Origin of the sequence: Adlercreutzia sp. DFI.6.23 (assembly GCF_024462535.1) — a bacterium.
Classification (GTDB): Bacteria; Actinomycetota; Coriobacteriia; order Coriobacteriales; family Eggerthellaceae; genus Adlercreutzia; species Adlercreutzia rubneri.
In genome coordinates, this window is record NZ_JANGBP010000002.1 from 115,344 (window position 1) to 332,999 (window position 217,656).

Annotated in this window: 184 protein-coding genes and 3 tRNA genes (1 of these 187 cut by a window edge); 133 read left to right on the forward strand and 54 right to left on the reverse strand. The window is 64.8% G+C overall.

The genetic code is table 11. From position 1 onward, the window contains the following. Positions 1–557: the 5' portion of a methionine adenosyltransferase gene (metK, locus tag NE591_RS02280; RefSeq protein WP_114540531.1), read on the reverse strand. It extends 712 nt beyond the left edge of the window; only the first 557 of its 1,269 coding nucleotides appear in the window; the start codon lies at positions 555–557; the stop codon falls past the left edge of the window. Between the two features lie 190 nt (positions 558–747). Next, positions 748–2,349, reverse strand: a complete 1,602-nt coding sequence (locus NE591_RS02285; RefSeq protein WP_173112758.1) for a radical SAM protein — start codon at positions 2,347–2,349, stop codon at positions 748–750. Positions 2,350–2,637: 288 nt separating this feature from the next. On the opposite strand from NE591_RS02285, the gene NE591_RS02290 reads away from it, so the two are divergent. The 7 genes from NE591_RS02290 to NE591_RS02320 all read left to right on the forward strand — a co-directional run bounded on the left by NE591_RS02290 (position 2,638) and on the right by NE591_RS02320 (position 11,931). Then, positions 2,638–4,029 carry a circularly permuted type 2 ATP-grasp protein gene (locus NE591_RS02290; RefSeq protein WP_173112761.1) on the forward strand — a complete coding sequence of 464 codons (1,392 nt, stop codon included), beginning with the start codon at positions 2,638–2,640 and terminating at the stop codon, positions 4,027–4,029. Beyond that, entirely contained in the window at positions 4,030–4,917 is an 888-nt protein-coding gene (locus NE591_RS02295) for a DUF1461 domain-containing protein (protein ID WP_256156271.1), read from the forward strand. Next, complete coding sequence (ybaK, locus tag NE591_RS02300; RefSeq protein ID WP_256156272.1) at positions 4,917–5,402, forward strand: Cys-tRNA(Pro) deacylase; 486 nt, start codon at positions 4,917–4,919, stop codon at positions 5,400–5,402. Before NE591_RS02295 ends, ybaK begins: the two co-directional genes overlap by 1 nt. Positions 5,403–5,423: 21 nt before the next feature. Further along, positions 5,424–7,790, forward strand: a complete 2,367-nt coding sequence (gene priA, locus NE591_RS02305; RefSeq protein ID WP_173112770.1) for a primosomal protein N' — start codon at positions 5,424–5,426, stop codon at positions 7,788–7,790. 123 nt (positions 7,791–7,913) lie between these two features. Next, entirely contained in the window at positions 7,914–9,101 is a 1,188-nt protein-coding gene (locus NE591_RS02310; protein ID WP_173112773.1) for a hypothetical protein, read from the forward strand. Further along, positions 9,098–10,954 carry an AarF/UbiB family protein gene (locus tag NE591_RS02315; protein ID WP_256156273.1) on the forward strand — a complete coding sequence of 619 codons (1,857 nt, stop codon included), beginning with the start codon at positions 9,098–9,100 and terminating at the stop codon, positions 10,952–10,954. Before NE591_RS02310 ends, NE591_RS02315 begins: the two co-directional genes overlap by 4 nt. Next, entirely contained in the window at positions 10,951–11,931 is a 981-nt protein-coding gene (locus NE591_RS02320; RefSeq protein WP_256156274.1) for an FHA domain-containing protein, read from the forward strand. The genes NE591_RS02315 and NE591_RS02320 overlap by 4 nt, the downstream gene beginning before the upstream one ends. A gap of 28 nt (positions 11,932–11,959) precedes the next feature. On the opposite strand, the gene NE591_RS02325 is transcribed toward NE591_RS02320, so the two are convergent. Both NE591_RS02325 and NE591_RS02330 read right to left on the reverse strand, forming a co-directional pair. Then, positions 11,960–13,183, reverse strand: coding sequence for a hypothetical protein (locus NE591_RS02325; RefSeq protein WP_173112782.1), 1,224 nt, complete (start codon positions 13,181–13,183; stop codon positions 11,960–11,962). A 19-nt stretch (positions 13,184–13,202) separates the two neighbouring features. Continuing rightward, complete coding sequence (locus NE591_RS02330) at positions 13,203–13,463, reverse strand: hypothetical protein (protein WP_114540523.1); 261 nt, start codon at positions 13,461–13,463, stop codon at positions 13,203–13,205. Between the two features lie 769 nt (positions 13,464–14,232). Between NE591_RS02330 and NE591_RS16185 the strand changes: the two genes are divergently transcribed. The 14 genes from NE591_RS16185 to sstT all read left to right on the forward strand — a co-directional run bounded on the left by NE591_RS16185 (position 14,233) and on the right by sstT (position 30,149). Then, complete coding sequence (locus tag NE591_RS16185) at positions 14,233–14,556, forward strand: leucine-rich repeat domain-containing protein (RefSeq protein WP_367995872.1); 324 nt, start codon at positions 14,233–14,235, stop codon at positions 14,554–14,556. Continuing rightward, the gene (locus NE591_RS02335; RefSeq protein ID WP_256156319.1) at positions 14,511–16,583 is read left to right on the forward strand and encodes a leucine-rich repeat protein; all 2,073 of its coding nucleotides are present in this window, start codon (positions 14,511–14,513) and stop codon (positions 16,581–16,583) included. The genes NE591_RS16185 and NE591_RS02335 overlap by 46 nt, the downstream gene beginning before the upstream one ends. A 96-nt stretch (positions 16,584–16,679) precedes the next feature. After that, entirely contained in the window at positions 16,680–17,414 is a 735-nt protein-coding gene (locus NE591_RS02340) for a hypothetical protein (protein WP_147272723.1), read from the forward strand. A 58-nt stretch (positions 17,415–17,472) separates the two neighbouring features. Beyond that, complete coding sequence (locus tag NE591_RS02345) at positions 17,473–17,946, forward strand: DUF3990 domain-containing protein (protein WP_114540518.1); 474 nt, start codon at positions 17,473–17,475, stop codon at positions 17,944–17,946. Next, positions 17,933–18,388, forward strand: coding sequence for a hypothetical protein (locus tag NE591_RS02350; protein ID WP_173112786.1), 456 nt, complete (start codon positions 17,933–17,935; stop codon positions 18,386–18,388). Before NE591_RS02345 ends, NE591_RS02350 begins: the two co-directional genes overlap by 14 nt. Positions 18,389–18,555: 167 nt before the next feature. Next, a complete protein-coding gene (locus NE591_RS02355) occupies positions 18,556–21,183 on the forward strand; it encodes a DMSO/selenate family reductase complex A subunit (RefSeq protein WP_173112788.1) in 2,628 nt (875 codons plus the stop codon). 11 nt (positions 21,184–21,194) lie between these two features. Beyond that, the gene (locus tag NE591_RS02360) at positions 21,195–21,812 is read left to right on the forward strand and encodes a 4Fe-4S dicluster domain-containing protein (protein ID WP_173112790.1); all 618 of its coding nucleotides are present in this window, start codon (positions 21,195–21,197) and stop codon (positions 21,810–21,812) included. A gap of 144 nt (positions 21,813–21,956) precedes the next feature. Next, positions 21,957–23,765, forward strand: a complete 1,809-nt coding sequence (locus NE591_RS02365) for a DUF3365 domain-containing protein (RefSeq protein WP_256156275.1) — start codon at positions 21,957–21,959, stop codon at positions 23,763–23,765. Continuing rightward, positions 23,758–24,468 carry a response regulator transcription factor gene (locus NE591_RS02370; protein WP_173112793.1) on the forward strand — a complete coding sequence of 237 codons (711 nt, stop codon included), beginning with the start codon at positions 23,758–23,760 and terminating at the stop codon, positions 24,466–24,468. Before NE591_RS02365 ends, NE591_RS02370 begins: the two co-directional genes overlap by 8 nt. Positions 24,469–24,779: 311 nt before the next feature. Next, complete coding sequence (gene rpoD / locus NE591_RS02375) at positions 24,780–25,934, forward strand: RNA polymerase sigma factor RpoD (protein ID WP_227069709.1); 1,155 nt, start codon at positions 24,780–24,782, stop codon at positions 25,932–25,934. Between the two features lie 273 nt (positions 25,935–26,207). Continuing rightward, the gene (locus tag NE591_RS02380) at positions 26,208–28,379 is read left to right on the forward strand and encodes a class I SAM-dependent methyltransferase (RefSeq protein WP_173112795.1); all 2,172 of its coding nucleotides are present in this window, start codon (positions 26,208–26,210) and stop codon (positions 28,377–28,379) included. Between the two features lie 94 nt (positions 28,380–28,473). After that, positions 28,474–28,548 (forward strand) — tRNA-Asn (locus NE591_RS02385). 163 nt (positions 28,549–28,711) lie between these two features. Further along, positions 28,712–28,797 (forward strand) — tRNA-Leu (locus NE591_RS02390). An 80-nt stretch (positions 28,798–28,877) separates the two neighbouring features. After that, entirely contained in the window at positions 28,878–30,149 is a 1,272-nt protein-coding gene (gene sstT / locus NE591_RS02395) for a serine/threonine transporter SstT (protein ID WP_256156276.1), read from the forward strand. A gap of 170 nt (positions 30,150–30,319) precedes the next feature. Here sstT and NE591_RS02400 read toward each other — a convergent pair whose 3' ends face one another. After that, positions 30,320–31,975: an MFS transporter gene (locus tag NE591_RS02400; protein ID WP_173112799.1), complete on the reverse strand. Its 1,656-nt coding sequence runs from the start codon at positions 31,973–31,975 to the stop codon at positions 30,320–30,322. Between the two features lie 221 nt (positions 31,976–32,196). Here NE591_RS02400 and NE591_RS02405 point away from each other — a divergent pair, with 221 nt between their 5' ends. After that, positions 32,197–34,077, forward strand: coding sequence for an HTH domain-containing protein (locus NE591_RS02405; protein WP_161127845.1), 1,881 nt, complete (start codon positions 32,197–32,199; stop codon positions 34,075–34,077). Positions 34,078–34,245: 168 nt separating this feature from the next. Here NE591_RS02405 and NE591_RS02410 read toward each other — a convergent pair whose 3' ends face one another. Together NE591_RS02410 and NE591_RS02415 are read right to left on the reverse strand one after the other, a co-directional pair. After that, on the reverse strand, positions 34,246–35,874 hold the full coding sequence (locus NE591_RS02410; protein ID WP_256156277.1) for an amidohydrolase: 1,629 nt from the start codon (positions 35,872–35,874) through the stop codon (positions 34,246–34,248). A gap of 25 nt (positions 35,875–35,899) precedes the next feature. Beyond that, positions 35,900–37,585 carry an MFS transporter gene (locus tag NE591_RS02415; RefSeq protein ID WP_173112801.1) on the reverse strand — a complete coding sequence of 562 codons (1,686 nt, stop codon included), beginning with the start codon at positions 37,583–37,585 and terminating at the stop codon, positions 35,900–35,902. A gap of 287 nt (positions 37,586–37,872) precedes the next feature. Here NE591_RS02415 and NE591_RS02420 point away from each other — a divergent pair, with 287 nt between their 5' ends. The 10 genes from NE591_RS02420 (at position 37,873) to panF (ending at position 50,753) form a co-directional block, all read left to right on the forward strand. Continuing rightward, on the forward strand, positions 37,873–38,433 hold the full coding sequence (locus NE591_RS02420) for a hypothetical protein (RefSeq protein ID WP_256156278.1): 561 nt from the start codon (positions 37,873–37,875) through the stop codon (positions 38,431–38,433). A gap of 294 nt (positions 38,434–38,727) precedes the next feature. Continuing rightward, the gene (locus NE591_RS02425) at positions 38,728–39,264 is read left to right on the forward strand and encodes a hypothetical protein (RefSeq protein WP_022740012.1); all 537 of its coding nucleotides are present in this window, start codon (positions 38,728–38,730) and stop codon (positions 39,262–39,264) included. A gap of 264 nt (positions 39,265–39,528) precedes the next feature. Then, the gene (tig, locus tag NE591_RS02430) at positions 39,529–40,929 is read left to right on the forward strand and encodes a trigger factor (protein WP_256156279.1); all 1,401 of its coding nucleotides are present in this window, start codon (positions 39,529–39,531) and stop codon (positions 40,927–40,929) included. A gap of 379 nt (positions 40,930–41,308) precedes the next feature. Then, positions 41,309–41,947, forward strand: a complete 639-nt coding sequence (gene clpP / locus NE591_RS02435; RefSeq protein WP_114540283.1) for an ATP-dependent Clp endopeptidase proteolytic subunit ClpP — start codon at positions 41,309–41,311, stop codon at positions 41,945–41,947. A 6-nt stretch (positions 41,948–41,953) separates the two neighbouring features. Then, a complete protein-coding gene (clpX, locus tag NE591_RS02440; RefSeq protein ID WP_161127849.1) occupies positions 41,954–43,351 on the forward strand; it encodes an ATP-dependent Clp protease ATP-binding subunit ClpX in 1,398 nt (465 codons plus the stop codon). Positions 43,352–43,463: 112 nt separating this feature from the next. Next, on the forward strand, positions 43,464–46,139 hold the full coding sequence (locus tag NE591_RS02445) for a valine--tRNA ligase (protein ID WP_173112805.1): 2,676 nt from the start codon (positions 43,464–43,466) through the stop codon (positions 46,137–46,139). A gap of 67 nt (positions 46,140–46,206) precedes the next feature. Beyond that, positions 46,207–46,710, forward strand: coding sequence for a zinc ribbon domain-containing protein (locus tag NE591_RS02450; RefSeq protein WP_117284824.1), 504 nt, complete (start codon positions 46,207–46,209; stop codon positions 46,708–46,710). Positions 46,711–46,875: 165 nt separating this feature from the next. Next, positions 46,876–48,795 (forward strand): threonine--tRNA ligase, encoded by a 1,920-nt coding sequence (gene thrS / locus NE591_RS02455; RefSeq protein ID WP_173112807.1) that lies wholly within the window; start codon positions 46,876–46,878, stop codon positions 48,793–48,795. Positions 48,796–48,949: 154 nt separating this feature from the next. Further along, positions 48,950–49,276: a DUF997 family protein gene (locus tag NE591_RS02460; RefSeq protein WP_173112809.1), complete on the forward strand. Its 327-nt coding sequence runs from the start codon at positions 48,950–48,952 to the stop codon at positions 49,274–49,276. After that, entirely contained in the window at positions 49,269–50,753 is a 1,485-nt protein-coding gene (gene panF / locus NE591_RS02465) for a sodium/pantothenate symporter (RefSeq protein WP_173112810.1), read from the forward strand. The genes NE591_RS02460 and panF overlap by 8 nt, the downstream gene beginning before the upstream one ends. A gap of 6 nt (positions 50,754–50,759) precedes the next feature. Here the strand turns inward: panF and trxB are convergent, their stop codons facing one another. Both trxB and trxA read right to left on the reverse strand, forming a co-directional pair. Beyond that, positions 50,760–51,770, reverse strand: coding sequence for a thioredoxin-disulfide reductase (gene trxB / locus NE591_RS02470; protein WP_197746000.1), 1,011 nt, complete (start codon positions 51,768–51,770; stop codon positions 50,760–50,762). A 156-nt stretch (positions 51,771–51,926) separates the two neighbouring features. After that, positions 51,927–52,235: a thioredoxin gene (trxA, locus tag NE591_RS02475; protein ID WP_173112812.1), complete on the reverse strand. Its 309-nt coding sequence runs from the start codon at positions 52,233–52,235 to the stop codon at positions 51,927–51,929. Between the two features lie 293 nt (positions 52,236–52,528). Between trxA and NE591_RS02480 the strand changes: the two genes are divergently transcribed. From NE591_RS02480 to NE591_RS02495, 4 genes are all read left to right on the forward strand, one after another. Continuing rightward, positions 52,529–53,917 (forward strand): cation:proton antiporter, encoded by a 1,389-nt coding sequence (locus NE591_RS02480; protein ID WP_173112815.1) that lies wholly within the window; start codon positions 52,529–52,531, stop codon positions 53,915–53,917. A gap of 99 nt (positions 53,918–54,016) precedes the next feature. Further along, positions 54,017–55,090 (forward strand): peptide chain release factor 1, encoded by a 1,074-nt coding sequence (gene prfA, locus NE591_RS02485; protein ID WP_256156280.1) that lies wholly within the window; start codon positions 54,017–54,019, stop codon positions 55,088–55,090. Next, positions 55,090–56,148: a HemK/PrmC family methyltransferase gene (locus tag NE591_RS02490; protein WP_173112818.1), complete on the forward strand. Its 1,059-nt coding sequence runs from the start codon at positions 55,090–55,092 to the stop codon at positions 56,146–56,148. The genes prfA and NE591_RS02490 overlap by 1 nt, the downstream gene beginning before the upstream one ends. Positions 56,149–56,162: 14 nt before the next feature. After that, a complete protein-coding gene (locus tag NE591_RS02495; RefSeq protein ID WP_173112821.1) occupies positions 56,163–56,993 on the forward strand; it encodes a purine-nucleoside phosphorylase in 831 nt (276 codons plus the stop codon). Positions 56,994–57,250: 257 nt separating this feature from the next. Here the strand turns inward: NE591_RS02495 and NE591_RS02500 are convergent, their stop codons facing one another. Then, a complete protein-coding gene (locus NE591_RS02500) occupies positions 57,251–57,811 on the reverse strand; it encodes a gamma carbonic anhydrase family protein (protein ID WP_173112824.1) in 561 nt (186 codons plus the stop codon). A gap of 117 nt (positions 57,812–57,928) precedes the next feature. After that, entirely contained in the window at positions 57,929–58,948 is a 1,020-nt protein-coding gene (locus NE591_RS02505) for a hypothetical protein (RefSeq protein WP_173112827.1), read from the reverse strand. Between the two features lie 508 nt (positions 58,949–59,456). Here NE591_RS02505 and ilvD point away from each other — a divergent pair. The 7 genes from ilvD to rnhA all read left to right on the forward strand — a co-directional run bounded on the left by ilvD (position 59,457) and on the right by rnhA (position 67,526). Then, a complete protein-coding gene (gene ilvD / locus NE591_RS02510; RefSeq protein WP_173112830.1) occupies positions 59,457–61,127 on the forward strand; it encodes a dihydroxy-acid dehydratase in 1,671 nt (556 codons plus the stop codon). Further along, positions 61,124–63,238 (forward strand): biosynthetic-type acetolactate synthase large subunit, encoded by a 2,115-nt coding sequence (gene ilvB / locus NE591_RS02515; protein ID WP_231699463.1) that lies wholly within the window; start codon positions 61,124–61,126, stop codon positions 63,236–63,238. Before ilvD ends, ilvB begins: the two co-directional genes overlap by 4 nt. Further along, positions 63,235–63,717, forward strand: coding sequence for an acetolactate synthase small subunit (ilvN, locus tag NE591_RS02520; protein WP_173112833.1), 483 nt, complete (start codon positions 63,235–63,237; stop codon positions 63,715–63,717). The genes ilvB and ilvN overlap by 4 nt, the downstream gene beginning before the upstream one ends. 37 nt (positions 63,718–63,754) lie before the next feature. Then, complete coding sequence (gene ilvC, locus NE591_RS02525; RefSeq protein WP_173112836.1) at positions 63,755–64,750, forward strand: ketol-acid reductoisomerase; 996 nt, start codon at positions 63,755–63,757, stop codon at positions 64,748–64,750. A gap of 261 nt (positions 64,751–65,011) precedes the next feature. Further along, positions 65,012–65,284, forward strand: coding sequence for a twin-arginine translocase TatA/TatE family subunit (tatA, locus tag NE591_RS02530; protein ID WP_173112839.1), 273 nt, complete (start codon positions 65,012–65,014; stop codon positions 65,282–65,284). 210 nt (positions 65,285–65,494) lie between these two features. Further along, positions 65,495–66,958, forward strand: coding sequence for a helix-turn-helix transcriptional regulator (locus NE591_RS02535; RefSeq protein ID WP_173112843.1), 1,464 nt, complete (start codon positions 65,495–65,497; stop codon positions 66,956–66,958). Between the two features lie 88 nt (positions 66,959–67,046). Beyond that, a complete protein-coding gene (gene rnhA / locus NE591_RS02540) occupies positions 67,047–67,526 on the forward strand; it encodes a ribonuclease HI (protein WP_173112845.1) in 480 nt (159 codons plus the stop codon). Between the two features lie 214 nt (positions 67,527–67,740). Here rnhA and NE591_RS02545 read toward each other — a convergent pair whose 3' ends face one another. Beyond that, on the reverse strand, positions 67,741–68,475 hold the full coding sequence (locus NE591_RS02545) for a hypothetical protein (protein WP_256156281.1): 735 nt from the start codon (positions 68,473–68,475) through the stop codon (positions 67,741–67,743). A 23-nt stretch (positions 68,476–68,498) separates the two neighbouring features. Between NE591_RS02545 and NE591_RS02550 the strand changes: the two genes are divergently transcribed. Continuing rightward, a complete protein-coding gene (locus NE591_RS02550) occupies positions 68,499–68,783 on the forward strand; it encodes a hypothetical protein (protein ID WP_173112851.1) in 285 nt (94 codons plus the stop codon). A gap of 76 nt (positions 68,784–68,859) precedes the next feature. Here NE591_RS02550 and NE591_RS02555 read toward each other — a convergent pair whose 3' ends face one another. Continuing rightward, the gene (locus NE591_RS02555) at positions 68,860–70,083 is read right to left on the reverse strand and encodes a deoxyguanosinetriphosphate triphosphohydrolase family protein (protein WP_173112854.1); all 1,224 of its coding nucleotides are present in this window, start codon (positions 70,081–70,083) and stop codon (positions 68,860–68,862) included. 114 nt (positions 70,084–70,197) lie between these two features. Between NE591_RS02555 and dnaG the strand changes: the two genes are divergently transcribed. From dnaG to NE591_RS02665, 22 genes are all read left to right on the forward strand, one after another. Next, positions 70,198–72,063, forward strand: coding sequence for a DNA primase (gene dnaG / locus NE591_RS02560; RefSeq protein WP_173112857.1), 1,866 nt, complete (start codon positions 70,198–70,200; stop codon positions 72,061–72,063). A gap of 162 nt (positions 72,064–72,225) precedes the next feature. After that, positions 72,226–72,768 carry a peptide deformylase gene (gene def / locus NE591_RS02565; RefSeq protein WP_114540643.1) on the forward strand — a complete coding sequence of 181 codons (543 nt, stop codon included), beginning with the start codon at positions 72,226–72,228 and terminating at the stop codon, positions 72,766–72,768. Between the two features lies 1 nt (position 72,769). Continuing rightward, complete coding sequence (gene fmt / locus NE591_RS02570) at positions 72,770–73,708, forward strand: methionyl-tRNA formyltransferase (RefSeq protein WP_173112860.1); 939 nt, start codon at positions 72,770–72,772, stop codon at positions 73,706–73,708. After that, complete coding sequence (locus NE591_RS02575; protein ID WP_173112863.1) at positions 73,701–75,716, forward strand: transcription antitermination factor NusB; 2,016 nt, start codon at positions 73,701–73,703, stop codon at positions 75,714–75,716. Before fmt ends, NE591_RS02575 begins: the two co-directional genes overlap by 8 nt. A gap of 191 nt (positions 75,717–75,907) precedes the next feature. Next, complete coding sequence (locus tag NE591_RS16190) at positions 75,908–76,492, forward strand: helix-turn-helix domain-containing protein (RefSeq protein ID WP_173112866.1); 585 nt, start codon at positions 75,908–75,910, stop codon at positions 76,490–76,492. A 119-nt stretch (positions 76,493–76,611) separates the two neighbouring features. Further along, a complete protein-coding gene (locus tag NE591_RS02585) occupies positions 76,612–78,402 on the forward strand; it encodes an AMP-binding protein (protein WP_173112869.1) in 1,791 nt (596 codons plus the stop codon). Then, positions 78,402–79,139 carry a ParA family protein gene (locus tag NE591_RS02590; protein WP_173112872.1) on the forward strand — a complete coding sequence of 246 codons (738 nt, stop codon included), beginning with the start codon at positions 78,402–78,404 and terminating at the stop codon, positions 79,137–79,139. Before NE591_RS02585 ends, NE591_RS02590 begins: the two co-directional genes overlap by 1 nt. Positions 79,140–79,212: 73 nt before the next feature. After that, the gene (locus NE591_RS02595; RefSeq protein ID WP_022739974.1) at positions 79,213–79,419 is read left to right on the forward strand and encodes a 4Fe-4S binding protein; all 207 of its coding nucleotides are present in this window, start codon (positions 79,213–79,215) and stop codon (positions 79,417–79,419) included. A 4-nt stretch (positions 79,420–79,423) separates the two neighbouring features. Continuing rightward, positions 79,424–80,494 carry a 3-methyl-2-oxobutanoate dehydrogenase subunit VorB gene (locus NE591_RS02600; protein ID WP_173112875.1) on the forward strand — a complete coding sequence of 357 codons (1,071 nt, stop codon included), beginning with the start codon at positions 79,424–79,426 and terminating at the stop codon, positions 80,492–80,494. 1 nt (position 80,495) lies between these two features. Further along, positions 80,496–81,350, forward strand: coding sequence for a thiamine pyrophosphate-dependent enzyme (locus NE591_RS02605; protein ID WP_114539013.1), 855 nt, complete (start codon positions 80,496–80,498; stop codon positions 81,348–81,350). Next, entirely contained in the window at positions 81,350–81,883 is a 534-nt protein-coding gene (locus NE591_RS02610) for a 2-oxoacid:acceptor oxidoreductase family protein (RefSeq protein ID WP_114539014.1), read from the forward strand. The genes NE591_RS02605 and NE591_RS02610 overlap by 1 nt, the downstream gene beginning before the upstream one ends. Positions 81,884–82,120: 237 nt before the next feature. Beyond that, entirely contained in the window at positions 82,121–82,675 is a 555-nt protein-coding gene (locus NE591_RS02615) for a helix-turn-helix domain-containing protein (RefSeq protein ID WP_022739970.1), read from the forward strand. A gap of 180 nt (positions 82,676–82,855) precedes the next feature. Then, complete coding sequence (locus NE591_RS02620) at positions 82,856–84,529, forward strand: AMP-binding protein (protein ID WP_114539016.1); 1,674 nt, start codon at positions 82,856–82,858, stop codon at positions 84,527–84,529. Positions 84,530–84,951: 422 nt separating this feature from the next. Next, a complete protein-coding gene (locus NE591_RS02625; protein WP_114539017.1) occupies positions 84,952–85,665 on the forward strand; it encodes a cytochrome c3 family protein in 714 nt (237 codons plus the stop codon). A gap of 196 nt (positions 85,666–85,861) precedes the next feature. After that, entirely contained in the window at positions 85,862–86,398 is a 537-nt protein-coding gene (locus NE591_RS02630; protein ID WP_157011661.1) for a rubrerythrin family protein, read from the forward strand. A 457-nt stretch (positions 86,399–86,855) separates the two neighbouring features. Continuing rightward, on the forward strand, positions 86,856–87,452 hold the full coding sequence (gene pyrR, locus NE591_RS02635) for a bifunctional pyr operon transcriptional regulator/uracil phosphoribosyltransferase PyrR (RefSeq protein WP_157011658.1): 597 nt from the start codon (positions 86,856–86,858) through the stop codon (positions 87,450–87,452). A gap of 4 nt (positions 87,453–87,456) precedes the next feature. Beyond that, complete coding sequence (locus NE591_RS02640) at positions 87,457–88,401, forward strand: aspartate carbamoyltransferase catalytic subunit (RefSeq protein WP_114539020.1); 945 nt, start codon at positions 87,457–87,459, stop codon at positions 88,399–88,401. After that, positions 88,385–89,677, forward strand: a complete 1,293-nt coding sequence (locus tag NE591_RS02645) for a dihydroorotase (protein ID WP_157011656.1) — start codon at positions 88,385–88,387, stop codon at positions 89,675–89,677. The genes NE591_RS02640 and NE591_RS02645 overlap by 17 nt, the downstream gene beginning before the upstream one ends. Positions 89,678–89,950: 273 nt before the next feature. Then, positions 89,951–90,952, forward strand: coding sequence for an ABC transporter substrate-binding protein (locus NE591_RS02650; RefSeq protein WP_114539022.1), 1,002 nt, complete (start codon positions 89,951–89,953; stop codon positions 90,950–90,952). Positions 90,953–90,964: 12 nt separating this feature from the next. Then, positions 90,965–91,963: an iron ABC transporter permease gene (locus tag NE591_RS02655; protein ID WP_114539023.1), complete on the forward strand. Its 999-nt coding sequence runs from the start codon at positions 90,965–90,967 to the stop codon at positions 91,961–91,963. Next, positions 91,956–92,960: an iron ABC transporter permease gene (locus NE591_RS02660; RefSeq protein WP_114539024.1), complete on the forward strand. Its 1,005-nt coding sequence runs from the start codon at positions 91,956–91,958 to the stop codon at positions 92,958–92,960. The genes NE591_RS02655 and NE591_RS02660 overlap by 8 nt, the downstream gene beginning before the upstream one ends. A gap of 15 nt (positions 92,961–92,975) precedes the next feature. Continuing rightward, positions 92,976–93,890 (forward strand): ABC transporter ATP-binding protein, encoded by a 915-nt coding sequence (locus NE591_RS02665; RefSeq protein ID WP_227069537.1) that lies wholly within the window; start codon positions 92,976–92,978, stop codon positions 93,888–93,890. Between the two features lie 46 nt (positions 93,891–93,936). On the opposite strand, the gene NE591_RS02670 is transcribed toward NE591_RS02665, so the two are convergent. After that, positions 93,937–94,362: a type II toxin-antitoxin system PemK/MazF family toxin gene (locus NE591_RS02670; protein WP_114539025.1), complete on the reverse strand. Its 426-nt coding sequence runs from the start codon at positions 94,360–94,362 to the stop codon at positions 93,937–93,939. After that, on the reverse strand, positions 94,349–94,639 hold the full coding sequence (locus NE591_RS02675) for a type II toxin-antitoxin system RelB/DinJ family antitoxin (RefSeq protein WP_114539026.1): 291 nt from the start codon (positions 94,637–94,639) through the stop codon (positions 94,349–94,351). The genes NE591_RS02670 and NE591_RS02675 overlap by 14 nt, the downstream gene beginning before the upstream one ends. Before the next feature lie 420 nt (positions 94,640–95,059). Here NE591_RS02675 and NE591_RS02680 point away from each other — a divergent pair, with 420 nt between their 5' ends. From NE591_RS02680 to NE591_RS02710, 7 genes are all read left to right on the forward strand, one after another. After that, positions 95,060–96,568: a zinc-ribbon domain-containing protein gene (locus NE591_RS02680; RefSeq protein WP_114539027.1), complete on the forward strand. Its 1,509-nt coding sequence runs from the start codon at positions 95,060–95,062 to the stop codon at positions 96,566–96,568. Between the two features lie 2 nt (positions 96,569–96,570). After that, complete coding sequence (locus tag NE591_RS15930) at positions 96,571–98,211, forward strand: zinc ribbon domain-containing protein (protein WP_114539028.1); 1,641 nt, start codon at positions 96,571–96,573, stop codon at positions 98,209–98,211. Positions 98,212–98,310: 99 nt separating this feature from the next. Beyond that, positions 98,311–100,098, forward strand: coding sequence for an AAA family ATPase (locus tag NE591_RS02690; protein ID WP_181869651.1), 1,788 nt, complete (start codon positions 98,311–98,313; stop codon positions 100,096–100,098). A 318-nt stretch (positions 100,099–100,416) separates the two neighbouring features. Beyond that, complete coding sequence (carA, locus tag NE591_RS02695; protein WP_256156282.1) at positions 100,417–101,769, forward strand: glutamine-hydrolyzing carbamoyl-phosphate synthase small subunit; 1,353 nt, start codon at positions 100,417–100,419, stop codon at positions 101,767–101,769. Next, positions 101,770–104,985 carry a carbamoyl-phosphate synthase large subunit gene (gene carB, locus NE591_RS02700; protein ID WP_256156283.1) on the forward strand — a complete coding sequence of 1,072 codons (3,216 nt, stop codon included), beginning with the start codon at positions 101,770–101,772 and terminating at the stop codon, positions 104,983–104,985. Positions 104,986–105,181: 196 nt separating this feature from the next. Next, the gene (locus NE591_RS02705; protein ID WP_256156284.1) at positions 105,182–106,282 is read left to right on the forward strand and encodes an RtcB family protein; all 1,101 of its coding nucleotides are present in this window, start codon (positions 105,182–105,184) and stop codon (positions 106,280–106,282) included. A 169-nt stretch (positions 106,283–106,451) separates the two neighbouring features. Then, a complete protein-coding gene (locus NE591_RS02710; protein ID WP_256156285.1) occupies positions 106,452–107,210 on the forward strand; it encodes a hypothetical protein in 759 nt (252 codons plus the stop codon). A gap of 43 nt (positions 107,211–107,253) precedes the next feature. On the opposite strand, the gene NE591_RS02715 is transcribed toward NE591_RS02710, so the two are convergent. Both NE591_RS02715 and NE591_RS02720 read right to left on the reverse strand, forming a co-directional pair. After that, the gene (locus tag NE591_RS02715) at positions 107,254–107,709 is read right to left on the reverse strand and encodes a PIN domain-containing protein (RefSeq protein WP_256156286.1); all 456 of its coding nucleotides are present in this window, start codon (positions 107,707–107,709) and stop codon (positions 107,254–107,256) included. Continuing rightward, on the reverse strand, positions 107,709–108,032 hold the full coding sequence (locus NE591_RS02720; protein WP_161127262.1) for a hypothetical protein: 324 nt from the start codon (positions 108,030–108,032) through the stop codon (positions 107,709–107,711). The genes NE591_RS02715 and NE591_RS02720 overlap by 1 nt, the downstream gene beginning before the upstream one ends. Before the next feature lie 284 nt (positions 108,033–108,316). Here NE591_RS02720 and NE591_RS02725 point away from each other — a divergent pair, with 284 nt between their 5' ends. The 11 genes from NE591_RS02725 (at position 108,317) to holA (ending at position 118,478) form a co-directional block, all read left to right on the forward strand. Then, a complete protein-coding gene (locus NE591_RS02725) occupies positions 108,317–108,892 on the forward strand; it encodes a macro domain-containing protein (protein WP_256156287.1) in 576 nt (191 codons plus the stop codon). A gap of 205 nt (positions 108,893–109,097) precedes the next feature. Next, the gene (locus NE591_RS02730) at positions 109,098–109,892 is read left to right on the forward strand and encodes a dihydroorotate dehydrogenase electron transfer subunit (RefSeq protein ID WP_022739957.1); all 795 of its coding nucleotides are present in this window, start codon (positions 109,098–109,100) and stop codon (positions 109,890–109,892) included. Next, entirely contained in the window at positions 109,892–110,824 is a 933-nt protein-coding gene (locus NE591_RS02735) for a dihydroorotate dehydrogenase (protein ID WP_256156288.1), read from the forward strand. Before NE591_RS02730 ends, NE591_RS02735 begins: the two co-directional genes overlap by 1 nt. Continuing rightward, the gene (gene pyrF, locus NE591_RS02740) at positions 110,818–111,546 is read left to right on the forward strand and encodes an orotidine-5'-phosphate decarboxylase (protein WP_114548318.1); all 729 of its coding nucleotides are present in this window, start codon (positions 110,818–110,820) and stop codon (positions 111,544–111,546) included. The genes NE591_RS02735 and pyrF overlap by 7 nt, the downstream gene beginning before the upstream one ends. Positions 111,547–111,695: 149 nt before the next feature. Beyond that, positions 111,696–112,007 (forward strand): integration host factor, actinobacterial type, encoded by a 312-nt coding sequence (gene mihF / locus NE591_RS02745; protein WP_022739954.1) that lies wholly within the window; start codon positions 111,696–111,698, stop codon positions 112,005–112,007. A gap of 24 nt (positions 112,008–112,031) precedes the next feature. Beyond that, a complete protein-coding gene (gene gmk, locus NE591_RS02750; RefSeq protein ID WP_256156289.1) occupies positions 112,032–112,598 on the forward strand; it encodes a guanylate kinase in 567 nt (188 codons plus the stop codon). Between the two features lie 15 nt (positions 112,599–112,613). Next, positions 112,614–112,874, forward strand: a complete 261-nt coding sequence (locus NE591_RS02755) for a DNA-directed RNA polymerase subunit omega (protein WP_022739952.1) — start codon at positions 112,614–112,616, stop codon at positions 112,872–112,874. Then, positions 112,875–114,092: a tRNA uracil 4-sulfurtransferase ThiI gene (thiI, locus tag NE591_RS02760; RefSeq protein WP_256156290.1), complete on the forward strand. Its 1,218-nt coding sequence runs from the start codon at positions 112,875–112,877 to the stop codon at positions 114,090–114,092. It abuts the gene before it with no gap. A 257-nt stretch (positions 114,093–114,349) separates the two neighbouring features. Next, the gene (locus NE591_RS02765; protein ID WP_256156291.1) at positions 114,350–115,126 is read left to right on the forward strand and encodes a ComEA family DNA-binding protein; all 777 of its coding nucleotides are present in this window, start codon (positions 114,350–114,352) and stop codon (positions 115,124–115,126) included. Continuing rightward, complete coding sequence (locus NE591_RS02770; protein ID WP_256156292.1) at positions 115,123–117,477, forward strand: DNA internalization-related competence protein ComEC/Rec2; 2,355 nt, start codon at positions 115,123–115,125, stop codon at positions 117,475–117,477. Before NE591_RS02765 ends, NE591_RS02770 begins: the two co-directional genes overlap by 4 nt. Before the next feature lie 32 nt (positions 117,478–117,509). Next, positions 117,510–118,478 carry a DNA polymerase III subunit delta gene (gene holA, locus NE591_RS02775; RefSeq protein WP_256156293.1) on the forward strand — a complete coding sequence of 323 codons (969 nt, stop codon included), beginning with the start codon at positions 117,510–117,512 and terminating at the stop codon, positions 118,476–118,478. On the opposite strand, the gene NE591_RS02780 is transcribed toward holA, so the two are convergent. Next, positions 118,475–119,602: an MBL fold metallo-hydrolase gene (locus NE591_RS02780; protein WP_256156294.1), complete on the reverse strand. Its 1,128-nt coding sequence runs from the start codon at positions 119,600–119,602 to the stop codon at positions 118,475–118,477. The genes holA and NE591_RS02780 overlap by 4 nt on opposite strands. Before the next feature lie 178 nt (positions 119,603–119,780). Continuing rightward, on the reverse strand, positions 119,781–120,305 hold the full coding sequence (gene rpsT / locus NE591_RS02785) for a 30S ribosomal protein S20 (RefSeq protein ID WP_157011640.1): 525 nt from the start codon (positions 120,303–120,305) through the stop codon (positions 119,781–119,783). 389 nt (positions 120,306–120,694) lie between these two features. On the opposite strand from rpsT, the gene lepA reads away from it, so the two are divergent. Beyond that, the gene (gene lepA / locus NE591_RS02790; protein ID WP_173112944.1) at positions 120,695–122,500 is read left to right on the forward strand and encodes a translation elongation factor 4; all 1,806 of its coding nucleotides are present in this window, start codon (positions 120,695–120,697) and stop codon (positions 122,498–122,500) included. A gap of 9 nt (positions 122,501–122,509) precedes the next feature. Here the strand turns inward: lepA and NE591_RS02795 are convergent, their stop codons facing one another. After that, the gene (locus tag NE591_RS02795; RefSeq protein ID WP_173112947.1) at positions 122,510–123,157 is read right to left on the reverse strand and encodes a flavodoxin family protein; all 648 of its coding nucleotides are present in this window, start codon (positions 123,155–123,157) and stop codon (positions 122,510–122,512) included. A gap of 100 nt (positions 123,158–123,257) precedes the next feature. Between NE591_RS02795 and NE591_RS02800 the strand changes: the two genes are divergently transcribed. The 32 genes from NE591_RS02800 to hflX all read left to right on the forward strand — a co-directional run bounded on the left by NE591_RS02800 (position 123,258) and on the right by hflX (position 161,069). Then, positions 123,258–123,440 (forward strand): hypothetical protein, encoded by a 183-nt coding sequence (locus NE591_RS02800; protein WP_114539043.1) that lies wholly within the window; start codon positions 123,258–123,260, stop codon positions 123,438–123,440. A 2-nt stretch (positions 123,441–123,442) separates the two neighbouring features. After that, entirely contained in the window at positions 123,443–124,414 is a 972-nt protein-coding gene (dusB, locus tag NE591_RS02805) for a tRNA dihydrouridine synthase DusB (RefSeq protein WP_256156295.1), read from the forward strand. A gap of 231 nt (positions 124,415–124,645) precedes the next feature. Then, a complete protein-coding gene (gene hemW / locus NE591_RS02810; protein WP_173112949.1) occupies positions 124,646–125,818 on the forward strand; it encodes a radical SAM family heme chaperone HemW in 1,173 nt (390 codons plus the stop codon). 333 nt (positions 125,819–126,151) lie between these two features. Continuing rightward, positions 126,152–127,162 (forward strand): heat-inducible transcriptional repressor HrcA, encoded by a 1,011-nt coding sequence (gene hrcA / locus NE591_RS02815; RefSeq protein ID WP_114539045.1) that lies wholly within the window; start codon positions 126,152–126,154, stop codon positions 127,160–127,162. 57 nt (positions 127,163–127,219) lie between these two features. Beyond that, positions 127,220–128,368 carry a molecular chaperone DnaJ gene (gene dnaJ / locus NE591_RS02820; protein ID WP_114539046.1) on the forward strand — a complete coding sequence of 383 codons (1,149 nt, stop codon included), beginning with the start codon at positions 127,220–127,222 and terminating at the stop codon, positions 128,366–128,368. An 11-nt stretch (positions 128,369–128,379) separates the two neighbouring features. Further along, the gene (locus NE591_RS02825) at positions 128,380–129,201 is read left to right on the forward strand and encodes a 16S rRNA (uracil(1498)-N(3))-methyltransferase (protein ID WP_173112952.1); all 822 of its coding nucleotides are present in this window, start codon (positions 128,380–128,382) and stop codon (positions 129,199–129,201) included. Beyond that, positions 129,194–130,432: a MiaB/RimO family radical SAM methylthiotransferase gene (locus tag NE591_RS02830; protein WP_256156296.1), complete on the forward strand. Its 1,239-nt coding sequence runs from the start codon at positions 129,194–129,196 to the stop codon at positions 130,430–130,432. Before NE591_RS02825 ends, NE591_RS02830 begins: the two co-directional genes overlap by 8 nt. A gap of 424 nt (positions 130,433–130,856) precedes the next feature. Then, positions 130,857–131,816 (forward strand): PhoH family protein, encoded by a 960-nt coding sequence (locus tag NE591_RS02835; RefSeq protein WP_256156297.1) that lies wholly within the window; start codon positions 130,857–130,859, stop codon positions 131,814–131,816. 3 nt (positions 131,817–131,819) lie between these two features. Next, positions 131,820–132,308 (forward strand): rRNA maturation RNase YbeY, encoded by a 489-nt coding sequence (gene ybeY, locus NE591_RS02840; RefSeq protein ID WP_022739934.1) that lies wholly within the window; start codon positions 131,820–131,822, stop codon positions 132,306–132,308. Between the two features lie 19 nt (positions 132,309–132,327). Further along, a complete protein-coding gene (locus tag NE591_RS02845; RefSeq protein WP_231699466.1) occupies positions 132,328–132,753 on the forward strand; it encodes a diacylglycerol kinase family protein in 426 nt (141 codons plus the stop codon). Positions 132,754–132,819: 66 nt separating this feature from the next. Beyond that, a complete protein-coding gene (gene era / locus NE591_RS02850; protein WP_173115248.1) occupies positions 132,820–133,740 on the forward strand; it encodes a GTPase Era in 921 nt (306 codons plus the stop codon). A 259-nt stretch (positions 133,741–133,999) separates the two neighbouring features. Then, the gene (locus NE591_RS02855; RefSeq protein WP_173112965.1) at positions 134,000–136,267 is read left to right on the forward strand and encodes a PASTA domain-containing protein; all 2,268 of its coding nucleotides are present in this window, start codon (positions 134,000–134,002) and stop codon (positions 136,265–136,267) included. A 15-nt stretch (positions 136,268–136,282) separates the two neighbouring features. Beyond that, on the forward strand, positions 136,283–137,050 hold the full coding sequence (gene recO, locus NE591_RS02860) for a DNA repair protein RecO (protein ID WP_256156298.1): 768 nt from the start codon (positions 136,283–136,285) through the stop codon (positions 137,048–137,050). A 243-nt stretch (positions 137,051–137,293) separates the two neighbouring features. Then, positions 137,294–137,581 (forward strand): 30S ribosomal protein S15, encoded by a 288-nt coding sequence (gene rpsO / locus NE591_RS02865; protein WP_022739929.1) that lies wholly within the window; start codon positions 137,294–137,296, stop codon positions 137,579–137,581. A gap of 160 nt (positions 137,582–137,741) precedes the next feature. Then, on the forward strand, positions 137,742–139,961 hold the full coding sequence (locus NE591_RS02870; protein WP_173112971.1) for a polyribonucleotide nucleotidyltransferase: 2,220 nt from the start codon (positions 137,742–137,744) through the stop codon (positions 139,959–139,961). A 245-nt stretch (positions 139,962–140,206) separates the two neighbouring features. Beyond that, complete coding sequence (dapB, locus tag NE591_RS02875; RefSeq protein WP_256156299.1) at positions 140,207–140,974, forward strand: 4-hydroxy-tetrahydrodipicolinate reductase; 768 nt, start codon at positions 140,207–140,209, stop codon at positions 140,972–140,974. A gap of 278 nt (positions 140,975–141,252) precedes the next feature. Further along, positions 141,253–142,155 (forward strand): 4-hydroxy-tetrahydrodipicolinate synthase, encoded by a 903-nt coding sequence (gene dapA, locus NE591_RS02880; protein WP_256156300.1) that lies wholly within the window; start codon positions 141,253–141,255, stop codon positions 142,153–142,155. Positions 142,156–142,242: 87 nt separating this feature from the next. After that, positions 142,243–144,120 (forward strand): ribonuclease J, encoded by a 1,878-nt coding sequence (locus NE591_RS02885; RefSeq protein WP_114539055.1) that lies wholly within the window; start codon positions 142,243–142,245, stop codon positions 144,118–144,120. A gap of 7 nt (positions 144,121–144,127) precedes the next feature. Then, positions 144,128–146,704, forward strand: coding sequence for a DNA translocase FtsK (locus NE591_RS02890; protein ID WP_256156301.1), 2,577 nt, complete (start codon positions 144,128–144,130; stop codon positions 146,702–146,704). A gap of 53 nt (positions 146,705–146,757) precedes the next feature. Further along, entirely contained in the window at positions 146,758–147,921 is a 1,164-nt protein-coding gene (locus NE591_RS02895; RefSeq protein WP_256156302.1) for a helix-turn-helix transcriptional regulator, read from the forward strand. A 28-nt stretch (positions 147,922–147,949) separates the two neighbouring features. Beyond that, positions 147,950–148,447, forward strand: a complete 498-nt coding sequence (locus NE591_RS02900; RefSeq protein WP_022739922.1) for a YajQ family cyclic di-GMP-binding protein — start codon at positions 147,950–147,952, stop codon at positions 148,445–148,447. 13 nt (positions 148,448–148,460) lie between these two features. Continuing rightward, the gene (gene rimO / locus NE591_RS02905; RefSeq protein ID WP_371130564.1) at positions 148,461–149,771 is read left to right on the forward strand and encodes a 30S ribosomal protein S12 methylthiotransferase RimO; all 1,311 of its coding nucleotides are present in this window, start codon (positions 148,461–148,463) and stop codon (positions 149,769–149,771) included. A gap of 3 nt (positions 149,772–149,774) precedes the next feature. Next, positions 149,775–150,953 carry a CDP-diacylglycerol--glycerol-3-phosphate 3-phosphatidyltransferase gene (gene pgsA, locus NE591_RS02910; RefSeq protein ID WP_256156304.1) on the forward strand — a complete coding sequence of 393 codons (1,179 nt, stop codon included), beginning with the start codon at positions 149,775–149,777 and terminating at the stop codon, positions 150,951–150,953. A gap of 240 nt (positions 150,954–151,193) precedes the next feature. Beyond that, positions 151,194–152,249 (forward strand): recombinase RecA, encoded by a 1,056-nt coding sequence (recA, locus tag NE591_RS02915; RefSeq protein ID WP_022739919.1) that lies wholly within the window; start codon positions 151,194–151,196, stop codon positions 152,247–152,249. A gap of 6 nt (positions 152,250–152,255) precedes the next feature. Continuing rightward, on the forward strand, positions 152,256–152,963 hold the full coding sequence (locus tag NE591_RS16195; protein ID WP_256156305.1) for a RecX family transcriptional regulator: 708 nt from the start codon (positions 152,256–152,258) through the stop codon (positions 152,961–152,963). A 205-nt stretch (positions 152,964–153,168) separates the two neighbouring features. Then, positions 153,169–154,740: a ribonuclease Y gene (gene rny / locus NE591_RS02925; RefSeq protein WP_114539060.1), complete on the forward strand. Its 1,572-nt coding sequence runs from the start codon at positions 153,169–153,171 to the stop codon at positions 154,738–154,740. A 3-nt stretch (positions 154,741–154,743) separates the two neighbouring features. Next, positions 154,744–155,829 (forward strand): ATP-binding protein, encoded by a 1,086-nt coding sequence (locus NE591_RS02930; RefSeq protein ID WP_256156306.1) that lies wholly within the window; start codon positions 154,744–154,746, stop codon positions 155,827–155,829. Between the two features lie 152 nt (positions 155,830–155,981). After that, complete coding sequence (locus NE591_RS02935; RefSeq protein WP_173400369.1) at positions 155,982–156,287, forward strand: stage V sporulation protein S; 306 nt, start codon at positions 155,982–155,984, stop codon at positions 156,285–156,287. A gap of 11 nt (positions 156,288–156,298) precedes the next feature. Beyond that, positions 156,299–157,657, forward strand: a complete 1,359-nt coding sequence (gene miaB / locus NE591_RS02940; RefSeq protein WP_256156307.1) for a tRNA (N6-isopentenyl adenosine(37)-C2)-methylthiotransferase MiaB — start codon at positions 156,299–156,301, stop codon at positions 157,655–157,657. Then, positions 157,650–158,600 carry a tRNA (adenosine(37)-N6)-dimethylallyltransferase MiaA gene (gene miaA / locus NE591_RS02945; protein WP_256156308.1) on the forward strand — a complete coding sequence of 317 codons (951 nt, stop codon included), beginning with the start codon at positions 157,650–157,652 and terminating at the stop codon, positions 158,598–158,600. Before miaB ends, miaA begins: the two co-directional genes overlap by 8 nt. A 66-nt stretch (positions 158,601–158,666) precedes the next feature. Then, the gene (dapF, locus tag NE591_RS02950; RefSeq protein WP_022739912.1) at positions 158,667–159,590 is read left to right on the forward strand and encodes a diaminopimelate epimerase; all 924 of its coding nucleotides are present in this window, start codon (positions 158,667–158,669) and stop codon (positions 159,588–159,590) included. A gap of 156 nt (positions 159,591–159,746) precedes the next feature. After that, positions 159,747–161,069 carry a GTPase HflX gene (hflX, locus tag NE591_RS02955; protein WP_256156309.1) on the forward strand — a complete coding sequence of 441 codons (1,323 nt, stop codon included), beginning with the start codon at positions 159,747–159,749 and terminating at the stop codon, positions 161,067–161,069. A gap of 119 nt (positions 161,070–161,188) precedes the next feature. Here the strand turns inward: hflX and lexA are convergent, their stop codons facing one another. Beyond that, the gene (lexA, locus tag NE591_RS02960) at positions 161,189–161,827 is read right to left on the reverse strand and encodes a transcriptional repressor LexA (protein WP_022739910.1); all 639 of its coding nucleotides are present in this window, start codon (positions 161,825–161,827) and stop codon (positions 161,189–161,191) included. A gap of 295 nt (positions 161,828–162,122) precedes the next feature. Here lexA and nrdR point away from each other — a divergent pair, with 295 nt between their 5' ends. From nrdR to NE591_RS02985, 5 genes are all read left to right on the forward strand, one after another. After that, the gene (gene nrdR, locus NE591_RS02965) at positions 162,123–162,569 is read left to right on the forward strand and encodes a transcriptional regulator NrdR (protein WP_114539067.1); all 447 of its coding nucleotides are present in this window, start codon (positions 162,123–162,125) and stop codon (positions 162,567–162,569) included. Positions 162,570–162,572: 3 nt separating this feature from the next. Next, positions 162,573–163,007, forward strand: a complete 435-nt coding sequence (gene dut / locus NE591_RS02970) for a dUTP diphosphatase (protein WP_157011607.1) — start codon at positions 162,573–162,575, stop codon at positions 163,005–163,007. A 14-nt stretch (positions 163,008–163,021) separates the two neighbouring features. After that, on the forward strand, positions 163,022–163,531 hold the full coding sequence (locus tag NE591_RS02975) for a hypothetical protein (RefSeq protein WP_114548354.1): 510 nt from the start codon (positions 163,022–163,024) through the stop codon (positions 163,529–163,531). Positions 163,532–163,651: 120 nt separating this feature from the next. Further along, entirely contained in the window at positions 163,652–164,203 is a 552-nt protein-coding gene (locus NE591_RS02980; protein WP_147270627.1) for a hypothetical protein, read from the forward strand. A 108-nt stretch (positions 164,204–164,311) separates the two neighbouring features. Beyond that, entirely contained in the window at positions 164,312–165,241 is a 930-nt protein-coding gene (locus NE591_RS02985) for a prenyltransferase (RefSeq protein ID WP_157011605.1), read from the forward strand. Here NE591_RS02985 and gluQRS read toward each other — a convergent pair. The 19 genes from gluQRS to NE591_RS03080 all read right to left on the reverse strand — a co-directional run bounded on the left by gluQRS (position 165,238) and on the right by NE591_RS03080 (position 184,846). Continuing rightward, positions 165,238–166,191 carry a tRNA glutamyl-Q(34) synthetase GluQRS gene (gene gluQRS / locus NE591_RS02990; RefSeq protein ID WP_227069522.1) on the reverse strand — a complete coding sequence of 318 codons (954 nt, stop codon included), beginning with the start codon at positions 166,189–166,191 and terminating at the stop codon, positions 165,238–165,240. The two genes, NE591_RS02985 and gluQRS, sit on opposite strands and share 4 nt — an antisense overlap. Before the next feature lie 38 nt (positions 166,192–166,229). Then, positions 166,230–167,615 (reverse strand): phenylacetate--CoA ligase family protein, encoded by a 1,386-nt coding sequence (locus tag NE591_RS02995; RefSeq protein ID WP_227069521.1) that lies wholly within the window; start codon positions 167,613–167,615, stop codon positions 166,230–166,232. A gap of 6 nt (positions 167,616–167,621) precedes the next feature. Beyond that, a complete protein-coding gene (locus tag NE591_RS03000; protein ID WP_114548358.1) occupies positions 167,622–168,065 on the reverse strand; it encodes an amino acid-binding protein in 444 nt (147 codons plus the stop codon). A 1-nt stretch (position 168,066) separates the two neighbouring features. After that, positions 168,067–168,660, reverse strand: coding sequence for an indolepyruvate oxidoreductase subunit beta (locus tag NE591_RS03005; RefSeq protein ID WP_157011601.1), 594 nt, complete (start codon positions 168,658–168,660; stop codon positions 168,067–168,069). A gap of 10 nt (positions 168,661–168,670) precedes the next feature. Further along, a complete protein-coding gene (locus NE591_RS03010; protein ID WP_256156310.1) occupies positions 168,671–170,395 on the reverse strand; it encodes a thiamine pyrophosphate-dependent enzyme in 1,725 nt (574 codons plus the stop codon). A 45-nt stretch (positions 170,396–170,440) separates the two neighbouring features. Continuing rightward, positions 170,441–170,884 (reverse strand): FHA domain-containing protein, encoded by a 444-nt coding sequence (locus NE591_RS03015; RefSeq protein WP_117283997.1) that lies wholly within the window; start codon positions 170,882–170,884, stop codon positions 170,441–170,443. Between the two features lie 11 nt (positions 170,885–170,895). After that, entirely contained in the window at positions 170,896–172,410 is a 1,515-nt protein-coding gene (locus NE591_RS03020; protein ID WP_256156311.1) for a D-alanyl-D-alanine carboxypeptidase family protein, read from the reverse strand. Beyond that, complete coding sequence (locus tag NE591_RS03025; RefSeq protein ID WP_022739888.1) at positions 172,397–172,828, reverse strand: hypothetical protein; 432 nt, start codon at positions 172,826–172,828, stop codon at positions 172,397–172,399. Before NE591_RS03025 ends, NE591_RS03020 begins: the two co-directional genes overlap by 14 nt. Beyond that, positions 172,828–174,135, reverse strand: a complete 1,308-nt coding sequence (locus NE591_RS03030) for a phenylacetate--CoA ligase family protein (protein ID WP_227069518.1) — start codon at positions 174,133–174,135, stop codon at positions 172,828–172,830. Before NE591_RS03030 ends, NE591_RS03025 begins: the two co-directional genes overlap by 1 nt. Next, positions 174,113–176,467, reverse strand: coding sequence for a VanW family protein (locus tag NE591_RS03035; protein ID WP_157011590.1), 2,355 nt, complete (start codon positions 176,465–176,467; stop codon positions 174,113–174,115). Before NE591_RS03035 ends, NE591_RS03030 begins: the two co-directional genes overlap by 23 nt. After that, positions 176,454–177,140: a CDP-alcohol phosphatidyltransferase family protein gene (locus tag NE591_RS03040; protein ID WP_157011588.1), complete on the reverse strand. Its 687-nt coding sequence runs from the start codon at positions 177,138–177,140 to the stop codon at positions 176,454–176,456. The genes NE591_RS03035 and NE591_RS03040 overlap by 14 nt, the downstream gene beginning before the upstream one ends. Before the next feature lie 132 nt (positions 177,141–177,272). Beyond that, positions 177,273–177,638: a 4Fe-4S binding protein gene (locus NE591_RS03045; RefSeq protein WP_022739884.1), complete on the reverse strand. Its 366-nt coding sequence runs from the start codon at positions 177,636–177,638 to the stop codon at positions 177,273–177,275. A gap of 6 nt (positions 177,639–177,644) precedes the next feature. Continuing rightward, positions 177,645–178,733 carry a nickel-dependent hydrogenase large subunit gene (locus NE591_RS03050; RefSeq protein WP_114539079.1) on the reverse strand — a complete coding sequence of 363 codons (1,089 nt, stop codon included), beginning with the start codon at positions 178,731–178,733 and terminating at the stop codon, positions 177,645–177,647. A gap of 1 nt (position 178,734) precedes the next feature. Beyond that, positions 178,735–179,424, reverse strand: coding sequence for an NADH-quinone oxidoreductase subunit C (locus NE591_RS03055; RefSeq protein WP_157011586.1), 690 nt, complete (start codon positions 179,422–179,424; stop codon positions 178,735–178,737). Between the two features lie 3 nt (positions 179,425–179,427). Continuing rightward, complete coding sequence (locus NE591_RS03060; protein WP_022739881.1) at positions 179,428–179,871, reverse strand: NADH-quinone oxidoreductase subunit B family protein; 444 nt, start codon at positions 179,869–179,871, stop codon at positions 179,428–179,430. 12 nt (positions 179,872–179,883) lie between these two features. Then, on the reverse strand, positions 179,884–180,753 hold the full coding sequence (locus tag NE591_RS03065; RefSeq protein WP_157011584.1) for a complex I subunit 1 family protein: 870 nt from the start codon (positions 180,751–180,753) through the stop codon (positions 179,884–179,886). Positions 180,754–180,768: 15 nt separating this feature from the next. Next, entirely contained in the window at positions 180,769–182,703 is a 1,935-nt protein-coding gene (locus tag NE591_RS03070; RefSeq protein ID WP_157011582.1) for an NADH-quinone oxidoreductase subunit L, read from the reverse strand. 194 nt (positions 182,704–182,897) lie between these two features. Beyond that, positions 182,898–184,181 carry a branched-chain amino acid transport system II carrier protein gene (gene brnQ / locus NE591_RS03075; RefSeq protein WP_256156313.1) on the reverse strand — a complete coding sequence of 428 codons (1,284 nt, stop codon included), beginning with the start codon at positions 184,179–184,181 and terminating at the stop codon, positions 182,898–182,900. A gap of 224 nt (positions 184,182–184,405) precedes the next feature. Then, complete coding sequence (locus tag NE591_RS03080; RefSeq protein WP_173113058.1) at positions 184,406–184,846, reverse strand: hypothetical protein; 441 nt, start codon at positions 184,844–184,846, stop codon at positions 184,406–184,408. 380 nt (positions 184,847–185,226) lie between these two features. Between NE591_RS03080 and NE591_RS03085 the strand changes: the two genes are divergently transcribed. From NE591_RS03085 to NE591_RS03095, 3 genes are all read left to right on the forward strand, one after another. Next, positions 185,227–185,303, forward strand: a tRNA-Pro gene (locus tag NE591_RS03085). 523 nt (positions 185,304–185,826) lie between these two features. Continuing rightward, positions 185,827–187,449, forward strand: a complete 1,623-nt coding sequence (locus NE591_RS03090) for an FAD-dependent oxidoreductase (RefSeq protein ID WP_256156314.1) — start codon at positions 185,827–185,829, stop codon at positions 187,447–187,449. Positions 187,450–187,730: 281 nt separating this feature from the next. Next, positions 187,731–188,762: a LuxR family transcriptional regulator gene (locus NE591_RS03095; protein WP_256156315.1), complete on the forward strand. Its 1,032-nt coding sequence runs from the start codon at positions 187,731–187,733 to the stop codon at positions 188,760–188,762. 218 nt (positions 188,763–188,980) lie between these two features. Here the strand turns inward: NE591_RS03095 and NE591_RS03100 are convergent, their stop codons facing one another. Continuing rightward, entirely contained in the window at positions 188,981–190,306 is a 1,326-nt protein-coding gene (locus tag NE591_RS03100) for a coproporphyrinogen III oxidase family protein (RefSeq protein ID WP_173113064.1), read from the reverse strand. 217 nt (positions 190,307–190,523) lie between these two features. On the opposite strand from NE591_RS03100, the gene NE591_RS03105 reads away from it, so the two are divergent. Then, on the forward strand, positions 190,524–190,820 hold the full coding sequence (locus tag NE591_RS03105) for an FAD-binding protein (protein WP_231699470.1): 297 nt from the start codon (positions 190,524–190,526) through the stop codon (positions 190,818–190,820). 123 nt (positions 190,821–190,943) lie between these two features. On the opposite strand, the gene NE591_RS03110 is transcribed toward NE591_RS03105, so the two are convergent. Next, a complete protein-coding gene (locus NE591_RS03110; protein ID WP_256156316.1) occupies positions 190,944–192,452 on the reverse strand; it encodes a helix-turn-helix transcriptional regulator in 1,509 nt (502 codons plus the stop codon). Positions 192,453–192,734: 282 nt separating this feature from the next. On the opposite strand from NE591_RS03110, the gene NE591_RS03115 reads away from it, so the two are divergent. After that, positions 192,735–194,618: an FAD-binding protein gene (locus tag NE591_RS03115; RefSeq protein ID WP_173113068.1), complete on the forward strand. Its 1,884-nt coding sequence runs from the start codon at positions 192,735–192,737 to the stop codon at positions 194,616–194,618. Positions 194,619–194,696: 78 nt separating this feature from the next. Here NE591_RS03115 and hemH read toward each other — a convergent pair whose 3' ends face one another. The 4 genes from hemH to ileS are packed head-to-tail and all read right to left on the reverse strand — an operon-like array spanning position 194,697 to position 200,394. Further along, positions 194,697–195,872, reverse strand: coding sequence for a ferrochelatase (gene hemH / locus NE591_RS03120; protein WP_173113070.1), 1,176 nt, complete (start codon positions 195,870–195,872; stop codon positions 194,697–194,699). Further along, on the reverse strand, positions 195,865–196,923 hold the full coding sequence (locus NE591_RS03125; protein ID WP_173115260.1) for an RluA family pseudouridine synthase: 1,059 nt from the start codon (positions 196,921–196,923) through the stop codon (positions 195,865–195,867). Before NE591_RS03125 ends, hemH begins: the two co-directional genes overlap by 8 nt. 48 nt (positions 196,924–196,971) lie before the next feature. Then, positions 196,972–197,493: a signal peptidase II gene (gene lspA, locus NE591_RS03130; protein WP_173113072.1), complete on the reverse strand. Its 522-nt coding sequence runs from the start codon at positions 197,491–197,493 to the stop codon at positions 196,972–196,974. 54 nt (positions 197,494–197,547) lie between these two features. Further along, the gene (gene ileS / locus NE591_RS03135) at positions 197,548–200,394 is read right to left on the reverse strand and encodes an isoleucine--tRNA ligase (RefSeq protein ID WP_114539177.1); all 2,847 of its coding nucleotides are present in this window, start codon (positions 200,392–200,394) and stop codon (positions 197,548–197,550) included. Positions 200,395–200,641: 247 nt separating this feature from the next. Between ileS and NE591_RS03140 the strand changes: the two genes are divergently transcribed. Genes NE591_RS03140 through NE591_RS03150 form a run of 3 tightly spaced genes read left to right on the forward strand, consistent with a single transcriptional unit; the run spans position 200,642 to position 203,675 of the window. Beyond that, positions 200,642–201,514, forward strand: coding sequence for a DegV family protein (locus tag NE591_RS03140; protein WP_173113076.1), 873 nt, complete (start codon positions 200,642–200,644; stop codon positions 201,512–201,514). Between the two features lie 43 nt (positions 201,515–201,557). Next, a complete protein-coding gene (dinB, locus tag NE591_RS03145) occupies positions 201,558–202,802 on the forward strand; it encodes a DNA polymerase IV (protein WP_331458044.1) in 1,245 nt (414 codons plus the stop codon). 45 nt (positions 202,803–202,847) lie between these two features. Further along, on the forward strand, positions 202,848–203,675 hold the full coding sequence (locus NE591_RS03150) for a type III pantothenate kinase (protein WP_173113079.1): 828 nt from the start codon (positions 202,848–202,850) through the stop codon (positions 203,673–203,675). Here NE591_RS03150 and NE591_RS03155 read toward each other — a convergent pair. Continuing rightward, a complete protein-coding gene (locus tag NE591_RS03155) occupies positions 203,672–204,733 on the reverse strand; it encodes a glycosyltransferase family A protein (protein ID WP_256156317.1) in 1,062 nt (353 codons plus the stop codon). The two genes, NE591_RS03150 and NE591_RS03155, sit on opposite strands and share 4 nt — an antisense overlap. A 13-nt stretch (positions 204,734–204,746) precedes the next feature. Further along, a complete protein-coding gene (gene glf / locus NE591_RS03160; RefSeq protein ID WP_114539098.1) occupies positions 204,747–205,976 on the reverse strand; it encodes a UDP-galactopyranose mutase in 1,230 nt (409 codons plus the stop codon). Between the two features lie 209 nt (positions 205,977–206,185). On the opposite strand from glf, the gene pta reads away from it, so the two are divergent. Beyond that, a complete protein-coding gene (gene pta / locus NE591_RS03165) occupies positions 206,186–207,178 on the forward strand; it encodes a phosphate acetyltransferase (protein WP_197746015.1) in 993 nt (330 codons plus the stop codon). A 187-nt stretch (positions 207,179–207,365) separates the two neighbouring features. On the opposite strand, the gene NE591_RS03170 is transcribed toward pta, so the two are convergent. After that, positions 207,366–208,823: a response regulator transcription factor gene (locus NE591_RS03170; protein ID WP_227069504.1), complete on the reverse strand. Its 1,458-nt coding sequence runs from the start codon at positions 208,821–208,823 to the stop codon at positions 207,366–207,368. Positions 208,824–209,120: 297 nt separating this feature from the next. Here NE591_RS03170 and NE591_RS03175 point away from each other — a divergent pair, with 297 nt between their 5' ends. Continuing rightward, positions 209,121–211,079: an FAD-binding protein gene (locus NE591_RS03175; RefSeq protein ID WP_157011559.1), complete on the forward strand. Its 1,959-nt coding sequence runs from the start codon at positions 209,121–209,123 to the stop codon at positions 211,077–211,079. Between the two features lie 241 nt (positions 211,080–211,320). Here NE591_RS03175 and NE591_RS03180 read toward each other — a convergent pair whose 3' ends face one another. The 5 genes from NE591_RS03180 to rnd form a co-directional block, all read right to left on the reverse strand. After that, positions 211,321–212,544: an acetate/propionate family kinase gene (locus tag NE591_RS03180; protein WP_114548381.1), complete on the reverse strand. Its 1,224-nt coding sequence runs from the start codon at positions 212,542–212,544 to the stop codon at positions 211,321–211,323. A 250-nt stretch (positions 212,545–212,794) separates the two neighbouring features. After that, positions 212,795–213,061 carry an exodeoxyribonuclease VII small subunit gene (xseB, locus tag NE591_RS03185; RefSeq protein ID WP_022739854.1) on the reverse strand — a complete coding sequence of 89 codons (267 nt, stop codon included), beginning with the start codon at positions 213,059–213,061 and terminating at the stop codon, positions 212,795–212,797. 50 nt (positions 213,062–213,111) lie between these two features. Next, positions 213,112–214,563, reverse strand: coding sequence for an exodeoxyribonuclease VII large subunit (gene xseA / locus NE591_RS03190; RefSeq protein WP_231699471.1), 1,452 nt, complete (start codon positions 214,561–214,563; stop codon positions 213,112–213,114). A gap of 12 nt (positions 214,564–214,575) precedes the next feature. Then, positions 214,576–215,241, reverse strand: a complete 666-nt coding sequence (locus NE591_RS03195; RefSeq protein WP_114548382.1) for a zinc metallopeptidase — start codon at positions 215,239–215,241, stop codon at positions 214,576–214,578. A 105-nt stretch (positions 215,242–215,346) separates the two neighbouring features. Continuing rightward, positions 215,347–216,495 carry a ribonuclease D gene (gene rnd / locus NE591_RS03200; RefSeq protein ID WP_022739851.1) on the reverse strand — a complete coding sequence of 383 codons (1,149 nt, stop codon included), beginning with the start codon at positions 216,493–216,495 and terminating at the stop codon, positions 215,347–215,349. A 66-nt stretch (positions 216,496–216,561) separates the two neighbouring features. Between rnd and NE591_RS03205 the strand changes: the two genes are divergently transcribed. Then, positions 216,562–217,500, forward strand: coding sequence for a diacylglycerol kinase family protein (locus NE591_RS03205; RefSeq protein ID WP_114548383.1), 939 nt, complete (start codon positions 216,562–216,564; stop codon positions 217,498–217,500). The last annotated feature ends 156 nt before the right edge of the window (positions 217,501–217,656 follow it).

Consider the following 217,656-nt stretch of genomic DNA (forward strand, 5'->3'; position numbering starts at 1 on the left):
ACCTCGGTCAGGCGCTCGGAGAGGCGATGGGCCAGGTAAATGGGCATGGGCATGAGCGTGCTCGTCTCGTTGCAGGCATAGCCGAACATCATGCCCTGGTCGCCCGCGCCAATCGTCTCGTAGGGGTCGGCCGCGGCCGCCTCGTCGCGCTGGGCCTCGAAGGATGAGTCCACGCCCTGGGCGATGTCGGAGGACTGCTCGTGGATGGAGCTCATGACGGCGCAGGTGTTGCCGTCGAAGCCGTACTTCGCGCGGTCGTAGCCGATGGAGCACACCACGTCGCGCGCGATGGACTGCACGTCCACGTAGGCCTGGGTGCGAATCTCGCCGGTGACGAAGACGGTGCCCGTGGTGACGAGCGTCTCGCAGGCGCAGCGCATCTTCGCCGGGTCGGCCGGGTTGCCGTCGGGCGCGATGTAGCCCTCTGCAGCCAGGGCGATCTCCTTGGCGAGAATGGCGTCCAGAATGGCGTCGGAAATCTGGTCGCAGATCTTGTCCGGATGTCCCTCCGTGACGGATTCGGACGTGAACAGGTACGATGAGTGCTTTTCAGCCATAAGAGTCCTCTCTTATCGGTGTTGGCCGGACCACCTTGGCGCTCAGGTGAGGGACGCGTCAGGTTGGTGTCGGGATCATCGAGCCAACTCTCTACCCCGACTCTGGATAATGCAGATCGCGCGTCCGATGCGGGCGCGCGATCAAATATGCTAACGGTTCGAAGGAGCGGGCGCAAGGGGAGGAGTCGGCCTACGCGGTAACTTCATCGGCGGCCTTCTCGGCCCTCTCGGCGGCGCCACCTGCGGCCTGCTCCGTCACGGCGGCGTCGGCCTGAGAGAGCAGGGCTCCCTCGTCTAGGGCACATCTCAGCTCATCGGCCAGCGCCGGCTCCAGTGCCATCTCGTCCACGGGGCGGTCCGGATCAAAGGCCCCGTGCATGGTGCGGCCGAGCCGCGCAAACTTCGCCTTGTCGGTTTCGGCCATGCCGCAGAACTGGCGTGCTCGGTAGGGTGCGCGCTTGTCGGCGCCGTTCGTCCACAGGCGCTCGGCCTCGGGCGCCCATGCCCGGGCCGCCGGGCGGCATTTCTCGGCCAGATCGTGGGCGCTTTCCGTTTCTACGAGGTCGGTGCCGCGGGCGCCGCTCTTCTCGACCATCTCCTCCAGGCGGTCGGGATTCTCGAGCATCGGACAGGGCCGCAGCAAGTTGTCGTTGAAGGGCTGCCCCTCGTAGTAGGCCATGAACAGCGGGCTCTTCAGGCATTCCAGCAGCGGTTGCTCGCGGATGTTGGCATTGGAGTAGTGGATGAACACGCAGGGCTCCACATCGCCTGCCGCGTTGATGTGCAGATAGCGGCGGCCTCCGGCGATGCAGCCGCCGACGAACTCGCCGTCGTGTTGGAAGTCGAGCGTCAGGATGGGCTTCTCCGCCCGCACGCGGCGGTTGAAATGGTAGAGCAGTTTGCGGTCGTCCGGCGTGGGCATGAGCTCGGTCGGCGCGCCCTTGCCCACGGGCATGTAGGTGAAGATCCAGGCGAAGAGCGCCCCTTTGTCGATGAGCCAGTCGAAGTACGCGTCGGAGGCCACGGAGTGCGCGTTGTCGTGGGTGTAGCAGATGGACACGCCGAAGGGCAGCCCGTGGCTCGCGAGAAGATCCATGGCCGCGTCCACCTTGGCGTAGGTGCCCGCGCCGCGCCGCCCGTCGGTGGCCGCTTCGTCGCCCTCGGCGGAGATGGCCGGCACGAAGTTCTTCACGCGGATCATCTCCTGGCAGAACTCCTCGTCGATGAGCGTGGAGTTCGTGAAGCACAGAAACGCGCAGTCCGGATGGGCCTCGCACAGCCGAATGAGATCGCGCTTGCGCACGAGGGGCTCGCCGCCAGTATAGATGTACACGTGCACGCCGAGTTCCTTGCCCTGGCGGATGATGGAGTCGATCTCGTCGTAGGCGAGGTTCAGGGCGTGCCCGTACTCGGCGGCCCAGCAGCCGGTGCAGTGGAGGTTGCAGGCGCTCGTCGGATCCAGCAGGATGGCCCAGGGGATGTTGCACTGATGGCGCTCGCGCATCTTCTCTTGCTTGCCCCAGGCGAGGAAGTTCGCGTCCATGACGAAGGTCTTCAGCAGATCGGCCCGCACCTCGGGGTTCAAGTCCATGACGCGCATGATGAGCTGGTACATATTCGTCTTGTTCTTGATGGCGTCCGAGAAGGCGGCGCGCTGCTCGGCGAACAGGCTGGCCGGAGCGAGGGCGTCGATTTTGCCCATGATGTTCGCCATGTTGTTCTCGGGGTCGTCGCACAGATAATCGACGAGCTTGTAGGCCAGCGCTTGCTTCGCTCTCTCGGTGGGTTTCATGGGCTTCTCCTTTGCACGGGCTTCCTTTGGCATAGCGTCATTGTGGCAAAATTGCATTCCGTGAGCGTTCGAGTCATGATTGCTGTCACGGCCTTGATCGCTTGCCGTTTCTAAGTTGTCGCTTGCATGTCATCTAACGCTGTGGCTTCAAGCTTCGAGGTCACGCGGGCCCATCCTGTGCGGGCGTTGCGCGCTGCCAGCCAACGGCTTTACAACGCGTTGCCCGCGCTTCGCGGCGGTCGTGCTACACTTATCCAAATGCACAAAAGCCCAAGGGACGGAGCCCTCATGCCAAGCAATGCCGATTACACCCGCGAGTACTTCCAGATCATCGACGAGCTGGACGGCGACATCGAGAGTCGCCGCGCCGCGTTCAACTACATGCAGGACTCCACGGCCATCGTGCACCACCAGGTGGTGGCCTCCTCCTTCGTGCCGCGCCTGTTCAACCGCAAAACCTACGAGGTCATGAAGCGCACGGCCGAGACGAGCCACCGCATCCTCTGCAAGGTGATCGAGCGCTACCGGGCCGACGAGGAGTACCGCAAGCTGTTCGATTTCGACGAGCGCCTCGTGGAGCTCATACTGCTGCCCCGCGATTACGATTCGGTGCTGCCCTTCGCCCGCGTGGACACCTTCCTCAACGAGGACGACTACCGCATCCACTTCTGCGAGTTCAACGGCGACGGCAGTGCGGGCATGAACGAGAACCGCGAGATCACGAACTCCATCGTGGGCTCCGACACCTTCCGCACCTTCGCCGAGAACCACGCCGTCCAGGGCTGCGACTTGTTCATGCCCTGGGTGCGCGCCTTCATGGACATCTACGGCACCTATCGCTTCAAAGTGGAGAACCCCCGGGTGGCCATCTGCGATTACTTGGAGAACGGCGTGGTGGACGAGTTCCACATCTTCGCCGAGAAGTTCCGCGAGGCCGGCGTGGAATGCGTCGTGGCCGACGTGCGCGAGCTAACCTTTAACGGCGAGGTGCTGACGACGCCCGACGGGCTGCCCGTGAACGCCATCTGGCGGCGCTCGGTCACCAACGACGTGCTTGAGTTCTGGGACGACTCGCAAGACCTCATCAACGCCGTGCGGGCGCGGAAGGTGGCGCTCATCGGGGCGTTCTCTGGGCACATCGTCCATGACAAGCAGCTGTTCGAGGTGCTCTTTGCGCCGGAGACCCAGGCCTTCCTCACCGAAGAGGAGATCGCGTTTGTGGAGGAGACCGTGCCCATGACGGCCTTCCTCAACGACGATCAGGTGAACATCGACCAGATCCGCGCCAACCGCGAGGAGTGGATCATCAAGCCCACCGACCACTACGGCGCCGACAACGTGTACGCCGGCTGCGAGGTGAGTCAGGAGGAGTGGGAGCGCGTCATCGACGAGTTCGCCAACGAGCGCGCCGGCTACCCCTTCATTGCGCAGCGCTACATCCGCCCCTTCAAGACCGACACGCTGCCGCCGGACCGCGGCATCAACGAGGCGCCCGACGGTGCCGTGGAAAGCGAGCCGGTACCTTACAACAATCTGAACGGGCTGTACCTGTACAACGGCCACTTCCAGGGCGTCTTCAGCCGGCTGGGGCCGCACCCCACGATTTCGAAGACCAACGACGGCATGACCGCAGCCACTATCTGGGTCGATTGCGACGTGCCCGATGGGCTGGAGCTGTAAATGGGATCCGATAGCATTCTCGCCGGCATCGGCGCCACGGTGCTCGCTGTCACCCTGCTCGTGTGCGGGTTCGCCGCATGCTGCTTGCCGGTGACCACCGCCTCGCTTGCCGGCGCCGTGAGCACGGGGGCGGATTCGCCCTACACCCACGAGCAGCTGGTCGAGCTGGCGCAGGAGACCCGCGCGTTCACCGTGGACGCCCACTCGAGCATGGAAGAGGCCCGCGAGTCTTTGGCCGCCGACGTGGTGGCGGCGGCGCGGGAGGCCTCGGCCGAGGGGGCTCCCAAGTACTCCCAGTGGACGCAGAAGGCCAAGCAAGTTCTCGGCGATGTGGAAGGGGAGGGCGGCACGGCGGTTGCGACCATGGACGCGCTGGCGAAGGTGTCCGACCGCTACGCCCTGGACGCCGCCGCGGTGAGCCACTTGGAGGACTGCAACGGACTCATCACGGGCTTGAGCTCCTATCTGGGCATGATCGGCGTGGCAGCGCTCATCATCGCGCTGGTGCTCGGTTTCCGCAAGCAGTTCGCAGCTTTGACCTTCATGCTGCGCATGGGTCCGGCGCTGCTTCTGGCGGTGCTCGTCATCCTGGGACTGTGGGGCGTCATCGACTTCAACGGCCTGTTCGCCGCCTTCCACTCGCTGTTCTTCTTGGAAGGCACCTGGACGTTCAATTACGACTCGCTGCTCATCTCCATGTACCCGATCGACTTCTGGATGGGCATGGGGGCGGTCTGGGTCGGCTCGGCCATCGGCGTCGGGCTGCTCTGCTTCGCCGCCGGCTGCCTGTTCGCGTGGAAGGCCCAGGTGCAGCACCGCGAGCTGGAGGAGGCCGCCGCAGCCGAGGCCGCCCGCTCCAAGAAGCGCCGCAAGAAGGGGCGCCGCTGATGGCGCGCCCCCCCAAGGACTACAAGACCAACGCCCTGCGCGAGCTGGACGCGGCGGCCATTCCCCACGAGGAGCTGTTCTTCGACGCCGTGGCCACCATGACCGGCGAGGAGATCGCCCGGGCCCAGGGGGAGGATCCCGACGCCGTCTTCAAGACGCTCGTGACCCAGGGCAAGTCCGGCGGCTACTACGTGTTCCTCGTGCCCGTGGCCGCCGAGCTCGACCTGAAGAAGGCCGCCGCGGCGGCCGGCGAGAAGGCCATCGCCATGATCAAGGCCCGCGAGCTTCTGCCGCTCACCGGCTACGTGCACGGCGGCTGCTCGCCCATCGGCATGAAGAAGCGCTTTCCCACCTTCGTGGACGAGACGGCCCAGCTCTTCGATACGATCCATTTCTCCGGCGGCAAGGTGGGCTGCCAAATCCGCATGAACCCCGACGACCTCGCCCGTCTCGTTCCCTTCCAATACGCCGACCTCACGGTGTAGGCTTGCGGTATACTGGCGGGCATGAATATTGCCTCGGTCATAGTCGACATTCCTACCCAAGCTCTCGACACCCCCTATTCCTACGCGGTTCCCGACGAGATGCTCGTCGGGGAAGGGGGGCGTCCGGCCGCGGTGGGCTGCGCCGTGCTCGTGACGCTCGGCGGCCGCAAGGCCGTGGGCTACATCGTGGGCCTGGAAGAGGTCGTTCCCTCCCCGGATGAGGGCACCGACCTGTGGGGGACGCCCCAGTCGGCGGCCGACCTCAAGCAGGTGGAAGCGGTGCTCTCGGCGCCGTTTTTCGACGAGGAGGGGGCGGCCTGCGCGCTCTGGCTCGCTGACCGCTACGCCGCGCCGCTGGCTGAGTGCGTGCGTCTGTTCACGCCGCCGCGGGCCGTGCCGCGCATCGTGCGGGGCCGCGACGGGCGCTGGCGCATCGAGGAGCCGGCCATCGGCGAGGTCGACGATCGCTGGGTCACGCGCGGGCCGGCCTTCGACGCGTTCGTCCCCCGCAAGAACGCCGTGAAGCAGCAGGAGGTGCTGGCCGCGGTGGACGCCGGCGACGTGCGCGTGGCCGAGCTGTCGCGGGAGTTCGGCGCCGTGGGTTCCACGTTGAAGGCGCTGGCCGCCAAGGGGGCTGTGGTGGTGGAACGCCGACGGCGCATGCGGGGCATGGAAGACGGGGCCTCGCGCGCGGGCGCGCCGGCCGGCGGGGCAGCTGCTCCGGCCCCCTCTGCGGCCCCGCAGCTCACCGAGGGCCAAAAGGCTGCCGTCGCCGCCATCGAGGCCGCCCGGGCCGCGAGCGACGGGCGTGTGGTGCTCGTGGACGGCGTCACCGGTTCCGGCAAGACCGAGGTGTACCTGCAGGCCATCGAGCGCACGCTCGCCGAGGGGCGCCGCGCCATCGTGCTCGTGCCGGAAATCTCGCTTACCCCTCAGACCGTCGCTCGTTTCCGCGGCCGCTTCGGCGACGCCGTGGCCGTCATGCACTCCCGTATGAGCGACGGCGAGCGCTACGACCAGTGGGACTTCATCAAAAGCGGCGCGGCCAAAGTCGTCGTGGGCGCACGCAGCGCGCTGTTCACGCCCGCGGCCAACGTGGGACTCATCGTCATCGACGAGGAGCACGAGGGCTCCTACAAGCAGGATTCCTCGCCGCGCTACCACGCGCGCGACGTGGCCGAATGGATGATGGCCCGGGCCGGCGGTGCGCTGGTGCTCGGCTCGGCCACCCCTTCCATCGAGTCCCTCTACCAAGTGAACAAGAACCCGCGCTGGACGACGGCGGCGCTGCCCGAGCGCGCCAACGGGCGACCCATGCCCGCCATCGAGGTGGTGGACATGGCCGCCGAGTTCGCCTCCGGTTCCCGGGCCATGTTCTCCGGACGCCTCGCCCGGGCGCTGGGCGAGGAGCTCGCACAGGGCCGCAAGGCGGTGCTTCTGCTGAACCAGCGCGGCTTCGCGAAGTTCCTTCTGTGTCGCGACTGCGGTTTCGTGCCCGAGTGTCCGCACTGCTCCACCTCGCTCACCTACCACGAGCAGGGCGCCAAGCTCATCTGCCACCACTGCGGCTACACCGTGGGCGCCCCTCCCGTGTGTCCGGAATGCGGCAGCCCCTACCTGAAGAAGTTCGGCGCCGGCACCCAGCGGGTGGAAACCGAGCTGCGCCAGCTCTTGGACGGGCTGCCTGGCGTGGGGCCAACCGTTCCCATCATCCGCATGGACGCCGACACCACCCAGGCCAAGGGTGCGCATCAGGCCCTTCTCGAGGAATTCGCCGCCGCCGATGCCGCGGTGCTGCTCGGCACCCAGATGATCGCCAAGGGACTCGATTTCGACGACGTCACGCTGGTGGGCGTCATCAACGCCGACACCCAGCTGCATCTGCCCGACTACCGCGCCGGCGAGCGCACCTTCCAGCTCATCGAGCAGGTGGCGGGCCGCGCCGGCCGCGCCGAGCTGGACGGGCGCGTCATGGTGCAGACCTACGAGGCCGACGACGTGGCCATCCGCGCCGCCGCCACCTACAACCGCGGGATGTTCCTGCGCGCCGAGCTGCCCAAGCGCAAGCTTTTGGGCTACCCGCCCTACGTGCGAATGGCCAACGTGCTTCTGTGGGGCGCCGACGAGCACGCCGTGGCCACCGAGGCCGAGCTCCTGCACGCCCAGCTGGCCGAGCTTGTCCGCAACGAGGTGGGGGAGCGCTGGCAGGTGCTGCCGGCAGTGCCCTGCGTGCTGGCGAAGCTGCGCAACACCTACCGCTACCACATCGTGGTGAAGGCGCCTTTGGACGACGATATCTCGGCGCCGCTGGTGCGCCTGTTCCGCACGCGTAAGGTAACCCCCGCCGTCAACGCCGCCGTCGACATCGACCCTGTGGACTTGCTGTAGGGCCGAACCCGACAGTGCTGAAGCCTCCTTCAATGACGCGTGCTATACTGAGCTTCACCACACTGTGTCATCGTCCTGGTTCTTCATATAAGACCAGGTCTTAGGCGAAAAGGAGCGCGAACGGTGGAACTGTCCCTTCATCGCTGGCCCTATGCGGGGCGCGCTTTCCGGCGCGCGTCCGCTCCTCCTCTGCTGGGCGGCCTCCTCACTTTCTCCCTCGCCCTTATGACGGTGGGCGTCGTCGTGTATGCCGGTGCCGTTCCATCTCTGGCGGAACAGAGTCCTCTTGTGCGACAGTGGGCGGCCTCCGATCACGCGCGGGCGCTCGGTCCCGATGCGCCGCTTATGAGCGCGCATGGCCTTTCCGGCACCGGCGGCGGCTCTTCTGGAGCCGGAGGCGCGAATGGCCCGGGGGCAACGAGCGCCACATCGAACGGTACGGCTCCGGCAACTGATGCGGGCGCGCTGTCCGACCCTGCGGATCTTCTGCTGTTGGGAGGGCGGAGCGCGTCGGTGCTTGGCGGTTCCGGCTTCGTTGCTCCGACGGATAGGGGCGCGAGCGCTGAGCGCGGATCCTCGAACTCGGCACGCGTCGAGGCGCCGGCGTCCTCGGGTAATCCGAATACTTCAGGCTCGAACGCGACCGGCTCTGGTTCCGCGAACGGAGGCGGCGGCGCTTTTTCGGGGAATTCCTCGGGCGGCGGTTCGGCCTCCGGTGAACCTTCGGGTGGCGGCTCGTCTTCAGGCGGCTCGTCGGGCGGCAATGCTGTTGCGCCGACACCGAGCGAACCGGAACCCGACCCGGAGCCGACTATCCCCGTTGAGGCCGGAGGCCCGGTTCCCGAGGATATGGAGCGGCGCATATGCAGCACCTTGCGCAGCGAACACGACGTGCTCAAGGCGGAGGCCGCGAAGGTGTACCAATGCGCCGACGATTACGAGCGCCTTTGCATGACGCGCCCGCAGCAGCCGCGCATCGAAGCGGCCCGGACGGTTTCGAGCCTGCTGCGAGAAGTGCAGTTGGCAGATTCCAACATGATGATGGAAGTGAGCTACGCGTGCAATCGCGACGACGGAACCATGTACGGCGCCTCGCGCTATAGCGGAAACTTCTCGCAGATGCATCAGTCTTACGGCGACCTGATCAACTTACTGTACGAGTTGGACAATGCCTGGTCGGGGAATTGCTATTTCGAAGATCCCGCCGCGAATGCCGATTATTGGTCGGGCCGTGTGACAAGAAGCGCAGCGACGGGGCGCATGGCGTATCTGGAGGCCTACGAGGCCCATGTGGGCGGAGCGCGTCCGTGACGGCGGTGCTAGAGGCGCGCCCCGTTGGCGGTGCGCTGGCCGATGACGCCTGCGGCGGTTCCGTGCGACTTGTTCGGGTCGAGGCGTTCGAGCCTGCGGTCTATGTCGCCCCCGAGCATCGCGACGCCTACGAGCGACGCTTCGTCACGCTGCTGGTGGACGAGGCCTCGCGCCGCCGAGGCGGTGTAGGGGAGGTGCTTCATGCCCGCAATCCCCGTGGCGAGCGGTTCGCGCTCAAGCGTTTGCGGCGGTCCGATGGCGAAGGAGGGGACGATGAACTCGCCGAGGCCCGTCGAGCCGCATTCGATGCCGAATACGACGCCCATCGCGCCTTGTCCCCGTTGCGCGGCTTCCCCCGCCTCTACGGACGCGGCCGCGTCGGTGAGGATTCGGTCATCGTGATGGAATGGGTGGAGGGGGTCACGCTCGAAGAGGCGGCTCGCGCTCTGGCCGTGGACGACGAGGGGCGGCTCTCGCCGCTTACGGTGGCCCGCATCGGACGCGACCTGTTCGATCTTCTGGCTCGTATGGCCTATGTTGAGGGCGGCCTGGCCCATCGTGATGTGGCCCCGCGCAATATCATGATCGATACGGGACAGCTTTCCGCGGCCGATCAGGTGGAGGAGGGCGCCTTCCAGCTCGTTCTCATCGATTTCGGATCGGCTGTTCCGCTGGAAAGCGCGGATTCCTCGCTGACGGCGCGATGGGGGGCGCCCTTGGGAGCGACGGCCGATTTCGCCGCCCCCGAGATGCTGACCGACGACGTATCGGGTGCGGTAGCTCGGCGCCGATCGCCCGCCGTCGATGTGTACGCGGCCGCCGGCGTGCTGTATCAGTTGATGGAGGGGCATCCGCCCTATGACCTCAGCTTTGCCGGCCGCAGCCAGCGCGAAGGCCGGTCTGCCTACCGCATCAAGACGGAGTTCTCGCCCGAGACGCCCGCCGGTGCCCATGGGAGCGCCGCGGACGTTCGCGCAGTGCTTGCTTCGGAGCCTGAGGTAGCCGTAGCAGTGGGGCGCGCCGCGGCAGAGTTGGATGGCGCGCCGGCGCCGCATCGCGTTCGAGCGGCCTTGTCTGCGGTGGACGACCAGCTCGCAGAAGTGCTCGTGGCCTGCCTCGTTCCTGAGCAGAGTCGGCGCCCCCGGGCGAGGGAGGTGCGGGAGGCGCTCGCCCTGTTCTGCTCCCAGTACGCCGACAATGTGGCCCGCTCTCTGCGCGGCGAGCCCTTGGCAGCGTGCCCCTTGGGCGAGGCGGCGGCAACGGCGGTCCGGCGTCGTCGGCGTTTGCGTCGGGCAGCCCGCGTGGCCGCCGACGCACTCTCAGCGGCCGTTGCCGTCGGCGGAGCCGTGGCCGTAGGGCTTCTCACTCAGGACATGGCGGTGGCTTTTCCAGCGGGCCATGCAGTGTGGTCGGGGTTGATGCCGGGATCTGCGGTCTCTGCAGCGCTTCTGCTGCCCCTTGCGGGCGCCCTTATCGCCCGCGGCCGCGAGAGAGACACCGGCTTCGGTTTCGCGCGAGGGCTTCTCGGGTCGCTTCTGGGCGGCACGGTGGCGGGTCTTCTGGCCTCGCTCACGGCATGGCCGAGCGAGTCGGTCTCGGACGCTCTCTATGCGGTGCTGTTCCTCGCCGTCGTCGCTCCTTTACCGGGATTGGTCGCCGATTGGGCCTTGGCGCTGCCTCCGTTGTCGTCTGCGTCCTCCACCGCCCCGTTGGCGCGGCCCGTCTTGCCCTGGGGTGCGGTGCCTTCCGAGGATCGTGCCATCTCGACTGCGAGCCGCGAGGCCTTGGCGTTAGAGACAACGTCCGAGGCAATTTACGAATTGGCTGATGAGACCAATGAGGAGGGCGTATGACCCCCATCGATGCCACACCCACTTCCGTGCTGTTCGATTTGGCGAAGCGCCATTGCGGCGTGAGCCACAAGGAGCTGGCGGGCTTGCTGCTGTCGGGCCGCCCGCTCTCCGACGGGCGCAGCCCCCAGAGCCGCCTGGGCGATCGTACCTGGGTGTCGCGGTTCATCGTGCACGCGCCGGCTGGAACGCTCTCAGATAGCTACTTCTGCGACTACGCCGTCGGCGCGCTCCGGTTCGCGGCGCGCATGAAATCGCTCAGCAAGCGCGCGCTCACGGGTGAGGCCATTCTCGATATCGTCTGCGGAGAGGCCGGCCGGGCCATGGACGACGCCCTGAAGGCATGCGGCCAGAGTCCCACGCTGTACCGCAACATGATGGAACGCATCGCCTGCGAGGGATCGCTGACGGCCGACGAGCGCGCCGAGGTGGCCCTGGTGCTGTTGGTGACCGCCGCTTGCACGGCCGATGTGCGACGCGCCGTGGCCGAGGCGCGCACTTTCTCCGAGAAGATGCACGGAGGCGGTCTTGCTACACCGCCCTTGGTGCCGATGCCTCAGGGCGCTGGGCGCACGGCGGCCCTAACCGGCGCCGACGATCGCCCGCGCTGGTTGGGGCTTCTGCGCATCGTCGACGGCGTCGTTGCCGGCGCGCCCCAGTGGGTGGAACCCACAGCGACGGGTGCCGAGGTGGGGGCGCTCGCGCTAACGGAAGGGGCCGTAAGCGAAGTCGGCCCCGATGTGTCCGCCCGCCATGCGCGCCTCTGGCGCGACGATGCGGGCGCGTGGTGGGTAGAAGGATGCGATTCCCGTCACGGCACGATGCTCGTGAACGGTCTTACCGGCGAGGAGACGGTGGTGGAGCCGCCCCGCGGCCAGCGCGATGGCTGGCAAGCCTCTCCCGTGCCCGTGGCACCGGGAGACCAGCTCTGCCTCGCCGCCTCCACCACCTTCCTCCTCATAGAAGGCTACCCGGGGTAAGTAACGAGTGCGATCGCACCGTATTGATTCACTCCGCTATATCAGGATATTCACTCTTCCATCTTTCGATATAGCTATTTCTCAAGTCTCTGGAGTCCTCGTAATTATTCTGAGCTAACTGTCCGAGGAACTTGACCACAAATTCGTTGTAATCGCCGTCGTAGTTGTTCTTGACGTACTGGTAGAGTGTTTGGTTCTCGGCTTCCTCATCGCCTATGATCTGATAAAGCCCCGCAGCTGAGCCAAGCTTGTTTTCTGAGCTGAGCTGGCTGGCTTTTTCACGGATGGAGCCATCGATCTCATTCTTGCAGTTTATTCTAGAATACCAGCGTTCCAGTGTTGCGAACTCTTCAGAGTCAAGAGCGCTTTGCGCTGCCTGCGACGCACATTCTTGTGCTGCCTGGTCGGAGTCTCGATAAGTTCCGAGTTTGAGGAAGGCGGAATACGCGCTGTCGTAGTTTTTCTCGCTCAAGAGACGGGCTGCGGCATTATAAGAGGCGTTTGGAACGATGATATCCGTTGTGAAGAACAAAATGGCTAAAGCAGCAACTACGGCAATGATGAAAGAGGCGCTCGCGATCAATGTCTTTCTCTTTCGTTTGGCAGTACGGATCCTGCGTTCTTCGCATCGCGCGATAAGGGACTGTTCGTCCTCGAGGGCGACAAGATAATCTTTGGAGAGATCGCATCTGCAGCACCGATCCCGATCGACATTGGGCATGCCGCAGGAACATACCCACCATGTATTGCCAAGTGTTACCGCATGGCGGTATTTGGAAGAGTCTTTGTAAAGTTCTCCCAGTGATTTAGTGCGTTCTGTGGCTGCTTTTTTGTCAAGCACAAGCTCAGTTCCCACAGGAATGGGCCCGGGCTCGGATCCAGCCTCAGCGTGCCACTCTATTTCGGGTTGAGAGACAGAGAGAACGCGGACGATAACGTTGGTGATTTGCGATCCAGTAAGTAAAACTGGCTCGGGGCGATACGTCTTGGCTGGCTGGATGTCGGCGTCGAGGGGGTTGAGCTCCACGGTTTCGGAAGCGCCGTCGACATAGCTCACATCGGCTTGCAGCTTGAAACTGTCTACTGTAGCTCCGGAGATGTTCGACAGCTTCAGCTGCAGATAGCACTGGCCCGTATCGGTGTTGCGCGATACTTGTACCGCATTTACAAGCAGCGGACAGCCTGGCTCCCAGCCTGGAGAGGCGTCTGCGCCCTGATTGTCGCTGCGAAATACGACCTTGAAGTTTGCCACATCCGTCTCCTCGTACTACTTAAATGGCCGGCAGATCATCAGTTAGGTTTTGTTTAGGGGCTTCGGGAAGTATTCTGCGATCAGGCAGTCCGGCGACATATAACCCCACAGTAAAAGGAGTGAAAAAGGCAGCAATGACGTATAAGTACGCAGTGCTCTTGTTTTGGTAGTATCCCTTCTCGCGGGCGGCTTCGACATAGAGGCTTGTGGGTGCTATGAGCAGAATGAAGTAAATCAGGAGTACAACTAAGATAAGCGGCAGTGTGTTTGGTGTAAACATGGTAAATCCTCTCGTTCCAAAATGTTCTGAATTGATGGGGTGTGGATATAGTATTCGACAGTAATCGAAATATGTTGCGCAACAAATTGCATAAATGACCTGCGATAATGATAGATGCTATGGGGGTAATCGCCTGGGTTTCTCATGGAAGGGGGGGGGCGACGCAGAACATGGCCCCCTCGACAATGGTCATCCGATCTAAAATTGTTGCGGGAATGCGGCGTTCCGGCGAGGCAAGGGCGCGTCCTTCCGACGACGGTTGCGTGCAACCGCGGCGACGGCCCCATACAGAGGTAAGGAGGGTATCCACCGCAGTTACCACACTGTGTCGGGGCGCTCGTAACACGGCGAACCACCAGACAGGCAGATACCCTCCTTATCAATGGTTCAACCGCAAAGAGCAAGACGCGCATACCGACAGCGAGCGCTAAAGCTCGCCTGCCGCATATTCTGTTGTAAGCGCCTTGCCCTCAAGGACAACGACACAGTGTGGTACCCGGCATTGTACCATCAACGTCCTAACTCTCGAAGAGGACGAAGGCGGCTGGGCGACATCCATGGCCACGAAGCGAAGTCGTATCTGGTGATTGGACATTTGCGCGGGGAGGGATCTAGCCGATGCCGTTAGGTTTGTTGCGCAACAAACCTTCCGAATAACACGTTACCCTTTGATACGTCAGCATCAGCGAAAGAGAGACGTCACGAAGCGAGCGACGGCTTTCGTCTCTGCAGTTAAAAGAGCGTCTACGGGAAAGGTTGGTTTGAGGCGATGACTTTGTACAAACCGTCCTTCGGTGCCGAGAGGCCTAAGGTTATTACAATTCCGCGAGAATTCACGGGTATTGCCGATAGAGCGTTTGAGGGATGGACCTCTCTTCAGAAAGTTATCTTACCCAAAGGTATTGAGTACATCGGACATAATGCCTTCAATGGTTGCTCGTCGCTTCAATCTGTTGACATTCCGAAGAGTGTAAAGGAAATAGGGGATTGGGCGTTTAAAGAATGCTGCTCTCTAAGGTCAGTGGTTATTCCTGAAGGCGTTAAAAAATATCCTGGTTTACGTTCAAGGGGTGCATCAACCTTCGATCGGTAAGGATTCCCAGCAGTGTTGTCTCCATTGGCCGCGAAGCGTTTAAGGGATGTAAGGCTCTCGAATCTGTGATCGTCCCCAAAGGTGTTGAAGAGATACAGCAAGGCGCTTTTCAAGGCTGTTCGGCGTTGCGGTCTCTCACCCTCACCGAGGGACTCAAATATATAAGCGACAGCGCATTTGAGGGGTGCTCTTCGCTCGAATCGCTGGTAGTGCCCGAAAGCGTGAGTGGTATTGATGGCAATGCCTTTGCGTATTGTTCATCGTTGGAGGCAATTCTTTTCCTCGGTAAAGGTAAAGCGTCATCAACCCTCTGGCTCAGTGACGACCCTTTCCATTCATGTGGCGCACTTCGCACCGTCACTTTTTTGAAAGATGCGTGTACGCGCGATTCGCGTGTATTTCGTGGTTGCGCCAATCTCGAATCCATATTGGCTTTTGCGGAGGTGGTTCGAGTGGGGGGCTGCGGCCGTTTTAAGGCGCTTCGCGAAGGAAAGTTGGGGGGAGTGGGCCAGGGCACATTATTCGGAGCTGTGGAAAAGCGCGATATTGTGATTAACGCTTCGCTTGAATCGGTTCGGACAGCGCTCAGCAAGGGGGAGACGCCCGAATTGCTGTACGAGATACTGCCCTTTGCGGATTCGTCTCCAGATTCAACCCCTCCCGTCTTCGACTCCTCTATTCCCGGCTGGCGAGCTAACGGAACGACAGTGTGGCTCGTTCCCTTCGAGTCGGAGAGCGCCAGTGAGCTGGCGAGCATCTTCCCTCTATCAGATCTGCCGAATCCCGACGTCGAAATAGAGAAATTTGAGCCAGAGACGCGAGATAGTTCCCCGCAAGTTGATGCGGATCGTACAACCTCGCTGGTGAATTATTTGCGAACGGTGCTTGATTGCGAGACGCAAGTTTACTTGGCTGCAAGGGTAGTATGCCAGTTTGAAGAAGCGCGATTAAGATACAACCAAGTGGCAAGATCGGTGACGCCTCAATCTCAATCGGTTCGCCAGATGGTCGAAACGCCCTTCTTGGAAATGGCAATGGCCCTTCAGGGCAGAGTTGACGCCCTCAAGGCGGGGGCGAAACCTGTTATCACCTTGGAGCATGCGGCCGAGGTGCCCCCGGTTCCGGATAAGCCAGAGGCGTTTTCCATGAAAGCCTTTGCGGATAGCCTCCCTCCAATCGAGCAACCTAACTATTTTAAGGTGGGTTTTTTCAACAAGAAAAAAGCTGAGCAAGCTAATGGGATATTGCGCGCGAAATATGAGCAAGAGGTTGAAGAGCGAGCGAAGGAAATAGCCTTAGCAAAAAAGAAGTCGGAAAAAGCTTTCGATGAATACGAACGTGCGTGCAAGCTTCGCGAGGCCGCTCTCGACAAACTCAGAAACTTGGAGATTAATAAGCTCAACGAAAAGATAGAACGGCTCATTGCAGATGATAATCCGCTTCAAAGGACAAGAGAAGAAGCTGAGGAGCTGGAAAAGGTTTATGCGGAAGAGGAGCGAATAGCTCGAAAAGAGCTGGAACGGGCTCTTCAGATACGCAGCGATTTGTACTCTTGCAATGTCATCTTCTCAAAATATAGGACGTTGCCCGCGATTGCATCTATTCTCGAGTATCTTGAATCAGGACGCTGCGAAGCTCTTTCGGGGCCTGATGGGGCATACAATCTCTACGAATCGGAGCGCCGCGCCGATTTGATTATCACTAAACTTGATGATGTTTTGGGGTCTCTCGAGAAAATCAAAGAGGGACAGCATCTTCTCTACAGCGAACTTAAGAAGGCGAACGCTACCCTCGAGAAAGTATCCGAGCAGATAAAGTTGCTGGAAACTAATGCGCTGAACGCAATGTGGGGCATTGCGAAAAACACGGCATCTATTGCTGAGAGGGTCGAGGAGATTGCGATAGACTCCGCAGCAACCGCCGAAGCGACTCAATCGACGGCTGAAGCATCGAGGGCCTCTGTTGCTCTTGCGGCTAAAAATAACGAACTGCTTAACTCCCTCGGGTACTTGATAGCGTTCTCGTAGGTTTGCTGTCGGGTACCTCCTGGGAAGGATCGGTGGAGGCGAGATGGGTGAGAAAAGCGCCGAGCAGGATGTTCAGCGCTATAGGAGACTGAAGTTTTGGGCTTGAGTAGCACGAATAGAAAACGAACCATTGCTTGTACGGCAATCATTACATCTGTCGTTGTAGTTGTGGCGACGATCCTCGCTTTTATCGCCTTTAATTGCGCGTTCAAACAGGAGGCTCCTTCAGAATGGATGAGGGCAAATTGCGACTTCGGTGAATTTCTCGGCTATCTCGGATCATGCGTTGCTGCCGTTGCTACCGTCGCATTGGCAACGGTGTCCTACGTTCAGACGAAATGGGCTTACGAAGATCAAGAAAGGCGCGAACAGGAGAATACTAAACGTCCATTTTTTGTTATTGCGTCTGTTAAATGTGGAGACGAAAAAGCAGAAGCGTTCAATGCAAACGGTGCTTTCGAGTGCTCCGCTTCGAAAGCCGTCCATAGTATTGAGATAGTATTGCAAAATGTCGGCGATGGCCCCGCAAATAATTACCATTGGGAGTTGGATGGTTTTGGCGTATCTCCCGATGCCGAGTTGGAACTTAGTTGCGTTCCGTCAGCCTGCTCGAAGTCCCAGATGGTCCGTGTGCCTCAGGGCAACGATGTTGTAGTGAATGTAGTGAAAAGTCTGGAATACGAGAACATACTGGGATGCAAGTACCGGCAACAATTCAGAATGACCTGCCGACTTAGTGTGGTTAGGGATATGGTCGATTCACACGCTCTCGGGGCCGAGCGACAAATATTCGTTCAACCGCTTGGGCCTCAGAAGGTGCTGAAAGACTAACCGTTCCTTTGTATGGTTGGCGGTATAATGGCCTCGACCAAAGAAAGGAGCGCGGGCTATGGCACTTATGACGGTGTACCACGGTAGCGGAGACGTCGTTGCCGCGCCCGAGATTCGAGTCGGGCGCTACACGAAAGACTTCGGACCGGGGTTTTACTGCACCGTCATCCGTGAGCAGGCCGAGCGCTGGGCGCAGCGCATGCCGGTGCCGCGCGTGAACACCTACGTGGTCCGCTTCGCCCAAGGCCTCGACATCCTGGAGTTTCCGGAGATGAGTGAGGAGTGGCTCGACTTCATCGTCGCGTGCCGCCACGGCGAGTCCCATTCCCACGACGTGGTCATAGGCGCCATGGCGGACGACCAGATATACAACTACGTTTCCGAGTACATCGAGGGTGCCATCACGCGCGAGCAGTTCTGGGCTTTGGCGAAGTTCAAGTATCCAACGCACCAGATCGCCTTCTGCACCGACAGGGCACTTGAATCACTGGAGTTCGTCAATTGCGAGGAGGTCGGAGATGGAAGGGCGTGAGAGCCGCCGTGCGAACGATATATTCTTCGTTTGCAGCCTGGTCGATTATATCGCGCGCAAGACGAAGAACCGCCGGTCGGATGTTGTGGAAGCGCTCGGGCCGCAGCGCCTGGGGCGCATCGTGGAGTTGGCCGATGTGTACCATTGCGACAACATCGATGCGGTGAGCGATCACTTCATCGAAGAGGCCGATATCGGCGAAGGCGTTTTCGACAACGTCGCTGCCGCTCGCTACGCCGTTCCCTCCCACTGGGACATAGGCAAGGTGTACAAGCGACTCGTCCTTGCCATCGCCGACCGTGAGGGGACGACCGATGTCGAAGCAATTCTGCGCGCCTACTGCTCTCCGGTCAGCGCTCTCATCGACGACTACAACGGCAGCTTCTACTACGATTCCCCCGAGGCCATCTACGACGCTTACGCCACGGGGGAGTTGGAGTAGCGATTTTTGTGACTCTGACCTGGGATGCAATAATTCGATAAGAAATCCCTAAGGAAAAATGAACCAAATACCCATGGAGGTTCCATGCTCGTGCGCGTAGACTTACTTTCCGAGGGAGGGCCCGGCTTCCATTTCGGGCCCCGAACAAGAAGAGGAAAGGGGAGTCTATGGGAAAGACTGCGCAAACCTTCGGCAAGATCAGCCGCCGGTCGTTCCTCGGCCTGGCCGGGGCGACGGGGGTCGGCGTGGCGCTGACCGGCTGCGCGCCGGCCTCCAAGCAGGAGGAGCCGGCCGCAGACAGCCTGCCCGTTACCGGCGGGGATCCGCTTGACTACGACACCGTTAGCTGGTCGTCGTGCCACGTGAACTGCGGTAGCCGCTGCCCGCTGAAGGCCTATGTGAAGGACGGCCAGGTCGTGCGCATCGACATCGATTCCGACGGCGATGACGAGTTCGGCCCTGGCAAGATCTACCAGATGCGCTCCTGCGTGCGCGGCCGCACCAACCGCCAGCGCATCTACAGCCCCGACCGCATTCAGAAGCCGCTCAAGCGCGTCGAGGGCACTAAGCGCGGCGAGGGCAAGTACGAGGAGATCACCTGGGACGAGGCCATCGATCTCATCGCCACCACCATGAAGGAGATCAAGGAGGAGTACGGCAACGACGCCTTCTATATCCAGTACGGCACCGGCGTGCTGGGCGGCACGGTGTCGAAGTCGTGGCATCCCGATCAGACCATGTTCGCACGCCTCATGAATTTGTGGGGCGGCTACCTGCGCCAGTACGCCGACTACTCCACCGGACAGATCACCTGGGAGATGCCGCTCTTTAACGGCGACGCCTGGTCGAACAACGAGGTGACCGACCTCGTGAACTCCAAGAACATCGTGCTGTTCGGCAACAACCCGGCCAACACCCGCATGTCCGGCTCGGCCATGCAGTACCTGCTTACCCAGGTGCGCCTGCAGAACCCCGAGGCCACCATCGTGGTGGTGGATCCGCACCTGTCGGATACCGCCGTGGGCGTGGCCAACCGCTGGATCCCCATCCGCCCCGGTACCGACATGGCGCTCGTGGCCGGCATGATCCAGTACCTGTTCAGCGCCGGCAAGCTGGACGAGCAGCTCATCCGCGACAAGTTCGTCGGCTTCTTCTCCGACAGCTTCGCCGACGACGTGAAAGCCGCCGAGCCCACGAGCACCGCCTTCATGGGGCTCGACAAGTCCGGCAAGCTCACCATCAAGGAGGACATGTCCTACGAGGCCTACCTCGCCGGCACCGGCGCCTACAAGGGCACCGGCGAGAAGACCCCCGAGTGGGCCGCCGGCATTACCGGAATCCCGGCCGACACTATCCGCGAGTTGGCCGACCTGTACATGGACGGTCCGACGGCCACCATTCAGGGCTGGGGCCCGCAACGTCACTCCAACGGCGGCAACAACTCCCGCGCCATCGCGATGATCGCCGCCATCACCGGCAACGTGGGTATTTCCGGCGGCGGCACCGGCGCCCGTGAGGGCGTGGGCGGCGTTCCGTTCGCTACCCCCACGGCCATCCCGTGCTTCCCCGAGAAGAACACGGTGGACGTGTGCGTGTCGTTCTTCGACTGGTACCAGGCCATCGAGGACTACACGGTCATGAACGACGCCACCTGGGGCATCCGCGCCATCGACGAGACCGGTGTCACCAGCTACGCCGAGGAGCCCGGCACCCTGAAGCTGAAGGCCCCCATCAAGTTCATCTGGAACTACGGCTCCAACGTCATGATGGGCCAGCACGCCGACATCAACGACTCGTTGCGCATCTACAATCTTCCAGACGAGAAAGATTCCGGCGTGCGCATGATCGTCACGGTTGATCCGTGGATGACGCCGACGGCCATGGCCTCCGACATCATCCTGCCCGGCACCACGCCCTTCGAGGAGGACGACCTCACCACCGGCGGCACCGCCTGGACCGGCTTCATCTGCTGCGAGTCGAAGGCCATCGAGCCTCTGTTCGAGGCCAAGCCCGTCTACGAGATCTGCACCCTTCTGGCCGATGCGCTCGGCATCAAGGACGAGTTCACCGAGGGCAAGACCCAGCTCGACTGGATCGAGTGGTGCTACAACGAGGGGAAGGCGGCCGGCGACGACTTGCCCGACACCTTCGAGGAGTTCCGCGCCGCAGGCCTCATCAAGCAGACCGACGACCATGAGCCGGCCATCGCCGCGCCGGAAGGCCCGCTCGCCACGCCCTCGGGCAAGTACGAGGTGTTCTCGAAGCAGGCTTACAACCTGTCGCGCCAGTGGGACCTCACCGGCGGCGGGTACGTGCCCGACGACGGCCGCGACCAGATCACGGGCCTGCCCATCTGGTACGAGAACTTCGAGGGCTACGGCGACCCGCTGCGCGAGGAGTACCCCTTCCAGCTCATCGGCCACCACACTAAGACGCGCACCCACTCCTCCTACGGCAACGTGCCGTGGATGAGCTCGGTGGCCCCGCAGCAGTGCTGGATCAACGAGGGCGATGCCGCCACGCTCGGCATCAAGCAGGACGACACCGTCATCGTGTCCACCGAGCGCGGCCGCTCCCGGATGACCGCGAAGGTGACGAACCGCATCATGCCTGGCGTGGTCAGCGTGCCCCAGGGCGCGTGGTACGACCCGGTGACCCGCGACGGCGCCACCATCGGCGATCCCAGCGTGCTCGATTTGGGCGGCTGCATCTCGGTGCTGACGTCCTCGCGCCCGACGCCCATCTCCAAGGGCAACGGCGTCCACTCCAACCTGTGCAAGATCGAGAAGGCCTAGGGGGATAGACCATGGAACAGTACGGATTTTTCGTCAACACCGACATCTGCACCGGCTGCAAGGCCTGCATGACCTCGTGCTTCGACCGCAACGACCTGGAAGTGCCGCAGAAGTTTCGCAAGGTGTTCGAGTTCGGCGGCGGCGAGTGGAAGGCCGACGGGGCCGGCGCTTATACGGCCACGGCGTTCACCTACTATGTCTCGATGACCTGCGGCCACTGCGAGAGCCCGGCCTGCGTGGCCAACTGCCCCACCGGCGCCATGCAGAAGGACCCGGAGACGGGCATCGTCAACAACGACAAGGAGAAGTGCATCGGCTGCATGACCTGCGAGAAGAGCTGCCCCTACGGGCACCCCGTGCAGCTAGACGACGGCCTGTCTCACAAGTGCGTGCTCTGCTCCGACGAGAACCCGGAGGGCACACCGGATCCCACCTGCGCCAAGGCCTGCCCGGTGCGCGCGCTCGAGTTCGGCACCCTTTCTGAGCTGCGCGAGCGCCATCCCGAGGGCGTATCAGCTATCGGCGAGCTGACCGATGAGACCGGTCCGGCCGTAGTGTTCGCGCCCCATCGCGACGCGGCCAAGGGCGGTGTGCTGCGCAACCCGCAAGAAGTGAGCCACGAGGCCTAAGCGCCGACGGCTTAAGAACGGGACACTAGCTTTACGGCGGCTGGTAGGGTATAACTCCTACCAGCCGCATCGGGGGTTAGGGAGGGTGCATGGATAAGAAGACGAGCCGGCCGCGCACTGCCTGGAAGTGGGTGCGGTAGAGCTGTGGCGAGAGTCGGGCGACAGAGGAAGATCGGACTGCGGACGAAGCTCATCGGGCTTCTCACGGTTGTTCTCGTGCTGATATCAGCGGTGTTCCTTGCGTTCACCTACGACGATCAGTCGCGCCGTGCCGAGACCGACCTTCTGGAAAAGTCACGGGTGCTCGTTACCGAGATGGATGCCATGTGGGATTTCATCTCCCTGAATCAGAACGTCATCAACTACACCTCCGATGGGGAGTACGACTACAAGGGACTGCACTGCGCCATCGCGGGCAAGTCGGTGGCGGCTCTGTTCTCCGAGAAGACGGACTACTCCATCCGCTTCACGAATTTGAACCCGCGCAACATCTACAATATCCCGGACGCCTACGAGGCCGCCGCCATCGAGGCATTTTTGACGGATGAGGACACCGATGAGGTATGGGGCTACCAGACCGAGGGAGGTGATCAGGTCTTCCGCTATGTGCGGGCCATGGACGTCTCCGACGACTGCATCGAGTGCCACGGCCAGCCCGCCGGCGAGCTGGATGCGACTGGTTACCCGAAAGAAGGCTGGAGTGTGGGAGATGTGGCCGGAGCAGTATCGGTGGTGGTTCCCGCCAATGGCGCCATGGCCAACATGCGTGATGCCATCGTCGGCAACATGATGTTCTTTCTGGCCGTGGTGGCTGCCATGGCGCTTCTCATCTATGTCGTCATCAGCCGACTCATTACTGAGCCTTTGACGGAGCTGCGTGCTTCGTTCTCTCGTGTGGCCGAGCCCGGCGCGCGGACGGCCGAGGGGGAGATGGGTACTCCAGGAGTCTTTGGCCCAGCGGGCGTCATTGGACATGGGCCCGCGTCCGCTTCCGGTTGCCTGCGCGGCCTCCCGCCACGAGGCTCCCTGGACATGGCCGAGCGCGGCGTGCTGTACTCGTCCCGCGAGATAGACGGCCTCATCGAGCAGTACCATTCTATGGCCCAGCGCCTGGAGGAGCTTTACGGAAGTTTGGAATCTCAGGTAGCCGAGCGCACAGAACAGCTCTCCAGTGCAAACGCCGAGCTGGAGTGTCAGCGACGCCGAGTAGAGGAGATCAACGCCCAGCTCGCCCGGGACAACCAATACAAGTCCGATTTCCTTGCCATTGTCAGCCACGAGTTGCGCACGCCGCTAACCTCCATCTTGGCTTTTGCCGAGCTTTTGGGTGAGTCCATCGGCCCCGATCGGCCCGAGGCGCGCCGCCAATTGGAGGAGATTGACAAAAACGGCGCCATCTTGCTGGAAATGGTGGACAATGTGCTGGAGTGCGCCCGCATCCAGGCGGGCTCCGAGACGCTGAACCTGGAGCTGGTTGATTTGAACGACCTCGTGGGAATGGTGGAGTCGGCCATGGCGCCCGTGGCTGCCAAGAAAGGCGTGGCCTTCACCACTCGTGTCGATTTCGACGTGCCTCTCATTATGGGAGATTGGGAGAAGCTGCGCCGGGTGCTCGCAAATCTTACGAGTAATGCCGTGAAGTTCACCGACGCCGGCGGCGAGGTGGCTGTGCGCGTCTGTTGCGAGGCGAAAGAGGATGGTGCTCGCAACGTGGTGATGCGCGTGAGGGACACCGGCATAGGTATTCCGAAAGAGGCCCAGGAGCTCATCTTCGAGCGGTTCCGACAGGAGAACATGTCCACCGTGCGTCGTTACGGCGGTAGCGGGCTGGGGCTTTCGTTGGTAAAGGACCTAGTGGCCATGATGGGTGGCACCGTGGCCGTGTCAAGTGAGCCGGGATGCGGCTCGACGTTCGCGGTTGAACTGCCCGCAGAGGAGGAAGACCATGACTAAGGTGATGCTCGTCGATGACGACGCGTCCATGCAGGTGCTCATCGAGCAGATCGTGCGTCGCGGCGGCTACGACTTCTGCTGCGCGGGCAATGGAACCGACGGCCTGGAAATGCTGAGAGCCGAGCGTCCCGATTTCCTTATTCTGGACGTAATGCTGCCTGATATCAATGGCTTCGAGATCTGCGAGATCGTACGAGGCGAGGGTCGCAATGTGCCGATCATGTTTCTCACTGCCAAGGGCGACATCGTGGATAAGTCCATCGGCTTTAAAGCCGGCGCTGACGACTACCTCGTGAAGCCCTTCCAGTCCGAAGAGCTGCTTCTGCGTCTGAACGCGCATTTACGCCGCCGCGAGCGTGACCGCGAGCGCCAGCGCGAAGGGCGCGACCACCGTTCCGAGGCCTTTTCGGTGGGGGATTTGGAGATCCGTTTCGGAAAGTACGAGGTGCGGTTGCGTGGCGAGGTCGTGGCGCTTTCTTCTCGTGAGATCGAGCTAATAGAGCTGCTCGCCTCCGACCCGGGCGCCGTGTTCACCCGCGATCAGATCCTCGAGACGCTCTGGGGCAGCAAGGAGGCGACTGACCCTAATTCCATCACCGTCATGGTGCGCAAGATTCGCGAGAAGATAGAGGATGATCCCTCCAAGCCGCGCTACCTTGTTACCGTCTGGCGGGTGGGCTACAAGCTGGCCGAGTCGCTGTAGCCGTACGGGTTTCGGCACTGTGGCGGTTAAGTGCTCGAGTGCCTCTTTTGTAGAGGTTGTGCGAAGATCGCCCTTTGTTGTTGCGGGTAAACTTCTGGCCGGTTTTCTCTTGAAGGGGTCTTCTCTTTGTAGTATTCTTCTCTGCTGTATCTCTGCGCCAGAATTGCATTTTCATGCCCAAAATCAGGCGCGGACGCCAGAGAAAGGACTATCGCGTGGCTGATGCTGCAAAGAAGAATCCTGAGAACGAAACCGAAGAGGTCGTGGTGGCTGAGGACGTCGAGGAGATGGACGACCTGGATGACGACGACATGGACAACGCGGAGCCTCCCGCGAACGCGGCGAACGACGCGACTTCTGACAGCCTGACTGAGGACAAGATCGAGGCCGGCATCGATTCCGAGGAGGATCTGCTGGACGGCATTCCCGAGGAGGAGCTGAAGGCCACGGTGGAGGCCGCCGCCCTTCCGAAGGTCACCCCTCGCACCAAGGCCCGGGCGCGCAACCGCGCCAAACGCAACGCCGATGCCGGCGTGACCATGCTCACGGGCGACCCGGTGCGCATGTACCTCAAGGAGATCGGCAAGGTGCCCCTGCTCACCGCCGCCGAGGAGATCGATCTGGCCATGAAGATCGAGGCCGGTGTGGCCGCCACCGAGGAGCTGGAGCGCGCCGAGGCCGACGGCGTTGAACTGGATCGCCGCGAGAAGCGCCGCCTCGGCCGCATCGAGCAGGTGGGCCTGGACGCCAAACAGCAGCTCATCGAGGCCAATTTGCGTCTGGTGGTCTCCATTGCCAAGCGCTATGTGGGCCGCGGCATGCTGTTTCTGGATCTCATTCAGGAGGGCAACCTCGGTCTCATCCGCGCGGTGGAGAAGTTCGACTACACCAAGGGCTTCAAGTTCTCCACCTACGCCACCTGGTGGATTCGCCAGGCCATCACCCGCGCCATCGCCGACCAGGCCCGCACCATCCGCATCCCGGTGCATATGGTGGAAACCATCAACAAGCTCGTGCGCATCCAGCGCCAGCTTCTGCAGGAGCTCGGCCGCGAGCCAACCCCCGAGGAGATCGGCGAGGAGATGGGGCTCACTGCCGAGCGCGTCCGCGAGATCCAGAAGATCTCCCAGGAGCCGGTGAGTCTGGAGACCCCCATCGGCGAGGAGGAGGACTCCCAGCTCGGCGACTTCATCGAGGACGATGCCGCCGTGGTGCCGCCCGATGCCGCCAGCTTCTCCATGCTGCAGGAGCAACTGGCCAAGGTGCTGGAAGGCCTGGCTGAGCGCGAGCGCAAGGTCATCAGCCTCCGTTTCGGCCTGGAGGACGGTCATCCGCGCACGCTGGAGGAGGTGGGCCGCGAGTTCGGTGTCACCCGCGAGCGCATCCGCCAGATCGAGAGCAAGACGCTTGCGAAGCTGAGGCACCCCAGCCGGTCCAGCAAGCTTAAGGACTATCTGGAGGACTAGCGATCAAGCGCCCGCGACTTTTGGCCGCGGGCGCTTTTTCTGGCAACCCAGAGTTTGCCGCGAGCACTTTTTTCTTTTGTGGACAAAATGGGCCCGAGTGAGCTCACGATGCATGATTTGGCCGCTGCCTATGAGTTTCTTATCGATGAATTACTCGTATTGCGATAATTGATCGGGTAAAAAGCAGATGATGACTCCCCAGCAGTTCGGTGGGAGCTCATTCGGGGCCCATTTTGTCCAAACTCTTCAATTCTGCCCTCATAGGAGTGAATAATGACCAACCAAGTGCAGAGTTTCGAGTTCTTCGCCACGTGCCTGCCCGGTGCCGAGAAGCTTTTGGCGGACGAGCTGCACGGACTCGGCGTGAGGAAGGTGCGTCCGCTGTCCGGCGGCGCATCGTTTTTCGGCGCGCCCGAAGACGCCCTGCGGGTGTGCCTGTGGTCGCGGCTCGCGGGGCGCGTTAATCTCACGGTAGGTCGCGTGGCGGCGCGGGACGCCGATGCCCTGTACGCCGGCGTGCGCGAACTTCCCTGGGAAACGGTGATCGCCGATGGCGCGAGTATCGCCGTGCGGGCGAGCGGTACCAACGTGGAGCTGCGCAACACCCAGTTCGTCGCCTTGAAGGTGAAGGACGCCATCTGCGATCGCTTGGCCGAAGCTCGTGGCGCGCGACCCGATGTGAACCCCCAGCAACCCGACGCCCTCGTTGAGGTGCGCCTTAGAGAGGAGAAGGCCACGCTCTCGCTCGATCTGTCGGGCCGCTCCCTCACACGTCGGGCGTACCTCGGCGATGAGGCTGGGGAGGAGGCGCCCTCGGTGGTGTCGCAGGCGGCGACGCTGCTCGCGGCAGTTGGTGCGGCCGAGCTGTTTGCGGAGGGGACGACGTTTCTCGACCCTGTCGATGGCGGCAGCATCCTCGCCCGCGAGGCGGCGGAAGTGCGCGAGGATCGGGCGCCGGGCCTTTTGCGCGAACGATGGGGGTTCACGGGATGGACGGCGTTTCCCGATAAAGCCTGGGGCGACCTGTTGGACGAGGCGGACGAACGCTGCGAGGCGCGCATGGCGCTGCTTGCCACCGCGCCGGCGTGTCCCGATGCCCCCCGGCTTGTGGCCAGCGTCGCCTCGGTCTTTCGGGCCGACGACGATGCCGAGGCAGTGGCTGCCCGAGCCGCGTGCGTGGCCGCTTCCCGCGAGGCGCCGGCCGGCTCCCGTTTCGCCTTCGCAGGTTTCGAGGGCATGGCTGCGAAGTTCAAGGAGGAACCGACGGTGCGCCTCAAGCTGGGCCGCGGCCGTTCAGAGACGACAGTCGAGGTGTTCGATAGGCCGCCCCGGCGCCCCTCGGTTATTTCTGTGGCCAACCCCGCCGGTGGCGCCGACATTCCCGTCGAGGTGAACGACCCGGCGGCGGCCCAGTTCGCGAGTCGTTTGCGCAAGGTGGCCCGCGAGCGGCGCAAATGGGCGGCGCGCGAGGGGGTGGCCTGCTATCGTCTCTACGATGCCGATGTGCCTGAGTACGCCTGCGCCATCGACCTGTACGAGGGGGCGGCCGAGGCCGAGGGCGAGCTGTACGCCCATGTGGCCGAATACGCGCCGCCTAAGTCCGTCGACCCCGACCAGGCCCGCGCCCGCTTCGAGGACGTGCTCTCCCTGGTGCCGCCGGTGCTGGGCATTCCGCCGGAGCACGTGTTTTCCAAGTCCCGCCTGCGCGCGAAGGGCGGCGGGCAGTACCGCGACGCCGGCGGTCGCCGTTTTGTGACCCACACGAGCGAGGACGGCTTGATCTGCGAGATGGATTTGGGCGGCTATCTTGATACGGGCATCTTCCTCGATCACCGCGTAACCCGCGAGATGGTAGGGAAGATGGCCGCCGGCAAACGCTTCCTGAACCTGTTCGCCTATACGGGCGTGGCGACGCTGCATGCTGCGGCCGGCGGTGCGAAGGAGACGACGACGGTGGACTTGTCTCAGACGTACCTGGACTGGGCGGCCCGCAATCTTGCGGCCAACGGGTTCGCCTTCGAAGTTGTTGACAAGCCGAATCGAAGGGATCGAACGGACGGAGGTTCGGCGAGGGGTCGGCGGGGAGGGGCGGCCAACAAGCTCGTTCGCGCCGACGTCACTCGCTGGATCGCCGAAGCGCGCCGCCGCCATGAGCGCTACGACCTTATCTTCGTGGATCCCCCGACCTTCTCCAATTCGAAGGCCATGGGCCGACGCACCTGGGACGTGCAGCGCGACCATGTGGAGCTGCTCGTCGGCGTCTCGCGCCTTCTGTCCAACGGGGGCGCGGCGGTCTTCTCCTGCAACCTGCGAACCTTCAAGCCCGATCTCGAGGAGCTGGCGCGCTGCGGCGTGGAATTGGAGGACATTACCGCCCAGACCATTCCGCACGATTTCGAGCGAAACCTCCGCATCCACAAATGCTATCTGGTGCGCCGAAAATAATTTTCGCCTTCGAGGAAAATAGGGTCTTGCAAAGAGAAGCCCCTCCGTTATAATACTATCTTGCGCGTCAGGGCAAAGGTTCTGAAAGCGACATTCCTCGGTAGCTCAACGGCAGAGCATCCGGCTGTTAACCGGAGGGTTGTAGGTTCGAATCCTACCCGGGGAGCCAGAATTTTCGCGAGTCCGCTTCGGCGGGCTCGTTTCTTTTTCGGCAGCATTTGCGGGTTAGGGGCGCGGCACCGTCATCTCATCCGAATTGTGACCTCGCATTCTGGGTTTCTTTGCTATTATTAACCAATCCGACAAGCTGTTTTGTCGGCAACCGCAGAAGTGCGGGCGTGGCGGAATTGGCAGACGCGCCAGATTTAGGTTCTGGTGGGCAACCCCCGTGAAGGTTCAAGTCCTTTCGCCCGCACCATTCCCGTTCGAGTCCTGCCGGGACCGTGCGGCTGGGATGCGCGCCGAAGTATGGGCGCGCGCGAGAAAAGGAGAATCACCTTGGCAGTCCCCGCAGTATTCAGGAAGTACAACGAGATCAGCTTTATCAAGCGCATTCTCGTCGGCCTTGCCATCGGCATCGTCTTGGCGCTGCTCATTCCGAATGTGCAGCCTTGGACCGACATCATTACGCTTCTGGGCTCGCTGTTCGTGGGCGCGTTGAAGGCCGTCGCCCCCGTGCTCGTGTTCTTCCTGGTCATCAGCGCCCTTTGCAATGCCCAGGGTGCCGGTACCATGAAAACCGTCGTCGTGCTCTACGTCGTCAGCACGCTTGTGGCGGCTATCGTGGCTCTCATCGGTAGCGAGATCTTCCCGACCACCCTCACGCTGGACACCTCTTCCATGGTTGAGCAGGCGGCCCCCGAGGGCATTGGGGAGGTGCTCACCACGCTGCTCATGAACATCGTGGCCAATCCGGTGGACGCGCTCATGAACGCCAACTACGTAGGCATCCTCGCCTGGGCCGTGGTGCTCGGCGTCGCCCTGCGCGCTGCCGGCGAGCGCACCAAGGAAGTGTTCACCGCCATCTCCGACGCCGTTTCCAAGGCGGTGCGCTGGGTCATCAATCTGGCTCCCTTCGGCATCCTCGGCCTGGTGTACGCCTCGGTCAGCACCTCGGGCCTGGAGATCTTCACCGAGTACGGCCATCTCATCTTGGTGCTCGTGGCCTGCATGCTCATCATCGCGCTGGTCACCAACCCTCTCATCGTGTGGATCTGCACCCGCAAGAACCCCTATCCGCTCGTCCTGCGCTGCCTGAAGGATTCCGGCCTCACCGCCTTCTTCACCCGCAGCTCTGCCGCCAACATACCGGTGAACATGGAGCTGTGCCGCAAGCTCGGCCTGAACAAGGACAACTACTCGGTGTCCATCCCGCTGGGCGCCACTATCAACATGGCCGGCGCGGCGGTCACCATCACGGTCATGACCATGGCCGCCTGCCAGACCATCGATCTGGCGGTCGACCCGGTCACGGCCGTCATCCTGTGCGTGCTGGCCGCCGTGTCCGCCTGCGGCGCGTCGGGCGTGGCCGGCGGGTCACTTCTGCTCATCCCCATGTGCTGCGCGCTGTTCGGCATCAGCAACGATGTTGCCATGCAGGTTGTCGGCATCGGCTTCATCATCGGCGTTATCCAGGATTCCTGCGAGACGGGCCTGAACTCCTCTTCCGACGTGGTGTTCACGGCCACCGCCGAGTATCGGCAGCTCATCAAGGAGGGCAAGGAAGTGCACCTGGGCAAGGACTCCTTCGCCTACCACGAGCTCTCCTAACAAGCTGCGCGCACTGCGCATTCTGAATCACATTGCGGAAGGGAGCCTTCGGGCTCCCTTCTCGTTTGCCTTGCTTGTCTCCCACGGCCCGAGGCAGTGTCGACTTGCCGGAACGAGCATACCAGCAGGTCGGATTCGGCTGCGTTCGATGGCCCCGGCCAAGAGGGGTCTCAGTGGGATTGTCTCGCCTTCGCCTTGTCTTGCTCGGCGCGCGGCGCGGCGGTTTCCACGAGGTGGCGGGTGGTGAGAAGGCCGGCTGCCATAAGGAGGCCGAGAGCGCCAAAGGAAAGGCGCATGGCGTCGGCCTGCGCGGAGGCCTTCACGTCCACGAGCTTGTCGACCTGCGCGGCGTCGGCCCCCCAGGTTCTCGCCTCGTCGGAAAAGGCGCTGTCGCTCATGAGCGTCGAGGCGGTCTCCGCAGCGGGAGCCATATAGCTCTGGTCGATGCCCGCCGAGGCGGCCTGGGCCGCGAAGCCGCCCGCCATGGTGAGGAGAAGGAAGGTTCCGGCGAGCGCCGTGCCGAGGGCGAGCCCGATGCTGCGAGCGGCTCCCTGGATGCCGCCGGATTGCTCGGCCTCTTTGCGGGTCACAGCGCAGGCTACGGCATTGTTCGATTGGGAGTTGACGGCGCCCACGCCGAAGCCGCCGAGGGCCATTCCGGCGAACAGCGTTCCCGTCACGCCGTGCGCATGGACGCCGAAGGCCATGAGCGCGCAGGCGCAGGCGATGGCGATGAACCCCGTCCGGATGATGAGGCGCGAGGAAAGGTGCGGGGCGAGCTTGGGTAAAAAGGTTGCCAGAAGGAACATCGGGATGCCCGACAGGAGGGAGAGCATGCCGGTTTGCAGCGCCGTGAACCCGGTGACGAGCTGGAGGTACGGCGTGGCCAAGATGCCGACGGCGCCCATGTAGAAAAACGGAAGCGCGACGGCGGAAAGCCCCGCGCGAACCTTAGGCGAGGTGACGAACGCGGCGGGAATGAGGGGGTTGCCTCGACGTTGGGCGCGTCGCTCGGTGGGTACGAGCAGGCCGAGCAGCACGAGCCCGATGAGGATGGCGGGCAGGGTGGGGGGCAGTCCGCACAAGGTGAAGGGGCAGAGCTTCTGCGGATTGACGATGCCCCAGTCCGAGAGGTGCGCCACTCCGAACAGCGCGAGCCCCATGCCGAGGGCGGCCACGATGGTGCCGGCCACATCGAAGCGGCTGTGATTGCCGGAGAGGGGGGTGCGGGGAACGAGCCGCGTGCAGCACAGCACGAGCACGAAATAGATGGCCATGATGGCGAAGGTGAGGCGGAATCCCGAAGAGTCCATGACGATGCCCAAGATCAGCGGGGAGAGCGTCGAGAGCGCGGCCGCCCCGGCAATGGTGCCGAACGCGATGGCCCGCTGCCGCCCTTGGTAGAGCGCCGCGACCAGCCCGAGCACCGAGGGCGTGATAAGGCAGGCGCCAAGTCCCATGATGACGCGTCCTCCCCAGGTGAAGGCGAAGATGTTGGGGGAGAGCGCCGCCACCATCTCGCCCGCAACGGCCAGGGACAGCCCGATGGCCAGTGCGCGGCGCAGGCCGATGGTCACGCCGACGAGCCCTCCGGCTATCATGAACGCGCCGGCGATGAGCGAGAACAGCGTGGTGGCCATCTGGATATCGTCGAGGGTGGCGCCCAGCGTGCCCACGAGGCTTGCCGTCGCAAGGTTCATGGCCGCGCTGTCGCTTGAGGTGCCGATCTGCGCGAGGGCGAGAACGGCCAAGGGCGCATAGCTCGCCTTCGTGATTTCTGCCGGCCGCCGGGTGGTGGCGTTGGCGGTAATGGTCGTAGTTGCCATGATGCGCCTCTCAACTGTTTGCGGCGCCCCATGGCGCCGCCCCACTATCTTGTTGTCCCAGGGAAATTCTCTCCTAAATGCACGTCCATGCTGTCGTATTGCGCAGAATCTCGTACAATCGTTGCCATCTTGCCACGGTATTGTCGCCCTCAAAGGCTAGGCTCGCTCTACACTGGGAGCAGGGTCGTTCGCCCCGAGGGACCAAGCGGTGAGGAGGAGCTATGAACAGCAGGCAAGGAGCGCTCCTGCGGGCGCTGCTCGAAGCCAGCGACTACCGGACATCTGCCGATTACGCTCGCCGATTCGGCTGCTCGGATCGCACGATTCGCACCGACGTCAAGGCCCTCAACTCGTTTTTCGAGCACGAGGGACTCGCCACGCGGGTGGGCCGCCAGCGGGGGGCCGGGCTGCGCCTTGCGCTGGCTCCCGGCGAGGAGAACCGCCTCGTGCGCCTGCTCGAGGAGAGCGAAACGGAGATGCACCCGCGCTACGAGCGCCTGTGCCAGGAAATGATCGCGCTGACATGCTATCCCGGGCCCCATACCGCCGACAGCCTCGCGCGCCGCATGTTCCGCAACAAGCAGCAGATTCAGTCCGATTTGCGCTGGTGGCAGGGGATATTGAAAGTGAGCGGGCTCACGCTGTCCGTCGGCCGCCAGATCACCGTCGAGGGCCCCGAGTGGACCGTGCGGGGTTTCGTCATGTCCATGCTGTTCTCGTTCTCCTCGGCTGCGGTGCGCCGTCGCATCCTGCCCTCGCTGTTCGGATCGATCGAGCCCTACGACCGCCAGTTTCTGGAGCGCTGCATCGCCGAGATGCAGCGCGACCTCGGCTTCGAGTTCTCCAGCAACGCGCAATGGCAGTTCGGCGTGTACCTCTGCATTATGGTGACCCGCCTTCGCCTCGGCCATGGCCTGATGACGTGGCGCGGTGCCGACGGGTCCACGCCGTTCTTCGCCTACCTCAAGAAGCGGCTCGAGCGCCATTTCTCCCTGACGGTGAGCGATGCCGAGATGGGACTACTCAGCGACATGGCCCACTGCTGCACCTGGCAATGGAGTCTGGCCGCTATGAGCGCCTACGAGCCGAGCGAGCGCGCCCGCGCGTTCACCGACGACGTCGAAGAGGCCCTCAAGAAAGCGTTCGGCGCGCCCTTGCCCGAGGATGTACGCAAGCCCTTGGCCATTCTGTTCGAGAGCGGCCTGGCGCGACGCACCTGCGGGTTGGTGGCGGCGAATCCCAACGAGGAGTCGGTGAAGTACGAGGCCATGGACGGCGCCTGTCTTCTGTCCTCGGTGCTCTGCGAGGTGCCTTCGCTTGTCGAGGCCGACCTGTTCAGCCCGGACTACGCTCGCATTGTGCTCGTGCTGCTCGATTACCTCGACCAGGTCGGCGCGCTGCGCTGCTATCGGGTGGGTCTGGTGGTGAACTGCGGAATCGATCTGGCCCTTTGGGGCGCGCATCGCATCGAGAAGCTGACGAGCCGCCTTGAGGTGACCGATGTCCTGACGGAGAACGAGGTGCTCGCCGCCGCGAGCCGTCCCAACTCGACGCTGCTCGAGCGCTTCGACTTCCTCGTGTCCTTCGAGCCGATGGACGTCGATTTCCCCTGCGTGACGATCTCGCCGGGCGTCAGCCGCGCCGATATCGATCACATCATCGCCTCCGTGCCGCTTTGGCGACGGGGCCAGGAGGTTCACACGGCGTGGGAGCGGGGCGTACTGCCCGCCGGCCCCTCGCCCGAGAGCATGTTCGCCTCGCTGCACGCGCGCCTTACGGCCGACGGCCTTATCGACATGTCCCTCGAGCGCTTCGAATGGCTCGTCTGGACTCTGTCGGTGGTGAAGGATCGCACGCTCGTGTTCGCCTGGTGCGGGTCGGGCGTCTGCAAGACGGGCATCCGCATCTTCCGCCTGGAGGAGGGCGATCAGGCCGAGTGCGGCCAATGCACGATGGCCGCCGTTCTTGTGGGGGCGCCCGCCGAGCGGGGCGATCTCACGCCGCTCACGCAGGGTTTCAAGCGGCTGGTGGAAGACTATGCCGATACCTCGGATCTCGTCAGCGACGACGGATTTTTCGTCTGCTTCCCGGAGCCCGAATAGGGGACGAAAGGTCGGGGAAGCGAAGCTCGGGCAGGACGCGCGCGGCGCTAGGGGAGCAAAGCTCGACCAGCGTGCGAAGCCCGGACACAGCGCGAACAGCGCCGAGAATGCGAAAAAAGAAGGGAAGCCCGCGGGCCTCCCTTCTTTTTTCAGGCGACTGAGCCGTCGCTACTTCTCGTCGCGCTCGTAGAGGGTGTCGCCCTCCTTGATGGTGGCGAGCACGCAAATGTCGCGGATCTCGCGCGGATCGACGGCCAAGGGATTGCGGTCGAGCACCACGAGATCGGCCAGCTTTCCCGCCTCCAGGGTACCCTTGTCGGCCTCCTCGCCGTACTGGTAGGCGCCGTTGTAGGTGATGGCGCGCATGGCCTCGTACGGCGTCACCTTCTGGTCCTCGTCCAGCTGGACGCCGGCCTTGGTGATGCGGTTCACGGCGCACCAGGCGGCCTCCAGCAGGTTCGGGCGCAGCACCGGGGTGTCGGTGTGCAGGGTGAAGGGCAGCCCGGCCCGCTCGGCATCGCCGCAGGCGCTCACGCGGCCGCCGCGCACGGGACCCAAGTTCCGCAGGTGCGCGTCGCCCCAGTACCACACGTGCGAGGAGAAGATCGAGGGGATCATGCCGATTGCCGCCATCTTCTCATACTGGTCGGTGCGTGCCGTCTGGGCGTGGATCATCACCGGGCGCAGGGCCATCTTCTCGGGGTTGTCCGATGCGTCCCGCGCCGCCTCGTACACGCGCAGAAGCTGGTCGGCCGCCGCGTCGCCGTTGCAGTGGCACAGAAGCTGGTGGTTGGAGTCGATGGCCATCTTCGCGAAGGCGATGGCGTCCTCGTCGGTCATGGTGCTGTAGGCCACCCAGTCCTTTTCTCCGTCGGGGCCTTCCACGTAGGGCTCGGTCATCCAGGCGGTCAGCCCCTGGGGCGAGCCGTCGAGGAACATCTTCAGGCCGCCGAAGCGGAAGTGCCCGGTGTAGCTCTGGCTGTCGAACTCGGCGTTGTCCGCGAGCGTGGCCATCACGTCGCTGCCCCACATGGGATAGCTCACGATGTCCATCTTCAGCAGGCCGGCGCGGGCGAGGCCCACCAGCACCTTGGCCATGTCGGGCGCGGTGGCGCCGTCCTGGCAGGTGGTCACGCCGTGCTCCAGGTAGATGCGCTGCATGTCGGGAACCATGGCCGCGAAGTCCAGGCCCAAGCGGGGAGTGGTCACGGCGTAGAAGGGGTTCATGGCCGCCGGCTCCTCGGCGTAGCCGTCCAAGTCGCCGGTGCCGTTCATACGTCCGTAGCGGCCGCCCTCGGGGTCGGGGGTGGTGGGCGTGATGCCGGCCAGCTTCAACAGGCAGTCGTTGGCCACGCCCATGTGGTTGGACACGTGCGTGATGAGCACGGGGACGTCCTCGGACACGGCGTTCAGGATGGACTTGTCGGGGTGGCGCTGCTCGATGAGGTTGTTCTGGTCGTAGCCGTTGCCCGTGATGACGCCGTCCGGGCCGATGTTGCGCTCGGCGGCGAACTTCTTCAGCGTCTCGGTGATCTCGGCGAAGGAGGTGCACTCGGACAGGTCGGCGTACAGGAGGTACTGCAGCGCGCCGGTGAAGTGGCTGTGCGGGTCGATGAGCCCGGGCAGCACGGCCGCGCCTCCCAGGTCGACCTCCTCGGCGCCCTCGGCGAGGCGGCGCGCCTCTTCCAAGGTGCCGACGTAGGCGATGCGGCCGTCGTCATCGACGAGGAGCGCGTCGGCGGTGTCGACGTCGTCAACCATGGTGACGAAGGTGGCATTGGAGAAAAGTCGTTTCATGAATTTCCTTTCAAACACGCGCGAGTTACATCTCGCGGTCGACGACCGGCTCGAAGGGCATCTCGTCGGCCGTCTCGGCCACGATGGTCTCCTCCTTGCCGTCCTCTTCCTTCTTGAAGATGGTGATCCAGCGGGTCGTGAACAGGCCGAGCAGGATCAGCACGCCGGACACCACGTACGAGGTGATGGTGGACTCGATGCGGGCGTCGGAGTTCAACTGCACGAGCTCGGTGCGCTGCTCGTCGGTCATGGGGATGTCGGCGATGGTCTGCTCGAACTGCTCGTCGCCCATGAGCGAGATGTTGCGCTCGGCCACGGCGGTGCGAACCTCGGGGGTGATGACGGGGCTATCGGCCATGGCGTTGTCGATGTTGGCGGTGATGCCGAACAGCAGGACCGCGCCGATGGCGGCCACGCCGATGGCCTGGCCCACGTTGCGCATGGTGGTCTGGATGCCGCCGGACTGCGACGCGTCGCGCTCGTTTACGGCCAGGGCCACGATGTTGTTGGCCTGGGCGGAAACGATACCGGCGCCGGCGCCTGCCACGGCCAGGCCCACCCACATGAGCCCGTTGACCTCAGAGCCGTGCAGCGAGAAAGCCATGGGGATGAACGCGCTGGCCATCACGATGTAGCCGACCTGGATGACGCGGCGCGGGTTGGCGTTGGGCATAAACTTCGGGATGCCCAGCGAGAAGATGAAGGTGGGGATGCCCACGGCCAGCGCCATGACGCCCATGAGCACCGGCGACCAGCCGGCCACGAGCTGCAGGTAGGGGGACAAAAGAATCGCCTGGACGCCCATGAAGAAGAAGGTGATGGCGCTTGCCACGAGGCCGGCGCGCACCTGCGGGGTCTTCAGGAACGACTGGGGCAGAAGGGCGATGCCGTTCTTCTGCTCGACGCGCTTCTCGACCGGCACCAAGATCACGAGCAGGATCAGGCCGAGGACGGCCATGGGCAGGGCCGGGGAGATGCCGAAGATGGTGAAGGGGCACTCGGCGAAGGGCTCGATGAGGCCCCAGGCGGAGATGCGGGAGAGGCCCACGAGGAACAGGAACAGGCCCGTGGCGGCGATGCCGGTGCCCAGCCCGTCGAACTTCAGCTTCTCAGCGGGCTTCTCGATGGCCGGCAGCTTGAAGGACAGAAGCAGCACCAGGGCGAAGTACACGGCCAGGGCGCCGAAGGTGATGCGGAATCCGCCGAACTGCATAACGATGCCCAAGAACAGCGGCAAAAATGCCGACAGGCCCGAGGCCGCGCCGATGCAGCCGAAGGCCAGCACGCGGTTCTTGCCATGGTAGATGAACGGAATGAGGCCGAGCACCGAGGGGATCATGAAGCTGGCGCCGAAGCCGACAAGGATGCGGCCGCCCCAGATGAAGATCGTCATGTTCGGCGACAGCGCCATGACCAGCTCGCCGGCGGCGCACAGAGCCGCGCCGAGGCGGAAGTTGGTGCGCCAGCCGATGATGGTGCCCACGAGTCCTCCGGCCACCATGAAGGCGCCGGCCATGAGCGAGTACACCATGTTCGCCAGCTGAATGTCGGGAGTCGTCGCGCCGAGCACGTCGACCAGCTGCTGGTTGGCGAGGCCGAGCGCGCCATTGTCGCCCGACGTTCCCATCTGCGCCAGAATCAGCACGATAATGGGCAGCACGAGGAACTTCTCAACACCCCCCTCGGGATGCGTCGTTTTGCTCTTCGCCATTATGTCCTCCTTTAATCTTGGATGGAATGCCTATGCCGAAAAGGGTAGTCTCGCAAGCTCCCTCCGTAATTCGGCGGCGCTCATTGTAGGAAGACTGCTTCCTTTTCGATCGGGAAACGTTTTCCGTTGCAACGGAAATGTTCCATTTGGGAAAAGGGAACACGGGTTCCTATACTGCTTGTCGGTCAATTTCCGTGCGGCCCGCTGTCGCGGCAGCTCAAACCAGTGAAACGTTGCGAGCGGGCGCGCGGTCGCGAGTGAGCGCAACAAGAAGAAAGGAATGCTTCATGGCAAAGACCTCCAAGATCGCAAAGGCTCCCAAGTCCTTCAAGTCCTACGCGCTGAACAAGTGCCTCATCGGCTACGGCGTGGTGAACGGCATCATCAACGCGGCCATCTTCGCCGGCATCAACGCCGGCGCTCCCGATGCGATGTTCGGCATGCACGACATCGTGCACGACCTCGCCTTCACCGGCCTTCTCCTCGGTATGCTGCTGTTCGCCTGCGTCGTGCCGCTCACCCGCATGGATCTGCGCAAGGGCGTTTTCTCCCTGCCCGGTGCGGCGGGCGGTGCCTTTCCGCTCGTCTCCTCGTCCTACGCGGTCTCCATTCTCGGCGTGGGCGCGCTCGCCGCGGTGGTCATGACCGGTGCCGGCGCCCTTCTTTCCTTGGCATTGCCGGCCGCCGGCGCTACCGTGACCGGCATGATGTTCCTCAAGGGCCTGGTGTGCGCTTTGGGCGACGCGGTCGCCGGCTGGTTCACCATCAGCTTCGTGGTGCGCGGCCAGCAGAAGGCCGACGAGGTGGCGGCCGCCATGGCCTCCAAGACTGCCGGGGCTGCGCTCTAGGATAGCTTGCTCGGTCCTGCGCTTGCGCCCGTCGAGATCGGTCTTGCGAAAGGCCGTTCCCGGCGGGCGCGCTTTGTTTCGAGCGAGGCGCGGGGCTGCTTGTCGAAACAGGTCGGGAACGAATCGGTGGCCCGCCGATGGCAAGGTTGCCCCTAAGGTTCCTCCGTGCCCACCCTTCCGTAACGGCACTCCGGGTTTTCGCCGATGGCATCAGGGCGACGCCCATACTGAGAGGCGCCGGGCGACTTCGGCAAGTTGTGCCGGCAGACGAAGATCCCGATGAAAGGAATGCTCATGGCAAAGTCAATGGCTGGCTCGGCGCCCGCGGCGCCGACGCGGTCCGCCAAGCCGTTCAATTCATACTTACTGAATAAGTGCATCGTCGGTTACGGCATCATCAACGGCATCATCAATGCGGTCATTTTCTATCTTATGCACCTGTCTGAGCCCGAGCTCCTCTTCAGCGAGGCCGACATCTTCCATGACTTCGCGCTTACGGGGGTTCTGCTCGGCATTCTGCTGTTCGTCATCGTGGTGCCGCTCACCCGCATGGATCTGCGCAAGGGCGTTTTCTCCGGGCCGAATGTCGCCAATCTCGGCGGCGCGGCGTCTCTCGTGCCAGCAAGCTACGCTCCGGCGCTGCTCGTGGCAACGGTTGCCGCCACTGTCTCGCTGATGGGCGTCGGTGCTTTCGCCTGCGTGCTTCTGCCGCTGCCGCTTACCGTGACGGGTCTTATGCTGCTCAAGGGCCTTGTGTGCGCTTGCGCCGGTGCCGTCGCCGGGTACATCACGATCTGCTACGTCGTGCGCTCTGGCAAAAGCGAGGCCTAGGGGGCCGGTCTGCAGAGCCGCGGTGCCCTGCTTGGGACGGGCGGGGTCGGCAGAGTGCGGCGAATCGACGCCATAGGGAGACGCAGGATGCCCTGCGTCTCTTTTTTGTGTCATGGTCTCGGTGACGTGTAGCCACTGTGGGAGGGTTGTGGCATAATAGCGAACCGTGCGCTTCCGCGGCGGATTCCCGTGGCGGATCGCCGAGGAAGTGTTCGCGCGGGCGATAAGCCCGTACCGTGTCAGGAAACGATGGAGGAACTATTCGTGGAAACTAAGGTTGAGTCCCTGGAGGGCAACAAGGTCAAGGTCACCGTCACGGTGGACGCCGCCGATATCGACGGCCGCATCAAGAAAACCTACAAGGACTTCGCTCGCAAGTACAACTTCCCGGGATTCCGCAAGGGCAAGGCCCCGCGCCCGGTTATCGACAACGCGCTGGGCGCCGAGGCGGTCGTCGGCACCGTCACCGAGGAGCTGCTGAACGGCACGTGGACGGCCGCGATCGACGAGGCCAAGCTCGCCCCGGTGGGCGGCCCGGTCATGGAGACCAACGAGATCGTGAAGGCCGGCGAGCCCTACGAGTACTCCTTCACCATCGAGCTGCGCCCCGAGGTGGAGCTTACCAGCTACGAGCCCGTGGCCATCGAGATGCCCTTCGCCGAGGCCACCGATGCCGAGATCGACGAGCAGGTCGAGGCCATGGCCGAGCACTACACCGACTACGAGGACGCTTCCGCCGGTACCAAGATGAAGCCGGAGAACTACGCCGACCTCACCATGAAGGCCACCGACGCCGACGGCAACGAGATCGCCGCGCTCGCGAGCGAGTCCCGTCTGTACGGCCCGGGCACCGGCATGTTCTCCGAGGCCTTCGACGAGGAGATCCTCGGCATGAAGAAGGGCCAGACCAAAGAGTTCACGCTCGAGATTCCCGAGGACGAGACGGCCGTGCTTCTGGCCGGGCAGGCAGGCAAGCCTGTCACCTTCGAGGTCACCTGCAACGTGGTGAAGAAGAAGGTCACGCCCGAGGTCACCGACGAGTGGGCCAAGGAGAAGATGGGCTTCGAGTCCGTCGAGGACATGCGCGAGCGCATCAAGGAGTCGCTGAATGCGCAGAAGGGCTCGCTGATGCCGCGCATCAAGGAGAACAACATCATGGTCGAGCTGCGCGACCGCGTCGAGGGCGATGTGCCCGAGTCGCTCGTCGAGCAGGCCGAGACATCGCTGCTCCAGGACTTCTTCGGCCAGCTGCAGCAGGCCGGCATGACCTTCGACGCCTACCTGGCCAGCCGGAACATCACGCCCGACCAGTTCAAGGCCGACCTGAAGGCCCAGTCCGCCGACCAGGTGAAGGAAGAGCTGGCGCTCGAGGCGTGGGCGCGCCACAACAACATGGAGATCACCGACGAGGACGTCACTGCCGAGTTCGCCAAGACCGGCGTTGAGGATCCCGCGGCGCTGGAGCAGGAGTGGCGCGACGCCGGCCGTCTGCACCTCATCCGCACCGGTCTTTTGCGCCAGAAGGCCATCGAGGATCTCATGGAGAACGCGAATGTGACCGAGGTGGACTTCGCCGCCAAGGCCGCCGAGGAGAAGAAGGCCGCCAAGAAGCCGGCGAAGAAGAAGGCTGCCAAGAAGGACGAGGCTGAAGAGGCCGCCGAGTAGCCTCGAACAAGATGCGCTTTCGGAAGGGCGGGCTTATCCCGCCCTTCTTGTTGGGGGTCTCCCAAAAGCGGGCTACGGGGTACAGCTCAGTCGCTCAGACAGTCCTCGCTCGGCAGAACAGGACATTTAGTCCTGTTCTGTTCGCTGCGGAACTCGCTTGGTGAGCAGCACCCCGTATCCCTTTAAGCTCTTACATTCTTCGAAGTGTTCCTAACCTGAACACCCCGTGTCTTCATCCTGTCTTCCATGCTCCCGTATGGGCGTTTTGCATTCGGGCTTGCATTGCGAACGGATGTATAGCAATATGATCTTGAACTATGTGAAGGCCGCTGCGAGCGGCCCTATTTACGAAAGCGAGGTATCTATGGGCATCGAACGTATGCAGAGCGGCCTGGTCCGCCCGAGCAACGCCCTCATCCCCTACGTCATCGAGCAGTCGCCGCGTGGCGAGCGCAGCTACGACATCTACAGCCGCCTGCTCAACGACCGCATCATCTTCCTCGGCGAGCAGATCGACGACCACGTGGCCAACTCGGTCGTGGCCCAGCTTCTGCACCTGGAGGCCACCGATCCGGACAAGGACATCTCCCTGTACATCAACTCGCCCGGCGGCTCGGTCACGGCCGGCCTCGGCATCTTGGACACCATGAACTTCATCAAGTGCGACGTGTCCACCATCTGCATCGGCGAGTGCGCCTCCATGGCCGCGGTGCTCCTCTCCTCGGGCACCAAGGGCAAGCGCTTCGTGCTGCCGAACTCCATGGTGCTCATCCACCAGCCCTTGGGCGGCGCCCAGGGCCAGCAGACGGAAATCGCCATCGTGGCCGACTTCATGCTGAAGACGCGCAAGCGCCTGAACAAGATCCTGGCCGAGAACACCGGCCAGTCCATCGAGAAGATCCAGCTCGATACCGAGCGTGACAACTACATGACCGCGGAGGAGGCCAAGGAATACGGCCTCGTCGACGAGATCATCTACCATCACGGCGCCATGCCCGGAGAGAAGAAGAGCGAATAAATTCTCATGAACCACCGTCACGACAATTACGGCCCCACTGACACCAATTACTTCTGCGCCTTCTGCGGCAAGACCGGAGACCAGGTCAACGCCATGATCTCCGGCCCTAACGGCATCTATATCTGCGACGAGTGCATCTCGGTGTGCGCCGACGCCATGATGCGGGACATGGGCTACGCCATGGCCCAGGAGGTGGAGATGCTGGAGGACGACCCGCGCCGCATGGGCTGGATGAACCCGCCGGCTGCCCAGGTCGAGCGCCAGGCCAGTCCCGTGGTCGACAACGCTCCGTCGCCGGCCGAGGTGCTGGGGGACCTCCCAACGCCTCACGAGCTGTACGCGCGCCTCTCGGAGCACGTCGTCGGCCAGGAGGAGGCCAAGCGCGCCCTTTCCGTGGCCGTCTACAACCACTACAAGCGCATCTCCATGGGCGCCGCCGCCCAGGAGGGCGACGTGGAGCTGGCCAAGAGCAACATCATGCTCATCGGCCCCACGGGCTCGGGCAAGACGCTTCTGGCCCAAACGCTCGCCCGCACGTTGAAGGTGCCCTTCGCCATCGCGGACGCCACCACGCTCACCGAGGCGGGATACGTGGGCGAGGATGTGGAGAACATCCTGCTCAAGCTCATCACCGCGGCCGATTTCGAGGTGCCCCGGGCCGAGATCGGCATCATCTATATCGACGAGATCGACAAGATCGCCCGCAAGGCCGAGAACCTTTCCATCACCCGCGACGTGTCTGGCGAGGGCGTCCAGCAGGCGCTCCTCAAAATCGTCGAGGGCTGCGAGGCCTCCGTTCCGCCCCAGGGCGGCCGCAAGCACCCCCAGCAGGAGCTCATCCCCATCGACACGACGAACATCCTGTTCATCTTGGGCGGCGCCTTCGTGGGCCTGGCCGACATCGTGGCCCAGCGCGTGGGCACCACGTCCCTCGGCTTCGCCAGCGAGCTGCCCGCCTCCAAGAAGGAGTCCGAGGCCGAGCTTCTGAAGAAGGTGCTGCCGGAGGACTTGAACAAGTACGGCATGATCCCCGAGTTCGTGGGCCGCATTCCGGTTATCACCTCCTTGAACGAGCTGTCGGAGGAGGATCTCGTCCGCATCCTCGTGGAGCCGAAGAACGCGCTCGTCAAGCAGTACACCCGCATGTTCGAGTTCGAGGACTCGCGCCTCACCTTCGAGCCTGCAGCCCTTACCGCCATCGCTCACGAGGCGGTGGAGCACGGCACCGGCGCCCGCGGCCTGCGCTCCATCTGCGAGCGCGTGCTCATGGACGTCATGTACGATTTGCCGGAGCACAACGGAGCCACCACGGTCACGGTGCGCGCGAGCGACATCGCTGGCGAGACGCGACCGGAGATCGTCGAGGTCGCCGACGCCACCGCTCAGGTGGCCCTTTCTGCCTAGGGCAGCGGGCCTTCTGTGCGATAATCGCCCAAGGCAATCTGGCGGGCGGCCGCGTGCGTGCCGCCCGCCTTGTTTTATACCGAGTATCCAGGGAAAGCGAGGGCAAGGGCCTATGTCCGAGGACAAGAGGAAGTCCACCGACTACGCCGCCATGGAGCGGCCCATCTTCGAGGCGTGGAAGGACGCCGGCTACTTCCAGCGCACGCCGGGCTTCGGCGAGCACGCGGGGGAGTCCTACACCATCGTCATCCCGCCTCCGAACATCACCGGCGTGCTGCACATGGGGCACGCGCTGAACGACACCATCCAGGACGCCTGCATCCGCCGCGCCCGCATGCGCGGTTTCCAAACCCGCTGGATCATCGGCACCGACCACGCCGGCATCTCCACCCAGACCAAGGTGGACAAGCGCCTGGCCGAGCAGGGCATCTCCCGTTTGGAAATCGGCCGCGAGGCGTTCATCGAGGAATGCTACAAGTGGCGCGAGGAGTACGGCACCACCATCGTGAACCAGATCAAGGGTATGGGCTGCTCCTGCGACTACTCCGACGAGCACTTCACGCTCGAGCCGGCCTACGTGCGCGCCGTGCGGAAGCTGTTCACCGACTGGTACCACGAGGACATCATCTACCGCGGCAAGCGCATCGTGAACTGGTGCCCGCACTGCACCACGGCCATCGCCGACGACGAGGCCGAGTACGTGGACGAGGCGGGGCATCTGTGGTATCTGCGCTACCCGCTCACCGAGCCGGTGTGTGGCCTGGAGTACCTGGTCGTCGCCACCACGCGCCCCGAGACGATGCTCGGCGACACCGGCGTGGCTGTCAATCCCAAGGACGAGCGCTTCGGCCACCTTGTGGGCAAGACGGTGAAGCTGCCGCTCGTGGACCGCGAGATCCCCATCTTCGCCGACTGGCACGTGGATACCGAGTTCGGCACGGGCTGCGTGAAGGTGACGCCGTCGCATGACCCCAACGACTGGGCCATGGGGGAGCGCGCCGGCCTTGAGCGCATCAACATCTTCGACGAGACGGCCCATGTCGTGGAAGGCTACGGGAAGTTCTCCGGCATGGACCGCGACGAGGCCCGCGAGGCCATCGTGGCCGCCTTCGAGGAGCTGGGCTTGCTCGATCACGTGGAGGACCACGATCACTCCGTCATGACCTGCTACCGCTGCCATACCAAGCTGGAGCCCTGGGAGTCTGAGCAGTGGTTCGTGGCCGTGGACGCCCTGAAGGAGCCGGCGGCCCGCGTGGTGGAGGACGGCTCCATCCAGTTCCATCCCGCGCGCTGGAAACAGGTGTACCTGGACTGGCTCGCGAACCTGAAGGACTGGTGCATCTCCCGCCAGCTGTGGTGGGGCCACCGCATCCCCATGTTCTACTGCGATACCTGCGGCTGGGAGGACGCCTCGGTGGAGGAGATTGAGGTCTGCCCAGTCTGCGGCGCGCCAGTGCGCCAGGACGAGGACGTGCTGGACACCTGGTTCTCCAGCCAGCTGTGGCCCTTTGCCACCATGGGCTGGACGGAGGAGGGCATGGACGCCCCGCAGATGCGCGACGCCTACCCGACCCAGGTGCTCTCCACGGCCCGCGACATCATGGGCCTGTGGGTGGCGCGCATGGTCATGGCCTCCATGTACTGCTGCGACGAGACCATTCCCTTCGACGACGTCATCATCCACCCGACGGTCATGGCCGCCGACGGCAAGCCCATGTCGAAGAGCCGCGGCAACGGCGTGGACCCTCTGCGCCTCATGGAGGACTACGGCGCCGACGGCATGCGCTTCGGCCTGCTCATGCAGGTGACCGGCGCCCAGGATCTGAAGTTCAACGAGGCGAAGCTGGAGAGCTCCCGCAACTTCGCGAACAAGGTGAAGAACGCGAGCCGCTTCGTGCTCATGAACCTTGAGGGGTATGAGCCCGGCTCTCCCGAGCCCACCACGCCGGCCGACCGCTGGATCTTCTCGCGGCTGGCCAAGATCGTCGCTGCGGTGGACGCGGCCTACGACAATTTCGAGTTCGGTGAGATCACCCGCGAGCTGTACAGCTTCGTGTGGAACGAGTTCTGCGACTGGTACATCGAGTTCTCGAAGGCGCGCTTGGGGGCCGATGCCGATCCGGCCGACCGCGCCGTGTGCCAGCGCAACCTCGTGTTCGTGCTGGGGCAGATCCTGCGCCTTCTGCACCCCATCATGCCGTTCGTGACCGAGCAGGTCTACGGCGAGATGCCCAAGGAGGATGATGCGGCGCCGATGCTCATCGTGGCCGCCTGGCCCGATGCGGGCGAGCTCGCCGCCTACGTGGACGAGGATGCCGAGCGGGCCATTGCCATGGTGTGCGAGGTGGTCGGTGCCGTGCGTTCCACCCGGGCGCGCTACGGCATCTCCCCGAAGACGGCGCTGCCCGTGGCCGTGAAGGTGGCCGACACCGCCGATGCCGCGCTGCTCATCGCCCAGGAGCACCTGGTGCGCCAGCTCGCCAACGTGGAGGAGTTCGACGTGGCCGTGGAGGCTTCCAAGCCCGCCGAGTCCGCCGTGGTGCTGGGTACGGGTCTCGAGGTGTACATCGTGCTGGCGGGGCATGTGGACTTCGCCGCCGAGCGCGCGCGCCTCGTGAAGGAGCGCGACGGCGTGGCCAAGGACGCTGCCAAGTTCGAGAAGAAGCTCGCGAACCCCGGCTTCTTGGCAAAGGCGGCCCCCGAGATCGTCGAGAAGGACCGCGCCAAGCTGGCCGACCTCACCGACAAGCTCGCGCGCTTAGATGCACAAATCGCGGAGCTGGGGTAACGCACGAGAGAGTTTGCTATAATGGGCCGACACGTCATCAATTGCACTCGAATCAGAAGAGGTTGATATGAGCGAGCTTCTTGCCCAGCTGTGGACGCCGGAGATGCAGGCGGCTTTCACCGTCGTTTTGGTCCTGCTGGTCATTTTGTACGTGCTTTCCATCGTATGGGTCGTGCGCGACGCCTATCTGCGTGGCACCGCCTGGTACATCTGGGCCGTGGTGGCGCTCGTGCCGGTGCTGGGGCTTGTGGCCTACTGCCTGCTTCGCCCGCCGCTGCTGCAGCTCGATCGCGACGAGCAGGAGCTGGAGATCGCGCTCAAGCAGCGCCAGCTCATGAAGTACGGCGAGTGCGCCAACTGCGGCTATCCCGTGGAGGCGGACTTCGTGCTGTGTCCGAACTGCCACACGCAGCTGAAGAACCTCTGCATGCGCTGCAACCACGCGCTGGAGCCCTCCTGGACGGTCTGCCCCTACTGCGCCACTCCCGTGGGCGCCCCGGCGCCGCATGGCACCCGCCAGCGCCGCCCCTCCGGCCAGGCGCGTCAGAGCCGCCCGGCCAGCCAGGGCTAGGCTTTTTCAACAAGTTAGCCTAAAGGCAGAGCCGCCCCCGTGCGGCTCTGTTTTAATAGGGGAGCACCGGAATCCCGGTGCTTCGAAACGGAGTCGGGGTAGTCAACGCCCCGGCGGAAACCGCGCAGGCGCTCTGTGCGCGCCCGGCGCGAGGAAAGGAGTTCCATGAACATCGTACTGCCCGACGGATCCGTCAAGGAGCTGGAAGAGGGCGCCACCGTCGCCGACGTGGCCGCCTCCATCGGCGCGGGGCTCGCCCGCGCGGCGCTGGCCGGCATCGTCAACGACACCCCCGTCGATTTGGACGCCGTCGTCTCCGACGGCGATTCCGTGGCCATCGTCACCGCCAAGAGCGACGAGGGCCTCGAGCTCATGCGCCATTCCACGGCCCATCTCCTGGCCGCCGCCCTCACCGATTTGTATCCCGGCGTGAAGTTCGGCGTCGGCCCGGCCATCGAGAACGGCTTCTACTACGACATCGAGCTGCCCGAGGGCGCGACTGTCTCGCCGGACGACTTCGCCGCCATCGAGGCGCGCATGGCCGAGATCGCCAAGTCTGCCGCCGCCATCACCCGTCGCGAGGTCACCCGCGACGAGGCGCGGGAGATCTTCGCCGATCAGCCGCTCAAGCTCGAGCTCATAGACGAGCTGCCCGAGGACGAGGCCATCTCCGTCTACCAGCTCGGCGACTTCACCGATTTGTGCCGCGGGCCGCACGTGCCCGACACCGGCAAGCTCGGCGCCTACAAGCTCACCAAGGTGGCCGGCGCCTACTGGAAGGGCGACTCGGACAACGAGATGCTCACCCGCATCTACGGCACGGCGTTCTTCAACAAGAAGGAGCTGGAGGAGTACCTGCACAACCTGGAGGAGGCCGAGAAGCGCGACCATCGCAAGCTTGGCCGCGAGCTGGGCATCTACATGATGGAGCCCATGGCCGGCGTGGGCCTGCCGCTGTACCTTCCCAAGGGCGCGCGCGTCATCCGCACCCTGCAGGAGTGGCTGCGCCGCGATCTGTACGAGCGCGGCTACGAGGAGGTCATCACCCCGCACATCTACAACGCGGACGTGTGGAAGACCTCGGGCCATTACGGCTTCTACCACGAGAACATGTACTTCTTCCAGATCAACGAGGGCACCGACGAGGAGCCGCGCTACTCCGAGTACGGCGTGAAGCCCATGAACTGCCCGGGGCACGTGATCATCTACAAGAACGAGCTGCACTCCTACCGCGACCTGCCGCTGCGCTACTTCGAGTTCGGCACCGTGTACCGCCACGAGATGTCCGGCGTGGTCCACGGCCTGCTGCGCGCCCGCGGCTTCACCCAGGACGACGCCCACATCTTCTGCACCAAGGACCAGGTGGTTGACGAGGTGGTCGCCATCCTGGAGCTGGTGGACTACATCATGGGCACCTTCGGCTTCACCTACGAGGCCGAGATCTCCACGCGCCCGGACAAGTCCATCGGCACCGACGACATGTGGGAGCACGCCACCGAATCGCTGAAGGAGGCCTGTGCGCGCCGGGGCCTCGCCTACGACATCAACGAGGGCGACGGCGCCTTCTACGGCCCGAAGATCGACATCAAGGTGAAGGACGCCATTGGGCGCACCTGGCAGTGCTCCACGGTGCAGATCGACTTCAACATGCCCATGCGCTTCGGGCTGACCTACCGCACCGAGGACAACACCGAGGAGACCCCCTGGATGCTGCACCGCGCCATCTTCGGCTCCATCGAGCGCTTCCTCGGCATCCTCATCGAGCACTACGCCGGCGCCCTGCCGCTGTGGCTGGCCCCGGTGCAGGTGGCCGTCATCCCCATCGCCGACCGCCACAAGGAGGCGGCGGCCGAGTTTGCCGGCGAGCTGAAGAGCGTCGGCGGCCGCGTGGAGGTCATGGATCAGAACGAGCCCATGAAAGTGAAGATCGCGAAGGCCCAGAGCCAGAAGATCCCCTACATGATCGTCATGGGCGACAAGGAGGTCGAGGAGAAGCTCGTCAGCGTGCGCGAGCGCTCGGAGGGCGATTTGGGTCAGTGGGATCGCCAGAAGTTCATCGACGTGATCAGGGACGCTGCCATCTAGACCTATAGCCAGAAACTATAGGTAACACCGCGTCAAACGGAAGGCTCCGAGGGTACACTGCCCTCGGAGCCTTTTGCGTTCCGAGGGAACGAATGCGGGATCGAGGGGGCCGGATGCCGAAGGGGCGGAAGGCCGGTGACGAGAGGAGAGGAGCATGAGAAGGACGTTTTCCACCTATGGCGCCAAGATGCGCCAGGCCAATCGGGAGGCGGTGGCGACCGTCGTCGCGCTGGCGGTCATCGTGGCCGTGTGGCTTGTGGGCGGTATCGGGCTTGCCGGCTGTGGCATAGAAGTGTTCTCGACGCCCATCTGGATCATCGGAGGCACAATCGGCCCGTGGGTCGCAGCCGTTGTCTGCGCCGTGGTGCTCGCGCGCTGCGTCTTCGCGGATTTCAGCCTCGACGATGACGCCGAGGCCGTCTCCGATGCGGCCTCTGCCGGCGCAACAGGTGCCGAAGGGGAGGAGGCCCGCCGTGGCTAGCCTCGCATCGCTCATCCCGCTCGTCCTGTTCTTGCTCGTGGCCCTGGCGGCGAGCATCGTCGTGCGTCGCCGCGCCGATGCGGCCGGGGGCGGCTTCGTCAACCGCTACTTCATCGGCAACCGCGCCCTCGGCGGCTTCGTGCTGGCCATGACCACCATCGCCACCTACGGCTCGGTGAGCTCCTTTGTGGGCGGGCCCGGCCAGGCATGGCAGATCGGCTTCGGCTGGGTGTACATGGCCGTGGTGCAGGTGACGGCGCTCGTTCTGCTCTACGGTATCTTTGGGAAGAAGATGGCGCTCATCTCCCGCAAGCTGGACGCGGTCACGGTAGTGGACGTCGTCCGCGCCCGCTACGGTTCCAATGCGCTCGCGAACGTGTCGGCGCTCGTCATCGTGCTGTTCTTCGCCGCCACCATGGTGGCCCAGTTCGTCGGAGGCGCGAAGCTCTTCGAGGCGGTGACCGGGTACTCCTACCTGGTGGGTCTGGCGCTGTTCGGGGTGGCGGTCGTCCTGTTCACCACCATCGGCGGCTTTCGCGGCGTGGCCGTGACCGATGCCCTCTGCGGCATCATGATGCTCGTGGGAATCGTGGTGCTCGCCGGGGGCATTCTGTCCGCCGGGAGCGGCTACGAGGCCATCATGACCTCCATTAAGGAGACCTCGCCTCAGATGCTTGAGCCCTTCGCCGGGGGCGCCATGCCGCCGTCTCTGTACTTCACCCAGTGGCTGCTCGTGGGCGTGTTCACCTTCGTGCTGCCTCAATCGGTGGTGCGCACCATGGGCTACAAGGACGTGAAGTCGCTGCACCGCGCCATGATCTGGGGCACGGTTATCATCGGCGCCATGATGATCGGCGTCACGTCGCTCGGCGTGCTCTCCGCCGGCGTTCTCATGGAGGATCTCGGCGCCTACGGGGGCAGCGTGGACAACATCATTCCGACGGTCATCACGGCATCGCTGCCGCCGGTGCTGGCGGGCATCGCCATCATAGGTCCAGTGGCCGCGTCCATCTCCACGGTGTCGTCGCTGCTCATCTCGTCGTCCTCGGCCATCATCAAGGACGTTTACCTGCACTGGTGCGATGACCGCGGACGCGCGCCCTCCCAGCGCTCCGTCGCCCTTTCCAGCCAGGCGGTGACGCTGGCGGTGGGCCTGCTCGTGTTCGTGCTCTCCATCGTGCCGCCGGACGTCATTTGGAAGATCAACATGTTCGCCTTCGGCGGCCTGGAGACGGCGTTTCTGTTCGTGCTCGTCTGCGGGTTGTTCTGGAAGCGGGCCAACGCCACGGGCGCTCTGCTCTCGCTCGCTGGCGGCACATTGGCCTATTGCGCCGCCATGGCCGCGGGCTTCAAAGTGGCCGATCTGCACCAGATCGTCATCGGCGTGACGGTGGCCGGCGTCCTCATGGTGGTGGGCACGCTCGCTGGCAAGCAGAAAGAAGCCGCCCGTATGGACGTCTTCTTCCCGACAGATTAAGTTCCTTTACAGCGCCGAGGGCGCCTCCTCGATGGCCTCCTTGGCCTCCAGAAACTCGGAGGCGGATTGGGCGCAGTTGGCGCCGTCGGCCACGGCAGTGACCACCTGGCGCAGCTCCTTGGTGCGCACGTCGCCGGCGGCGAACACGCCAGGCATCGTGGTTCTGCCCATGGCGTCGGCGACGATATAGCCTCCGCCATCGGTTTCCAGGTCGCCCTCCAAAAAAGCGGTGTAGGGCCTCATGCCGATGGCGATGAACACGGCCGAGGCGGCAAGCACTCGCTCGTCGTCAGTCTTCACGTTGCGCAGCTTGAGTCCCGTCACGCGCCCGCTCTCGCCCGTGATGAACTCCTCGGCAACGCTGTCCCAGCAGAACTCGACGTTGCCGAGCTCGCGTAGGCGTTCATGGTAGATGGCCGTGGCTCGCAGCTTGTCGCGCCGGTGCACCAGGTACACCTTGCGGCAGATGCGGGACAGGTAGATGACGTCGGCCGCCGCCGTGTTGCCGCCGCCGACCACCACCACGTCCTTGTCGCGATAGAAGTTGCCGTCGCAGGTGGCGCAATAGGATACGCCGCGGCCGCGCAGCTCATCCTCGTGGGGCAGCCCGAGCTGGCTGGCCACCGCGCCCGTGGCCACGATGACCGTGCGGGCGAAGTAGGTGTTAAAGGGTGTGACGAGCTTGTTGGGCTCGGCGGAGAAGTCCACGGAGGTGACGTCTTCCATGATGGCCTTCGCCCCGAAGGAGAGGGCCTGATCGTACATGTCCATGGATAGCTCGAAGCCGCTGGTGGATCGGGTGTAGCCGGGGTAGTTCTCCAAGTGCTCGGTTTGGGCGCACTGGCCGCCGGGGGAGAGGCGCTCGAATAGCGCGGTGGAGAGTCCGGCGCGGGCCGCGTACAGCGCCGCCGTGAGACCGGCTGGGCCCGCGCCGATGATGGCGAGGTCGTACACCTCCTGGCCCTCATCGGGCCCCACCGGCGCGCCCATGCGGTTGTCGGTAACTTGGTCAGTCATAGTCGTGAGTCTCCCTCGGGCGGGACCACGCGGTATTCTGATTCGCTCAGACAGTCCTCGCTCTGCGAAACAGGACATTTAGTCCTGTTTCGTTCGCTGCGGAACTCGCTCGGTCAGAACACCCCGTGTTCCCGCTAAACATTGCCACGGTTGAAGCTAGAGCATCGCCAAGATGTTCTGCTTGGGCTGGGCGCCGAGGCGCTCATTTTTGATCTGGCCGTTCTCGAAGACGATGAGGGTCGGCACGCTGGAGACCTGGTACTTGAAGGCCAAGTCCGGACTCTGATCGATGTCCACCTTGTAGACGGCCACCTGCCCCGCCTTCTCGGTCGCGATCTCGTCGATGACCGGCGCCACCATACGGCACGGGCCGCACCAGGTGGCGAAGAAGTCGACGAGCACCGGGGTCTTCGCCTCGAGCACCTTCGTCCGGAACTCGTCAGCCGTTTTGATTACCTCAGCCATGATATCCTCCTAAATGGATGTTCGTATAGCGCGGAATGGGCCGAACTCGCCTTGGCGCGCATCGGCTGGGATCCGCTTCCGCCTGGTATTCTAGCCAAAGGAGCTGCCGACGCGACGCCGCGTCAAGGGGCTGACACGAAACCGTGGCACAGACGGCAGATAATCTGCGGCTGAATCGCTCACGTCTTCAACAGTCTGTCATCGCCGCTCCCTGCATGCTGCCCACATTCGCTAAAATGCCTATAGTGGACTTGAATACCGCGCGTTCGCGCAGGGGAGAGAAAGGAAGCGTCATGGCGGTCGATCTGGTCTCGCTGGCCCTCATATCGCTGGTGTCCGTTGCGTGTCCCATCATCGCCGGGCTCATTCCGGGCAAGCCGATTCCCGAGACGGTGCTCCTTCTTCTGGCTGGGGCGCTGCTCGGCCCTCACGGGCTCGGCGCCATTCAGTCTACCGATGCCATCAACCTGCTGTCCGATTTGGGCCTCGCCTTTTTGTTCCTTCTCGCCGGCTACGAGATATCGCCGAAGAGCCTCACCGGCACGGAGGGGAAGCGCGGCGCCGTCACCTGGGCGGTCACCTTCGCCATCGCGTTCGTCGTCGTGGCCATTTGGCCGACGCTGTCGGCCTTCGAGCTGGACGGCCTGGCCGTGGTCATTGCGCTCACCACCACGGCCATGGGCACGCTTCTGCCCATTCTGCAGGAGCGCGGCATTCTGGGCACGCGGATGGGGAACGAGATCATCGCCTACGGCACCTGGGGCGAGCTGCTTCCCATCATCGCCATGGCGCTTCTGCTCTCGACCCGGGCCACCTGGCAGACGGTGGTCATCCTCCTCGCCTTCCTCGCCATCGCCGTGGCGGCCGCCGCTGTGCCGAAGATCGCCGAGCGCATCGGCGGCTACGTGCACCGGTTCATCGTCGCCAATGCCAACACCAACACGCAGATGGTCATCCGTTCGGTGAATCTGCTGCTCATCGGCCTGACGGCTGTTTCTGCCGTCTTCGATTTGGATATCGTGCTCGGTGCCTTCGCCGCCGGCTTCATCCTGCGCTATCTCATTCCTGAGGGCGACCAGACCATGGAGATGAAGCACAACGCCATCGCCTACGGTTTCCTCGTGCCGCTGTTCTTCGTGGTGTCCGGGGCGAAGGTGGACGTGCGGGCCATCGGAGACGAGCCGGAGCTTTTGGGGCTGTTCATCCTCCTTCTGCTGTTCGTGCGCGCGCTGCCCATCTTCGTGGGCCTCTCCACGGGACGCGAGTCGCGCACCATGGACGTGCGCGAGCGGCTCACCATCGCCTTCTACTGCACGACGGCGCTTCCCATCATCGTGGCCGTCACCAGTGTGGCTGTCTCCGCCGAGGCCATGAGCCAGCAGACCGCCTCCGTGCTCGTGGCCGCCGGCGGCGTCACGGTGTTCCTCATGCCGCTGCTCGCCTCCGTCATGGCCCATTCGGTCAATGCCGATCTGGGCGAGGCGCTGCATGAGATCCGCGAGCAGCCCCGGGCCGTGGCCCATATTCTGGCCGAGCACCGCCGTCGCGAGCGCGAGCTGCACCGCCAGCTGAAGGCGCGCCTGGCCGCAGCGGGCGCGCGCCATGCCGACACCTTTGACCTCACCGAGCGCTGCCCCGGGGGCGTCTGCAACGTTCCAGATTCCGAAGACGACGGCCATTAGGTAGATGGCACCCTCGGCACTTGCCCCTTCTGCTACAATGCAAAGTTGCGCCTTGAGGGCGCTTACTAACCCACACCGTTTCACGCAAAGGAAGCACCCATGCAGGAAACTGATATGAAAGAGAAGCTCCAGAAGATCATGGAAGCCTATGACGAGCTACAGGCCAAGATGGGCGATCCGGCAGTGCTCGCCGATCAGAAGGAGTACAACCGCTTGGCCAAGGAGTACGCCTCCCAAGGTCCGCTCGCCAAGAAGGCGGCCGAGTACGTGAGCGCCATGGACGACTTGGAGGCGGCTAAGGAGATGCTCTCCGACGCCGACATGAAGGAGTTCGCCCAGGAGGAGATCGCCTCCATCGAGGCCAAGCTGCCCCAGCTGGAGGAGGACATCAAGTTCATGCTCATCCCGGCCGACCCGGCCGACGAGAAGGACATCATCGTGGAGATCCGCGCGGCGGCCGGCGGCGACGAGGCCGCCATTTTCGCCGGCGACCTCTACAAGATGTACGAGCGCTTCGCCGCGGCCCAGGGTTGGAAGACCGAGACCATGGACGCCTCGCCCTCCGAGGCCGGCGGTTTCAAGGAGATCCAGTTCAAGGTGAAGGGCGATCATGTGTACTCGGTCATGAAGTTCGAGTCCGGCGTGCACCGCGTCCAGCGCGTGCCCAAGACCGAGTCCCAGGGGCGCATCCACACCTCCACGGCCACCGTGGCCGTGCTTCCCGAGGCCGACGAGGTGGAAGTGGAGATCAACGAGGGCGACCTGCGCATCGACGTATACCGCGCTGGCGGCCCGGGTGGCCAGTGCGTGAACACGACCGACTCCGCCGTGCGCATCACGCACCTGCCCACGGGTCTCGTGGTGCAGTCCCAGGACCAGAAGTCGCAGCTGCAGAACAAGATCGCGGCCATGGCCGTGCTGCGCGCCCGCCTCTACGAGAAGATGCTCGCCGAGCAGCAGGCCGCCGAGGGCGCCGAGCGCCTGGCCCAGATCGGCTCCGGCGATCGTTCCGAGAAGATCCGCACTTACAACGGGCCCCAGGACCGCGTGACCGACCACCGCATCGGGTTCAACTCCACCTACAACGGGGTGCTTCTGGGCGACAACCTGGGAGATGTGATCACGGCTCTGCAGGCGGCCGACCGCGCGCAGAAACTCGAGGCTGCCGTCTAATGAGCGAATGGACTGTCAAATCTGCCCTCGATTGGACAACTGAATACCTCGAAGGAAAAGGGGATGAGAATCCCCTTCTTTCTTCGCAGTGGCTTCTGGGGGAGGCAACGGGTCTATCTCGGGTTCAGCTTTATATGAACTACGATCGGCCGCTCTCGGAGGACGAGCGTGGGGTGCTGCGCGACTATGTGCGGCGGCGCGGGTCCGGGGAGCCGTTGCAGTACATCACCGGGGAGGTGGCCTTCCGACACATCACGGTGAAGGTGCGGCCCGGCGTGCTCATTCCGCGGCCCGAGACCGAGGTGCTTGTGAGCGAAGTGCTGGCGGCTCTACCGGCGCCCTGCCCCCGTGACGTGGCGTGGAATCCCGAGGCCGCCGAGCAGGAGCGCGAGGCCGTCGCCGCCGTGAAGAAGGCCCTGGTAGAGGCGGGGGAATCCGTTTCCCCTTCGGAAAATACCGAATCGAACGAGACCGAGGAAGATGTCGCCGTAGGGGGCGACTTTGGTCGCTCCTCGTCTGCAGGCATGGATGAGACTCGCAAAAGCCTTCTTGTGGCCGACCTGTGCACGGGATCCGGCTGCATCGCCTGCTCGCTGGCCTACGAGCACCCGAATGTGCGGGTCATCGCCACGGACATCGCCTCAGAGGCGGTGGCGCTCGCCAAGGAAAACGCCGAGGCTCTGGGGCTCGCCGATCGTGTGGCCGTGCTGCAGTGCTCGCTCGGATCCGGCATCGGCGAGAAGCGCATGGGCACCTTCGACGCCGTGGTTTCCAACCCGCCCTACGTGCCCACCGCCGTCATGGCCGTCATTCCTCGCGAGGTGGCCGACTTCGAGCCGACGCTCGCTCTGGACGGGGGCGCCGATGGGCTCGATCTGTTCAGGCCTCTGGCCGCCTGGGCCGCCCGGGCCCTGAAGCCCGGCGGCGTGCTCGCCTGCGAGTTGCACGAGGGCCATATGGATGCGGCCCGCGCCGTGGCCGAGGCCGCCGGATTTTCCGACTGCCGCATCGTGGACGACCTCGCCGGTCGCCCCCGCGTGCTTGTGGCGAGACGCTAGGAAGGACAACGCTCATGGCCCTGGAAAACCTGAGAGAGACGTTGGATGCAGCCCAGGCGATGATGGGAGAGCGTCTCGGCGCATTCCGGCCGGAAGTCGGTCTCATTTTGGGATCGGGGCTCGGCCCTCTAGCCGAGCGCATCGCCGACCCTATCTTCATCCCCTTCGGCGAGGTGCCCGGCATGGGCGTGTCCACGGCCAACGGGCACGTGGGGCGCTTCGTGGCCGGCGAGCTGGGCGGCAAGCGCGTGCTCGCCATGCAGGGGCGCCTTCACGGCTACGAGGGCTATACCGCTCAAGAGGTCGCCTTCCCCGTGTGGCTCATGGCCCGGCTCGGGGCGGCAACGCTTGTCACCACCAACGCCGCCGGCGCCATCAACGAGTCCTTTCGTGTCGGCGACTTCTGCATCATGACCGACCAGCTGAACTTCACGGGCCGCAACCCCGTCACGGGCACCGAGCCCGACGCCATGGCCCCGCGCTTCTTCAGCATGCTGGACGCTTACGATCCGTCTCTGCGCCAGCTGGCCCGACAGACCGCCGAGGCGTTGGCCATCCCCGTGCAGGAGGGCGTCTACCTGGGCCTGCTCGGCCCGTCCTTCGAGACGCCCGCGGAAATCCGGATGTTCCGCGCGTGGGGCGCCGATACCGTGGCCATGTCCGTGTGCGAGGAGGTCATCGCCGCGCGGCATGTGGGGCTGCGCGTGCTCGGCATCTCGCTCGTGAGCAACATGGCCTGCGGCGTTGAGGGCGCGAGCCCCTCCGACGAGGAGGTTCACGAGGTGGCCCAAACAAGAGAAGCCGACTTCTGCCGGCTCCTCGAAGGAATTCTGCAAGCGATGTAGTTGGTCGCTCGAAAGCACTTTTGCTCGTTTTGGACAAATGATGCTCCGAATGAGCTCCCGTCAGCGGAAGGACATTCGCAGGGTGGCCATAATTTATGAATTAGGTTAACGACTCTTTGAAAACGAGGCTTGTGAAAGCATAGAAACCGGGTAAAGTTCGATGCTGCGGTTCACTCGGAGCGTATTTTGTCCAAAATGAGAAAAGTGCTCTTCCTTGGAAACAGTTCTGGGCTGATGCGGCTCGGAGGATCTGCCCGCTAGTCCTGCGCGAGCGCGATGGTGCGCGCGTCGGCGGGAATGTCGGCGCCCCAGTAGAGGATGCCCTGTTCGGCCAAGTCGCGTCCAATGGCGGCATAGCCCCGGGCCGCCTCGCGGTTGCCCTCGATCTCCTCCAGGGTGAGCTGGCGGCGCACCTTCGCCGGCACGCCCACCACGAGCGACCCCTCCGGCACCTGCGTACCCTCGGTCACCAGAGCGCTGGCGGCCACCAGCGAGTTCGCGCCGATGACGGCCCCGTTCATGACGACGGCCCCCATACCCACGAGCACGTTGTCTCCGAGCGTGCAGCCGTGCACCACGGCCCCGTGTCCGATGGTCACGCCGCGGCCCACGATGCAGTCCTGGTTGAAATCGAGGTGCAGGCAGCTGTTCTCCTGCACGTTGGAGCCCTCGCCCACGACGATGCGGCTGCCGTAGTCGCCGCGCAGGGTGGCGTTGAACAGGATCGTGGCGTCCTTGGCCACTTCCACCTGGCCTACCAGCGTGGCGTTGGGGGCGATGCGCGACTCGGGATGTACGGTGACTTGGCGGTAGTTCATGGGGTCTCCTCGCGACGAATTCCAAAGGTCAGCCCCACATATTACTGTTCTTCTGAAGCGGCGAAAACACCCAAACGGTTGGAATCGTTGCGAAGATCTGCGGTGCGCCCGTCTTTTTTAGGCCTCATGCACCGTGAAGGCGAGGGCGGCGGCGCCGGTGATGTCGCCGAAGGCCCATCCCTTGGCAGAACGGCTTGCGCTTGTCGGGTCGTGCAGCACGATGCGGGAGTCCTTGTCGATGTCGTCGAGCACCACCACCGAGGCAGCGGGCGCGAAGGTGCCGGGCTGTGTGACGACGAGCACGGGCACGTTCGAGACGATGGCGTGGCGCAGCGTCCGGTCGTCGACGGCCATGGGCTCGACGGCGAGCCCGAAGGCGGAGCCCGCTTGCTGCAGGAAGGCGCCGATGGTGTCGACGCCGGCGGCCGTGAGATCATGGTCGGTGGCCCATTGCGCGAACTCGACGGGAGTGTAGGTGGTGTCGCCGGTCGCCGCCACATAAGCCATGGCCAGGGACACCGGCGCCGCGCCGGTGGAGGCGAGCGTGGCCTGGCCGTAGGGCACATCGGCCCAAGAGGTGTCGCTTTGGTATAGCGAGGGCACTACGCCCTGCTCCCACCGGTCCACGGCCGTGCTCTGGGCGGTGCCCGCATCAGCGGTGGCGTAGGGCGAGTCGGCCGCCGCAGGCGCCGGCAGCAGCCACCAATAGGCCAAAAGCGCCACAAGGAGCAGCACCAAGGCCGCGGCCACCGCGAAAATCGCCAGACGCAGCCCTTGGTGGGCCCGCATCATGGGAACGAGCCCCTGGGCCTTCAGCTCGGAAAGCTGCGGATGGTTCGAGGCATAGGCGCGGAAGGCGTGCCATGACGGCGTGAGCATCGGATGCTCGGCGCGGTCGGTCAGCTCGAGGGTGACGGGGTCGGGAACGAAGTTGCTCGCGGCGACGGCGCGCGGGTGCAGCGAGGCGGCGCGGACGGGGCGCCTCGCTTGCCCGGTGTCCTGCGGCCGCGCGGCGCCCTGGGGGCTGGCTGCAAGGGGAGGGCGCGGAGAGCGGGGTTTCGGCTTCGCTGTGGAACCGCTCGGAGGGACGGTACCGGTAGCCGACAGCTTGCGACGATGGACGGTGGCGGTACTCATGGCCGTATCCTCTCCTGAATAGACGTTTCCCTTTCCCGACCAGTTTACGGAAGGGGCGATCGGCGGGGATGACGGCTCGTCAAGCGTCACGGCGGCGCGGCCCATTTGTCACCGCTCGTGCCCGTTTCGTCAGATTCCCGAAAAAATATGAGCGAAAAGCCTTGCGAATGTCCACGAGAGTGCTAAACTCCCGAGCCAAGTTAATACCGATGAAATGCGTTGACGAGGAAAAGTAGGGGCGAACCCATCTGAAGAGAGCCTGCGGTTGGTGCGAGCAGGCGGTGGGCGACCCGAACAGCCACCTCTGAGCAGTTCGGTGCGAACGACCTTTCGGTTGACAGGCTTACCGCCGGGCCGAAGGGGGCAAGTAGCGTCGGACCGGCGACACCGTTATCTGTCGTAGAGCCTCCCTGCGCGTCGTCGCGCGGGCGTCTCGTTTTCCGGCCCGGTGCATCTTGCAGCGGGTTTTTGTGTTTTCGGCGTTGGAACGCGAGAGGAAGCGAGGCCTATGGAGTTGAGAAGCGACCAGATCAAGCGAGGGGTGGCGCGCGCGCCGCACCGCAGCCTGCTCAAGGCGGACGGCATCACCGACGAGGAGATGGATCGCCCCTTCATCGCGGTGCTGGGCTCGCGCAACGACATCATCCCCGGGCACACCAACCTCGACAAGATCGCCGAGGCCGTGAAGGCCGGCATCTACATGGCCGGCGGCGTCCCCTTCGAAATCAGCACCATCGGCGTGTGCGACGGCATCGCCATGAACCATGAGGGCATGCACTACTCGCTCGTCTCGCGCGAGGTCATTGCCGATTCCGTTGAATGCGCCGTCATGGGGCACGCCTTTGACGGCTTGGTGTGCATCCCGAACTGCGACAAGATCGTTCCCGGCATGATCCTGGGGGCCTTGCGGGCGAACGTGCCCACGGTCTTCGTCTCCGGCGGCCCCATGCTCCCCGGCACGGGCCCCGACGGGGAGGGCTCCACCGATCTGAACACGCTCTTCGACGGGGCGGGGAAGGTGGCGGCCGGCACCATGACCGAAGAGGAGCTCGCCTACTTCGAGGACACGGCTTGTCCCACCTGCGGCAGCTGCTCGGGCATGTTCACGGCGAACTCGATGAACTGCCTGTGCGAGGCCTTGGGGATCGCCCTTCCGGGCAACGGCACCGTGCCGGCCGTCTACTCCGAGCGCATCCGTCTGGCCAAGCGCGCCGGCATGAAGGTGATAGAACTGCTCCGCGACAACGTGCGCATCAAGGACATTTTGAACGCCGCTGCCGTGCACAACGCTATGGAATGCGACATGGCCTTCGGCGGCTCCACGAACACGGTGCTGCACCTGACGGCCATCGCGGCGGCGGCCGGCTGCCCTATCACCATGGCCGACTGGGACGCGGCCAGCGCGCGCACGCCGCATCTGGTGAAGCTCGCCCCCTCCGGCCCGCGGCCGCTCATCGACCTGTACCGCGTGGGCGGAGTGCCGGCGGTCATGGGGGAGCTGGGACGGATGGGCCTGCTCGACGAGAGCGCGCTCACCTGCATGGGGCCTTTGCCCGAGTACCTGGCGGCCTGCTGCCCGCCGGCCGACGGCGAGGTGTGCCGCACGGGCGAGAACCCCTATTCCGGGGTGGGCGCCCTCAAGGTGCTCTACGGCAACCTGGCGCCTGACGGCTCGGTGGTGAAGAAAGCGGCGGTGGATCCGTCCATGCTGCGGCACACCGGCCCGGCCCGCGTGTTCGATTCGGAGGAGGCGGCCTGTGCGGCCATCGGCGCCGGCGCGATCGTCCCGGGAGACGTGGTGGTCATCCGCTACGAGGGACCGGCGGGAGGCCCGGGCATGCGCGAGATGCTCTCGCCCACCTCGGCCATCTGCGGCATGGGGCTTTCCACCTCGGTGGCCCTCATCACCGACGGGCGCTTCTCCGGCGCCACCAAAGGGCCGGCCGTGGGCCACGTGAGCCCCGAGGCGGCGGCCGGCGGCCCCATCGCTCTTATCTGCGAGGGCGATTCCATCACGGTGGACATCGAGGGCGGCGCGCTGACGCTGAACGTGAGCGACGAGGAGCTCGCACGCCGGCGCGCGGCGTGGGAGCCCCCGGCGCCCAAGCACGATGCGGGCGTGCTGGCCAAGTACGCGAAACTGGTAACTTCCGCCGACAAGGGGGCGATCATCCTGTGAGCGACATCAACGACACGAAGGCAGCGGCCGGCGCGACGGCGGCCGAGGGCAAGTCCGCGCCCCAGGCCCGGCGCAACGCCGCCACCCAGGGGGCGCCCCGGGGCGCGGGATCCCGCACGGCCAAGCAGGGCCGCGCCATGCTCGGCGCCGAGGCCGTCATCGCGAGCCTCGAGGCCGAGGGGGTCACGACGGTGTTCGGCTACCCGGGCGGCCAGGCCATCAAGCTCTACGACGCGCTGTACGATTCCGACCAGATCACCCACGTGCTCGCCCGCCACGAGCAGGGGGCCGTCCACATGGCCGACGGCTACGCCCGCTCCACCGGGCGCGCCGGCGTGGCCATCGTCACCTCGGGGCCCGGCGCCACGAACACCGTGACCGGCATCGCCACGGCCTACATGGACTCCGTGCCCCTCGTCATCATCACCGGCCAGGTGGGGCGGGGGGTCATCGGCACCGACTCCTTCCAGGAATCCGACATTGTGGGCATCACGATGCCGGTGGTCAAGCACTCCTACCTGCTGCAATCCACCGAAGAGCTCACCCGCACCATCCGCGAGGCCTTCCATATCGCCGTCACGGGGCGCCCCGGCCCGGTGCTCATCGACATCCCGAGCGACGTGGCCGGCGAGACCATGGTCTTCGAATACCCCGATACGGTGAACTTGCCCTCCTACAAGCCCACCTACCGCGGCAACGCCAAGCAGATCCGCGCCGCCTGCCGCCTTCTGGAGGAGGCCGAGCAGCCCCTGCTCTACGTCGGGGGCGGCGTCATCGCGTCGGAGGCCACCGAGGAAATCGTGGCCCTCATGGACAAGATGCACATCCCCGCCGTCGCCACCCTCATGGGCAAGGGCGGCGTGCCGGCAAGCCATCCTCTGAACCTGGGGCCAGTGGGCATGCACGGGGCGAAGTACTCGAACATGGCCATGACCGAGGCCGACCTCATCATCGCTGCCGGCGCGCGCTTCTCCGACCGCGTCACCGGGCGTGTGTCCGAGTTCGCCCCCAACGCGAAGATCGTGCACATCGACATCGACCCGGCGGAAATCGGCAAGATTCGCGACGCCGACGTGCCCATCGTGGGCGATTTGAAGGGCGTGCTTTCCGGCATGCTGGAGACGCTCGATAAAGACGGCGCCGTCCCGTGCGACGATCAGTGGATCGCCGACATCAACGCCTGGCGCGCTCGTTACCCGTTCTACCATCCGAACATGGCGGAGAACGAGCAGACCGGCGAGATCGTCCCCGAGCTCGTCATCGCGGAGCTTGGGCGCCAGCTGGATCCGGCGACCTCCATCGTCACCACGGAGGTGGGCCAGCACCAGATGTGGGCCCACCAGTTTTTGCCCCGGGAGTTCCCGCGCACCTTCCTCTCGTCAGGGGGGTTGGGCACCATGGGCTTCGGCTTCCCGGCCGCCATCGGGGCCGCCGTGGCGAACCCCGGAGCCACGGTGGTCTGCATCGCCGGCGACGGGTCGTTCCAGATGAACTCCCAGGAAATGGCCACGGCCGCCATCAACGGCGTGCCCGTGAAGGTCATGATCCTGGACAACCGCTGCCTCGGCATGGTGCACCAGTGGCAGAAGCTGTTCTACGACAAGCGCTATTCCCAGACGCTGCTCGAGCCGGTGCCCGACTTCGTGAAGCTGGCCGAGGCCTACGGCTGGGAGGGCGAGCGCGTGGAGGCGCCCGGTGAGGTCGCCGCCGCTATCGAGCGCATGCTGGCGGCGGAAGGCCCCTATCTCTTGGATGTGGCCATCTCTCCCGAGCAGAACGTGTACCCCATGGTTGCGCCGGGGGCGGCCCTCGACAACGTCATGGGGGCCATCGACGTGGCCGTGGGCGCTGTGCGCACCGACGTGCCCGCCGCCCCGGGCTCCCCCCGGGCCCAGGCGGCCGCGAGCGCCGCGCCGGTCGCCGCCTCTCCCTGCGCCAAGCTGGACGCCCAATTCGGCGGCCGCTGGGAGATAGATCCCGAGGACACCGGCGCCCGCCTGGGCCAGGACGGCTCCACGGTGGACGTGCGCCCCGAAGACTGGAAGACCCTCTTCCGCGAGGCCGATGCCGAGATGCCGGCATTTTCCGACGAGAAGGGAGGCGCGCGATGAAGCACGTTCTGTCTGTCCTGGTGGAGAACCGTCCCGGCGTGCTGTCCCGCGTGACGGGCCTCATCTCCCGGCGCGGCTTCAACATCGAGTCGCTGTCCGTGGGCCCCACCGAAAACCCCACCATGTCGCGGGTCACCGCCATCGTGCTCGCCGACGACGTGGCCTACGAGCAGATCACCAAGCAGTTGCACAAGCTCATCAGCGTGCACAAGATCACCGATCTCACCGACGAGGGCGCCATCGAGCGCGAACTAGTGCTGTTCAAGGTGAACGCCGCGCCCGAGCGCCGCAGCGAGATCATCGAGATCGCCAACATCTTCCGCGCGAAGATCGTCGACGTGGGCAAAAGCTCGCTCACCATCGAGGCCACCGGCGACGACGCGAAGCTTCGTGGCCTGGAAGACCTGCTGCGCGCCTACGGCATCAAGGAAACCGTCCGCACCGGCAAAGTAGCCCTCTCCCGCAGCTCGCGAGATTAGGAAATAGAAAAGGCAACAAGAGAAAGGAATCTCATTCATGGCCGTCACCATCTACTACGAGCAGGACTGCAACCCCGATATCATCAAGGACAAGAAGATCGCCATCATCGGCTACGGCTCCCAGGGCCATGCGCATGCGCTGAACCTCAAGGATTCCGGCTGCGACGTGCGCGTGGGCCTGCGCGAGGGCTCGCACTCCATCGAGGCCGCCGAGGAGGCCGGCCTGCGCGTCACCGACATGGCCACGGCCGCCGAGGAGGCCGACCTCATCATGGTGCTCGTGCCCGACGAGCTGCAGCCCGAGGTGTACGAGACCTCTATCGCCCCGCACTTGAAGGCCGGCGACACCCTCGCCTTCGCCCACGGCTTCAACATCCATTACGGCTACATCACCCCGCCTGAGGACGTGAACGTCATCATGTGCGCGCCGAAGGGCCCCGGCCACATCGTGCGCCGCCAGTACACCGAGGGCTCCGGCGTGCCCGACCTCATCTGCGTGGCCCAGGACGCCACGGGAGACGCCTGGGATATCGCGCTGTCCTATGCCTGGGGCGTGGGCGGGGCGCGCGCCGGCGTCATCAAGGCCACCTTCGCCCAGGAGACAGAAGAGGACCTCTTCGGCGAGCAGGCCGTGCTCTGCGGCGGTCTGGTGGAGCTCGTGAAGGCCGGCTTCGAAACGCTGGTCGAGGCGGGCTATCCGCCGGAGCTCGCCTACTTCGAGTGCTACCACGAGATGAAGATGATCGTCGACCTCATGTACGAGAGCGGCATCCACTTCATGAACTACTCCATCTCCAACACCGCCGAGTACGGCGAGTACTACGCGGGACCGAAGGTCATCAACGAGCAGAGCCGCGAGGCCATGCGCGAGATTTTGGCCCGCATCCAGGACGGCACCTTCGCCGAGGAGTTCGTCGCCGACTGCAAGAACGGGCACGCGTGGCTCCTCGAGCAGCGCGAGGCCATCAACAACCACGAGATCGAGAAGACCGGCGAGCGCATCCGCGGCATGTTCAGCTGGATTCACGAGTAGGAAAAATCTCCCATAGTTGTTCCGTAGGGGCTGACCCTTGGTCAGCCCTTTTTTGCGTAAGCTTCTGACCAGCGAAAACGAGCTTTGTCACGCAAAGGTGTGATAGGAAAATTTCTTCGCCGCGTGACAAAATCATGGGTCTGCGTGATAGGCAGGAGGCTTGGAAGGAGGCATAGTGGGCGGCGTCAAAACACAAGAAACCGTGAAGCGCGGCGCAAGGTTGGAACCAGCCGGCTTCGAAGCAAAGAAGGAGACCATCTCATGAAGATTCTCGGACTGGGCGTGCCTGAGCTCGTTATCATCCTCGTCGTCGTGCTGCTCATCTTCGGACCGAAGAACCTCCCCAAACTCGGCGCCTCTCTTGGCAAGACCGTGAAGAGCCTGCGCGAGGGCATGGCCTTCGACAAGGACAAGGATGAGGAAGTCGAGGAGATCGTCGAGATCGTTGAAGACGAGCCCGAGGTCGCCTACGCCACCGCCGGCGAGTCCGAGACCAAGGTGGTCAAGAAGGTCGTTCGCAAGAAGGCCGAATAACATTCGTGAACCGTCCCTGCGCCTTCGGGTGCGGGGTTCGTTTCAACCCTCCCTCCCAAGAGAAGCGGCAGCTGCCCGATATGGTCAGCGCCGCTTCTCTTCATGTTGCCATAGGCGGTTCATTTCGTCGGATGTTTCCGTCGGCGGGAGCCGATTCGCTTCGTTGCGATAGAATACCTCATTGTTAATGCGAGCAAGAAAGGGGAGGCCATGGCGACGATGACGCTTTCGCGTTTGCGCCAAGCGCGCTATGCCATCCTCGGTTTCGGCTGCAACCAGGCCTTTCTCTTCGCCATGCTGTATTTGGGCTCCTATAACGAGAGCAGCCAGCACGGGTTCCTCATCGATCGGGCCGACCTGCTCTGCGTGCTCCTCGTCATGGCCGCCACCTTCGCGTTCATGACCTGCGAGCGCCCGCGTCGGCATCTGATGGCCGCGGCCGAGGGCCTCGCGCGCTGCTACGCGCTGCCGTTGGTGGGAGCGCTGTACCTCATCGTTGCGCTGCATAGCCTTGTGCCCGGCATTCCGTGGCTCGCGCTTGCCGCCGTGGAGGGGCTGGCCGCCGGCGTTCCGCTCGCGCTCCTTCTATGCCGGTGGGGCCGGGTGCTGGGGGAGACTTCCATCGACCAGTCCGTGCCCGAGGTGTTCATTGGGAGCGCCCTTGGGGCGGCGGTGTGCTTCTTCGTCGTCGCCATTCCCGTGGAGGGCGCCTATATCCTACTGTACGTGCTGCCCGTGGGAAGTGCTTGGGCCCTGCGTGCGCTCGGCGAGCCTGATGGCCGCGACGCCGAGTCCGCGGCTGCCGACGATCCAACCGAGGAGGCCGCCAAGCTCTCCGGGCGCATTATCGCCGGCACGGTGGTCTACGGCTTGGCCACCGGCGCCGTGGAGGCCCTTGCCACCAGCGCCGATGGGGGAGCTGCGTCATCGCTTTCCGTCACCTTTGTGCTCTTCGTGCTGTACTGCGCCGCCGCACTGCAGCTCTACGGGGGCCGTCCGCTCTCGGTGGGCGTGCGCGCCGTGCTGCCCACGGGGCCCGATCAGGAAGTGGGGCCGCTCGGGGGCGCCTACCGGCTCGCCATCCTGCTCATGGTGGGCGGCTTTGTCGCCGTGCCGCTGCTTGAGAGCGTGGGCGTCTCTGGCGTGGCCGTGGTGCTCGCCGGCTACCTCGGGGTGTTCTCGGTGCTCGTCTCGCTGTTCCTCATCATGGGCCGCATCGGCGGCGGGGACGCGGCGCGCTCCTTCGCCCGGGGCTTCGCCGCGCTGTTCGCGGGCGAGATCACCGGCGTGCTCGTCGGCGGCGTGCTCGGGGCGCTCCCCGGCGCCTTCGACGTGTCGGCGGCGCTCGTGGCCCTGGCCGGCGTGGCGGTGCTGTACACGTACCTGTTCCTGTTCACCGATCGCGACATGGCAGCGCTCTCGGTGGTCATCGCCCAGAGCGACCGTTTCGAGGAGGCCTGCGATCTCATCGCGCGCACGGCCAAGCTCTCGAAGCGCGAGGCCGAGATCTTGCCGCTCGCCCTGCGCGGCCGCACCGCCGAGCGCATCGCTGGCGAGTTCTTCATCTCGAAGAACACCGTGGACACCCACCTGCGCCGCATCTACGCCAAGTGCGGTGTGCACACGCGCCAGGAGCTCATCGACCTGGGCGAGCGCACGGAAGCGGAGCTGTAGCCCCATGACCGCGCAATCTGGCTTCTCCTTCAACGACTTTGCCGCCGCGAGACATGTGGCGGCCTCACCCGAGCACCAAGGAGCTCCCATGGAAGTGACCCTGTACTCCGACGGCTCGTCCCGGGGCAATCCCGGGCCGGGCGGCTACGGCACCATTCTGCGCTACACGGCGCCCTCGGGCGCGGTGCACGAGAAGGAGCTCTCGGCCGGCTTTTCCTGTACCACCAACAACCGCATGGAGCTGCTCGGCTGCATCGTGGGCCTGGAGGCCTTAAAGCGCCCCTGCACGGTGACGGTGTACTCGGATTCGCAGTACCTCGTGAACGCCTTCAACCAAAACTGGGTGGCCGGCTGGCTCAAGCGAGGCTGGAAGAACTCGCAAAAGCAGCCCGTGAAGAACGTCGATCTGTGGAAGCGGCTGCTCGCTGCCAAAGAGCCCCACACCGTGAAGTTCGTTTGGGTGAAGGGCCACGCGGGGCATCCCGAGAACGAGCGCTGCGACGAGCTCGCCACCATCGCCGCCGACAACCCCGCCTGCCACCAGAAAGACAAAGGATTCAAAGAATAACGTACAAATGTACGACAACTTATGATATAATCGACATGGGGTTAGGCGGTGGGCTGCTTCTCTTCTGAAGGGGGGTGGCTTATGGTTACTTGGACTGAACTGCTAGCGTTTGTCCTCGTGCTGTTCGCGGCCATCAAGCTCGGGAAATCGCTTCGGAAGTAGCTGGGGCGATGGAAAGAGAAAGGCCGCCCCCTTGCGTTACGAGAGCGGCTCTTCAATCACATAACCCGAGCTTATGTGAAGCAGCCGCCCGTAGCCGCGGGTGACCGGACGGCGTAAAGTTGATGGGGCGGAGGCTCCTACATCCTAGAAGGCCATGCTCGCCACCACCGCCGCCGACAACCCGGCGTGCCATCAGGTGGACGCGGGCTTCAAGGGGTAGGGCCCTCGGAAGCTCACTGCCCCGTGCAGACTCAAGGCGAGGACGGCACGGGCACCATGATGACTCGCGTGCCTCGCCCAGCGGCAGCTGGGAGGTGGCCTCGATAGCGTTGTCGGCGGCGTTGCCGATAAGTGTGCACAAATCGAAATCGTTGATGAAGCCCAGTCGACTCCCGTCCACGAAGAATGTCGGGCGTATGCCCGCGCCCAGGCATTGGCGGCGCTTCTCCGTAAGCAGCACGTCGACGGCGACGATCTTCCCGATTTCCGTGCAGAGGAGGAACACGCAGGCAAGGTAGAGGGCCTGACCGCGGCGAGTGCGCCCGACCAGTGCGATGAACCCGGTAACAAGCGCGATGTTGACGAGGAAGTCGAAGGCGAAATCGAAGTGCAGCAGGTGGTTGCCGTGCCACAGCACCGCCAGGACCGCCAGCAGCGCGAACGATCTCGTAAGATTGTCACGCCGCCGCTCGAGGGGGCGCAGGAACAGCACGAGCAGTCCCAGTTCCAAGGCCGTGGAGAGCAGCCACAGGGGGCTCGTATAGTGGATCATGAGGTCGGTTATCATCGGGCGCTCCCCATGTCTTCGGCGTGGCTGATGCCAACTGGAAGGAGTACGTGCAGAAGAACGCCCCCGAGCACGTTTATCCGGGCACGGGCGGCTTCCACGACGGCGGCTTCCTCCAGTCGCTGGAGGAGGAGCTGCCCCAAGTCATCGCCGCGGGGGCCGAGGGCCACAAGATTCGCGGCTGCGTCACCTATGCGGGCAACACACTGGAGGAGCTTGCCGACAACATGGGGCTTGCTGCCGAGGTGAAGGAGAACTTCCTCGCCTCCATGGGCAAGATCGTCGGCGAGACCGTGGCGGCGTTGTAATTCGTTCACTCAGCCTTCCCCACAAAGGCCCCCGCGCATCAGTGCGGGGGCCTTTGTGGGGAAGGCCTTTTCAGCCCTAAAGGTCGGCGCAGTAACCGCGGGTTTGGATGCGGCGGTCGCTTTCCGGGAACAGGTGGCGGTAGATGGCCATGAAGTAGCTGTCAGTCATGGATGCCATGTAGTCCACCACGATCTGGTCCGGCTCGCCGGCCAGATATTCCGCAGGCACGATGGACCGCGACGCCGCGGCGAGGCGCCGCACATGGTGCTGGAAAATGGGACTTTCCCGGCGCTCTTCCAAAAGGTCGGCCAGAAGCCGCGCGTACATCTCCTCGAACATCTCCTCCACGAGGTTCTCGGTGTCGTCCACCATGCCCTCTTTCAAGTAGATGACCTCGTAGTTCTGCTTCTTCGCCAGCTTCAGGTCGCGGAAGACCTCCTCGCTCATGGCAATCTCCGGCTTGCCGTAGGAGTTGTTCACGATGTCCACGGTGAGGTTGTTGATGATCTTCGCGTTGGTCACGCCGATCGCCTCGGAATCGAAGGGGGAAAGCGAATCGATGACCCCCATGGCCAGCGCGTCCTGGCGATCCTTGCCGATGTAGGCGATCATGTCGGCCACGCGCACCACGCAGCCCTCCAGCGTGGAAGGGCGCAGGGTCTTGATGGTGGACTCGTCGGCCGTGCAGGCCTCCACCAAGTTGTCCAGCTGCTCGAACGTGGCCGTCTCTCCCAGGCGCAGCACCTGCTGGGCGAACTCGCCGTTGTGGCAGAGCACACCGTCGAGCGTCTGCAGCGAGATGTTGCGGCGGTACAGGTTGTCGAGCACCCGCACCGAGTGCACGTTGTGGTTGAAGGTGCGCCCGGTGCGCGCGTGGTAGCAGGCCGACAGAAAGCGCTCGCCGGCGTGGCCGAAGGGCGTGTGGCCCGTGTCGTGGCCCAGCGCGATGGCCTCGATGAGGTCGCAGTTCAGCCCGAGCAGGCTCCCGATGCCCCGGGCCACGCGGCTCACCAGCTGCACGTGCAGGCCGCGCCGCGAGATCTCGTCGTTCTCGGCGAAGGAGAACACCTGGGTCTTGTCGGCATAGCGGTTGTAGGCGGGCAGGTTCAAGATCTTCTCGATGTCGCGCACGAAGGCCGGGCGCGTGAGCGTGGCCCGGTCGTGGGCGAAGTCCTCGCGGCGCACCACGGCGTTGTCGTCGGTGCGGTAGGGGCTCGTTCGCCCGGCGGCCCGATCAGCCCGGATGGCCTCTTCCACGTCGGGATCGAGGGTAAGGTAGGGGACGTTGTTCTCTGCCATGGCTCGCTCGCTTTCGCTGGTCGTTAGTTTTGCCGCTATTGTAGCTTGAGGAACATCTGTTTGCGAACGAGGTGCTATACTTTCCAGAAAACGACGAAGAGAAAGCGGGGGCGCGTGGCCGGCATCAGCGACGAGGATATCCAGAAAGTTCGCGACGCGAGCGATCTCGTGGCGGTCATCGGCGAGCGCACCCCCGTCAAGCAGAAGGGCCGCGACTTCTGGTGCTGCTGCCCGCTGCATCAGGAGAAGACCCCCTCGTTCAAGATCGACCCCGCCACCCAGCTGTGGCACTGCTTCGGCTGCGGGGAAGGGGGCGACGTCTTCTCGTTCATCATGAAGACCGAGGACTTCAACTTTCCCGAGGCCGTGCGCTATCTGGCCGACCGCGCCCACATCGACATCGCGGAGGACGCGCGGGGCGGGGGCGTGTCGCGCTCGGTGAAGAGCCGCATGAAGGAGATCTGCGCGCGCACGGCCGAGTTCTACCACACCCAGCTCATGCGCGGCCGCGGCGAGGGGCCCGACGCGGCGCGGAAGTATTTGGCCTCCCGCGGCTTCGGCGGCGAGGTGCCGAAGAAGTGGATGCTCGGCTACGCCCCGGGACGCGGCGCGCTCGTGCGGCACCTGTCGGCCTTGGGCTTCAAACCCGATGAGATGATCCGCGCCAACGTGGCCCTCGATGGGCGCGGGGGCCCGGTGCGCGACCGCTTCTACGAGCGCGTGATGTTCCCCATCTTCGACGCCCAGGGCGACTGCGTGGCCTTCGGGGGCCGCGTCATCGGCACCGGCGAGCCGAAGTACCTGAACTCCCAGGAAACGCCGCTGTTCCACAAGTCCCAGGTGCTCTACGGGCTTAATCAGGCGAAGGCTCGCATGGCCTCCACCGGCTGCGCCATCGTGGTGGAGGGCTACACCGACGTCATCGCGCTGCACGAGGCCGGGGTCACCAACGTGGTGGCCACCCTGGGCACGGCGCTCACCATGCGGCACATCCGGGTGCTCGCCAAGCACGCGCCCAAGAAGATCGTCTACCTGTTCGACGGCGACGCGGCGGGCCAGAAGGCGGCCGATCGCGCCCTGGCCTTCATCGGCGAGAGCATCTCCGACAAGAACCGCAACTCCGTGGAGCTTCTGGCCGTCACCCTGCCGAACAACCAGGATCCGGCCGAGTTCGTGCAAGCGGAAGGCGCGGAAGCCCTGGAGAAGGTGGTGGAAGGGGCGCTGCCGCTCATCGAGTTCGGCCTCGAGCGGCGCCTCGACAGCTTCAACTTGGACACGGCGCCCGGCCGCGATCGCGCGCTGGACGCGTGCCTGGCGGTGCTCGCCCCCATCAAGGACACGCTGGTGGCGAAGGACTACGCCGTGCGCACCTGGTCGCGCCTGCGGGCCCATGGCCGTCTCGGCATCGAGGAGGCCGACGTGCTGGAGCGCCTGGCGGCCCTGGAGGTGCCCCGCAGCGCCGGCGAGGAGGAGGCCGCCCCCGAAGCTTCCATGTCCCAGCCCGCGCGCCGCGCGCTTTCCCAGGCCGAGCGCAACCGCCTGCGCTTCGAGCGAGAGTTTCTGGCCCTGGCCTGCCAGCACCCGCTCGTGGGGCTCGCCCATGCCGACGCGCTCGCCCAGGTGCAGTGGCACGAGGAGGTGCACCGGCTTCTCGCCGAGAGCGTGCTGGCGACCCTCTCCGAGAACCCGGGCGCCACACCGGCCGACATCGTCACGAAGGCGACGCTCGCCACGCCCCATGCTGCCCGCGTGCTCACCGCCGGGTCGTCCTATCCGTCGAGCACCCCGGAGGCCATCGGCGCCTACTTGGCCGAGGAGCTGGCCTTAGGCGATGCCGAGGAGGCCATAGGCGCGCTGACGGCCCAGATGAACGCCGGGGCCGACGCCGAGGAGGCCGAGCTTCTGCACGCCGCCGTCACCACCCTTCAGATGGACGTGGCCGCCCGCCGCGTCGCCCACCGAGCGCTGCCCGCCAGCTAGGGCACCCGCCGCCGTCCGTCCGTAGATTTCGCGGGTCATCTGGACAGGAGGGGCCTCGCGCTTCACAATGTCCCAAGCAACTGATACGATCCCAGGCCCCCTCAGAGCTGCCCGGGGTTGCCGCAGCGCATTGACACTTCACTATACAGAGTAAGGAATACCGTGCTTCCCATTGTTATTTCCCCCGACCCCATTCTCGCCACGGTCTGCGAGCCGTGCGAGCCCGGCGACAAGTCGCTTAAGCGCCTCTCCAAGCAGATGGCCCACGCCATGTACAAGAACTACGGTTGCGGCATCGCTGCCCCTCAGGTGGGCGTCACCAAGCGCCTCGTCGTCATCGACGTCGACTGGGACGGCGAGAAGGGCGAGAAGAACCCCATCGTGCTCGTGAACCCCGAGATCGTGGAGCTGGCCGGCGAGCCGGAGGAGGGCGGCGAGGGCTGCCTTTCGTGCCCCGGCGTCACGGTGCCGGTGAAGCGCCAGCCCTGGGCGCGCGTGCAGTACTACGACCTGGACGGCGAGTTGTGGGAGATCGAGGGCGACGGCCTGCTCGGCCGCTGCCTGCAGCACGAGATCGACCACTTGAACGGCAAAACGCTCTTCGAGAGCTGCGATCCGGTGACCCGCATCGAGGCCCTGCGCGCCTACGAGGAGGCCAAGGCCAACGGGGCGCGTCCCGGCGACACCGATATCGAGGTGAAGTAGCGTGCGCGTCGTCTTCATGGGAACGCCTCGCTTCGCGGCGGAAATTCTGGACGAGTTGGCGGAGTTCCACGAGATCGCGGCTGTCTACACGCGTCCCGATGCGGTGCGCGGCCGGGGGAAGGCGCTCGCGCCCTCCCCGGTGAAGGAGGTGGCCGAGCGGCGAGGATTTCCCGTGCGCACGCCGCGCACGCTGCGCGACGCCGAGGTGCTCTCGGAACTCGCCGCGTTCGCGCCCGATGTCATCTGCGTGGCGGCCTATGGGGCGATTCTCCCTAAGGACGTGCTCGACCTGCCGCCCTTCGGCTGCCTGAACGTGCACGGGTCCCTGCTTCCGCGCTGGCGCGGGGCGGCCCCCATCGAGCGGGCCATCCTCGCCGGCGACGAGGAGATCGGCGTGTGCATCATGGCCATGGAGGAGGGGCTCGACACCGGCGACTACTGCGTGTGCCGCTCGCTGCCCGCAGGTTCGCGCACAGCCGCCGAGCTCACCGAGGAGCTGGCAGCTCTGGGCGCCAGCGCGCTGCTCACGGCGCTGGCCCAGGCCGAGGGCGGCAATCTACGCTGGGTGGCCCAGGACGAGGCGCTGGTCACCTACGCCGAGAAGATCGCCAAAGGCGAACTGAACCTCGATCCTGCCGAGAGCGCCGTTGCGAACGATCGCCGCGTGCGCGCCTCGGGCGGCGCCCATCCCGCCCGAACCGTCATTGCTGGCCGGCCGCTGACGGTGCTGGCGGCCCGCGTGGCCGGCGATGCTCCCGCCGACCGCCTGGGCTCTGGAGCGGCGGCCCTTATCGCGAACCGACTGCTTCTCGGCTGCGCCGAGGGGGTCTTGGAAGTAACCGAAGTAAAACCGGACGGCAAGCGCGCCATGGACGCGAGCTCGTTTGCCGCCGGCGTCCCCGCGCTGCGGGGCGAGGAAGGAACATGGTCCCGTGCATAACGATCATCGATCCCACAACCAGAGACGATCCTACGACCGAGCGAGCCAGGGCGATCGCAACGCCCAGGGCGGCGCGCGGCAGAACCGCGGGCCGCGCCCCGGCGGCAAGTCCGGCGACTTCCGCAAGGGAGGCAAGCCCGGCGGGTTCCGCAAGGACAGCAAGCCGGGTGGCTACCGCAAGGATGACCGGGGGCCTCGTGACGGGAAGCCGAGCGACTTCCGCAAAGGGGGCAAGCCCGGCGGGTTCCGCAAAGACGGGAAGCCGGGTAGCTTCCGCAAGGATGATCGCGGCCCCCGCGACGGGAAGCCCGGCGACTTTCGCAAGGGCGGCAAGCCCGGCGGATTCCGCAAGGACGACCGGGGCCCGCGTGACGAGCAGCGATCCGGCGCCGACCGGAAGGACTTCCGTGCCCGCGATGGCAAGCCAACTGGTGGGAGCGCCCCTCACAAGGATTTCGGCCCTCGGCGCGATTCCCGCGAGGCGGGCCACCCGCGCGAGGTGTTCATCGACGGCAAGCTCATGGCGGCCCCCGACCAAGACGCCCCGCAGGATCGCGGCCCGCGCTTCGAGGGGCCTCGCGACGGCGGCCGCGGAGGCGCGGCGCGCCGCGACCAGGTGCGCCGGCAGAAGGCCCACAAGGCCACGACGGCCCGCGAGCTTGCCCTGGCGGCCATCCACCAGCTGAGGGAACGCGACGCGTTCGCCCAGGACATCATCGCCAAGACCATCGATATCTCGCCCCTGTCGCGGGAGGATCGGGCCTTCGCCACCCGGCTCGTGCTGGGCGTGGTCAGCACGCGCGGCACCCTGGAGGACATCATCACGGGCTGCATGGACTCGCCCGACGATGCGGCCCCGGCAGTGCGCGACGCGCTGTGCCTGTCGGCCTACGAGATCATCTTTCTGCAGAAGAGCCCCCATGCCGCCGTCGATCAGGGCGTCGAACTGGTGAAGTCGGTGGCGCCGCGCGCGGGCGGTCTCGCCAATGCGGTGCTGCGCCGCGTGGTGCGCGCCAAAGAGGCCTTCCCCTTCGGCGACCCGCGCACCGATATCGCCGCCTATGCGCGGCTGCACGGCTTCCCGGTGTGGCTCGCCAAGCGGCTCATCGCGGAGCTCGGACCCGAGGGCGCCCGCGACTTCATGGTGGCCTCGAACGAGCCGGCTCCGGTCTACATCGCCGTCAACGCGCTGAAGGCCGCCACCGACGAGGAGGTCGTCTCGGTTCTCGCGGCGGCTCACGCCGAGCCTGAAGCCATGGCGCTGGGCGGCTGTGCCGTACCCGGCTGCTACAAAGTGGCGTCGGGCGTGCCCCTGCTCGATGGCCGGGTGCGCCGCATGATAAACCAGGGCTTGCTTCTCGTGTCCGACGCCACCTCCCAGGCGGTGGCGGATCTGGTGGTGGGAGATACGGCACCGGAGTCGTTCTTGGAGATCGGCGCCGGCCGCGCCACCAAGACCATCCTCGACCAGAGCATCGCCTACCGGCGACACGGCAAGCAGATCCCCGAGTACGTTACGGTGGACGTGCACGCCTTCAAGACCAAGCTGCTCCAAGAGCGCGCCGAGCAGTACGGGGCTCATGTGAGCGAGGCCATCATCGGCGACGCCACCGACTTGGACGCCCTGGTGGGCGAGCGCACCTTCGATCGCGTGTTCATCGACTCCCCGTGCACGGGGCTGGGCACGCTCCGGCGTCATGCGGACATCCGCTGGCGCCTGCGCCCCGAAACCATTGCCGAATCGGCCGAGCTGGACGCGCGTCTCTTGGAATCGGCGGCATCCCATGTGGCCCCCGGCGGCATTCTTGCCTATGCCACCTGCACGGTCACCCACGAGGAGAACGCCGATGCTGTGGAGGCCTTCCTGGCCACCGAGGCCGGTGCGGCCTTCGAGGTGGTGCCCTGCCGAAACCCCGATCTCGACATCGAGCTGCCGTTCTTCTCCACCGTTTTGGAGCCCGGCGGCCCCGACGCCCACTTCCTCGCCCTCCTGCGCCGCAAAGCCTAGGCTCGCGCGCACCGCGATCTCAAGGCGCCCTTCGGGGCGCCTTCGTTTTCGCGTCTGGCGATGGCGAAGCTGCGGGAAAAACTATAGGCGCATCGCCGACTTTTTAACCGATTGGAAATGTTGACCGCCGAGATGCCAGTAAAATAGCGTGCTACAGTCATTTTCGAGAACCGATAAGGAGGTCGCAGGTCGTGGAGCCGAATATCAAAGAGGTGGCGGGGCGTATTCGCGCTCTGCGAGAGGACATGGACCTCACATTGCAGGAGATGGCCGAGGCCACGGGCCGGTCGACGGCGGAGTACGCCGCGCAAGAGTCCGGCGAGGAGGACCTCTCCTTCACCTTCCTGTACAAGTGCGCCGAGAAGTTCGGCGTCGACGTCATCGAGCTGCTCACCGGCGAGAACCCGCACCTGACGGGCTACTCGCTCACGCGCGAGGGGGCGGGTCTTTCCATCAAGCGCCGTGCCGGCTTCGAGTACCTGCACAAGGCTCCGCATTTCCGCCACAAGCTGGCCGAGCCCTTTGTGGTCACCGCCCCCTATTTGGAAGAGGAGCAGGACGTGCCCGTGCACCTGTCCCGCCACGAGGGCCAGGAGCTCGACTTCATCATCTCCGGCCAGATGCGCTTCGCCTACGAGGATCACGAGGAGATCCTAAATCCGGGGGATGTCGTCATGTACGACTCCGGTCGCGGCCACGGCATGATTGCTACCGGAGGGGAGCCCTGCGTGTTTCTCGCCATTGTGATGAAGCCCGAGGGGGAGAAGATTATCTAGGCGGCCCGACTCGCGGGTGCGGCCGGCGTTCTTTGGCCCGGCCGCGCGCCCGCGCATCCGGCGTCGCCGAACCCAAGGTAATCGCCCGCCCTTTCAAGACTTCACCCAAGGATATCATCATGAGAAACATCAACTTGCGTTACGTGGACGAGGCCTACGACGAGAACGGTCTGCTCACGAAGTTCGACATCACCATGCCCGACGACTTCAACTTCGCCTACGACGTCGTGGACGACATCGCGATCAACGACCCCGAGCGCACCGCCATGGTCTGGTGCAATCCGGAAGGGGAGGAGCATGTCTTCACCTTCGCCGACATGAAGACGTGGTCGGACAAGACGGCGAACTTCCTGGCGGACTGCGGCATCGGGCGCGGCGACTTCGTCATGGTCATCCTGCGCCGCCACTACCAGTTCTGGTTCACGATGCTGGCCCTGGAGAAACTGGGGGCGGTGGCGGTACCGGCCACCTTCATGCTGAAGGAACACGACCTCACCTATCGCCTGAACGGGGCGGATATCAAGGCCATCATCGCCACCTCGGCCGGGGACATCGCCGACACCATCGACGCGGTGGTAGAGGAGTGCCCCAGCGTGGAGACGCTCATCCTCGTGAACCCTGCCGGCGCCGGGCTCACCCCTCGCGACGGGAACGGGAACTGGGTCGCTCCCGCCGGCGAGCTTGTCGGCGAGGCGCTCTCGGGCCCTGCGGGCATCTGCGCGGCCCCCGTCGCGCGCGAGGGCTGGCGCGACTTCAACAGCGAGGTGCTCGCCGCCTCGGCCGATTTCACCCGCCGCGAGACGGCGGGCGCCGATCCCATGCTCATGTACTTCTCCTCGGGCACTTCGGGCAATCCCAAGATGGTGCTCCACGATTCCGGCTACGCGCTGGCGCACCTCATCACGGCCAAGCACTGGCACAACGTAAACCCCGAGGGGCTGCACTTCACCATCGCCGACACCGGCTGGGGCAAGGCGGTCTGGGGCAAGTTCTTCGGCCAGTGGCTCATGGAGGCCGCAGTGCTCACCTACGACTTCGACCGCTACGATCCGGCCGAGATTCTCTCCCTCGTCGGTCGCTACGGCGTGACGACGCTCTGCTGCCCGCCGACGATGTACCGCCTCATGACCGAGGTGGACGTGGACGCCTTCGACCTGTCCAGCTTGGAGTACTGCACCACGGCCGGCGAAGCGCTGAACCCCGATCTGTTCGACTTCTGGCGCGAGCATACCGGCCTTACCATCTACGAAGGCTTCGGCCAGACGGAGACCCCGCTCACCGTGGGCAACCTCACGAACTCCACGCCGCGCCCGGGCTCCATGGGCAAGCCGGTGCCGATGTACGTCATGAAGGTCCTCCGCGAGGACGGCACCGAGTGCGACACCGGCGAGACCGGCGAGATCTGCATCGCCATCGATCCGCATCCGGCCGGCATCATGATGGAGTACTACCGTAATCCCGAGAAGACCGCCGAGGCCATGCACGACGGCTGGTACCACACCGGCGACACCGCCTGGCGCGACGAGGAGGGCAACTACTGGTACGTGGGCCGCAACGACGACGTCATCAAGTCGAGCGGCTACCGCATCGGCCCCTTCGAGATCGAGTCGGTCATGCTCGAGCACGACGCCGTGCGCGAGGTGGCCGTCACCGGCGTGCCCGATCCGGTGCGCGGCTTCGCCGTGAAGGCGACGGTGGTGCTTGCCGACGGCTGGCAGGGAAGCGACGAGCTTACCGCCGAGCTGCAGAAGTGGGTGAAGCGCCAGACGGCCCCCTACAAGTACCCGCGCATCATCGAGTACGTCGACGAGCTGCCCCGCACCGTCAACGGCAAGATTCGCCGCGCCGCCATCCGCGAGCAGGACAAGACCCACCACGCCTCCCAGAAAACCCCCGAGGGACTCATCTGATGACGGCGGGCGCATCTACTGGACTCCCGTTCCCGTTGGAGCCGGTTGTGGTGGTGACGGGGCATTACGGGGTGGGGAAGACCAACTTCTCCCTCAACCTCGCCATGGATGCCGCCGCGGCGGGGTACCGGGTGACGCTCGCCGACATGGACGTCGTGAACCCGTACTTCCGTTCCAACGAGTACCGCGATCTTCTGGAAGCGGCCGGGGTGCGGCTCATCGCGCCGGTGTTCGGCCACGTGGGCACGAGCCTCGATGTGCCGTCAGTCACCGGCGAGCTGGCCGTGACGGCGGCGGAGGCCTACCGCGACGAGACGGGCCGCACGGTCGTCATCGTTGATGCCGGCGGCGACGATGTGGGCGCCACGGCGCTCGCCCGCTTCGCGCCGGCCCTCGCGGCGGGTCCCTACGCCATGCTCTACGTGGTGAACGCCTTCCGCAACCTCACGCAGGCCCCCGCCGATGCGGTGGCGGTGCTGCGCGAGATCGAGGCCAAGAGCCATCTGGCGGCCACGGCCGTGGTGGGGAACTCCCACCTGCAGGCCGAGACCACTCTGGGACATATCGCCGAAAGTGTCCCGTATGCCCAGGCAGTGGCCTCGGCGGCAGGCCTTCCCGTCGCCTGCATTACCGCCCCCATTCAGGCCATTCGGCAGGAAAACACGGGGTCAACAGCCCTGGCGGACATTCCCAATGGCTATGCTGTGGAGGTGTACGTCAAGCCTCCCTGGTCCTAAGGGCGGCCCATTTTATACGAGAGAGGAGCGCGGGCGCAGCGGCCCGTGCGCGAGTTAAGCAAGGGAGGTTTCCATGGCGCGAGTCACCATCGACGATTTCTTCTGCAAGGGGTGCGGGCTGTGCACCGACGTCTGCCCGGTGGGCATCCTCGAGCTCGATCCGGATGTCATCACGGCCAAGGGCTATCACCCGGCCCATTGCACCGACGAGGACAAGTGCACCGGTTGCGCCACCTGCGCGACCATGTGCCCCGATGTGGCCATCACGGTTGAAAGGTAGTTCAATGGCTGAGAAAGTACTCATGAAGGGCAACGAGGCCATGGCCGAGGCGGCCATGCGCGCCGGCTGCCGCTTCTTCTTCGGTTACCCCATCACGCCCCAGACCGAGGTGGCCGCCTATATGGCGAAGATGATGCCGAAAGTGGGGGGCACCTACCTTCAGGCGGAGTCCGAAGTGGCGGCCATCAACATGGTCTACGGCGCGTCGGCGGCCGGTGCCCGCGTGATGACCTCCTCGTCGTCCCCGGGAATCTCGCTGAAGAGCGAGGGCATCTCGTATATGGCCGGCGCCGATCTGCCCGGCGTCATCGTCAACGTGCAGCGCGGCGGCCCGGGTCTGGGCTCCATCCAGCCCTCCCAGGCCGACTACTGGCAGGCCACCAAGGCCACCGGCCACGGCGACTTCCACATCGTCGTGTACGCGCCCTCCACGGTGCAGGAGATGGCCGACTACGCCTTCAAGGCCTTCGACACGGCCGACAAGTACCGTGTGCCGGTCATGATCATGGCCGACGGCATGCTCGGCCAGATGATGGAGCCCGTAGTGCTGCCCGAGGCCCTCGCCTTAGAGGATCTGCCGGAGAAGCCCTGGGCCACCTGCGGCCACGGCCACAAACGTCCCCACAACGTGGCGAACTCGCTGTATCTGACCGCGTCCGATCTGGAGGACCTCGTTCGCGAGCGCTACGAGCGCTACGCCGTCATCGAAGAGACCGAGCAGGAGGCCGAAACCTACCTCACCGAGGATGCCGACATCGTGCTCGTGGCCTTCGGCGGTGCCGCCCGCGTGGCCCGCTCGGCGGTGAACGCCGCCCGCGAGCAGGGCATCAAGGCGGGGCTTGTGCGCCCCATCACGCTGTGGCCCTTCCCGACCCGCGCCATCGAGGCGGTCGTTCCCACGGCCAAGGCCTTCCTCGATGTGGAGATGAACATGGGTCAGATGCTGGAGGACGTCCGTCTGGCGGTGGCCGGCCGCGTGCCGGTGGAGTTCTACGGCCGCACCGGCGGCGTCATCCCGACCCCCGACGAGGTGCTGGCGGCCATTGTCGCTTTGAACGAGAAGGTAGGTGAGTAGCATGGCCGAGACGACTGAGAAGGAAATGAAGGTGGTCTTCGAGCGACCCCACTCCCTGTTGCCCGTGGTCACGAACTTCTGCCCCGGCTGCCCCCACGGCATCGTGGAGCGTCTGGTGTGCGAGGTCATGGACGAGCTGGACATCGAAGGCGAGACGATCGGCGTGGCGCCCGTGGGCTGTTCGGTCATCTCCTACGACTTCTTCGGCTGCGACATGATCGAGGCCGCCCACGGCCGAGCGCCCGCGGTGGCCACGGCGGTGAAGCGCGTGCATCCCGACAAGGTGGTCTTCGCCTACCAGGGCGACGGAGATCTGGCCTCCATCGGCATGGCCGAGACGGTCCATGCGGCCACCCGAGGCGAGAACATCACCATCATCTTCATCAACAACGCCATCTACGGCATGACCGGCGGCCAGATGGCCCCCACCTCGCTGCCGAACCAGGTGACCCAGACGAGCCCCTACGGGCGCGACGTGTCCACAGCCGGCAACCCCATCCGCGTGAGCGAGCTTCTGAACGCGCTGGACGGCCCGGCCTACATCGAGCGCGTCTGCGTCGATACGCCGAAGAACGTGCGCAAGGCCAAAAAGGCCATCAAGAAGGCCTTCCAGAACCAGATCGACGGCGTGGGCTACTCGTTCATCGAGGTGGTCTCCACCTGTCCCACCAACTGGGGCATGACGCCGCAGGACGCTTTCGAGTGGATGCGCGTGAACATGCTGCCGTACTACCCGCTCGGGGTGGTGCGCGATGTGACCGCCGACGGCTTCGCCAATGCTGCCGAGGCGGCGAGCGCCCGCAATGCCGCCTGCCCCATCGCCCATCCCGAGGCTGTGTCAGAAGGAGGCAACTAATGGGCAAGGATCTTACCTGTGTCGTCGCCGGCTTCGGCGGCCAAGGGTCGCTGTTCGCCGGCAAGGTCATCGCCACGGCCGGCCTCATCGAGGACCGCGAGGTGTCGTGGATGCCCTCCTACGGCCCCGAGATGCGCGGCGGCACCGCCAACTGCTCGGTGACGCTGTCCGATGAGCCCATCGGCAGCCCGCTGATCACGCGCCCGCGCGCACTCATCGCCCTGAACCAGCCCTCCTTTGACAAGTTCATCGACAACGTGGAAGAGGGCGGCATCGTGGTGGTTGACACGGCCATGGTGCCGAGCCTCACCGAGCCTGAGGGCGTGACGGTCATCGGCATTCCCGCGACGAAGATGTGCGAGGAGGCCGGCCTCAAAGGCCTCGGCAACATCGTGCTCATCGGCAAGCTGTGGGCCGAGACCGGCTTCTGCTCCGAGGAGGCGCTCGACGGCGCCATCGCAAAGGTGGCCGGCAAGAAGCCCGAGAAGCTGGAGCAGAACCGCCAAGCCATCAAACTCGGCATCAACGCCTGATTTTCTGGTAACGGCTAAGTAGGCGGAGGCGCGACGGGCTCTCCCGCGCGCAAGTTGCGCAGCGAACGGAACAGCCCAGTGGGCTGTTCCGCCGAGCGAGCCATTGCTTGAGCGCGGGAGAGGCCGTCGCGCCTCCGCCGACGGCACCTGCGCGCGGGGACACCCGACCGCCTCCAGCCCTCGGGGATTGAATAAGGCACCGTCCAGTCAGGGGCGGGACAAGATAGAAGGACGAACATGGAAGAAGAGAACCTGAAAGACTTGGGCGAGCGCCTGCAGGGCCTGCGCGAGGCCTGCGACGTGTCGCGCCACACCATGGCCGAGGAGCTCGGCGTCGATATCGACACCTACCGCGGCTGGGAGGAGACCGGCGAGGACATCCCCATCTCGGCCATCTACCACATGGCCCGCAAGTTCAACGTCGACCTCACCGAGATCCTCACAGGAACCGCACCGAAGCTGGACACCTACCATTTGGTGCGCCGCGGCGAGACCGAGGAGGTCGAGCGCTTCCCGGGGTACCACTACGAGGACATGGCCAGCCGCTACGCCCGCAAGATCATGCAGCCGCTGCTGGTCATCTTGGACCCGTGTGACGAGCCGGCCGAGCTGGTGTGCCACGATGGCCAGGAGTTCAACTACGTGCTGGAAGGGTCGCTCATCCTCACCTTCGGCGACCGCGACATCCAGCTGAACGCCGGCGACAGCATCTACTTCAACCCGACCTACCCCCACGGCCAGCGCTGCAACGGCGACGTCCCCTGCAAATTCATCACCATCATCGCGGAATAGCACTATAACGTTTTCGTAAGAGCAGCGTCGCGATTTCGGGTGCTTCGACCGAGCGAGTTCCGCAGCGAACGAAACAGTCCAGTGGACTGTTTCGCAGAGCGAGGACTGTCTGAGCGAATCGAAGTACCCGGAAGCGCGATGCGGAGGACAACAAATAGGAGAGCAGAGAGAAGCACCACTATGGATCATGTTCTGAAGAAGTACTGCCCGAGAATTGAATTCGATTCCTACGAGGACTTCGCCGAGAACTTCACCATCGAGGTTCCCGAGGCCTTCAACTTCGGTTTCGACGTCGTCGACGAGTGGGCCGCCGTGGAGCCCGACAAGCGGGCGCTTCTGTGGACCAACGACGCCGGCGAGGAGCGTGTGTTCACGTTCACCGACATCAAGCGCCTGTCCAACCAGGCCGCCAACGCCTTTAAGGAGCTCGGCATCGGCAAGGGCGACGTGGTCATGTGCATCCTGCGCCGCCGCTGGGAGTACTGGGTGTGCGCCGTGGCCCTCTGCAAGTTGGGCGCCACCATCATCCCCGCGTCGCTGCAGCTCACGCGCAAGGATGTGGTCTACCGTGCCAACAGCGCCGACGTGAAGGCCATCGTCGCCGTGAACGACGAGTACGTCTGCACGCAGGTGGAAGAGGCCATGCCCGATTGCCCCACGGTGCGCGAGAAGTTCATCGTGGACGGCTCCCGCGAGGGCTGGGTCGATTTCGACGAGCTCATCGCCGGCTACCCCGATACCTTCGAGCGTCCGACCGGCGAGGCGGGCGTCACCTCCAAAGACATCATGCTCATGTACTTCACGAGCGGCACGACGGGCAACCCCAAGGCCGTGGAGCACAACTTCGCCCATCCGCTCGGCCACATCATAACGGCGAAGTACTGGCAGCAGGTGCAGGAGAACAAGCTGCACATGTCGGTGACCGACTCCGGTTGGGCCAAGTTCGGCTGGGGCAAGATCTACGGCCAGTGGATCGCCGGCGCCACCATCTTCGCCTACGACATGGACAAGTTCGTGCCCACCAAGCTTCTCCAGAAGATCCAGGACTACAAGCTCACCACCTTCTGCGCGCCGCCCACCATGTACCGCTTCATGCTGCAGGAGGATGTGGCCGCCTACGATCTGTCCAGCGTGGAGAACTTCGCCACGGCCGGCGAGCCGCTGAACGCGGAGGTGACCATTCAATGGGAGCGCCTCACCGGCAAGAAGATCCGCGAGGGCTTCGGCCAGACCGAGGGCCCGGTGCTTCTGGCCACCTTCCCGTGGATCGAGCCGAGGCCCGGCTCCATGGGCAAGCCGTCGCCCCTGCTCAACGTGAAGCTGCTCGACGACGACGGCCGCGAGGTCGATGACGGCGAGGAGGGCGCCATCTGCGTGACGGGCCTGAAAGAGGCCTACCCGCCGGGGTTGTTCGTGGGCTACTACGGCAACCCGGAGCGTACGGAGGAGGCCGTGGGAGGGGAGTATTACAACCTCCACGACATGGCTTGGCGCGATTCCGACGGCTATTGCTACTTCGTGGGTCGCAACGACGATGTCATCAAGTGCTCCGGCTACCGCATCGGCCCCTTCGAGGTGGAAAGTGCGCTGGTGGAGCATCCGGCCGTGGTGGAGTGCGCTGTTACGGCGGCGCCGGATCCCATCCGCGGCAAAGTGGTGAAGGCCACCATCGTGCTCGCGAAGGGCTACGAGGGCACCGACGCGCTCACCCGCGAGCTGCAGGACCACGTGAAGAAGACCACGGCTCCCTACAAGTACCCGCGCATCATCGAGTACGTGGACGAGCTGCCCAAGACCATCGGCGGCAAGATCAAGCGCAAGCTCATCCGCCAGACCGACGGTATTCAGGAGTAGTTCCGTTCGCCCTGACGGGACGAACGGGAACGCCGACGCTGCGGCTCCGACAGGCACCTGGCCTTGCCCCTTGTTTTCACCTCGGCGCGTACCGAAGTACGCTTGGGTGAAAGGCGGGGCAATTCCAGGCACCTGTCGGAGCCTCGCTGATTTCCTTGGTCCAATTTCTCTCTCTTTTCTTCTCGATGGGCTAAAAACACCATTGGCGAGAATTTCGCGGTGATCGGCGTTGTCAATTGCAGCCAAGTTCAGGTATCATGCACATCGAAGCGAAACCCCAAGGGGCGATGGCGTCGCGCTTCGAATGGCGCCGCCCTTGCCCCTCGAGGTTCAGAGGTCAGCTGGGGAGGGCAGATCGCTCGCTTCGAAGGAAGGAGATGCCATAAGGGCATCTCGAGGATCCCCAACTGGAAGGAAGAGGCATGACAGAAGAAGAGAAAAAGGTGGACGGGCAGACTGCCGAGCCTGCCGCCCAGAAGAAAAAGAAGAAGTGGCCCATCGTCGTGGGCGTCGTCGTCGCTGTGCTCGTCGTGGCCGGCGCCGGCTTCTGGGTATGGCACGAGCAGCCGAGCTTCTGCAACGCCATCTGCCACACCCCGATGGACGCCTACCTGCCCACCTATGAGGCCGAGCCTGGCCAGGCCGCCACTGACGTGTGGGGCAACGAGGTCGCCAACGCCTCCGGCATGATGGCCGCTGTGCATCGCGCCCAGAACGGCACCACCTGCCTCGGTTGCCACGTGCCCACCCTGTCCGAGCAGATCGGCGAGGGCATGAGCTGGATCACCGGCAGCTACGAGGTTCTGAACACCCAGACCGGCCAGCAGGTCGTGCCCGAGAAGTCCCTGGAGGATCTCGTGGCCGCCCGCGGCATCGAGCCCGATCAGTTCTGCCTGAACGAGTCCTGCCACAACATGACTCGCGACGACCTGATCCAGGCCACCGCCGATCTGGAGCGCAACCCGCACGTGGCCCAGCACGGTGAGAACCAGTGCAGCGACTGCCACAAGGCGCACCGCGCTTCCGTGAACATGTGCTCGCAGTGCCACAACGACGCCCCCATCCCCGAGGGCTGGATCTCCGCTGCGGACAACACCGCGCTGGAGAAGGAGCTGGACAGCCTGAACAAGGCCTAAGCTTCTCGCCACGCAGAGCATCATGGGGAAGGCCGCCTTCGGGCGGCCTTCCCTTTTTGTCGGGGGTGCAATGGCGAAGTTACGATTACCCAACTCCTTAAGGTTAGCCGCCGCAACTCGCGGCGCCGAGTCTCACTATAGGTAGGACGATACGGCGCCCGCGCGAGCGAGGCCGTGGTGAAAGGAGTTGGAACCCATGGAACTTGAGAAGTCCCAGACATGGAAGAACCTGGAGAGCGCGCTCTCCCAGGAGGCCGTGGCCTACTGCGAGTACACGTTCTACGGCCAGCAGGCCGCCAAGGACGGCTACAAGCAGATCTCCGACATCTTCAACGAGACCGCCGACAACGAGCTGCACCACGCGAAGCTGCACTACAAGAAGATGCACGGCGGGAAGGTACCCGGCACGCTCGACAACCTGAAGGCCGCCGCTGCTAGCGAGGACGAGGAGGTCGGCATCTACACCGACTATGCCAAAACCGCCCGCGAGGAGGGCTTCGCCGATCTGGCCGACTTCTTCGAGGGCCTGGCCGCCATCGAGAAGAGCCACGAGAACCGCTACCAGCTGCTCATCGAGCGCATCGAGAACGACGAGGTGTTCCGCCGCAAGGAAGTGAAGGTGTGGGTGTGCACCGTGTGCGGCCACATCGAGATCGGCACCGAGCCCCCCGAGAAGTGCCCCGTCTGCGAGCACCCGCAGGGCTACTTCGAGATCAAGGCCGAGAACTTTTAGATTCCGTCGTTGCTGACGCAACAACGGGAATTCTCGACGCTGCGGCTCCGACAGGCACCTGCCCTTCGCATTCAGCGCTTTCCCTCACGGCCCCAAGGCCGCTCGGCCGCGCTTCAAGCGAATTGCAGGCACCTGTCGGAGCCTCGCTGACTTCCTTGGGCGAACCTGTGGCCATCCCATTTTCGCCTTTTTAGAAAAAATTCAATACAAGGCTTGCAAGTCATCTTTCTGCGGTGTATGGTGCAACCGTCCTTTAAATGCGGTACAGAGAGGCCGACAAGGTAACCCCAATCAGCGCAGCGCCCGTCAAGCGGGCGGCAAGCGCAACGACGCAGGAAGCCTAGTCGTCAGACGGGCTTTTTCTTTTGCCCGCGCGGCGGCACGAAGCTCGCGGAAAACTCGGACGCGGGGCTTCGCGGACTCGTCTGTACGCACTGACCTTACGAAGGGAGTGTGTATGAACGACGAGAGCATGGTCAAGTCGGTCTGCATGGATGCAGACGACATCGAGCGAGCGGTGACGCGCATGGCGCACCAGATTCTCGAGGCCAACAAGGGCGCGGAAAACCTCGCGCTCGTGGGCATCGTCACGCGAGGCGACCTTCTCGCGAAGATGCTCGTTCACAAGATCGAGGAGATCGAGGGGGTCAAGGTTCCCCTGGGCAAGCTGGACATCAGCTTCTATCGCGACGACTTCGCGACCCATATGTCCCCCGAGGTCCATTCCACCGACATCCCGTTTAGCATCGACGGCATGACCATCGTGCTCGTGGACGACGTGCTGTACACGGGCCGCACTATCCGTGCGGCGCTGGACGCCCTCATGGACATCGGCCGCCCCGCCGCCGTGGAGCTGGCGGTCCTCGTCGACCGCGGCCATCGCGAGCTGCCCATCCGCGCCGACTTCGTGGGCAAGAACGTCCCCTCGTCCTCCAGCGAGAACGTGCGCCTGTTCTTGGAGGAAGTCGACGGCATCTCGGCCGTGGAGATTCTGGACATCGAGCCGGGCAAGCGCGCAGGCGCCGCTGCCCTGACGAAAAAGGAAGGTGAGTAGGTCCATGGCCTTCGATCACAAGCACCTCATCGACATCACGGAGTACTCCGCCGATGACATCATGACCATCCTGGAGACGGCCAAGACCTTCAAGCAGGTCAACGAGCGGCGCATCAAGAAGGTACCGACGCTGAAGGGCTTCACCGTCGTGAACATGTTCAACGAGCCCTCCACCCGCACCCGCTCCTCCTTCGAGATCGCCGAGAAGCGCCTTTCCGCCGACTCTCTGAACTTCGGCGGTTCCTCCACGGCCACGGTGAAGGGCGAGAGCCTCGTGGACACCGTGAAGACGCTCTGCTCCTACAAGATCGACTGCATCGTGGTGCGCGACCGCTGGGCCGGCGTGCCCCGCAAGATCGCGGATGTGTCCGGCGTGTCGGTCATCGACGCCGGCGACGGCAAGCACCAGCATCCCACCCAGGCGCTGCTCGATCTGTACTCCATCTGGGAGGAGAAGGGCTCCTTCGACAACCTGCACGTGGGCGTGGTGGGCGACATCTCGCACTCCCGCGTGTGCGGCTCGCTCATTCCGGCGCTCAAGATCATGGGCTGCGAGGTGACGGTCATCGCACCGCCGACGCTGCTGCCCGCGCGCCCCGACATCCTGGGCGCCGACCATGTGACGAGCAACCTGGACGAGGCGCTGCCCGAGCTGGACGTGGTGTACATGTTGCGCATCCAGCGCGAGCGCTTCGAGGGCGCGCCCTACCCGAACCTGCGCGAGTACAACCTGCTCTACGGCCTCACCGAGGAGCGCGACCGTCTTTTGAAGCCCGACGCGTGCGTGTGCCACCCGGGCCCCATCAACCGCGGCGTGGAGCTGGACAGCTTCATGGCCGACCATCCCAAGCGCTCCATCATCCTCGACCAAGTTTACGCCGGCGTCCTCGTGCGCATGGCCGCCCTGTACCTGCTCCTAGGAGGTAGCAACGATGGCATTGATGCTTAAGAACGCCCGTCTGATCGACCCCCAGATCGGCCTTGATGAAGTGGCCGACATCCTCATCCGCGACGGCAAGATCGTGGAGGTGGGCCACGACCTCACCATGGAGAAGGGCGTCGAGCGCGACCTGTCCGGCAAGATCGTCACCCCCGGCCTCGTGGACATGCACGTGCACTTCCGCGATCCGGGCCAGGAGCAGAAGGAGGACATCGCCTCCGGCTCCCGTGCGGCGGCCCACGGCGGCTTCACCGCGGTGTGCACCATGCCGAACACGAGCCCGGTGGTCGACGACGCCGTGGCCGTGGAATATGTGAAGGCCCGCGCCGCGGCCGTGGGGAAGTGCCGCGTCGTGGTGGCCGGCGCCTGCTCCAAGGATCTGAAGGGCGAGGTGCTCTCCGACATGGGCGACATGTACGCCCACGGCGCGCCGGTGTTCACCGACGACGGCCACGGCATCCAGGACGCCGGCATGATGCGTCGCGTCATGGACTACGCCAACCAGTTCGACACCGTCATCATGGCCCACTGCCAGGACGACTCGCTCGTGGCCGACAGTCAGGTGAACGAGGGCGTGGCGAGCACGCGCCTGGGCATGGTGGGCTGGCCGGCCGAGGGCGAGGAGCTCGAGATCGCTCGCGACATCGCGCTGTGCCGCCTGACGGGCTGCCCGCTGCACATCCAGCACATCACCACCAAGCGCGGGCTCGATCTGGTGGCCGCCGCCAAGGCCGAGGGCCTGCCGGTGACCTGCGAAGTGACGCCGCACCACATGTTCCTCACCGAGGACGCCATCACCGCCGAGTACCAGACCGCGCTGAAGGTGAACCCGCCGCTGCGCACCGCCGAGGATGCCGCCGCGCTCATCGAGGGCCTCGCGAATGGTACCATCGACGCCATCGTCACCGATCACGCGCCCCACACCGATTGGGAGAAGGACCGCGAGTTCGAGCTGGCGCCCTTCGGCATGACCGGTCTTGAGACCTCGCTCTCCCTCGTGCTCACGAACCTCGTGCGCGCCGGCGTCATCGACTACGGCCGCATGATTCAGGCCATGGCCGTCGCCCCGCGCGAGATCCTGCGCCAGGAGCCGGTGAAAATCGAGGCCGGCAGCGTGGCCGACCTCACGGTCATCGACCCGGAGGCCGCCTGGACCGTGGAGGTGGGCGACTTCTACTCCAAGGCCAACAACTCCGGCTTCATCGGAGCCGAGCTTACGGGCCGCGCCACCGACGTCTACGTCGGCGGCTACGCCACCATGGAGGACGGCAAGATCGTCGAGTAGGTACCTGCCGACAACCAATGTCTTGCCTGGAAGGGGCCGTCTTCGGACGGTCCCTTCTCGTTTTCCCGCCTCAAGGGTGCTTTACGGGAAAGCGTCGGCTGGGCAACAGGCGAGGGGTAGACGCGGGAGTGGGGGGAGCTCCTGCCTAGAATGAGGCTAGCCGGTTGTGGATGTTTCCCGAAGGACTTGCATAAAAGTAAGCCAGTGATAACATTTGGCGCCATAAGTTCGCTGAAACTAACTGATTGCTCAGCTTTAGGAAAGGATGTGCTCATGCCCCCGATTTCCCGTCGCACCTTCGCAGCCTTCCTCGCTACCGCTGCCTTGACCCCTGTGCTCGGCGGCTGCTCCTCTTCTGCCGGCTCCTCTGCGGAAGGGGAGGGCACCGCGACGACCGATGCCGGCGCTTCTAACGCCGATGCCGCCGCAAGCGCTGCCACCCGCACCGTGGACACCGACAAGGGCCCGGTGGAGATTCCGACCAACCCCCAGACCATCGTCAGCGACTACTACCTCGGCGAGTTTCTGGCCGTGGACGTGAAGCCCGTCGTCGCGAGCCCCTACGCCCTGAACAACCCCTTCCTCGCCGGGCTGTGCGACGACATCGAGGCGCTGAACACCACCTCGGCCGAGACCTCGCTCGAGATGATCGCCGAGAAGCAGCCGGATCTCATCGTCACCATCACCGAGGCCGACTACGACAAGTACGCCAAGATCGCGCCGACGGTCTACATCGCCGATGGCACGCGCTCCGACGAGGATCTGTTCCGCTACATCGCCGATTTGGTGGGCAAAAAGGATGCCGCCGAGGCGTACATCGCCGAGTTCAACGACAAGGTGGCCACGGTGAAGGACGAGATCACAGGTATCGTGGGCGACCGCACCGTGTCCATTCTGGAGGTGTGGCCCCAGGAGATCTACACCATGGGCAGCCACTTCGCCCGTGGCGGCTCCATTCTTTACGATATGTGGGGGCTGAAGGCGCCCGAGGCCATCCAGGGCCCCATGGTAGAGGGCGACGAGGCCTACAAGGTGATCTCCGTGGAGGCGCTGCCCGACTACGCCGGCGACTTCATCTGCTACGGCGTGCTGGACGGCGCGGACTCGGCCTACGTGGACGACTCGCAGCTATGGAAGAACCTGCCCGCCGTCAAGGCCGGTCGCCTCATGCCCTACGAGCAGGTGGCCTTCATGCACCGCGACCCCATCACGCTCACCAACCAGCTCGAGGCCTTCACCGACTTCTTCCGTGCCCATGCGGATGCGGCGGCCTAGCAGGGACGCTTCGTGTCGCGCCTCAGGACATCGATCTTCCTGATCGGGGGAGTCGTCGCGGTCGCGCTGGCCGCGGGGCTCTCCCTGTTCTTCGGCAGCACCCCCATTCCGCCCGACCAGGTGCTGGGGGCGCTCTTCTCGCCGGATATGGCGAATCAGGAGCACGTGGCCATCCTTGAGCTGCGCGGGCCCCGTACGGTGGGCTGCATCCTCGTGGGGGCGGCCTTCGCCGTGGCCGGCGCCGTCATGCAGGGCGTGACCCGCAACCCCCTGGCCGACTCGGGGCTTCTGGGCATCAACGCCGGGGCCGCCTTCGCGCTGGCGCTGTGCCTGGCGCTACTGCCGGGTATGAGCTTCGCTGGGGTGGTGGGGTGCTCGTTTGTAGGCGCCGCCTTCGCCCTGGCCGTGGTCTTCGGGGCCGTGAGCTTCCGCCGGCGCAACATGGATCCCGTCCTGCTGGTGCTGGCGGGCTGCGCAGTGGGGCTCTTCCTCACGGCGCTCGCCCAGGGCGTGGCCATCTTCTTCAATATCGGCTACTCGCTCACCTTCTGGACCGCCGGCGGCGTGGCCGGCATCCGCGCCGACACACTGGCCATGACCGCTCCGTTCATCGTGGCGGCGCTGGCGGCCTCCTGGGCGCTGGCGCGGCGGGTGACGGTGCTCTCGCTGGGCGAGGAGGCCGCCTCGGGGCTCGGCGTGAACGTGGGGAAATCCCGCACGCTGTGCTTGCTCGTGGTGCTCGTCCTGGCGGGAGCGGCCGTGGCCCTGGCCGGGCCGGTGGCCTTCGTGGGCCTCATGGTGCCGCACATGGTGCGCCGCTTCGTGGGATCGGACTACCGGGCCGTCATCCCCGCCTCCATGGTGGGAGGGGCCCTGTTCATGCTGCTGGCCGACGTGCTCGCCCGCACGCTCATGGCGCCGAGCGAGATTCCCATCGGCGCCATCTTCGCCATCGTCGGCGTGCCGTTCTTCATTTGGTGCGCGCGGAGGGAGGCGACCGGCCTTGACTGAGCGAAAGAAACGGCTGCGCACGGGCGCGGTGCTGGCGATCCTCGCCGTGTTGGCGCTTTTGGCCCTGTGGTGCGACATCAACGCCGGCTACCGCAGTATTTCCTTGGAAGAGCTGGGACAGATCCTCTCCGGCACGGCGAGCCGGAGCCTCACCTACACGCTGGTGGACCTGCGGCTGCCCCGGGTGCTCACCTCTCTTCTGGTGGGCGTGGGGCTGTCGCTTTCCGGGTGCCTTCTGCAGGGCGTCTCCCGCAACGACATGGCCGACCCGGGCGTGCTCGGCATCAATGCCGGCGCGGGGCTGCTCGTGGCCGCCTTCGTCGTCTTCGTGCCCGCGGGGCTTGTTCCCTCCGCCGTGGCCCTGCCCCTGCTCGCCTTCGCGGGCTCGGCGGCGGTGGCCTTCCTCGGCTGGAGGCTGTCGGTGGTGCGCGGCGCCTCCAGCCCGCGCCGGCTGCTGCTCATCGGCGTCGCTTTGGCCACGGGGCTCTCCAGCGCGACGTCGCTGCTCATGCTGCGCATGTCCGACGGCGACTACGCCTTCGTGCAGAACTGGATCGCCGGCAGCATCTGGGGTGCCAGTTGGGAGAATGTGGCCATCCTCGCCGTGGGGCTGGCACTGCTCACGGCCGGCGCCCTCTACGCCTCGCGCACACTGAACGTGCTGGGACTCGGCGAGGCAGCGGCCACGGGACTCGGCGTGAACGTGCCCCGGGCCCGCGCTGCCCTCACCGCCGTTGCCGTGGGGGCATCGGGGCTCGCCTGCGCCGTGGGCGGCGGCCTCACCTTCGTGGGGCTCGTGTGCCCGCATATGGCGCGGCGCCTCGTGGGGCCGAACTTCCGGACGCTCGTGCCGGCATGCGTGCTCGTGGGCGCGGTGCTCATGCTCCTGGCCGACATCATCTCGCGCACGCTGCTCGCCCCCAACGAGATTCCCGTCGGCATCGTGGCGGCCGTCATCGGCGCGCCCTATTTCCTGTACCTGTTGGCGAGATCCTAGGAGAAGGTGACGCTTGTGAAGAAGCCGAACGCAGCGGATTTCCGCGATTCCCCCCGCGAAGGCGCTTCCGGGGCATTCGAAATCGGCGGCGAGCCCTTGCTCTGCGAGACCTGCGACCGCACCTGCGAGCGCTTCTCGGACGCGGCCCTGCGCGGCGAGGCCGTGTCGGTGGGCTACGGCGACCGTGTCATCATCAAGCCCATGGACGTGGCCGTGCCCGCGGGAGAGATCACCTCCATCATCGGCCCGAACGGCTGCGGGAAATCCACGCTTCTAAAGGCGCTCTCGCGCACCATGCCCCTGCGCGGCGGGGCAGTGTACTTAAACGGGACGGCCATCGCCACCATGCCCACGGCCGAGGTCGCCCGCCAGATGGCGCTTCTGCCGCAATCGCCCCAGGCGCCGGCTGGGCTCACCGTGGGCGAGCTGGTAGCCCTTGGCCGCTACCCGCACCAGAGGGGCTTCGGACGCCTGACCGACGATGATCGGCGCATCATCGACTGGGCCCTTTCCATCACGCACTTGGACGGCCTGGCCGAGCGCCCCATCGACGCGCTTTCCGGCGGCCAGCGCCAGCGGGCCTGGATCGCCATGGCGCTCGCCCAGGACACGGGCCTCATCCTTCTGGACGAGCCCACCACCTACCTGGACATGGCCCACCAACTGGAGGTGCTGGAGCTTCTGCAGACGCTCAACCGCGACCAGGGCAAGACCATCGCGCTCGTCATCCACGAGCTGAACCTGGCCGCCCGCTTCTCCGACTGGATGATCGCCCTGAAATCCGGCGCCATCCGCGGCGCGGGCACGCCGGCCGAGGTGATGACCCCGGCCCTCCTACGCGAGGTCTTCGGCCTGGACGCCCTCATCGCCCCCGACCCCTGGACCGGCCGCCCCAGTCTTGTGAGTTACCGCCTGGCAGGGGAGGAATAAACCGTTGGATGCTCTGGAGCTTCGGGCGAACTTTCCGGCGTGCTCTCTATGCGTGTCCTAGGCGAACGCGAGAACCTTCTTCTCCTCGGCGCATTGCACCAGGTAGAGGTTTATCAGGTTCTGGTAAGGGATGCTGATTGACCGAACCCAGCGCAGCACAAACAAGCTCGTAGGTCGAAAGGGACAGTTGCCCGAGCGGTTCGTCCCTCAAAAGCTTGTCGCGACGCACCTCCACAAGGGGCTCGACTTGCACCCAGGAGGGCCGACGGAGTCCGCAGGATTCCCAGTCGGAGATCTCGACGAAATCGGACAGTCCGTAGTTTGCCGACGTCGTTACCTTCGCGGTAATGACGCTCGCCTTTCCCGAAGCGTCCAAGATGACAACGGGTCGCACCTTGCCCACGCCTTCGTGGTCGGCGAACTCGTCGTAGGCGAGCCAGATGTCGCGCGGCGCGGGATCACACGAGGTCATCGTAGAGCCCCTCGTCCTCTGGGGCGTCCATCCAGGCCGGAAGGACGGTGACGCCCGTGGCGGGATCCGGGCGCAGCGTCTCCCGGCCCGTCAGGACGGGGGAAGGCTCGGGGCGCAGGTCGAAGGGGAGGCCGCCCACCTCGACGGACTTGCGCATGAAGAGGTTGAAGGCCTCGCTTAAGGTGAGACCCCATCGGTCGTAGACGCGCCGGGTCTGCCGCTTCAGCTCGTCGCTCGTGCGGAACTTTATCTCGGCGTCCTTCGTTGCAGTTGGCATGATGCACCTCCTTGTTGTAGCCCCAATGTTACCACAAGAGGGCATGCGTCTGAAATGGGGGGCAGCAGGCGGTGCTCTGCTGTGGACATAGGCTTGTCGCGCATTCCGTTAGCGAAAAATTCCTGATGGCGTCGCCAAGCTGTGCTAAACTTGCCGACATGCTGTTAACGAAGCGCACATATACGTGCCTGGGGGGTCTCACCGCTAAGTCGGCCCGAACCTTCGCGCGCTAGCGTAGCATTCCCGCGGGACGCGTTCCCGCAGCAACCGAGTAGATACAACCGAATAGAGAGCTTCGAGGCCCAAGGGTTCTTGGGTTCTTTTGCGCTTTGGAGCGGGAAGGGGCCATGAGCGGGCTTTCCACGACTTTATCGATCTGATGGACTGAAGCAGATATCCGAGAAAGGAAGGTAGGCACGTATGTTCTGTCCTAAGTGCGGGAATGAGATCGCGGAGGGGTCGGCCTTCTGCGGGAAGTGCGGGGCGCCGGTGGGCGCTCAGGCGGGCGGTTCGGCCCCGGTCGGGGGCGCGCAGGGCGCGGCTTCAGGCAGCGCGGGGGCCGGGGCGCCGACGCCCAAGAGGAACGGCGCCAAGATCGGCGCCATCGCGGCCGTTGTCGTGGTTGCGTTGGTGCTCGTCGCCGGGTTCGCGACGAACTGGTTCGGGCTCGCAGGCGTGCAGCCCAAGGAGGCGGTGGAGGTTCCCGCCGCGAGCCAGGGCGCGGACGAGGCGCAGGGCGCGAACGCGGCCGACGGCCAGAGCGCCGATGCTAACGAGAGCGCGGGCGACGCCCAGGGCGGCTCCCAGGATGCGACCGGCGCGGCGGTGAAGTCGGCGGTGGAGGCCTACACGTGGGACGAGCTTTCCCGGATCTCGGCCGAGATCGGCGCGGCCGGCGACGAGGCGGCGGCCATCGAGGTGGCGAAGAAATACAACCTGTGCACGCCCGAGGGCAAGCTGGACGGCACCCAGGTGAAGTCGGTGGCGCTGGCCGACGGCACCCAGACCACCGTGCAGATCGTCGGGTTCGCCCACGACGACAAGACCGCGGGCGGCAAGGCCGGCATCACGTTCATCTTCGGGGATTGTGTAGGCGAGGCGCCCATGAACTCGACCGACACCAATGCCGGCGGTTGGGAGGCCTCCCAGATGCGCGCCTATCTCAACGGCGACTGGCGAACCCAGCTGCCCCAGGATCTGGACGCTGTTATCGTGCCAGTCGATAAGCTCTCCAACAACGTGGGCGAGACGGATGCAGTATCTGCGGTAACGACAACATCCGATGCCCTTTGGTTATTTTCGCTATCAGAGCTTGCAGGTGCCGTCCCCGCAGGTCGTACAGGGGAGGGCTATGGCCTTTTGAGGAGGGCTATGTGGACGTTCTGGATGCAGCGGGATCGCAATACGGGCTTTTCTGCGACATGGGCGTGGGCATGGGAAACAGCGAAAATGCCTGCCTCGTTAAGACGCGCACAGACACGTACGCTTTCTGGTGGCTACGTACCTCGGAGCCACGCGACGGGTACTGCTTTCTGCGTGTCGACCAACACGGATATACACCTTCGGGATCCGACGGTGCTAGCTGCGCAAATTACATGGTTCCTGGCTTTTGCATTTAAGCCCATCCAAGTATCCAAGAACCTGCACGCACGTGACGCGAACAGGCGGAAAGGGCTTCCAATGAGCAGCGCGTTTCTTATCGAAGCTGGAATCATCGGTGGGCCGGTGGGAAAGGAAAGGATTCGCATGGGATTTCTGGACAATGTGACCTCGGCGGTGAACCGGAGGACGGCGGCCGCGGGGCGCGGCGCCGACAAGATCAAGCTGAACGCCCGCATCGGCGAGCTAAACAAGCAGCGCCAGGGGCTGGCCGCCCAGCTGGGGACGAGCCTGTACGAGGCCGCGGCGAACGAGAAGGACGGGGAGTAGCCATGTTCTGCACCAATTGCGGCAACCAGATGCTGGACGGTTCCAAGTTCTGCACAAAGTGCGGCGCTCCGATGGGCGCCCTGGCGCCGGAGGTTCCGGCAGAGGGTGCGTCCGCGGGCGGCGCGGACGCCGGGGACGCTCCCGCCCATGGCGGCGCGACCCAGGGAGCGGCTGCTGCTGCCGGCCCTTCGCCGGCCCCTTCCAAGAAGAAGCGCACCGGTCTTGTTGTCGGCATAGCCGCGACGGTCGTGGTGGCGTTGGCGGCGGTGGGCATCGCGGTGGCGAACCCGTTCGCCGCGCCCGCCCCGGAGCCGGAGCTCGGGTCCGTGCAGGCGTCAGACCCGCAGCCTGCGCCTGAACCCGCGCCCGAGCCCGAGTCGGATCCCACGGCCGATCCCGCGGCCGAGCCGGCGCTCGCTATTCCGAACCGCTACTTCATCTCGAGCACCAACTTCCATCCAAGCGGCACTTACGACGTGTGCCTCACCGATCTCGAGGGCAACGAGGTCGTCTTCGAGAACCCCGACATGAGGCCCATGGGCGGCTTCTCGGAGGGCAAGGTGCTCGTCACGTGGGAGACGAGCGAGTACGACGAGGAATGGGACACCGAGTTCGACGAAATGATCCACTATGGCCTGGTGGACGATACGGGCGCCCTGGTCGTCGACCTTACCGATCTCGTCCACGGCTACGGATACACTTTCCAGGGCAATCTACAGGATGCATCGGTGACCAACTCTCCCACTTACGCCGACGGACGACTCGTTCTCTTCATCGAGTGGAGCGGCGGCAGCTACGGAGCCGTCGTCGTCCTGGACGAGCAGGGGAAGGTCGTGTTCACCGTCGGCGACGCAGAGGCCTTCCAGTTCGCCGACGAGGGCGCGGCCGGCCGGGAATTCACCTACAACCTCGCCATGATGAATGCCCCCGACTGCTATCGAGACGGCGTCCTCGCACTGCAGGGCATCGACGGAGCCATGTTCCTCGATGTTGACGGCAACGTCCTCTACCAGGCCGAGGGCTACCCGACTTCGATCGGCGGCGGCTGCGTCATTCCCGACGATTCTGGTACCGTGGTGACGGACTACGCGAGCAACGTGCTGTTGGACATCGCCTCGTTCAATGTGGAGGGCGACATCGACGGCGCGGCTTTCACGGGCGACCAGGTTTCGTCGGGCGGCGTGGTGTGCGTGCGCGCCGAGAAGGTGAACCCCCACGGAGGCGCCAACAAGAATCTCGTGGGGCTGTACAGCGTTTCCGCCAAGAAGTGGATCGTTCCTTTGGCCGAGGGTTCGCTGAGCTTCACTGCCGCCGACGGCCTCGTCTACGTCACCGCGGACTCGAAGGAGCGTCTGATCGAGGGCTACGGCGCCGAGGGTGACGGATCGTCCGATGCGTACAGCTGTCTGATGGACTTGCAAGGCGCCATCGTCGCTGACGCCGCTACGCTGGCCGCCTCAGGGGCTGACCTTTCCGCAGATTTCGACGGGCGTTACCTGCAGGATGGGTACTGGCTTCTCGGGGAAAGGGAAGGGGGCCTTGTGGCCTACGCCGAGAATGGTAAGGTCGCGGGCATCGCGCCGGCTCCGGAGCACGGCGTCGATGTAACGCTCTATCCGGATACCGAGCCTTGCTACACTTGATGGTTCTGCGGCATCGACGCACAATTCCCCGCGAAGGGCCGCATGCAGCGGCCCTTCGTTTATAATCGGGGAAACGCTACGAAGGAGAAAGGCCGCACCATGACGGGCACCTACGAGAACGGCATCTATCGCGAGGGCGACGTGCGCCTGTCCGACCTGTCCGGCCGTCGGCGTCTGCCCATCGGGCGCGACGGGTTCGCCACAGCAGTGCAGGAGTCGGTGGTCATCGACAAGTCTCTGCTCATCGCCGACGTTCTCAACAGTTCTGCCGCCGTCACGCTGTTCTGCCGCCCGCGCCGTTTCGGCAAGTCGCTGAACATGACCATGCTCAAGTCGTTCTTCGAGATTCCCCCGGCGAGCGACCCGAACGCCGAGGACGCCGCCTATCTCTTCGAGGGCCTTTCCATTTGGGACGCCGACGACGGTCGCTATCGCGAGCATCAGGGCGCTTATCCCGTTATCTACATCAGCTTCAATCCGGTGAAGAAACAGTGCTGGGAAGATGCTTGGGGCGCCCTGAACCAGCTGATCGTATGGGAATACATCCGTCACGGATACTTGTCCGACAGCGCCGAGCTGAACGAACAAGAGCGCGCCTACTTCGATCGTGTTGCGGGATGGGAGGCGGCGGACGGAGACATCGAGTCGTCCCTCATAAACCTCACTCGTCTGCTTTTCAAGCACCATGGGCGTCGCCCCGTCGTCCTCATTGACGAGTACGACGCGCCGGTCATGGCGGCTCGGGACAACGGGTACTACGACGAGATGGTCTCGTTTCTCAAAGGATGGCTTACGGCGGCCTTGAAGGACGGAGGGCAGGCCCTGGCCTTCGCGTGCCTCACGGGCGTGCAGCGCATCTCGAAAGAGTCCATTTTCTCTGATTTGAACAACTTGGTGGTGAACACCTCCCTCAACGCCAAGTACGACGAGCGCTACGGCTTCACGGAAGACGAGGTGCGCGCGCTCGCTAACTACCTGGGCCAGTCCGCTCACTTCCCCGAGATGCGCCAATGGTACGACGGCTACCGCTTCGGCTCGGTGGATGTGTACAACCCTTGGAGCGTGCTCAACTACTTCGACAACGATTGCGAGTGCGCGCCCTATTGGGGCAACACGTCTTCGAACGCGCCCATCGCCGCTATGGTGCGCGGGGGAGACGCGCGTCTGATGCGGAAGGTGTACGAGCTGCTTAAGGCGGGCGGGTCGGTGGAGGCCGCCCTCGATTTGTCGGTGGTGTTCGGCGATTTGGATGCCCGCCCCGAGGCCCTTTGGTCGCTTTTGTACCTTGCCGGCTATCTGACCACCGACGATACGGAGCAGCCCAATTCGAAGGACGTCGTGCGGCGGCTGCGCATTCCCAATTTGGAGATCGCGTCGTTGTACCGTAGCGAGATTATCGACCGTTTCGCGCAGATCGCCGGCGGTCGCGACTGCCTCATCGACCTTCACCGCGCGCTTGTCGACGGGGACGCCGGCCTGCTCGCCGAGGAGCTGGAGGACGTGCTGCTGAACTCGGCGAGCTTCTATGACCTTACGAGCGAAAACAGCTACCACATGCTTTTGGTGGGCCTTCTGTTCGGGGTACCCGGTTACGGGAACCCGGCCTCGAATCGCGAGGCGGGGCGCGGGCGCTTCGACATCCGGCTGGCTCCCGAGCGGGCGGGGCTACCGGCGGTCACCCTGGAGCTGAAGTTCGAGCACGGGGCCGACGCGTCCCGCCTTCAGGTGCTGGCCACCGAGGCCCTGGCCCAGATAGAGGCGCGGGCCTACGACGCGGACACGGCCAGGGGCGGCGCGGGCGCTCCGTCTACGGCGGGCAGCCTGCGCTACGGCATCGCCTTCTCCGGAAAATCTCTGGCTGTGGTCGTCGACCGCAGGCCTTCATAGGCCACGACGTTTCGGAGTCCTCGCGGTGCCATTCGGCTGTCGTCTTCGGCCGCTTATTTTTGTGCAGATGCATACCTAGCAAGGTGCCTTATGCTCAAAAACGACCTTTAACGGACGGTACCGAGAGACCGGCAAGGTGCGATGAGCGAACTTCATCTTGTGTGCTTGTAAGCGCTCCCGTCCAAGGCGGGAGCGCTTTTTTTGCGGGCGCTGCCGAGGGGCGGACCGTGCTTTCGCGAGAGTGCGGAGACGCAGGGACGGCAAGGAGCCGGGAGCACGTGAGACGAAAATGAGCGAGTCGCGGAAAGGACGGATGCTTTGAGCAAGATTGCGGAGAAGATGCGGGCGGCCACGTCGAAACCGGCGGCCGTGCCGGCGCTGCTCGTGCTGGAGGACGGCGCGGTGTTCGCCGGCACCTCCTGCGGCGCGCCCGGCGAGGCGTTTGGGGAGATCTGCTTCAACACCTCTCTGGAGAGCTATCTGGAAATCGTCACCGACCCCTCCTACGCGGGGCAGATCGTGGCGCTGACCTACCCGCAGGTGGGCAACTACGGAGTGAACGCCGACGACGCCCAGGCGGAGAGGCCGGCCCTGCGGGCGCTCGTGGTGCGCGACCTGTGCCCCACGCCTTCCAGCTGGCGCAGCCAGGAGAGCCTCGGCGACTATCTGACGCGCGAGGGCGTCGTGGCCATCGAGGGCATCGACACCCGTGCGCTCGTGCGCCACATCCGCGACCATGGCGCCCAGCGGGCCGTCGTTTCCACCACGGACGCGGATGTCGCCTCGCTGCTCGAGAAGGTGCGCCGAAGCCCGTCGCTAGTAGGCGTGAACCTGGCCGCCGACGTGTCCTGCGACGGCGCCTACTCCTACACCGCCGCGAACCTGCCCGCTTCCCATGGCTTCGCCCTGGCCGCCCCGGCCGAGCCCCGCTTCAAGGTGGTCGTCTACCACTGCGGCGTGAAGCGCTCCATCTTAGACGGTCTGGTGGCGAGTGGCTGCGAGCTCACCGTCGTGCCCTGGGACACTCCGGCCGAAGAGGTGCTGGCGATGGGCCCCGACGGCGTGTTCCTCTCCAACGGCCCGGGCGACCCGGAGGCGGTGGGGGAGACCTATCGCCAGGCCGAGAAGCTGCTGGGCCGCGTGCCGCTGTTCGGCATCTGCCTGGGGCACCAGATGATGGCCAAGGCCGCGGGCGCGGAAATCGACAAGCTGAAGTTCGGCCATCACGGCGGCAACCACCCGGTGCAGAACCTGCTGACCGGCCGCGTGGAGGTAACGGCCCAGAACCACGGCTTCTGCCCCTGCTTCCAGAGCCTCGGCGCGCTTGTGCCCGAGCTCTCCGGAGGTGCGACCGAGCACGTGGAAGACCTGCGCGAATGGGGCCGGCGCGGCATTGCCCCCGTCGTGGCCAACGAGCGCTTCGGGCGCATCCGGCTGACGCACGTGAACCTCGACGACGGCACCGCCGAGGGCTTCGCCTTCCTGGACGTGCCGGCTTTCAGCGTGCAGTACCACCCGGAGGCGGCCCCGGGCCCCACCGACGCCCACTACCTGTTCACCGCCTTCGCGCGCCTTATGGAGGGCCGTGAGGACTACCTGGACATCGACATCGCGACCGACCGCCTGTCCGGTTGGAAGTTCGGAGCTGACACGGAAGGGGAGGTGGCGTAAATGCCCAAGCGCGAGGATATCAAGAGCATTCTCGTTATAGGGAGCGGCCCCATCGTCATCGGCCAGGCCTGCGAGTTCGACTACTCCGGCGCCCAGGCCTGCAAGGTGCTGCGCGAGGAGGGCTACCGGGTCATTCTCGTAAACTCGAACCCGGCCACCATCATGACCGACCCGGAGCTGGCCGACGCCACCTACGTGGAGCCCATTACACCGTCTTTCGTGGAAAAAGTCATCGCGAAGGAGCGGCCCGATGCGTGCCTGCCCACCCTCGGCGGCCAGACGGGCCTGAACACGGCCGTGGAACTGGCCAAGTCCGGCATGCTCGAGCGCTATGGCGTGGAGCTCATCGGCTGCGACGTGGACGTCATCGAGCGCGGCGAGGACCGCAAACTCTTCAACGAGTGCATGGCCGACCTCGGCATCGAGGTCTCGCGGGCCGGCTACGCCTACTCCGTGGAAGACGCCCTGCGCATCGCCGGCGAGCTCGGGTTCCCCGTGGTACTGCGCCCGTCGTTCACCATGGGCGGCGCCGGCGGCGGCATTGCGCGCGACGAGGACGAGCTCGTCCGCATCGTCTCCCAGGGGCTGGAGCTTTCGCCGGCCGGCGAGGTGCTCGTGGAGGAGTCCATCGAGGGCTGGAAGGAATACGAGATGGAGGTCATGCGCGACGCGGCCGGCAACGGCATCATCGTGTGCTCCATCGAGAACATGGATCCCATGGGCGTGCACACCGGCGACTCCATCACCGTGGCCCCGGCCCAGACCTTGACCGACCTGGAGTACCAGCGCATGCGCGCCGCGTCGCTCGCGGTGCTCGAGCGCGTGGGCGTGGCCACGGGCGGCTCCAACGTGCAGTTCGCCATGCACCCCGAGACGGGCCGCATGGTCATCATCGAGATGAACCCCCGCGTGTCGCGCTCCTCGGCGCTGGCGTCGAAGGCCACGGGCTTTCCCATCGCGAAGGCGGCGGCGCGCCTGGCCGTGGGCTACACGCTCGACGAGATCGTGAACGACATGACCGGCACCACGCCGGCCTGCTTCGAGCCCTCTATCGACTATTGCGTCGTGAAGGCCCCGCGCTTCGCCTTCGAGAAGTTCCAGGGGGCCGACGACACGCTGACCACCCGCATGAAGGCCGTCGGCGAGGTCATGGCCGTCGGGCGCACTTTCGAGGAGGCGCTGGGGAAGGCTCTGCGCTCCCTGGAGACGGGCCGCGCCGGTTTCGGGGCCGACGGGCGCGGGGAAGAGGCGGCGCTTTCCGACGAGGAGCTCTTCGCCGCGCTCTCGCGCCCCACGGCCGAGCGCATCTTCTTGGCAGACGAGGCCCTGCGCCGGGGCATGAGCGCGGAAGAGCTGCACGAGCGCACGGCCATCGACCCGTTCTTCTGCGCGCGCATGGCCGATATGGTGGCCGTGCAGGAGGCCCTGCGCGGGTGCGCCTTGGAGGACATGGACGCCGAGGCCTTCCAAATGGCGAAGCGCTACGGGCTCTCCGACGCCGAGATCGCCGTGCTCACGGGGTCCGACGAGCGCACGGTGCGCGCGTGCCGCAAGATCCTCGGCGTGCGCCCGGCCTTCAAAACCGTGGACACCTGCGCAGCAGAGTTCCCCACGAAAACCGCCTACCACTACAAGACCTACGACGCCGACGAGTCCGAGGTGGCGGCCAAGGAGCGCCCGCGCGCCCTCATCCTGGGCGCGGGCCCCAACCGCATCGGCCAGGGCATCGAGTTCGACTACTGCTGCGTGCACGCCAGCTACGCGCTGGCCGACGCCGGGTACGAGACCATCATGGTGAACTGCAACCCCGAGACGGTCTCCACCGACTATGACACCTCCGACATGCTGTTCTTCGAGCCGCTCACCTACGAGGACGTCATGGACGTCATCGACGCGACCGATCCCGACGGCGTCGTGGTCACCCTCGGCGGTCAGACGCCGCTGAAGCTGGCCCGTGCTTTGGAGGAGGCCGGGGTGCCCATCATGGGCACGAGCCCGGACGCCATCGATCTGGCCGAGGACCGCGACCGGTTCGCCGCGCTGCTCGATTCCCTCGACATCGCCTATCCGCGCTCGGCCATGGCCGCAGGGCTCGATGAGGCCCGCGCCGCCGCCCGCGAGATCGGCTACCCGCTGCTCGTGCGTCCCAGTTACGTGCTCGGCGGCCGAGGGATGGGCATCGTCTACGATGACGCGGGGCTCGCGCGCTACGTGGCCGAGGCGACCGCCGTTTCTCCAGATCACCCGGTCTACCTGGATAAGTTCCTCGAAGGTGCCGTGGAATGCGACCTGGACGCCCTGTGCGACGGCGAGGAGGTGTACATCGGCGGCATTCTGGAGCACATCGAGATGGCCGGCATCCACTCGGGCGACTCGGCCTGCTGCCTGCCGCCCTTCTCGCTGTCGGCGAAGGTGCAGGACGAGATGGCGAGCGTCGCCCGTCGGATCGCGCTGGCCTTGGGCGTGCGCGGCCTGGTGAACATCCAGTTCGCCGTGAAAGACGGGGTCGTCTACGTCATCGAGGCCAACCCTCGGGCGAGCCGCACGGTGCCCTTCATCTCGAAGGCCACAGGCGTGCCCTTGGCGAAGCTTGCGAGCCGCATCATGGCGGGGGAGAAGCTGGCCGTGCTCAACCTTCCGGAGCATTTCGCGAAGCCGGGCCGCTACTTCGTGAAGGAGGCCGTCATGCCCTTCGGGCGGTTCCCGGGGGCCGACGCGCTACTGGGGCAGGAGATGCGCTCCACCGGCGAGGTCATGGGCATCGCGGAAAGTTTCCCGGCGGCCTATATGAAGACCCAGATGGCCATCGACTACGCCGAACCGGAGGGTGGCGTGGCCTTCATCTCCGTGAACGACCAGGACAAGCGCGCCGTGGCCTTCATCGCCCGAGAGCTTGTGCGCCTCGGCTTCTCGCTTCTGGCCACCGAGGGCACCGCGGCCGTGCTGCGCGCCTCCGGCGTGCCCTGCGAGGTGACCGGCAAGATCCACGAGGGGGCAAGCTCGGTGGTGGACGCCATCGCCGCCGGCGAGATCTCGCTCATGATCAACACGCCGCTCGGCGTGGCCACCCGCGACGACGGCTACGAGCTGCGACGCGCCGCCGTCCGCCACGGCATCACCTATGCCACCACGCTGGCCGCCGCCCAGGCCCTCATAGCCGGCATGCAAGCCGCCCGCTCCGGCGAACTAAACGTCGCCCCTTTGCAGGAACTGTAAAAACACACCCCCGTGTCATCCTGCGCTCGGGTCGCCGCGTCATCCTGAGCGCGAGCCGAAGGATCCCTCCCATACTCGGTAGATCCTTCGGCTCGCTTCTTTGTGCGCTAAACTAGAGCGCCGATGGGATAAATTTAACGCATCTATATCTCTACACTGTCGATTTGTCTATGATTCCGGCTGTTTGGAGGTACGAATGTTCACTATAGAAGGGAAATGCGGTACAGCGGCTTGCTATGCCACAAATATCGAAGATGAGGCTATCGAGCAGATACGTACAATGCTCGACATGCCCTTCGCGAAAGACGCGAACACCGCGATCATGCCCGATGCGCATTTTGGAAAAGGCTGCACTATCGGAACGACCATGAAGGTCACTGACAAGGCGGTTCCCAATTTGGTCGGTGTCGATATCGGATGCGGTATGCTAACGGCAGATCTGGGTCGCAAAAGCATCAATCTCCCGGAATTCGACGATGCATGCCACCAGGTTCCCTCTGGTTCTAGTGTATGGGATGGGCGTAGAGAGCGTTTCGATCTGGAAGAGCTCCGATGCTATCGCGCGCTCAAAGACACGAAGCGCATCGGGCGTTCGCTGGGCTCCTTGGGAGGCGGCAACCATTTTATAGAGATCGATCGGGCATCTGACGGCATGCAACGCTTGGTCATCCATACTGGATCCCGCAACCTGGGCTTACAGGTAGCTACGTACTACCAGCAATTGGTCATCGATCTTCATCAAGGAAAGGAAGACCTTTTCGAGAAGCGTCAAGCGCTCATCGATTCTTATAAGGCTCAGGGCCGTAGAGGGGAAATCCAGGCTGCACTTAAGGAGTTGAACAGCGGATTCGAAACGCGTCCCCTTGATGCCCCCCTCGATCTTTGCTGGCTCTACGGTACCTATCTTGATGACTACTTGCACGACGTGGCCATCTGTCAGAGCTTCGCCATGCGAAATCGCGAGCGCATTCTGATCGAGCTGCTTTCGCTTACAGGTCTGAATGCATCGTCGGTTTTTCACACGGTTCACAACTACATTGATACCGGCGAAATGATCTTGCGCAAAGGCGCCATTGCCGCCCATGAAGGCGAAAAGGTGCTTATCCCCCTGAACATGCGCGATGGGTCCATTGTCGCCGTGGGGAAGGGAAGTGAGGAGTGGAATTACTCAGCGCCTCATGGCGCAGGTCGTGTACTATCGCGCACGAACGCGAAGGCCACTTTGAGCATGGATGACTATCGTACGGCAATGGAGGGAATATACTGTCGCATAAGGGGGTATGTCGCGATTGCTTAAGCCTCGAGGTGACCATCGGTAGGAAGCAAGTCAGACGATTCATTTGTTGCCTCATCCAACTTCAAGTACCCTCCTAAGCGATGTGTGTCATAGTGATTTGCAACTGAAGAGATGAAGATTGCCTCATGCGATAGATTCTCACCACTTGATTGATAAGGAGAAGACGTTAATGGGCGATAGCGACACCACTGACCTGGAGAGAACCGTATCCAGCCTGCTATTCTTTGCGTTTGGGTTTGACCTTAGCGATCTGCGTAATGCGGAGTCCGATTCGACAATCATCGATTGTCTCATCAAAAAGGCCTACGTTGATGCGACAAATCAAGGAGCGTTCAATGCTCAGGCTAAGAAACAGGAAGACGAAAAAAGAAGCAACGCTAAAATAAAAGGGGAAGTGATTCTGAAAAAACAAATTAGTAATTTGAAGGAAGATACCGACTTCGACGAATGGCATAAAAGCCTGTGCAGGGCTCTTGTTGAAGCATACGAAGAAGACTTTGCGGAGCGCTTCACGTACGGGAACGCACAAAAGTGGATCAATATGACCCTGAAATATGCGGACATGCTTTGTCCGCTCTACTCGCACTTGCCAATCGAGATGCCTTTATGGATGGACGCAATCGCAAAGCATCATGCAAATCTTCATTTGCCCGTCGACAGTTACATAATCGAAGCCGTTTGGAAATGCTGCGACGGGCTGAAACGTTCTGAACCGCAAAAGAACGAATTGCTTCCCCTGGCGATAGAGGAACTGGAGAGGGGCGGATGGGGGAAATACTCCCCAGATAAAGTTAAGAGTTGGAGCAAGTGGAATGAAGGCGATTATCTGAAGTTTCGTGAGCAGCTCAGGTTGATTTTGGAGGAAACCCCAATTGAATGGGAGGCTGAGGCCTGGATCAACATTGCAAAGCAGCGAAAGAGGGATTGAATAAGAGACGTTCTCTAGACGAACGCTGAGCAATGCTTTCAAGCTACGCCTCAGGCAGCGTTTCCCAGCCGTAGACTATGTTGGGCAGCTTAAAGAGGTCGACGAACTCGGTGGGAGAGAGAACGGGTACGGGAGACTTCTCGAAGTCGCGGCTGTTGCGGGTGACGATGAAGTCGATGCCCGTGCGATGCGCGGAATGAGCAATGAGGTCGTCCTCGTAGTCGCGGTGCTCGTGCTCATAGGCAGCGAGGCAATCGGCAGACGTGGTGTCGGCGATGGAAAAGAGTTGTAGCAAGTCTCCAAAGGCCCTCCGGGCATCAGCCGCTTTCATGAGCTTTCGTGCCGTGAGCAGGTAGCGAATAGAGGGTGTCGAACATGCGGGAAGCCAAAGCTTGAAGTCTCGCAACAGGGCAACGTCGACAGCGGTGAAAGCAGCTTTGAAGTCGTCGGTGTCGGTGAAAAGGTCGATGACGACATTGGTGTCGAAGAGGATGTTCATTACGCACCGCCGTGCTTCTCGAGAAGATGCTCGCGCCAATCTTCGCGCCAGTCATGGCCCTTCGGTGCGATGGGGGGCTCAAGGGCGTCAGGTGTCGGACGTGATGCGCGGACCATGGTTCGCAAAAGTTGGCGCTTTCCCTGGATATCGTCGCGAGGGGATGCATCGGCAAGAAACTCCGGAACTTGCTGACTGCGCTCAAGCTCGCAGAACAACTGCCGCACCGCCTCGGATACGCTGATGTGCTGCCTGGCGAGTACTTGCATTCCGTGCTCTTTCAGCTCTTCGGGGAGCCGTATGTTCAATGTGGCCGTTGCGCTCATCCTTGCCTCCTTAGTTTCCAAACATTATACTGCATTACGTAATGCAAGTAAAGGCTATGTACGCGGGTCTTGGAGTGGGCTCGCCTTTTGAGAACCTGCCTGTGCGTTTTTCGGCATCTGCTCCCTTCTCAACGGTTGCCATTGACGCCTTCGTTCTGAAGCTCCTATATGTTGCTGCAGAAGACCCATTTCAGAAAGAAGGCGAGGCCCATAGATGTCTCTCGTGAGCGCGGCGCAGTGTGCATACTGAAGAGGACGAAAGGAAAACAACAAGAGGAGACAAAATGGACATCTTTCTACTCGATAGGAACGGGGGCCTCGTTGATCTCTGGCAGCAGTATTTCAGCGAAGACAACGTCATGCCTGTTCGCGGTTTCTTCGATGTGTTCATGGACGCCTATGACGTGCAGTGCGTTGTCTCGCCGGCTAACTCTTACGGGATCATGGATGGCGGCTACGATGGCGCCATTACTCGCTATTTCGGAGATGGGCTCCAACGATGCGTTCAGGATCACATTATTAACCACTACTATGGCGAACAGCCTGTAGGGACGAGTTTTATGGTGGATATACCTGGTTGCGACAAGAAGCTTATTCATACGCCCACGATGCGCGCCCCTTCAGCTATCGCGGATCCCCTCGTTGTGTATCAGTGCATGAGAACGACGCTGATGTGCGCGCTGAACAATCGAGTTGAGAGTATCGTCATCCCGGCTTTCGGCGGAGCCACGGGTAATGTTCCCTATCGTTCCATTGCCGCACTTATGAAAGAAGCTTACGACCAGGTGATGAATCCGCCTAAAAGTTTGAATTGGGAATATGCCAATCGCTATTTGGAAGATCGGTTCAGGGAAATGTAGCGGCGATGTTGGCGTGCGCTTCGGGCGTTAGAAATCATCCAATGAAGAAGGCGGCCGTTCTCGTTGTTAATAAGCATTGGATAGCTTTGTGCCCCTTGAGCTTTGCCGAATGCTCTTTCCGATCGAGTTGTTGCGGAGCGTACCGGGAATATAGGCTAGAATAGCAGCTATTGACATGATGCCCGCTGACGCGACAGGAGAGCCTATGACGCTTTGCAACGAGAACGCGCCCATTCTGGTGAACGAGGAGATGGGGTGCAACATCTGGCTCATGACCGTGCGCGCGCCGGAAATCGCGACGACGGCGCGGCCGGGGCAGTTCGTGCACGTGAAGGTGCCGGGCATGGAGGCCCACATCCTGCGCCGCCCCTTCGGCGTGTACGCGGCCGATGCGGAGGCGGGCACGGTGGACATGATGTACCAGGTGCTCGGCTTCGGCACTGAGCACATGACAGAGCTCGCGGTCGGCGACGCGGTGGAGATGATCGGCCCCATCGGTCGCGGATGGCAGCCGCCCGAGGGCTGCAAGCGCGCGCTCATCGTGGCCGGCGGCGTGGGAAGCGCGCCGTTGTACCCCTTGGCCGAGGAGCTGACGGCGGCGGGCGTTGCCACCGACGCCATCCTCGGCGCCTCCACCATCGATGCGTTGGTGGCCCGCGAGCGCTACGGGGCCGTGCTCGGGTGCGAGCCTGCCTGCTCCACCGACGACGGCACCTACGGCCGCGCCGGCTTCTGCACGCCGCTTGTGGAAGAGGCCCTGGCGGCGGCCGCTGCGGAAGGCGCGCCCTACGACTACGTGGCCTGCTGCGGCCCGGAACCCCTCATGAAGATCGTGGCCGGCATGGCGGATGCGGCCGGCGTGTTCTGCGAGGTGTCCATGGAGAGGCGCATGGCCTGCGGCGTGGGGGCCTGTCTGTCCTGCGTGGTCGATACGACGGCCGGCAAGCGCCGCGCCTGCGTGGACGGCCCGGTGTTCTGTGCAAGCGAGGTGGTGTGGTAATGCAGCGCAAACCGAAAGAGACGAGCGTCAACCTGTCCGTGAACCTCGGCGGCATGGCCATGAAGAACCCGGTCACCGTGGCCTCGGGCACCTTCGGCGCCGGCATGGAGTACCACGACTTCGTGGACGTGGCGGCCCTGGGCGCCGTCACCACCAAGGGCGTGTCTTTGAACGGCTGGGAGGGCAACGCGAGCCCCCGCATTGCCGAGACGGCTTCGGGCATGTTGAACTCCATCGGCCTTCAGAACCCCGGTGTTGCGCACTTGAAGGCCGTCGAGCTGCCGTGGCTCGCCGAGATCGGCGCCACGGCCATGGTGAACGTCTCCGGCCACAGCTTCGACGAGTACGTGGCTGTCATCGAGGCCTTGGAGGAAGCCCCCGTGGCCGCCTACGAGGTGAATATCTCGTGCCCCAACGTGGACGCCGGCGGCATGACCATGGGCTGCCATGTGCCCAGCGTGGAGAAGGTGGTGTCGCTCTGCCGCGCCGCTACGAAGCGCCCGCTCATCGTGAAGCTCACGCCGAACGTCACCGATATCGCCGAGATCGCGAAGGCCGCCGAGGCCGCCGGAGCCGACGGCATCTCGCTCATCAACACGCTGCTCGGCATGGCCGTGGACGCCCGCACCCGCCGCCCGAAGCTGGCGCGCGTGGTGGGCGGCTACTCGGGGCCGGCCGTGAAGCCCGTGGCCCTGCGCATGGTGTGGCAGGTAGCCCAGGCCGTTTCCGTGCCGGTGCTCGGCATGGGCGGCATATCCACCGGCGAGGACGCCGTGGAGTTCATGCTGGCCGGCGCCACCGCGGTGGCCGTGGGCACGGCGAACTTCGTCAATCCCACCGCCACCGTCGACGTCATCGACGGCATCATCGACTACTGCGAATCCCAGGGCGTCAAAGACGTCAACGAGCTGATAGGAGCCCTGCAATGCTAACCGCCTTCGATTCCATTCCTGCTCGCGACCGCGTCATCGTGGCGCTCGACTGCGACGCCTGGGAGGCCATAGCCCTTGCCGACAAGCTGGAGGGCCACGCGAAGTGGCTCAAGATCGGCATGACGCTGTACTACGCCGAGGGCCCGGCCATCGTGAAGATGTTCAAGCGCCGCGGTTTCAACGTGTTCCTCGACCTGAAGTTCCACGACATCCCGCACCAGGTGCAGGGCGCGGCGCGCTCGGCGGCGGCCAGCGGGGCCGACATGCTCACCATGCACACCGTGGGCGGCACCGCCATGATGGAGGCGGGCCAGCGCGGCGCCGAGGAGGGCGCGGCGGAGTACGGCGGGGACGTGCCGGCGACCCTCGGCATCACGGTGCTCACCTCCATGAGTCCCGAGGCGCTTGCGGCCACCGGCGTCGCCCGACCCCTGCCCGAACAGGTGGCGGCCCTCGCGGCCCAGGCCAAGGAGGCGGGCATCTCCGGCGTGGTGGCCTCGCCCCAGGAGGCGGCCGCCCTGCGCGAGATCTTGGGCCCCGACGCCTTCATCGTCACCCCCGGCGTGCGCCCGGCCGGCGCCGCCCTGGGAGACCAGAGCCGCGTGGCCACGCCCGCCCAGGCCTTCGCGAACGGAGCGTCGCACATCGTGGTGGGCCGGCCCATCACCGAGGCGGACGATCCCGTGGCGGCCTTCGAGGCCATCGCCGCGGAATTGGAGTAGCTCCAAAGCGTTTTATCCCTGAATAAGGCCCGTGTATAGCCGATAATTGGGGAAAAATGCCGCATTTATTGATTCCGAGTAAATTAGGTGTTGATTCCTCATCAATGCGTGGTACTATGCCCTCAGCCCGAACTGGAAGGAGAACAGAAATGGCAATTCCCCAACTCAGCCCCGAGGCCCGCGCTGAAGCGCTTGAAAAGGCAAAGGCCGCACGCATCAAGCGGGCGGAGGTACGAGAAGAGCTGAAGACGGGCAAGCTCACCGTCGCTCAGGTTCTCGATATGCGCGACGACCCTGTCGTGGGCCGTATGAAGATTTCCACGCTCATCGAGACGCTGCCCGGGTACGGCAAGGCCAAGGCCGAGCGCATCATGAAGGAGCTGCAGATCGCCGAGAGCCGCCGCATCCGCGGTATCGGCGAGCGTCAGCGCGAGGCTCTGCTTGCGCGCCTGTCCAAGTAGAACGTCAACGTCACAAAGGAATTCATGAGACACGGAAACCTCTTCGTCGTAAGCGGTCCGTCCGGGACCGGCAAGGGAACTCTCATCGCGCGTCTTCTCGAGGAAGTGCCCGACGCTTGGTTGTCCGTCTCCGCCACCACAAGGCGCCCTCGTCCCGGTGAGGAGGAGGGCGTCAGCTATTACTTCCTCACGAAGGAGGAGTTCTTAAGCCTGGCGGAGGAGGGCGGCTTTCTGGAATGGGCCGAGTACTCCGGCAGCTGCTACGGCACCCCGCGCGCCTCGGTGGAGCGCGAGATGGCGGCGGGACGCCAGGTCATCCTCGAGATCGAGGTTCAAGGGGCGCTCCAGGTGCGCGAGAAGATGCCCGAGGCGCACCTCGTGTTCATCGAGCCCCCCTCGCTCGAGGAGCTGGAGCGGCGCCTGCGCGGGCGCGGCACCGAGACCGATGACGTGGTGGATATGCGCATGCGCACCGCTCTGGTGGAACTTTCCCAGAAAATGGAGTATGATTATCGGCTTGTGAACGACGATTTGGACGAGGCCACTCGCCAGCTCGTCGCTTACGTCAACGAAATCGCCGAGCAACAGTAAGAGGATATCCGCCCTATGAGCATTATCGAACCGAAGATCGACGTCCTGCTTGACCGCACCGACAACGACCGTTTTCTTCTGTGCGCGCTGGCTTCCAAGCGTGCGCACGACATCAACGACATGATGCGCGGCCAGCGCGATCGCGCCATCCAGCTGCAGACGGCCGTGGAAATCGCCCGTGCCGCCGATACGAAGCCCTTGTCCATGGCCTTCAACGAGATCGCCCGTGGCGAGGTTTCGTACGATCCTGAGTCGATCGACGTGAAAAACCACTAAATGGAAGAGTTCCAGAGAATCATTCTCGTGCATTATCACGAGATCGGGCTCAAGGGACGCAACCGTGGAGTATTCGAGAAGCGCCTTCAGAAGAACCTGGAGGCGCTTCTTGGCGCGTATCCCGTTGTCACCATCCACCGCATCTCCGGGCGCCTGCTCGTCTTCTTGCGGGAGGGAACCACGCTTGAGGTAGCGAACCAGTGCACCGATGCCATTCTGGGCGTGCCCGGCGTGGCCCGCGCATCCTGCGGCTTCAAGTGCGATCTGGACATCAAGGTCATGGGGCGCGCCGCTTGCATCGCCCTGGCCGAGGCGGAGCCCTTCTCCACCTTCAAGGTATCCGCGCGGCGCAACCACACGGTGTTCCCCATCGACTCCATGCAGATGAACCGAGACATCGGGGAGGTGCTCTGCGAGCGGTTCCCCGAGAAGCGGGTGCAGATGAAGGGCCAGGACGTCACCGTGGGCGTCGAGGCCGTGGAGGGCACCGCCTACGTGTACGCGCGGTCCGTCCGCGGGATCGGCGGCCTGCCCGTGGGTTCGTCGGGCAAGGTGGTGTGCCTTCTGTCCTCGGGCATCGACTCGCCCGTGGCCACCTGGCGCATGGCTCGCCGCGGGGCCGTGCCCATCGGCGTGCACTTCTCGGGACGCCCCCAGACCTCCGACGCCTCGGAGTACCTCGTGGACGACATCGCGCACGTGCTCGAGCGCACCGGCTGCATCGGGCGCGTCTACGTGGTGCCCTTCGGCGACTACCAACGCGAGATATCTCTCTCCTGCCCACCCTCTCTGCGGGTCATCCTGTACCGGCGCCTCATGTTCCGCGTGGCCGAGGAGCTTGCGCGGCGGGAAGGGGCCGGAGCGCTGGTGACCGGAGAGAGCCTAGGGCAGGTGGCCTCGCAGACCCTGGACAACATCCGCGCCACGAACGACGCGGTGGAATTGCCAGTGTTGCGGCCGCTCATTGGCTCGGACAAGCTGGAGATCATCGAGGCGGCCCAGGAGCTGGGCACCTTCGAGATCTCGTCCATGGACGCGCCGGACTGCTGCACGCTGTTCATGCCGCGCAACCCCGAGACCCACGCGAAACTGGAGGCGGTGCGCGAGGCCGAGGCCGCCTTCCCTGTGGAGGAATGGGTGACCGCCCTCGCCGATGCGGCCGAGCCCCATGACTACGCCTGCCCGGCCTACAAGCCGCCCAGCAAATGCCGACGATAGAGAGCTTCGGATTTCCGTGTCTCAATCGCGCTTCTCCGTAGGGGGCGACCTTGGTCGCCCCTTTTTTGTCACGCGCCTCTGTTCCACTCGCGAGGGCAGACCAAGGTCTGCCCCTACGGATGGTACCGAGGGATGAGGATTGGGACAGGGACGGGACGCGGCCACGGTCGGCGCGGGGAACGGATCGAGACATTCCCGCGTCATAAATACGGTCGTGTGCTCGTATCCTTTTTCCAATTCGGGAGAAGGAGGAGATCATGGCCTTTCAAGATCGTGCGGAATCGCTCGCGGAGAGATTGCATCTGGGTCGCGTGCCCCGGTCGGTCTTCGTCGCTGTGGCATTGGCGCTGGTGCTCATGATCGTACTCGCAGGGTACGCCTTCTGCGCTTCGCTCGGCGGCGGATTCGAGGTGAGGGCGCAGGATGCGGCCTCGGCGAGCGTATCGGGGGACGCTGGCAACGAAGCGGTGCAAGCCGTCGAAGGCGAGGAGGGTGACGCCGAGAAGGCCGCGTCGGGCCAAAGCGTCGAGAACGTGGTGCTCCCCTCGAGCGGCGATGAGACGGGGCAGCTGTGCATTCACGTTGACGGGTGCGTGGCATCGCCCGGCGTCTACTATCTGCCCGCAGGCAGCCGGGTGATCGATGCGGTGACGGCGGCCGGCGGCGCCACCGAAAAGGCGCGGACCGATGCGGTGAACTTGGCCCAGGAGCTGCAGGACGGCCAGCAGATCGTCATCCCCTCCCGCAGCGAGAGCCAGGCGACTCCCTCCGATGGGGGCGCCGTGGCAGCTTCCGGCGGCGCGCAGGGCTCTGGGGAAGGCGCGTCCTCCTCAGGGGCTGACGGGATGGTCAACATCAACACGGCCACGGCCGAGGAATTCGAAACGCTCAAGGGCATCGGCGCGGCGACGGCGGAGAAGATCGTGGCCGACCGCGAGGCGAACGGGCCGTTTTCGTCCATCGACGATTTGACGCGGGTCTCCGGCATCGGCGAGAAGAAGCTCGCGGCCGTGCGGGATCGGCTCTGCCTGTGACGGGCGATCTCGACAGCAGGCCGCCGCGCCCCTTTCTGCCGCCCCTGCTGGTGGCAGGACTCGTCCTGTGGGCTGCAACGGCGCTGATTTGGCCGACCCTGCGCCTTGCGCCCACCGCGGCCCTTCCCGTACTGGGGATGCTTGCGCTGGGCGCTGCCGTGTGGCTGGCATCCCATGCCTTGCGCGCGGCCCGAGGCGGCGGTTTCTCGCTCGGCGCTCTGGCGGCGCTCTCCCTCGCCGCTGCCGTGGCTCTCTGCTCCTTTTGGGGCGGCGCTCTTCGCGGCTCTATGGCCTACGCAGAGGCGCAGGGAGGCGATTCGGCGCCGGCAACCTGGCACGCCGAGCTCACCGAGGATGCCCGTCGCGGAGATTTCGGATGGCACGCCGAGGCGCGGCTTCGTGGCGCAGATGGCCGCGTGCTACGGGTGCGGCTTAACCTGCCCGAGGATGCGGCGCTGCTGCAAGGGCAGTCTATGACGGTATCCGGAACGCTCAAGCCGCCCGCAAAGGCAGTGGCAGCATACTACTGGGACACCGGGCTGGCCGGCTCTCTCACCGCGAGCGAAAGCGCGTTTGTCTCGGAAGAAGCAGCGCTCGATAGCGGCCCCTTTGTCCATCTGCGGCGATGCGCCCTGGATCTCATCGCCGCGTGCGGGGGAGACAATGCGCCACTTCTACAGGCTCTTGTGTGCGGTTGGCGGCCGGCCATCGAGGAATCGGGGCTCTACGATTGCTTCAAGGCCGTGGGGCTGGCCCATCTCGTGGCGGTATCGGGGGCGCACCTCTCCATTGTGGTTCTGTTCGTTGCGGGAGGATTGAAGCTGCTGCGGCTCGGCCGCAAGGCGACGACGGTGGCCAGCGCCCTGTTTCTTGTCGGCTACGTCGCGTTCACCGGGATGCCGGTATCGGCACTGCGGGCGGCGGTCATGGCCGCGACGGGACTGTTCGCGCTCTGGGCCAACCGCCGTAATTCGGCGCTCAGCGCGTTGGGACTGTGCCTTCTGCTTTTCGTGGGGGCGGATCCAGCCTGCGCCCTTTCGGCCTCCTTCGCCTTGTCGGCGGGATCCACCCTGGGAATCGTTCTATTCGCACCGCTGCTGTCCTCGGCCTTCGCGGGGCTCCCTCGATTGAAGAAGGTCGTGGGCGATCCCCTCGTCCTCACCGGCTCCTCGGCCCTGGCGACGCAGCCCTATGCGGCGGCGCTCTTCTCTCAACTGCCGCTCCTGTCGCCGTTGGCCAACCTGGTAGCGGGGCCGCTGTTTTCCTTGGCGTGCCTCGTCGGGTTCGTCGCCGTACTGCTCGCATGCCTTGCCCCCGCTGCGGCACCGGGGCTCATCGGCGCGGCGGCCCTGGCATGCGCCCCGCTCTCAGCCGTCGTTAACGCCCTCGCTTCGCTGCAGGGCTCCTGCGTGCCCATCGATGCCGCGCCTCTGGCGGCGGCCGTGCTTTCCGGCGCACTCTGCATCGGGTTGTGGGCCTGGTGGCCGCGAGTGAGCATCGGGGGGCTGGCGGGGACGGCGGCCGCGGCCGTTTTGGCGCTTTTCGTGCTGCGCCCTCCCCTCGGCATGCCCACCGATGCCATCGTCATGCTGGACGTGGGCCAGGGGGACGCGTTTCTCGTGCGAAGCGGCGCGAGCGCGCTGCTCATCGACACCGGCAACCAGGATTCCCTGCTCAAAGCCGCCCTGGCGCGCCAGCGAGTGGGCCGCCTCGATGCTGTGGCCGTCACCCACAGCGACGACGACCACTGCGGATCGCTTTCCGTGCTCGGGGATGTGGCTCCCGCATCGGCGCTGCTGGTGCCCGAGGGACTTCCCGACTGCTCTTGCAAAGCATGCTCGGAGCTCATGGCCGCAGCGCGGACAGAGGGACTCGCCGACGCCCTCGTCGAGCTGTCGCCGGGCGATACGGTGCGCTGCGGCAAATTCTCGATAACGGTGCTCTGGCCCGAGCGATTGGCCGACGGCGGCGGCAACGCCGACAGCCTCTGCCTGCTCGCCGCCTGGGACGGCGATGGCGACGGGGCAGCGAAGTGGACGGCCCTGTTCACCGGCGATGCCGAGGCCGAGCAGCTGGATCAGCTGACCAACAAGCTGCCCGCAAGCGGGGTGGAGGTACTGAAGGTGGGCCACCACGGCTCGAAAAAGAGCCTCGATGCCTCTTTGGCGGAGCGCCTGTCTCCCAAGGTGGCGCTCATCGGCGTCGGCGAGGCCAACCGCTACGGTCACCCTTCGCAAAACACGCTGGACTTCCTTGAGAAAACCGGGTGCGCCACCTACTGCAGCGACGAGTCGGGAGATGTGGTCGTGGCGTTTTCCGAAGATACGCTCACGGTCTCCACCCAAAGGTAGGGGATGCAGTAGCGATGGGGTACAATGGGGCCATGAGCGACAGCCAACATACCGATCTCCTTCCCGCCTATTTGGCCGTGGGCGAGGACGCCCTCAAGCGCGAGGCGGTCATCGCCCGCCTCAAGGCGCGCTTGGCCACGATGGGCGATTTGTCCTTCAACTCCGACGAGTTCGATGGGGAGGTGGCCGAGGGCGCCGCCATCGCAGCCGCCTGCAACACCATGCCCTTCGCAAGTCCCGTGCGCCTCGTCTACGTGCGCAACGCCGACAAGCTGAAAAAGGCCGACGCCGAGGAGCTCGTCAACTACCTCAAGGCTCCCAGCGCCACCACGGTGCTCGCCTGCGAGGCGGAGAAGCTCGCCAAGAACACGCGGCTGTACAAGGCGCTCGCCGCCGCGGGCCCCAAGGCCGTCATCGACTGCGCCCCGCCCAAGAGCTGGGAGCTGCCCAAGCGCGTCCGCGCCATGGCTTGCACCCACGGCATCACGCTTACCGAGGGGGCGGCCTCGGCTCTGGTGGAGCTCGTGGGCGAGAACACCGTGCACCTTGACAACGAGCTGAAGAAGATCGCCCTGGCTCACGGCACGGCCGATGGGGTGGGGGAGCGCGAGGTGCGCGCGCTCGTGGCCCGCACCTCCGAGGTGAAGCCATGGGATTTCACGGCGGCCTTCGCCGAGCGCAACCTCGGTAAATGCCTCGCCCTCAGAGCGAAGATGGAGAGCGCCTCGCCCCATGTGCTCATCGCCCTGTGCACCACGCGCCTTCGCGAGCTCATGGCGGCCCAGTCCATGGCCCGTCGCGGCAACCCGCGCGGTCTCGCCAAAGCCCTCGGCGCGCCCGACTGGCGCGTGAAGAACCACGGCGCGTGGGCGCGGCAATGGCGTCCCGAGGAGCTGCGCCGGGCGCTCGCCTCCTCCCGCGACGCCGAGCAGGCCATGAAGAGCGGCAGCGATCCCGACGAGGTCTTCTACCGCTGGCTCGTGGAAACCCTCAAGCGCTAGCTAGCCGTCCCCGGCGCCAAGGCCAGGTTCTTGCGGTCGTAGGGCATGCGGAAGTAGTACTCGTGGCCGCAGATGCCCTGCAACACGCGGCCCTCGCGCACGAGGTAGATGAGGTGCGCCAGCGTCTCGCCCATGGAGAAGTACTTCTGATCGAGCGGCCAGCTCTTCCAATCGGGGTAGCGCCACGTGGCATGCTGGGAAATCTGAACGATGTCGTCGTGGCCGCCGGCCACCAGCTCGTAGATCTCCTCCAGGCGCTTGTGGTGGTGCTCGATGAGGAAGTCGACCCGCTCGCCCATGCCGGTGAAGGGCTTGCCGTGGGCCGGCAGCACCAGATCGACATCGTAGCCCCTCACTTTCTCAAGGCTATCCAGGAACTCCGCCAATGCGTTGTAGGCAGAAAACCACGACGATACCGACGGCGTGATGCGCTCCAAAACATGATCGCCGGACAGGAGGATCTTGTGGGCGGCCTCGTAGAGGCAGATGTGCCAGGGATCGTGGCCCGGCGTCTCGATCACCTCGAACTCGAACTCGCCGAGACTCAGGCGGTCGCCGTCGGCCAGATACGTCATGGTCGGATAGGTGGAAAGCGGCAGAAGCTCCGCCGACACGTGCAAACGCGGTCCCTCCTCGCCGAAGGTCATGTCTTGCTGCTGCTCGTAAGTGGCCGCTTGAAGGAGCAGCGGACCATAGACGTTGCCCTCCATCTCCATGAGGTTCTTCACCTCTTGGAAGGAGTGCAGGTTCGCGAGCACCGGCATGCCCTCGCGCCAAATGCGGTCGAGGTTGCCCGTGTGGTCGGGATGGGAGTGGGTGAGCAGCACCTGCACCTTGTCCCAGGAACGGCCGAGGGCGGCCAGGGCATCGCTTAGGGCCTGCTCGCAATCCGGATGGTTGAAGCCCACGTCCACGATGGTGGTGGTGCCGTCGTCGTCCAAAATGAAATAGGAGTTGAGGGCGTGCAGCGGGTTGTGGGGAAGGGGCACGCGCACCAGGTAGAGGTTGGGGTAGATGAGCACCGGCTTGCCGAATTCGGCGTTGCGGGCCGTCTCCGCCGCCAGCACCGCACCCTCGTCGGGCGTGATGCGCCCCCGCTCGCGGGCTCCGACCGTCTCTGCCATGTTGGCTCCTTCCGCGCTGGGCCCTCATCGGGCGGTTTCGCGTCTCGTTTTCTATTGTAAATAAAGGATGCGCTCGCGCAACGGAAAACCGCCGTCTTGTAGGCAGGTTGATCCCATGAAAAAGCGCCGCCCCAAACGGGACGGCGCTTCGGATCGCGAAGTCAGCGGAGCGCGCAGGCTACTCGGCGGCTTCCTCGGCCGGAGCCTCCTCAGCCTCGGCGGCAGCGGCCTCAGCCTCGGCCTTGGCGGCTTCCTCGGCCTCCTTGGCCTTGCGCTCGGCGGCCTTCTTCTCCTCCTTCAGCTGCTTCTCGCGGCGCTTCGCCTTCTCCTCGGAAGCGGCGGCCATGGCGGCCTTGCGGGCGGCCTTGGCCTCGGCCTTCTTGGAGCCGGTCTTCTGCGGCTTCGGCGCCGGCTTCTCGTAAGCGGCGATATCCTCGGCGGTCACCACGGTGTTGGCCAGGCGCATGATGCCGCTCTTGCGGTTGGCGGCCTGGTTCTTGTGGATGACGCCCTTGGAGGCGGCCTTGTCCATCAGACGGCAGGCCTCGCAGGCGAAGGCGTAGGCGTCCTTGCCGTTGCCCTCGGCCACGGCGTCCTTGACGTGACGGACGGCGGTCTTCAGCTCGCTCTTGACGGCGCGGTTGCGCATACGACGCTTCTCGTTGGTGATGATGCGCTTCTTCTGGGACTTGATGTTAGCCATGAATGCTAGCCCTTTCTGGTTCGGTCGTTTCCCATCTTCGGTGGTATCCAACGACACGAACGCGCGGCGGTATACCCCGCTGCGGGCCATCGTGCGAATCGGAAAGCGGCGGGATTTCTCCGCTTCCTCAGCCCCGAGACCGAATGCCTCGGAAAGCCGCCAGCAATCGTAATCTTAAAGCGCAGCCACGTCTGCAGATTTGGCGGTGGAATCACCGCGTGCACGTATCGCTGGATACACAATGCGGTAGAATACCAAAGATTCCCGTGAGCGCGGCGAAGAAAGTGGTCTTGCGGCCCCGAATCTTCGCGAGACGCACACATTGGGAGGGGAGAGGGGCCTCGCGGGCCCGCTCGCCCGGTAAGACCGCCGCCGATAAGAAAGACATTATGACCCACGAGCTTTCCCATATCCGCAACTTCTCGATCATCGCGCACATCGACCACGGCAAGTCCACGCTCTCCGACCGCATCCTGGAGCTCACGGGCACGGTGGCCAAGCGCGACATGCAGGCCCAGCTACTCGACTCCATGGATATCGAGCGCGAGCGCGGCATCACCATCAAGAGCCAGGCTGTGCGCGTCAGCTACACCGCAGACGACGGCGAGACCTACCAGTTGAACCTCATCGACACGCCGGGCCACGTGGACTTCACCTACGAGGTCTCCCGCAGCTTGGCCGCCTGCGACGGAGCCGTGCTCGTGGTGGACGCCACCCAAGGCGTGGAAGCGCAGACGGTGGCCAACGCGATGCTCGCCATGAACGCCGATTTGGAGATCATCCCGCTCATCAACAAGATCGACCTGCCGGCCGCGGAGCCCGAGCGCGTGAAGGCCGAGATCGAAGATGGCCTGGCCATTCCCGCCGACGACGCGGTGCTCGCCTCGGGCAAGACCGGCGAGGGCGTCCACGATCTTCTGGAAGCCGTGGTCTACAATATCCCGGCTCCGGAGGGCGATGGGGCGGCCCCCTTGCGCGCGCTCATTTTCGACAGCTACTTCGACGCCTACCGCGGCGTGGTGGCCCTCATCCGTGTGGTCGACGGGCACATCAAGAAGGGCGACAAGATCCGCATGATGGCCACGGGCACGGAAACGCTCGTGGAAGAGGTTGGCGCGCGGCACCCCCAGGAGGTGCCCGAGGAGGCGCTTTATGTGGGCGAGGTGGGCTACCTCGTCACGGGGCTCAAGGACGTGAGCCAGGTGAAGGTGGGCGACACCATCACCGTGGCCGACGGCGGCGTGAACGAGCCGCTTCCCGGCTACCGTGAGGCGAAGCCCATGGTGTTCACAGGTCTCTTTCCCATCGACGGCGACCAGTACGAGCCCTTGAAGGAGGCGCTGGAGAAGCTGTCACTGAACGACCCGGCGCTCGTGTGGGAGCCCGAGACCTCCCACGCCCTCGGCTTCGGCTTCCGCGTGGGCTTTCTGGGCCTTCTGCACATGGAGGTCATCAAGGAGCGGTTGGAGCGCGAGTTCGGGCTGGACCTTCTGGCCACGGCGCCCTCGGTGGAGTACCACGTGTACCTCAAGGGCGGCGAGATGGTGTCGCTCCACTCGCCCCAGGAGATGCCCGACCCCGGCTCCATCGATCACGTGGAAGAGCCCTATCTGAAGGCGAAGATCCTCATCCCGCCCGACTACGTGGGCGCTGTGATGGATCTGGCCGTGGGTCGGCGCGGCAACTTCGTCACCATGAACTACCTCTCCCAGACCACCGTCGAGATGCTCTGGGAGATCCCCTTATCCGAGCTCATCCTGGACTTCTTCGACAAGCTGAAGTCGAACACCAAAGGTTACGCGTCCCTCGACTACGAGATGGACGGCTACAAGCCCTCGCAGCTCGTGAAGTTGGACATCCTGCTGTCGGGCAAGCCCATCGACGCCCTGTCGTTCATCGTGCACAAGGACAAGGCCTACGACCGCGGGCGCGTGCTCTGCGACAAGCTGAAGGAGATCATCCCGCGCCAGATGTTCGAGGTGCCCATCCAGGCGGCCATCGGAGGTAGGGTGCTCGCGCGCCAGACCGTGAAGGCCAAGCGCAAGGACGTGCTCGCCAAGTGCTACGGCGGCGACATCACCCGCAAGCGCAAGCTTCTGGAGAAGCAGAAGGCCGGCAAGAAGCGCATGAAGGCCATCGGCAACGTGGAAGTGCCCCAGGAGGCCTTCATGGCCATTTTGAAGGTGGATGAGTAGGGGAAAAGCCTATCCCTCCAGCAGGTCCTCGCGGACGACGTTGGTCATCACCTTGGGCTCAAGCTCGGGCGGGTTGATGCCGGCGGCGCGGCCCGCTTCGATGCACTTGAGCATCCAGGCCATGTTGCGGCCGAGCACGCGCATGGTGTGCAGGCCCTCGCCGTCGCCCTGCGCCTCGCCGGGGTTGCGCCCGTAGGCAATGTTCCAGTAGGAGCTGGACACAATGGGCTGGCAGTTGATCTGGAAGTACTTGTTGATCTGGTCGGCCGCCTCGATGGCCCCGGCCCGGCGCGCCACAGCGACGCCGGCGGCCGGCTTCATGCGGAAGTTCGTGCCGCCGGCGTAGAACATGCGGTCCATGAGCGCCCGCAGCGATCCGGCCATACCGGCGTAGTACACCGGCGACCCCACGATGAAGCCATCGCACTCGGCGGCCTTCGCGATGAGCTCGTTGCAGCAGTCCTCGGCGAACACGCAACGCTTATCGCCGGTCTTGCCGCAAATGCCGCAGGCGATGCACCCGCGGATCTCCTTGTTGCCGATCCAGACAAGCTCGGTCTGAACGCCCTCGGCCTCAAGAGCAGCGGCCGCTTCCTCCAGCGCCCGGTTCGTGTTGCCCTTCCAGCGCGGGCTCCCGTTGATGAGCAGTACCTTCACGATCGTCTCCTCTTCTTGTGATCTTGCCGCGACCGCGGCGCGCATCCATTAAACTATGCTCATTCTACACCGTTAAACGCAGCAGTCGAAAGAAGCACCGATGGCCAAGGAACAAGAAGACTACGACTGGATCAACGACCCCTTCGACGAGAAGAAGATCGCCGAGGAGCGGGAGCACATGGGCATGAGCGGCACGTCCAAGACCTTCGTGGGCGTCGGGTGCCTTCTGTTCGTGCTCGGTTTCATCGTGCTCATCGGGCTTTTGCTGTTCGGGATTCTGTAGCTGTGGAGGGACTCTTCGGGAAATACCGGGTGCTGCTGGCGCCCATGGCCGGTGTGTCCGACATCGCTTTCCGGACGCTGTGCCGCGAGGCGGGGGCCGACATGGCCTTCACGGAGATGGTGTCGGCCAAGGGGCTCTCCTTTGCCAACGAGAAGACGCGGCATCTGCTGGCGCTCGCCGACGGCGAGTCCCAGGTGGCCGTGCAGCTGTTCGGCCACGAGCCGGAGGTGATGGCCTCCCAGGCCGCCTGGATCGAGGACGAAATGGGGGAGAGCCTGGCCTACCTGGACATTAACATGGGGTGTCCCGCCCGTAAGATCGTGTCGAAGGGGGACGGCTCGGCTCTTATGAAGGAGCCCGATCTGGCCGCCTCCGTCGTGCGGGCCGTGAAGGGCGTCGTGGAGCATCCGGTCACGGTGAAGTTCCGCCGGGGCTGGGCGGAAGGCGACGAGACGGCGTCGGCCTTCGCGCGCCGTATGGAGGAGGCCGGGGCCGACGGGGTCACGGTGCACGGGCGGTTCGCCGAGCAGCTGTACCGGGGGAGTGCCGACTGGGGCGTCATCGCTCGCGTGCGCGAGGCGGTGTCCGTGCCCGTCGTGGGCAACGGCGACATCCGCAGCGGAGCCGACGCCATGCGCATGGCGGTCGAGACCGGCTGCGACGCGGTGATGATCGCCCGGGGCGCCGAGGGCAACCCATGGCTGTTCTCCCAGGTACAAGCCGCTCTTGCCAGCGAACCCGAACCTGCGCCGCCCACGGTTGAGGAACGCATTGCCATGGCGCGCCGCCATGCGGAGCTGCTCACCCATCGCGAGGGGCGCAACATCGTGCGCATGCGCAAGCACGCCATGTGGTACATGGCGGGTCTCCCCGGCGCCGCCCAAGCCCGCGGCCGCATCAACTACTGCACAACGCTTTCGGACTTCGACGCGGTGTTCGACGAGCTTCTGGAGATTGCCCGGGAGCGTTCGTGATTTGTCCGTCTCGCGCCAATATCGCTCCGATTTCCTGCTGTCCATCTCGCATCAGGGTTGTCCGTCCGACGCTAGGAGGCATTGCAATTCGCTCAGACAGTCCTCGCCGGTATCGAAGGCGACAGGGTTCAATTTCCCGCATATCGCCGCGCCTTCGACACCGTCTGCGGAACTCGCTCGGTTGCAACGCCTCCTATCGTCGGACTACCCAGCCGGAAAGAGAGGTCTGTCGTGGCTTATGACCCTTATAAAGCACTGTACCTGCATATTCCGTTCTGCGTGAAGCGGTGCGGGTACTGCGATTTCGCCACTTCGGCGGTAGAACGGGACTCGCCGATTATTGACGAGTACGTGGAATCGCTCGTGATGGATATTCGCCGAGCCTCGAGGGAGGGGAAGCTCGGAGCCATTGAGACGGTGTATCTGGGCGGGGGGACGCCGAGCTATATCGGCATGAGACGACTTTCGATGCTTCTTTATGCGCTGTCGATGTCGATGCATCTCGAACCCGAGGTCGAGTGCACGATGGAGGCGAACCCCGAAAGTCTTACGGCGCCCATGGTGCGGGATATCTGGGCGCTCGGGGTGAACCGGCTCTCCCTTGGCGTGCAGTCCTTCGACGACGAGGTGCTGAGCATCCTCGGCCGCGCCCACGACGCCGAGGCGGCGCGGGCGGCGGTGCGCGCGGCCCGGGAGCGCTTCGAGAACGTATCGGTGGATCTGATGTGCGGCATCCCGGGTCAGAGCGAGGAGTCCTTCGCGGAAAGCGTGCGGGAGGCGGTGGCGCTCGGCGCGAACCATGTGTCGGTGTACCCGCTGACCATTGAACCCCATACGCCTTTCGATGCCGCCATTATGCGGGGCGAGATGCTCGAGCCCGACGAGGATGCGGAAGCGGCGGCCATGGAGGAGGCTCAGCGCATCCTGGAGGACGCGGGCTTTCACCGCTACGAGGTGGCAAGCTACGCGAGGCCCGGGTTCGAGAGCCGGCATAACACCGCCTATTGGACGGGCAAGCCCTATCTTGGCCTCGGTCGGTCAGCCGTCACCATGACCCAGAACGCCGAGCGTCGCATGCGGGTGCAGGACGGACAGGTGGTGGATGATCTGAACGCGCGGCAGATGGCCGCCGAGGACCTCATGCTGGGCATGCGCATGGCCCGCGGCGTCTCCGACAAGCAGGTGGCGCGGGCGGCGGCGGTCATCGACGGCACCGAAACGGGTGGGGGCACGCGGTTGGCCGCAGCGGCCTTTGAGAGCGAGGGCGGCTCGGTCCTCGCCGCCTTCGATGAACTGGCCGACCTGGGCCTGGTCGAACACGCGGACGGCCGTTGGCGCCCCACCGACGCCGGCTGGCTCTGCGGCAACGAGCTCTACGGCCGCCTCCTCGACCTCGCCCCGTAAGCCAACCCATCGTCCCTTCTTCGCATACCACCTCCGTAGGGGGCGACCAAGGTCGCCCCTCCTCAACGCCGAAAATTTTTCTTTCTCGGGAGGGCGGTGCAAGCACCGCCGCTCGAGAACGGGCGATCTTCTCGAAGAGGGCAGACCGAGGTCTGCCCCTACAGAAGCAGTGCACCAGGGGCACAGCCGCCTTCTGTCGGCGGTTGTGTGTCGCTTGCGTCGAGATGGGCGCTTCCATTAGCACTCTCGCCTTGCGGTTGCTAAAATGGCGTCAACAACGGAAGGTTCCGCGCCCGACGCGCGGGACGAGGCGGGAAGGCGAGAGGAGCGGATATGCTGTCGGAGAGGCGCCAGAGAGTGCTGCGCGCGCTGATCGAGGACTACATCGAGTACGCGCTCCCCGTGGGCTCGCGTACCCTGACCGAGCGGCACCGCCTGGGCGTGAGCCCCGCCACGGTGCGCAACGACCTCTCTGCTCTGGAAGACGCCGGCTTCATCCAGCAGCCGCACACCTCTGCCGGGCGCGTGCCCACCGACGCCGGCTACCGCACCTTCGTCGACGAGCTGCTCTCGTCGGGATTGGCCGAGGAAGAGCGCCCGCACCAGGCCATGGTTGACGAGCTGCGCGCCTCGGCCTCGGAGCTGGACGCGCTCATGGAACGCACCTCGGCGGCCCTCGCGCGGCTCACCAACTGCCTGTCCATTGTCATGGCGCCCTCGGTGCTCGCGGGCCGCATTCGTCAGATCACGCTGGTGTCGCTTTCGCCCTGGCAGGCCATCGTCATCGTGGTGGCCGAGGACGGCCAGGTGGTCAACCGCACGGTCACCTTCGCCGACGAGGTCTCCGCCGACGAGCTGGCAGGTGCCCAGAACCTGCTGAACCGGGTGCTCGCCGGGCACTCGGCCCGCGACGTGCGCCGCTCCATGGACGCCGGCACCGTAGAGGCCCTCAGCGACCCGCTCGTGCAGCTCATCATCGACGAGGTCATAGAATGCTTGGGCGAGTCCGAAAGCGCTCGTGCCCACAGCCTCGGTGTCTCGGCGCTTCTGCGCCAGCCGGAGTTCAGCGATTCGAAGGCCCTGCTGCCGGTCATAGAAGTGCTGGAGGACGACCGCGTGCTGCTGAACACCTTCGACGAGGCCGCCGCGGAAGGGGGGCCGGTCATGGTGCGCATCGGGCACGAGAACCCCGCCTCGGAGCTCGCTGGTGTCTCTATCGTGGCCTGCCCCTATGGGCGCGGCGAGTCCGAGGGCGTCGTCGCCGTCATCGGCCCCACCCGCATGAACTACGAGCGCGCCATCCGCGCCGTCCGCGCCGCCCAGTGCGCGCTGCACGGCGAGTAGACGTGCGTTACCCAAGAATACGGAAGAGCGAACGAAGAAAGGCAAGATTCACCTATCATGGCCGCAACTAAGGACCTCTACGAAATCCTCGGCGTCTCCCGCGACGCCTCCGAAGCCGAGATCAAGAAAGCATTTCGCCATAGGGCGCGGGAGCTGCACCCGGACGTGAACAAGGCACCGGATGCCGAAGACCAGTTCAAGGAGCTGAACGAGGCCTACGACGTGCTGTCCGACCCCCAGAAGAAGGCCCAGTACGACCGCTTTGGCACGATTCCCGGCGCGGCGAGTGGCGGCGGCCCCTACGGCGGCGTCGGCATCGATTTCGAGGACTTGTTCGGTGGCGGCTTCGGCGGCATGGGTGATATCTTCTCCACCTTCTTCGGCGGCGCGGCCGCAGGCGGCCGCCAGGTGCGCAAGGACGGCCGCGACATGGGCGTGGGCATCCGCATCACGCTGAAAGAGGCGGCGACCGGCGAGAAGAAGGAGATCGTTTACGACCGCCTGGCGCCGTGTCCCGATTGCGACGGCACGGGCCTGGGCGAGGACGGCAAGGAAGTGACCTGCGAGGAATGTCACGGTACCGGTCGGGTCGTCACCGTGCAGCACACCTTCTTGGGCGACATGCAATCGGCCACCACGTGCCCCGCCTGCCACGGCACCGGCACGGTCATCGACAACCCGTGCCCCGAATGCGAGGGCCAGGGGCGCGTGCCCGACCGCCAGCGCGTCTCGGTGGAGATCCCCAAGGGCATTCGCGACGGCCAGCAGCTGCGCATCCACGGCTTCGGCGAAGCGGGCATGCAGGGTGCGCCGGCCGGCGACCTTATCGTCACCGTGCGCATCGCCCCCGACGAGTTCTTCGAGCGCGACGGCGACAACCTGCACTGCAAGCTCGTGGTTCCCATGGTACAGGCGGCGCTCGGCGCCGATATCGAAATCGACGGCATCTACGAGGACGAGAAGGTCACGGTTGCCATCCCCGAGGGCTGCCAGAACGACCAGATCGTGCGCGTGAAGGGCTTCGGCATGCCGCGCCTGAAAAGCGACGCTCGCGGCGATTTGTTCGCGCACATCGCCGTGGAGGTGCCGAAGAAGCTCTCCAAGCGCGAGCGCGAGCTTTTGGAGGAGCTGGCCGAGGAGATGGGCGAGGACGTGAACGAGGAGAAGCGCTCGCCCTTGCAGAAGCTCCGCGACATTTTCGAGTAGGGCTACTGATCATGTCGTTGCCGCGCTTCTTCCTGGAAAACCAAGTGCTCGCTGCCGAAACGGAGGCAGTGTTCCCGCTGCGCCTTGAGTCCGACGACGCGAAGCACGCGCGGGTGCTCCGGCTGGCGGCGGGTGAGCACATCGCCGTGATCGACGCCGACCAGGATTACTTCGAATGCGAGATCGTCGATTTTGCGGACGAGCTGCCGCTCGTTTCCATTGCGCGCCATGAAGACGCGAGCGAGGCCGGCCCGCAGGTGATTCTGCTGCAGGGCCTGGCCAAGGGCGACAAGATGGAGACCGTCATCCGCCACGCCACCGAAGTAGGCGTGGCGGCCTTCGTCCCCCTTACCTGCGCCCGCTCCATCGTGAAGCTGGACGGCAAGAAGGCGGCTGCGAAGACGGAGCGGTGGCGGGCCATCGCCAAAAACGCAGCCATGCAATCGGGGCAGGCTCGGGTGCCGGAGGTCGCCGAGCCCGTCTCCGTGCGCGAGGCGGCCGCGATGCTCGGCCAGGCGACGGCCGTGCTCGTGTGCTGGGAAGAGGCGCCCGAGACAGCGAGTCTGAGCGAAGCCGTGCACGATGCGCTCCTCGCGACGTGCACGCCGGCCGCTGACGCCCGCATCGCCGTGGTCGTGGGCCCTGAGGGGGGCCTCGCCGAGGAGGAGGTGCGCTGCTTTCTCGGCTGCAACGACCGGGCGCGCCTCGTGACCCTGGGCCCGTCCATCCTGCGCACCGAGACCGCCGGCATCGTGGCCCCGGCGCTGGTGCTCTACGAGCTGGGCGGCATGGGGAATCGGCCCTCTCCCACTTACGAGGGCAACCGTGGGTAGGGCCCTCTTCGGCTACACGGTCGTGAACTTGGGCTGCAAGGTGAACCGCGTGGAGGCCGACGGTTTCGAGCGGCTGCTCGCGGAACGCGGGGGAGTGCCTGTTGGAGAGGCGGCGGCCGACCTCATCGTCGTGAACACCTGCACGGTCACCGGCGAGGCCGAGAAGAAGACCCGCAAGGCCGTGCGCCATGCCCTGTCGACCAACGACGGCGCACGCGTCGTCGTCACGGGATGCGCGAGCGAGCTCTCGTCGGAGACCTTCGCCGCTATGGATGATCGCGTCGTTGTCGTACCCAAGGCAGGCGCGGATCTCTATCTCAGCGAGTTGGAAATGAGCGGCGCAGCTCCTTGCGAAATGTCTGAATCTTTCTCGGCATCGCCCGCCGATGGCCGCACGCGCATCGGCATCAAAGTGCAGGACGGCTGCGACAACGCCTGCACCTACTGCATCGTGCACGTGGCCCGCGGCCGCGCGACGAGCCGACCGGCCGACGAGGTGGTGGCCGAGGCGGTGGCCCTCGCTGAATCCGGCGTCCGCGAGGTCGTGCTCACCGGCATCAACCTGGGCTCTTACGACGACGGCGGGACGGATCTGACCGACCTATGTCGCCGCCTTCTAACGGCCACCGCCGATCTGCACGGCGCGGGCGAGCCTCCCTGCCGCTTCCGCATCGGCTCCATCGAGCCTATGGACGTGACCGGCGAGTTCGTCTCTCTCCTCGCCGAGGCCGAGGGCCGCATCTGCCGCCATCTTCATCTGCCCTTGCAGTCCGGCTCGTCCCGGGTGCTGCGCGAGATGGCGCGCCCCTACGACGCCCACGAGTTCCGCCAGCTGGCCGACTTCCTGCGGGCGAGCGTCCCCTCCATCGCGCTGACCACCGACATCATCGTGGGCTTCCCCGGCGAGACCGATGAGGACTTCGAGGACACCTGCGCGCTCGCTCGCCACGTCGGCTTCTCGAAGATCCACGTGTTTCCCTACTCCAAGCGAGAGGGAACGCCCGCGGCCGCCCGTGCAGACCAAGTGCCGCCCGAGGCGAAGGCCGCCCGCGCCGCCCGCCTGCGCGCGCTTTCCGACGAGCTCGCCGCCGCCGACCGTGCCTCTCGCGTCGGCACCGTCGAACTTGCCCTCGTTGAAACCCCCGAGACGGCCACCACCGAGAGCTACCACGAAGTGCCTGCTCCCGCAGGTGCCAAGATCGGCTCTCTCGTCCCGGTGAAAGTAGGATAGCCGCGCAGCAGGGACGACTCTTCTTCCCGAAACGTGCTCCAGATTAAGGCTCGCGCCGCACGAGTGACCTTTTCGGTCGACGAACACCTCTCCTTCTGCATGAGATCTCGAGTTGTAAGCGTCTGGGGGACGCACTGGACTCGGCTATTCAATAGCCTATTTGGAAAACACCTGGTCACAGCAGTGCTGGCAACAGCGACGCTTTCCACCCTGAACAACTGCGCACGCGTAGACGCTTACAACTCGATATCTCGTGCAATTTCGGGGCAGTTCGTCGACCGAAGCTTGGCCGGAAGTTGACTGAGGTTTAGTTTTGGTTGAAGCGCGCTAACGGTCGAGTGCCGATGGGGTTTGGCTGCGACATCGATGGGAGTTTTGGAGCAGGCGCACAACAGATCGCACAAGATAGGTTACAATAACCGGCATGACTGATTTGATGCAGACAACGCTCACGGCGCCCGGCGGGGTGGACATGGCCCTCGTCGTCGGCGCCTCCGACGAGATTCTCCACGTGCTGGAGGAGTCCTTCGACGCTCGGCTCACCGTGCGGGGCGATCGCATCGTCATCGAGGGGAACGCCGTGGAGGTGCAGCAGCTCACCGCGCTGTTCGCCGACCTGTTCAAAACGGTGGAGGAAGGGCAGGCCCCCGACACCGACTCGGTGCGCCGTTCCGTCGAGCTGCTCCGCCAGGCGGAGTTCGCCCCCACCGCCCTGCGCGACGATGTTCTGCTCACCTACCGGGGCCGGGCCATTCGACCGAAGACCGCCGGCCAGAAGCACTACGTCGACGCCATCCGCGACAACACGGTCACTTTCGCCATAGGGCCGGCCGGCACGGGCAAGACCTACCTGGCCATGGCCATGGCGGTGGCGGCCTTGAAGCGCAAGGAAGTCGGCCGCATCGTGCTGTCGCGGCCCATCGTGGAGGCCGGCGAGAACCTCGGCTTTCTGCCGGGCACCCTCTTCGAGAAGGTGGATCCCTACATCCGACCGCTCTACGATGCGCTGTACTCCATGTTCGATCAGGAGCGAGCGAATGCCCTCATCGAGAACGGCACCATCGAGATCGCCCCTCTCGCCTTCATGCGCGGGCGCACCTTAAATGACGCCTTCATTATCTTGGACGAAGCCCAGAACACCACGCCCGAGCAGATGAAGATGGCACTGACGCGCTTGGGGTTCGGTTCGAAAATCGTCGTCACCGGCGACATCTCTCAAATCGATCTGCCCCGCGGGGAGAGCGGCCTTGTGCAAGTGCGCTCCGTCCTCGAGGGCATCGACGACATCGCGTTCTGCGATCTTTCCGGCAAAGACGTCGTGCGCCACTCTCTGGTGGCGACCATCGTGGCCGCCTACGAGCGCGCGGCGGGAAAGGCAAGATAGCCCATGGAAATCCTCATCACCTACGGACATCGCGAGGAAGACCTCGCCTCCCTTCCCATTCGCGACCTGGCCCTGTTCGTGCTCGAGCGCGAGGGGAAGCCCATCAACACGGAGGTCTCCATCAGCTTTGTGGACGATACGGCCATGGCCGAGCTGAACGAGCGCTTCCGCGGCATGGAAGGACCCACCGACGTGCTCTCCTTCGAATGCGACAACATCGACGACGACATCACCGCCGCCGACGGGCCGAGCTGCCCGGTCTACGAACTGGGCGACATCATCATCGCGCCCGACGTCGCGGCGCGTCAGAGCACCGAGTTCGGCAACTCCTTCGAGCAGGAAGTGTCGCTGCTCATCGTTCACGGGCTTCTGCACCTGTGCGGCTACGATCACATCGTGGACGAGGAGGCCGAGGTCATGGAGGCCCGCGAGCGCGAGCTGCTCACGGCCTGGACCGAGCGCGACCTGCCCGCTGTCTCCGAGAACCGCTGAGCGCTTGAGGGGCAGCCCGTTGGCTGGCGACGATAAGATGAGGCCGCTCGTGCGCAGAGCGGGGGAGAGCCGCCGGTGCGGGGAGGGGCGCTTCCCGCTCGTGTGCGCCTTTCGCTGCGCGGCCGCCGGCGTCGCCTACGCCTTTCGCTCTCAACGCAACCTGAAGATCCAGGTGATCCTGGGGCTTGCCGCCGTCGCGGCCGGATTCGCCCTGGGCATCAGCCGCGTCGATTGGCTCGCCATCGTGCTCTGCATCATCGTCGTGTCCGTGGCGGAGGTGGTGAACACCGCCATCGAGTCGGCGGTCGATCTCGCCTCGCCCGAGTGGCACGAGCTGGCCCGCGCGGCCAAGGACGCGGCGGCCGGCGCCGTGCTTTTGGCCTCAGCGGGCTCGGTAATTGTCGGGCTCATCGTCTTCGCACCCTACGCGCTCGACCTTCTCTAACGCACGACGCCCCACCTCTTCGAAAGGAACTTCATGGATCTCGACGCCTACTTCGCTGAAAACCCCATGGGGGGCTCATTTCCCACCAATCCCGACTTCAAGAGCGGGTTCGTGACGCTGGTCGGGCGCCCCAACGCCGGGAAGTCGACGCTTCTGAACACCATCATGGGCAAGAAGATCGCCATCACCTCGAACACGGCCCAGACGACGCGCCACCGCTTCCGTGCCGTGCACACCACCGATGACATGCAGATGATCATTGTGGACACTCCCGGTCTGCACAAGCCCCAGGACGCCCTCGGCGAGGAGCTGAACACGAGCGCGATCAAGGCTTTGGAGGACGTGGACGTCGTGGCCATGCTCATCGACGCATCGAAGCCCATCGGACGGGGCGACGAGTGGGTGGCCGCCCAGGTGCGCGCCGCGAAGGGCTCGGCGAAGATCTGCGTGCTTTCCAAGTCCGACCTGGCGAGCGATGCCGAGATCAGCGCCCAGCGCGAGGCGGCCGAGAAGCTCTGCGACTGGGACGCTATGGTGGCGCTGTCGGCCGAGACGGGCCGCAACGTGGACGCCTTCGTGGAGGAGGTGCAGTTCCTGCTGCCGGAGGGCCCGGCGTGGTTCCCGGCCGACATGGAGACCGATCAGCCGCTGGAGGTCATGGTGGCGGAATTCATCCGCGAGAAGATCCTGCGCAACTTCTTCGACGAGGTGCCCCATGCCATCGGGGTCGCCGTGGAGGAGATGGAGTTCGAGAAGCCGAACCTCTACCGCATCTACGCGGTCATCTATGTGGAGCGCGACAGCCAGAAGGGCATCATCATCGGCAAGCGCGGGGCAGCCATCAAGCGCATCGGCACCGAGGCCCGCAAGGACTTGGAGCTGCTGCTGGGGGCGAAGGTGTTTTTGGATCTTTCGGTGAAGGTGCGCAAGAACTGGCGCCGCGACGCCAACCAGATCCGCCGCTTCGGCTACGGCGAGGGAGCGTAGTCGTTCCGTTCGCCCTGACGGGACGAACGGACTGGCCGATGCTGCGGAGCCGACAGGTGCCCGCCCTCGCACCTCAAAGCTTTCCTTCGCGTACCTCAAGTACGCTCAGCCGCTTTTCGGCACGATTGCGGGCACCTGTCGGCCCCTCGCTGGCTTCCTTGGGCGAACCAGTAACTTTGTTGTTGCTGGGTGAGAGGGGTTTTCGGGAAATAATCGGGTACAATTCTCCTCATCTGTGCAATCAATGAGGAGAACGTCGATGAAATGCCCCCACTGCTCATTCGATAATCGTGACGACGCCGCGTTCTGCGAGAACTGCGGCGAGGTGTTCGTAGCCGCCGGCGCGGCTAAGGTATCGGTGCCCTCCGTGGTGGAGGTGCCTCCGGTCGTCCGCGTGCCCGACATCGCTCCAGCCTCTTCCAAGTCGGCCGTGCGGGCCTCGGTGGCCGATCTGGTCGACCCGGTGCCCGACGGCCCGGAGGTTCCCGATCTATCCGGCTTCGAGCGGTTGGTGGACTCCAGTTACGTGCCGCCTGAGGCAGCCCAGGCCGGCGACACGGCCGAGATTCCGCGCATCAACGAGGAGTACGTGCCGCGGGCCCGCAGCTATGCCATGGGGCCGACGGAGAAGGAGCTGCGGCGCCGCGATCGCCAGCAGAAAAAGCTGGCGAAGAAGTTCACGAAAATGCAGGAGAAGGAGGAGGCGCGCAAGGCCAAGGAGCTTCTGCGGGCCGAGAAGGAGCGCTTGCGCGCCGAAACGGCTGCGGAGAAGGAGCGTTTGCGTGCCGCCGAGGCCGAGGCCCGCGAGCAGCGGCGGATAGCCGAGGAGGAGGCCCGCGAGGCCCGGCGCGCTGCCGAGGCTGCCGAGCGTGAACGCCTTGCTGCGGCAGAGCGGGAAGAGCGCGAGCGTGCCGAGCAAGAGCGTCTCGAGCGCGAGCAGGCTGAGGCTCTGACGACGGCTGCTACGGTGGCTGCTGCGGCGATCGAAAACGAAGCGCGTTCCAAGGCGAGCGAGCCCGAGGGAGCCGCGCTCTCCATGGGCCCGTCCGCGAAGTCCGATGCCGCCGCCGAGACGCTCGTTGCCGTTGAGAGCGACGAGCTCGACGAGATCCTGTCCAGTGGGGACGAGGTGGTGAGTCTCTTCGAGCGGTCGGGCAAGCGCCCGGCGCGCATGGGCTCCCACGCCGCGCGCCCCTCGGTGAACCGCCAGAAGCGCAACCGCGGGCGGGGCGTCCCGGAGGAGGCGTCGGCGGCCCCAGAGAATCCGGAAGAGCCAGAGATGCCGGCGTCGTCGCCCGATGAGCCGGCCGACGTTCGCGCCACCGAGGAAACGGCGCTCATGGAGGCCGCTTCCGCCATTGTCGTCGCCGACCAGGCGGCGGTCACGACCGCCGAGGCCGAGGAAGCACTCGCGCCCCGGGCCACCGGCGAGCTGGCCGTTCCCGCGGCCATCGGCGAGGTGATTCCCGAGACAGAGCCTCCTGTAGATTACCAGGTACTCGAAGAGGACGCGTCGGCCCCCTACGAGGTCGACGACGAAACCTCCTCCCCGGCACCCACAGCGCGACCCCCGCGGGCCAAAGGCCCGATCATCGCGGCCGCATGCATCGTCCTGGCCGTGGTGCTCGCCGCTGTGGCGGGCGGCACCTATATGGCCGAGCTGTGGGGCGGCAAGACCATCCCCGAGGTGGTGGGGCTCTCCCAGCCCGAGGCGGTCGACGCCCTGGCGGCCAAGGGATTTGCCGCGCAAGCCGTCGAAATGAAGTCCGACGAGCCCCAGGGCACCGTGCTCTCAAGCGACCCCGAGCAGGGGCATCGCGCCGAGGAGGGCAGCACCGTGACGCTCTCCGTGGCCGCCCCGCGCATCGTGCCGGCCATTGTGGGCGCCACGAGCGACGAGGCCGCCCAGGCGCTCGAGGCCGAGGGCTTCACGGCGGTCACCTACACCGAGGAGAAGTCGAACGAGACCGCGGGCACCGTGCTGGCCGTGAGCCCGGAGGCGGGCACGGAGGCGAAATCCGGCGACGCTATCACCGTCACCGTGGCCGTTCCCTACACCGTGCCCGATGTGGAGGGCATGTCCGAAGCCGACGCCAAGGCCGCGCTTCAAGCCGAGGGCTACGAGGTGACGAGCGAGTGGTACACCACCGAGGACATTGAGGAGGGCACCGCCGTCTCCACCGACCCGGCCGCCGGAAGCGAGCTGAACTCCGGCTCCGAGGTCACACTGTACGTCGCCCACTCCCGCGGCACCGAGCTGGTGGACCTCACCCGCGAGATCCTGCCCGGGGCCAACCTCACCAACGACGAGGGCAGCTTCAAGGTGGAGAACATCAAGAGCTGCACCTACCGCGGCGACGGCGAGGTGCTCTACACCGTGGAGGCGCGCCAGTACGAGGTGGTCACGATGCCCTTCGGCCTGGGCCAGGAGACGGTGTTCGCCAAAAAGCTCACCACCATCGAGGGCGGCATCGTGTGGAACGACGACAATGAGGTCTCCTACGCCAGCCCCTCCATCCGCTACTAAGCGCGGGGCGGCTTCGTGGCGCAACCGACCTACTCCCTGCGCGCTCTCGTGCTGCGCCGCACGAAGCTGGGGGAGAGCGACCTCATCCTCACGCTGCTTTCCGAGGACGGCAGCCAAAAGCGGGCCGTGGCCAAAGGGGCGCGGCGGCCCAAGAGCAGCTTCGCGGCCCGCACCGAGCCTTTCTGCGTCATCGACGCCCTATGCGCGACGGGTCGAAGCCTCGACATTCTGAAGGAGGCCCGGCTCGTCGCGGCTCACGATGTTCTGCGCTGCAATCTGGAGGCCTCGGCCGCGGCCGCTCCCGTGGCAGAGCTGCTCGCCCGCATGAGCCAGCGCGACCTCGCCAACCCGCGCCTGTTCCAGTCGGCGATGCGCGTGCTGGACGCCATGGACGGCGCCGACGACAATCACTGCGCGGCGCTTTCGGCCGCGGAGCTGCTGAAGATCCTCGCGTTCTCAGGCCTGCGCCCGAGCCTCGAGGTCTGCGTCAGCTGCGGCGAGCCGGTGGCCCTCACCGAGGGCGCCCGCCTCCCGTTCTCGGCTGCAGGCGGCGGCGTGCTCTGCGAGAGCTGCCGGGGTTTGGACGAATCCGTGCTTGTGGATGCCGGCACCCTCTGCTGGGCGCAGTACTTCCTCACAACCCCCTTCGACGCCATTGCAGAAGGGCCGGCTGACCTTTCGGCCTCCTTCGCCGTCCTGCACCTCGTGCAGGATCTCGCCCGCGACCACATCGGCAGCTCGCTGAAGTCCCTCGAGTTCCTCTTCACGAGCGGCTTGTTCTAGTGTCGCACCGCTTTTTCGCAGCGCTCATCCAGCCCCAATATGCAGAAACCGTGTCGCTCGCGGAAACCTTAGGCGAGGTGCGCCGCAAGTGCCCTATACTGGGCGGGCTGCCAAAACGGCGGCGCAATTCGCCTTTGGTTCCCACGGACCACTTCCATGGCTACCCAAGGCGGATGAAAACGGTATGCCGCCCACAGGCGGTGAAGACGGGGGGAGACCCCCGGAAAGAAAGGTGGACCAGTTATGGCCAGCAAGCTCAGCATCTCCAAGGAGCGCACCGCGGAACTCATCAAGGAGTTCGGCAAGAACGATCAGGACTCCGGTTCCGCCGAGGTTCAGGTCGCCATCCTCTCGGAGCGCATCCGCAACCTCACCGAGCACCTGAAGACGCACAAGAAGGACAACCACACCCGTCGCGGCCTCATGATGCTCATCGGTAAGCGCCGCGGTATGCTGAAGTACATCAAGGAGCGCAACATCGAGGAGTACCGCGAGCTCATCAAGAAGCTCGGTATCCGCGACAACATCTAGCTCGAGCATGTACGGGGCCCCGCCTGGGGCCCCGTTTTCTGCTATAAGCGGTCGGAAGCGCATGAGGTGCCGACGGTCGCGGGGGCGGCGAATGTAAGTAGCCGCGCCCGAAGAAGTCCTCCGCAATGAGGCGGGGGAGTTGAAGAGAAAGAAAAGCGTTATGACGAAAATTGTCGAAGAATTCGAGTTGTACGGCAAGCAGTACCGTCTCGAGACCGGCGAGCTGGCCAAGCAGGCCACCGGCGCCGTGCTCGTGACCTGCGGTGCCACGAGTGTGCTCGTGACCGCCGTCGTCTCCAGCCAGGAGAAGGACTACGACTTCTTCCCGCTCACGGTCGACTACATCGAGAAGATGTACGCTGTGGGCCGCATCCCCGGCGGCTACCTGAAGCGCGAGGCGAAGCCCTCCGACCACGGCACCCTCGTGGCCCGCATGGTGGACCGCCCCATCCGCCCCGGGTTCCCCGACGGCTACAAGAACGAGGTGCACATCGTGGCCACCCCGTTCGTCATCGACGGCGAGAACCTGCCCGACACCATCTGCGTGGCCGGCGCCTCTGCGGCGCTGCTCGTGGGCGGCGCCCCCTTCGACGGCCCGGCGGCCTGCGTGCGCATCGGCCGCGACATCGAGACCGGCGAGTTCATCGTGAACCCCACCAACTCCGAGCAGGAGAACTCCGATCTGGAGCTCACCATCGCCGGCACCGCCGACTACATCTCCATGGTGGAGGCCGGCGCCGCTGAGATCTCCGAGGAGGACATGCTCGCCGCCATGACCTTCGGTCAGGAGGCCATCGCCGCCTTCTGCGAGAAGCAGGCTGCCTTCCTCGCCAAGGTGAACCCGACGCCCATGGACTACACCATCCACGCTGCCGACCCGTCCGTGGCCGAGCGCGTCGACGCCCACCTCGACGAGATGTCCGCAGCCCTGAAGGACGCCGACAAGGCCGCCCGTATGCAGAAGGTGGAAGAGCTCAAGTCCTCCATCATCGAGAATGACTTCACCGAGGAGGAGCGCGCCGCCTGGGGAAGCGACATCAAGGCGGCCCTCAAGGCCCTCGAGAAGCGGGCCATGCGCGCCATGATCCTCGAGACCGGCGAGCGCGTCGACGGCCGCACCCCCGAGGAGATCCGCCCGCTGTACATCGTGCCGGGATACCTGCCCCGCGTGCACGGCTCGGGCCTGTTCCAGCGCGGCCAGACCCAGGTCATGTCCGTGTGCACGTTGGGCATGCTGAACGAGTGGCAGCGCCTCGACACCATCTGGCCCGAAGAGGGCAAGCGCTACATGCACCAGTACAACTTCCCGCCCTACTGCACCGGCGAGACCGGACGGATGGGTGCGCCTAAGCGCCGTGAGGTGGGCCATGGTGCCCTGGCCGAGCGCGCGATTGTTCCCGTGCTGCCCGACACCGACACCTTCCCCTACGCCATCCGCGTGGTCTCCGAGGTGCTGGAGTCCAACGGTTCCTCCTCCATGGCCTCCACGTGCGGAAGCTGCCTGGCTCTGATGGACGCCGGCGTGCCGATCTCCGCACCCGTCTCCGGTGTGGCCATGGGCCTCATCAAGGAGGGCGACGACGTGGTCATCCTCTCCGACATCCAGGGCATCGAGGACTTCCTGGGCGACATGGACTTCAAGGTCTGCGGCACGCCCAACGGCATCACCGCCCTGCAGATGGACAACAAGGCCAAGGGCCTGTCCGTCGAGATCCTTGCCCGCGCCCTGAAGCAGGCCCACGAGGGCCGCGCCTTCATCCTGGCCGCCATGCTGGACACCATCGACGGCCCGCGCGCCGAGATGAAGGAGACCGCGCCGCGCATCGAGACCATCAAGATCCCCGTGGACAAGATCCGCGACGTCATCGGTTCCGGCGGCAAGGTGGTCCGCGGCATCCAGGAGGAGACCGGCGCTTCCATCGACATCCAGGAGGACGGCACCATCCACGTGGGCGCCGTCTCCGGCACCGCCATGCAGGCGGCCAAGGACATGATCCTGGGCATCGTGAAAGAGCCCGAGGTGGGCGAGGTCTTCGAGGGCGAGGTCGTCGGCATCAAGGACTTCGGCGCCTTCGTGAAGCTCACGCCGGGCAAGGACGGCCTGCTCCACATCTCGCGCGTGGCCAACGGCCGCGTCGGCAAGGTGGAGGACGTGCTGAGCCTGGGCGACATTGTGAAGGTGGAAGTGCTCGAGATCGACCCGAAGACCGGCAAGATCTCGCTGGACCGCCTGGACAAGCCGGACGCTCCGGCTTCCGCGTCCCCGTCTCCTCGCGACAAGGGCGAGCGTCACGAGCGCCGGGAGCGTCGGGAGGACAACCGTCCCGGGCGCGCCGGGCGCACGCCGCGCCGTCGCCACGAGAGCGGCAGCAGCAACTAGCACTTTGGGAAAGGGTCGCAGGTCGCGGCCCTTTCTTGTTGCAACTCCTCCAAAGAGGAGCTACGCGGTATTCTGATTCGCTCAGACAGTCCTCGCTTTGTGGAACAGGACATTCAGTCCTGTTCCAGTCGCTGCGGAACTCGCTCGGTCAGAACACCCCGTATCTCCTCTACACTCTCACGTTGTTGCTTTACAATAGCGTTTACTCTTCTTATTGAATCTGACTGGTGTATGGGAGGTTTTCTATGATTAAGGTTGCGGTGGCGGGTTATGCGGGGCGTATGGGTTCCGCGGTGGTGGATGCGGTGACGGCTGCGGACGACATGACGGTGGTCTGCGGCATCGATCCCCATGCCGCAGAGGCGCCCTTCCCCGTGTTCGGCACGCTGGCCGAGGCGCTGGATGCGGCGGACGTCGACGTGCTCGTCGACTTCACGCAGCCGAACGTGGTGGCAGGCAATCTCTCGGTAGCGCTGCCGCGGGGGGTCGATTGCGTGGTGGGCACGACGGGGCTCTCCAACGAGACGCTGGAGGGGCTGGCCGCCTCGGCGGCGCCGGGGACGTGCCTGTTCTACGCGCCGAACTTCACCACCGGCGCGGTTCTCATGATGGAGTTCGCGAAGGCTGCGGCGCCCTATTTCCCCGAGGCCGAGGTCATCGAGTACCACCACTGCAACAAGAAGGACGCGCCCTCCGGCACCGCCGTGCGCACCGCAGAGATCATCGCGGAGGCCCGCGCCCCGCGTATGAGCGAGGCGCCCGGCCGCGAGACGGAGATCGCCGGGGCCGAGGGAGCCCGCGGGGCGCTTATCGACGGCGTGCCCGTGCACTCCGTGCGCTCCATGGGCTTTGTGGCCAGCCAGGAGGTCATCTTCGGCTCGCTGGGCCAGACGCTCACCATCCGCCACGACTCATGGGACCGCACCTCCTACATGCCCGGCGTCCTCCTCGGCATCCGCAGCGTAGGGGAGCGCGACGGCCTCATCGTCGGCCTCGAGAGCTTTATGAATTAGCCGCTCAGCCCCCATTCGTTCGCAGACACCATCCGTAGGGGGCGGCCTTGGTCGCCCCTGTTTGTCTCGCATGATCGTTCCGCTCGCCAGGGCAGACCAAGGTCTGCCCCTACGGAACAGACGCAAGGGCAGTGCCTGCTTAGGGCAGCACCTTATCCGCGCAGGTTGTGCGTTTGACGGACTTACGGGCGCTCGCGTTTCCCCGTCGAGCCAACCATGGCATAATAGAGCTGTGCTAGGGCAGCCACGCCCCCGAGTTTGTTTAAGGAGATACTTCCATGGAGTTCAAGCGCGATCCTCGCTTCGGCCGCATGATTCCGGCCATGGTCACCCCGTTCAACGCCGACCTCGAACTCGATCTCGACCGGGCTCAGGAGCTGGCCGACCGACTCGTGCGCGGCGGCGCCGACGCCCTTATCGTCAACGGCACCACCGGCGAGAGCCCTACGGTGTTCTACCCCCAGAAGCTCGAGCTGTTCCGCGCCGTGGTGCGCGCGGTGAACGGCCGCATACCCGTCATCGCGAACGTCGGAGACAACTGCACGGCCGACACGGTGTACTTCGCCCAGGATGCCGCCAAGCAGGGCGTCGACGGCTTCATGTGCGTCGTGCCCTACTACAACAAGCCCCCGCAGGAGGGCCTGTACCGCCACTTCAAGACTATCGCGGACTCCACGGACATGCCCATCATCCTGTACAACATCCCCGGGCGCTGCTCCATCAACATGGAGGGCGACACCACCCTGCGGCTGGCCCACAACTGCGACAACGTCGTGGCCATCAAGGAGGCCTCGGGCAACTTCGAGCAGATCAAGTACATCATCGACAACGCTCCGGCCGATTTCGACGTGTACTCCGGCGACGACTCGTCCACCCTCGACATCATGGAGCTGGGCGGCGTGGGCGTCATCTCCACCATCGGCAACGTCGCGCCCGACCGCATGAAGGCCATCGTCGATCTGGCCGCCAAGGGCGAGTGGGATGCGGCTCGTGAGGCCAACGAGGCGCTGATGCCGCTCATGAAGGGCCTGTTCGAGACCTCGAACCCCATCCTCGTGAAAGAGGCCTTGAGCCTTGTCGGCTTCCCCGTCGGCGGCGTGCGCCTGCCGCTCGTGGACGCCACGCCGGAGCAGTCGGCGCGCCTGGCCTCCATCATGCGCGAGGTCGGTGTTCTTGACTAGAATCGTCCACTATTGAAGATGCGACGCCGGCCCGATGCCCTCGGGTCGGCGTTTTTGCGCGTTATTACCTTAAGAAAGAGGCACTGAATGACCAAAGAAAACCAAGAGAAGCAGAACGGCCGCGCGGAGGGCGGCAGCGGCAAGAACGCCAACCGGCGCAACAACGATCGCCGTAAGAACAACACCTCCTTCAAGCGGGTGAACCTGGAGCGCAAGCGCCCGCAGCTCTCGCGCGGCGAGACGGCGGCGGCCAAGGAGGTCCCCTCCGGCAGCCGAAAGCCGCGGCGCGGCTCGAAGGCGGGCAAGGATCCGAACGCGAAGCTCAAGATCATCCCGCTCGGCGGCCTTGACGCCATCGGCAAGAACATGACCGCCTTCGAGTGCAACGGCGACATGATCTTGGACGACGCGGGCCTGATGTTTCCCGACGACGACCATCCGGGCATCGACCTCATCCTGCCCGACTACACCTATGTGCTGGAGAACGCCGACAAGCTGCGCGGCATCGTCATCACCCACGGCCACGAGGACCACACGGGCACGCTGCCCTACCTTCTGAAGGACCTCGACCGTACGGTGAACATCTACGCCACGAAGCTCACGCTCGGCCTCATCGAGGGCAAGTTCGCCGAGCACCGCGTGAAGAACGCCAAGCTCATCGAGATCAAGCCCGGCGACGAGGTCAAGCTCGGCTGCTTCACGGTGGACTTCTTCGCCGTGAACCACTCCATCCCCGGCGCGGTGGGCCTGTTCATCCAGAGCCCGGCCGGCAACGTTTTGCACACCGGCGACTTCAAGCTGGACCAGACCCCCATCGACGGCATCACCACCGATTTCGGCGCCCTGGCCCGCTTCTCGGAGACGGGGGTCGATCTCATGATGAGCGACTCCACCAATGCCACAAATCCGAACTTCACCCCGTCCGAGGCCGAGGTGGGGAAGACCTTGGAGCAGATCATCTCTCAGGCCAAGGGGCGCGTCATCATCGCCAGCTTCGCGAGCCACATCCACCGCATGCAGCAGATCTGCGATGCGGCGGTGAAGAACGGCCGCAAGGTGGTGGTCACGGGCCGCTCCATGATCCAGAACACCGACATCGCGCGGCGGCTCGGCTACCTGAACATCTCCGACGACAACCTCATCGACGCCTACGACCTGAAGGGCATCCCGCCCGAGCAGGTGGTCATCATGTGCACCGGCAGCCAGGGCGAGCCGCTGTCGGCTCTGGCCCGCATCGCCAACGGCGAGCACAAGACCATCGAGATCGAGGAGGGCGATACGGTCATCATCTCGGCCACGCCGGTTCCCGGCAACGAGAAGGCCGTCACCCGGGTCATCAACCAGCTGGCTAAGATCGGCGCCGACGTGTACGACAAGAGCCGGGCGCGGGTGCACGTGTCGGGTCATGCCGGGGCCGAGGAGCTGAAGATCATGCTCTCCATCGTGAAGCCGAAGAACTTCATGCCGGTTCATGGCGAGGCCACGCACCTGCGGGCCCACGCGAAGCTGGCCGAGGCCACCGGCGTCGACCCGGACAACATCTACGTGCTTGAAAACGGCGACTCCCTGGAGCTTTCCGCCCGGGGCGTCGAGCGCGGCGAGGGCGTGCCCTCGGGCATCGTCTACGTGGACGGCCTTTCGGTGGGCGACACCTCCCAGGACGTGCTGGACGAGCGCAACACGCTCGGCAACCAGGGCTTCGCCTCGGTGGCCGCGGCCGTGAACATGAAGGATCGCAAGCTCGTCGGCCAGGTGCAGGTGTCCATGCACGGCATTACCGGCGGCGACGACTACTATCTGGCCCACGAGGCCGAGAACACCGTGGCCAACGCCCTGCGCAAGTGCCTTTCCAAGGACGGAGGCGTGAAAGAACTGCGCAAGGCCGCCCGCGACGCGCTGCTCTCGCTTCTCTGGGAGCGCACCAAGCAGCGCCCCATGGTCGTCGTGAACCTGCTGGAGGTCTAGAGGCACCGTGGCGCGCAATACGAGCACCAACAAAGAGAAGGCGAGCGCCCAGAAGGCCTCGGGGAACCTGTCGAAAAGCGGCACACGCAAATCCGCCGCGGCCCGCAGCCGCGCCGTGGAGGTCGAGCCCCGCATCTTGGACGACCGCACGCGCCGCGACATCGTGGGCGTCGGCTTCATCATTTTGGGCATCGTGCTGTTCATCGCGGCCGCGGCTCCGGCCGGAGCCATCGTAACCGACTTCCTTTCGGAGTCGCTCCACGTCGTCTTCGGCGTGGGCTGCTACATCATGCCCTTCTTCCTCGTCGCCATCGGCGGCGCCGTTTTGTACCGCATGCAGTCGGAGCGCATGTCGCTGCGCGTCACGCTGGGCCTCTCGCTCATCCTCGTGGCGCTGCTCGGTATCATCGCCCTGTTCACGCCGACGACCGGCACAGGGCCTGCCGCCCTGTTCGACCGCATCGCGCTCGTGACCCACGGCGGCTATGTGGGGGCGGCGCTCGCCTGGGTGGGACTCACGCTCTTCGGCCCGGCCATCTCCGCCATCCTGCTCATCGGGGTGGCCATCGTCGGCGTCATCGTCATCGGATTCTCCATCTCCGCGTTTCTGGAGAAGGTGCGCGCCCGCTACGACTTGGACGGCGATAGTGCCGCCTCCCTCATTCCCGATGCCCTCGGATCTATGAGGCGGGGAAGGGGCAAGCCGCCGCTGACGACCATGGCCGAGTCTGCCGATCTGCCCCCGGCAGCCCATGGGGCGCCCACGGCCCGCATCTCCTTGGGCGAGCAATCGCGCCGGCGCTCCCGCGGGGCTGCAGCCGACACCGTGTCCGATGCGGCCGTCACGCGGCAGCTGGGCGCCCAGAAGACGGACGGCCTCGTGCCCATCCAAGCCCCTGATCCGCGCGAGGTGGCCGAGGTGGAGGACATCTCCGCCGTGGAGCCAGCCGCTCCCATGACCCGCAAGCTCGGGCGGCGCCGGCAGGAGGCCGAGGTCGCCGAGCGCGAGGCCGCGAAGACGAAGCCCGTGAGCAAGAAGACGGCCCCCAAGAAAAAGAAGGAGGCGCCCGCCCAACCGATCTCCAAGGACGGCTTCCAGCTGCCTCCCATGACTCTCCTCGCCACCGGCGGCGCCCGCCGCGGCTCTACCGAGGAGGAGCTGCGGGACGTAGCCGCCGAGCTGCAGGGGACCCTGGAGGACTTCGGCGTCATGGCGAGCGTGGTCGGCTGGGTGGAGGGCCCAACGGTGACGCTGTTCAAGGTGGACCTGCCCTCCGGCGTGCGCGTGAGCAAGGTCACCAACCTCACCGATGACATCGCGCTGGCGCTCGCCGCTCCTGGCGTGCGCATCTTCGCCCCCATCCCCGGCACCAACTACGTCGGCATCGAGGTGCCCAACCGCAACCGCCAGATGGTGTATCTCCCCGACGTGCTCGCCGCTGCGGGCCCCGGGCCTTTGCAGGTGGCCATCGGCGAGGACGTGGAGGGCCACGCCATCGTCCACGACCTGGCAAAGATGCCCCACGTGCTCATCGCCGGCACCACCGGCTCGGGCAAGTCGGTGGAGGTGAACTCCATGATCATGTCCATCCTCATGCGCGCGACCCCGGCCGAGGTGCGCTTCATCATGGTGGACCCCAAGCGCGTGGAGTTCGCCCCCTACGAGGGCATCCCACACTTGTACGTCCCCGTGGTCACCGAGTGCCGCGAGGCCTCCAGCGCCCTTTCCTGGGCCGTGGCCGAGATGGAGCGGCGCCTGAAGATGTTCTCGAAGTGCGGCGTGCGCAACATCATCACCTTCAACGAGAAGGCCCGGGCGGCCCAGGCCGCCGACGAGGCCGCGGAGAAGAGGGGGGAGGAGCCGCCGGAGAACCCCTACGGCGAGCCCATTCCCTACATCGTCATCGTCATCGACGAGCTGGCCGACCTCATGATGAACGTGGGCAAGGAGGTCGAGTTCTCCATCAGCCGCATCGCCCAGCTCGCCCGCGCCGCCGGCATCCACCTCATCATCGCCACCCAGCGCCCCTCCACCAACGTAGTCACGGGCCTCATCAAGGCGAACATCACCTGCCGCATCGGGCTTACCGTGGCCTCGGGCATCGACTCCCGCGTCATCCTCGACTCCACGGGCGCCGAGAACCTCATCGGCATGGGGGACATGCTCTTGGCCAAGCCGGAGTACCCCAAGCCCATCCGCATCCAGGGCCCCTATATCCCCGACGACGAGATCGCCGCCGTGGTGGCGCACCTGAAGAGTCAGGGCGAGCCGGAGTACCACTCCGAGATCCTGAAGACCAACGTCGTGACCTTGGGCGACTCCTCGCCTTCGGGGGAGGGGGGCTCCGAGGCCGACGATCCGCTTCTGTGGGAGGCCGCCGATGTGGTGGTTTCAAGCGATTTGGGCTCCACGAGCAACCTTCAGCGTCGCTTGAAGGTCGGATACGCGCGAGCTGGACGTATAATGGATCAGTTGGAAGAAAAGGGCATCGTGGGCCCGGCCAACGGAAGCCGCCCGCGCGAGGTGCTCGTCGACCAAATGGAACTGGAAACACTGAAGGCCTTCGAGGCCGCTGACGAATAGGCCGGAACGGAACCGCACCGCAACGGCCAACGGAAAACACAGAGGAGACCATCGTGGCGAGACAGACATCATTCGGCGAGGCGCTTGCCCATGCCCGCGAGCGCAAAGGACTCGATTTGTCCACGGCCGCCCGCAAGCTGCGCATCCGCCCGGATATCCTGCGCGCCATTGAGGAGGGCGATTTCGCCCGCATGCCCCCGCGCGGCTACACGTCGAACATGGTGGGCGCCTACGCGCGCCTGGTGGGGCTGAACCCCACGGAGGTCACCCGCGCCTACCGGGAAGAGGTCTACCAGTTCGAGACGGGCCGCCGTCCGGCGAGCAACCGTCGCGAGCGCCCCCGCGATACCGGACGCACGGTCGCGCTGCCCTCCAGCCGCGACCGGGGATCCTCTCGGGGCTCCTACCGAGACGATTACGCGGGCTCCCCGCGCTCTGGCCGTTCCGGCTTGGGCGGTTCCTCGGCCCGCCCGGGCAGGGCGGCTCCGCAGCCCCAGTACACCAACCTCGTCCAAGGGCGCCAGGCCCCGGGCATCGCGGCGAACATCGGCTCGTATTTGCCGCTCGTCATCGTGGGCGCCATCATCGTGGGCCTGCTCGTCCTCGTGATCGTCCTGGCCTTCGGAAACCGTGCGGCGCCGGAGAGCGATGTGCCCACGGTGCCCATCTCCGGCATGCAGAACCCCGCCGGCACCGATACCGGTGCCGCAAACGAGGGCGCGGGCGACGCAACGGCGCCCACCCAGCAGCCCGTGGCGCCGACGAGCGCCAAGTTCAGCTACAACGTGCCCGAGGGCTCAAGCGTCTACATCGAGGTCGTCCAGGACGGCAAGACCGTGGAGGCGGGCGATGTCACCGGGCCCAAGACGGCCGATTTCGATGTGACCGGGACGCTGAAGTTCGTGCTTTCCGGCGATGACGAGGACATCGCCGCCGTCAAGCTCACCCTCGACGGCGAGGAGGTGAAGGCCGAGGATCAGAACGGCCGCGGCGTCTACACCTACACCGTCAACTTCGAGGACGTGCTCAACGATTGGAAGCGCGCCAACGGCGTGGCCGGCGCCTCCTCGGATAGCTCCGGCGACTCGGATTCCGGCTCCTCCTCCAGCTCGGATTCCTCGAGCGACGACTCCAGCACAAGCGACCGTTCCTCCGACACCTCCGGAAATGGCGACTCGTCCGACTCCGGTGAGGACTCCTCCGACAGCGCGGCCTAGCGGGCCCATCGAGAAAGGCAATCAACCCATGGCTAAAGAATCCAGCTTCGACATCGTCTCCACGGTGGATATGCAGGAGGTGGACAACGCCTTCCAGCAAGCCAAGAAAGAGCTTTCCCAGCGCTACGATCTGAAGGATTCGGGCGCCGAGATCTCCCTGGACAAAAGCGCCGGCACCCTGACGGTGACCGCGCCGGCCGAGTTCGTGGCCTCCCAGGTCATTGACGTCATCGGCAGCAAGCTCATCAAGCGCGGCATCGATCTTACCGCCGTGAAGTGGGGGGATTCCACGCCTTCCTCCGGCGGCGGGGTGCGCCGGTGCGCCACGGTGGTCAACGGCATCGACAAGGAGACCGCGGGCAAGATCAACAAGGACATCAAGGCCCAGAAGCTCAAGTGCAAGGTGACCATCGAGGGCGACAAGCTGCGCGTGAGCTCTCCCTCCCGCGACACGTTGCAGGAGGTCATCGCCTTCTTGCGCGGCCAGGACTACGGGCAGCCGCTGCAGTACGTCAACTATCGCTAGGACTTCAGACGTGATCGATACGACGCGCGACAGCGCGGTGCCCTCCGTCTGCCTCATCACGATGGGGTGCGCGAAGAACGAGGTGGACTCGGCCGCCATGGCGCGGCGCTTGCGCGAAGCCGGCTTCTCCGTGACCGAAGAGGCGTCCAGCGCCGACGCCATCATCGTGAATACCTGCTCGTTCATCCAGGCGGCCACCGAGGAGAGCATCGATGCCATCTTCGAGGCCGCCTCCCTGCCCAAAGTGGATGAGGGCTCAGCCGCCCTCATCGTCGCCGGCTGCATGCCGGCCCGCTACGGGGACGACCTGGCCGCGGAGCTGACGGAGGCGTCGGCCTTTGTGCCCTGCAGTCGCGAGGACGATATCGCGGAAGTGGTGGCGCGCGCTCTGGGGATCTCCCTGCCCGTGGCGGCCGTCGGGGGCGAGCCCGCGGAAGGGGAGGGCCGGACGTTCGCCTACGTGAAGATATCCGACGGCTGCGACCGCTTCTGCTCCTACTGCACCATCCCCTCCATTCGCGGGCGCTACCACAGCTTCCCCTACGAGCAGATCGCCGAGGACGTCGAGCGCGAGATCGCCTCCGGCGCCCGGGAGATCGTGCTCATCGCCCAGGACACCGGACGCTGGGGCGCCGACCTTCCCGACGGCCGCGACCTCGCATGGCTCGTCGACACGCTGGCCGAGGCGCATCCCGACATGTGGTTCCGCGTCATGTACCTGCAGCCCGAGGGCGCAACCGACGAGCTGCTCTCCGTTATGGCGGCCCGCGAGAACGTTTGCTCTTATCTGGACATTCCCCTGCAGCACGTGAGCGAGCCGATCCTCCGCGCCATGAACCGCCGAGGGGATGCCGCGGCGTTTCGCGCCCTCATCGAGCGCATCGAGGCCGCGGTGCCCGACATCACCTTGCGCACAACGCTCATCGCGGGATTTCCCGGCGAGACTGACGAGCAGTTCGAGGAGCTCCTCAATTTCGTCTCCGAGGGGCTGTTCCATTACGTCGGCGTCTTCCCCTACTCCCGCGAGGAGGGCACCGCCGCCTTCGACCTGCCGAACCAGATCGACGAGGACGAGAAGGCCGAGCGGGCCCAGGTGCTGCGCGACGCCGCCGATGCCGCCTGCGGGCCCCGCATCGCCGAGCGCATCGGGAAGGGGGCGATCGTGCTCGTCGAGGGAACCGAGGAGGACGGCCAGCGCTTCGGTCGCGCCCAATGCCAGGCGCCCGAGGTGGACGGCGTCACCTACGTGTCCCGCGGCGAGATCGGCTCGTTCGTTTCCTGCACCATCGCGGATACCCTGCTTTACGAAATGGAAGGCGAGTAGGCCATGACCACCATCCAGCCCACGGCTCCGGACAAGCTCTGGACGCCGGCGAACATCGTCACGCTCATCCGCATCTGCCTGGTGCCGGTCTTCGTGCTGGCGATCCTGAGCCCCTGGCCCGAATGGGTGGGCCTGCCGGGCATCACCATGGAGGCGAAGTGCGTCATCGCCGCCGGTATCTTCATCCTCATCTCCTGCACCGATTGGATCGACGGATATCTCGCCCGCAGCCGCGGGGAAGTGACCGACTTCGGGAAGTTCATGGATCCCCTGGCCGATAAGATCCTCGTCACGGCGGCGCTCATCGCCCTGGTGGAGCTGGCCGTGCTGCCCGGCTGGCCCGTGCTCATCATCCTTGCCCGCGAGTTCATCGTCTCGGGCATCCGCATGGTGGCGGCCAGCAAGGGCACGGTCATCGCCGCCAGCTGGTACGGCAAGGCCAAGACGGTGTTCCAGATCATCGCCATCGTGCTGTTCCTTCTCAAGGACTCGCTCACGTTCACCACGGCGGCCGGCGCCTTCACCAACCCCATGTTCGTGCTGTCCTGGACCGTCATGGTCATCGCGCTCGTCCTGACGGTCATGTCCATGCTCGACTATCTCGTAAAGGCGCGTCATCTGTTGAAGGGGAGCGCGGGGGCCAAAACCGCAAAGGCGGCCGCCCCTTCTGCGGCACCCACCGAGATCGCGGCGCTGCAGAAGGCCATCGACGAGCAGGCGCGCATCGTCGTCGAGAAGGCGACGGCCGCAGGGGCCACGGTGGCCACGGCCGAGAGCCTCACCGGCGGCCTCGTCGCGGCCATGCTCACTTCCGTGCCCGGGTCCTCTGCCTCGGTGCGCGGCGGCATTGTGAGCTACGTGAACGAGGTGAAGGCCGAGGTACTCGGCGTTTCCGAGGACGTGCTCGCGCGACAGGGGGCCGTCGACGAGCTGGTGGCCCTGCAGATGGCCCGTGGCGCCCTGCGCGAGCTGGGCAGCGATGTCTCGGTGGCGGTCACGGGCATCGCCGGACCGACGGGCGCCGAGCCCGGCAAGCCGGTGGGCACGGTGTGGATCGGCTGCGCCACCGCCAAAAAGACCCATGCGGCATGCCATCATTTCGAAGGCGGCCGCGAGGCCGTGCGCCTGCAAACGGTGCTGATCGCCCTGCGCACGATGGAAGAGGCGCTCGCGAGCTTCTGACAGCGCCGCGGTTTTGGCGAGGGCGCACGGGCACTCTGCGACGAGAGTGCGACAGCGGTACGGTCGGCGCGAGGACTCAAATGAGACATTCCCGCGTCATTGCTGCGGTCGCGTACCGTTATGCTGTTTTCGCGCACAGAGGAAACTGGTTTTTGAGAATCACCTCTTGACGTGCATACGTTTGTTCGTATAATGATGAAAACAGGCCATTTGTTCGCCTGGCCAAGACAAGGAGAGGTCATGAACGAAGATAAAGAAAAGATGCTCAAACTCACCACTGATCAAATCGAGTCCAAGTTCGGCAAGGGCTCTATCATGACCCTCGGCGAGGGAGGCGCCGATCTCAACATCGGGGTCATCCCCACGGGCGCCCTGCCGCTCGATGCCGCGCTCGGCATCGGAGGCGTGCCCCGCGGCCGCATCATCGAAATCTACGGTCCCGAGTCAAGCGGCAAGACAACGCTCGCCTTGCAGATTCTCGCGGAGGCTCAGGCGCTGGGCGGTATCGTTGCCTTCATCGATGCCGAGCACGCCCTCGATCCCGTTTACGCCGCGCGCATCGGGGTCGATATCGACGAGGTGCTCATCTCCCAGCCCGACACCGGCGAGCAGGCGCTGGAAATCTGCGATATGCTCGTGCGCTCGGGCGCTATCGACTGCGTCATCGTCGACTCTGTGGCGGCGCTCGTTCCCCGTGCCGAAATCGAGGGCGAGATGGGGGATACCACCGTGGGCCTTCAGGCTCGGCTCATGTCCCAGGCCCTGCGCAAGCTGGCCGGGTCGCTGTCGAAATCGAACACCACCTGCATCTTCATCAACCAGCTGCGCGAGAAGATCGGCGTCATGTTCGGCAACCCGGAGACGACCACCGGCGGACGCGCCCTGAAGTTTTTCTCCTCGGTTCGCATCGACATTCGCCGCATCGACTCTATCAAGCAGAACGGCGATGTGGTCGGCAATCGCGTGAGGGCGAAGGTGGTCAAGAACAAGGTGGCTCCTCCTTTCCGCCAAGCGGAGTTCGATCTCATGTACGGCGAGGGCATCTCTCGGGAAGGCTGCATCGTCGATATGGCCGTGGAATGCGGCGTGGCCAAGAAGTCCGGCGCCTGGTACACCTACGGCGAGGAGCGCCTGGGCCAGGGCCGCGAGGCGGCCAAGCAGACGCTCAAGGAGAACCCCGATCTGCGTGAGGAACTCGAGAACAAGGTCCGCGAGGCCTACGAGATCCCCGTCATCGAGCGTCCGGCCGAAAACGAATCGTTCACGCCGGCGCCCAAGAGCGGCAAGAAGAAGTAACGCATTGTGGCGTCCAAGGCCGACATACTCGCAGCGCTCAGGGCGGATATCGCCGCCCTGGAAGCCGCCCCTCCCTCAGAGGAACCGTGCGCGCAAATCGCCGCTTGGCCGTGCCCTGCCGAGGACGACGCCGTCTGCGGCAGGGATACAGGGGCGTCTTGCGCGCAGAACCTCGGACGTTCCTCTCGCGGGGAAGAGCAGAAGAGCGCTCTGAGCAACGAGGAGGGAAAGACGGCCCGAGACGCGTTCCAGAAGATCCTCCGATGGGCCGCGGTTCGCGAGCGCTCCACGGCCTACCTGCGCGAGCGCCTGCTGAAGGACGACTTTCCTGCGGCAGTGGTGGAGGAGGCCCTTCAGCGCGCCGTGCGCGTACGGGCGGTGGACGATCGACGCTACGCCGACGCCCTCGTCCGCATGAAGCTTGCGGCCGGCCGGGGGCTTCGCGATGCCGAACGGGAGATCGAGGAGCTCGGCATCGATCCAGCCACCCTCGATTCCTGGGTCGAGCATGAGCGGAAGGGGAGGGACTTCGAAGTGGGCCGCGCCCTGGCCGCCCTGCGGCGTCGCCCGCCTAAAGCCAAGCGCGCCCGGGAGGCCGCCTTCCGCCGCCTCGTATCCCAAGGATTTTCCGCCGACGTCGCCGCTACCGCCTCTCGCACGTGGTTCGAGGAGCGGGAACGCAGCCTGATGTGCGGTTCGATGGGCCATTCGTGACACAAACCCACGAGAGTCTGTCTAAAGCCGCGGCCTTACGCTATACTGTGAGCCGTGGCTTTAGAGCATACGTGCCCTCCCGGGCATTCAAGATAGAGAATTTCATATTCCTCGTATCTTCGCGCAGTTATGCTCATGCCCGGCCACGGGCATTTTTTATGACATGAAATGGGTATGAAAGCCCAGATGAAAGGAGGAAACAGCCATGGATCCCATCACGATCGTGCTTTTGATCGTCGCTATCGTCATCGGCCTGGTCCTCGGTTTCATCGTCAACCGACTCATTGCCAGCTCCTCATCCAAGAACGCTGCCCGCGAGGCCGCAAGCCTGGTCGAGGATGCCAAGAAGCAAGCCGAGACGCTCCGACGTGAAGCCGCCGTGGAAGCCAAGGACGAGGCCCTTCGCTACAAGCAGGAAATGGAGAAGGAGAACAAGGAGCGCATGCGCGAGGTGCGCTCCGCCGAGAACCGCATCGCCCAGCGCGAGGAATCCCTCGATCGCCGCGTCGAGTCCCTGGATGCCCGCGAGCACCAACTCTCGTCTTTGCAGGGACAAGTCGAGCGACGCGAGCGCGATGTCGAAGAGGCCGAGAACGCCATCGAGCGTCATCGCGAGGAGGCCCAGATCGAGATCAACCAGGCCCTCGAGCGCGCTGCGGGCATGAGCCCCCAGGAGGCCAAAGAGGAACTGCTGGAGACCATCCACGACGAGGTCACCCGCGAATCGGCCGTCATCATCCGCGATGCCGAGACGCGCACCAAGGCCGAGGCGGACAAGAAGGCCCGCGAGATCTTGAGCCTCGCCATCCAGCGCGTGGCCGCCGACCACTCCGCCGAGAGCACGGTGTCCACCATCCATATCCCCTCCGACGATCTGAAGGGCCGCATCATCGGCCGCGAGGGCCGCAACATCCGCTCTTTCGAGCAGCTGACCGGCACGAACCTCATCATCGACGATACGCCGGAGTGCGTCACCATCTCCTGCTTCGACCCGGTGCGCCGCGAGATCGGCCGCGTCACCATGGAGAACCTCATCGCCGACGGGCGCATCCACCCCGCGCGCATCGAGGAGATGTACGATAAGGCCGTCAAGCTGGTGAACCAGCGGGTGCACGAGGCCGGCGAGCAGGCCACGTTCGATGCGGGCATCCACGATCTCCACCCGGAGCTCGTCAACACCCTGGGACGTTTGCGCTATCGCACCTCGTTCGGCCAGAACGTGCTGAACCATTCGCTCGAAGTGGCCTATCTGGCCTCGGTCATGGCCTCCGAGCTCGGGCTCGACCCCATCCCCGTCAAGCGAGCCGGCCTTTTGCACGACCTCGGCAAGGCCGTCGACCACGAGGTCGAGGGCAGCCACGCCGTCATCGGCGCCGATCTGGCCCGTCGCTTCGGCGAGCGCCCCGAGATCGTCCACGCCATCGAGGCCCATCACAACGATGTGGAGGCCAACTCCGTCGTCGATGTGCTCATTCAGGCCGCCGACGCCGTCTCCGCCGCCCGTCCCGGTGCCCGCAAGGAGACGCTGGACGCCTACGTGAAGCGCCTCGAGAAGCTGGAGGAGATCGCGAACTCCCACAAGGGCGTCGAGCGCACCTACGCCATCCAGGCAGGCCGCGAGGTTCGCGTCATGGTAGAGCCGGAAGTGGTGGACGAGGCCGAATCCGTCGTTTTGGCCCACGACATCGCCCAGCAGATCGAGAACGAGATGCAGTATCCGGGCCAGGTGAAAGTCGTCGTCATCCGCGAGAGCCGTGCGGTCGACTACGCCAAGTAGGCCATGGAAGGCGATACCCTCAGCGATTTCATAGACGATGTGTGCGGCGAGAGCCGTCTCCGGGTCGAGGACGACCTCGGAGACGGCTTCGTCCGTCTCCGGTCCTCCGAGGCCGAACGGCGCCAGGCCGCCCAGGACATCCGCTCGAGCGAGGACGTGGTCATCGAGCTTCTGCGCAACGCCCGCGACGCCGGCGCCAGCCGCATCTTCCTCGCCACCCAGAAGACCGGCAACGCGCGCCTGCTCACCGTCCTCGACGACGGCCAGGGCATTCCCGCCGCCCAGCACGAGCGCATCTTTGAACCGCGCGTCACCTCGAAGCTCGATAGCGCGCATATGGACAAGTGGGGCATGCACGGGCGCGGCATGGCCCTTTACTCCATCTCCGTGAACGCCGAAGAGGCCCGGGTGCTGCAATCGGAGCCGGGGCTCGGCACGAGCCTTACGATCGCCACCGACACCGAAAGCCTCCCCGAGAAGACGGATCAGTCGACGTTTCCCCGCTTCGAGCAGGAGCCTTCCGGCTCGTGGGCGATGCGCGGCCCCAAGAACATCGTGCGCACGGCCGCGGAATTCGCCTTGGAGCACCGCGGCGATCTTTCCGTGTACCTCGGCACCCCGGTTGAGGTGGCGGCGACGCTGTACCAACTGGGCCTCGCCTCGCTCTCCCCGGCCGTGCGCGCCTTCGGGGGCGACGGCGCGGGGATCCCCCTCGTCAAGCGCCTCGCCCTGGCCGCCGGCCCCGATGATCTCGCGGACCGCTGCGAGGCCCTGGGCCTGCCGCTCTCCGAACGCTCGGCCCGACGCATTCTCGACGGGGCCATCGTTGCGCTCGACCCCTTGACCGAGCGTTTGGCCGCCGAATCGTTCCCGCAGCAGACCCATCGCCCATCCGAGCGACGGCGAAATTCCAAGAACGCCTGCTCCCTGCGTCTGGCTCCCGAGGACATCGATGCGCTGAAGCGCGGTATCGGCCGGCTCATGGAGCCCGTGGCGGAAGCGTATTATCTAGAAGCGGTGGGCGAGGCGGAGGTCATCGTGGGCCAGGAAGCCATCCGCATCACCGTTCCCATCCGCACGACGCTCTAAGGAAGCGCGCGCGGTTGCGCCACTCGGGTGCAACAGGTAGAATATTCGGGCTGAAGGCGCCACGGGCGCCCGCTAAACGAACCACATCCAGAGAAGAACCGCACCACAAACGACAAGGACCAGCTGTGTCTACCACTGAAACCAAGCCCTCCATCGGGTGCCTCAAAGTATCCTCCAAATCGTCTCCCGCCTCCGTTGCCGGCGCCATCGCCGGCATGATCAAAGACGGGGCGTCGGTGGAGATTCAAGCCGTGGGGGCCGGTGCGGTGAACCAGGCTGTGAAAGCCGTGGCCATCTCCCGCGGGTTCCTCTCGCCGGTGGGCATCGAGATCTGCTGCATCCCCTCCTTCGCGGACATCGTCATCGACGGCGAGTACCGCACGGCCATCCGCTTCGCCGTCGAGCCGCGGGGCGCCGCCGCGATCGCCCCCATCGTCGATGCGGCCGCGGTCCATTAGAGGGTTTTGCTATGAGCAACGTCTTCGAGGGAACTCGTTTCTGCATCCACACCTTCGGCTGCCAGATGAACAAGCACGATTCCGAGCGGGTCGCCGGCATGCTGGAGGGCCTGGGCTCGCTGCCCGTCGAAACCATCGAGGAGGCGGACATCGTCGTGTTCATGACGTGCTGCGTCCGCGAGGCTGCCGACACGAGGCTCTACGGGCAGGTCGCCTCCATGAAGAACATCCCCTTGCGCGACGGCACGACCCTCGACAAGCGCTACATCGCCGTAGGCGGCTGCATCGGCCAGCGCGACGGCGACAAGCTGCTTGCGGCGCTTCCCCATCTCGATGTGGTTTTCGGCACTCACAATCTGGGCTCTCTGCCGGGGCTTCTCCGACGCGCCATCGAGCAGCACGGCCGCGCCGCCGAGGTGATCGAGGGGGGAGCGGAGTTCTCCTCCGCCCTGCCCACGGTGCGCGAGCACGACTGGGCGGCATGGCTGCCCATCACCGTGGGATGCAACAATTTCTGCTCCTACTGCATCGTGCCCTACGTCCGCGGGCGCGAGAAGTCGCGGCCCTTGGACGACATCGCCGCCGAGGCGCGCTCCTATGTGGAAGCGGGCGTCAAGGAGATCACGCTGCTGGGGCAGAACGTGAACTCCTACGGGCGCGACCTTTACGGCGAGCCGCGGTTCGCGGATGTCCTTCGGGCCGTGGATGCCGCGGGCATCGAGCGGCTCCGCTTCGCGACGAGCCATCCGAAGGATCTCACCGACGAGGTCATCGGGCTGTTCGCCACGCTGCCCTCGCTCATGCCGGCGCTGCACCTTCCCGTGCAGTCGGGCTCGAACCGCATCCTCTCGGCCATGAACCGCCGCTACACCCGCGAGCACTACCTCGGCCTTATCGAGAAGCTTCGCCGCGCCCGTCCCGACATCGCTCTGTCCACGGACATCATCGTGGGATTCCCCGGCGAGACCGAAGAGGACTTCATGGACACCTATCGCCTCGTGGAGGAAGTCGGCTACAGCCAGGTGTTCACGTTTATTTACTCCAAGCGCGAGGGGACGCCTGCTGCGGAGATGGACGACGACACGCCCCGCGAGGTCATCCAGGAGCGCTTCGATCGGCTCGTGGATCTCGTCCAGCGCAAGGCCTTCGAGGCGAACCAGGCGGAGCTCGGCGCCACGGTGCCCGTGCTGGTCGAGGGCACGTCCAAGCGCGACGATTCCATCCTGGCCGGCAAGAGCCCGAAGAACCAGACCGTTCACGCTCCGGTGCCCTCCGGCACGGAGGCGGCGTCTTTGGTGGGGCGCATCGTGCCCGTGACCATCGAGGAAGCCCGCACCTGGTATCTCTCGGGCACGATCGCCCATGCTTGAGCTTTCTGCACCTGTCATCGCCATCGTGGGGCCCACGGCCTCGGGCAAGACCGACGCAGCCCAAATTGTCGGCGAGCGCCTCGGCGGGGAAGTGGTGAGCGCCGATTCCATGCAGATCTACCGAGGCATGGACATCGGCACGGGCAAGCTTCCCGCATCTGAGCGCCGCGTGCCCCATCACGGCTTCGATCTCGTTGATCCCGGCGAGCCCTACTCGGCGGCCCTGTTCCAGGCGTTCGCCCGGCGCTGCTTTCGCGATATAGACGCCCGCGGCAAGAGAGCGGTGCTCTGCGGCGGCACCGGCCAGTACGTGCAGGCGGCCATCGACGACTTCGTCTTCCCCAAGGGCGACCAGGTGGAAAACCCCGTCCGCGAACGCTGGACCGCCTACGCGGAGGAACACGGCAACCAGGCCCTGTGGGAGGCGCTGGAAGCGCGCGATCCCGCAAGCGCCGCCGTCATCCACCCCAACAACGTGCGGCGCGTCGTGCGCGCCTTCGAGCTTTTGGAGGAGGGCGCCAGCTACGCCGAGCAGAAACAGCGGCTCGCCACCGTGGCGCCCTTCGTTCCAGCCGTGCAATTCGGGCTGGCCATGGAGCCGGCCATCCTGAACGAGCGCATCGACGCCCGGGTCGATGCCATGGTGGCCGCAGGACTCGTCGACGAGGTGCGGGGCCTGCTGACCGCCGGATTCCGCGACGGCGTCACGGCGCCCCAGGCCATCGGATACAAGGAGATCGTCGAGGCGCTGGATGGGAACACCACGCTGGAGGAGGCCGTGAAGGCCATCAAGACGGCCACGCGCCGCTACGGCAAGCGCCAACGCACGTGGTTCCGTCGCGACAGGCGCATCCACTGGGTGAACGCCGATGCCGGCGATGCCGAAGCCGTGGCCGCCGAGATTCTTTCCCAGTTGGAAACATTGGACGCCTACCATGGTTGAAGCGACCCTTCCGGGTCGTCGAGGAGAGCTTCCGCCCCCTCAATCGCCGCCTCAAAGGAGCGTCCCATGGAGTTGTCCTTCGCCAAATTGCACGGTCTCGGCAACGATTTCGTCTTCATTGACGATCGAGACCGCGCTCTCAGTCTGACCGATGCCCAGGTGTCGTATCTGTGCGACCGCCACTTCGGCATCGGCGCCGACGGCGTCATCCTCGTGCGGCCGGCAACCTCGGAAGAGGGAGACGGCTACATGCACTACATCAACGCCGACGGCACCTTGGCCCAAATGTGCGGCAACGGCGTACGCTGCTTCGCCAAGTACCTCGTCGATCGCGAGCTGGCGGACGTTGCCTCGGGACATCTTCTGGCCGACACCCTGGCCGGTCCGCGCCCCATCGCCTTTTCCGTGGATGCGGGGGGAAAGATGACCGAGGCGACCGTGAACATGGGCGCGCCCATCTTGGATCCCGCGCTCGTGCCCGTCGACGCCGCGCCGGACTCCCGCATGGCCGACGGTACGCCCTATGTGGGGCATCTGCGCCTCGATTCGCCGTGGGGAGCCTTCGAATTCGCCTGCGTCTCCATGGGAAACCCCCACGCCGTCTGCCTCGTGGACGATTGGGCGGCCTTGCCCGACGAGCTGTTCCCCGCAGGTGCGGAGAAATCCCTCTCGACCCTGCGCATCGATCTTCCCGGCCCCTTCTTCGAGACGCATCCCGCATTTCCCGAGAAAACCAACGTCGAGTTCGCCTCCGTCACCGATGAGGGCATCGCCATGCGCGTGTGGGAGAGGGGCTGCGGAGAGACCTTGGCCTGCGGCACCGGCGCCTGCGCCACCAACACGGCTGCCTGCCTCACTGGCCGGGCCGGCAGGGAGAACGATCTTATGTTGAGCGGCGGTCTACTGCACATCTGCTGGAACGAGGATGGCACGATATCCATGACGGGGCCGGCAACGGAGAGCTTCTCGGGAACCATTGTGCTGCCGTGAGCTTTTCCGATGCTGCTGTTGTGCTATGATAGCCCCCGTTTCCCCGGCGCAACGCCGCGCCACGATTAAGGAGTGATGCTCATGCGCCTGTAACGACCACTTGCACCGCCTTCCCCTCATGGGGTCCCGTCGTTACTTGAAGCAAAGGAGCATGCTATGACCGAATACGAATCCGTCATCCAAAAGGGCCCGGCCACCAAGGCCGAGGAGCGTCGAGAGCGCGCCGTTCTCGTGGGCATCGAGCGCCCGGGGCTGCCGTGGCCCTTGGAATCTTCCCTGGCCGAGCTGGAACGTCTGGCCGATACGGCCGGAGCCGATGTGGTAGCCACGACGACCCAGCGCTTGGACGCGCCCAACCCGCGCACCTTTGTCGGCACGGGCAAGGCCGACGAGATCGCCGAGCTGGCACGGTCGCGCGAGGCCGACCTCGTCATCTTCGACGACGAGCTGACACCTTCCCAGCAGGCCAATCTGGAGAAGGTCATGGACAAGTCCGTGAAGGTTATCGACCGCACGGCCCTCATTCTGGACATCTTCGCTCTGCACGCCACCTCCAAGGAGGGGCGCCTGCAGGTGCGCCTCGCCCAAAACCAGTACCTGTACCCGCGCCTGCGCGGCATGTGGGCCCACCTCGCCTCGAACCGCATGGGAGGCGGTGTGGGATCCCGCTTCGGCGAGGGCGAAAGCCAGCTTGAGGTGGACCGCCGCATGGTGCGCAAGCGCATCACGAGCATTCGCCGCGAGCTTGAGCGCCTGTCCGACGTGCGCTCGCTGCAGCGGGAGAGCCGGTACGGCAGCGGCATGTTCAAAGTGGCGCTGGCCGGTTACACCAACGCCGGGAAAAGCTCGCTCATCAACCGGCTCACCGGGGCCGATGTGCTCAGCTACGACAAGCTCTTCGCCACGCTGGACTCCACCACCCGCAAGTTCGAGCTGCCCGAGGGCCGCGAGGTCACTGTCACCGACACCGTCGGCTTCATCCAAAAGCTGCCCACCACGCTGGTCGAGGCCTTCAAGTCGACGCTCGACGAAATCACCGGAGCCGACCTCATCCTGCACGTGATCGACGCCTCCTCGCCGGAGTTCGAGGGGCAGATCGAGGCCGTGTGCGAGGTGCTCGACCAGATAGGGGCCCAGAGCATTCCCACGATCGCCACTTTCAACAAATGCGATCTGCTGGACGCCGAGACGCTGGCTGGCCTTAAAAGGCGTTATCCGAGCGCCCGGTTCGTGTCCGCCCGCTCTGGAGAGGGCATAGAGGAACTCGTGGGCGCCATCGCCCAGGCCGCCTCGTCCGCCGACGCCAAGCTGGACGTGCTCGTGCCGTACCAACGGGGGGATTTGGTATCGCTGGCCCACGAGCGCTGCCACATCATCTCCGAGAGCCACGAGGCCACGGGCACGCGCCTGCAGCTGCTCGCGGCCCCTGCCTTCGTCAGCGCGTTCTCCCCTTACCTTGTCTCGGACGACGACGCTTGAGGAAACCACCGCTCCAGAAACGAAAGAGCGCCCCTGCTCCGGATCCTCGCATCCGGAGCAGGGGCGCTCTTGATTGACCGAAAGGGGAGGACTCGCGGCCTATCGGCGCGGCGAAGGCGCTACAGGCGCCGAAACACGGCCACCACCTTGCCGGCAATGGAGCAGTCCGTGGTGATGATGGGATCCATCGTCGAGTTCTCCGGCTGCAGGCGGATATGGTCGGCCTCGCGGAAGAAGCGCTTGACGGTGGCGCCGTCGTCGATGATGGCCACGACGATATCGCCGTTGTTGGCCACCGGCTGCTCTTTCACAACCACGTAGTCGCCATCGTTAATGCCGGCCTCGATCATGGACTCGCCGCGCACCGAGAGCATGAAGGAGGGGGCATCGCCGACGATGTCCGTGGGCAGCGTGATGGTATCGGTGATGTTCTCCTCGGCGAGAATAGGGGAGCCGGCGGCCACGTTGCCCACCAAGGGCACATTGACGAGCTTGCTGTAGGCGGCCGCGAAGGCCGTGACAGGGGAGGGAACCTCCTCAATGGGATAGGTAAGCGCGATGGAGCGGGATTTAAGGGGGTCGCGCTTGATGAAGCCCTTGTCTTCAAGCGCCTTCAAATGGACATGGACGGTGGAAGGGGAGGAGAGTCCCAAACTCTGGCACACCTCGCGCACGGTAGGGCCGTAGCCCTTCTCGCGAATGCACGCTTCGATGCAGTCGAGAACCGCCTGTTGCCGCTTGGTCACTTTCTGGGTCATAGCGCATCCTTTCACAAAAGCGTACATTTGTTTGAAAAATCTCTTGACGTGAACCTTTGTTCGCTCTATTATAACTGCGAACAAAGGTTCTACGCAAGAGGTCAGGAGTAAAAAATGGCACGCATCGAATTTTCCATAGCCTTCACGCTCAGCACCATCGCGTCATTTCTCATCTTCTTCGCCTAGAGCGTCGGGGGCGAGTGTCGCGAAGGTAGCAATGTTTTGAAGAGGGGAGCGCATTAGGTCTGATAGGGTATGATAAGCAATCAACTTATCAAAGTGAGAAGGAGAACCTATGCGCTGTCCTTCCTGTGGCTATCAGGAATCGAAAGTCGTCGACTCGCGATCGGCCGACGACGGCGCCTCTATCCGGCGCCGTCGCGAATGCCTGCAGTGCGGCACGCGATTCACCACCTACGAGCGGCTCGCCGAAAATCCCATTCTCGTCATCAAGGCCGACGGTTCATCGGAGGTCTTCAACCGCGAGAAGCTCATGCGAGGATTGCTCATCGCCTGCGCGAAACGTCCCATCACGCCCGAGAAGATCGACGGACTCATCACGAGCATCGAGGCGGAATTGCGATCGAGTCAGCGCAACGAGATCAAATCGCGCGATTTGGGCGATTTGGTACTGGCCCGTCTGGCCACTCTGGATGACGTTGCCTATATTCGCTTCGCCAGCGTCTACAAGGATTTCCAGAATGTGGAGGAGTTCTCCGAGGCCCTGAAAGAGCTGGGCTGATCCATGGACGTTCTTTTCAAGCAGCTCGACGAGACCCTGGAAGCGCCCGCCTACGCCCGTCCGGGCGATGCGGGTCTCGATTTGCGCGCCGCCGAGGGCGGCACGCTTTTGCCCTTCGAGCGGGCACTCGTGCCCTGCGGTATCGCCTTGGCCGTTCCCGAGGGCTATGCGGGGCTCATCATTCCCCGAAGCGGCCTGGCGGCACGACAGGGCATCTCCATCGTGAACGCCCCGGGCCTCATAGACAGCGGCTACCGGGGGGAGATCAAGGTGCCGCTCATCAATCTCGATCCAACGGAGGTGTTCAATTACGAAAAGGGCGAGCGCATCGCCCAACTCGTGATCATCGCTACCCCCACCATTACTTTACATAACACTTATGAGCTTCCCGAGAGCTCGCGCGGAGCGCAGGGCTTCGGAAGCAGCGGCCTTTCCTAGAAAGAGTGTCCTTTATGACCGATCACCGCGATTCGAAACCCGAAGAAACGCCCGAGCCCCAGCAGCTGGGAGCTCCGGAGACGACTCCCGAAAATCCCCAGCGACCCGAGCCGTCGACGGAGCCCTCGCAGGATCAGAGACGGGCGCTCATCGACGCCGACCTGAAATCCGCCCGCACGCTCTCGACGGTAGCCGCCATTGCAGGTCCAGTCTCCTTCATCATCGGCGGCGTGATGCTGAGCACGGTGGGCCTCGTCTGCGCCATTGTCGGCTTCGTTAAGATCAAGCACGTGATAGACGATGTCGATGGTCGCCAGAAGGTCTATGCCGCCACGGTACGCCAGACGCTTATCTGGGGTCTCGCCATCAGCGCCATTGCGCTCATCGTCAACATCGTCGGCATCGCGCTCATGATGCCCGTGCTCATGGAGGCCATGCAAACGGGAGACTTCACCTCGATCCTCGGCGAGGGCGCCACCATCACCGCGCAGCCATCCGGCGGCAGCGGCAATGCCTGGGGCTAAACACCTTCCATATACGGTAAAATGTTTCAAGTTGGAGGGCTTCTGAAAAGATTGACAAGAAAGGCTGATAATATGGATTATGTAAAATCGAAATCACGATCAACTATACAGGGTTTTCTAGTGGTTCTCGCTGCTCTTTTGACGCTTTCCATTGGAATGGTCGGGTTGGCCGGTTGCTCGGGCGGCACGAGCGATGAAGACGCCATCCGCGCATCGCTCGCGTCCGAACTGGACAGCATCAAAAACATCGACGACGCGTTCGTCAACGAGTTCTCCGAGTCCATCGACATGAGCCAGCTTTCGGTCTACGGCATCGACGGCGTCGAGTTCATGAAGTCCTACCTGAGCGGCTTCGATTACGCGATCGACTCGATCAATGTCGACGGCGACAGCGCCACGGCCCAGATCACCCTTACTTGCAAGAGCTATACCGGCTACCTGCAGGCGCTGCAGACGGCCGTGGACGAGGTCACCGCCGATCCCGATGCTCTTGCCGCTCTCTCCAACGACGAGATCAACCAGAAGATCGGCGAGATCGTCATCGGCTCCCTCGACGGCGTCGAGCTGGCGGCCACCCAGCCCATCACCATCACCTACACCAAGGTCGACGGAACCTGGGAGCCGGCCTCGTCCACCTCGGGCGACATCGCGGCCGCGCTGATGACCAACTAAACGCGCCGTCAACGCGCAAACCCTTTGAAGGGCGCTCCATTGGGGCGCCCTTCTTCTATAATGCCAGGTAATCGACAATGCTTCTCGCGACGAAAAGAGAAATCGAACATGGGTTCCCATACAAAAACGAACAGCGGGGGAGCGACGACTCCCCTCTCCCCTCGCCTCGCTCTTCAACTGGCCGCGCCCCATACCTGGCCGGCGGCCATCATGCCCGTGCTCGTGGCCGCCGCCTGCGCCTTGGCCAACACCGGGTCGCTGGACGTGGGCATGGCGTGGCTTCTGCTCCTCATCTGCATCCTCATGCAGGCGTCCGTGAACACCTTCAACGACTACTTCGACTTCATCAAGGGAACCGATACAGCCGAGGACAACGTGGAGGCCTCAGACTCGGTGCTCGTCTACAACGACGTCAATCCGCGCTCGGCCCTCGGGCTGGCCATCGGCTTTCTGACCGTGGCCTTCCTGCTCGGCCTGTACGTTATTTGGAAAGCGGGTCCTGTCCCCCTCGTCATCGCGCTTATCGGAGCCGTCATCGTCGTGATGTACTCCGGAGGCAAGACGCCTCTCTCCTACCTTCCCGTCGGCGAGGCGGTGAGCGGCATCGTTATGGGCGGTCTTATTCCGCTGGCAAGCTACCAGGTACTCTCGGGCACGTTCACGTTCATGGCGCTCCTTTGGGCCACGCCCACGATCATCGGCGTGGGCCTCATCATGATGACGAACAACACCTGCGATATCGAAAAGGACATCGAGGCCTCCCGCCGCACGCTGCCGGTGCTGCTGGGCCGCGAAAGGGCGCGCGCCCTCTACCATGCCCTCATGGTCGTTTGGGTTCTCGCCATCCTCGCCATCGTCGCCATCTGGTTCCCCCGGGGCATCGTCGTGCTCCCCTTCTTGGCGCTCGGCTGCTACCCCCTCATGATGGGCCTGTGGAAAAATCCGCTCGCGGCGCCCACGCGTATCGGCGCCATGGGCCAGATCTGCAGCGTGAACGTGGCTCTGGGCGCATTCTACGCCGCCGCCCTCCTGCTTTAGGAGCGCCAGGGAATCTGCACGAGATCGGGCAGTCCGTCGCGAAAACCCTCCAGCGAGAAGTCCTTCAGCAGCTCTTCCGGCGTCGTCGGCGCCTCTTCGGGAACAAGTCCCGCCACCGCCGCGATATGTCCGATGACGGCTCGCGGACTTCCGAACCGGGCCAGCAGCTCGTCTAAGGCCGCGTCCCGATCGCGTTTCGAGAGGCGCCGGTTCTGCTCGGCCACAAGCAGCGGAACGTGCGCATAGGCGGGGTGCGGCAGCCCGAGAAGATCCTGGAGGTAGCGCTGCTGCGGCGTGGAGCAAAGCAGATCGACGCCGCGCACGACCGAATTGACGCCCTGGGCGGCATCGTCCACCACCACTGCCAGCTGATAGGCGAACGCGCCGTCGGAGCGGCGTATGAGGAAGTCGCCGCAGTCGCGGTCGAGCTTTTGCGCGTAGGTTCCCTGAACGAGGTCTTCGAAGGCGATCGTGCGGCTGTCCACGGCAACTCTCCAGCCCGGCGTGCGTCCCGCTGCCCAGCGCGCCTCCACCTCCGCGTCCGACAGATGGCGGCAGGTGCCGGCATAGACGAGCTTCTCGCCCCGGTGGGGCGCCGAGGCGGCGTGAAGGTCGGCCCGCGTGCAGAAGCACGGGTACAAAAGCCCCCGGGCTTCAAGGCGCCCGAATGCCTCGGCATAGGCCTCGTCGCGATCATGCTGGAAGTACGGCCCCTCGTCCCAGAAGAGTCCCAGGGTCTCGAAATCACGCTGGATCTGGTCGATGTAGACGCTCTTCGAGCGCTCGCGGTCGAGATCCTCGATACGCAGTACCATGTGCCCGCCCTGGGACTTCGCCACGAGCCATGCGATGAGCGCTGCGTAGATGTTGCCCGCGTGCATGCGCCCGGTCGGCGACGGCGCGAAGCGGCCGACAACGGGTGTCGCCTCTGTCGCTCCGCTTTCCGTCATAGCCAATGAAACCTTTCCGGCGCAGTCTTAAAACCGGGCTACTTCTCGCGCCGGTCGTCGACGTGCTTGGCCTTGCCGATGGCGCGCTCGATGCCGCCGGGTTCCACCAGGCGCACCTCCGGCGCCACGAGCAGCGTGCCCTTGAGCTTCTCGGCGATACGGGCGCGCAGGGCGTCCATGGCCTCGAAGGAGTCGCGGAAGGCCTCGGGGCGCAGCTCGGTCTCCACGATGAGCGCGTCCATGCCGCCGCGGGTCTCCACGATGATATGGTAATGGGGCGTGACCTCCTCGATGCCCGTGAGCACGTCCTCGATCTGCGAGGGGAACACGTTGGTGCCGCGGATGATGAGCATGTCGTCGGAGCGGGAGCGCACCTTGTCCATGCGGGCCAGCGTACGGCCGCAGGCGCAGGGCTCGGTGTGCACGGCGGTCAAGTCGTGGGTGCGGTAGCGCAGCACCGGAATGCCCTGCTTGCAAAGGGGCGTGAGCACGAGCTCCCCCATCTCGCCCTCGCCCACCGGCTCGCCGGTTTCCGGATCGATGACCTCCCACAGGAAATGATCCTCGGCGATGTGCTGCTGGTAGCGCTCGGCCAGACACTCGCCGGACACCCCCGGCCCCATAACCTCGGTGAGGCCGTAGTTGTCGGTGCAGACGATGTGCATGCGCCGCTCGATCTCGGCTTTCAGGCCCGGCGGGCAGGGCTCGCCGCCGAAAAGGCCCACGCGCAAAGGCGACTTCTCCCAATCGTAGCCCATCTTCTCCCCCACCTCGCAGATGTGCATGGCGTAGGAAGGCGTGGCCACGAGCACGGTGGTGCCGTAGTCCTCGATCATCTGGATATGGCGCTCGGTGTTGCCCGAGCCGGCGGGAATCATGGCGCAGCCCAGACGCTGCAGCCCGTAGTGCAGGCCGAAGCCGCCGGTGAACATGCCGTAGCCGAAGGCCATCTGGGCGATGTCCCCGGGCACGACGCCGGCCATCTGCACGAGGCGGGCGATGCACTCGCTCCACATGTCCATGTCGTCGTCGGTGTAGCCCACCACCACCGGCTTTCCCGTGGTACCCGACGAGGAGTGCAGCTCGCGGATGTCGTCCAGCGGCACCGCGAACAGGCCAAAGGGGAAGGTCTCGCGCAGCACGGCCTTATCGGTGAAGGGGAGCTTGCGCACGTCCTCGAGCGTCTGGATGTCGCTCGGCGCCACGCCCATCTCGTCCAGCTTCTGACGGTAGTAGGGCACGCGCTCGTAGGCGTAGGCCACGGTCTCTTTCAGCTTCTCCAGCTGGAGGGCGCGGATGTCCTCGCGGGAGGCGCACTCGATCTCGGGCTTGTAAATGGGCAGGGCGTCGAACCGTCCCGCCTCGGCGGCGGCCAGCGCCGCGCCCTTCTTTGTCACGTCGATGGAATCCATTGCCTCGCTCATGCGCCCTTACGCCTCCTTCGCAGCGCGCTCGGCGACGATGCGCGCGATGTCCTCTTGGGAAATGAGCTCCACCGGCTCGTCGGCCAGAAGCGCCTGGGCGCGCTCCGGCTCGCTTGTGGAGAGCACGATGTAGGTGGAGATCATGGAATAGCTGTAGACCACGTTGATGCCGCATTTGGCGAGCACGCCCATGACCCGCGAGAGCTCGCCGGGCGTATCGACGAGCTTCAGGCAGATGACCGGGGATACGACGCAAGCGCAGCCGGCATCCTTAAGCGCCTCCATGGCCGCCTCGGGCCTATCGACGATGAAACGGAGAATGCCGTACTCCCCCGTGTCGGCGGCGGAGAAGCCGCGCACGGAAACGCCGGCGCCCTCGAAGAGGTCGAGCACCCGGTTCATGTGCCCCGGGCGGCTGTTGGCGAATACGCTGATCTGGGAAACGGTCATGCTATTCTCCCTCCTCGTTCTCGATGACGGCTCGGCCCGCGCGCAGGGCGGCGAGGTTCGCCTCGACGGTCTTCTGCGGCACGCGCTCGGCCACGGTCTCCTCCCATACCTCGACGGGAATATCGAGGCGTGCGGCCAAGGCCCCCACGAGCACCACGTTGGCGCATTTGGCATTGCCGGCCGCCCGCGCGATGGCGTCGGCGTCGATGAGCAGAGCCCCGGCCTCGCGCAGGCGCTCCCGGGCGTTCTCGGGCATCGAGGCGGCACCGGTGAGCACCGGCAGGGGCCGGATGGCCACATCGTTGACGATGAGCGAGCCGCCCTCCTTGAGCTGGGGCAGATTGCGCAGGGCCTCGGTGGTCTCGAAGGCGACGACGACATCGGCGCATCCCGCGTCCGATACCATGGACTTCACGTCCTCGCCCACGCGCACCACCGTGGTCACGGCGCCGCCGCGCTGGGCCATGCCGTGGATCTCCGACACCTTCACCTGAAGATTCGCCTTCATGCAGCTGAAGGCGAGCAGATCGGCGGCGAGGATGGTTCCCTGGCCGCCCACACCGCACAAAAGCACCGTCTTAGTGGCATTTTCCATGAACGGCCTCCTATTCCTGGACGATGGCGTCGAAGCGGCAGTACTGGGTGCAGTGGCCGCAGCCGATGCACAGCGCGGGATCGATGAGCGCACGGCCCGTCTCGTCGCGGCCGAGGGCCGGACAGCCCAACGTGACGCAGGCGCCGCAGGCCGTGCAGGAGTCGCTCACGAACAGCGGCGGCTCTACGTGGCGCTCGAGCAGCACGCAGGGCGAGCGGAACACGATGACCGAGATGTCGTCGCTGCCCGTGGCCTCCTTGAGGGCCCGTCGCACGGCGGCGGCATCGTTGGGATCGACCACGCGCACATCCTCGACGCCGAGGGCAGCCACCACGGCCTCGATGTTCAACTCGCGGCTGGGCCGGTTCTGCAGGGTCACGCCGTTGAAGGGGTTGCCCTGGCGCCCCGTCATGGCGGTGGTGCGGTTGTCGAGCACGCACACCGTGCCGGCGCCGCGGTTGTACACCGTGGAGATGAGCGAGCTCAACCCCGAATGGGCGAATGTGGAGTCCCCGATGACGGCGACGATGGGACGATGCTCCGTGCCGGCCAGCGCCAGCTCGAAGCCGTGGGCCATGGAGACCGAGGCCCCCATGTCCACCGTGGTGTCCATGGCCGAAAGCGGCGGCAGGGCGCCCAAGGTATAGCAGCCGATGTCGCCGGTCACGATGGCCCGCATCCTCGAGAGCTCCTTGAACACGAGGCGGTGCGGGCATCCCGGGCACAGCGCCGGGGGGCGTCCCGGCAGATCGGTCGCAGCCGGCGCATGGGGCGGCTGCTCAAGGCCGAAGGCCGCGCGCACGAGCCCCGGCGACAGCTCGCCGGCCCGCGGCAGGGGGCACGGCGTCTCGCTCACCGGCACCCCGCAGGCCCGCACGGCGTCTTTGAGGTAATCCGAGCCCTCCTCCACGACGTACACGGCTTCGACGGAGTCGGCGAAATCGCGCAGCGCGGCCGCGGGAAAGGGCCAGGTGACCCCGAGTTTGAAGATGCGCGCGTCCGGGAGCGCCTCGGCCACGTGCTGGTAGGCCGCGCCGGCGCAGACGATGCCGATGGCGCCCTTCCCTTCCCTCACCTCGTTGTAGGGGCAGGTTTCCACCCACTGGCGCAGCCTATCGATGCGATCCAGCTGCACGAGGCGGCGAGGCTTGGCGAAAGCGGGCATCATGACCCACTTCGCCGGATTCTTCTCATAGGACCTCGCCGGCGCCTCGGCGCGCTCCCCCGCCTCGACGGGCGTCTTCGTGTGGGAGATGCGCACGCTGGAGCGGATGATCACCGGCACGTCGAAACGCTCGGAGATATCGTACGCCTCGCGGGTGAAGCGCAAAGCCTCGGCGGAGTCGGCCGGATCGAGGCACGGGATGGCTGCGGCCTGAGCGTAGTAGTGCGAGTCCTGCTCGTTCTGGGAGGAGTACATGCCCGGGTCGTCGGCTGCCAAGATGACCATGCCGCCGCCCACGCCGGTGTAGGCGGCCGTGAACAGCGGGTCGGCCGCCACGTTCACGCCCACGTGCTTCATGGTGGCGAGCACCCGCGCGCCGGCGGCCGAGGCCCCGATGCCCACTTCCACGGCCACCTTCTCGTTCACGCACCACTCGGCGTAGACGCCCTCCTTCTTGGCGAAGGCCTCCAGCGTCTCCGTCGACGGCGTGCCCGGGTAGGCCACGCCGATGGTGCAGCCCGCCTCCCAGGCTCCCTGGGCGATGGCCTCGTTGCCGCTCATCAACTCCATATGTCTCTTCCTCTCCCTTCGGCGCCCGCCGTCGCGTGCGCGGCCCTAATTCTCCTCGTACTGCATGCAGAAGGTGCCGATCTGAATGAAGTCGCCCGGACGCAGCGCACGGGCCTCCACGGAATCGTTGTTCACCCACACGCCGTTGAACGAGTTGGCGTCGCGGATGACGTAGCAGCCGTTCTCCTGCTCGATGGTGGCGTGCATGCGCGAGACGGTCATGTCGTTCAGGAAGATCGTGCACTGGGGACTGCGGCCGATGGTGACGGGCTCGCCTGTGAGCACGAAGCTGATGCCCACTTGCGGACCCCGCACGACGTTGAGCGTCGCACGGGCCGGGGCGCTCTCCTCAACGGTTGTGGCCGGCGTCTCGCTCATGACGAGCGGCTGCATGGCCTGCGTGGCGCCGAGCAGCTTGAATCCGCAGGTGGGACACACGGTGTCGTTCGGTGAAATCTCGTGGGAACAAACGGGGCAGCGCTCGCTCATGGCCCACCTCCTTACTCGTTGGCGGCGTCTGCGGCACCCGCGCCCGCGCCGCTTGGGGCACCGTCGGCGGGAGCGTCGTCTGAGACGCCTGCGGCGATGGCCGCAACGGACTGATGATCCTCGCGAGAGGATGACTTGCTGTAGATGAGGGGCGTCTCGTTGACGACCTCGGTCGGCGCCGGGGCGTCGTTGCCCCACAGCCGGTTCCACCAGATGCCGATGCCCTCGAGAAAACCGGGGGCCGGCGAATCCTCGCAGGCGATGAGGTCCTGGGAGGCGACAAGTTCGTTGCCCTGGTAGAAGTTGGCGACGCCCACGACATCCCCCGCGGCAACCGAACCGGTCAGCTCCTCGGCGACGATCTCCTGGCTCACATTGCCCTCGGGCGCGAACACCTCGACGGCGGCCGAGGGATCGGCGAAGGTGGCCGCCACCGTGCGGTCCGGCCACGCGCTGTGGGACACGCGGGCGATGAGCGGCACCTCGGCACCGCCGTCAGCTGCAGAGGCCACGGTCTCGGGGCTGTGGGCCAGCGCATAGCTCACGCGGTTGTCGTAGACCCAGTTGAACAGCGTCTCGGTGTCCTGGAAGCGCGCGTCCTCGGAGGGCGAGCCCAGCACGATGGCGTACAGAAGGCCGTCGCCGCGATCGCACGCGCCGGCGAAGGAGTTGCCCGCCGCCTCGGTGTAGCCGGTCTTGATGCCGCAGGCGCCCTCGTAGGTGCCGAGCAGACGATCGGTGGATTGAAGGTCGATGACCTGGGGCTTGCCGTCGGCGCGCGTGACGGTGATCTGGGCGGACTCCTTCGACACGATGGAGCGGAACGTCTCGTTTCCCATGGCGTAGGCGCTCATGAGGGCGACATCGCGGGCGCAGCTGTACATTTCGTTGTCGTAGGCGCCGATGTCGAGCCCATGGGGGTTGGAGAACAGCGTCTCGGTCATCCCGAGCTCGGCGGCCTTGGCGTTCATGGCCGCCACGAAGGCCTCGTTGGCGGTCTGCGAATCGTCGGTCTTCATCCCCTCGCCCAACGTCTCGGCGATGGCGATGGCGGCGTCGTTGCCCGAGGGGATCATGAGCCCCGCGAGCGCCGCCTCAAGGGTGAGCGTGTCGCCCGCCCACAGGCTCGCCGACGACTCGCCCACCGAGGCGGCCTCCTGGCTCACCGTCACCGTGCTGTCCAGGGGCACGCCGGAGTCCAGCGCGACGATGGCGGTCATGATCTTGGTGATGGAGGCGATGTGCGACCGCTCGAGGGCGCCCCGCGAGAAGAGCACCGTGCCCTCGTCGTCCATAACCAGCGCGAAGGTCGCCGTGACGTTCGGACAGGCAACCGCCGGCAGCCCGCGCGCCTCGACGGAGGCGCCCAGGATCTCGTCGGTGCCGCGCACGTCGGCGAAGGCCCGGGCCGGCGCGCCCAAAGGCAGCGCCAGCAGCAGAGCCAAAGCGAAGCCGAGCGCCCGCCTTGACAGACGGGCGCCGCTTTGGTGCGCACTGCCGTTTTCGATGGGGCTAAGCAGGGTCAACGCAGTAAACCTCTTCCGGAGCCAGAACGGCGAAGCCCGCCTCGGCGAGAACCGCCTCGGCACCGTCGCCCTCGATCTTCAGCACGTCGACGGCCTTGCCGTCAGCGGTGCAGAAGCAGTAGCCGTACTCGATGTTCATCGAGGCCCCTTGGCAGAATCCGAGAAGATCGGCCAAAGTGCCGGGAGCATCCTCGACGGACACGGCGATGACCGGCGTGAGCGAGGCGCGGAAGCCCGCCTGCCCCAGCACCTCCACCGCGCGTTTCGGTGTGTCACAGAAGATGCGGACGATGCCGAAATCGGCGGTGTCGGCGATGAACAGGGCCTTCATGTTGATGTCGGCATCGGCCAACGTGCGGCAGGCCGCGGCGAGCCGCCCCTTCTCGTTGGCGAGAAAAACGGTGAGCTGCGAAATCATTACTGGTTCTCCCCTCTCAGGTCGATGACGCGCTTGGCCTTGCCCTCGGAGCGCGCGATGGTCTTGGGCTCCACGAACTTGATGTCGACGGCCACCTGCAAGTTGCTCTTGAGGGCCGCGGCCAGGCGGTTGCGCAGATCCTCCAGACGGCGCACCTCGTCGATCGGGAAGTCGGGCTCAGTTTCCACCTGCAGCTCCACGTGGTCGAGCGGGCCGTTCATGGTGAGGATGATCTGATACTGGGTGGCGATCTCCGGGAACTCGGTGATGACCTGCTCGATCTGGGACGGGAACACGTTCACGCCGCGGATGATGAGCATGTCGTCGGTGCGGCCCAGAAGGCGCCCGATCTTGCGATGGGTGCGCCCACACGCGCACGGCTCGGCGTTGATGGTGGTGACGTCGCGGGTGCGGTAGCGGATCATCGGCGAGCACTCGCGGGTCAGCGTCGTGATGACGAGCTCGCCCACTTCGCCGTCAGGAAGGACTTCCAGCGTCTCGGGGTCGATGATCTCGCAGTAGAACTGGTCCTCGGCGATGTGCAGGCCGCCGCGCTCGGCGCATTCCATGGCCACGCCCGGGCCCATGATCTCGGAGAGGCCGTACACATCGCAGTACTGGATGCCCAGCTTGTCGGCGATCTCCTGGCGCATGTTCTCCGAGCAGGGCTCGGCGCCGAAGATACCGCCGGAGATTTGGAACTCGGTGGCCGGGTCATAGCCCATCTCGATGGCCGTGTCGGCAATGAGCAGGGCGTAGGAGGGGGTGCAGGCCAGGATATCGGTCTTGCAGTCCTTGAGCATCTGCACCTGGCGCTTGGTGTTGCCCGACGAGGTGGGGATGACGGTGCAGCCCATGGCCTCGCCGCCGGCATGCGCCCCCAGACCGCCCGTGAACAGGCCGTAGCCGTAGGACACCTGGATGGTGGAATTCTCGTCACCGCCCACCATGGCGATGCCGCGGGCGAAGCAGTCGCCCCAGTTCGCGAGGTCGTTGGCGGTATGCCCCACCACCGTCGCCTGGCCCGTAGTGCCCGAGGAGGCGTGGATGCGGGCCACGTCGGCGTTCTCGCGGGCGAACATGCCGAAGGGGTAGTTGTCGCGCATGTCCTGCTTCACCACGAAGGGGAACTTGGCGATGTCCTCGAGGCTCTCAAGGTCGTCGGGGGTCACGCCCGCCGCATCGAAGCGCTCGCGGTACAGCGGCACGTTCTCGTAGGCGTTGCGCAACGACTCCCGCATGCGCTCGAGCTGCAGTTCGCGCAGCTCCTCGCGGGGCATCGTCTCAATCTCCGGTTGAAAGTACACTGGCTTCCTCCTTGTCCGTAGCTTCCTTATCGGCATCTTCTCTCTCGCGTGTCGGCGTATTCGGCCCCACGACGGTCACCTCGTCGATGGGAGCGTAGTTGGAGGTGAAATCCTCCTCGTGAAGCACGTTGCCCGCGCGGTCGCGGACGGTGCGGTGCACAGTCACGCTGCGCCCGTCGGCCCCGGCGGTCTTGACATAGCGCGTGCCTTCAGGCTCGCTCTCGTCGACTTTGGTGCGCTTCTTGAAGGGCTCTCCGGTCTCCCAGTCGCCGGTCTGCGTGGAGACCACGTAGCCCGGATCGATACCGTACAGTGTAACGGTTAGGCTGGAATCGGTGTAGCGCGAGCGCATCAAAACATCCGAAGTGCCGTCATTGACCCATGTGAGGTCGAGGTCGGGGTACGCGATGGCAGCGTCGCGGCCCGTGGGGTAGCTGGAGATGTAGAGCGAGTGGTTGCGCCGCTCGGTCACGGGATAGCCCGCCTCGTAGACCGCATTGAACACCGTGGTGGCCACCTGGCAGATACCGCCGCCGATGGCGTCGTCGTACTCGCCGTTGATGATGGCGTGCGCCGCCTGGAAGCCCGCCTCCTCGTTCGCCTCGCCCACCGTGTCGTTGAACGACCACTCCCCTCCGTCGGCCCGGGCGATGGAATTGTTCAGCAAGTCGGCCGCCGTATGGATGTTGTGACGTCGATTGGCCGTAGCGGGGCTGTCGTTGTACTCGGTCGTGAACGAGGAGATCGGGGCGATAAGGCCCATCTCAAGCGCTTCGTCGAAGGTAGTCCGGGACGGAGCCTCGCCCCATTGGATGGCGATGGAAGGGGTGTCGGAGCCGGCCGCCTCACTGCCGAACAGGGCGCTTTGGGCCTGCGCTGCCGCATCGGCGGTATGGGGATAGCGCGAGCCCTCGCGGGCGCTGACCCACACCTCGCCGCCATCGACGTCGAACGACACCGTGGCCGCCGAGGTGTAGCCCGCGTCGCGAATGAGCCCGAGCAGCCCCGAGGCCGCCTCGGTCTCGTCAAGGTAGGGAACCAGGGCGAAGCCCTCCTCCCGCTCTTCCACCCGGGTGCGCACCCACGCGCCCAGATCCGCCGCCCCCAGCGGCCACTCGGTCTGCTCGAAGGAGAAGGTGCAGCCCCGATCGAGGGCCGCCTGGACCTCGTCGGCGACCCGAGCGGCCTCATCGGCGCCGATGCGCACGTCCGCCTCATCGGGCGTCGCCACGATGACGACCTTGCCGGGTGCCTCGCCGAGAAAGCCCTCGGAGAGCTGACGGGCCACCGAGGCGCGGTCGACGGCCTTGCCGCCGTGGCCCTCCGTGACCGACACCGCGCCCGCCTCGATGGCGATGCCGTAATCGAGGCGCGGCTCGCCGGCAGATTCATCGATGGAGGAGCACAGCGCCTCCAAGGCCTCCTCGTCGAAGGAAAGGGCGACGTCGACGGAAACGCCGTTGCGCGCCGCCTCCATACGCTCCGCAAGACCGCCGTCTCGGCCCACGGCGAAGGCGCGGGAGACCAGCTCGCTCACGGAAAGCCTCGCGCCCAGCGTGCCGCTCTCGGCGACCCACACCTGCTTGTTGGCCCGGGCCTCCTCTAAAGAGAGCTGCTCGGCCTGGGCGTCCTGTTCGGCAAGCTCGCTTTCCACATCAAGGGTGTCGCGGGCCTCCTCGCTGGCGAAGATAAGCGCCCGGCCATCGGCAACGCGAGGCTCGTAGAAGGAGCTCACGGCGCGACGGGCCTCCTCCTCGGTCATGCCGGAGACATCCACCGCGCCCACCGACACGCCATCGTAGATGCGGGAGCCGTTGACCGCGCCGTCGATGGCCCAGGCGCCGCCGACGAGCGCTAAAAGCGCCAGCACTGCCGCCAGGGCAATGCGGGGCCCGAGGGAACGGCGCTTGGCGGCAGGACGGCTCGCAATTCCGGCACGGCCCGCACTCGCGCCTCGCGGGGCGCCGAAGTTGCGCGGAGCCTTGGCCTGCGAAACCGTGGCGCGAGAACGATTCGACGGAGATGCGGCACGGCGCGCCGTCGTCGCGCCGCCAGCGCGCTTCGCCGTCGCGCCGGCGGCCGCGCCACCGCTGTGCGGGGTTACTGCCTTCGAAGAGCTCTTCGGTCTTGTTGCGGCCCGCGCCGACGGACGAGATGCGGATGAGGAGGGTCGAGCAGAGGAAGACTGCGCTGTTGCGGAAGAGGACGATCGAACGGTGCCCTTCGGACGAGAAACGCGGTTCGAAGGCATGACGATGCGCCGCTCGGCCCGCGCCCGCGCACGGCGCTCCTCGCTGCTCGGACGCTCGTCGGAGGGCCTACGCGTCGCCATGGGCGCTCGAACTTTCCGAAGCGGCCTCCTTGCGGTGTCTCAGCTCGGCGGCCAGGGCGCGCGCCGCCGCCACGGTGTAGTAGATAGTGACGCCAAGAGACAGGATGAGCCCCGCGTAGATGAACCAGATGCCCCAGGAGACGGCCTCGCCGTTGAACCCGGGCAACCAGGAGATGTCGCACCAGCCCAAACCGGGGATGAGCGGCGCGTTCAAGAGAAGCCCGGCAAAGCCGATAAACAGAAACGTCGTGGCGAACTTCCCCGGATAGACGACGGGCACGCGGATGCGGTAGCGCGACAGAAGCCACGCGCCCCCGATGAGCAGGTAGGCGTCGCGCAGCACCACGACGACGATCACCCACAGGGGAATGCGGCCGACGAGGAACACGCCGAGGACGCCGGTGATCATGAGGATGCGATCCACCGCCGGATCGAGGATCTGCCCCAACTTCGATACCGTATGGGTGCGCCGGGCCAGCTGTCCGTCGATGAAGTCGCTGGCGGCAGCAGCGGCAAAGACAAGCGTGGCAGCCAGGTTGAAGCCGGAGAGCAGCAGCCACAGGTACACGGGCACGAGGCACAGGCGCACGAAGGAGACGACGTTGGCCGCCGTGAAGATCTCGCTTGTCACCTGCTCGGGGATCTCTTCCCCATCTCGCTGCCCTTCGACCATGAGGCGTCCTGCTCCTTCCCTACAAAAACCGGACCCTCGACGAGGGTCCGGCGCACGTGCCGATAACGGCATATTTTAGCAGAGCGGCAAGCCCTTCTCAGACTCACCACGAAACTTAACGAGCGGTTAAGCTTACGATTCCGTCACCGCCGCCTTCGGGTCGGGGACATGCACCACGCGGCAGGATTTCGCGGTGGCGATGGGCGTGTAGGCGGGATCCATGGTCAGGCAGTGCTTGGGGCAGACGCGCACGCAGGTACCGCACTGCACGCAGCGGAACGGATCGATGGCCCAGGTGCGCTCCTTCTTCTCCACCGCGATGGCGTCGGCCGGGCAGCTCTTGGCGCAGATGCCGCACAGAATGCACGCACTCGCATCGTTTTCGATATGCCCTTTGAGCCCCGCCGGGGCCGGTTTCTGCTCGAAGGGGTACAGCACGGTCTCGGGCTTCTTGAACAGAGAGCCGAAGGTCATGCCGCCCAGTTTGAAGCTTCCCATATCCGCCTACCTTTCCGTGCAGCTGATGCAGGGGTCGATGGTCAGGATGATCATGTTGACGTCGGCCAAGTCGCACCCTTTCAGGGCCACGGTCATACCGGCGAGGTTCTGCGAGGTGGGCGTGCGCATGCGCATGCGCTCCAGGTTCTTCGAGCCGTTGCCGCGGGCGTAGTAGTAGCACTCGCCGCGGGGCTGCTCCAGCACGTTGGACGCCTGGGCGCCGTCGGCGGGCGCGCCCTTCACCGCCACCTCGATGTCGCCGGCGGGGATCTTCGCGCCGAGCTCCTTGATGATCTCGATGGACTGGAGCACCTCCAGACAGCGCACCTTCACGCGGGCGTAGCAGTCGCCCTCGGTGGCCGTGATGGGAGCGAAGTCCGCCAGATCGCCGTAGGCGCCGCGCCCGAAGGAGCGCACGTCGTAGGGCAGGTTGGAAGCGCGGGCGAAAGGCCCCACCATGGAAAGCGCCGCCGCGTCCTCGGTAGTGATGTGGCCCACGCCCACGGTGCGGTTCTTCACCGAGGTGTCCGTGAGCAGCGTGTTCATGATCTGCGTGTACTCGCCCTTGATACCGTCGAGCACCGAGACGATCTCGGCCATCTGGCTCGCGTCGATGTCGCGCACCACGCCGCCCACCTTCACCACGGACAGGATGACCCGTCCCCCGGTGGTCTTCTCGAACAGGTCGAGCACGCGCTCGCGCAAACGCCAGCAGTGCATGAACATCGACTCGAAGCCGAAGGCGTCGGCGGCAAGGCCCAGCCACAAAAGATGCGAGTGGATACGGGACAGCTCGTGCCAGATGACGCGCAAATACTCGGCGCGCTTGGGCACCTCCACGCCCATGAGTGACTCGACGGTCTCGGCATAGCCGAGGGAGTGTCCCATGGCGCAGATGCCGCAGATGCGCTCGGCAATGTAGATGAACTGGTTGTAGTCGCGGGTTTCCACGAGCTTCTCCAGGCCGCGGTGCACGAACCCGATCTGCGGGAGCACGTCCACGACGGTCTCGTCCTGCACCACCAGATCGAGGTGCAAAGGCTCCGGGAGCACCGGATGCTGGGGCCCGAAGGGAATGACGGTTGCCTTGCTCATGCTACTCCCCCTTCCCTTCCGCGGCCTTTCGGGCCTTCGCTTCCATAGCGGCGCGCACCTTCGCGACCTTCTCCGGATCCAGACCCGCTATCTTGGCCTCGATCTCCTCTTCCGTGGGGCCAGCGGGCGCCGGGGCGGCAGCCGCGGCCTTCTTGGCCTTGGCCTCCATGGCCGCCCTCACTTTCGCGGCCTTCTCAGGGTCGAGCCCGGCGATCTTCGCCTGGATCTCCTTCTCGGTGGGGCCGGTTGGCGCCTCGGCCGGCGCGGCCGCCTTCGCCTCCTTGGCGGCCTTGGCCGCGGCGATCTTCTTCGCCTTCTCGCGCGCCGCCAGCTGCTCGGGGCTCACCACGGTCATGGGGGCCTTCTCCGCCAGCTGGTAGAACATGCCGCCGAAGTCGATGGCAATGTCGCTGATGGCCACGTCGAACAGGTCGTGGATCTCGTTCTCGCAGACGAAGGCCTCCAGGTACAGATCGGTGATGGAGGGCACCACGTCCGTCTGCTTCACGCCGCTCACGTTGAAGTTGGCGAGATGCCCGTCCTTCATGTAGGAGTAGACGAGATCGATGCCCTCCTCGGTGTTGACGGCGAGAATCTGCACGTAGCGCCAGCCCTCGGCATGGCGCGCGGCCGCCAAGTCGTGCACGCCGGCCAGCGGCAGCTCCTCGAAGGTCTGCTCAAAGGTCGTCATTTCTCACGCTCCCTTCTTGGCAGCGGCCAGGGCCGCCGACTTCTCGTCGAGCTTCGCCACGCCGGCCACCACGGCGTCGATGATCTGCTCCGGGCGCACGGCGCAGCCCGGGGCGTACACATCGACGGGGATGGCCTTGTCCACGCCGCCGATGACGTTGTAGCAGTCGTGGAAGACCCCGCCGGTGCAGGCGCAGATGCCGCAGGCCACGACCACCTTGGGCTCGAGCATCTGGTCGTAGATCTCGCGGACGACGCCGATGTTCTGCTCGTTCACGCTGCCGGTGACGAGGAAGATGTCGGCGTGCTTGGGATTGCCCGTGTTCACCACGCCGAACCGCTCGCCGTCGAAGCCGGGGCACAGCGTCGCTAAGACCTCGATGTCGCAGCCGTTGCAGCTGGAGCCGTCGTAGTGGATGACCCAGGGCGATTTCGATGCGAATGCCATGTGCCTACCTCCTTACAGAAACGCGAGGAACGCGACGTTCACGCCGCCGGCGATAAGGGCCACGAGCCACGCCGACTTGAACATGAACTGCCACTTCACACGCGCGAAGTTGTTGTCGATCCAGATCTCCAGGAAGTACACCAGAAGCACGATGACGATGGCGACCAGAACGGAGACGGGGTTCGCCCACAGGAAGAACATGCCGATCCAGCCGAGGAAGAGCACGTTCTCGCACCAGTGCATGATCTCCACCATGCCGAGCGTAGGCCCGCTCATCTCGGTGGTCATGCCGCGCACGATCTCCTGGTGGGCGTGATGCGACATGGACAGGTCGAAGGGCGACTTGCGCAGCTTGATGGTGAGGATGAAGAGGACGCCCAAGAACACGAGCCAAATGGTGCAGATGATCGGGTGGTTGAGCTGGAACACCTCGGCCACGTCGAAGGAGCCTGCGGCCTGGAAGAAGGCCACGGCCATGAGCAGCACCATGGGCTCGTAGCTCATCACCTGCAGCGTCTCGCGAGCCGCGCCCACCTCGGCGTAGGGGCTGCGCGTGGAGTAGGCGGCCATGATGAAGAACAGGCTCGACAGCGTGATGACGAACACGCACAGAAGCAGGTTGCCGCCGGAGTAGAAGATGCCGCCGGCGATGAGCGCGAACAGCAGCGCGCAGGCCACGTAGACGCCTTCCACGGAGTTGACGGAGACGCGCTCCTTCTCGAAGAGCTTGCGCACGTCGTAGTAGGGCTGCAGAAGCGGCGGCCCCACGCGGCCCTGCATGCGGGCCGAGATGATGCGGTCGAGACCGGCCAGGAGGCACCCGATGACGGGGCCTGCCACGGCGAACAGGAGGGTGCCGATGAGTGTCGTAAGCAAAGTCATGAGATCACACCCTTCCTAAAAGCCCATCGGGCCCGCGATGATGGCGACGACGAACGCGGCGGCCATGATGAGCGTGTTGAACGCCACGCCGACCGGCGCGATGCGGGCCTCGCCGAACACGGATTCCATGTACCAGTTGCGCGTCGTGGCCTCAGTGGTGCCCGACAGCGAGTTCTGGAAGGCGCGGGAGTCGTTGTCGCGGCTGATGCCGGCCAGATAGACGTTCGCCCGACGCGATTTCTGCTTGGTTCCAAGGCCGGCGAACAGCACGGCCACCACGATAACGGTGCAGATGGAGGCGAGCCACAGGTTGTCCGTGGCGATGTCCTGGCCGAGCATGCCGTAGACGCTGGCCACGTAGGGCTCGACGAGGGTGCCGGAGATGAGCGGCAGGAACACGCAGGCCAGCACGAGCAGGCAGGCCATAAGAAGCAGCGCCGCCCATTCTGTCGGCTTCACCGTGATCTCCACGTTCTCCGGCTCGCCGGCGATGCCGGAGAGCTTGCCGAGCCACTTGGCCCAGAACATGAACGTGGCGGCGCTGCCGAAGGCCAGGATGATGATGAGGGCGACCTGGCGGGTGTCCACGAAGGACACGAGCGTGGCCCACTTGGCGAGCAGCATGCCGAAGGGCGCGATGAACATGCACATGATGCCGAGCATCATGAAGCGGGCCAGGCGCGGCATGCGGTCGAACAGAAGGTCCATGGACTCGATGTCGCGGCTGCCGATGTGGTGCTCGGCGGTGCCGACGCACAGGAACAGGAGCGACTTCGCGATGGCATGGAACAGGATGAGGAAGCACGCGGCCCACACCGCCTCGGCGGTGCCCACGCCGGCGCAGGCCGTGATGAGGCCCAAGTTGGCGATGGTGGAATAGGCCAGCACGCGCTTGGCGTTGGACTGCGAGATGGCCATGAACGAGCACAGCGCGAAGGTGATGCCGCCCACGAGCATGACCATGACCGCCGGCGCCGGCGACACGTGGAGCACGGGCGCCAGCTTCACCAGCAGAAAGACGCCGGCCTTCACCATGGTGGAGGAGTGCAACAGCGCCGAGGTGGGCGTGGGGGCCACCATGGCGCCCAGAAGCCAGGTCTGGAACGGCATCTGCGCCGCCTTGGTGATGCCCGCGAAGGCCAGCGCGGTGACGGCCAAGGTGGTCAGGGCCGGGTTGTTCTGGCCGATGACGAGGAACTCGTAGAACGAGAAAGTTCCCACCGTGAGCGCGCAGCACCACAGCGCCACCAGAAAGCCAATGCCGCCGGCCAGGTTCATGATGATCTGGCGGAAGGCGTTCGCAATGGCCTCCTCGGTGCGGGTGTAGCCGATGAGGAGGAACGAGCAGAGCGTTGTCACTTCCCAGCCGGTGAACATCCACTCCATATTGTTGGAGAACACGATGACGTACATGGCGGAGAGGAACACGAACATCAGCGCGAAGAACATCGGGCGGCGATCCGGCGCCCCTTCAGGCTCGTGGGCCTGGAAATCCTCCATGTAACCCAGAGCGTAGATGCAGATACCGCTTCCCACCACGCCGACGATGAAGGTCATCAGAAGCGAGAGCGAGTCGAAGTACAGGCCGTAGGGCACCTCGATGCCGTGGGAGAACATGAACTCCAGGATGAGCGTGCCGACTACCTGCACGCCCGCGAGCACGGCGGCCCACAGGTTCTTGTAGCGCACGGCGAACCACACGATGACCGCCGCGATGGCCACGGAGATGCCCGTGCAGATAAAGTCGATGGCCATGCTCTCAAACGCGAAGAGCGTGCAGCTCGCCCCCAGGTTCACGACCACGAGAACGACCGACGCCAGCGCGATGGCAACGCCCGACACGCAGACGATGACGCGGCGCGGCCCCTCCTGCCGCACGAACAAGAGCGCGGCGGCCACAATGAGGGGGAACACGATAAGGAAGCCCATCAGTCCGAAACTGAACTCCATTCAGGATCCTCCTAACCTAATATATCGGCCTTTCCGCAGCCTCATATTTTCTGCGGTTAGGCGAGATCCCTCGGATCTTGCCCCCTACCATAGCAAAGGAGGCGCAGGTAATCGCGCCTCCTTCCCCCGACTCATGAGCAATACTCGGTAAAAGGGTCATCGTAATTATGCATTTGATCAATTTTTGCGAGAACTCATCCGCTCGCGGCCGAATCGAACCGTCGGCCCAGAAGGGCGCCGGCCGCGCCGCCGACCAGCGACGGCAAGAGCCACGCGAAACCGTAAGCGTACAAAGGCGCCGCCTCGACGAAAGCGAAGGCCCCGGTGAGATCGTGCACCGTGAGGAGGAGGCTCGCTGCCACGGCGGCGAGCGCCGCGCCCTTGAACACCCAGGTGCCCTGCAGGTGCTTGCGAAACAGCAAGAGCACCACCGTCGTCATGAACGGCGGGCAGACCACCGAGAGAATCGGGCTCGCCAGGGCGATGATGTTCGTAAGTCCGAGATTGCAGATGAGCAATGCCGCCACGACCACAATGATAAGGGCCGCCCGATAGCTCACCCGGCGCATGGTGACGCGCTCGACGTAATCGGCCGTGGCGCCGCACAGCCCGATGGCCGTGGTGAGGCAGGCCAGGCCCACGACGACGCCCAGCACCGCCACGCCGGCCTCCCCCATGAGCTTCCACACGATCATGGTGATGAGCTCGGCCTGGCTGACCGTGTGCGGCACGACGCTGGCGGACGTGGCGCCCAAGTAGGTGAGACCGCCGTAGATGACGGCGAGCAGCACGCAGGCCACGAGGCTCGCCCGGGCCGTAACGCGCATCTGATCGCGCTTCTCGCCGTAGCCGGCCGCCCGCACCGATTCCTGCACGAGGATGGAGAACCCGACGACCGCGAGGATGTCCATAGTCTGATAGCCCGCGAGCACGCCGTCGGCGACGACGGTGTCCGTCTCGGGAGAGCCCACAGGTCCCAGCGGGTTCACGATGCCGGCGATGACCATGACCACGATGCCGGCCACGAGAAGCGGCGTGAGCACCTTGCCCACCACATCGATGATGCGCGTGGGCTTAAGCGTCAGCAAGAGCACCACGGCGAAGAACGCGACGGAGAACGGCAAGAGCCCGATAGCATCGCCGAACCAGGGCGCGATGGCCATCTCGAAGGTGGTGGCGGCGCAGCGCGGCGGGGCGATGAGCATGCCCACGCACAGAATGGCGGCGGTGTTCAGCGCCAGGCCGGCCTTCTTGCCCAGGGCATTTTGGATTGAGAGGATGGAGCCCCCCGCGTTGTTGATGGCGAAGACGCCCACGCAGGAGACCACCACGTCGAAGAACACGAAGCATGCCAGGCCGAGCGGCCAGAGCGTGCCCGACTCCATGCCGAGGTACGGCGGGAAGATGAGATTGCCGGCGCCGAAGAACATGGCGAACAGCGCCAAACCGACGACCAGCGCGTCTCTGTTCACGGGCACCTCCCCTCTCTCGTCGTCGACGCGGACGTTTTCGCATCTATTGTCGATGAATGGAGGGGTCATGATGACGTATCGGCAGCGCAGTTACCCGCCCAATGCCGAAGCGGCACGAAATCGTCACGGACGATGGAAAGTGCCTGGATTTTTCCCGGAACGCGTCTCTGGGCAACCGTGAGCCGAGGCAACGAAAAGCCACGCCGATCCGAGATCACCCAGCAGCAGGGCTATCGGATGGCGTCGCGCGCCGCCTCGGAAAGCGCGATAACGAGAGCGCCCTTTTTGACGCCCTCAAGCAAGGTCGACATGTCCAACTCGCCAAAGAAGGCCTCACGCTGCGCATCGGCGTCCTCCCCCTCGCCGTCAGCCAGCACGATGACATCGGCACCGGCGATAAGCTGGGCCGCAACGTCGGCCGTCTCGCGCTGGAGCACGCGCAGCTCCCCCACCGGAAGATCGGCCTTCACCAGCGCCGTGGCCAGATCCATGGCGAGGTTCTCGGTATAGGTGTCGTTATCCGGCTCGGCCGCGATCATGAGCAGCCGCGGGTTCTCGGGCCAGCGCCCGCGCACGGCCTCGGCAAGACCCGAGTCCTCCCGCAACGTGGCGAACCGGTACATCCCGCGAATCTCGTAATCCATGGGCTCGGGTGCGACGATAACTTCCATGGGAACCTCCTCGTTGCATTTTCCCGGCTCTGTCGCCGGATCCTGCTTGTTTGGGCATAGCCTACCACGACAGCAAAACCCGAGTTATCGAGTCTTCCTATGAGAGTATCGGCGCTTCCCCGCCTCGGAAGCTTAATGCGGCGGGGATCAGGAGTCCTATAACCTTAAGAACGGATACTTAATTCGGGCTTGTCACTAAACTGGCATCGAAGCTTTTCCGTACGCACTAATATGCACACTCTCGGGATGCTGGGATTATCGCCGGTGGCTTTGTCGAACAAAAGAGAGGCGAAGAACCGTTCGGAAAATTTCCTCTTGCAAAGGCGTTGCGGTCGGGTTATCATAGCAAAGCTGTTTGAGTGAGAGCTCAAAAGCACCAACGGGTTGTGGCGCAGTTTGGTAGCGCACTTGACTGGGGGTCAAGGGGCCGCAGGTTCAAATCCTGTCAACCCGACCAGAACTTAGAGAGCCGGCATAATGCCGGCTCTTTTACTACGAGCGCGTATTTAGAGCTAACGGGCAAGTCAGTCAGGAATTAGATCAGAGTTTCGAGCAATGCGAAGGAATTAGTTAAGGGTTTCGGACATCACGAGAGAAATAGTCGGGAATTTCGAGCAGCAAATCGACCCATTGCAGGCAATTTGCTTCGAAACACACCCGAAACTCCCAACTACTTCCGATCTCGCAACATCACTCTGCTCGAAACTTCCAACTATTTCCAAAATCTTGCGAGTTATTTGATTCGCTATGTCACCGTTCAGGACGACCCATCTTCCCAGGTCACGCTCTGGGTTATGCCTTGGGTTAGGCATTTAACCCAATTTCGTCGATCGGCCCGATGCGCGGTTTTGCGAACCGGGCCATGATGCAACCCGTCAGCAGCGCTCGGCAATCGGACAGAGCCGAAGAGGACGGTTCCACCAGCCGAGCGCGAAGGGAGCGCGGTTCGAAGAAGCCGCCCGTCGTTCAGGAGGGTCATCATGGAAGTCACCCGTCGCGATTTATTCAAGTTCACCGGACTGGCCGCCGCCGGAGTCGTGGGAGCGAGCGCCCTTGCGGGCTGCGCCCCGAAAACCGCCGCGGAGACGGCCACGCTCGCGGATACCGGCTCTGCCGATGCCGGGCTGCCCGCCTTCCTGCAAGCTCCCGAGCCCATTACCGACTTCGCAGACACCCGCGAGTACGACGTCGTTGTCGTAGGTGCCGGCGAGTCGGGCCTGTCCGCGGCCCATTCCGCCGTAGCCGCCGGCGCCAAGGTGGCCTGCGTTCAGAACATCGGAACCGCCCAGACGACGGGCAACATGGGCGCCTCGGTGGACACCACCAAGACCGACGAGGCCGGCATCCAGGCCTGCGTCGCCTTCCTCATGGAGAAAAATGCCTACCGCTCGAACCGCAAGCTGCTGGAAGCGTGGGCCCGCAACTCCTACGAGGCCGTTACCTGGTGGGCGGACACGGCGGCCGAGGGCGGCGCCGAGTCGAAGCCCTACGATTCCGAGCGCGAGTACAACGGCTACACCTACTACTTGCACGCGAACACCTACAACCACTTGGAAGGCGCCCACAACGACGCGGCCCTGGCCGTCTGCGATGCGGTAGCCGCCGAGGGCGTGGAGTTCTTCTTCAACTCCCCGACCGTGCAGCTGTACAAGGAGGGGGAGCGCGTGGCCGGCGTGATCTGCGAGACCGAGGAGGGCAACGTGCTCTTCAAGGCCGCCAAAGGCGTCATCCTCGCCTCCGGCGACTGCTCCGGCAACCAGGAAATGCGCGATTACTACTGTCCCGACCTGCGAGGCTTCAAGACCATGAGCCCCTTCCGCGACGGCATGGGCATGATGGCCGGCATCTGGGCCGGGGCGCAGATGACGCCGGTGAACCACTCGAAGATGGTTCACGGCGGCGGTGCGCTGACCCGTCTGGAGCTGCCCTTCCTGAACCTGGACATCCACGGAGAGCGCTTCATGAATGAAGTTCTGTCCTTCGCCTACCTGAACAACCTCATGCGCGGGTACCTCGAGGAGTACGATTTCCAGAACCCCATGGCGGCGAAGCTCTTCACCATCATGCCGGCGAACTGGGTCGAGATTGGCGAGCAGTGGGCCGCAGCCCATCCCAACGAGGTGAAGTTCGGCGTGGGCAACATGAAGATTCCCTCGGAGGATCAGTTCGTCAAGGGCGAGACCTTCGCCGAGTTGGCGGCCAACATCAACGCCTACATGGAAGCCGAGGAGTGGCACATCGACCCCATCGACGAGCAGACCATCGTCGCATCCATCGAGGCCTACAACGAGCTGTGCGCGACCGGGGCCGATGGGAAGTTCGGCAAGCGCGCCGACTATCTGGTTCCCATCGAGCAGGGGCCGTTCTTCGCGGTGCCCCGCGGCGCGAACTCCGTGCCGGCCGTACTCGGCGGACTCACGGTGAACGAGAACCAGCAGTGCCTCGGCGCCGAGGGTGCGCCTATCGAGGGCCTGTTCGCCGTAGGCAACGCCTCGGGCCAGTTCTATGGCGGCGTGGATTATCCCATGGACGTCGAGGGCCTCTCCATCGGGCGCGCCATCACCTCCGGCTACGTCACCGGACGCTACGTGGCAGCCCTGTAGCTCTGATAACCCTCCCCCACCTGTCGCCCCGCCGGCCTCCCTCCCTGCCGGCGGGGCGGTGGCGCATGGGGGAAGGCCCTGTTTCCCGACGAACCGGGGCGCAATGAACGCAACCCGCTATAATGGCCCCATGGAAAAGACACCCGCACTGCGCGAGAAGCGCCGCCTCGACAATCTGGAGCAGATGATCCCCTATCTGTTCGCCTTGGGCTGCGCCCGGACGTGGATGACGCTCACCTTCGCGGCGCCGTGGGCGGGGCTGGCCGTCCCCTTCGATCCCCATGTCCTGTTCGACTACTTGTACGCGGGCTTCGGCATCGCCGCCACCCTGCTCGCCCGCCTCCCGCTTCATCGCCGTGCCGCTCGTCTACCTCTGCCAGGGACTTTCAGGCGATCGCTTCGCCGTCGTGCTCGTGCTCCTGCCGCTTGTCGCCGTGGGCAGCCTCGCCCTCGCGTTCCGAGCGCTGCCCGAGCGGGAGACGACGCCGCGGGCCTACCCCAAGTTCTCGTTCCCCGTAAAGCCGCTCGCAGTGCTGTGCATCTACGCCTTCGCCTACGGGCTGCGCTCAGCCCAGCTGCCCGCCGGCGCCGGGGTGCACTCGTCGCTGTCGACCGCCATTGTCATGGGCGCGTTCTTCATTGTCGTGTACTTCTTCTCGGACCGCTTCTCGGTGAGCGCCCTGTTCCGCTCGCCGCTTCTGCTCATGGTATGCGGGCTCCTGCTCATTCCCGCCGAGGGCATCCTCGGCACCACGGCGGCGGGCTACCTCATCTCCATGGGCATGTCCCTCATGTCGCTGCTCATCGCCCTTCTGTTCTACGACCTGTCCAAGCGCATGGGCATCGCCATCATCGCACTCACGGGCGTTGTACGCGTGAACTCGCTGTTCACGCTGTGGGGCGGCAACGTGGCCGAGCTCTTAGGCGCCTTGGGCCTCGCTCCGACGACCCAGAACATCGCCATCACCGTGGCCGTGGTCATGCTGGTGCTGGCGAGCACGCTCATGCTGCTGTCGGAGAAGGACCTGGCCAGCCGCTGGGGCATCCGGCTTCTGGAGACCGATAATCTCGCCAAGGAGAGCCTGCGGGCCGAGCGCATCGCCGAGCGCTGCGACGCCGTGTCCGCATCGTGCCACTTGAGCCCCCGGGAAGACGAGATCTGCCGCCTCATCGCGAGCGGCAAGACCAACCAGCAGATCGAGCGGGAGCTGTTCATCGCCTCCGGCACGCTGAAGGCCCACATCCAGCACATCTACGTGAAGTGCGGCGTGCACTCCCGCAAGGAGCTCATCGCCCTGTGCGGCGGCGAATGATGTGTGCCCCTTGGAGAGTATTTACGCCAGAAATGGACAAAATTGCGTCCAGTGAGCTGAGAAGAGGTCTTTCGCGACCCAAACTGAGCAACATCTTAACGTCTTGCGCATAAAATGAAAGCAACAAGCCGCCATACGGCGCACATCCGAACTCCAGAGAACTCACTCGACGTCATTTTGTCCACCTTCGTTAAAAGTGCCCTCCGCCGTGCGCTGCGCTACTTCTCCGTGCCGTCGCCGAACAGGAGGTCGCGCTCGTCGCCGGGGAGCTTGGCGCGGGCCTGCTCGCGCAGGTTGTTCAGACCGGCGAGGTACTGGCGGTACAGCACCACGGTGAGGTAGCGGCCGGCCGGGGTGAGGGTCAGCTCGTCGGCGTTGTCGGTGGCAAACGCGCCATTGGCCCGCATGAAGGCCATCTCAACGGGCAGCCCGCGCTCCACGGACACGCCGAAATCGCGCTCGAATTCGTGCTTGTCGAAGCGCAGGCTGTACAGCTGCAGCAAAAACTTGTAGCGCATGAGGTCACGGCGTGGCAGATCGGTCTTGCCGAGCAGCGGCGTCGCGCCGGCGCGCACCAGCTCGCCGTACTCTTCCAGATTAAACGTGTTCACGAACAGGTTGTCACCCAGATGCGTGATGGAGCCGGAGCCTATGCCCACGCACTCCTCATAGGACACGGCGTACTCGTCCACTTCCAAATGCTGTTTGCGCTCGTGATTCTCGTCGAGACGGTTGAACGTCCACAACGTGCGCCGCTCGAAGAAGGGGTTCTCTCCCCCGGCCAGAATCTCGTCCAAGATATGATAGAAGCGCCGCTCCTTGTCATAGTCCATCTTTCCCAGCACTTGCTCCATTTTGCGCGTGGTGGCATGGGACTGGTACAGCGGCGAGAACGTCGTCTGATGGCAGCCGCACAGCGCGATCTTCTCGCAGTCGGAAATGAGAATGTCCTCGGTCTGCGTGGGGAAGTTGAAGATCATGTCCACGTTCAGCGACTCGAAGTACGGGGCCGCCTGGCCGATGCGCTCGAAGATCTCTTCCCCGCTCCCGTACTTCTCGTAGCGGTCCATCTGACGCAGAAGCCCGTCGTCGAAGGACTGCACGCCCACCGACAGGCGCTGGATGCGGCCCTTGAGCTTATCCAGATACTCCGGGATGAGATGGTTCGGGTTCGTCTCCGAGTTGACCTCCTTCACGTGGAAGAGGTCGCGGGCCAAATCAATGGTCTCGCACAGCTCGTCGATGTCCACCGTCGGCGTGCCGCCGCCCACATACACGCTCTCGAAGTCGTAGCCCTGATCGGCGAGCATCCGCATCTCCTGGCGCAGGGCCTGGAAGTAGTCGTGAGCGCGCTGCTCCCGGTAGGGAAAGCGGTTGAAGGAGCAGTAGGGGCACAGCCGCTCGCAGAAGGGAACGTGCACGTAGAGGGTGTAGGGGCGCCCCTCCTCGGGGTCGGGAAGCGCGCCTTCGGGCACGGGGTGCAGCGTCAGGGTCTTGTCGGTCATGGCGCGGACGACGGTGGTGAGCATGCGCTCTGAGAGCATCGATACCTCCTGGGTCTATTCAAGCGTAAGGAGGATTTTAGCACTCCCACCGGGACAATAACCGACCTTTGTCCTAAGGGTATGCGGAACGCACAAACTCGCGATGCAACCGCGCGAGATCGTAATTTCGGCCGACCGTTTCCTGCGCGCGCATCCTCAGGCCTTCTGCTGACTCCACGGCCCGTTCCTCTTTGTAAACGACAACGGCGAGCGCTTCATGTGCGAGGACACCGACTACTACAAGAAGCCCGTGTTCCTCACGCCTGTGAAGCAAGGCCCCTTCTACGCCCTGAAGGTCGGTCCGGCGCTGCTCGCCGTCTGCGGTGGCCTGAAGTGCAACAACGACTTCCAGTGCCTCGATGAGAACGGCGAGGTCATCGAGGGCCTCTACGTGCTCGGCAACATCATGGGCGACATCACCGCGGTGGACTACCCCATCAACGTCGCCGGCAACTCCCACGGCCGCTGTATCACCTTCGGTTATCTGCTCGGCCACGAGCTCGCCGAGGCCTAAGCGCCCGCGCGCGAAACCGCTTACTCCGCTGCGGCCTCCCCTCCCTGCGGCTGCGGCATTCCAGCTAGAAAGGCTCTCTTTCGGGAGCCTTTCTTCATGCCCGCTAATTGGAGAGGCGTTCTCTTACTCTTTTCCTTCGGCCATTTTCTCGACAATACTCATAAGCTCCTGCTTTGTGTGAACGCCCGTCTTGGAGTAGATGCGCTTGATATGGGCCCAAACGGTGTTTTCCGACAAGACGAGGTCTTCCGCGATGTAGCGAGCAGAACGTCCACGGGCCAGATAGCCCAGAATCTCCCTCTCGCGCCGCGTGAGTCCGCTCGCAGCAGCGATGCCTTCAACCCCTCCTTCGAACGCATTGTCGATCGAGTTCGAATCGCTCGCGTTCGCCTCTCCCTCCGAAACCTCATCAGGCATCGGCGTATCAGCCGGATGCGTGCAGTCGGTCACGCTATCTTCCTCCGAATCGCTCGTACGCGGCCCCAGCTGCCTGCGCGCTTTGCTGATACCGAACACCAGCACCCCGGCCAATGGGTAAATGGCGGCAAAGGCAAGCAAAGTGAGCAACGAAAGCCCGTAATCGACGCTCAGCGACCGGAGAATGCTGCCGACGCCTAAACCCGTCAGAAGCGAAAGCGCCGAACCTCCCAAGTAGGCAGCCGAGAGGATGTAGGTCGAAAGGTCAAGACGTCGCGCGCTGTCAACGATGTATAGCAAAAACACCATGCTGCAAGCATCGTAACAGGCAATCATGACGAGGCCCACCAGACCTCCAAGGCCATCGCCGAGAAATGGCAGAAGCGACAAAATCAAGAGAAGCAGAGGCAAGCAGGCATTGTAGACCGACGCCGGATGCGGGCTCCTAAGAGCGATGAGCGCCAAAAGCAGCGTGACCAGAGTTGCAGCCGCGAGGGGTATCCACATATCCACGTCGCCAACCAAATGTTCCGATTGGGAGCCAAGCACGGCGGTATGCAGGATGCCAACGACCCCGACGAGCGCGAAAACGCAAAGGTAGGCCAAGGTAAGGTCGCGTCGTTCCGGCGGAACAGCAGGCATAGACGTCCGATGTTCGGGAAAACTCATGGTGCGCTTCTTGCGGGACAACAACCACGACGAGAGGCCCACCGATAAAATGGGCAGCGTACAGGACCAAAAGCGCCCGAAGGCCACAAGGAGAGGGCTTGCTATGCATTGGACGACAAGGGCACCGACAATTTGCACCGTCGATGAAGCAGTATCTTCCTCGGCGGCGAAGACGTCGAGCCAAACAGCATTGAGGATGGTCGACGAGTAGCCACACAGCGCACCACAGAGAGCGGCAGCAAAGCCATCGGGGGACCTAGAAAGCAAATCGCCGGCGCTGAGAAGAAACCCGGACGAGAGAGATATAACGGCGGGATACTGGCGCAGGGCGCCCGATAAGAGACGACGAGAGCGCACCATCAAAACGAGAGCAGAGGCCGTAAGAAGGGAAGAGACGAGCATAGGCACCATGAAGTTGAGCTCAGAGACAAAGCCGACAGTGGAGAACACCGATCCCATCGCCGTCATATAGGCAGCGCCAAGCGATGCCTTGCAAAAGCCGAAGCCAAAGATACCCAATGCCATTTTTGTCAGCCCATCGGCCATCCGCACCCTCCTTTCGCAATCTGCTCTATTTTACTGCTCGGGGCAGACCCTCCTTAGCCTTGATGCCTGTTTTTTCTCTAGACCATCGATTCCAAGACCCTGAACAGTCATTTTGAAAAAAGTTAACCGATTTTCGGTCATGGTCTTCCGTGCCGTTCATGAAGGAAATGCACCGATTATCGGGGTCGCGGCGCACTTGAAAACCCTCCATACTCAGCGCTGCCTAGACCGCACCGACACAACGTTGCGGCGTCAACCATCCCAGAAGGAGGGAACTCAATCATGGAATTCAACCGTAGGGACTTTATCAAGGGGACTCTGGCTTTGGGCAGTATTGCCGCCGTAGGGGGACTTGCTGGATGCTCGAGTCCGCAAAATCAATCACCCGACTCCTCCCCTTTGGCAGATACCGGCTCCATCCCCGGTATCCCAGAGAGCTTCACCGACGGGAAATGGATCGGAACAGCCATGGGCCACGACGACGACCTGATAGTCGAGGTCGTCGTCGCAGGCGGCGACCTCGCCTCAGTTCGCGTCCTGCGCTGCGATGACACCATCGGCATCGGCACAACCGCAGCGCCTATAATGGCCTCACGAATCCTCGAGACGAAGAATCTAGACGTCGACACAGTGACAGGAGCGACAACCACCTCTATCGCCGTCAGAAACGCCGTCGCAGATGCGATCACGAACGCCGGCGGCAGCGTTTCCTCCTTCAGTTTGGGGACAACTGCGCCGACCGGGGGCGCCCCTCAAAACCTCGAGGTCGATGTCGCACTGGCCGGTGCGGGCACCGCGGGACTCATCGCCGCCGTCCGTCTTCTGGAGGCCGGCAAGTCGGTCGTGCTCTTCGAGAAACAGGACATTGCCGGCGGCTCGATGCCGATGACCTACTCGGGCGTCGCGGCGGCGGAATCGCAGCTGCAATCGAACTATGCGCTGGGACGACACGATGAGAACCCCATGTTCAACAAAGCGGGTATGCTGGCTGTCATGAGCAAGTACCTCGTGCCCGAAAACGACCGTTTCAACGGCGCAATGCCCTATCAGACCGCCATGTACGACAATTCTGGCAAGCTGGTAGACTGGCTGCACGGCATGGGCGTGGGCTTCTACAGTCTCGGAGTGAACCCGGCCTACGGCGTGACCCCCTACCTCGCCCCCGGATGCTACATGGGTGGCTGCGGCTATGCCAAGGACTTCCTTGTCGACCGAGTGGGGGCGCTCGGCGGCCAGATCATCTACGCCACCGAGGTCACCGAACTCGTCCAGGAAGCCGACGGCCGAGTGACTGGTCTTTTGGCCCAGGGCCGCGACGGCTCAAGTTGGACCGTGGGCGCGAAAGCCGTTTGCCTCACCACGGGCGGATTCGCAGCCAACCCGGATATGATCGCCGAGTACTACCCCGAATACGCCGATTACAAGTTCAACTGCGCGCCCGGATCCACGGGCGAGGGTATCCTCATGGGGCAGAAGGCCGGGGGCGCCATCGAGTGCATGGGGCGCGAGCTCGGCGCCTTCCTCTCGACGACGAGCCAGGCAGGCTCTAACTTCGAGATCGCGTTCCTTTATCAGACGACGCCGGGCATCATCGTGAACGCCTCGGGCGCCCAGTTCGGGAACATGATGTCCGACAACCACGGTATGCTCGGCCGCGGTCTGCGCGATGCGGCCAACGGAGGCGCCTTCTTCTACATCACCGACGAGTCGGGGCGCATCACCACCAACAAGAACGAGCTGTACGCCATGGACACCTATAAATGCCTGGAGCATCGCGGCGACATGGTCCATTACGACTCGGTCGAAGAGGCAGCCGAAGCGCTTGGCCTGCCCGAGCTGGCCTCCACCATCGAGACCCACAACGCCCACGCCCTCGCCGGCGAGGAGGACGAGTTCGGGCGTAAGAATCTCCCCTACATCGACACCTATAGCGGCATCTGGGTCATCAGCTGCCTTCCCACCTTCTACCTCACCACGGGCGGCCTTGCCATCGACACGGCCGGTCGGGTGCTCACCGAAGCCGGAGAGTCGATCGCGGGCCTGTACGCCGCCGGCGACGTATGCGGCTCCATCGAGGAGAAGGACGGCCGCCCCTACGCCATGGGCTTCGATGCGGCCATGAACTACGGGTATCTCATGGCAGAGGCCGTCATCGCCGATATCTAGCAAACCGCAACCTGAGAAGCCCCCTCCTGCGCCGGAAGCTCAACGCTTCCGGCGTTTCTTTTCCAGAAGGGAGGCGCCCTATTCGGTGTCGCCCACGTAGGGGGCGAGCACGGCAGTAAGGACCTTCAAGTGGGCCTTGGAGCGGTTCAGGCAGGGGACGTAGACGAAGGCCTCCTCGTCGGAGCGCTGGCGGTGGGCACCGCGGTGGAAATCCTCGACGGCTCGGCGGCGCCGGCGGGCGGCGGCCAAGTCGGCATGGGCGTCATCGCAATGGGAGGCGGCCTTGCCCGTATTCTCCAAGGCCCCCGGCTCCTCGTCCGCGTTCACCTTCTGGCCCGCGAGCACCGCCCGGTAGAGGGGCTCCAGCTCGTAGGGCACGTCGTAGAGCGTTTCCAGGCAGTCCACGGAGAAGTTGGGGCACACCATGAACAGGCGGCTGCCCGGCTCGGCGGCCTGGGCCAGGCGCTCTAGCGTCGGTCGCGTGAAGGGCGAAAGCCAGGTGCGGCCCTTGTCGAAGCGGCTCTGGTAGCTGATGGTCCAGGCACGGCGATCGAGCCCGAGCTCGCCGGCCACGGCCAAACTCGTGGCCCCGGTCTGCAGCTCGTAGGTATCCCCCGCCTCGATGTCCTTCAGCGGAATGGAGTGGAACGAGAACAGAAGGCGATCTCCCGACTCTTCGGAAAAGCCCGCGTTGCGGATGGAGGCGGCCACGGCCCGGACGTAGGTGGCGTCCTCGCCGTAACCGTCGATAAGGCGCACGTCGCCCTTGAACCTCGCGCGGCGCACCGCCTTGGCCACGCCGTCGCTCACCGAGCCGGTGGTGGAAAACGCCGACTGAGGGTACATGGGCAGAACGACAAGCTCGGTGCAACCCTCCTCCTTCAGCTCTCTCACGGCCTGCTTGAGGGAGGGCTTTCCGTAGCTCATGCCGGCGCGCACGACCACGGGCAGCCCCTGTTCGGCGTAGTGCTCGTTCAGCCCGCGCTCCAGTGAGGCGGTGATGGCGATGAGCGGCGAGCCCTCCTCCGTCCAGATCTTCTCGTACTTCTCCGCCGAGGCGCGCGAGCGCTTGCGCAAGATGCTCGTGTGCAGAAGCGTCCACCACACCGGGCGCGGCATGGGGCAGATGCGCGGATCCATGAGGAACTGAGACAGGTACTTCTTCACGGCCTTGCGCGTTGGCGCCTCCGGGGTGCCCGTGTTGGCAATGATGACGCCCACCTTGCGCGGCGCGGCGGCCTTCTTCTTACTCATCGGGTACCTCTCCTTCCACGGAAGGGACGGGAGAGGCGGCCATGAGCTCGGCCACCTCGCGCCCCGCGTCGGTCTTGCCCAGCGAGCGCTCGGCTAGCGCGTCAAGCGCCTCCTGCAGATCCTGCGGCAGGTTGTCGGCGAAGGCCATGGGCTCGCCGGTCGTCGGGTGCTCGAAGGCGATGCTGTAGGAGTGCAGGAACTGTCGGCGCAGCCCCAGCTGGGCCCGGGCATCGCGGGGGCCGTGGGCGTTGTAGACCGGGTCGCCCACGATAGGATGGCGCGTGTACTGCATGTGCACGCGGATCTGGTGAGTGCGCCCGGTGAACAGCTTGCACTCGATGAGGCTGTAGCCGTCGTCCTTGGGGCCAGCTTCAAAGCGCTCGAGCACGCGGAAGGTGGTGATGGCCTCCCGGGCGCTCGGCGTATCGCGCACAGCCATGCGGCAGCGCTCGTCGGCCGAACGTGCGATGGGCGCGTCGATCATGCCGGTGTCATGGGCCATGATGCCGTGCACGAGCGCGATGTAGTGGCGGTCGACCGCCCGATCCTGAATTTGCGCCATGAGCTCGCATCCGGCCTCGTCGGTCTTGGCCGCCAGCATGAGCCCGCTCGTGTCGCGGTCGAGCCGGTGCACGATGCCGAGCCGGTCGGCCTCCTCCCCCTGCACGTTGCACAGGTTCTCCTCGCCGCAGTGCCAGATAAGGGCATTGACCAACGTGCCATGGGCGTGATCGACGGAAGGGTGGCAGACGAGCCCGATCTGCTTCGAGAGCACGAGCATGTCCTCGTCCTCGAAGCGGACATCCAGATCGATAGGCTCGCCGTAGACCACCACGGACTCCGGCTCGTCGTCCACCTCGTAGACGATGGTGTCCCCCGCCGCCACGGCATGCTTTTTGGAAACCGTGGCGCCGTTCACGAAAACGCGGCCCTCCTCGATGGCGCGCGCGGCGGCCGAGCGGGAAGCGTAGAGCCCCCGGGCGGCGCACAGGGCATCCAGGCGGTTTCCTGCGTCCTCGGTGGTGGCGATATGGCAAAGCGAGCGTGACATGGCATCCATTCTATCGACGTCCTGCCAGAGGGTCATCCCCCGAACAGGCTACTTCTCCTCCGATGCGACCTCCTTCGCGGGCGCATCCCTCCTCATGGACCAGAGCATCCCCGCGAAGAACAGCACGAACCCGCAGGTAACCCCGATGTCGGCAACGTTGAACGTAGGGAAACTGATAAACACCGTGTCGATGAAATCGACCACGTAGCCCAACGTGAAGCGGTCGAGCGCGTTACCCAAGCCGCCGGCCACAATCAGCGCGATCCCCACCGTCTCCATAACGCCGGCGCGCTTGCCGGCCGTGAACAAATACACCGTGAGCGCAACGCAGACGAGCACCGACATCACCCCGAGGGCGAAGGTCGATTCATCGAACATACCCCAGGCGGCACCGGTGTTGTGCACCAGGCGGAACTGCACCAGACCAAGAAAGGGACCAGCCACTACCTGGCCCACGGAGAAGCCGTTGAAGTAAGCTTTCGTGGCGATATCGAGGACAAGCCACAGCGCGGCAAGAGGAACGAAGATGGCGGCGTTGCGCTTGCGCCGGCTGGGAAGCCTCTCCTCCACGGCAGAGGCCTCCCCTTGCTCTTTCTCTATGGTTAACGTCTCGGGGGCGGCCACTTACTCGGCCCCGCCCTGAATGGCGTCCAGCGCGTCCCCGCAGCGCTCGCACACATCCGGATGGTTCGGGTTGCCGCCCAGCTCGCGAATGTTCCAGCAGCGCGGGCACTTCTCGCCCTCGGCCACCGTGACCGCCGCCGTGATCTCGTCGCCGTCGCCTTCCACGAACTGCACCTTGGCCACAATGAACAGCTCCTCGAAGACCGCCGGGTCGAAGGAGCCGGCCGTGGCCACCAGCGCCGCCGGGGCCGTCACGGTAAGCGACGCCTCCTGGCTCTTGCCGATGATCTTCTCGTTTCGCGCCTCCTCCAGCGCCTTGGTGACCACCTCGCGGACGGCCATCATCTCCTCCATGGTCGCCACTTGCGCGCCCGCATCGGCAGGCAGAGAAGGCACGAAGTCGCGCGCGCACGGCCAACCGGCCAGCTGCACCGAGGCCTCGCGGCCCTCGATGGCGCGGAAGGCCGGCGGGTAGCACTCCCACACCTCGTCGGTGGTGAACGACAGGATGGGGGCCATGACCCGCACGAGCACCTCCAGGATGTTCATGAGCACGGTCTGCACGGCCCGGCGGCGCGGCGAGGCCGGCGCCTCGGCGTACAGGCGATCCTTGGTAACGTCCATGTACACGGCGGAGATGTCGTTCACGTAATCGTATAGGGCCCGGTAGACGCTGTTGAAGCGGTAAGACTCATAAGACGCCTCCACATCGGCGAGCAGCTGCGAGAGGCGCACGAGGGCCCACTGGTCGAGCGGCTCGAGCGCGTCCCAGTCCTCCACGAAGTCATCCGGCGTGAAATCGTTCAAGTTGCCGAGCAGGAAGCGGAAGGTGTTGCGGAAACGGCGGTAGGCGTCCGAGACCTGCTTCAAGATGTTCTCCGAGATGGACACGTCCTGGGAGTAGTCGCAGGACGACACCCAAAGGCGCAGCACGTCGGCGCCGAACTTGTTGCACATCTCCTCCGGATCGATGCCGTTGCCGAGCGACTTCGACATCTTGCGGCCCTCTTCGTCCACGGTGAAGCCGCAGTGCATGACCGACTTGTAGGGAGGCACGCCGTAGGCGCCGATGGAGGTGAGCAGCGACGACTGGAACCAGCCGCGGTGCTGGTCGGAGCCCTCCAGGTACATGTCGGCCGGGAAGGTGAGGCCGTCGGTCTCGGCGCGATGGCGGCAGACGCTCGTGTGCGAGACGCCGGACTCCCACCACACGTCCAGGATGTCCTTTTCGGGGATGAGCTCGGTGCCCCCGCACACCTCGCACTTGGTGCCGCGGGGCAGATACTCGCTCGGAGCCTCGGTGAACCAGGCATCGGCGCCCTTGGTGTTGAACAGCTCGATGACCGCATCGAAGGTTTCGGCCGTGGCCACGGTGTTGCCGCACTTGGCGCACTTGAACACGGGAATCGGCACGCCCCAGCTGCGCTGGCGCGAGATGCACCAGTCGGGACGGTCGGCCACCATGGCACCGATGCGGTTCTTGGCCCAAGCGGGAATCCACTCCACTTCCGAGTTGATGGCGCGCAGGGCGTCCTCGCGCAGGGCGTTCTTGTCCATGGAGACGAACCACTGGTCCGTGGCGCGGAAGATGACCGGCTCGTGGCAGCGCCAGCAGTGCGGGTAGGAGTGGTTGATCTTCTTCTCGGCCACCAGCGTCCCCTGCTCGCGCAGCCAGTCGATGATGACCGGGTTGGCCTCGTCGGTGGAAAGGCCGGCGAACTGGCCCGCCTCGCCGGTGAACACGCCGTTGTCGTCCACGGGCATGAGCATGGGGATGTCGAACTCCAGCGCCACGAGGTAGTCGTCCTGGCCGTGGCCGGGGGCCGTGTGCACGGCGCCGGTGCCGGTGTCCAAGGTGACGTGGTCGCCGTAGATGACCGTGCCTTTGATGTCGCGGCGGACGGGCGCGGTGTAGGTGAGGCCGAACAGCTGCTTGCCCGTCAGCGCCACCGGCTCGCCGTCGGCGCCGCGCACAAAATCATAGTCCTCCCAGCCGGCCACCTCGGCCACGGTTTCCACCAGCTCCTTGGCCATGATGAGGTTGTCACCGCCCACCGTGACCATGACGTAGTCGGCGTCCGGCGCCAGCGACACCGCCGTGTTCGCCGGCAGCGTCCAGGGGGTGGTCGTCCAAATGAGCAGGTAGGCGTCGCCCTCGGCTCCGGAGGCCTCGAACACGCCGGGCATGGCGTCCAGCTTGAACTTCACGTAGATGGAAGGCGACACCTCGTCGGAGTACTCGATCTCCGCTTCGGCGAGCGCCGTATGGCAGTGGGTGCACCAGTGGATGGGCTTGCGGCCGCGGTAGACCGAGCCTTTCAGGTACAGATCCTTGAAGATCTCCACGTTGCCGGCCTCGTAGTTCGGAATGAACGTGAGGTAGGGGTGTTCCCAGTCGGCGTTCACGCCGAGGCGCTTGAAACCGTTGCGCTGGATGTCGACGTACTTCTCGGCCCACTCGCGGCAGCGTTGGCGCAGCTCCACCTGGGAGATCTCGGCCATCTTCTCTGGCCCGAGCGTCACCTCAACCATGTGCTCGATGGGCTGGCCATGGCAGTCCCATCCGGGGATGTAGGGAGTGAAGTACCCGCGCTGGGCATGGCTTTTGACGACGAAGTCCTTCAGGATCTTGTTGAAGGCGTGACCGATGTGGATGGGGCCGTTGGCGTAGGGCGGCCCGTCGTGCAGCACGAAGGGCTTGCCGTCGGCGTTCTTCTCCAGCACGCGGCGGTAGATGTCCATCTCTTGCCATGTGGCGAGCCGCTCCGGCTCGCGGGCCGGCAGGTTCCCGCGCATGGGGAAATCGGTCTCGGGCAGGTTCATGGTGTCCTTGTAGCTGTTTGACACGGCGCTTCCCTCTTCCACTTCGAAATCGTCCTCTATGTCACGGCCTGCGCGCCGGTGGGGCGCCAGGCGTCTGTGAGCGCATCTTGCAAAGTATACGGCAAGGGGGCGCAACAGGGGCAATGGTTACAACTTTTTCTCAGGAAAGGCTTCATTGGCCGCAGCCGGTGCAACGAACCCAATTTGCGCTAGAATGTCCCCAACGCAACTCGGGCGCCGCGCGCCGCCCCCTACCGATAAGGAGCCCTCCATGGCCTTCGCTATCGTCACCGATTCCTCCTCCAACCTCACCGAGGAGGTCATCGACCAGTTCGACCTGCATATCCTCCCCTTAACGTTCATGGTGGACGGCGAGGAGCACCACAGCTACCTCAAGGGGCACAAAACCGACCTTAAGCAGTTCTATACCATGATGCGCGAGGGCAAGGTCATCACCACCTCGCTGCCGAACCTGAAGGATTCCCGCGAACTTCTGGAAGGACTTCTCGCCTCGGGCGAAGACGTGCTCTACATCGGGTTCTCCAGCGGGCTTTCCGGCACCTACCAGGCCATCGACCTTTTGCTGGCGGAACTGGCCGACGCCTACCCCGATCGCACGGTGCTTTCGGTGGACACCCTGGCCGCCTCCCTTGGCGAGGGGCTGCTCGTTTGGTATGCCGCCAAAATGCGCGAAGAGGGCAAGGGCATCCAGGAGGTTTGCGACTGGCTGGAGGCCAACAAGCTGCATCTGGCCCACTGGTTCACGGTGGATGACCTCATGTTCCTGTTCCGCGGCGGTCGCGTCTCGCGCACGAGCGCCTGGGCAGGCACCCTTCTGAACATCAAGCCGGTCATGCACGTAGACGACGAGGGGCACCTCATTCCGCTCGAGAAAGTGCGCGGGCGCAAGAAATCGCTGAAGGCGCTCGTCGACCACATGGAGCAGACGGCCACGGCGCCGGTGGCCGACCAGACGGTGTTCATCACCCACGGCGACTGCATCGAGGACGCCGAGTACGTGGCCGACCTCGTGCGCGAGCGCTTCGGCGTCACCGACATTCTCATCAACTACGTGGATCCGGTCATCGGTGCCCATTCGGGCCCCGGCACCATGGCCCTGTTCTTCCTGGCCAGTGAGCGATAACGGCGCTTGTCTGCCACCGTGGGAAGGGCCGGCCATCCTGCTGGTGGACCTGGACGCCTTCTTCGCCTCCGTCGAGCAGCTGGATCACCCGGCCTGGCGGGGCAAGCCCGTCATCGTCGGCGGCGACGCGGACGCCCACGGAGTCGTCTCCACCTGCTCCTACGAGGCCCGCGCCTTCGGGGTGCGCAGCGCCATGGCCTCGTCGCTGGCGCGAGAGCTGTGCCCTGATGCCATCTGGACCCACGGGAACTTCCACCGCTACCGCAAGGTTTCCGCCGCCATCATGGCCATCCTGAGGGACGAGACGCCCCACGTGCAGCAGGTCTCCATCGACGAGGCCTTCATGGACGTCACCCCCACCGCCGTGAACACCGAGCACCCGGTTCTCGTGGCCCAGCGCATCCAGGAGCGCGTGGCCGCCCTCGGCGTCACCTGCTCCATCGGCGTGGGCACCTCCAAATCTGTGGCGAAAATCGCCTCGGACCGCGACAAGCCCCGAGGGCTCACCGTGGTCTTTCCCGGCACCGAGGCGGCGTTTCTGGAGAAGCTCCCCGTGCGCACGCTCTCCGGCGTGGGCGCCGCCGCCGAGAAGACGCTTCTTGCCCACGGCGTGCGCACCTTGGGAGATATGGGCCGGGCCGACGGTGCCCTGCTGCGAAAGATCTTCGGGAAGAACGGCGAGATGATGCGCGATAGGGCCCTGGGACGAGATCGGTCGGAAGTGGCCGAGGACGACGAGGTGAAGTCGGTCTCCAACGAGGTGACCTATGCGCGCGATTTGGAGACGCGCGAGGACATCGAGGCGGCGCTTTCCACTATTTCGGCGAAGGTGGGAAGGCGTCTGCGCCGAAAGGGGCTCAAAGGTCGCACCGTGGCCGTGAAGGTGCGTTACGACAACCGCACGACCCGCTCGGCCCAGTGCGCGCTTCCCGCTCCCACCGACGACGACATCGCGTTCGCCCCCGTGGCGCACCGCCTGGCACAGGAGCTGTGGGCCCCGGGCATGAAGGTGCGCCTGCTCGGCGTGGCCGTGACCCATTTCGAGGAGGACGGCGCGCCGGTGCAGGAAACGCTCTTCGACGCGGCCGCCCTCGGAGGCGACGACCGTGCAGACGCGACCCAAGGCGCAGCGCTCATCCGCGACGAGAAGAAGCGCCGCAGCCTTCTCGCCGCCACCGACGCTTTGCAGGAGCGCTTCGGCGATGGCACGGTGCGCTTCGGCTTCGAGCTGCGCCAATCCGGCAACACCACCGGCTCCTCCTCGAAAAACGTCGAGGACTACAAGTAGCTTCCCTTACAATAGACGTCAGTAAACGCGACAGAAGGAGCGAGCATGGCGCTGGTTTTGGCGATCGACATACGGAACACGAGGACGAGAATCGGGCTGGCGCTTGACGGGCGGCTCGTCTCCCAGTGGGCCGTCCCCACCGATCCCGACGAGACGGCCGACGGCGCCGTGGCCTGCGTCCTCGGCTTCTTCGACGCCCTCGCCCGCGGCCTGGCGCCCATCGAGGAAGGCGCACCCGGCGCCATCGACCTTCCCGAGAGCGCGCCTTTGGCGGACGGGGCCATCATCGCCTCGGTCATCCCGGCCCTCACCGGCGTATGGGCCGACGCGGCGCGGCGTCTCACGGACGCGCGCCCGCTCACCGTGGGCCCGGGCCTGAAGACGGGCCTCAAGATGAACTTCTCCGATCCTGTGGCCGTGGGCGCCGACCGCGTCGCCGAGATGGTGGGCGCCAAGAGCACCTACGGCGCGCCGGCCCTCGTCATCGATCTGGGTACCTCCACCACCTTCGAGCTTTTGGACGAGACGGGAGCCTTCCGCGGCGGCATCATCGCCCCGGGCATGAAACTCGGCGCCCAGGCGCTGGCCCGCGGGGCCGCCCAGCTGGCCGCCGTGGAGCTTCGAGCCCCCAAGTCGCTGCTCGGCCGCACCACCGTCGAGGCCATGCAGGCGGGCATCGTCATGGGGGAGGTGGCCCGCATCGACGGCCTCATCGATATGATCTGGGCCGATTGCGGCTACACGACCCCCGTCATCCTCGTGGGCCAAGACGCCGAGACCATCGCCGCGCTCATGGCGCACGCCGTCACCGTCGACCAGACCCTCGCCCTCCGCGGCCTTCTGGAACTCTATACCGCGAACACACGACGTTAATTAAACTTGAAGATTTTCTGGGCGATCTGGTAGCCCTTGAGTCCGATCTTCTCGCCGGCCTCCGTGGGCAGATTCGTGGCCAGATTCAGCGCGTTGGAGCGGACCCGGCGGTACAGCGACGGGTTTTGCTCCTTCAAATAGGCCCATATGTCCTTCAGATCCTGCTCGTCGGTCTCGCCTCCGCGCATGCGCAGAAACACCGAGCAGATGCACATCATCATGGAGAGGTAGTTGCGCAGGTAGTGGCGCAGATGGCGGTTGCGCACGGCCTGCGGGTCCACGTTGTCAATCATCTGCCGTGTGACGCGCAGCTGCTGGTCCATGCGGCCCATCATGACCTTCTCGTTGACCGACTGGTCCTCGCGGCCGATGAAGTAATGGTAGGCGTCCACGTTGAAGTAGCGCATGGTGCGCACGTAGACCAAGGGCTCGTAGACGAAGATGTTGTCCACGTAGAAGGTGTGCTCGGGCAGCTCAAGGTGCATTTTGCGCAGCATCTCGGTGCGATAGTACACCGAGTGCATGAGCAAATACTGACTCGGCAGGAAGGTTCCCACCTCGTCCCAGCCGAACTCGTAGCCCTCGGGCAGCACGTTGCCGTAGCCCATGACCTTCTGCTCCCCCTCGTCCACCTTGTCGTAGACGTAGTTGGCCACCACCATGTCGCAGGGCACCGGCGCATCCAGCTGGCTGCGCAGATACACCATGAGCGGAAACATCGCCGCGGGATCCAGCCAGTCGTCGGAGTCGACCACCTTGAAGTAGAAGCCGCTCGCGTTCGCGAGCCCCGTGTTCACCGCGCCGCCGTGGCCCTTGTTGGGCTGATGGATGGCGCGGACAATGTCGGGGTGCTCGTTCTGCCAGCGGTCGCAAATGGCCGCCGTGTCGTCCTTGGTCGACCCGTCGTCCACGAGCAGGATCTCGATGTCCTCGCCGCAGGCGAGCAGCGTCTCCACGCAATGATCCATATAGGCTGTCGAGTTGTAGCAGGGCACGGCGAACGTGATGGTCTTCAAAAGCGCCTCCTTCGTCGGGGTCTCGGTGCGCGGGTGTTCCACCTCGCGCGGCGTCCTAGGCGTCGGCCGTCTCCGTCAGGATCTTCTCGGATGCGGCCAGGGCGTCGGCGACCACCTTGTCCATGTTGAAATAGCGGTACTCGGCCAGACGCCCCAGCGGATGGAAGTTCGGCAGCGCGTCGGTCAGGCGGCGGTAGCGCGCGTAGAGCGCGTCGTTGTCATCGTTGATGATGGCGTAGTAGGGAATCTGGGTCGCCGGATCCTCGTAGGCCCGGGAGTACTCGCGCATGATGGTGGTCTTGTCGCCGGTCTGCTCCGTGAGCCACTTGAACTCGGTGATGCGGGTGTAGTCCTCGGTCACCGTGTAGTTCACGGTGCCGCAGGGCAAATGGTAGGTCTCGTCGAAGGTCTCGTAGACAAAATCGAGGGAGCGGTAGGGCAAGCGCCCGAAGCGTCCCAAGAACAGCTCGTCGAGGGGGCCGGTGTAGACGATGGGTCCCTCGAAGGACGCGCCCTTGATATGAATGGCCTCCAAGGGGGCGTCTTCCTCGCGGCCGGCGAAGACGAGATCGAAGACGCTTTCCGCCTCGGTGCCCAGGCAGACGGTGATCTTCTCGTGGCCGAGCAGGTTCTCGAACAGGCGCGTGTAGCCATCGATCGGCATCCCCTGGAAGGCGTCCTGGAAGTAGCGGTTGTCCCGGGAGATGAACACGGGCACGCGCGCGGTCACCGAGGGATCCACTTCCTCGGGAGTGAGGCCCCATTGCTTCTGGGTATAGTAGAGGAACACGTTCTGGTAGACGAAGTCCGCCACCTCCTGAAGCTCCGGATCCTCCTGGGCGCGCAGCTCGTTGATGGTGACCTTGCGCTCGTCGCCGAAGGTGTCGACGAGCTTCTCGATGAGCCGGGCCGCCTTCTCGTCGCCGAAGGCAATTTCCATGGAGTTCTTGTTGAAGGGCACGGGCATGTAGGTGCCATACCAATCGGCAAGCACCCGGTGCTGGTAGCTCGACCACTCGGTGAAGCGGGCAAGATAGTCGTAGGCGCGCTGGTCGTTGGTATGGAAGATGTGCGGCCCGTAGCGGTGCACGAGCACCCCGGCCTCGTCGTACTCGTCGTACATGTTGCCGGCGATGTGCGCGCGCTTCTCGATGACGAGCACGCGAAGACCGCCCTCTTCGGCAAGCTGCCGGGCACTGACAGCCCCGGCAAAACCGGAGCCGACAACGACGGCGTCGTAGTCTTCGATGGCGATATCGCGGAAATCGGCGTAATTAACGGCCATAACGGGTTCTCTCCCTCGTACTCGTTGATGAGAATGGGGCGCCGGCGCTCGGGCGGCGTCGTTCGGAGGATATTGTACCCAGCCCGCATCCGATGGCCTCCAAACCCCATACAAACCGAATAAATGAACCTGCCGCACGGTCGCGCCGTGCGGGGCGACGGCCCGTGCTCTATCATGAGGGCAGGATACCCGTGAGAAAGGACGTTCCCGTGAGCCAGTTCCTCGATTCCATGATCGCCCGCGCGAAGGCCGACAAGAAGACCATCGTGCTTCCCGAGGGCAACGACATCCGCACCCTCAAGGCCGCCGAGGCGATTCTCGCCGAGGGCATCGCCGACCTCATCGTCTTGGGCGACGCCGACGACATCACCGCTGCCGGCTGCAACTTGGAGGGCGCCCGCATCGTCGACTTCCGCACCTCCGAGCTGCGCGAGCCCTATGCCGAGAAGCTGGCCGAGCTGCGCGCGGCGAAGGGCATGACGCTCGAGCAAGCCCTCGAGCTTATGGACAACGAGCTGTACTTCGGCATGATGATGGTGAAGATGGGCGAAGCGGACGGCCTCGTCTCGGGCGCCTGCCACTCCACCGGCGACGTGCTGCGCCCGGCCCTGCAGATCCTGAAGACCGCTCCTGGCGCGCAGATGGTGAGCTCGTTCTTCGTCATGAACGTGCCCGACTGCGACTTGGGCCACCACGGCACCTTCATCTTCTCCGACTGCGGCCTGGAAGTGCAGCCCGACGCCGATCGCCTGGCCCAGATCGCCATCAACGCCGAGGCGGCGTGGCGGTCGCTGTTCGCCGATGCCGAGCCGGTCATCGCCATGCTGTCGCATTCCTCCTACGGCTCGGCCAAAAACGACGATTCCGACAAGGTGGTGCGCGCGACGGCCAAGGTGAAGGAGCTCGTGCCCGAACTCGCGGTAGACGGCGAGCTGCAGCTGGACGCCGCCATCGTTCCCGAGATCGGCGCGGCGAAGGCGCCGGCCTCTCCTGTCGCGGGTCGCGCCAACGTACTCGTGTTCCCGGACATCGATGCGGGCAACATCGGCTACAAGCTGGTGCAGCGCTTGGCGAAGGCCGAGGCGCTCGGCCCCATCCTGCAGGGTATCGCCGCCCCGGTGAACGACCTGTCGCGCGGCTGCTCGGCCGACGACATCGTGGGCGTGGTGGCCATCACCGCCGTGCAGGCGCAGGGGAAATAGCGCTCCTTCTTGCCTTTCCATCCCTCCGGGCGCGAGGTGGCCGAGGGGGTGTCGTGCTCAGACAACATTGAAGTGCAGGGCTCGACGCGGGTCGTCTCATTTTTCTATGCACTTCAATGAACTGCGCGCGGCACCCCCTCGGCCACCTCGCGCCCTGCTCTTCTGGGATTGGGCGGATTTCTCCTCTCTACCCTTTTTTCTCTTCTCTCTCGATGCCGAGTTTCTCGAAGAGTTCGTCGCGGCTGTGGACGCCGAGCTTCTTGTAGACGTGGCGGATGTGCGACTTCGCCGTGCCGTTGGCCACGACCATGGCAGAGGCCACCTCGCTGGCCGAGCACCCCTCTAAGAGCAGCGTGAGCACCTCCTTCTCGCGCTCGCCCAAACCGCAGGCGGCGGCCACGCGATCCACTTTGGCGCGACGGGCCGCATCGAGATCTCCCGTCGCCTGCTCGCCCTCGAAAAGCTCCGCCGAACGAATCGGCGTGACGCCCCGTCTCACGAGGATGATCATGGCGGCGTTGGCAGCCAGAATAGACAGCAGAACCATGATGTTCGACGCGAATTGCTCGACGAGCGCGAAGCAGAGCGCCATGCCCAGGCGGCCGACGAGGCATCCGGCGGCGAAGGCCACCATAAGGCCCGTGAAGGCCGCAAGAGTGTGCCGCCGAGTCCCCTGCGCGCTGGCGCACAGGAGCACGACGGCATAGGCGAGGAAAAGGAACATGCCAAGCGCCGCCAGATCAAAGGAAAGCGCAGGCTCGAGGTGAAGATAGGAGGCGGCTATGACGGCCACGATGATAGCGGGCACAGCGATGGTCGTCAGCGGGAGGACCGCCGCATTTGCCAAGAGCACCACGGCGCAGATGAGCAGCATCGGAGCGAAGAAATCCCCCGAAGCATAAGAAGCGCTGTCGCCCCCGATACCGGCAAAGGCGATGGCCGTGATGAAGGAGAAGCTGAACAGAAACGTCGCCGAGGCCGGGTAGCGGAAGGCATCCGCCGGCACGGCCGCGGGCACAGCCGCGGGCACAGCCGCGTCGTCTTCCTCCTTGGCCTGCTCCGAGCGCAGCTTGCGAGAGAGCACGAACGTCCCCACGAACATGAGCACTCCCATGCACACGCACAGCTTCACCGCCTCCAGGCCCGAGAACACCCAGATGACGAAGGAGGCGAACACGCCCGCCAGCACGATATTCCAAATCACCGAAAAGGAGCGCCGATCGATATGCACGGCGAACCACGAGGTCATGGCCACGGGCAGATAGACGCCGAAGATAGCGCCGCAAACCCAGTTGACAGGCTCGGGCACGTGGATGCCCGCCCCGAACAGCGCGCAGTACAGCACCAAGGTCGCCTGCACGAGCAGGGCCAGAACCCAAAGCAATCGACTGCCCACGACGAGCCGTCCCCCCCGTCGCAACCTCCAACCAAGCATAAGCGCGCAGAGGAGCTCGGCGACATAGGAGGCATCAGTATAGGAGAACATAAACGCCGTAGTGTGCCACATAGACGGCCAGAAGTACACCTGACCCACGAAGGCCAAGTTGCAGGCCAGGCCCACGAACAAGCTAATGGATCCAGCGCCCCTGAAATGCTCCTCGAACCCGAGGCGCAGCCCCGCGATCGTATTCCACAGACGTTTCATCGCTTACCCCTCCTCTTTTTTGCTATCCCCCATGAAACCACAAATAGCAGATGAGCGCCAGCAGCAAAAATGGCAACCTTTCCTCATTTCCAGAAAGGTGGGTTAGCAAGGTGGGTTAGCAAGTTCCACCACCGCTAACCTACAGGTTATCTCTCACGCTAACCTCAGCGCCGACGCTAAAGTGACCAGTGTGATCGGGGACACCGCGATCCCCGGAGCGCCGGAGCGAATGCGTCACGCGACGTCTTCGCCAGACATCAACCCGGCGCGAAGACACCGACCACAAGGGAGTGGAAAATGGGAAAATACACCCGCCGACAGTTCATCACCAGCGCTGGTGTCGGCATGGCCGCCGTCGCCGGCCTCGGCCTTGCCGGCTGCGCGCCGCAGACCCCGGCCGATAAGGCCATGGCCAACACGGGCAACGGGGGAACCACCTTCGCCGACACCATCGCTTGGGACGGCGAGTACGACGTCGTCGTCATCGGCTTCGGCGGTGCCGGTGCCGTGTCCGCCTGCTACGCCGCCGACGCCGGCGCGAAGGTGTTGCTCATCGATAAGGCCCCTCAGGGCATGGAGGGCGGCAACACGCGCTTCTGCGGCCAGATCATCCTGAACTCCGACGACAAGGAGGCCATGCTCGCCTACAACAAGGCCATGGCCGGCGATTTCGCCGTCGACGACGAGCTCATGGACGCCTACGCCGAGGGCCTCACCCAGACGAAGACCATGCTGCGCGACTTCTTCGGCGTCCCCGAGGAGAACTTCCTCGATTGGAAGGAGGACTCCTCCGCCCAGCCGATGATCGCCATGTTCGTCCCCGAGTATCCCGAGCTCGAGGGTGGCGATGCCCTGCACGTGCTGACCGTGAGCGACAACGTGTGCAACTCCGCTCTGTGGAAGACCTACCGCAACAAGGTCATGTCCATGAGCGACAACATCGACGTGTGGTACATGTCCCCGGCCACGAAGCTCTTCCAGGATCCGGTCAGCCGCGCCGTCATCGGCGTGGAGATCGACAAGGCCGGCGAGACCGTGAACATCCGCGCCAAGAACGGCGTCGTCATGACCATGGGCGGCTTCGAGAACAACAAGCAGATGGTCGAGGACTTCCTGGGCCTCACCAAGAGCACGCCGGCCGGCACCCTGTTCAACACCGGCGACGGCGTGAAGATGGCCATGGGCGTCGGCGCCGATCTGTGGCACATGGAGGCCTATGAGGGCAACTGCTTCGCGCTCGGCGGCATCTCCTTCGTGGTGAACGAGGATCAGCACGCCAAGACGTTCAACGACCTGCGCAACCTCTCCGGCAGCGTCATCGTCGTGGGCAACGGCGGCGAGCGTTACCTGCGCGAGGACGTGTACAACCGCCACGGACACGTGCCGAGCAACGGCGACTGGGTGAACGTGAAGCGCCCGCGCAACACCTACATGGTGTGGGACGCCGCCCAGAACGAGGCCATTGCCGAGTACCACGGCATCCCGGCCGGCTTTGAGGATCAGGTCGTCTCCGCCGCCACCATCGCGGAGCTTGAGGCCGCGCTCGGCATCCCGGCCGGCAAGCTGGAGCAGACCGTGACCGACTTCAATAAGATGGCCAACGATGGCTACGACCCGGCCTTCTTCCGCGCCGCCGAGACCATGCGCGCCTTCGGCGAGGGCCCCTTCTACGCCATCGAGATGATCCAGGCCTTCCTGAACACCCAGGGCGGCGCCCGCCGCAACGCCCGCGCCGAAGTCGTGGGCACCGACGGCGAGCCCATTCCGCACCTCTACTCCGCCGGCGAGTTCGGCGGCATGACCCCGTACCAGTACAACGGCGGCGGCAACATGGCCGAGTGCCTCATCTTCGGCCAGCTGGCCGGCGTGGGCGCGGCGGCCGAGAAGGATCCGCTGCCGGTGCTCCCCATGGGCGTGGCCTCCGAGATCGTCTATACCCAGGGCAGCGGCAGCCACGAGGTCGATCCCGATCCGGCCGCTTCCGCAAAGCTCGGCGAGAACGAGTATCTCGGCACCTCCACCCTGTGCATGGGCAACGAGCTTGCCGTGAAGGTGAAGATGGAGGGCGACAAGATCGCCGCCATCGACATCGTGCAGCAGCAGGAGACCGCCGGTGTGGGCAGCTTGGCTCTCGAGGCCCTGCCGGCCCGGATCATCGAGGCCCAGTCCACCGAGGTCGACGCCGTTGCCGGCGCTACCGTTTCCTCCACGGCCCTGAAGGACGCCGTGAACAACGCACTCGCCCAGGTGAAGTAGCTCGCCTGATGCGATAGGGGCACCATCAAGCGCCCCGCACCCCTCCCCACGAAATCGAGGCTCAAAGCGGGCCTCGATTTCGTTTTCTAGCCCCGAATCGACGGTTGTTTCATCAGAACCGTCGATTCGGGGCTGACATTTTCCCAAAACGGCCTAATTTGGAAGAAAAGAAGCCCCGGATCGACGATGTTGATAGAACAACCGTCAATCCGGGGCTAGCTTATATCTGAGCCTCAGGTGCCTAGACCAGCTCCGTGATCTCGAGCGTACCCTCCTTCACCAGCTGATAGGTGTCGCGGGCGATCATGTACTCCTCATCGGTGGGGATGATGACGATGCGCACCTCGGAATCGTCCGTGGAGATCTCGCGCTCGCCGCGCAGACCGGCTCGGTTCTTCTCCAAGTCGATCTTGATGCCGAGCGGCTGCAGACCCGCGAAGATCATGCGGCGCATCTTGTCGCAGTTCTCGCCCACGCCGGCCGTGAGCACGATGGCATCGACGCCGCCCATGACGGCGATGTACTGGCCGATGTATTTCTTCGCGGAGTTCGAGTACATGTCGTAGGCGAGCTGGGCGCGCTCGTCGCCCTCCTCGGAGGCCTGGCGCACGCTGCGCAGGTCGTTGGAGATGCCAGAGATGCCCAAAAGCCCGCTCTTCTTGTTCATGAGGTCGTTCACCTCGGCCGCCGTGAGGTTCTCCTTCTCCATGATGAAGGGGACGATGGCCGGGTCGATGGCGCCGCAGCGGGTGCCCATCATAAGGCCATCGAGAGGCGTGAGACCCATGGAGGTGTCAACGGCCACGCCGTGGTCGATGGCGGAGATGGAGCAGCCGTTGCCCAGATGGCAGGTGATGAGCTTCAGATCCTCCAAGGGCTCGTCCATGAAGGCGGCCGCGCGCTCGGCAATGTAGCGATGCGAGGTGCCGTGGGCGCCGTACTTGCGGATGGCGTGCTTCTCGTACAGCTCGTAGGGCAACGGGTACATGTAGGCCTTCGGCGGAATGGTCTGGAAGAACGAGGTGTCGAAGACGGCCACCATGGGCTTGCCGGGCATCTGCTCGCGGCAGGCCTCGATGCCCATGAGCGCGGCCTTGTTGTGCAGAGGAGCGAGCTCTGCCAGTTCGTCGATCTTGGCGACGACATCGTCATCGATGAGCACGGAGCGATCGAAGTACTTGCCGCCCTGCACTACGCGGTGCCCCACGGCGTCGATGTCGTCCAGAGAGTCGATGGCCTTGGTGGGGCCGCTCGTCAGCGCCTCCAACACGAGGGCCATGGCGGCGTTGTGATCGGGCATGGGCGTGTCGATGACCACCTCATTCTCGTCGATGCCGTGCTTGTGGAAGGCCTCGGCGGAACCGACACGCTCGCAGATGCCCTTGGCGAGCACTTCATGGGTTTCAACATTGATGAGCTGGTACTTCAGAGAGGAAGAACCGGCGTTGAGGACGAGGACGTTCAATGACTTACCTCCTAATCAATAGTTTCCCCTATTTTAGGAGTGCACGCAGGGCGCGTCGCACCTGCTCGCGTCCTTATCGGCAAGCGGAGCGCCGCTCACCGATTGACGTCCCGTCATCTTTTCCGTTGAATTGCGGAGGCGGCTCCCCGTAGGGGGCGACCTTGGTCGCCCCTTCCAACTGAAGACATCATTCCGGTCGAATGGGCAGACCAAGGTCTGCCCCTACGGAATCTGTCGCGCCGTCACCGTTCTAGGAGAGGGTCGTGTCCTGGGTCTCGTCGTCGGGGGCGGCCACCAGCTCGCCCATGAGCACCTCCACCTGCTGCTCGGCGGCGCCCAAGCGCTTCTGCAGCGAGCCCAAGAGCACCACGCCGCGCTCGTAGGCGGCGAGGGACTCCTCCAGTTCCAGCGTATTGCTCTCCAGCACGGAGACGATGGACTCCAGCTCGCTCAAGGCCTCGCGGAAGGTCAGCTCTTCCACCGGCTTCTTCTCGTCAAGGTTCGCGGCATCGCTCATGGCGCTTCCTTTCTCATCGTTGCGTGTATCACTCGTCGCTGCGCGTATCGTCAGCCCCAGGCCTCGACGGCGCTGTGGATGCGGCGGACGTCGTTCACCGTGCAGTCCAGCTCACCGTCGGAGAGGGTCACCACGAGGCGCTCCCCCGCCGCGACGCCGTCCACCGAGCTCACCACTCGGCCGTCCTCCCCCTTGGCCATGGCGTAACCGCGGCCGATGATGGCCAGAGGCGACAGATCGTGCAGGCGCGCCGCGCTCACGGCCACCGACGCGCGATAGGGGTCGGTCATCGCCGCGCCGGCGCGCATCAGGCGCCCCCGGGCCCCATCGAGCTGCTGACGGGAGCGCTCGCCGAAGTGCTCGCCGAGGTAGCCGAGGCGCCCTGCAGCGGCGCCCACCGCTCCTCTGGGCGCCGAGAGCAGCCCGGGCAGCATGCGGCCCAGCGCCTCGCCGATAAGCCCCAGTCTGTGGCGATCCTCGCGCAGCGCCTCCGGCAGCGCGCGGCCGAGGCGGTCGGACAGGTCGTCCAAGGCCAGCGCCTCGCCGTCGAACAGGCGCGTCGGCTCGCGGAACAGCGGCAGGGAAGCCACCCGTTCCATCTTGATCGACAGCGCGTCCAAACGACGGCTCTCGGCATGGCCCATGGCGGCGCCGAGCCCCTGGATGCGGGCGGCGATCTCGCCCTGAGCCGGCGCCACGGCCTCAGCGGCCGCCGTGGGCGTCGAGGCCCGCACGTCGGCCACCATATCGGCGATGGAGGTGTCCGGCTCATGCCCGATGCCCGTCACCACGGGCACGGGACAGGCGGCAATGGTGCGCGCCAGCCGACGGTCGTTGAAGGGCATGAGATCCTCGAAGGATCCGCCGCCGCGCACGAGGAGCACCACCTCAGCGCCGGCAAAGACCACCTTGGCCAGACCGTCCACGAGCCCGTCGGCCGCCCCGGGGCCCTCCACGGGAACGCCGGCGAACAGGATGCGGGCCAGAGGATAGCGCCTGCGCAGGGTTCGCAGCACGTCGTGGACGGCGGCGCCGCGCGGCGAGGTGACGAGCCCTATGGCCTCGGGATAGGCGGGCAAAGGACGCTTGCGGGCCGGATCCATCAGTCCCATGGCCTCGAGCTCCCGCGCCAAGTTGGCCACCTGCAGCCGCAGCTGTCCTTCGCCGGCCAACGACACCGAGAACACGTCGAAGTTCATGCGCCCCTTGGCCGCGTACAGCGAGAAGCGCCCGGTGAGCTCCACCAGGGCGCCGACGGAAAGCGCCACGCCCGAGGCCTGGTAGCGGTTCATCCACATCATGCACGGAAGCGAGGCCTTCTCGTCCTTCACGGTGAAGTACACGGCCTTGTAGCCGGGCTTGTCGTTCACCTCGGAGACCTCGCCCACCAGGCGCACCACGACCTCTTCCAGGGCGTTTTTGGCCAGGCCCATGGCCGCCGACACCGACAGCGCCGGGGCGACCTCCTCTTCCGTTGTCGTCTCGCGCTCTTCCACCGCCACAGCAGGCTCCGTTTACTCCTGGCGCTGGCCGAGCAGCCACAGAAGCTGCAGAATGGAGGTGAGGGCGGCGGCCAGATAGGTGAAGGCGCAGGCGCGCAGAACGTCGAAGGCGCCCTTGCGCTCCTGGGCGGGCAGGCCGATCTGGCCCATGTAGACCATGGCGCGCTGGGAGGCGTTGAACTCGACGGGCAGGGTCACCAGCTGGAAGAGCACCACCACCGCGTACATGATGATGGCCGCGGTGGTAAGACCGGCGATGTTCAGGACGATGCCGGCCATGAGCAGGAAGATCCAGGCGTTCGAGGCCAGGTTCACCGCCGGCACGATGGCCCCGCGGATCTTCATGGGCGTGTAGTCCTGGGCGTACTGGCAGGCATGGCCCACCTCATGGCAGGCCGTGGCCGTGGCGGTGATGGTGCGCCCGTCGAAGGCCTCGGGCGAGAGCGTCACCGAGTTGCTGCGCGGGTCGAAGTAGTCCTGGCCCGGGCCGCCGCGGAAGACCTGCACATTCGAGATGCCGTAGTAGGAAAGCATCTGGCGCGCCGCCTCGGCGCCGGTCAGCCCCGTGGAGTTCGCCACATGGGAATAGGTCTTCAGTTTGTGGTTCACGTACCACTGGGCGCCCATGCCGATGACGAGCGTCGCGACGATGAGCATGAGGTAACTGCTGGAAATCATAGGGTTCTCCTTGCGTATGCCTTGCATTTTTGGCAGTCAATTATAGGCATGGGAGCGCCCCGGTCGCCCGGGAGGCGCCGAAAGCGTGAAAGATACGTAACCGCCTCAGGAACGCGGCGTCACCACGAGTCCTTCGGGGCCGAGGGACAGGGCGAGCCGGCCGGCGAGAAGCTCCAGCAGCTCGTCCCCCACCATGGCGCGGCGCCAGCCGCGCAGCACATCGACATCGGCGGTGTAGCCCCGGGCGACGCGGGCGAGCTCCGTCCGGGAGGCCAGCGTCTGCATGGCGATGTCGTTCTCCTTGGCGCGCAGCCGCACGAGCGCCTCCATGAGATCGAGCTCGGCATCGACGTTGCGCTCGCTCTTCGGCGACTTGTCCAGCTCGGGCCACGTATCGGGCGCGGCATCGAGACCCCGGACGAGCACGGTGGCCACGGCCCGGGCGTCCCGAGTGTTCAGCTTCTCGCGCACGCCGCGGATCAGGAACAAATCGTCGATGGTGCGGGACTCGCGACGGCAGGCCTCGACGATCTGCTCGTCGGTGAGCACCCACTTGCGCGGCATATCGCGCTCCTGAGCCGTCACCTCGCGCCAGCACGCCACCTCCCGCGCCGCCGAGAGCTGCCGGCGCGTAAGCTGGCCCACGCGCTTGAGCCGCTTGTAGCGCTCGAAGGGGTCGCTCTCGTAATGAGCCGGGTCGCTCATGGCGGCGAAGTCGTTGTCGAGCCAGTGCAGACGCCCCTTCGCCTCCAACTTCTCCACCATGATGCGGTACATCTTCGGCAGATAGATCACGTCGTCGGCAGCGTATTCCAGCTGGGAGGTGGAAAGGGGCCGGCGCGACCAGTCGGTGAACGAGTCGCTCTTCTTCAAGTTCACGCCGCACAGGCTGTGCACCAAAGGCCCGTAGCCGATCTGCTGGGTGTGGCCCAAAAGAGTGGCCGCCACCTGGGTATCGAACAGGGGCGCAGGCAAAACGCCCAGCTCGCGATAGAGGATCTCCAAATCCTGGCCTCCGGCGTGGAAGAGCTTCACGATGGAAGAGTCGGTAAGCAGCGGGGCGAGCACCTTCATGTCCTCGATGGCGAAGGGATCCACGACGGCCACTTCCGCATCCGTAGCCAGCTGAATGAGGCAGAGGTTCGCATAGTAGGTCTTCTCGCGCAGAAACTCCGTATCAATGGCCAAGACCGACGACGAGGCCGCTCTGCGCACGAAGGCCTCCAGGTTTTCTTGGCTTGCAATGTATTCCACGACGGTCCTTGTCTGTAAGAGATGAGGTTGTAGTACCATCCTATAATAGCAAGGGAAAGGATTTATGTGAAACTCCTCATCGTGAACAACCTGGCCTCCGGCTTCCGCGACGGGGCCATTTACGACTTCATGCGCGCCTTTGCGTCCGACGGCGACGAGATTTGCGTGCGCTGCACCGACGGTAACACCGACCTCGCCGATTTTCTGCGCGACGCCGAGAATTTCGACGCCGTGGTAGCCGCCGGCGGCGACGGCACGGTGGCCTCGGTGGCCTACCTTTTGGCCGAGACGGGCATCCCGCTGCTCCCCTTCCCCGCTGGCACCGCGAATCTGCTCGCCATGAACCTCGCCTCGCCGGCCGAGCCCCACGCGCTCGCCCATCTCATGCGCGAGCAGCGCCTCATGGATTTCGACATCGGGGAGATCGAGCTCTCCAATGGCGAGCGCTTCGGATTCTCCATGATCGCGGGAGCCGGCTACGACGCCGCCATCATGGAGGGCGCGGAGCCCTCCAAGCGCCTTCTGGGCCCCATGGCCTACTTCACGGCGGCCTTCGCCAACTTCGCGCCGCAGTTCTCCCGCATCACGCTCACCATCGACGGGAAGACCGTCGAGACCCAGGGCGTGGGGGTGCTCGCCATCAACTTCTCAAAGCTGCAGTTCGACATCTCGCTCGTCCACGAGAACCTGCCGCGCGACGGCATGTTCGACATCGTGGTCATGAACACCCACGACGCCGTGGGGCTTATCCCCGCGATCTTGAGCTGCATGCTCGACCGTGCCGGCGAGTTCCCGAGCCGCCCCGACGCCATGGAGGTGTTCCGCTGTCGGGAGTGCACCGTCGTCGCCGATCCGCCGCTGGCGGTGCAGTACGACGGCGAGGTCACCGGCACCATGACCCCGTTCACCGTGCGCATGCTGCCCGAGGCGGCCCGCTTCGTCGTGAGCGAGGAGTGCCTGGCCCTCTACGGCGAGGAGAGCGCCACGCCGCTCGACCTCGACTAGGGCCGCGCACGACGGGGACCAGCCCTGACGGTAACGTACAATCTCTTGCGCACTTTCACAGCAGCATAGCCTAGATACCAAAAGACACGGCTCCGGCCTTCGGTATGATTCGAGTTGTCTAGATTCGATCATATTAGGAGGCAGAGCCATGTCCGA

Bases quoted from the DNA above. Each gene is read 5' to 3' on its own strand.
- gmk (WP_256156289.1), top strand. From the start codon at position 112,032: ATGAGACACGGAAACCTCTTCGTCGTAAGCGGTCCGTCCGGGACCGGC.
- NE591_RS03050 (WP_114539079.1), bottom strand. From the start codon at position 178,733: ATGAGCAAGGCAACCGTCATTCCCTTCGGGCCCCAGCATCCGGTGCTC.
- ilvD (WP_173112830.1), top strand. From the start codon at position 59,457: ATGGAGTTGAGAAGCGACCAGATCAAGCGAGGGGTGGCGCGCGCGCCG.
- dapB (WP_256156299.1), top strand. From the start codon at position 140,207: ATGATTAAGGTTGCGGTGGCGGGTTATGCGGGGCGTATGGGTTCCGCG.
- trxA (WP_173112812.1), bottom strand. From the start codon at position 52,235: ATGGCTGAGGTAATCAAAACGGCTGACGAGTTCCGGACGAAGGTGCTC.
- NE591_RS02350 (WP_173112786.1), top strand. From the start codon at position 17,933: ATGGAAGGGCGTGAGAGCCGCCGTGCGAACGATATATTCTTCGTTTGC.
- thiI (WP_256156290.1), top strand. From the start codon at position 112,875: ATGGAAGAGTTCCAGAGAATCATTCTCGTGCATTATCACGAGATCGGG.
- NE591_RS02610 (WP_114539014.1), top strand. From the start codon at position 81,350: ATGGGCAAGGATCTTACCTGTGTCGTCGCCGGCTTCGGCGGCCAAGGG.
- ybeY (WP_022739934.1), top strand. From the start codon at position 131,820: ATGGAAATCCTCATCACCTACGGACATCGCGAGGAAGACCTCGCCTCC.
- nrdR (WP_114539067.1), top strand. From the start codon at position 162,123: ATGCGCTGTCCTTCCTGTGGCTATCAGGAATCGAAAGTCGTCGACTCG.
- hrcA (WP_114539045.1), top strand. From the start codon at position 126,152: ATGCTGTCGGAGAGGCGCCAGAGAGTGCTGCGCGCGCTGATCGAGGAC.
- rpoD (WP_227069709.1), top strand. From the start codon at position 24,780: ATGGACAACGCGGAGCCTCCCGCGAACGCGGCGAACGACGCGACTTCT.
- NE591_RS02995 (WP_227069521.1), bottom strand. From the start codon at position 167,615: ATGAGCGAGGCAATGGATTCCATCGACGTGACAAAGAAGGGCGCGGCG.
- ilvN (WP_173112833.1), top strand. From the start codon at position 63,235: ATGAAGCACGTTCTGTCTGTCCTGGTGGAGAACCGTCCCGGCGTGCTG.
- clpP (WP_114540283.1), top strand. From the start codon at position 41,309: ATGCAGAGCGGCCTGGTCCGCCCGAGCAACGCCCTCATCCCCTACGTC.
- recA (WP_022739919.1), top strand. From the start codon at position 151,194: ATGAACGAAGATAAAGAAAAGATGCTCAAACTCACCACTGATCAAATC.
- NE591_RS02630 (WP_157011661.1), top strand. From the start codon at position 85,862: ATGGAACTTGAGAAGTCCCAGACATGGAAGAACCTGGAGAGCGCGCTC.
- NE591_RS02320 (WP_256156274.1), top strand. From the start codon at position 10,951: ATGACCCCCATCGATGCCACACCCACTTCCGTGCTGTTCGATTTGGCG.
- carB (WP_256156283.1), top strand. From the start codon at position 101,770: ATGCCCAAGCGCGAGGATATCAAGAGCATTCTCGTTATAGGGAGCGGC.
- rpsO (WP_022739929.1), top strand. From the start codon at position 137,294: ATGGCCAGCAAGCTCAGCATCTCCAAGGAGCGCACCGCGGAACTCATC.
- NE591_RS03095 (WP_256156315.1), top strand. From the start codon at position 187,731: ATGTCCTGTTCGACTACTTGTACGCGGGCTTCGGCATCGCCGCCACCC.
- NE591_RS02505 (WP_173112827.1), bottom strand. From the start codon at position 58,948: ATGAGTACCGCCACCGTCCATCGTCGCAAGCTGTCGGCTACCGGTACC.
- NE591_RS02595 (WP_022739974.1), top strand. From the start codon at position 79,213: ATGGCGCGAGTCACCATCGACGATTTCTTCTGCAAGGGGTGCGGGCTG.
- NE591_RS03150 (WP_173113079.1), top strand. From the start codon at position 202,848: ATGGCGCTGGTTTTGGCGATCGACATACGGAACACGAGGACGAGAATC.
- dapA (WP_256156300.1), top strand. From the start codon at position 141,253: ATGGAGTTCAAGCGCGATCCTCGCTTCGGCCGCATGATTCCGGCCATG.
- NE591_RS02715 (WP_256156286.1), bottom strand. From the start codon at position 107,709: ATGAACATCCTCTTCGACACCAATGTCGTCATCGACCTTTTCACCGAC.
- NE591_RS16185 (WP_367995872.1), top strand. From the start codon at position 14,233: ATGACTTTGTACAAACCGTCCTTCGGTGCCGAGAGGCCTAAGGTTATT.
- tatA (WP_173112839.1), top strand. From the start codon at position 65,012: ATGAAGATTCTCGGACTGGGCGTGCCTGAGCTCGTTATCATCCTCGTC.
- NE591_RS03000 (WP_114548358.1), bottom strand. From the start codon at position 168,065: ATGACCGTTTCCCAGATCAGCGTATTCGCCAACAGCCGCCCGGGGCAC.
- NE591_RS03070 (WP_157011582.1), bottom strand. From the start codon at position 182,703: ATGGAGTTCAGTTTCGGACTGATGGGCTTCCTTATCGTGTTCCCCCTC.
- NE591_RS03010 (WP_256156310.1), bottom strand. From the start codon at position 170,395: ATGGAGTTGATGAGCGGCAACGAGGCCATCGCCCAGGGAGCCTGGGAG.
- pyrF (WP_114548318.1), top strand. From the start codon at position 110,818: ATGCTAACCGCCTTCGATTCCATTCCTGCTCGCGACCGCGTCATCGTG.
- NE591_RS02765 (WP_256156291.1), top strand. From the start codon at position 114,350: ATGGCCTTTCAAGATCGTGCGGAATCGCTCGCGGAGAGATTGCATCTG.
- NE591_RS03065 (WP_157011584.1), bottom strand. From the start codon at position 180,753: ATGACTTTGCTTACGACACTCATCGGCACCCTCCTGTTCGCCGTGGCA.
- NE591_RS03025 (WP_022739888.1), bottom strand. From the start codon at position 172,828: ATGATTTCGCAGCTCACCGTTTTTCTCGCCAACGAGAAGGGGCGGCTC.
- NE591_RS02710 (WP_256156285.1), top strand. From the start codon at position 106,452: ATGGGCGATAGCGACACCACTGACCTGGAGAGAACCGTATCCAGCCTG.
- thrS (WP_173112807.1), top strand. From the start codon at position 46,876: ATGAACATCGTACTGCCCGACGGATCCGTCAAGGAGCTGGAAGAGGGC.
- NE591_RS02590 (WP_173112872.1), top strand. From the start codon at position 78,402: ATGACGGCGGGCGCATCTACTGGACTCCCGTTCCCGTTGGAGCCGGTT.
- NE591_RS02930 (WP_256156306.1), top strand. From the start codon at position 154,744: ATGGAAGGCGATACCCTCAGCGATTTCATAGACGATGTGTGCGGCGAG.
- dut (WP_157011607.1), top strand. From the start codon at position 162,573: ATGGACGTTCTTTTCAAGCAGCTCGACGAGACCCTGGAAGCGCCCGCC.
- NE591_RS02900 (WP_022739922.1), top strand. From the start codon at position 147,950: ATGGCTAAAGAATCCAGCTTCGACATCGTCTCCACGGTGGATATGCAG.
- NE591_RS02680 (WP_114539027.1), top strand. From the start codon at position 95,060: ATGTTCTGTCCTAAGTGCGGGAATGAGATCGCGGAGGGGTCGGCCTTC.
- NE591_RS03015 (WP_117283997.1), bottom strand. From the start codon at position 170,884: ATGAGCGAGCGCTGCCCCGTTTGTTCCCACGAGATTTCACCGAACGAC.
- NE591_RS03045 (WP_022739884.1), bottom strand. From the start codon at position 177,638: ATGGGAAGCTTCAAACTGGGCGGCATGACCTTCGGCTCTCTGTTCAAG.
- lexA (WP_022739910.1), bottom strand. From the start codon at position 161,827: ATGACCCAGAAAGTGACCAAGCGGCAACAGGCGGTTCTCGACTGCATC.
- gluQRS (WP_227069522.1), bottom strand. From the start codon at position 166,191: ATGACGGAAAGCGGAGCGACAGAGGCGACACCCGTTGTCGGCCGCTTC.
- NE591_RS02730 (WP_022739957.1), top strand. From the start codon at position 109,098: ATGACGCTTTGCAACGAGAACGCGCCCATTCTGGTGAACGAGGAGATG.
- NE591_RS02650 (WP_114539022.1), top strand. From the start codon at position 89,951: ATGCCCCCGATTTCCCGTCGCACCTTCGCAGCCTTCCTCGCTACCGCT.
- hflX (WP_256156309.1), top strand. From the start codon at position 159,747: ATGACCGAATACGAATCCGTCATCCAAAAGGGCCCGGCCACCAAGGCC.
- NE591_RS02755 (WP_022739952.1), top strand. From the start codon at position 112,614: ATGAGCATTATCGAACCGAAGATCGACGTCCTGCTTGACCGCACCGAC.
- priA (WP_173112770.1), top strand. From the start codon at position 5,424: ATGAATATTGCCTCGGTCATAGTCGACATTCCTACCCAAGCTCTCGAC.
- NE591_RS02500 (WP_173112824.1), bottom strand. From the start codon at position 57,811: ATGAACTACCGCCAAGTCACCGTACATCCCGAGTCGCGCATCGCCCCC.
- NE591_RS02690 (WP_181869651.1), top strand. From the start codon at position 98,311: ATGACGGGCACCTACGAGAACGGCATCTATCGCGAGGGCGACGTGCGC.
- NE591_RS02720 (WP_161127262.1), bottom strand. From the start codon at position 108,032: ATGAGCGCAACGGCCACATTGAACATACGGCTCCCCGAAGAGCTGAAA.
- NE591_RS02285 (WP_173112758.1), bottom strand. From the start codon at position 2,349: ATGAAACCCACCGAGAGAGCGAAGCAAGCGCTGGCCTACAAGCTCGTC.
- NE591_RS02600 (WP_173112875.1), top strand. From the start codon at position 79,424: ATGGCTGAGAAAGTACTCATGAAGGGCAACGAGGCCATGGCCGAGGCG.
- NE591_RS03140 (WP_173113076.1), top strand. From the start codon at position 200,642: ATGGCCTTCGCTATCGTCACCGATTCCTCCTCCAACCTCACCGAGGAG.
- NE591_RS03110 (WP_256156316.1), bottom strand. From the start codon at position 192,452: ATGGCCGATGGGCTGACAAAAATGGCATTGGGTATCTTTGGCTTCGGC.
- NE591_RS02725 (WP_256156287.1), top strand. From the start codon at position 108,317: ATGGACATCTTTCTACTCGATAGGAACGGGGGCCTCGTTGATCTCTGG.
- NE591_RS02410 (WP_256156277.1), bottom strand. From the start codon at position 35,874: ATGAAACGACTTTTCTCCAATGCCACCTTCGTCACCATGGTTGACGAC.
- NE591_RS02495 (WP_173112821.1), top strand. From the start codon at position 56,163: ATGGCCCTGGAAAACCTGAGAGAGACGTTGGATGCAGCCCAGGCGATG.
- NE591_RS02735 (WP_256156288.1), top strand. From the start codon at position 109,892: ATGCAGCGCAAACCGAAAGAGACGAGCGTCAACCTGTCCGTGAACCTC.
- NE591_RS02445 (WP_173112805.1), top strand. From the start codon at position 43,464: ATGTCCGAGGACAAGAGGAAGTCCACCGACTACGCCGCCATGGAGCGG.
- NE591_RS02620 (WP_114539016.1), top strand. From the start codon at position 82,856: ATGGATCATGTTCTGAAGAAGTACTGCCCGAGAATTGAATTCGATTCC.
- NE591_RS02380 (WP_173112795.1), top strand. From the start codon at position 26,208: ATGACCAACCAAGTGCAGAGTTTCGAGTTCTTCGCCACGTGCCTGCCC.
- dnaJ (WP_114539046.1), top strand. From the start codon at position 127,220: ATGGCCGCAACTAAGGACCTCTACGAAATCCTCGGCGTCTCCCGCGAC.
- NE591_RS03055 (WP_157011586.1), bottom strand. From the start codon at position 179,424: ATGACGACCTTTGAGCAGACCTTCGAGGAGCTGCCGCTGGCCGGCGTG.
- NE591_RS03125 (WP_173115260.1), bottom strand. From the start codon at position 196,923: ATGTCACGCTCGCTTTGCCATATCGCCACCACCGAGGACGCAGGAAAC.
- NE591_RS02415 (WP_173112801.1), bottom strand. From the start codon at position 37,585: ATGGCGAAGAGCAAAACGACGCATCCCGAGGGGGGTGTTGAGAAGTTC.
- NE591_RS02450 (WP_117284824.1), top strand. From the start codon at position 46,207: ATGAGCGAGCTTCTTGCCCAGCTGTGGACGCCGGAGATGCAGGCGGCT.
- NE591_RS02545 (WP_256156281.1), bottom strand. From the start codon at position 68,475: ATGATAACCGACCTCATGATCCACTATACGAGCCCCCTGTGGCTGCTC.
- NE591_RS02640 (WP_114539020.1), top strand. From the start codon at position 87,457: ATGGCCTTCGATCACAAGCACCTCATCGACATCACGGAGTACTCCGCC.
- NE591_RS03035 (WP_157011590.1), bottom strand. From the start codon at position 176,467: ATGGCGACGCGTAGGCCCTCCGACGAGCGTCCGAGCAGCGAGGAGCGC.
- NE591_RS02800 (WP_114539043.1), top strand. From the start codon at position 123,258: ATGGCCAAGGAACAAGAAGACTACGACTGGATCAACGACCCCTTCGAC.
- mihF (WP_022739954.1), top strand. From the start codon at position 111,696: ATGGCAATTCCCCAACTCAGCCCCGAGGCCCGCGCTGAAGCGCTTGAA.
- NE591_RS03100 (WP_173113064.1), bottom strand. From the start codon at position 190,306: ATGCTCTCAGAGCGCATGCTCACCACCGTCGTCCGCGCCATGACCGAC.
- NE591_RS02670 (WP_114539025.1), bottom strand. From the start codon at position 94,362: ATGACCTCGTGTGATCCCGCGCCGCGCGACATCTGGCTCGCCTACGAC.
- NE591_RS03195 (WP_114548382.1), bottom strand. From the start codon at position 215,241: ATGATTTCCAGCAGTTACCTCATGCTCATCGTCGCGACGCTCGTCATC.
- NE591_RS02460 (WP_173112809.1), top strand. From the start codon at position 48,950: ATGAGAAGGACGTTTTCCACCTATGGCGCCAAGATGCGCCAGGCCAAT.
- NE591_RS02425 (WP_022740012.1), top strand. From the start codon at position 38,728: ATGGCAAAGTCAATGGCTGGCTCGGCGCCCGCGGCGCCGACGCGGTCC.
- NE591_RS03005 (WP_157011601.1), bottom strand. From the start codon at position 168,660: ATGGAAAATGCCACTAAGACGGTGCTTTTGTGCGGTGTGGGCGGCCAG.
- NE591_RS02615 (WP_022739970.1), top strand. From the start codon at position 82,121: ATGGAAGAAGAGAACCTGAAAGACTTGGGCGAGCGCCTGCAGGGCCTG.
- NE591_RS03080 (WP_173113058.1), bottom strand. From the start codon at position 184,846: ATGGAAGTTATCGTCGCACCCGAGCCCATGGATTACGAGATTCGCGGG.
- NE591_RS02585 (WP_173112869.1), top strand. From the start codon at position 76,612: ATGAGAAACATCAACTTGCGTTACGTGGACGAGGCCTACGACGAGAAC.
- NE591_RS02835 (WP_256156297.1), top strand. From the start codon at position 130,857: ATGACTGATTTGATGCAGACAACGCTCACGGCGCCCGGCGGGGTGGAC.
- miaB (WP_256156307.1), top strand. From the start codon at position 156,299: ATGAGCAACGTCTTCGAGGGAACTCGTTTCTGCATCCACACCTTCGGC.
- holA (WP_256156293.1), top strand. From the start codon at position 117,510: ATGAGCGACAGCCAACATACCGATCTCCTTCCCGCCTATTTGGCCGTG.
- hemH (WP_173113070.1), bottom strand. From the start codon at position 195,872: ATGAGTAAGAAGAAGGCCGCCGCGCCGCGCAAGGTGGGCGTCATCATT.
- NE591_RS02480 (WP_173112815.1), top strand. From the start codon at position 52,529: ATGGCGGTCGATCTGGTCTCGCTGGCCCTCATATCGCTGGTGTCCGTT.
- NE591_RS02295 (WP_256156271.1), top strand. From the start codon at position 4,030: ATGGGATCCGATAGCATTCTCGCCGGCATCGGCGCCACGGTGCTCGCT.
- NE591_RS03060 (WP_022739881.1), bottom strand. From the start codon at position 179,871: ATGGCATTCGCATCGAAATCGCCCTGGGTCATCCACTACGACGGCTCC.
- clpX (WP_161127849.1), top strand. From the start codon at position 41,954: ATGAACCACCGTCACGACAATTACGGCCCCACTGACACCAATTACTTC.
- NE591_RS02355 (WP_173112788.1), top strand. From the start codon at position 18,556: ATGGGAAAGACTGCGCAAACCTTCGGCAAGATCAGCCGCCGGTCGTTC.
- NE591_RS02870 (WP_173112971.1), top strand. From the start codon at position 137,742: ATGACGAAAATTGTCGAAGAATTCGAGTTGTACGGCAAGCAGTACCGT.
- NE591_RS03040 (WP_157011588.1), bottom strand. From the start codon at position 177,140: ATGGTCGAAGGGCAGCGAGATGGGGAAGAGATCCCCGAGCAGGTGACA.
- NE591_RS02370 (WP_173112793.1), top strand. From the start codon at position 23,758: ATGACTAAGGTGATGCTCGTCGATGACGACGCGTCCATGCAGGTGCTC.
- NE591_RS02705 (WP_256156284.1), top strand. From the start codon at position 105,182: ATGTTCACTATAGAAGGGAAATGCGGTACAGCGGCTTGCTATGCCACA.
- NE591_RS02780 (WP_256156294.1), bottom strand. From the start codon at position 119,602: ATGGCAGAGACGGTCGGAGCCCGCGAGCGGGGGCGCATCACGCCCGAC.
- NE591_RS02490 (WP_173112818.1), top strand. From the start codon at position 55,090: ATGAGCGAATGGACTGTCAAATCTGCCCTCGATTGGACAACTGAATAC.
- NE591_RS02420 (WP_256156278.1), top strand. From the start codon at position 37,873: ATGGCAAAGACCTCCAAGATCGCAAAGGCTCCCAAGTCCTTCAAGTCC.
- NE591_RS02625 (WP_114539017.1), top strand. From the start codon at position 84,952: ATGACAGAAGAAGAGAAAAAGGTGGACGGGCAGACTGCCGAGCCTGCC.
- NE591_RS02645 (WP_157011656.1), top strand. From the start codon at position 88,385: ATGGCATTGATGCTTAAGAACGCCCGTCTGATCGACCCCCAGATCGGC.
- rny (WP_114539060.1), top strand. From the start codon at position 153,169: ATGGATCCCATCACGATCGTGCTTTTGATCGTCGCTATCGTCATCGGC.
- NE591_RS02535 (WP_173112843.1), top strand. From the start codon at position 65,495: ATGGCGACGATGACGCTTTCGCGTTTGCGCCAAGCGCGCTATGCCATC.
- trxB (WP_197746000.1), bottom strand. From the start codon at position 51,770: ATGACTGACCAAGTTACCGACAACCGCATGGGCGCGCCGGTGGGGCCC.
- NE591_RS02975 (WP_114548354.1), top strand. From the start codon at position 163,022: ATGACCGATCACCGCGATTCGAAACCCGAAGAAACGCCCGAGCCCCAG.
- NE591_RS02855 (WP_173112965.1), top strand. From the start codon at position 134,000: ATGAAATGCCCCCACTGCTCATTCGATAATCGTGACGACGCCGCGTTC.
- NE591_RS02825 (WP_173112952.1), top strand. From the start codon at position 128,380: ATGTCGTTGCCGCGCTTCTTCCTGGAAAACCAAGTGCTCGCTGCCGAA.
- NE591_RS02555 (WP_173112854.1), bottom strand. From the start codon at position 70,083: ATGGCAGAGAACAACGTCCCCTACCTTACCCTCGATCCCGACGTGGAA.
- NE591_RS03090 (WP_256156314.1), top strand. From the start codon at position 185,827: ATGGAAGTCACCCGTCGCGATTTATTCAAGTTCACCGGACTGGCCGCC.
- NE591_RS02605 (WP_114539013.1), top strand. From the start codon at position 80,496: ATGGCCGAGACGACTGAGAAGGAAATGAAGGTGGTCTTCGAGCGACCC.
- xseB (WP_022739854.1), bottom strand. From the start codon at position 213,061: ATGAGCGATGCCGCGAACCTTGACGAGAAGAAGCCGGTGGAAGAGCTG.
- NE591_RS15930 (WP_114539028.1), top strand. From the start codon at position 96,571: ATGTTCTGCACCAATTGCGGCAACCAGATGCTGGACGGTTCCAAGTTC.
- rpsT (WP_157011640.1), bottom strand. From the start codon at position 120,305: ATGGCTAACATCAAGTCCCAGAAGAAGCGCATCATCACCAACGAGAAG.
- NE591_RS03105 (WP_231699470.1), top strand. From the start codon at position 190,524: ATGTGCGAGGACACCGACTACTACAAGAAGCCCGTGTTCCTCACGCCT.
- lepA (WP_173112944.1), top strand. From the start codon at position 120,695: ATGACCCACGAGCTTTCCCATATCCGCAACTTCTCGATCATCGCGCAC.
- NE591_RS02675 (WP_114539026.1), bottom strand. From the start codon at position 94,639: ATGCCAACTGCAACGAAGGACGCCGAGATAAAGTTCCGCACGAGCGAC.
- pgsA (WP_256156304.1), top strand. From the start codon at position 149,775: ATGACCACCATCCAGCCCACGGCTCCGGACAAGCTCTGGACGCCGGCG.
- NE591_RS02345 (WP_114540518.1), top strand. From the start codon at position 17,473: ATGGCACTTATGACGGTGTACCACGGTAGCGGAGACGTCGTTGCCGCG.
- NE591_RS02330 (WP_114540523.1), bottom strand. From the start codon at position 13,463: ATGTTTACACCAAACACACTGCCGCTTATCTTAGTTGTACTCCTGATT.
- NE591_RS02290 (WP_173112761.1), top strand. From the start codon at position 2,638: ATGCCAAGCAATGCCGATTACACCCGCGAGTACTTCCAGATCATCGAC.
- pyrR (WP_157011658.1), top strand. From the start codon at position 86,856: ATGAACGACGAGAGCATGGTCAAGTCGGTCTGCATGGATGCAGACGAC.
- NE591_RS02885 (WP_114539055.1), top strand. From the start codon at position 142,243: ATGACCAAAGAAAACCAAGAGAAGCAGAACGGCCGCGCGGAGGGCGGC.
- prfA (WP_256156280.1), top strand. From the start codon at position 54,017: ATGCAGGAAACTGATATGAAAGAGAAGCTCCAGAAGATCATGGAAGCC.
- NE591_RS03115 (WP_173113068.1), top strand. From the start codon at position 192,735: ATGGAATTCAACCGTAGGGACTTTATCAAGGGGACTCTGGCTTTGGGC.
- NE591_RS03170 (WP_227069504.1), bottom strand. From the start codon at position 208,823: ATGAAACGTCTGTGGAATACGATCGCGGGGCTGCGCCTCGGGTTCGAG.
- glf (WP_114539098.1), bottom strand. From the start codon at position 205,976: ATGGCCGTTAATTACGCCGATTTCCGCGATATCGCCATCGAAGACTAC.
- NE591_RS02360 (WP_173112790.1), top strand. From the start codon at position 21,195: ATGGAACAGTACGGATTTTTCGTCAACACCGACATCTGCACCGGCTGC.
- NE591_RS03175 (WP_157011559.1), top strand. From the start codon at position 209,121: ATGGGAAAATACACCCGCCGACAGTTCATCACCAGCGCTGGTGTCGGC.
- NE591_RS02985 (WP_157011605.1), top strand. From the start codon at position 164,312: ATGGGTTCCCATACAAAAACGAACAGCGGGGGAGCGACGACTCCCCTC.
- rnhA (WP_173112845.1), top strand. From the start codon at position 67,047: ATGGAAGTGACCCTGTACTCCGACGGCTCGTCCCGGGGCAATCCCGGG.
- NE591_RS02400 (WP_173112799.1), bottom strand. From the start codon at position 31,975: ATGGCAACTACGACCATTACCGCCAACGCCACCACCCGGCGGCCGGCA.
- NE591_RS02405 (WP_161127845.1), top strand. From the start codon at position 32,197: ATGAACAGCAGGCAAGGAGCGCTCCTGCGGGCGCTGCTCGAAGCCAGC.
- ilvC (WP_173112836.1), top strand. From the start codon at position 63,755: ATGGCCGTCACCATCTACTACGAGCAGGACTGCAACCCCGATATCATC.
- miaA (WP_256156308.1), top strand. From the start codon at position 157,650: ATGCTTGAGCTTTCTGCACCTGTCATCGCCATCGTGGGGCCCACGGCC.
- ybaK (WP_256156272.1), top strand. From the start codon at position 4,917: ATGGCGCGCCCCCCCAAGGACTACAAGACCAACGCCCTGCGCGAGCTG.
- era (WP_173115248.1), top strand. From the start codon at position 132,820: ATGGGGGGCTCATTTCCCACCAATCCCGACTTCAAGAGCGGGTTCGTG.
- dapF (WP_022739912.1), top strand. From the start codon at position 158,667: ATGGAGTTGTCCTTCGCCAAATTGCACGGTCTCGGCAACGATTTCGTC.